Here is a 193,081-nt window from a genome sequence, read left to right as displayed (position 1 = left end):
GACCCGGCACAGCGGCTATGCCGTCAGCCAGCGCATCCGCAAGCGCATCGAGGAGGCATTCGGCTGGATCAAGACGGTCGCCGGGCAGGAGAAGACCAGCTTCCGTGGCCGTGATCGCGTAGCATGGGCTTTTACCTTCGCTGCCGCCGCCTACAATCTGGTGCGGCTGCCCAAACTGATAGCGGAGACCGGCTGATGGCCAAGGTGCCCGGCTTCGCCAAGGCTTTTGCCGGCCGCTGGCGCATCGTCGAAATGGACAACTGGGACAGCGACTTCCTCGATCTTGTCGAAGAGGCGCATCTCACCTTCGATGGCAAGTCCGACGGTGAAGTCGCCTTCGGTGCGCTGAAGGGCTTCCTCGACGTCCGCTACGGCGCGCGAGACGGTTCGCCCTGCGCGGAGTTCTCATGGGAAGGGCACGACGAGAATGACCCCGTCTGCGGTCGCGGATGGGTTGTGATCGGCACTGCTGGCAGGCTCGTCGGCCATTTCTACATACACAATGGCGACGATTCAGGCTTCGTTTGCGAACGCGGCTGAGTTCTTCAACAGCCTGCTAGCGCTGCGAGACACGCATCGGTCGTGAGTTCCCGCGACCAGGCTTCGACGCCGTCCATCACCTCCGCCCAATTCTCGCGGCGCGCGGCATAGGTCGCAAAGCGCGGATCGGAGATCCATTCGGGGTGACCGATCACGCCCATCAATCCCTGGAACGTCTTCTCGCTGGCGACCGTGATCATGACATAGCCGCTTGCCGTCTCGGTCGGGCCGAACATCGGGCGCGGCGGTGGCTTCACGGCGAATTGTGCGCTCTGCAATTCGGTCAGCGTCAGTGACAGCATCGATTCCAGCATCGACACGTCGATGTGCTGGCCGAGGCCGGTCACGGTCCGCTGATAGAGCGCGGACGCGATCGCGCCGAAGCCATAGGTGCCGGTGACGACGTCGGCGTGATAGATGCCGCAATAATCAGGGCGATTGCGGCCGGGCTGGTAGGCCAGATGCGCCATATCGTAGCCGGAGGCCGCATGGATCACCGGAGCATAAGCCGGCAGCTCGGCCGAGGGGCCGGTCTGCCCGTAGCCTGAGATCGAGCAATAGATCAGCCTCGGATTGACGGTGCGCAGCCTATCGTAGTCGAGCCGCAGTCGGTGCATCACGCCGGGGCGAAAGTTCTCGACCAGGATGTCTGATGTCGCGGCCAGCCGGCGCACCGCCTCCTTGCCGTCCTCGGACTTGAGGTCGAGCACGACGCTCTTCTTGCCGACATTGAGCTGGCCGAACGCGGTGCTGCACCCCTTGCGCAGCGGCGGCCGGGTCCGCATCGTCTCCCCGCCGTCGGTCTCGATCTTGATGACCTCGGCGCCCATGTCGGCAAGCATCCGCGCGCAGTGAGGACCGGCGATGGTGGTCGAAAAATCCAGGACCCTGAGCCCCGCGAAGGCTTTTGTCGTCGTCCCCTCATGCTTATCTGCTAGCTGCATGCCTGCTCACGTCCTTGGGTCTTAGGAACTCTCGAAGTTCTCTGTTGTTGATGCGGCGACCCTAGAGGGCGGCGGCCGAGTAGGAAAGTGTTTACCGAACCGATGCGCCGCGTAGGCGGGCTTTAAGAATTCCCGGACAACTGGACCCGTTCTTGCATAGCAGCGAACGGGATCGACAGAGGGCAGCTGTTCTTGAGGGTCTTGTTCGTCACCACGGAGTTGGACGACTTCGTCCGCGTCGGCGGCCTTGGAGCCGTGTCCGCTGCGCTGCCCCGCGCCCTTCGCTCCTTTGCCGATATCCGGATCATGCTGCCCGGCTATCGCGACATCATCGAGCAACTCACGCATATTCAGATCGTTGGGCGCTGCCCGGCCTTCGCGGAGATGCCGGCCTGCTCGCTCGGACGGGCAGCGACCAAGGACGGCCTGCCGGTCTACGTGCTGCTCTGCTCGCAACTCTACGACAGGCCCGGTAACCCCTATGGCGACGAGTCCGGGCGTGACTGGCCGGACAACGACGTCCGCTTCGCGCGCTTTGCCTCGGCCGCCGCTGAGCTGGCCATGGGCAAGCTGGACAAGAATTGGGCAGCAGACCTGATCCATGCCAATGACTGGCAGGCCTCGCTCGTGCCGGCCTATCTCGCCTGGCGCGGCTCCAAGCTGCCCTCGATCCTGACCATTCACAACCTCGCCTACCAGGGCCTCTTCCCGAAGGACTCGTTGCGGCGGATCGGCGCACCGGAAAGCTCTTTCCACATCGACGGCGTCGAGTTCTACGACCAGCTCTCCTTCCTCAAGGCCGGCCTCGTCTACGCCTCGCACCTCACCACCGTGAGCGGCACCTATGCGCGCGAGATCACCACGGCCGAGTTCGGCTGCGGCCTGGAGGGCCTGCTCCGCCTGCGCTCGGACGCATCCGAGCTCACCGGCATCCTCAACGGCATCGACGAGAGCTGGGACCCGCGCTCCTGCGCCCAGCTCGCCCAGCAGTTCGGCGCCGGCGACTGGGTCGGCAAGAGGGCCAATGCGGATTACGTCCGCAAGCAGTTCGGCTTAGCGGTGTCGCGCGGCCCGATGTTCGGCATCGTCGCGCGTCTCGTGCATCAGAAGGGCATCGACCTCGTGCTGTCGGCGGCCGACGAGATCGTCGATGCCGGCGGGCAGATCGTGGTCACCGGCTCCGGCGAGCCGGCGCTGGAGCAGGCTCTGATCGACGCGCATCGCCGCCGACCAGATGCCATCGGCGTGGTGATCGGCTTTAACGACGCCCAGGCACGCCGCATCTTCGCCGGCAGCGATTTCACCCTGATGCCCTCGCGCTTCGAGCCGTGCGGGCTCAGCCAGATGTACGCCCAGCGCTTCGGCTCGCTGCCGATCGGTCACCAGACCGGCGGCCTTGCCGAAACCATCACCGACAGCGAGACCGGCTTCCTGTTCTCGAGGCCCTCGCGCGAGTCCTTCCTTGGCGGTGTCCGCCGGGCTTTCTCCGCTTTCATGGCCCAGGACCAGCTCGACACCATGCGCCGCAGCGCCATGGGACGGTCGTTCTCCTGGAGCATCTCGGCGGGGAGCTACAGCGCGCTGTACCGGAAGCTGGCTTCGGTGTGAGGCAGAGGCGCTTCCGCACGCTCGGTCATTGCGAGGCTTATCTCTCCCCGTCACCCTGAGGTGGCCGCTTCTTCAGCGGCCCTCGAAGGGCGACGGCCCGGCTGCAGCAGCGGGGCCGTGCATCCTTCGAGGCTCCCGGCGCGATGCTTTTGCATCGCGCCATTCGCACCTCAGGATGACGGGGCTACAGGCGGCGAACCTCACCCTCTCCCGCGCACATCCATTTGCGGCCGCCCGATCCACGCCCTGTTGAGACAGCGCGTCATCCAGTCCGGCTGCGCTTCGCCTCGCAGCCGCGCCTGTGCTTCCTGGTAGGGGCCGACATAGCGCAGCCGGTCCGGCAATGTCGGATAGATGCGCCGGATCCATCGCAGCGCGTTGTCGGCCGATCTGACCTCCCGCTCGCCGAGCTCAAACCCGAAGCCGGCGCGCAATCGTTCCGGCAACAGGCTCGCCGTGAGCGCGCGATACCATCGCGGCGGCCGCAACCACGGACGCGCGCCGTCAAAAATCTGCGCCGCGATCTCGCGCGCCGCCGGGCTCACGGTCAGCGTGTCCGACTGCGCCATCGCCGCGGTGTAGGCCGTAAAACCGGCCCAGTCCGCGGGCAGATCATCCGCCGTCAATCCAAACAACGCACCGAACATCCGGCTCTCGGTCCAGTAGCGCTCGCGCTCCTCCACCGAGAATGGCGGCAGAACCAGCTCGTGCGCCATCAACGCCGTCTCGACCAGCGTCGCATGGACCCAACGCAGCGAGGGGATATCGTTGGCGCAGTAGCGCGAGCCTGCCGCAAAGGGGCCGACCGTATCGGGCATCTCTCCGACGATCATGCCGTGCCGCCGGTGCAGCTGCCGGGACGAGCGCAAGGCACGGTCGAGCGAGCCGAACACCATGGCAAAGACGATATCGAAGGTGCGATGGAAGCGGCCGATCGGATCGGCCAGGGTTTTCGAATGCTCGGCGATGGCGGCGGCGACCCAGGGATGCGCCAGTTGCAGTAACAAGGCGCGGCCGGCGCCGAGAAAGATGACGGCCTCCCGGTCGATCCGCCAGGTCAGCGTCTCAGGACCGAACACGCCCGCCACCGGCCCCGCCGCGTTGGCGCGGACCAGATCGAGCGTTGCCTCGAGATCCTTTTCAGCAACCAATTGCAAGCCTCGCGACCAAGACGGCGCAACAATAGCCCAGACCGCTCCGCCGGGAAATCGTCACTGCGCCAGACAACAACGCGCAAGGCCCTCACTCCGCCGCAATCGGCATCTCCTCCATATGCTCGTGCAGCACCACGCCGGCGAGCGGGTCGAATTCGCCGATCCAAGGCTTGCGCGCAAGCACCGACTTCGTGTGCGCATAACCAGCGTGCCAACGCCGCGTGATTCCCGACGGGCTGAAGTCGATATCCTTGGTATGGGTCTCGCGCTCGAGCTGCGGCGCGAGCAGCCGCACCACGTGCATGCGGGTCGGACAACCGTAGCTCGTCAACTCCCTCACAGCAGGATCGTTGCGCTCGACCTCCGAAAGCCGTGCCGCGAGCTGGTTGATGACATGACGCAGACGATGGGCCTGCTGCTGGCGCGCAATCTGGCTCGAAATGCGGCTGGAATATTGCACGTCCTTGTGCCGGTTCAGCACCTCCGCCATGGTGCTCGGCTCGGCCCCGACGGGATTCCACAAATGCACGGAGAAGATCAGCGAATCCCTGCGCGGGTTGTCATCGAACACCGCTTCCGTCGGCGTGTTCGACAGGATGCCGCCGTCCCAGTAGAGCTCGCCGTCGATGCGCACCGCCGGGAAAGCCGGCGGCAGCGCGCCCGACGCCATTATATGCTTGACCGTCAGTTCGCCGTCGCGGCTGTCGAAATAGCGCATTTCACTGGTCCCGACGTGGGCCGCACCGACCGTCAGGCGCGGCGCGCAGCGATTGGCGAGGTCGAAATCGACCAGCTCGCTCAGAGTCTTCTCCAGCGGTACAGTCGAATAATAGCCCGCATTGTCGGCACCGAGCGGATAGGAATCGCCGGCATGCGCCAGCGGGTTGGGTCGAAAGAAACCTGGAATGCCGTGAGTGACCGTCGACCAATAGGCCAGCTTCTCATTGAAGCCTGGAAACGCGGCGCGCCAGTCCCAGACTGGATTCTGCTCCATCCGCTTCCAGAATTCCCTCAAGCGCGCGACCCGATGCTCCGGTGCGTTGCCTGCGATGAGGCTCGCATTGATGGCACCGATCGAGGTGCCGATGACCCAGTCCGGCTCGATGCCGGCCTCATGCAGCGCCTGGTAGACACCCGCCTGATAGGAGCCAAGCGCACCGCCGCCTTGCAGCACGAGGACGACCTGACCCGGCAGGTCGTGGCTCTCGCCTCGTGCGTTGTCCTGTGTGCCATTCATATCTCGCTCCTGGTGAGCTTGCATTGGCTGAAGATTCGACTTGTTGCGCTGGCTCATGTCAATGGGCGGTCCAGCCGCCGTCGACTGGCAGAGCAACGCCGGTGATCGAAGCCGCCGCATCCGTCGACAGGAACACCGCGAGCGCGCCGAGCTCCTCGACCGTGGCAAAACGCTTGTTCGGCTGCTGCGCCAGCAGCACGTCGCGGATCACCTGATCGCGGGAGATGCCGTGCGCCTTGGCCTGCCCGTCGATCTGCGCTTCGACCAGCGGCGTATAGACGTAGCCGGGACAGACCGCATTGCAGGTGATGCCCTCCTCCGCGGTCTCCAGCGCCGTGACCTTGGTCAGGCCGACGATGCCGTGCTTGGCGGCGACGTAGGCCGCCTTGAACGGTGAGCCAACCAGGCCATGCGCCGAGGCGATGTTGATGATCCGGCCAAAACCGTTCTGGCGCATCGCCGGCAGCGCGAGCCGCGTCGTGTGGAAGGCCGAGCTCAGGTTGATCGCGAGAATCTGGTCCCATTTCTCGACCGGAAACTGGTCCAGCGGCGCGACATGCTGGATGCCGGCATTGTTGACGAGGATGTCGAGCCGACTGGATTGGGCGATCGTCGCAGCGACCATCTCGGCGATCGATTTCGGCCTCGTCATGTCGGCCGGCGAGTAACTCGCTTTGACGCCGAACTCGGCGGCGATCTGCTCACGCGTCCGGCCGATCTCGCTGGCGACACCAAGGCCGTTCAGCACGACATCGGCGCCGGCCGCAGCCAAGGCACGTGCGATGCCGAGTCCGATGCCGCTGGTCGAGCCCGTGACGAGTGCCACCTTGCCGGCTAGCACGCGTGACGAAGCGGGCGCCTGCGTCTTGATGGGGATATTCATGATCCAGACCTCTTCTGGGCGCGATACCGCGCCGTGATTGGAGCGAAATCTGCGGGATCATCCCCTTTCACGGAAATGCTAGTTGGCTTCCGACTCCATACGTCCGCGCTATCGCCGCCGGGATGTCATTTCCCGCTCCGATCGGTTAGATTTGGGGCCGATTTCGCCGGGAGCCGATCCATGGAAATGCATCAGGTCCGCTATTTCCTCGCGGTAGCGCAGCTGCTCAATTTCACGCGCGCGGCGGAGGAGTGCAACGTCACGCAACCCTCGCTCACGCGCGCGATCAAGCAGCTCGAGGCCGAGCTTGGCGGCGACCTGTTCCGCCGCGAGCGGCCGGCCGCGCAACTGACCGAGCTCGGCCAGCGCATGCATCCGCTCCTGAAGCAATGCTTCGACGCCGCCGCCGGCGCGCGCTCACTCGCCTCTTCGTTCAAAAGCGGAGAGGTCGGCGCGCTCCGTATCGCTCTGACCCATTCGATCGATCTGGCATTGCTCATTCCCCACCTCAACGAGATCAGGCGGCAGTTCAACCGGCTCGAACTGCGCTTCCTGCGCGGGACGAGCCGCGAGGTCGGTGAATTCCTGAAGAAGGGCGAGGCCGAGCTCGGCATCGCCGCCGAGATCGACGAGGCCTGGGACCGGCTCGACGCCTGGCCGCTGTTCACTGAGAGCTTCGAGCTCGTCGTTGGCGACGGACATCGGCTGGCCGGACGCAGCAGCATCGAACTGGACGATTTGCGCTCGGAACAACTGCTGAGCCGGACCTTCTGCGAGCACTCGCGCCGCATCTCCGCCAGCCTGCGTGAGCACGGCATCGAGCATGGCCACGAGATTTCGAGCGAGCGCGACGTGATCGAGCTGGTCGAGGCCGACATCGGCGTCGCCATGATTCCGCACACCTCGCCCCTGCCGCAGACGCTGACGCGCGCCACGGTCACCGGGCTCGACGCCCGCCGCACCGTCAGCCTTTACGGGGTCGCCGGGCGGCAGCGCACGGCGGTCGCCAACGCCGTGATGCGCATGCTGCGCGGCGCCGACTGGCGGGAGATTGCGGGATAAGCCCGTGTCGCGAGCGCTCAGTTCTCCCTGTCCGCGCTCTCTAGCGCTGCGAGCAGATCATCGATCTCCATGCGCTTGCGGAAATCGGGATCGACGAAGCGGGCCTTCACGATCCCGTCGCGGCCGACCACGAACACGGCCGGGATCGGCAGCATCCAGCCGTCATTGCCGTGGAATTTCGCCATGTCCTGGTAGGACAACAGGTCCTGGATCTCGGCGCCGAGCCAGATCGCGAGATTGAGCGACAGCGCATAGCCGTTATCGAGATCGGTCAGGATCGGAAACGGCGCGCCGGATTCAGCCTTGAGCTGCCTCGTGTATTCCTGCGTCTCCGGCATCACTGCAACGATCTGCGCACCCATGGCCTCGATGCGATCGAGCGCCTGAACCACCGCGCGGACATTGAGCCGGCAATAGGGACACCAATGGCCGCGGAAGAACATCACGGCGAGCGGACCGCGCTCCAGCAGCGACGGCAACGTGACGAGACGCCCGGACTCGTCCGGCAGCATGAACGGCGGCATCGCATCGCCCGGGCGCGGCGCGGTTTCACCACCGCCGTTCCCGCCCAATCTCGCCACCAGTCGATCGACGGCCTCACCATACGCCGGAAAGACCTCACGGCTGGCATCGGCATAGGCGCGGAGCTGATCGTTCAGCGTACCGTCCATGTCGCGGCAGCGCTGGAAGGCAAGCCTGAGCTGTTCCGCGTCGGCTGGCGAGAGAGCTGTCATCTTTCTGCTCCGGCATTCCCTTCGGCGAATATTAGTTTCCCGGTTCGGCCGCCCGCAAGGGGGCGGCCACGATGCCAGGGCCCGTTCAGTTCACGTAGAAATTGCCGGTCGGATCGAGCCGTCCCGAGGTGGTGTACATCGACCCATTGCTCATGAAGAAGACGGTGTTGTCGGGCACCTTCTTGGCGTTCTTCATCATCGCCTCGTGGTTCTTCTCGGCCGGCGCCATGGCCATCGCCGACATCTTGCCGGGGCCGCCATAGACATAGGCCATCCCGGCCTTGAAGTCCCAGGCGGCCTCCGAAAAAGCCGAGGTGGCGATGACCGCAAACGCGGCGGTGGCGATTAGGGTCTTGGACAATTTCGGCATGGGGTGCTCCTCCAAATTGACGTGAACGCCCGCCAATCGGGCGCCCTGTCATCGAACGCCGGATGCTACGAAAGCGGAAATGCCATTGCCCAATCGGATCGATAGCCGCTGCGCATCGACATAGCGCGCCGCTATCGCATCGAGAGCAAGCCGGCATTTCAGGATGGACGCGATCTCGATGAAGCTCCCGTCATCGCCGGCGACCAGCGGGGTTGCGGCCAACACAGGAGACCTTTCCATGTCCAAGAGCCATGCCTTGTCGCGTCTGATCTGGCCGGGCCTTGCCATCGTCGGCGCGCTGTCGCTCTCGGCGCAGCCGGTCGTTGCCGGCGAATGTCCGGCCGGCAAGATCAAGCCGAACGCCCAGCAGATGGTCGACTACAAACCCGTCGGGGTGACCGACGTCACGCTGGGCGCGATCGACCTCGGCAAGCAGCCGGCGCATATCGAGGGCCGCGAGCTGCGCTTCCGCAAGCTGACCATCGAGCCCGGCGGCATCGTGCCCTGGCATAGCCATGACGACCGCCCCGCTCTCATTTTCGTGCAACAGGGCGAGATCGTCGAATACGCCTCCAACTGCGTCGATCCGATCGTGCACAAGGCCGGCGACATCCGCCCCGAGGTTCACGGCACCTCGCATTGGTGGAAGAACCTCGGCAAGGAGACCGTCATTCTCTATGTCGGCGATGTCCGCAAGGATCCCAACGACCACCACATGTAACCGACCGGCCCCATCGCATTTCGTTACGAGAGGTGGCGCCCGGACTTTCCCCGGGCGCCGCATCCCTACAGGACAATCGCCATGACCGATCTTTCCGCGCCGATCAAACCGGCCGCCATGACGATGGAGGCGCAGGCGCCGGGTCTGGCGCTACGCTCGCTCGTGATCGGCCTCACTGCGTTCCTGACCGTCGTCGATCTCTTCGCAACGCAGGCGATCCTGCCCTCGCTCACACGCCATTACGACGTCACGCCCGCGGCGATGAGCTTTGCCGTCAACGCCAGCACGTTCGGCATGGCCGCAGCCAGCCTCGTGATTGGCTTTCTCAGCCCGCATATCGACCGCCGTACCGGCATCCTGCTCAGCCTGATGCTGCTGGCGCTCCCGACCGGCCTGCTGGCGATCGCGCCAAATCTCGCCGTCTTCACCGCCCTGCGCGTCGCGCAGGGCCTGTGCATGGCCTCGGCCTTCGCGCTGACACTGGCTCATCTCGGCGAGCAATGCAGCGCGATGGACGCCGGCGGCGCCTTTGCCGCCTACATCACCGGAAATGTCGCCAGCAACCTCGTCGGCCGGCTGATCTCGGCCGCAATTGCCGACGGCCTGGGCCTCGCCTGGAATTTCTATCTGTTCGCAGCGCTCAATCTGGCCGGCGCAGTGCTGGTCTACTTCACGATCAGGCGCGTGCCGCCGATGCATGCGGCGGCGCCGGCGGCATCGCCGCTGGCCGCCACGATGGCGCATTGGCGCAATCCGCGATTGCGCGCGGCCTTCGGTATCGGATTCTGCATCCTGTTCGCCTTCATCGGCACCTTCACCTTCGTCAATTTCGTTCTGGTCCGGCCGCCGCTGTCGCTCGGGATGATGGATCTCGGCCTCGTCTACCTGGTGTTCCTGCCCTCGGTCGTCACGACATTGCTGGCGGGGCGGGTTGCCTCACGCATCGGAGCACGCCCGACGATCTGGGGCTCGCTCGCCGTTGCCGGCATCGGGCTGCCACTGATGCTGACTGGGCGGCTACCTGAAGTGCTCACCGGGATGGTGCTGGTCGCGGTCGGAACCTTCTTTGCGCAGGCGGCAGCGACCGGCTTCGTCGGACAGACGGCGACCGAGCACCGCGGCGTCGCCAGCGGCACCTATCTAGCGTGCTACTTCTGTGGGGGTCTAGTCGGCACCGCCGTGCTCGGCCGACTGTTCGATGCCTTCGGCTGGCACGCTTGCATGACTGGCGTGGGCATAGCCCTTGCGGCCGCTGGCCTGCTCGCACTGAAACTGAAGCGCTAGCGCTTGGCCGGCACTTCCTGCGGCGGTTCGTCGTCGGCGATGGCGCGCCAGGCGGCGCCGTCGAGATCGTCGTACTGGCCGCTTCTGAGCGACCACAGGAAGGCGACGAGACCAGCGCCGCCGAGCATCAGCGCCAGCGGGACCAGGATGACCAGGATCTCCATCACAAGATCTCCCGCGAGGCGCTACGCGCGCGCAGCGAATTCAGCATCACCAGGATCGAGGATCCGCTCATGGCCGCCGCCGCGATCAGGGGCGTCACGACGCCGCTGATCGCAACCGGCACCGCGAGCACGTTGTAGCCGATCGCAAGCCAGAGATTCTGCCGCATCAGATGCAGCGCCTTGCGCGAGGCGTCGATGGCGGCAACCACCGGTGCCAGCGGCCGGCCGAGGAAGACGAGATCGGCGGTGGCCTGGCTCAAATGCGCCGCCGAAATCGGCGACATCGAAACATGGGCTGCCGCCAGCGAAGGCGCGTCGTTCATGCCGTCGCCAACCATCAGCACCTTGGCGCCGCGCCGCTTCAATTCCTCGATCCGCGCGATCTTGTCGGCCGGCGTGACGCCGGCACGCCATTCCGCGATGCCCAGCGCATGGGCCGCCGCGATCACTGCCGGCTCCCGATCGCCGGAGAGAATCTCAATGCCGATGTTGCGCGCCTTCAGCGCCGCGATCACGGCCTGCGCATCCGGACGCAGGCCCTGGCGGACCGAGAGGATGAACCTTTCGCTGCCCTTGCTGAAAGCGACGATGGAAGCTTCGGGATCGACAACGGCGCTCCCAACCAGCGCCTCGGCACCGCAGAAGGAGGGGCGGCCGAGGCGAAGCTCGACGCCCTCCACGGTCGCACGGACGCCCTGCCCGGCCTCTTCGACCGCACCGACGACAGGCGATCTGGCGCCGGCCGCCTGCGCCACGGCGGCGGCGACCGGATGATGGCTCGACAGCGCGAGCCGGCCGGCGAGTTCGAAGATGTCGGCGGGGATATTGGCGGCATTCATCACTTCGAGATCGGGCAGCGTCAGCGTGCCGGTCTTGTCGAAGATGACATGGTCGGCTTCGGCCAGCCGCTCGATCGCATCGCCGGAATTCAGCAGCACCCCGGACTTGAACATCGCGCCGGAGGCGACCGTCTGCACGGTCGGAATGGCGAGCCCCAGCGCGCAGGGACAGGTGATGATCAGCACGGCAACGCCCGTCACGATCGCATCATGCCAGGACGCGCCGGCGATGACCCAACCGAGGATGGTCAGAAGCGCGGTCGCATGCACCACCGGCGCGTAGAGACGCGAAGCACGGTCGGCAAGCCGCATGTAGCGCGAGCGCGCCTGCAGCGCGTTGTCGAGCAGCCGCGTGATCTCGGCGAGCAGCGTCGCCTCGGACGCCGCCGAGACCCGCACCCGCAACGTGCCGGAGATGTTCATCGAGCCCGCATAGACCGGCGCGCCCTGCCCGGCCGTGACATAGAGCGTCTCGCCGGTGATCAGGCTCTGGTCGATCTCCGAACGGCCCTCGATCACGGTGCCGTCGACCGCACAGCGCTCGCCGGGCCTGAGCAGCACGATGTCGCCCGGATGGATCGCGGCCACCGGCACCTGCGAGATCTCGTCGGAGCCGACGAACTTCGCGGCCGTCTCCGCCTTCAGCGCCGCGAGATTGCCGGCGACCGCGCGGGTCCGCCGCCGCATGTTCTGGTCGAGGAAGCGGCCGACGAGCAGGAAGGTCAGCAGCATGATCGCCGCGTCGAAATAGGCGTGCTCGGCGTGGTGGATGGTCTCGACTACAGACATGCCGAGCGCGAGGATCACGCCGATCGAGATCGGCACGTCCATGTTGGTCGTCTTCGCCGACAGCGCACGCCAGGCCGAGCGAAAGAACGGCTGGCCGGCATAGGCCGCCGCCGGCAATGCGATCAGCGCCGACAGCCAGTGGAAGAAGTCGCGCTGCTCGGGCAGCATGTCCGAGACGTTGCCCGACCACACCGGGATCGACAGCATCATCACGTTCATGGTGGCAAAGGCGGCGACGCCGAGGCAGCGTAGCAGGAAACGTGATTCGGCGACCTCGGACGCTTCCGCGCTCTCGGTCTCGAACGGATAGGCCTTGTAGCCGAGCTCCTCGAGGCGATCGATGAACCGACCTGGGTCGAGCGTGCCAGCCTTCCATTCCAGCGCGACGCGGCGGTCGGTGAGGTTGACGCGCGCCAGCGTGACGTCAGGAATGGCGGACAGGCCGCGTTCGATCTTGGCCATGCATCCGGCGCAATGAACGCCTTCCACCGCGAGATCGATGTGCTGGACGCCCTCGGCCGCAGCCCGGACGTAGTGCGAAAAATCCCGCGTGACGTGCATGTCGAAGTCCTTCAGTTCAGGATCACGCGATTACGCGACAGGAACACGCGCGTCCCCCGCGCCTCGCCCTCGATCACCAGATCCCATTGGCCCGGCGCGACGGAGGCGGCATTGCCGCGATAGAGGCCGATGCCGGCTTCGGTGAGCTCGACGGCGAGATCGGCGCGCTTGTCGGTCGGCCGCTCCAGCCGGCCGCCGAATTTAAGTCCGGCGATCGGCTGGCCGCCGGCATCGCGTGCTTCGACCTGAAGCAAGGCACCGCCGTCGCTGCGGCGCTCGATATGGGCGTTGACCTTCCATTTGCGCGCGGTCTGGTCCTGCGCTGCCGAGATCTCGCGATCATAGGTCAGTCCCGCGGCATAGGGGCTGTCGACCTCGGTGCCGGGCAGCGTCGCGATCGCGAGCTTCATCATGGTGACGTTGACGCCGATCACGAGGCCGAAAAAGGCGACCAGCATCAGGAAGACCTTGGTTCCGGTCAGCGGCTTGGATGCCATGATAGTCTCCTGGATCTACGGCGCGACGAAATTGTCGACGGCGCTCGCGGCGACGCCGAGGCCAATGTCCATGACGTGAAAGCGGACGGGAATCGACTTCTCCGGATTGTTCTCGGCCGGCGCGGTGACGAGCAGCCGCAGCTCACTGGTGGAGTCGCGCGGAATCACGATGATCGGCCTATCAGGCGTCACCGAATCGACGCCGACGACATGCATCGTGGGGTTGGCTGGCCCCTCCACGTCGATGGCGATAGCGCGGTCGTAGCCGCTCTTGTTCAGCAGGCGCACCGTGTAGGCGTTGCGGATCGAGCCGTCGCTGAGCTTGACCGCAACCGGATTGCGATCGTGCAGCACGTTGACGTCGAGCAGGCGGCGCGTCGCCAGCGTGTAGACCATGAAGCCGCCGATGGCCGCGATGATCGCGCTGTAGACGATGGTGCGGGGCCGGACGATCCGGTAGATCGGCGCCTTGCCCTCCTGGCGGCGATGGATGTTGATGTCGTTGTCGTAACCGATCAGTCGCTTCGGCCGGCCGATCTTGGTCATGACGTTGTCGCAAGCGTCGATGCACAGGCCGCACTGGATGCATTCCATCTGCGGTCCGTTGCGGATATCGATGCCGGTCGGGCAAACCGCGACGCATTGGTAGCAATCGACGCAATCGCCAACCTGCTCGCCGAGCGCGCGCAGTTCGGCGGCCTTCTTGACCGAGGTGCGCTTCTCGCCGCGATCGTAGCGGTAGGTGACGTTCAGCGCCCATTCGTCGGTGAGCGCGGCCTGGATGCGCGGCCACGGGCACATATAGGTACAGACCTGCTCGCGCATGTAGCCGGCGAGCAGATAGGTCGTCGCCGTGAGGATTCCGATCCAGACATAGGCAATCATCGGGCCCTGGAAGGTGACGAGCTCCTTCACCAGGGTTGGCGCGTCGTTGAAGTAGAGCACCCAGGCGCCGCCGGTCCACCAGGCGATCATGAGCCAGATCGAATGCTTGAGCACGATCTCGGAGATCCGCTCGAGCTTCAACGGGTCGGACGATTTGTCCTTCTTCATCCGCTCGCGCCGGTCACCCTCGACCAGGCGTTCGACGGCATAGAACAGGTCGGTCCAGACCGTCTGCGGGCAGAGATAGCCGCACCAGATGCGACCACCGACCGAGTTCATCAGGAACAGCGCTACCGCGGCCACGATCAACAGGCCGGTGAAGTAGTAGACCTCCTGCGGCCACAGCTCGATGAAGAAGAAGTAGAAGCGGCCATTGGGAAGATCGATCAGCACCGCCTGGCTGGGGGCGCCGAGTCCGCGGTTCCAGCGCACGAACGGCAGGAAATAATAGACGCCGAGGCAGATCGCCATCAGGCTCCATTTGATCCGGCGGAACGTGCCGGAGACGCTCTGGGGATAGACCTTCTTGTGGGCTGCGTAGAGCGGCCCGTTGTCATCGTCCAATGTGAGGTCTTTGGGGTTCACGGTCTTGTTCATCGCCTGGTGCTTCTCGAAAAGGTGCGATTGAACCTAGACCCGACACCGCCGCGTCAGTTGATCCAGCGCAAACGGGGGCACTTTTGTTCACCCCCGTCTGCAGCGAGATCTGCTATTTTCCACCGCCCAGCGAATGGACGTAGACCGCCATTGCCTTGATGGTGGCGGGATCGAGCCGCCCTTCCCAGGCCGGCATCACGCCGGCGCGGCCCTGGCTGATGGTCTCGATCAGAGCCGCTTCGTCGGAGCCGTAGAGCCAGATCTTGTCGGTGAGGTTCGGGGCGCCCATTTCCAAATTGCCCTTGCCGCCGTCGCCGTGGCAGGCGACGCAATTCTCCGCAAAGATCTTCTCGCCCTTGGCGGCATCAAAGCCGTTGCGGGTCGAAAGGCCCGACAGCGACCGCACGTAGTTGGCGACCGTGACGATCTCGTCGGCCTTCAGCACGCCGTCCTTGCCGAAGGCGAGCATCTGGCCCTCATGGGTCTTGGCATGACCGGAGCGCGCGCCGAACTGGATGGTCTGCATGATCTGGTCGAGCGTGCCGCCCCACAGCCAGTCGTCGTCGTTCAGGTTCGGATAGCCCTTGGCGCCGGCGGCACCCGAGCCGTGGCAAGGCGCGCAATTGTCGCCGAACACGGTCTTGCCCTTGGCGCGGGCGAGCGCCAGCAAGGCTGGGTCCTTCTCGATGTCGGCGAGCGAGGCGACGCCCAGCGCCGCCATCTTGTCACCTCGGATCTTCTCGAGGTTGGCGAGCTCGACCGCGACGTCGGCGCGCGAGGAGTAGCCGAACATGCCCGTGGTATTGCTGGAGATCAGCGGCCAGGCCGGATAGACGATCCAGTAGCCGATCGACCAGATGATGGTGAGGTAGAACGAGATCACCCACCAGCGCGGCAGCGGTGTGTTGAGCTCCTTGATACCGTCCCACTCGTGTCCAGTCGTGGACTTGCCGGAGACGGAATCGATGTCGCTATGATGATCGGTCATGGTCTCTCACTCCTCCCGCAACGGCAGGTGCGCTGCTTCGTCGAAGACAGCCTTGTTACGGGGCCAAAATGCGTAGGCGATGATCGCGAGAAAGATCGCGACGAACACCGGGGTCCAGATCGTCGTCACGAGCTCGGACGCTAGATTATGGACTGACAGGATAGCTTTCATCGTTCATGCCTTCTCAGCGAAGATTGGCTTTCTCGTTGTAGATCTTGAAGTCGACCAGCGTGCCGAGCATCTGCAGGTACGCGACCAGCGCGTCCATCTCGGTCGGCGTGCCGGCCTTGCCGTCGAAATTGCGCACGACGGCTTTGGCGTAGCGCTTGTTGAAGGCGTCGCCGCCGGAATTGTCCGGGTCGGCCTGGGCCTTCATGTCGGCGCCCGCGTTGGCGATCTGGTCGTCCGTATAAGGCGTGCCGACGGCCTTCAGCGTGCGCATGTGGTCGGCGATCGTATCCGGATCGACCTCGATCTGGCTGAGGAACGGATAGCCCGGCATCACCGACTGCGGCACGATCGCGCGCGGGTTGGTCAGATGGGTGACGTGCCAGTCGTCGGAATACTTTGCGCCGACTCGGGCAAGGTCGGGACCGGTGCGCTTCGAGCCCCACTGGAACGGATGGTCGTACATGCTCTCCGCGGCGAGCGAGAAGTGGCCGTAGCGCTCGACCTCGTCGCGCAGCGGGCGGACCATCTGCGAGTGGCAGAGATAGCAGCCCTCGCGGACATAGACGTTGCGGCCCGCCAGCTCCAGCGGCGTGTAGGGCCTGACCCCGTCGACCTTCTCGATCGTGCTCTTGAGGTAGAACAGCGGGGTGATCTCGACGAGCCCGCCGATCGCGATCACCAGCAGGATGCCGACGATCAGGATGATCGAGTTCTTTTCGAAGATTTGGTGGCGTGTCCAGAACGACATGGTGGAGCTCCTCATTCCGCCGGCTGAAGAGCGACGGGCATCTGGACTTCCGCCTCGCCGACGCGAACGGTCATCCAGAGGTTATAGGCCATGATCAACGAGCCGATCAGGAACAGCCCGCCGCCGGCGGCGCGGATGATGTAGAAGGGATGCATCGCCTCGACGGTCTCGATGAAGGAATATTCGAGGAAGCCGAGCGAGGTGTAGGCGCGCCACATCAGGCCCTGGAGGATGCCGGACACCCACATCGCCGAGATGTAGAGGACGATGCCGAGGGTCGCGACCCAGAAGTGCCAGTTGACGAGCTTCAGGCTGTAGAGCCCCTTGCGATTCCAGGCCCACGGCACCAGGCAGTAGAGCGCGCCGAAGGACACGAAGCCGACCCAGCCGAGCGCGCCGGAGTGCACGTGGCCGATGGTCCAGTCGGTGTAGTGGCTGAGCGAGTTGACCACCTTGATCGACATCATCGGGCCTTCGAAGGTCGACATGCCGTAGAAGGCGACGGAGACCACGAGCATGCGCAGCACGGGATCGGTGCGCAGCTTGTCCCAGGCACCCGACAGCGTCATCAGGCCGTTGATCATGCCGCCCCAGGAGGGCATCCACAGCATGATCGAGAAGGTCATGCCCAACGTCTGCGTCCAGTCCGGCAGCGCCGTGTAGTGCAGATGGTGGGGACCTGCCCAGATGTAGAGGAAGATCAGCGCCCAGAAGTGGATGATCGACAGCCGGTAGGAATAGATCGGCCGCTCGGCGCGCTTCGGGATGAAGTAGTACATGATGGCGAGGAAGCCGGCGGTCAGGAAGAAGCCGACCGCGTTGTGGCCGTACCACCACTGGAACATGGCGTCCTGGATGCCGCCCCAGGCGACGTAGGACTTCGAGCCGAACACCGAGACGGGAAGCGCCGGGTTGTTGCCGAGATGCAGCACCGCGATCGTCACGATGAAGGCGAGATAGAACCAGTTCGCGACGAAGATGTGCGGCTCCTTGCGCTTGATGACGGTGGCAAGGAAGACGAGCAGATAGACGACCCAGACGATGGTCAGCCACAGGTCGGCATACCATTCCGGCTCGGCATATTCCTTCGATTGAGTGACGCCGAGCAGATAGCCGGTGCCGGCGATCAGAATGAAGAAATTGTAGCCCACCACGACGAACCAGGGCGCGAGGTCGCCGGCGAGGCGCGCGCGGCAGGACTTCTGCACCACGTAGAAGGAGGTCGCGATCAGCACGTTGCCGCCGAAGGCGAAGATCACGGCGGAGGTGTGCAGCGGCCGCAGGCGGCCGAAGCTGGTCCAGGGCAGGTCGAAGTTCAGCGCAGGCCATGCCAGCTGCGAGGCGATGATGAGGCCGACGAGGAAGCCAGCAATGCCCCAGAACATCGCCATGAAGGAGGAGAATTTGATCGGGCCCATGTTGTAGTTCGGGCGCCCGTTGATCTCCTGTGGCGGCAGCGCCACCGGACGGTCGAGGTAGCGGTTGACGATGACGAACACCGCAGCAAGGCTCGCCGCCGCGCTGAGCGCGGCGTGGAAGGCGAACGGCGCATCGAGCGCCTTGGCCGAAGCGACCACGCAGAGGAAAGCGGTGACTGCGAACACGACAGCCAGGCCGCTTTCACCGATGGTCATGGATTTGGAAATGGAGGGCTGGCTCATGCGGATTCTCTCTGAAAGAACACAGCGCCAGAAACCACATTCACCCTCACTCGGAATTGATTGAAATCAAGAGCGGCACTTAAGTTCTTTCGGAGCAGGCGATGATCTTGCTGGTTCCCTTGAAATCTCGACACACGAGCACGCCGCCCGGCGTGACGCGCAAGCGGGAATAGCCTCCGTATGATCACGGAGGCGACAATGAAATCGATCAGGGATAGTGCGTCAGTCGCGCGCCGTCGCCTTCAGCGCCGCGATGACATCCTCACGGGCGATGATTCCGACCAGCTTCTGCGCACCATCGAGCACGATGATGCTCCTGATGCGGTGCTCCACCATGATCTGGAGCACGCGCGTCAGCCGCGTGTCGGGGCTGACATAGATGAACTCGGGCGTCATGACGTCGCCGATCTTGCGGCTCATCAGGTCGTGATAGCGCGGCAGCATCTGGCTCGGCGTGAAGGCGAAGCACTTCAGGATGTCGAATTTGGTGACGATGCCGACCACCTGCCCGTCGTCCTCGACCGGATAGGAGTTGAAATCGTCGGTCTCGAACATCTGGCTGAGCTCGAGCAGGTCACGGTCGCGCTGCACCGCCTTGACGTTGCGCGTCATGTAGCCGTCGACGGTCTGTTCAAGAAATCTGTACACGGCGCGTCCTCCTCGATTCGATTCTGGCCGGCCGTCAGTGCGACAGCAGCACGCTGCGGGCGGTCTGCGTGACCAGATATTGGGTGACGCCTCCCAGGATCAGTTCACGAAACCTCGAATGACCATAGGCACCCGCAACGATCAGTCCGGCATCGACGTCGCCGGCGACCTTCTCCAATTGCGCGGCGGCGGTTTCGTTCCGGGCGCCTTCGCAGATCCGCGCGGCCGCGGTGACGCCGTGGCGGGCGAGCCAGGCGGCAACGTCGGTGACGCCGGCCATCACGACCGAACGGTCGTCGTCGCGCTCCGGAATTGTGGCGATGGTGACGTCTCCTGCCTTGCGCAGCATCGGAAGCGCATCGGCCACCGCCCGCCGCGCCTCCGGCGTGTCCTTCCACGCCACCAGCACATTCCGCAGATCGAGCCAGTTGATTCGATCAGGCACCACCAGCAACGGTCGGCCGACCTGCATCACCAAGTCCCTGGGGCTTGCGAGCGAAAAGGCATCGGAGAAGGCCGGACTCTGCCCGCCGCTGACGATGATGTCGGCGCAGCGCGCCTGAGCCAGGACGAACCGCGTGGGAAAATCCGTGGCGCAGCGCCATTCCACGCGCCCGCCGCGAGTCCGGGTCGCGGCGCGGAATTCCGCCTCCAGATCGCCCAGACACCGCTTGACTGAGGCCTCCTCCTGATCGATCAGGCGCTGGGCCTCCGCACCGTCGGTGAAATAAAGCGGCGGCGTAAACCGGGCTGCAGCAACCCCGACGAGCGTGGCCTCGAATCGTTCGGCGAGTTCGCCCGCGACCTGAAGACGCGCTTCGTTGGACTGGTCGAGCGCCAGGCTGACCATCACCGTCGCGTATGTCATCGGTATTCTCCAGTGCAAAGACTTTGGGAAAATTTACGCCTGCCTCCGCACATCGGGATGAGATAGATCAAGGAGGGCGCCGGCGCCCGACTTGCCGTCAATCGGCAAGCCGACAGAACTTGCCTCCGGCCCGGCCTTAGGCGACATTAGGGGAGCGGTAACCGCGTCCGGAGCCGCCGCATCAGGATGAGGAACATCATTTGTCGCCGACCCGCGTAACGCACTCGCAGGACGACGGTGGGGGCGAACGTTTTCGCGTTCGGATCGAAGGGTTTGGCGTCGGCACCTGGGATCTCGACCTCGCGACACGGGAATTGGATTGGTCCGATACCGCCAGAGCCCTGCTCGGCGTCGAGCCGGGTCAGCCGGCGAGCTACGATCTCTTCCTGTCGCGGCTTCAACCGACGGACAGGGAGCGGGTCGAGAGCGCAATCAAGCGCGTTTCCGAGCGTGGCGGCAGCTTCGACGTGTCTTTCAAGGTCGCGAACACCTCAGGCAACGGGCAATGGATCCGCGCCCGGGCCGGACTCATTCGGGACGAAGCCGGCACGGCGCGTCATCTCAGCGGCATCTTTCTCGACATCGACGAGGAAAAGCAGGTCGAGGAGGCGCTACGCACGCGCGAGACCCACCTCCGCTCGATTCTCCATACTATTCCCGACGCCATGATCGTCATCGACGGCCACGGCATCATGCAGCTGTTCAGCACGGCCGCGGAGCGCCTGTTCGGCTGGTCCGAGCACGAGGCGATCGGTCAGAACGTCAGCATTCTGATGCCGGAGCCCGATCGCACCCGCCATGACGGCTACATCGCCCGCTACCGCTCCACGAACGATCCGCACATCATCGGCATCGGCCGCATCGTGACCGGGAAGCGCCGCGACGGCACGACCTTTCCGATGCACCTGTCGATCGGCGAGATGGAATCCGCCGGCGAGCCCTATTTCACCGGATTCGTCCGCGACCTCACCGAGCACCAGCAGACCCAGGCCCGGCTCCAGGAATTGCAATCCGAGCTGGTCCACGTCTCGCGACTGACCGCGATGGGCGAAATGGCCTCCGCGCTCGCCCACGAGCTCAACCAGCCGCTGGCCGCGATCAGCAATTACATGAAGGGATCGCGGCGGCTGCTCGCCGGCAGCACCGACGCGAACACGCCGAAGATCGAAAGCGCGCTGGATCGCGCGGCGGAGCAGGCCTTGCGCGCCGGTCAGATCATCCGGCGTCTGCGCGACTTCGTCTCGCGCGGCGAGTCGGAGAAGCGGGTCGAGAGCCTGTCCAAGCTGATCGAGGAGGCCGGCGCGCTCGGGCTCGCCGGCGCGCGCGAGCAGAACGTGCAGCTCCGCTTCAGCCTCGATCCCGACGCCGATCTCGTCCTCGCCGACCGGGTGCAGATCCAGCAGGTGCTGGTCAATCTGTTCCGCAACGCGCTGGAGGCGATGGCGCAGTCGTCGCGCCGCGAGCTCGTCGTGGCCAACACCCGCGTCGCCGACGACATGATCGAGGTGGAGGTCTCCGACACCGGCTCCGGCTTCCAGGGCGACGTCATTCCAAACCTGTTTCAGACCTTCTTCACCACCAAGGAAACCGGCATGGGCGTGGGACTGTCCATCAGCCGCTCGATCATCGAGGCTCACGGCGGCCGCATGTGGGCCGAGAGCAATGCATCGGGCGGCGCGACATTCCGCTTTACCTTGCCGGCGACCGCCGAGAACTGACTGACGAGAACCAATTCATGACCACCAAGGGACATATCTACGTCATCGACGACGATGCGGCGATGCGGGATTCGCTGAACTTCCTGCTGGATTCGGCCGGCTTCGGCGTCACGCTGTTCGACAATGCGCAGAGCTTCATCGATGCCCTGCCCGGCCTCGCCTTCGGCTGCGTCGTCTCCGACGTGCGCATGCCGGGACTCGACGGGATCGAGCTGCTCAAGCGGATGAAGGCGCAGCAGAGCCCGTTTCCGATCCTGATCATGACCGGTCATGGCGACGTGCCGCTCGCGGTCGAGGCGATGAAGCTGGGGGCGGTCGACTTCCTGGAAAAGCCGTTCGAGGACGACCGCCTCACCACCATGATCGAATCGGCGATCCGCCAGGCCGAGCCCGCCGCCAAGAGCGACGCCGTCACGCAGGACATCGCCGCCCGCGTCGCCTCCTTGAGCCCCCGGGAGCGCCAGGTCATGGAGGGGCTGATCGCGGGCCTGTCCAACAAGCTGATCGCCCGCGAATACGACATCAGCCCGCGCACCATCGAGGTCTACCGCGCCAACGTCATGACCAAGATGCAAGCCAACAGCCTGTCGGAGCTGGTCCGCCTCGCAATGCGCGCCGGCATGCTCAACGATTGAGGCATGTCGGATAGAGGCAAACGGGATTGAGCCAAGTCAAGGCCCCTTCCCGGCGCCGTGCTAGCCAAGCAGCATGATCGAGGTCGGTTCACATCACGAGCGGCCGTCGTCCTCAGCGCTCCCCACCGTCTACGTGGTCGATGATGATGCCGCCGTCCTGGGCTCTCTGCGGTTCCTGCTGGAAACCGACGGCTTTGCCGTGCGGACCTTCAGGAGCGGCACCGCGCTGCTCAACGCCGGCGGCGCGCCCGGGGCGGACTGCTACGTGATCGACTACAAGATGCCCGACATCAACGGCATCGAGCTTGCGGGCCGCCTGCGCGAGGCCGACCGCGGCGCCCCCGTGATCCTGATCACCGGCTATCCGGACGAGAACATCTCGACCCGTGCGGCTGCGGCGGGCGTCAAAGACGTGGTTTTGAAGCCGCTTCTCGACGAAACCCTGATCAAGCGCATTCGCCGCGCGATTCAGGACCGCTCCCGCGCGTGACCTACGGGATTCTACGTAGGTAGACCCCCTTAAGATATCGCTCGAAATTTTCGAAGCCCCCGATACCGCGTACCAAAGCGTCATCACAACGGAGATGGCGCAGATGCTCACCCAGACCCTCAACACCCAGGCGATCAACACCCAGATTGTTGGCAAGATCGCCCCCGGCCATCCCGTTACCGACCAGTTCGGCGCCATCACCGGCCATGTCGGCCTCGTCGCCACCGAGTTCTCCTACCGCAAGGACGAGGAGATCTATGGCGAGGACGAGCCGGCCGAATATGTCTACCAGGTCGTGTCCGGCGCAGTGAGCAGCTACAAGCTCCTGTCCGACGGCCGCCGCCAGATCGGCGCCTTCCATCTTCCCGGCGACGTGTTCGGCCTCGAATCCGGTCCCGCTCACCGCCTTGCTGCCGAAGCCATCATCGACACCACCGTGCGTCTCGTGAAGCGCGCCAGCCTCGAGAAGGCCGCAGGCACCGACGTCCAGGTCGCCCGCAAGCTCTGGGCCATGACCGCCTCCGAGCTGCGCCATGCCGAGGACCACATGCTGCTGCTGGGGCGCAAGACCGCGATGGAGCGCGTTGCGACCTTCCTGCTCGAAATGGACCGCCGCCTCGCCGTTGCCGGCATGATGGCGCTGCCGATGTGCCGCCGCGACATCGGCGACTATCTCGGCCTCACCCTCGAAACCGTGTCGCGCGCGCTGTCGCAGCTCCACGCCCAGGGCATTCTGGGCTTCTCCGGCGCCCGCCAGATCGTGTTGCGCAACCGCCAGCGCCTGCAACATCTCGACGCTTGAGCTTCGCCTGATCTTCCTCCTCCTACCCACTTGGCCGGCCGAACGCGTTTCGGCCGGCCTTTTTCTTTGGGCCGCGAATCATGCCGTGCGCCGCGTCTCCGGCATCACGAAGAGAATCAGCAAGAGCCCGGTCGCGGCCACACCCGACAGCCCGATGAAGGCGGTCGCATTGCCGAACTTGTCGCTGACATAGCCTCCGAGCACCGTGCTCAGCGACGCGCCGATGCCGGTCGCGGTGCCGACGATGCCCTGCGCCAGGTTGAAATGGCCGCTGCCAAAGGCGACGTCGGCCACGATCAGCGGAATCATCACCGCGAACACCGCCGCGGTGATGCCGTCAAACACCTGCACGGCGACCAGCAGATACGGATCGCGCACGGTCGCAAACAACAGGCCGCGAATCGCCAGCGCACCGAACCCGATCAGCAGCAGCGGCCGCCTGCCCCACGCTTGCGCCTTGCGGCCGACCGTCGGTGACAGCAGCGCCACGATCGCTTGCGGAACGACGATGCAAAAGGCGACGAGCACTGTCGCCCATTGGGCGGACCGCGCCGTCACTGCACTCGCCATCAGTGGCATCATCGCGGCATTCGCGAGTTGCAGCAGCAGCACGCTGAGCGCGAAGACGATGAGCGGACGCTGCCGGATCAGGTGCCAGATGTTGGTGTCGCCGCGATCCGCCGATTCGCGCGGCATCTCGCCATGACAGCGGGCGATGTCGACCTCATTCTCACGGATGCGCGAGAGCGCGATCAGGGTGGGGATCGCGAGCAGGAAGGTGACCAGGAAGACCGAGCGGCTCGACAACAGATAGCCCGCGGTACCCATCACCGCCGCGGCAACGCCATTGCCGAGGGAGGCAAAGCGCGCGTTGCGGCCGAGCCGCTCGCTGATCGCGAACGGGCCGACCAGACCAAGGCTGATCGCCGCAATCGCCGGCCCCAGCACGCAGCTCGCCGCCGCGTGCAAGGTGGCCGCGGCCACCACCACAGGAAAGATCGGCATCGCCGCATAGGCCAGCGCGCAAGCGCCGATGGTCGCGATCGCGAGGGCGGCGACCAGTCGCTCCGATTTCGCGGCATCGATGATCGCCCCGCCCGGCATCTGCCCGATCAACGCGACGATACCACCGATTGACAGCACGAGGCCGATCTCGACCTGGGTCCATTTCTGGGTCGTCAGATAGACCGCGATGAAGGGACCGAATCCGGTCTGCACGTCGGCGAGGAAGAAGATGAACCAGTCGAGGCCGCGCAGGCTCTGGCGCGACGGCGCAGGAATGCCCGCGGCCGATGGCGCGGCGACGTTGTCCTGCTCGGCGCGGCCGTCACGATCTGCATGGTTCGGCTTCCTCGACAACAGCACAGGCGGTCAGCCCTCCCGGCACCTCACTGGATCGCTTGCAGCGGTTGAAGGCTGCCGGATGCGCCGAGCACGACGATCGGCGTGTCTTCCTTGTATTCGGGCGCGGCCGCGACCTGCGCTTTGGTCAGTTCCAGCGTGATGCTGTCTTTCTTGTTGGCAATCTTGCCGAAGCGCAATGCGTTCCAATCCACCACGATCTTGCGGCTGCCGACGCCGAGAAATCCGCCGAAATCGATGGCTGCGGCGCGGACATGGCCGCCACGGTCGACGATGACGTCGACGATGCGGCCCATGTCTTCATCCGCGGCGCTACGCACGTCGCGGCCGAGCACGCCATGGGCCTCGCTCGCACCGATGATGGTCACCGACGGCGGCGGCGCTGCGTCCTTCGGCGTGACAGGGACGGCCGAGGTCGGCGACGGTACCGTCGGCGCTTTCGCCTCGCTCTGCCCTGCAGGCGGCTCCTCTGCGGCGCGCGACGTGGCCGCCGCCAGGCCCGCGACGATGGCTATGCCAAGGAACAACGCTCCGACCGCACGCATGACACTCTCCCCGCGCGCCGCTAGCGCGCCAGCACGATCGACACCTGGATCTGGCCTCGCGTGCGCAATACTTCCAGCGCCACGTCGTCGCCGTGGCGGCTGACGCGAAGATCGACGCTGGATTCGCCGAGTCTGAGATCGCGCAGGATCACCTCGTTGAGGAACGCCGGCAGATGCGGGTTGCGCAGGCGAATCTCGCTGCGCGCCACGTCGAACTCGATGCCGAGCGCCGCCTCCAGCAGCGTGAACGGCGTCGCGCTGGCCCAGGCCTGCGGCGCGCAGGCGACCGGATAGAGCGTCGGGCCGCGCCGCTTCTCGCGCCGGAAACCGCAGAACAATTCGGGCAACCGGCGCAAGTCCATATAGGTGGCGGCGTCGAACAGCCCCTTGAAGACATGAGCGACCGAATGCTTGAGGCCGTAGCGCGCGAGCCCGAGCGCGATCAGCGCGTTGTCGTGCGGCCAGATCGACCCGTCATGATATGACATCGGGTTGTAGCGCACTTCGCCCTGCGCGACGGTGCGGATACCCCAGCCCGAGAAGAAATGCGGCCGCATCAGATCGGCGGCGACGAGGCGGGCACGGTCCTCGCGGATCATGCCGCTGAACAGCACCTGGCCGGCGTTCGAAGTCCGCACCTTGCAGGGCCGCTTCCTGCCGTCGAGGGCGAGCGCGTAGGTGCCGAGCTCCTCGCACCAGAATGCCTTCTCGAAACGCTCGGCCAGCGTCCTGGCTTCGGCCTCGAGCTTGCGCACGCGGTCCGGCTTGCCGAGCCGCAGCGCGCAACGCGCGGCGAGCAGCTTGGCGGCGTAGACGTAGCCCTGGACTTCGGCGAGCGCGATGTTGCCTTCCGCAAGCTGGCCGTCCGCATGGAAGATCGCGTCGTAGGAATCCTTCCAACCCTGGTTGGCGAGTCCCTTCTCGGTGGCGCGCTGGTATTCGACGAAGCCGTCCTGGTCGGGATCGCCGGGACCGTCGATCCAGGCCAGCCCCGCCTCGATCGCCGGCCATAATTCGATCAAGGTCTTCTCGTCGCCGGTCCGTTCGAAATAGCTCCCGGCGAGCAGGACGAACAGCGCGGTCGAATCGACACTGCCGTAATATTGCGCGAACGGCACCTCGCGCAGCGCCGCCATCTCGCCGCCGCGCATCTCATGCAGGATCTTGCCCGGCGCGGCATCGGCGAGCGGATCTGTCGCCTTGGCCTGGAAATGCGCGAGCCGGCGCAAGACGCCCTTGGCGACGCGCGGATCGACCCACAGCATCTGGAGCGCGGTGATCAGGCCGTCGCGGCCGAACGTCGTCGAGTACCAGGGAATGCCGGCATAGGGATAACGCCCCTGCGGCGTCTCCGTCATCAGCATGTTGAGGTCGGCCATGGCCTGGCACAGCACCTCGTTGAAGATGTTATTAGAGGTCTCGATGCTGGCGGCGCCCATCGTGGACCGGCGCATCTCGCGGCGATGGGCGAGCAAGCCCCTGAAGAAGCGTGCGGGCTTCTCGGCGACCGGACGGTTGCAGGATACGGCTACGAACAGCGATTTCGATTCATGAGGGTCAAGCTCGAGCTGCCAGGTCGCGGCATTCACCGACAGCCGCGTCGGACGCGGGTCGAAATGCAGGCCCGTAGTGCGCTCGGTGTCGTCGAGGCCGCGATATTCGAACAGCACGTCGGTCGGCCCGAGCAATTTGCTCGTGCCGGTCCCGCGGCGCGGACGGCGCTCGCCGCGGACCTCGAACAGATCGGCAAAGTCGTTGTCGAACAGCAGCGTCAGCTCGAAACTGGCGCGGCCGTCGCCGTGGTTTTGCACGCCGATGCGCTGATAGGCCGTGCCGCGCCACAGGAAAATCGTGCGCACGATGTGCAGCAGGTCCTTCTGGAAGACGAGGCGGCCCTGCCGGTAGATGTCGGGATTGGTGAGATCGACGGTGAGCGCCGAATTGTCGTCGCGCAGGTTGGAGCCGAGCAACAGCGGCTGGAGATCGTCGAGCACGAGCTCCAGCCGCGCCAGATAGCGGGTGTCGTAGTGAAACAAGCCGTCCGGCCCGCCGGCCGACGCGCCGATGTCGCCATGGCTGTCGAGCACGATAAAGGTGTCGTCATGTTTCAGGGACCGCCGCGGCCGCGCGGCGGGCCCCGTCATCGGAATGTAGAACGTCTGCTCCGCGACGGCCTCCACCGTCTGCGATACGGAGATGATCTTGGTTACGGCTTCGGCTGCCATGAGCTGCTCCCCTGCGCCTTGTTTCGAAACGCAACCAACGCGAACGCGACTGTTGGGTTTACGCGGCGAACTTCGCGAGCCGGCTCATCTCCTGCGTCACCAGCTCACGGTAGGGACCGTGACCCTGCATCAGTCGGTCGGGCGCGCCGTCCTCGATGATCTTGCCGGCCCTCAGCACCACCACGCGGTCGAAATTGCGCAGCGTCGCCAGCCGATGCGCGATCGCGATCACCGTGCGGCCGCGCATCAGGCGGGACAACGCCTCGCGGATGGCCTCCTCCGATTCGCTGTCGAGCGCGGCGGTCGCCTCGTCCAGCAGCAGGATCGGCGCATCCTTCAAAAACGCGCGCGCGATGGCGATGCGCTGGCGCTGGCCGCCGGACATCTTGACGCCGCGGTCGCCGACCATGGTGTCGAGGCCATCAGGCAGGCTCTCGACGAAATCGCAGCGCGCCGCGATCGCCGCGCGCAGTACCTCGTCATCGGTCGCGTTCGGCCTACCATAGCGGATGTTCTCGCGGATGGAACGGTGGAACAGGGAAATATCCTGGGGCACCACGGAGATCGCCTCGCGCAGGCTGAGCTGCGTGACCTTCGAAATGTCCTGTCCGTCGATCGTGATGCTGCCTTCATCGGTGTCGTAGAAGCGCTGCAGCAGCGTGAACAACGTAGACTTGCCGCCGCCGGATTGACCAACCAGGCCGACGCGCTGGCCGGGCTGGAGCCGCAGGCTGAAGCGCTCGAAGATCTTCTCGCCGCCGGGATAGCCGAAGGTAACGTTATTGTACGCGATCGCCGCACCGCTCTTCACCAGCGGCTCGGCGTCGGGGTGATCGCGCAGATCGTGCGGCACCAGCAGCGTGGCGATCGCCTCGGTCAGTCGCGCAACGTGCTGGGTGACGTCGACCAGCGCCACCGCAAGGTCGCGCGTCGCGCTCAGGATGGAAATACCGAGCGTACAGACCAGCACCACGTCGCCGGTCGTCGCCTCGCCATGCTGCCAGAGCGTGACTGCCCAGGCCATCAGCGCGATCGTCAGAAGCACGGTCACTGCGGCATGCAGCAGCCGCAGCTTTTCCAGATAACGCAGGCTGCGGCTCCGCGCGGTCAGTTCCCGGTTCACCGTCGCGTCGAACCGCTCGTGCTCGTGGCCGATACCGCAGAAGGCACGGACCAGCGGCATGTTGCTGATGACGTCGATCATCTCGCCGTCGACCACGGCGGCCTTGTCGGCGAAGTCGTCGTGCAGCGGCTTGCCCGCGGCGGCGAGACGGAACATCGCAACCACCATGCCGCCGGCAATCACGATCAGGCCAAGTGCCATGTAAGGACTGACGGTTCCAATCAGGGCGATTGCCGCAATTGTGGCAATGCAGGGCGGCAACACGTTCCAGACGAACATGTTCTCGACCGTGAACACCGCGTTCGACGTCGCGGTGATGCGGCTCGTCAGCATGCCGGGCATTCGGTCCGAGAAGTAGCTGGGCGCGTGTCCGGTCAGATGACGAAATATGTCACGCCGTAAATCACCCGTGACACGAACGAAGGTGAAACTCGCCGTCCAGCTCGCGATCCGCCACAGGAAGTTGTCGGCGGCGATCAGCGACATGAGTAAAATGAATGCCAGCCATACGCCGCCGCCTTGCGAAGGACCCGCTGACAAGGCGTCGACGAGGGATTTGACCCCGTATTGGGTGCCTACGGAGCAGGCAACCGCTGCAACGACCGCGGCCAGGATCACCAGATGCGATGCGATTCGCATCCGAAGATAGCGCAAGACAAAGGCAAATGGCCTGCGCGCGTATCCAGAAAGATGATCCATATGGCTATCGCCCCGTTATGCTGATTTTCGTTTTGTTACTGATCGACTGAACATCGACCTCGTCGCCTCGGTTCCCGGGCCGGGCGATCACGACATGCGGATGCGGACGATCTGAGAAGATGTCGTGGCAGCATCGAGACACCCGCGGACGTGTCGAAGATGTAACGTTCGGAGGAAGGAACTTCGCAAGTGCGGGAACGTTCCCTTGTCTGGCATGCCGGTGCCGTACTGGCGGGGGGTTTCAACCTTTATGATCGCAAGGAGATGGTGAGATGCGCATCGCGCAGGTAGCTCCGTTGACGGAGGCTGTTCCACCCAAGCTGTATGGCGGCACCGAGCGGGTGGTGCATTGGTTGACGGAAGAGTTGGTGGCCCTTGGGCACGACGTGACTTTGTTCGCCAGCGGCGATTCACAGACCTCGGCCAAGCTGGATGCACTGTGGCCGAAGGCACTCCGTCTCGACGGTTCCGTGCGCGATCCAAACGCCCTGCACATGGTGCTGCTGGAGCGCGTGCGGCAAAAATGTGACGACGAGGAGTTCGACTTCCTCCACTTCCATCTCGACTATTATCCGTGGTCGTTGTTCCACCGCCAGCCGACGCCGTTCCTGACCACGCTGCACGGCCGGCTCGACCTGCCGGAGCATCAGCCGGTGTTCAACACCTTCTCCAAGATGCCCGTCATTTCGATCTCCAATGCGCAGCGACGGCCGGTGCCGCAGGCGAACTGGGTGACGACGATTCATCACGGTCTTCCGGAGAATTTGCTGACGCCGAAGCCGGCGAAACAGGAATATCTCGCCGTGCTCGGCCGCATCGCGCCCGAGAAGGGCGTCGACCGCGCCATCAAGATCGCGACCCATTGCGGCATTCCGCTGAAGATCGCGGCCAAGGTCGATCGTGCCGACCAGGATTACTACGACGAGTTGATCCGGCCGATGATCGAGAACAATCCGCTGGTGGAGTTCATCGGCGAGATCAGCGATCACGAGAAGTCGGACTTTTTGAGCGGCGCGCTCGGCCTTCTGCTGCCGATCGACTGGCCGGAGCCGTTCGGCCTCGTGATGATCGAAGCCATGGCCTGCGGAACGCCGGTGGTCGCCTTCAACCGCGGCTCGGTGCCGGAGATCATCGACGAGGGGCTGACCGGCTTCGTCGTCGAGGACATCCTCAGCGCAGCCGGCGTCGTCAATCGCCTTCCGCAACTCGACCGCACCGCGATCCGCAAACAGTTCGAGACACGTTTCACGGCGCGGCGAATGGCGCTGGATTACCTCGCCGCCTACCGCAGCCTCGCCGAGGAACAGTCGCCGCGGATCAAGCTGGTGAGCAGCGCGGAGTAAGCTAGCCAACCAACGGCGTCGCAGACCGACCAACAGTGTCGTCCCCGCGTTCGCGGGGACGACAGCGGAGTGTGACGTCCTCAGCGCGTCAACACGGCCTTCCCTACCTCACCACCGCCCGCTTCGGCTCCACGATCTCGAACATCCTGGGAAACTCGTCCATCAGGCCCATCAGCTCGGCGAGTTTCATCGGGTTGCCCGACAGCTTGACCCTCCCTGCAGCGACGGCTTCCGGAAAGCTCGTCAGCTTGGCGATCACCCCGTCGAGCGTTGCGCGCGTCAGCGTGAAGCTGGCATCGGCGCCCTCCACCTGCACGCCCTCGGTGTAGGTCAGCGCGCAGTTCTCCAGATTGAGCACGAAGGTCTCGCCGGTATCGGAAAAACTCCAGTTCAGCACGATGTGCTTGCCCTCGGCCTTGGGGCCGTTGAGGCGGATGCCGAGCACGTCCCAGAGCTGCGAGGTGCGCAGCGCCGCCAGCGTCTCGCGCGGCATCGGCGGGCGCGCCGGCACCTTCGGCATGCCCTGGCGCAATTCCTGCGCACCGAACAGATAGGCGTTGCGCCAGGTCGCGCTTTCGGCGACGTAGCCGAGCTGCTCCAGCGTGTCGGCGAGCAACGCGCGCGCCGCCACATGATCAGGCTCGGCGAAGACGAGATGGCCGAGCACTTGGGCGACGAAGCGGAATTCACCCTTGTCGAAATCCGCACGTGCCCGCGCCAGGATCGCATCCGCCCCGCCCATATACTCGACGTATTTCCTGCCTGACTCCACCGGCGGCAGCGGATCGAGATTGACCGGGTTGGCATCGTACCAGCCGAGATATTTCTGGTAGATCGCCTTCACATTGTGCCGGATGTGGCCGTAATAGCCGCGGCCGTGCCAGGCGCCCTCCAGGCTCTTCGGCAGCTGGATCGTCTCGGCGATCTCCGCCGCGGTGAGGCCGTGATTCATCAGGCGGATGGTCTGGTCGTGCGCGAATTTGTAGAGGTCACGCTGCTGCCGGATCATCGTGCCGATGCGCTCAGCTCCCCACACCGGCCAATGATGCTGGCCGCACATCGCCTCCGCCTTGCCGTCCGAGAGCTGCAAGGCCTCGCCCAGATATTTTGACCAGGCCAGCGCGTCGCGCACGTCGGCACCGCGGAACGGCAGCAGATTGTGGAAATTGTGCGTGCAGTTCTCGGCGAGGTTCAACAGCTTGTAGCGCGGGATGAAGAAATGCATCTCCGCCGGCGCTTCGCTGTTCGGCGCCATCTGGAATTCGAATTCGACGCCGTCGATGACGCGCCTGTCGCCGGTCGCCATGATCAAATCGGTCGGGCGCAGCAGCGCGACGGAGCCTGCCGCCATCGACTTGCCGAGCCCGCAATCGACCTGCCCCCGCGTCCCCTTGGCGAGCAGCGGCCCGAACTGGTACTGCGCCCGGCGCAGCATCGCGGGGCCCGCGATGATGTTCTCGGAGACGGCGTGCTCCATGAACAGGTTCGGCGCGATGATCGGCACGCGGCTAGTAGCGAGCGCGTCTTCCTCCAGCACGCCGCGCGCGCCGCCCCAATGATCGGTGTGGGTGTGGGTAAAGATGACGGCCGCGACGGGCTTCAGGCCGCGATGCCTAAAATAGAGATCGAGCGCGGCGCGGGCACCTTCGATCGAGGTCAGCGTGTCGACGACGATGACGCCGCTGTCGCCCTCGATCAGCGTCATGTTGGCGATGTCGAGCCCGCGCACCTGGTAGACACCGGGCACGACCTCGAACAGGCCGTGCTGCATGTTGAGACGCGACTGCCGCCACAGGCTCGGATTGACCGTGGGTGGCGCCTCTTCGGTGGACAGGAAGCCGTAAAGCGCGAGACTCCAGACCGTCCGCCCTTGCGGGTTCGTGATCGTCGCATTCTCGATCGTGCCGAGGAAGCCGCGCGCGGCATCGTCGAAATCCCGCGTGTCGGAAAACGGCAGCGCCTTCAGCATCGCCGTTTGCTGGGCGATGACGGACGGCGTCGCGTCCTTTGGCTCGCCGCTGATGTCTGTCATGCTTGCTCCTCCCCGCCGGTTGCGCGGCATCTAACCGCATCTGGCGGGTGATTACTATCGGCGGCAGCAACACGGATGCTGTCCCCTTTTCCCCCTGTGGGAGAAGGTGGCGCGAAGCGCCGGATGAGGGGCATCTCTCCGCTCGCGAGAGCGTCCGCGAGGATAGATACCCCTCACCCGTCTCGCCGCTGCGCGACGAGCCACCCTCTCCCACAAGAAGGGGAGAGGGATTCAGAACTCGTCGCTACATCCCCAGCAGCCGCGGCAGCCACAACGACAGGCCCGGCCAGTACGTCACCACCACCAGGAATCCCAGCATCGTCAGCAGCCATGGCCACACCGCGACCGTGAGCTCGGTGATGCCCATCTTGGCGATGCCGGAGGCGACGTAAAGGTTGAGGCCGACAGGCGGATGGCAGAGGCCAACCTCCATGTTGACTGTCATCAGGATGCCGAAATGGATCGGGTCGATGCCGAGCTTGATCGCGACCGGGAACAGGATCGGAGCCATGATGAGGATGATCGAGGACGGCTCCATCACGTTACCCGCCAGCAGCAGCAGCAGGTTGACGAGGAGCAGGAAGCCGATCCACCCCAGGCCCTGGTCGATCATCCATTGCGCCAGCGCTTGCGGCACGTTCTCGTAGGTCATCAGGAACGAGAACAGGACGGCGTTGGTGATGATGTAGAGCAGCATCGCCGAGAGATTCGCCGACGACAGCAGCACCCGCGGCACGTCGCTCAGCTTCAGGTCTTTATAGATGAACACGGCCACGATGAAGGCGTAGACCGCACTGACGGCGGCAGCTTCGGTCGGCGTGAACAGGCCGCTGTAGATGCCGCCGATCACGATCACGATCAGCAGGATGCCCCAGATCGACTTGCGAAAGGCATCGAAGCGCTCGCGCAGCGTTGCCTTCGGCATCCGGGGATAGTCGTTGCGCCAGGCCCGATAGAATGTCGTGGCGCCGAGAAGCGTGGCCAGGACCAATCCCGGCACGATGCCGGCAATGAACAGCTTGCCGACCGAGCTGTTGGTGGAGACGGCGTAGAGAACCATCGGGATCGACGGCGGAATCAGAATTCCGAGCGAGCCCGACGTCGTGATCACGCCCGCGCCGAACCGCTTTGGGAAGCCCTGCGCGACCATCGCCGGCAGGATCACCGAGCCGATCGCCACCACGGTCGCCGGCGACGAGCCGGAAATCGCGGCAAACAGCGCACAGGCGACCACCCCCGACAGCGCGAGACCGCCGTACCAATGGCCGACCAGCGAGGTCGCGAAGGTGATCATCCGCCGCGCCACCCCGCCGTGGGTCAGGAAGTTGCCGGCGAGGATGAAGAACGGGATCGCCATGATCTCGAAGTTCTCGATGCCGGTGAACAGCTTCAGCGCCACCGATTCCGTTCGCACGTCGGTCAGTGTGAACATGAAGCTGAGCACGGTGAGACCGAGCGCGATCGAGATCGGCATGCCCGTCAGCATCAAGGAGAGCAGAAGCGCGAACACGATGAGGACGCGCAAGCCCTGCGGCAGCGTGATGACGTGACCCGCATGCGCGAAGCACAGCGCGACGATCAAGACCGGCAGCAGCATCAGGATCCAGCCGAGCGGGCTGCGCTCGTCCCGGACGACCTGACTATGCGTGACCGGCGCCGGATGCACCGGATCCGCCTCAACACCCTCGACGCCCGCCATGTCGTGATGCGGCAGCTCGCCGGTGCGGTGGAACGACCAGGCGACCTGCAGGAAGCGGAAGCACATCAGGCCGGAGCCGAGCGGGATGGTGAGATACACCATCCACATCGGTGCTTCCAGATCATTGGACTGCTGGCCGGTCTGCCACATCTGGCCGACGAACGCGGCCCCGAAATAGGCGACAATGGCGGTGAACAGCGCACCGCACAACAGACCGAAGGTGATGACGCGCCGGCGGGATCCGCCCGGAAGGATGTTGACGAGCACGTCGACGCCGACATGGATGCCGGTCCGCACGCCATAGGCGGCGCCGAACTTGGCCATCCAGATGAACATGTAGATGCAGAGCTCCTGCGCCCAGGACAAGTCGAGCGCAGCAAGCCAGGTGAACGTCGCCCGCGCCGGAACGGCCAGGAAGGTCAGGTTTCGGGCTTCCGCCCATTTGGCGATATCGATCGACAGCCCGGCGCCGTAACGGTGCAGCACGGCGACGAAGATGAGCGACGTCGCAGCCGCGATCATCGTCGCGATCAGCCATTCCTCGAGATGGTCGAGAAAACGATTCAGCACACGCAACAACTTGGTCCCCCAGCATCAGGTCGTCATTCAAGAGCGAAACGGCCGGGAGTGCGATCACCCCCGACCGTTGGTGTTGTTCTTATTGGGCCGCACCCGTCAGTTCATCTTGACGTCGAGTTCCTTGGCGATGAGATCGAGCACCTCCTGCCCGACCCGTCCCTTTGCCCATTTATAAGTCGGCTGCATCGCCTCCTGCCAGGCCTTGCGATCAGCATCGGTGAGGTAATGCAGATTGGTCTTTCCCGTTTTCTTGATCTCGGCCAGCGCGTCCTCGTTCTCCTGGCGGGCGATCGAGTTGGTGTAGTCAGTCGCCTCCGCCATCGCCTTGTCGAGCTGGGTGCGGATATCGGGCGGGAGGCCCGACCAGAACTTCGAGTTGACGATCACAGCATACTGCAGGTGTGCATGATAGGAGACGGTGATGTCTTTCTGCACCTCGTAGAACTTCTGCGTCAGATAGTTGGATGCGGTGTTCTCGCAGCCGTCGACCACGCCGGTCTGCAGCGCCTGGTAAACTTCGGAGAACGCCATGATCTGCGGGATCGAGCCGACGAGGCGGAAATATTGGTCGGCAACCTTCGATCCGGAGATGCGGAACTTCAGTCCCTGGAAGTCAGTCGGCTTCATCAGCGGGCGATTCGAAGAGACCATGTGGAAACCATTGTCCCAATAGGCAAGCCCGGTGATGCCCTTGGTCTCGAGCTTCTGGAACAGCCACTTGCCGACCGTGCCCTTCATCGCGTTGGAATAGGTCTGGTCGTCCTTGAACAGCCAGGGCAGGTCGAGCGCCTCGAACTCCTTGATGCCCAGCGGCGCGAATTTCGCGGTCGAGGGCGCGAGCATCTGCACGGAGCCGAGCTGCAGCGCCTCGATCTCTTCCTTGTCCTTGTAGAGCGTGGAGTTCGGGTAGATTTCGACCTTGACCTTGCCGTCAGTGTATTTTTCGGCGAGCTCCTTGAACTTCAGCGCCCCCTTCCCCTTCGGGGTGTCGTTGGCGACGACGTGGCTGAATTTGATGACGATCGGAGTTTGGGCCAGCGCAGCGGCAGGGGCCAGAATCAGCGCGGCCGCCGCGACCGCAAGAAGCAGTTTGCGCATGAAGACCTCCCAACAACCTCGACAAACCGGGTGCTTTTTTGTTTTCCGGTTTGAGTAGTGGCAGCAATCCGCAGGCCGAACAACTAGACCTAAGCCCAATTTGCCGCAGCCAAGCTATCTTGACGAGCGCTGTCTACGCAACCCGGCACCTGCTTCTGTCCAGGGGAACGAGCGCTTATGTCGCATTGCGGCAGAGCATCAGCTCTTGCGCTGCGCAACCATGAAAAGGCGGCGGAACGGGAACAGGGTCTGCCCCGCAGCATTCTTCGGATAGGCCTTCGCAACCCGCGCGCCATAAGCGGCTTCGAATGCGATCTTCTCCTCGCCTGCGAGCACGTCGAGATAGCGCGTCAGCCAGGTCCCCTTGGTCCATTCCTTGACGGGGTTCTCGCCTTCGAGCACCTGCAGATATTCGGTCTCCCAGATGTCGATGTCGGCCGACATCGGCGCAAGAAGATCGTAATAGAAGGCCGGCCCCTCGACCGGCGTCGGCGTCACGAGATGCTCGAGCTTGGATCGCCACGGACCATCGAGCGCGGTCTCGCCGATCAGCACATGCGACGGCGCCAGAAAGTTGCGCGGCATCTGCACCGCAAGCATGCCGCTAGGCTTCACCTTCTCCATGACCGATGGAAACAGCGCCGCATGATTGGGCAGCCAGTGCAGTGCGGCATTGGAATAGATCAAGTCGTATTGCCTGGCGGGGCGCCATTGGCCGAGGTCCTCGTGGGACCATTCGACATCGGGTGCAGCCTTGCGGCCGGCGGCAACCATCTCGGCGGAGCCCTCGAGGCCGGTCACGCTCGCCTCCGGCCAGCGCTCCTTGATGAGTTTTGTCACGTTGCCGGCGCCGGCGCCGAGATCGGCAATCTCGCGCGGGCCAAAATCCGGAATCCGCATCAAGAGGTCCACGGCGGGCCGGAGCCGATGGCCGGAGAATTTTAAGTATTGCTGCGGATCCCAGGCCATCGCTCAACGCCTTTTCTTTTTCGTGTTTCCTTCAAGGTCGCTCTTGGTTACCACTGCTCGTCCCGCTCAGGCAATTCGCAAGGCCCGCGGGACGGGCAGGAAGCGGACAGCAATAAGCAAAAACCAGCAAGAGAGCGTGTCACCATGGACCTCGGGCTCAAATCGAAAACCGCTGTTGTCACCGGCGCGAGCATCGGCATCGGTCGCGCCATCGCCAAGGGCCTCGCCGCCGAAGGCGTGCGTGTGGTCGGCGTGGCGCGGCGCACCGATCTGCTCGCCGAGCTGGTGAAGGAGGAAGGCTCCGGGCTGATCACGCCGCTCGAGCAGGACGTGATGGCGAAGGACGCGGCAGAGCGGATCGCGGCGTTCGCGGTGAAGGAGCTTGGACATGTCGACATCCTCATCAACAATGCAGGCGGCAGCCGCCCCCTGCCGGTCGATGCGCCCGACAGCAAATGGGACGAGGCGATCGCGCTGAACTTCACCAGCTACCGCCGCATCGCGCATGCGCTGCTGCCGCAGATGATCGAACGCAAATGGGGCCGCATCGTCAACATCACCGGCAAGTCCGAGCCCGAAGGGCTCAACGCCGCGTTCGCAGCGAAAGCCGCCGTGCACGCCTGGGCCAAGGGCCTGTCGCGCGAGATCGGCGAGCACGGCATCACCATCAACTGCATCCCTCCCGGCCGCATCATGAGCGAACAGATCCGCCGCAACTATCCGCCGGATTATCGGGAGCGTTTTGCCGAGGAGGAAATCCCGGTCGGTTATTGGGGCGAGCCGGAAGATCTGGCCGCACTCGCGGTGTTTCTGGCGTCACCGGTGGCGCGGTACATCACCGGGACGGTGATCCCGGTGGATGGCGGGTTGCGGCGGTATCAGTTCTAGGGCTGGGCTCCTGTATCCACGACCCGCGAACGCACGCGATGTCCCAGGGCTATCGCATTTGGGAGTGATTTCGCCTGTGGCCATCCTTCGAGACGCCCGCCGTTGGCGGGCCCTCAGGATGAAGATCGAGTGCGCGGCTGCAGTTTCAACGAGCACCGATGCTGCTTAGCCTCATCCTGAGGAGACCGCGAAGCGGTCGCCTCGAAGGACGAGGCGCGCGCTCAGCTCGCGCTAAGCGCCAAATGCGATTGACCTGGGTTTGCCGCCAGACCTCACGGTTTGACGTAGCTCCAGCCCTGCTCCTGCAGCTCCATGACGCGGACGACGCCGGATTTCACGACCGTTGCCTGTGGGATCAGGTTGATGTCCTTGTTCTCCGCCTTGCGCATGTTTTCCTGCGTGTTGCCGCAGGCTTTGAACGAGATTTCGGGATGGCTCATCGCGAGCACCTCGATGCGCGGCTTTACCGGCGAGGTGTCGTCGCGCAGCATGTGAAGGCCGGGACCAAAGGTGACGACCTCGATCGACACTGGTTCACCGAGATCGCGATAATATTGCGCGACGTTGCTCGCATTGTTGAGCGTGAGGTTCATCATCGCAGGTTCGTTGGAATTGACCTGCAGCACCAGCCGGTGCGACTTTTTCGCGCTCTCGGTTTTTGTAGCCTGAGCCATCTTCGTGTTGTTCGGAGGATCCTGCCTGATCGCGTGAGTCTGCCGCGGCTTGCTCACCTGCTTCTGTCCACCCGGATGCTTCGCGTTGCTCGCTTGGCTCTTCTCGCGCGCCTGCGGGAACCACTGGTTGTCCTGCTGCGCCTGCGCGCTTGGTCCGACCAGAAGCCCTATCGTCAAGCCGCCGATGACTGCCATCGCCAATTTTGGATTGATCATCTCGTGTCTCCCATATCCTGACCATCACCTACCCGGCCTGGTGACGGCATGTGGCCATTTGCATGCGGCCGCCATTTTCTTGCGCACGTTTTCGAATCCGCTGAGCAGGAATTGTCCGTCTTGCGCCGGGCCAGTGCGGGTGAAAAGGCTCACGACGATGTGACCGTCGTCCGGTAGTGAGCTCAACAATTTTACGACGTCGCCGCCGAAAGCGACGCCGGAGCCGAATGACGGCGACGCTGCTGCGAGTTGCATTGGCGTATCCGCATTCAGCCGAAAGGAGATCACGTATTCGTTGGCGCTGCGTGACAGCGCCGGTCCGGCGACGATGACTTCCGTGCGGCCTCTGCGGCAGTGGATTGCGAGCTGCATCGCGGCACCGTCCGAGCGGCCGACAGAAGTGGCCGTGGCAGTGACGACCGGCAGATAATCGACTGGCGAAGTCGTCTCGCTGACGATCCAGCCGGCATCCCGGCTACTCCGGCTGGACGGGGGAATCTTGCGCGATAGGCCTTGCAGACATTCCAGCCGGGCTTGTCCCTCCATCGCCGAACAAGCCCTAAGTGTCTCCATGGGATCGCTCGTACTTTGCGCGTAGGCGATACCGCAGGCGACGTTGAAGGCGACAGCGAGCGGCGGAGCGGCAGTCTTCATGGCCTCGCCTGTACGCTGCGCGCTTTGCGATCCAGCCATTCCTGCGCGGCCTGGAAGCGGGTGAGACCCGGGACGGATGCCGCAAGATTGATCGACTGCCATTTCGGATCGAAGCCTGGTGCCTGCAGCCGGTCGATCCGCGAGAACAGGTACTCGACAAGGCGAGCCACGCGTTGGTAGCGATTGGAGCCTGGCGGCCAGTTGAAAGCGACCAGCGCTGTCGGGACCGCGATGGTCGAGACCCGCTCACCCTGCTTGATCAGATTGGGATACTCATTGGCGTCCAAGGTCGCGGGCAGATAATAGTCCTCGAATTTCTGGTCGTAACGGATCGGGAGGAACTTGAATCCAGCCTCCCAGCGGCCCTTTACGAAGGCGTCGACGGGTTTCGACGTGATGAACACAACGGCCGACATTTCGCCTTTGCGCATCTGCTCCAGGGCAACCTGATGTGGGATGAATGTCTTTTCGACATCGATCCCGAGGCGGCTGAAGATCAGTGGCCCTGAATAGGCGGCCGCGGTGCCCAGGGTGTTGAAGTTCACCCTCTTGCCGACAAGATCCTGCAGGCTTGTGATCTCAGGCCGCACAAAGATGTGCAGCTCGGATGGGAAGAGATTGAGCAGATAGGTGATGCGGCTCCGGATCTGCGGTACCTGAATCTTATACTCCTCGAGCGCGTCGGAGTTGATGATGGCAGTATCGACGCCGCGCAAATAGAGCAGCGCGTTCAGATTGTCGGTGGCCCCCCGGGTGACGATCGGCAGGAGATGCAGGTCTGCTCCGTCGTCGACGACGCGAGCCATTTCTGCGGCGAGGCGGATCGGCGCGCCCTCGAGCAGGCCCCCGGCGAGCCCGACCGTCCAGGCATTCATCCGGTCCTTTTCGTTCTCTTTCGGAAGCGGCCGTCGGTCGAGCTGTGCATCGGCCTTGGCATTTCTCGCCGTTTGCGCTTCCAGGCAGGCCGTTTGAAGCATCATAGCGACCGGCACCAACCAAGCGAGCAGGAGCAACGAGCGTGACTTTGGCGCATTGTTCATGTCGTTCCCTTCTGGCTCAGCCGCCGCAAGCTTTTGTCTCTCGGACACCAAGAATCCCATTCTCAGGGTCGGAGCGCATCCAGCCGTTCCTTGGCTTCGCGAATACCGCCCCTGTGTGCCTTCGCGTAGAATTCGCGCGCCTTGGCCGCTTCGCCGCGAGTTCCATAAGTACCCCAGGCGGAAAGAACCGCCGGATCATAGGTCTCGGCGAGCATGAAACTTGCCTGCGCAATGTCTTTCTCAGCTGCGAGCTCGAGTACAATGCGTGCTGCACCAATATTTCCCTGATCGAGCAGCGCCCTGGCACGCGGGAGCAAACGGGCCTCCGCCTCGTTCTGGACTGCGGCGGTCGGTGGCTCCGCTACTTCCACGCTCCGCGTCGCCGGCAGGACCGGCGCGTCATTTGCTTGCTCGGCGAGAGCGCGCTCACGGGTGGAGCGCCACCCCGATGCAAGATCTCTCTCCCTGGCCTCGGTTTTGCTCAGCTCCCGTTTCAGCGACTGTTGCAGCTCACTGATCTCTCGTTTCGCTGCCTGTCTCTGCTGCAAGGTCGCATTTTCGGCATCGCGCAATTGCGCGTTGCGGGCTTCGAGCTCCCGGCGCACTTCGGCAAGTTCGCTCTCCAGCGCGGCGGCGTGCGCCTGAGCCGCTTCGAGAGCGCGGCGTTGTTGATCGGCATCGGCAGCTGCTGCCTGCGCTGCTTTGGCTTCCGTGACCAGAATGGCGTTCTTTTCCTGCTCTTGCTGCAGGGACTGCCGCAGTTCCGCAATCTCCAGCCCCTCCGCCGGGCTTTCCTCCGCAGTCGCAGCTTCCGTCACAGGCAAGCGGCGAGGCATTCCGGCGAGTTCGCTCGCGAGCGCGGCGGCGCGCGACTGCGCCTCGTGGCGTTCCTGCTCAGCGCTCGCCGCCGCTGCCTGTGCGGCGTTCACCTGCCTTGCGCGGGCGGTGCTAGTTTCCCGCTCGCGCTGCAGAGACTGCTCTAGTTCTGCGATCTGCCGTTGCGCCGCTTCTCTCTGTTGCGCGGCCACATCCTCCGCCTTCCGCGATTCTGCGTCGCGGGCATCGACCTGCCGGCGGAATTCGGCAACTTCGTTCGCAAGCGCAGCGTTGCGCGCCTGCTCCTGTTGCAGCGACTGCCGCAACTCGTCCGCCGCAATTTTTGCCGCGTGCGCCTGCTGAACCGCCTCCTCAAGTTCCCTGCGCGCCCCGTCCGGTTCACTGGCGCGCGCATGACTGTGCAAAGCATCTCGATCGGGCCATGGCTCAGGCTGCACCATGCCCGCCGGCACCGTGTACGTCAGGGCTCCGCTCGCTTCGCGCTGAAGGAGCGCTTGCGACCCCGCCCCTATTTCCGGCCGTCGGTCGAAGCGGAGGGCATTCTCGCCGCCGATTTGCGCCATTTCCGGCATCGTTCGTGCGCTGAAAGCGTCGAACACACCCAGCAAGGCCGCTCCAACCAGGATCGCGGGAAGCAAAATGACAGCCGCTGCCAGCGGATTGCCCGATGGTTCGCCCTCTGGGTCAATGTCCTCAGTTTCGGGATACCAATGGGTCGGCTCGGCGTTGATTGGAGCACCGTCTTTGGAGACCCATTTGCCTGCTTGAGGCGACCAGCGAGCGACGTCAACGACCCCGGTCGCATCTTCCACCCAGATGTCTTCTCCGTCCCTGGGTGCAGTATCAATCGGTCGGCGCATCGATCACGCCTCTTTAGATAAAGGCTAGAGCGGAGCGATTGCTCCGCCTGTTTCGCGGTTCGGCATGGAAGAAAATCCCGAGATCGAAAGGACTTGGCAGGCACCAGCCTCACAATTAAATAATTAAATAAATTATATATTTTGAACCAAATGCGGAGTCAAATTAAATCAGCCGGGTCCGGCCTGAAAGGGGCGTCAAATCAGGCACGTCTGCTTCCTGTTGGCATCGTCTTCATTGCGCGGTCGGGTACGTTGTCGTCCACGGCAAACCAATCCTCGTACATCGTATGGAATATGGGCAGTGCACGGCGAACATGCGAAGCTGACGGCGTTTTCGCGTCTCGGAGCTGAGGAGTGACCGATGCGCCTTGCATTGCCCTATTTGGGAATTGGCGTCTGTTTGTCTCTTGCGACCTGGTTGGCGTTGGGGCTTGCGTTCGAGTGACGGTTTTCCACCCCGAGCGTTGACCTCCACGTCGCTTATTCCGCCGATTTCTTACCAGCCGTCTTGTCGCGACCTAGCGCAATTCATCATTCGGAACTACCCGATCTCCCGGCCCCCTAGTCGTCAGCCTGGGCGAGCCTGCTAAGGCAATACAGTGCGGGGGTGCGTGCAGGAGGCACCGACAACAATGTCGGCGACAGCGCGCCGAGCATCTTCCTTGCCTTCAAAAGCGGCCGATGATGCTCGTGAGAGGCGCGCGCACGATCACTGATCCGCCGCCGGCTTCTTCAACCACCACCTGCGGATCAACAGCCACTGCATGGCGCAAATCGTCACTCCCATGGCAGCAACCACTCCGTGGACGATGAAGAGCGAAACGAAATTGAACGGATGGCTCTCATGAGCTGCCATCTGATGACGTGATCCGTGCAGCGGAAATAAGTGAGCAGTGCGCCTGTCGTGCGCCAGCGCCACAGCTCGGAAAGTCCGAGCTACGCCATCAATGCGCAGCGACACCGATCGACGAACGTTCAGCACTCAGCACGATGAGTTTCGCAAGCGCTCTACCATTCTGCGCGTTCGAAGGCACTACTAGGTTCCCCGCAAATCTGCTCTGTTCTAATGCCGGAACGCCAAGTCCACCAACGCGTTATCGCCTGTATGGAAGGAGAAGATCATGAGCGTTGAAGGCAAGATCAAGGAAGGCGCCGGTTACATCAAGGAAGAGATGAACGAGCACGGCAAGGATCCCGAGAGCCAGCGCAAGGCTCAAGAGGGACGCGATCTTCGCAATGAGGGCCGCATGGAAGACGGCAAGCCCCCGAAGACCACCAAGCCTGGCACCGGCCACTGATCCGATTCAATTCGAAACCGCCTCCGACTGATGTCGGGGGCGGTTTTGCGTTTCCAACGAGTAGAACGCGAGGAACGCGTAGCCTCATCCCGCCGTTGCTCCAGCCCCGCTGGAGGAAAATTCATGTCCAAGACATCGCTCGCCGAGATCGCGAAGGAAATGGCCGACATCGACATCGCCATTCTTTCGACCCACACCGAGAACGGCGAAATCGCCAACCGCCCCATGAGCAACAACGGCGATGTCACCTACGACGGCACGTCTTACTACTTTGCCCATGACCGGACCCGCACCGTCTCGGACATCAGGCGAAATCCGAAAGTCGCGCTCGGCTTTTCGTCGGAAGCGGGCCTGTTCTCGAAGGGGATCTATGTCGCCGTCGAGGGGACGGCCGAACTGATCCGGGACAAGGCGGCATTCCAACAGCATTGGACGAGCGATCTCGACAAATGGTTCGACCACGGCATTGATACGCCGGGCATCGTGCTGATCAAGGTCAAAGCCAACCGCATCACTTATTGGAAGGGCCGTGAAGAGGGTGAGGTTGCACTCTGATTGGCTCGGTACGGCGATTCGCTGATTGGTTCTTCCGGAGCCGCGAAACAGGTGCCATCACCATCGCGCAGTGGCCGAATCTTCTTCTTTGGATCGTCCTCGTTGCCGGCGTTCTGCTTTGGATCTGGCCCGCCGCAGGCAAGGTCAGCGTCGGCTTGACGATCGTCATGAAGGGCGGACTCGTCGTCTGGGGCGCCGACGAGGTCTTCCGCGGCGTGAATCCCTGGCGGCGCTGTCTCGGCGCTGCCGTAGTCGTCTATGAGTTCATGACGCTTCTGCCGTGAACCCAACTACTTCAGTCCATCACCTGATCGGCACCGGTCAGAAAACTTTCGGAGATCACGAGGTCAAGAGCCTTGCCGGGCCGGCCCGGGCAGCGGCACCGCGATCGGCGCGCGATATCGTAGGTCAGCACTTGCCAAGCCGATACGTGGCCCGCCTTGATAGGCGGCGTCGCACGTTCACCGGCGTCGCTGGCACGTTAGCATCCTGCCAGTGTTTTGCCCGACGGGTCAACTTGATCGCAGCCGCGACTGCCGTCGCAAGGCGTTTCGAAAATCCCTTATCAATCAAGGCGACTTCTACTGTGCATGGGGTTGTTTTTCGACTTTTTGTCTTGGGCCCCGAGGAAAGTGTGCAAGCACCGCTCACTTTGCCTGCAGAATCTCCGCAATCGCCGCCCCTGCCGCGATCGTGCCGAGCTTGCCGCCGATGTCCCGCGTCGCCCTGCCCTCGCCAATCGCCTTCGCCACCGCCGCCTCGATCGCGTGCCTGGCCTCTTCATAGCGGACCGCACCAGTCTTCTCGCCGTGCCAGGCCAGCAGCAGCGCGGTCGACAGGATCAACGAGACGGGATTGGCGACGTCCTGTCCGGCAATGTCGGGCGCCGAGCCGTGCGCGGCCTGCGCCATCGCGTAGCGCCCGCCGACATTCAGCGAGCCGCCGAGGCCGAGGCTCCCCGAAAGTTCGGCGGTAAGATCGGACAGAATGTCGCCGAACATGTTGGTGGACACGATGACGTCGAAACGATCGGGACTGCGCACCACATGCGCCATCATGGCATCGACCAGGATGTCGTCGACGCTCAGTCCTGGATAGGCCTTCGCCGCCGCGCGGCAGATCTCGAGAAACATGCCGTCACCGATCTTGAGCACATTGGCCTTGTGCACGATGGTGAGGTGCCTGCGCCGCTTGATCGCGAGGCGGCATGCGGCATGCGCGATGCGCTCACAGCAGAGGCGTGTGATCCTTCGCAGCGAGATCACCACGTCGGGCGTGACCAGCATCTCGCCGTTGCCCTGCTCCAGGTTGCGGTCGGCGTAGAACCCCTCGGTGTTCTCGCGGACCACGACGAGGTCGAAATCACCGAGGCGGCCGGGCAGCCCCGCATAGGTGCGCGCGGGCCTGATATTGGCGTAGAGGTCGAGGTTCTTGCGGAAATACCTCGACGGATTGATCTCGCCATGCGCCTCGTCCTTGAAGTCGAAGGTCGCGGTCGGACCCAGGATCAGGCCGTCGGCGGCGCGGACGATGTCGAGCAGCTCGGGGCGCACGGTCGTGCCTGATAGCTTCAGGCTCGCATGCCCGACCGCGTGCTCCTCCAGACGCAAATTGAGCTGGAAGCGCTCTGAGGCCGCGCGCAGCACGCCCGATGTCGCGGTCGTGATCTCGGGTCCGATGCCGTCACCGGGCAGAACGACGATTTGCATGGCGATCCCCTGACTCTTGCAGCCGCGGCGCGATCATACGCCAGCGCGAGCCGTCATCGCCCTACCTTCGCGCATACACAGCATGCAAGCATATGCCTGTGGAAGGCGGCCCCGCCGTAGTACATGCGAAATGACCGATTTGAGCCGCGCCGCGGGAGCCACGCGCCAACGCAATGACGATCACGTTACCTGCCGCCGCGCGCGAGCCCGACCACACCATCTCTGATGGCCTCCCCGCCGCGCAGCGGCGCTGGGCGATCGCCGCGATCTTCACCGCGCTGGCGATGGCCTCGCTCGACACCGCGATCGCCAACATCGCCCTGCCCGCCATTGCTGCCGATCTGCATGTCTCGCCGGAGCAGTCGGTCTGGGTGGTCAACGTCTACCAGATCGCGCTGGTGGCGACGCTCTTGCCGCTGGGTGCGCTCGGCGAGATCGTCGGACACCAGCGCATCTATCTCGGCGGCCTCATCCTGTTCACCATCGCCTCGCTCCTCTGCGCGGTGGCGTGGTCGCTGGAGAGCCTGCTGGTCGCGCGCATGCTGCAGGGGCTGGGTGCCAGCGGCATCATGAGCGTCAACACCGCGCTGGTGCGCTTCGTCTATCCCGGCCGGATGCTGGGCCGCGGTTTTGGCCACAACGCGCGTGTGGTCGCGACCGCCTTCACCTTCGGGCCAACGATCGCCTCCGCCATCCTGGCCATCGGCCCGTGGCCGTGGCTGTTCGCCGTCAACATCCCGTTCGGCCTCGTCGCGATCGGCATCGGCGTTGCGATGCTGCCGAAGACGCCGCGCGCCGATCACGGGTTCGACTTTCTCGGCGCAATCCTGGCGTCGGCCTGCCTCGGCCTGTTCATCACCGGCATCGGCAGTGCCGCGCATAATCTGTCGCCGGTGATCGTGATCATCGAGCTGGTCACGGCCCTCGCGCTCGGCTTTATCCTGACGCGCCGGCACGCCGACCATCCGGCGCCGATGCTGCCGATCGACCTGTTCAGCCGGCCGATGTTCGCGTTGTCGGCCGCGACTGCGGTGTGCTCCTTCGCCGTGCAGGGCCTCGCCTTCGTCTCGCTACCGTTCTATTTCGAGGACGTGCTCGGCCGCTCGCAGGTCGAGACCGGCTTCTTCATGACACCGTGGCCGCTGGTGGTCGGCATCATGGCGCCGATCGCGGGACGCCTGTCCGACCGGCACGCGGTCGGCCTGCTCGGCGGCGTCGGCCTGGTGCTGCTCGGCCTCGGCATGGCGCTGCTTGCGACGCTTCCGGCCAACCCCGCCATTGCCGACATCATCTGGCGGATGGTGATCTGCGGCATGGGCTTCGGCTTCTTCCAGGCGCCGAACATGAAGGCGGTGATGTCAAGCGCGCCGCCGCATCGCAGCGGCAGCGCCTCGGGCATCGTCGCGACCGCGCGCCTGACGGGACAGACGACGGGGGCGGCCCTCGCGGCGCTCTGCTTCGCGCTCGCCGGTCACGACGGCGCAACCGTCGCGCTGGCGCTCGGCGCCGGCTTTGCCGCACTCGGCAGCGTGATGAGCTTCCTGCGGCTGGCGGTGAAGTAGACCGAACGCGTTGGCGCGCCTCATTGGCCGGCCCGCCTTCACGGAGCCTTCTGCGCGATGGGACGGCTCACGATTGCCGTGGCATCGAGCGGCTCGCATTTGATCGTCCGTGTCAGCTTTGGCGGGCCTTTCCAGCCCGCGGTCTCGCTCAGGGGCGCAAACGTGCCTCCTTGCGGCGTCAGGATGATCGGCTCCGACTTCAGGCAGAGATCGGGAAATGCGAGGCCATGGCCGCCGCCTTGGCTGAACCGCCCAACCAGCGTCTGGGAGGCCTGCATCCGCGTCGCTGGCGAGGCTCGCATCGCGCGGTCGGGGTCGAAGGCGCGATAGCACGGCCAATCGGTGTGGTTCGCTTCGAACTCATAGACGACCCGGCAAGCAGCTCCGGCCGATTTCACGAACGGCGCATCCGACGGCGCGGCGGCATCGCGTTCGAAAACCAGGGTCTGCAGCGTCAGCACTTCGGTCGTCGCGCGGGACACGTCGGGCTTGCCCGGTTCGATCGCTATTTTCCCACGGGAGAACACCAGCTTGGTCCTCGGTCGCTCCTCCCTGGTCTCCAGCACCAGCATGGGTCTCTCCGCCCACGAGCGATCCAGGTCCACGTCCCCGTCGCCCATCGTCAGCCGCGCATTGCCAACGGAAGGGTTGTCCTTGGCGAAATCGATCGTGCGAAGGTGCACACTCGACTTCGACGCCTCGAGGCTCAGGAATCGCAAATCGTCCACCTTGCGCGTGATCGGCATCATCGGATCGAAACGATCGTCGATGTTGAACCGGACGATCTTCTTCAGCTTGGCCGAGAGAGGCCCTTTGGCGGCGAGCGGCGGTGCAACGTCGATCACAAGCAGGGCACCGTCGGGCGAGAAGCTGTTGCCGAAGGCCCGCTGCCAGGCGGCGGTCAACAGCGAATCCGTCCGCTGATCGATGTCCCGCGCGAAATAGATCTGCTGTCCGGCGCGAACCAGCGGAAAGTTCTGGAATGCACCGAGCGCCGCGCCCTTGCGAACCTCCGGTTCGGGGAAGGTGACGCATTTGGACCGGTCGTCGCCTCCGGACTCCTCGACCTTCCTGGATGCAGAGCGGGAACAGAAGCTCAGATGCTGCTCCTTTGTCTTCTGTGTGCTGATCGACGTCGCGTAGACGAGATCCGGACTTCCGGGCACTTCCATCGGAAGCGGAGAGGTCGCGAACATGTCGACCTCAACCCTGCTGAGCGACGGGCCCGCATCGACGGAGCAGAGATCCCGGGCCGGCAGGGTATTGGTGAGGAGGCGCGCCGGATCGGCGCCGACGATACAGGACATGCTGTCCTGCGGGTTGTTCCGGCTCATCCAGATCAGATGGTCCTTGCCCGCTCCGTCGACGAGGAGATGCGGCGCCGCGTGTCGACGGCGCGGCGGCAGCCAGACCGGCATGGTTTCGGACAGCATGGGCTCGCGCTTGAGCAGCGCTTCCGGCAACCGCGTCACGCCGACCGAGCGCAACTCGGCGCTGACGGCGTTGGGATCGGTCGTCCACTCGAGAACGGGAACACTCGCGCAGGTGATGCAGGTCACCGCAAGATTGGAGCGGACGTTCTCGAACATGAGAATGACCTGATCGGGGTCGCTGCCGTATTTGGCCGGCGCGGCCGCCTTGAACGGATGATCCACCACACGGCTGACCAGAAATCCGTTCGACCGCGACGGGTCCGAATCGAACTCGAAATAGGTCGATCGGTCCCAGCCGCGATAGGCGTCGTATCCGCCTATGCTCACGCCGGCCAGAACCATCTTGGAGTCGGTCTGACAGCGCGCCGCGCTGCTCTCCTGGCTGCCGTTTCGTATGTAGAGACAGAGTCGAAAAGCTGCGTTCTGCAGAATGCGGTCGCAATCGTTCTGGTTATAGCCATAGGTCGCAAGGCCGTGGCGATAGCAAAGGTCGTGAAAGACGCACGCCTGCCTGAAGCGCTGCAGGACGAGATGGCGCTTCTGGTTGGAATCCCTGCCGCCGTCGAAGAATATGTTGGCCCAAGGCGGCAGGCTGCAGTTCAGGCCCTCGCCACTGCCACCGATGGTACTGACGACGTCCGGCCCCGATTGAAAGGCCGTGACGGTGGCGGGCATCTCGCCATCGGTGATGTCGTCGACATTCTTGTAGATGGAATCGGCGATGAAGGAAGGCAGATATGCGAAGACCAGCACCGCCACGACAATCAGCGCAACCGACCAGCGGATCACCTTCCTGAACATGGCCCAACCCCGCTAGAGCTTTTCCGGCAATGACGTCGGTCGCAATGGCAGACGAGCACTGAGCCTCGCGGGCCAACTCAAAATGCCCGCGCGGAACGTCCAGACGCCGAAATCGCGGCGGGCCCGGTGTCGTCCTGACGACGATCAGCTTGAGGTTGTCCTGCTGTCAAGCCGGGATCTCACACATGACAGCCAGTTTGATTGCCGACGGCACGCCGGGCAGCACATCAAAGCGTCGTGGGCGGTTCCATCGCTCTCCGGATGTCAGGCCAGATGTCGAGCCTCGGTCGCGCCCACAGCCACGGCCGGACTCGGGATTTGCTCGTCCAGCGCCGCCAGGCGCGCGTCAATGGCGGCGATGACCTTGCGCGAGAACGGTCCGAGATGGGCATAGGCTGCGATCATCTGCACGGCAATGCGCGCGGATGTCGTGTCGCGCTTGGCGCAGTTCATGAAAGTTTGCCACAACGGTCCACGCGCCTCGGGAAGGGCGGTGACCACCTTGTGCACCGTCTCCATCGCACCGAGCTTGGCGCGGATATCGCCTTCGGCGAGCTCGTGGCGCTGCCGGGACCGGTCGAGCAGCGTCATGAGGCGGTCGACGCGTCCTGAATAGGCAGCCGGGCTGTAGACGTGCTCCAGCACCCGCTTGTAGTCCGTCAGGATGTCGCGGAGCGGGCGCACCGGATCGAAATTGATTCCAGCCGTGCACTGATCAGCGCCGATGGTCGGCGCCACATCGTGGCCCGCGTGGAGCCGGCCTTCGCGCTCCAGGCGGCGCGTCAGCTGCGTGTTCGGCAAGGCATAGAGCAGCCCGACCATGCTGACGGGAATCGCCGCTTCCTCGATGAAATCGATCATGGCGTCCGCCATGGAGACCTTCTCATTGTCGAAACCGACGATGAAGCCAGCGGTGACGAGCATGCCGGCGGCGTAGATCTTGTGGATGCTCTCGGCGATGTTGCGCCGCGTATTCTGCTTCTTCCGCATCGCGACCAGCGTTGCCGGATCCGGACTCTCGATACCGACGAAGATGGCGAAGAAATTCGCCGCCCCCATCAACTCCAACAGCTCGGGATCATCGGCCAGGTTGACCGAGGCTTCGGTCGACAATTCGAACGGATAGCCGTGGGTCCGCTGCCATTCGGCGAGCTTAGGCAGGAATTGCCGCAGCGACTTCTTGTTGCCGATGAAATTATCGTCGACGAAGTCGAGATGGCCGCGGTAGCCCATCTGATAGAGCCTATCGAGCTCGACGAACATCTGCTCGATCGTCTTGGTCCGCGGCACGCGGCCGTAGAGCTCGATGATGTCGCAGAACTCGCAGGTGAACGGACAACCGCGCGAATACTGCACACCGAGATAGAGATAGTCCTCGAACTTGAGCAAGTCGAAACGCGGCACCGGCGTCTTGGTCACGTCCGCCTGGAATTTCGGTGCGGTGAAGGTGCCGCTCCGCGCGCCCCCCTCCCAGGCCGCAATGAATTCGTCGATGACGCTCTCGGCCTCACCGAGCACCCGGAAGTCGGCCCGCTCATAGATGTGCGGGCTCGAAGTCGGGTCGGGGCCGCCCACGACCACGGGCTTGCCGGCCGCGCGGCAGAGCTCGATCAGGCGCAGCGTGTCGGCCTGCTGCGGCATCATCCCGCCGGTGAAGACGACATCGGCCCAGGCGAGATCCTCGTCGTTGAAGGGCGCCGTGTTGCAATCGATCAGCCGGACCGTCCAGCTTTCGGGCAGCATCGCGGCAACGGTGATCAGGCCCAAAGGAGCGGCCGGGCGCTTTACGCCCAATACCTTGCAGGATTCGCCAAAGGTCCAGAAGGACTCTGCCGAGAACAGCGGGTACAGCATCAGTACGTTGGGACTCGGCACGTTCATGGAACTCCTTCTGGCGTCGGCGCAGTGTACCAAAGCGCCCGCCTCTTGCACCCCGGCAAAAGGGACAAACTGTCGCCGTGGCCTCGACCGGGCCTGGAACCGACGTTCACAGCTGGCGTCGCCTCAGACCCATGGATTGGCGCCCGCGGAAGGACGACCGAATCAACCATGATGAAGGGCGAGACAAAACACCACCCTCCCCACAATCTTCCCTCAGCGGCGTAATTCTTCGCATTTCACCCTCGGACTGTTGATTTGAACAGTTCCAGTTTGCCGGACACATTGCGCCCCTGAGTTCAATCGGTGGATTGGGCCAATCAGGGGACTTGCGATGGCAAACCTAACAATCAACGGAAAAACCTTCACTCTCGACGTCGAGCCGGACACGCCGCTGCTCTGGGCGATTCGCGAGAATGCCGGCCTGACGGGCACCAAATACGGTTGCGGCATTGCACAATGCGGCGCCTGCACGGTTCACATCGAAGGCGTCGCCACCCGCTCCTGCGGCGTCTCGGTCAGCGAAGCCGAGGGCAAGAAGATCACCACCATCGAGGGGCTCGCCTCCGGCGATGCGCTGCACAAAGTGCAGGAGGCCTGGATCGCCCAGGACGTGCCGCAATGCGGCTATTGCCAGAGCGGCATGATCATGGCGGTGGCGGCGCTGCTGAGCGAGAAGCCGAAGCCCACCGACGCCGATATCGACGAGGCCATCACCAATATCTGCCGCTGCGGCACCTTCCAGCAGGTGCGCGAAGCGATCCACACGATCGCAAGCGCGTAAGGAAATCCCCACATGAATAAGCATATCTCGCCGCGGCTCAACCGCCGCGCCTTCGTCATCGGCACGGCCGCGGTCGGTGCCGGCCTCGCCATCGGCCTCGACCTCCCCTTCGGCGGGCCCGCCGTGGTCCGTGCCGCCGACGGCTCGCCGGAGATCGGCGCCTGGGTCGTGGTCAGGCCCGACGACACCGTCGTGATCCGCATCGCCCGCTCCGAGATGGGTCAGGGCTCGCTGACCGGCCTTGCCCAACTCGTCGCCGAGGAGCTCGAATGCGACTGGACCAAGGTCACGACCGAATATCCGACACCCGGCCAGAGCGTCGCTCGCAAGCGCGTCTGGGGTGATTTTTCGACCGGCGGCAGCCGCGGCATCCGCTCCTCGCAGGACTATGTCCGCAAGGGCGGCGCCACCGCGCGCGTGATGCTGATCCAGGCCGCCGCCGATGCATGGAAGGTGCCGGCCTCCGAATGCGCGGCCGCGAACAGCGTCATCACCCACACGCCATCGGGCAGGACCACGACCTACGGCAAGGTCGCCGAAGCCGCCGCCAAGCTGACGCCGCCGGCGGACGTCAAGCTGAAGGATCCGAAGGACTGGAAGCTGATCGGCAAGGGCGTGAAGCGGCTCGACACCGTCGACAAGACCAACGGCGCCATGATCTACGGCGCCGACATCAAGCTGCCGGGCATGCTGAATGCGGCGATCAAGGATTGCCCCGTGTTCGGCGGCAAGCTGAAGAGCTTTGACGAAGCCAAGATCGCCAGCATGAAAGGCGTCAAGAAAGTCGTCAAGGTCGGCGATACCGCGGTCGCGGTCGTTGCCGACACCTGGTGGCACGCCAAGACCGCGCTGGAGGCGTTGCCGATCGTCTGGGACGAGGGCGACAACGCAAAAGTCTCCAGCGAGTCGATTGCCAAGTGGCTGGCCGAAGGCCTCAACAACGACCAGCCGGCCTATGTCGGCAACAAGAACGGCGACGCGAAAGCGGCGATTGCGAGCGCGGCGAAGAAGGTCGAGGCCGTCTACTCCTATCCCTATCAGAACCACGCCACCATGGAGCCGATGAACGCCACCGCGCTCTACACCGCGGACAAATGCGAGGTCTGGTGCGGCACGCAGAATGGCGAGGCGGCGTTCGCGGCGGTGCTGGAGGCGTCTGGCCTGCCGGCGGACAAGTGCGACGTGCACAAGGTGATGTTAGGCGGCGGTTTCGGCCGGCGCGGCCAGACCGACTATGTCCGCCAGGCCGTCATGATCGCCAAAGAGATGCGGGGAACGCCGGTCAAGCTGTTGTGGTCGCGCGAAGAGGACATGGCGCACGGCCGGTACCACCCGATCACCCAGTGCAAGATGACCGGCGCGTTCGATGCCAACAACAATCTGGTCGCGCTGCACTACCGCCTGTCCGGCCAATCGATCCTGTTCTCGCTGCGCCCCGAAGCGCTGCAGAATGGCATGGATCCGGCCGCCTTCCAGGGCGTCGCCCAATCCGGCGAAGCCGCGTTCGGCTATTCGGTGCCGAACCTGCTGGTCGAGCATGCGATGCGCAACCCGCACGTTCCGCCGGGCTTCTGGCGCGGCGTCAACGTCAATCACAACGCCATCTACATGGAATGCTTCATGGACGAGCTGGCCCAGGCCGCAGGCCAGGACCCGCTCGAATTCCGTCGCAAGCTGATGGGCAACCATCCCAAGCATCTGGCGGTGCTCAATGCCGTTGCCGAGAAGATCGGCTGGACGACGCCGGCGCCGCAGGGCGTCTATCGCGGCATCGCCCAGGTCATGGGCTATGGCAGCTATGTCGCCGGCGCCGCCGAAATCTCGGTGACTGACGGCAGCAAGATCAAGGTGCATCGCATCGTCGCCTCCACCGATCCCGGCTACGTCGTCAATCCGGCGCAGGTGGAGCGGCAGATCGCGGGGTCCTTCGTCTATGGCCTCTCGGCGCTGTTCTACGGCGGCTGCACCGTCAAGGACGGCAAGATCGAGCAAACCAACTTCGACACCTACAACTCGATGCGCATCAACGAGATGCCGAAGGTTGAATCGGTGATGGTGCCAAGCGGCGGGTTCTGGGGCGGCGTCGGCGAGCCCACCATCGGCGTCGCAGCGCCGGCGGTGCTCAATGCGTACTTCGCCGCGACCGGCAAGCGCATCCGCTCCGTGCCGCTGCGGGACCAGAACATCACCTTCGCCTAAGCACAGCCGCGGCGGCCACGACGGCCGCCGCGGCATTTTGCGGACAAGATTCATGAATGCGCTGGTGACGCGGCGGAATGCCGTTCTCGGCATCACCGCCGCGGCCACATCGTTCGTCGTCCCCTCGATCCTGCGCGCGCAATCCGCAGGCCGCATCGTCGTGGTCGGCGGCGGCTTTGGTGGAGCGGCCTGCGCGCGGGCGCTCAAGCGCGCGCAGGCGGGCTTGCAGGTGACGCTGATCGAGCCGAACAAGACCTTCACTTCGTGCCCCTTCAGCAACGAGGTGATCGCCGGCCTGCGCGAGATGGACGCGCAGCAGTTCGGCTATGACAGGCTCGCCGCCGAGGGCGTCACCGTCGCTGCTCAGGCCGCGACGGCCGTCGACGCGCAAAAGCGCAGCGTGAAGGCCGCCGATGGCGCCACGTTTGCCTATGACCGCCTCGTGCTCTCGCCCGGCATCGACTTCCACTTTGAAGCCCTGCCCGGCTATGACGACGCCGCATCGGAGAAGATGCCGCACGCCTGGAAGGCCGGCGCGCAGACCCTGCTGCTGCGCAGGCAGGTGGAAGCAATGGCTGACGGCGGCACGGTCGCGATCGCAATCCCCGCTAATCCCTTGCGTTGCCCGCCGGCGCCTTACGAGCGTGCCAGCCTGATTGCGCATTACCTGAAGACGAACAAGCCACGCTCGAAAGTTCTGATCCTCGACGCCAAGGACAATTTCTCCCAGCAGCGGCTGTTCGAGAGGGCGTGGAAGGAGCTCTATGGCGACATGATCGAGCGCATCGCGCTGTCACAAGGCGGCCGCGTCACCTCAGTCGATCCGGCGACCATGACCATCGTCACCGAGTTCGGCAACTACACGCCAGATGTCGCCAATGTCATTCCGCCGCAACGCGCGGGACGCATTGCCGAGATCGCTGGCGTGGCGGACCACACCGGCTGGTGTCCGATCGATCCCGTGACCTTCGAGTCGAAGCTCGTCAAGAACATCCACGTCATCGGCGACGCCTGCCTCGGCGGCGGCATTCCCAAATCGGCATCGGCTGCAAGCGGGCAAGGCAAGGCGTGCGCCGCTGCCATCGTCGCTTTGCTCGCGGGCCGAGCACCCGAGACGCCACGGCTGACCGGCGTCTGCTACAACACCGTCGCGCCAGGCTATGGATTTTTGCTTGCAGGCAATTATCAGCCGAAAGGCGACATCTTTGCCGAGGTCGAGGGCGGCGCGACGAGCCCAGTCGATGCCCCGCGCGAATTGCGCGCCCGCGAGGCGACCGAAGCCGAGCGCTGGTTTCAAATCATCACGGCGGACGTCTTTGGTTAGAGCGATGATGGGACCAAGTTGCCGCCACGAGCTAGGTGCGCTCCCTCCCCCGCTTGCGGGGGAGGGTTGGGGAGAGGGTGTCTCCACTCGCGAGACTCCCCAAGAGGAAAAAGCCCTCACCCGCCGCTGCGCGGCGACCTCTCCCGCAAGCGGGAGAGGTAAGCGGAGTTCGCGGCGGCACCGTGCACCCAGTCCGATTTCTGCGGTTGCTGCGTTCATCGCGGCGATCCTCGCCCTGTCCTCGCTTGCCAAGGCAGACGAACTCGCGCCCTACAAGATCGTAGGCGAAGGCATCCCGGCTTCTCTCACGGGCGCGCCAGGCGATGCCGTGCGCGGCCGCGCGCTGGTGCTGGCGCGCACCACGACCTGCATCCTCTGCCATTCCGGCCCTTTCCCGGAAACGCGGTTCCAGGGAGATCTCGCGCCTGACCTCACAGGCGCCGGGAACCGATGGTCGGTGAGTCAGTTGCGGCTTCGGCTGGTCGATGCGGCGCGCTTCAACCCGGACACCATCATGCCGTCCTATTATCGCAACGGCGACCTCGTGCGAGTCGGACGCAATTTCACCGGCAAGCCGATCTTGTCGGCGGCGGAGATCGAGGACATCGTGGCTTTTCTTGCAACGCTTCGCGACTAGGACTGTTCATGCCAACCACGCGACGACAATTTCTGAGCCTCGCCGGAGGCGTGGCGGCCGCCGGGACGATCCCGATCGTCACCCTGCGTCCGCTTCACGCGACGCCCGCGATGCTCAACACCGCAATCCGCAATGTCGTCGGCGAAGCACCAATTCGCACCGGCAGGGTGAAGCTCGACATTCCGCCGCTGGTCGAGAACGGCAACACCGTGCCGATGACGGTGAGCGTTGCAAGCCCGATGACGGCGGACGACCACGTCAAGAGCATCCACGTCTTCAACGAGAAGAACCCGCAGCCGAACATCGGCAATTTCTATTTCGGCCCCTCCACCGGCCGCGCTCAGGTCGCGACACGCATCCGCCTCGCCGACACCCAGAAGGTGGTGGCGATCACCCGCCTGTCCGACGACACGTTCTGGCAGGTCGCCGCCGACGTGGTCGTTACGCTGGCCGCCTGCACCGAGGAGATGAACTGATGGCCGCGCTCATCAACGTTCCCGCGAAGGCGAAGCGCGGCGACGTCATCGAGATCCGCACGCTGACCTCGCACATCATGGAAACAGGCTTCCGCCATACCACAGACGGCAAGCTGGTGCCGCGAGACATCATCACGAGCTTCACCTGCCGCTACAACGGCGCCGAGATCTTCCGCGCCGATCTGTTTCCGGCGATCGCGGCCAATCCTTATCTGTCGTTCTTCACGGTCGCCAGGGAAAGCGGCAAGTTCGAGTTCGAGTGGATCGGCGACAACGGCTATTCCTCCACCGCGTCGGCATCGATCATTGTCGAATGAGCGTTTGGCGCGCGATAGCAGCGGCCGCATTGTTCGCCGCAGCGCCTGCCCTGCTCGCTGGTGAAGTCCCGCACGATGCGCGCCGGTCCGGCTACTCCTTCATGGGCCCGGACACGCGCGCCATGCAGGACGACGACACCTCCAATCCCGGCATGCTGTTCGTGCTCGATGGCGAACAGCTATGGGACAAGAAGACCGGCAGAGCCGAGAAAGCCTGCGCGGATTGCCATGGCGATGCACGCACCAGCATGAAGGGTGTTGCCGCACGCTACCCGGCCTTCGACAAGGCGCTCAGTCGCCCCGTCACGCTCGACCAGCGCATCAATCTCTGCCGCTCCAATCATCAGCAGGCGTCGCCACTGCCCTACGAGAGCCGCGAGCTCCTGGCGCTGTCCGCCTTCGTCGCCCATCAATCGCGCGGTGTCGCGATCACTGCCGGCGACGATCCGCAAGCAAAGCCCTTCGTGGAGCAAGGCCGCGACCTCTTCATGCAGCGGCAGGGCCAGCTCAACCTCGCCTGCACCAATTGCCACGACGACAATTTCGACAAGCGCCTTGCGGGCGCGCCGATCACGCAGGGACAGCCGACCGGCTATCCGCTCTACCGCCTGGAATGGCAAACGCTGGGATCGCTGGAGCGACGGCTGCGCAGCTGCATGAGCGGCGTCCGCGCCCAGGCCTATGATTACGGCTCGCCCGAGCTGGTCGCGCTCGAGCTTTATCTGATGTCGCGGGCGCGCGGCTTGCCGATGGAGACGCCGGCTGTCCGGCCCTGAGACTAGTGCTTTGAGGCTTCCGCTTGCGGCGAGGTGGCTTCGGCCGCAGCCGCGGGTGTCGCGACCGATAGTCCATGGAGCCTCCAGCTACCGCCGACATCCTGAAACATCAGATCGAAATCGATCTGCAACGGCCTCGTCGGAATGGTGCCGCTGAGCCGCAGCATGCCGCGGCCATTGACGTTGGGTGCCGCCGACAATCGCGGGGCGAGAAGTGCGGCTCCAAACAGGTCGAACTTGCGGGCCCGCAGGTCGGAGAACGCAAGCGCGAGATCGGCGGCGCTATTCCTGGCCTGGAATTCAGGTGCGGCAAGGTCGCGCAACACCGAATAATTGCCGGAGCGATTGGCGTCATTCAACGTCAGGAGCGAGGAGCGGATCAGATAGAGTGCCTGCTCGACGGTGACCTGCGGCCCGCCCTGTCGTGTCGGGGCCGCGGCGGGCTGAACCGCCCAACGATCCGCAAAGCCGGAAGGCGGTGATTGCGTCTCCGCACGCATGGGTGCGCAGGCTACGATGAGGATCGTGCCTACGATCAATCGTGGCGATACGACCATGCACTCACCAGCCCATGCGCAAGCCGACGCGTCCGCCGGCGACCCGCTGGTCGGGCCCGTAACCTATTCCGCCGTTGAACTGCATGTTCTGATTGAGACGTAGTGCCGCGTTGAACGCGAGACCGTTGGCCCGCTCGAAGGTCCCGTAGTTCATGGTCACGGCAAAACTCTCATTCGGCAGCAGCGTCGGCACGCCGGCCATGGCAAAGGCCATGGCGACGCCGCTGGTCACCTTGCTGGTCCTGCTGCTGAGGTCGTCGAGGCGGCCGTTGATGTTGGCGAGCTGGCCATTGATGGCGCTGAGATCGCTGGCCGAGGCGATGCCGAGATTGGCAAGCGTCGTGGTCGCGAGATTGCCGGCGCCATCGGAGGTGACAAGCTGGGTCGTGCCGCTCTGCGCAGCCTTGCTGGCCGAAGAGGTGATGCCGGCCATAGTGTAGGTGTTGCCGGTCGTCCCGAACGTCTGCTGGTTGGCGCGGGTCACTGTAGCGCCATTGCCGAAGGCGGCGGAATTGGCAAAGCCGGCGCTGGAATTGTTGCCGACAGCGAGGGCATTGGCCCCAGTGACCGAAACGGTGTTGCCGATTGCGATGCCGCCCGCGCCGGTTACGGTCCCCGCGTTCGCCATCACCAGCGCATTGGACGCATTGACGGTGTTGCCGGAGCCGAACACGGAGGATCCGGCAGCGCTCGCCGTGCCGGCCACCGCGTTGTTGGAGCCGACCACATTGACGTTGTCGCCCCGGCCGGTCTGGTTGGTGCCGTTGACGGTGTTGTTGTCGCCGAGCACGAAGCTGCCATTGCCGTTCAGCGTATTGGGGTCGCCGATGGCGTAGCTGCCATTGCCGCGCACGGTTTGACCCGTGCCGAATGCACCGCTGTTGGTGCCGGTGACGGTGTTGAACGCACCGACCGCGGTGCTGTTGACGCCGGTCACCGTGGTGTTGTTGCCGACAGCCGTTCCGCTCGTGCTGCCGGCGTTGACGACCGCCCACGATCCGACCGCCACCGAACTGTCGGCATACGCGTAGCTGTCCGCGCCGTAAGCTGAGCTGGCGAGGCCAGTCGCGGTGCTCCGGCCACCGGTCGCAGTTGCGAAGTCGCCGGACGCCCGGGAGGCGGCACCCACCGCCGTCGAGTACCAGCCGGGTGCACTGCTGTTGGCGCCAACGGCCACGGTTTGATTGCCGGTCGCACTGCTCACATAGCCGTAGGCGGTACTCTCGTAGCCGGTCGCCGCGCTCTGCGCGCCGGCGGCGGAGGCGTGCTGACCGATCGCGAGGGCGCCAAATCCCATCGCGGTGGTCTGCACGTTGGTCGCCTGACTAGAAGCGCCGACGGCGAGAGCATTATAGCCAGAGGCAGTGCTGGAGGCGCCATAGGCCGTGCCGGATGCACCGCCCGCCGTGCTGCTGGCACCGCACGCCGTGCTTCCGGCGGCAACGGCGACAGCGCCGCCGGTGCTGTTGCTGGCGTCGGTACAGACGAACTGTGCCTGCGCGGATGACACGTCGACGACCGCGGCCAGCGCGAGCGCCACCACGACACAGATCGCAGCCGGCCACATTTGCCGCCGCGTCGCTTCCCCCCGCGTTCGTCCCGCTGTCTCGCCGGTCCGCCCTTCGGCCAACCGCACCGCAAGACCCGCCCCTCGCCTATCCATCGCTCACCTTCACGTCATTGCAAATTGCTCGGGCCGGCAAACACTCACGTCTGGCCCGCGCGCGATAATATGAATATTCATGCCCGGAGACTGCGGTTCGACGGCGTGGAAACTTGCCTGATCGTCCCAATTTGCAGACCAACTGCCGGAGGGAGCGGCCTGGCATGACGAAAATTCCGTATCTGCGGTTCGATACAGCGGAGCTACCCGCCGCCGAGCGGCTCGATCGCTACCGCGCGATTCTCACCCATTACGAGGTGTCGGTCCCCGAAGGCACGTCCAGCGACGACTTCGAGGTTCTGGCCGAGGCCTGGCTGCTGGGCGGCCTGGTGACCGCATCCACCAAGATGGGGCCCGTGCGCTTCACCCGCACCGCCGCGCTGGCAAAGGCCGATGGCCGCAACTCATTCGCGCTGCTGTTGCTCCGTCGCGGCGCCTGGAGCGGCGAGGTCGACGGCGAGCCGATCTCGGCCGGCCCCGGCCAGGTGCTAGTGCTCGACCTGACCCGGCGCTTCGACGGCATCGCCACGGCGACCGACACGATCAGCCTCGACGTCGAGCGCGATGCAATCGTCAACGCCGCGCCCGATGGTCTCGACCTGCACGGGCTCGTCCTCGACGGCGCCGCCGGCCGCGTGCTCGCCGATCAGATGGGACTGCTGCGACGACGGCTTCCGGCGATGGACGGGAACGAGGCGCCCGAGGCGATCCAGACGACGCTCGGGCTGCTGCGCGGATGTTTCGGCATGGCCGCGCGGCCGCGCGAGCAAGGGCTCGCCCGGCGCGACATCGCCATCCTTCATCGCGCCAGCCGTTTCATCGATCAGAACCTCGGTCACCCCGATCTCTCGGTGGCAACCATCTGCCGCGAGATCGGCGTGTCGCGCTCGGTGCTCTATCGGGTCTTCACGCCGCTGGCGGGCGTCGCCGATTACATCCGCGGACGGCGGCTCGAGGCGATCCATGTGCTGCTGGATGACGCCGACGAAGACCGCTGGAATGCGGAGATCGCAGCTGAATTCGGCTTCGTGAGCCAGGCCCATTTCAGCCGCAGCTTCCGGCAACGCTTCGGCTACTCGCCGCGCGCAGCGCGCGACTCCCGCGATCTCGCAGCTGCCGTCGACGCTGGCCCGGAGCTATTCCGCGAGTGGATCAACCAGCTCGGTTGACTTGCCTTGTCGTGCGGCTTGAAAGGAAACGGCCGGGCAGCATATCGCCGCCCGGCCGCAATCTCCGCTTCGCTTCTCCTATTCCGCCGGCGCGGCCGACAGCTCCGGATGGGCGGCATAGTGTCCGCCGGCGCCAAGCTTGCTGGCCGCGAACAGGCCGGCGGCCATCGCGGCGTAGGCCAGCGCAACGGCGGGCGTGACACCGAATCCGCCGCCGATGCCGACGGCCTCGCCATGCATGAAGCCGAAATAGGTCAGGACCGCACCGACCAGCGCGAAGCCTGATGCCTTCTCGAAGTCGCGCTCGATGATGAAGACGCCGATCGCGCCCAGGATGAGGCCGCCGAGGATGGAGCCGCCGCCCATCACCTCCAGTCCGTGGTAGAACACGCCCTGCTGCGGCAGCGCGGCGATCGCGGCAGCCTTCACCGCGTCGGCCTTGTCGGCGGCCATGCCGCCGACGGTTGCCGCCGCATTCATGGTCGAGCCCAGCATCGTGTCGATCTGCAGCTTGGCCCAGGCGGCCAGATGCGGCGTCAGCGCCAGCACGATCGCGGGCGCGTGCTTGACCGGCGTGGTCTGGAACGCCTGGGCGCCGATCAGCATGCCGATGTAGAGCAGGATCGGCGAGATCGCGACCACGGGCACGAGGGCCAGCAGCACCGAGATGATGCCGAACCAGGCCAGCACGATCACCATGATGCCGGTTGCGGCGGAGTAACCGATGCGGCCGCCCATCGCCTTCCAGCCGGGATGGCCTATATAGACGGCGTTGATGAAAGGGTTGCCCATCAGGCAGCCGATCAGGCTGACGACGCCGTCCGCCGTGAGGACTCGCGTGGTCGGATATTCGTCGCCCGCTGCCTCCGCGCTCTCGACATTGTCCATGGCTTCGACGAGGTCATAGATGCCGAACGGAATGGCGGTGACCAGGATGATGCCGAGGAATTCGAAGCCGGAGAACACGTAGCCCACGGCGGGAATCGGCACCGAGAAGCCGAAATTGGCGAAGGCATCGCCGACACCTTTGACGCTAAGTCCACCGAGGCCAAGACCGAACAGGTTCGAGCCCCAGGCGATGATCATGCCGGCGGCGATGGCTACGAGGCCCGCGGGAATGCCGCGAGGATATTTCACGCCGCCGAACCAGCTCACCAGGATGATGGCGAAACAGACGAGACCAATCTGCGGCGTCATATACATCTCAAGCGCCGGCCGCATCGAGATGAAGGTGACCGAGACGCCGGCGAGCGTACCGAGCAGCGCCGCGCGCGGCGTGATCTTGCGGATGAATGGCGCTATGAAGCCGCCGATCATGAGAATGAAGCTCTGGAAGAACACCCAGACCAGGCCGGCCGACCAGCCCTTGAGCGGGTCACCGGTCTTCAGCGTGATCGGCAGCATGATGACGAAGGTGACGATGAACATATGCGGCACGCTGACGCCTGAGGGCAGCGCGCAGACGTCGTTGCGGCCGGTCTTCTGCGCCAAACGGTAGGCGAGGTAGGCGTAGTAGAAGGTCGAGAGGCACATCATCAGCCCGAGTGCGGGCAGGATGCGGCCGAACACCAGGCTGTCCGGCATCTTCAAGACGAAGCGCAGGAGCCCCGTGAGCACCAGCATGTTGACGAGGATGTTGGTGCCGAAGCCGAAGAACGCATTCCAGTCGCCCGATGTCCATAGTGCCGGCTTGAACTCGGACTTGTTCAAGTCAGATTTGCCGGCCGTCCCCGTCAACGTGCTCATGACAATACCCCTATGTGGTCGAAACCTTCATTGCCTCCAGGACTGCGGCTGAGGTTGCGACCCAGCCGAAGATGCCGCCCTGGGCCTTGATCATCTTCAGGCCCATCTCGTGAAACTCGGGGAAGTAGGATGCGCAGCCGTCCGACATGACGACGCAGCGATAGCCGCGGTCATTGGCCTCGCGCACTGTGGTGTTGACGCACACTTCGGTGGTGACGCCGCACACCAGCAAATTCTCGATGCCGTATTTCTCCAGCACGTCGCCGAGCTCGGTGGCGTAGAACGCGCCCTTCCCCGGCTTGTCGATCACGATCTCGCTGTCGAGCGGATAGAGCTCGGGAATGATGTCGTGACCGGCCTCGCCGCGAATGAGGATGCGGCCCATCGGACCGGGGTCGCCAATGCGCAAAGACGGCGCGCCGCGTTCGACTTTCGCCGGCGGCGCGTCGGAGAGATCGGGCAGATGGCCCTCGCGGGTGTGGATCACCAGCATGCCGGTGTCGCGCGCCGCCGTCAGCACGGTGCCGATCGGCTTCACCGCGCGCGCAAGCTGGCTGACGTCGTTGCCGAGCGTCTCGCCGAAGCCGCCGGGCTCCATGAAGTCGCGCTGCATGTCGATGATGAGAAGCGCGGTGCTCGGCCAGTCGAGCTTGATCGGCTCGGGCTCGGCGCTGATGACGCCCAATGTCGACTTGCTTGAGTCCAGCATGACGCCCGTCCCTCGCGAGAACTCTCTTTGCCGGAGTTCTGCAAGCGCCGTGCCATTGTGTACAATTGCGGTGGAGCGCCGGACGCGAGGGAATTCGTTGTGTAGTCAGAAGGTTACGCAAGCGATCGGCGCCTGCATATTACCTGTGCGACGGCTTCCCCGCGTGCATCTGCTTAAAGGATGGGCGGCCGATTGGCAGCATTCTTCCCTTCTCCCCTCACAAGGGGAGAGGGTGCAGCCATCGCTCTTACGCCCCATACAGCTGCCGATACTCTTCCTCGTACGGCGCATAGGAGTCCTTCATCGTCGCCATGTTCAGCAGCATGGTGGCCACCATGGTGCCCGCCTTGTCGAACACGCGTGTCCTGACCCAGGCGCTTTCGGTGCGGCGGCTGCCGGAGAGCGCGACCACCTCGCGCTCGACTTCGTACTCCTCGCCCTCGAAGAGCGGGCCCTTGATCAGCCGGATCTCCTGATCGGCGAACAGGCCGACGGCCGGGCCCTTGGCCGGGAGCGGATCGTCCTTCGAGCGATACTGGAACAGCACGCTCAGCATCTCCATCGGGATGATCGGTCTGCCCCAGGGGTTGTCGGCGCCGGAATAGTAAGGCGAATTCTCGGTGATGACGGCGAGCTTCTGCCGCAGCGAGAACGGATAGAGGTCGCCCATGGTCTGATCGAACGCCATGCGGACCGTCTGTCGCTTGCCGGTCTGCGCCACCTTGACGTCGCGCAGGATGACGGGATCGGCGAGCGGCTTGAGCTCGGCGAGGCGCGCCTCCAGCGCAGTCGCTGCGTGCGGTTCACCGACCGAAGCCGTGCCGCGCAGCACCTCGGTGCCGTCGCGCTTGACCATCTGGATCTGGCACTGGCTTGTCCCGGGCAGTGGCTTCGACAGAATCGCCTGCACCTCCTCGCCCTCATAGCAGACGCTGCGATAATGCGCGGACAGGCAGCCGGTTTCGAACCAGGTGTGTCCCCACAGCTGCGCGCAGAGCGGAGCGAACTGGCTGAAATGCGTCGGGCCTTCGATGGTGCCGCCCTTGAAGCCGAGCTTCTGCGCGGTGGCGTCGTCGTGAATGGACGCGTGCGCATCATAGGTTTGCGCTTGCAGCATCTGACGCGGCTGGCGCCACGGTCCAATCAGGGCCTCGGCCGTCGCTGTGATCTCGGTGTCGAATGCGTTTGCAGCCATGATGTTCTCCACTGGAAGCCATGACTAGCAGGAGCGCCACGGATGCGGCCAGCGATATTGACTTCGCCGGCCCATGCTCTTGACTGGCATCTCTCGCTTCGCAAAGCCGCAAGCCTCCCGCGGCGCAAAATCCCTCGCCGGACTACCACACAAGGACTGCCGAAATGACGCTGTTGCAGGTCGAGCTGGACGACAAATACCGGCTCGAATCGAAGCGGATCTTCCTGTCCGGCACACAGGCTCTGGTTCGCTTGCCCATGTTGCAGCGCGAACGCGACCGGCTCCAGGGCCTCAACACCGGCGGCTTCATCTCCGGCTATCGCGGTTCCCCGCTCGGCATGTACGACCACGCGCTGTGGCGCGCGAAGTCGCACCTCCAGCAGCATGACATCGCCTTCGTCCCTGGCCTGAACGAGGATCTGGCGGCGACTGCGGTCTGGGGCAGCCAGCAGGTCGGCTTGTTTCCGGGCGCCAAGGTCGATGGCGTTTTCGGCATCTGGTACGGCAAGGGCCCCGGCGTCGATCGCTCGGTCGATGCCCTCAAGCATGCCAATGCGGCCGGCACCGCGCTCAATGGCGGCGTGCTGGCGCTGGCCGGCGACGACCACGGCTGCCAGTCCTCGACGCTGGCGCATCAGAGCGAGCAGGTGTTTGCAGCTGCGCTGATCCCCGTGATCAATCCGGCGACGCTGCAGGACTATCTCGATCTCGGCCTCTACGGTTTTGCGCTGTCGCGCTTCTCCGGCTGCTGGGTCGGCTTCAAGGCGATCAGCGAAACCGTGGAGAGTTCGGCGTCGATCGACAGCGACCCTGAACGCATCAAGATCGTGCTCCCTGACGATTTCGAGATGCCGCCCGGCGGCCTCAACATCCGCTGGCCCGATCCGCCGCTGGAAGCGGAGCGGCGCCTGTTCGGCCCGAAGATGGCGGCGGTGCAGGCCTTCGCCCGCGCCAACCAGCTCGACCGCATCGTGCTCGATTCGAAGCCTGCGCGGCTCGGCATCGTCGCGACCGGCAAGGCCTATCTCGATCTGCGCCAGGCGCTGGCTGATCTCGGCATCACCGACAAGGACGCGCAGGACCTCGGTCTTCGCATCTACAAGGTTGCCCTGACTTGGCCGCTGGAAGAAAGCGGCGCCAAGCGTTTCGCCGATGGTCTTCAGGACGTGCTCGTGGTCGAGGAGAAGCGCGGCTTCATCGAAGACCAGCTGATGCGCATCCTCTACAACATCGATGCATCGCGGCGCCCGACGATCACGGGCAAGCGCGACGAAAGCGGCACGCCGCTGCTCCCGAGCGAGGGCGAGCTGACGCCGACCATCGTCGCCGGCGCGCTGGTGGCGCGCTTGCGCAAGCTCGGCCATCACAGTCCGGTGCTGGAGCAGCGCCTCGCGCGGCTCGAGGCCTTTGACAATCCGGTCACCACCGGCACGCAGATCAAGCTGGCTCGCACGCCGTTCTTCTGCTCGGGTTGTCCGCACAACACCTCGACCCGCGTGCCTGAAGGCAGCCGCGCCATGGCCGGCATTGGCTGCCACGGCATGGCCCTGAGCATGCCGACCCGCCGCACCGATCTGATCTCGCATATGGGCGCCGAGGGCGTGAACTGGATCGGCCAGTCGCCCTTCACGAGCGAGACGCACATCTTCCAGAATCTCGGCGACGGCACCTACACCCATTCCGGGCTGTTGGCGCTCCGCGCGGCATCGGCCGCCGGAATCAACATCACCTACAAGATCCTTTATAACGACGCCGTCGCGATGACCGGCGGCCAGCCCGCCGAAGGCGCCTTTAACGTCGCGCAGATCGCGCATCAGGTCTGGGCCGAGGGCGTCAAGCGCCTGGCAATCGTCTCGGACGATCCGGACAAGTATCCGCAAGGAAACTACTTCCCGCAAGGCGCGACCATCCATCACCGCCGCGAGCTCGATGCTGTTCAGCGCGAGCTGCGCGACATCAAGGGTCTTACAGTGGTGATCTACGACCAGACTTGTGCCGCGGAAAAGCGCCGACGCCGCAAGCGCGGGCTTTATCCCGATCCCGCCAAGCGCGCCTTCATCAACGAGCTGGTCTGCGAAGGTTGCGGCGACTGCTCGCAGGCCTCCAACTGCGTCTCGGTGCAGCCGCTGGAGACCGAGTTCGGCCGCAAGCGCCAGATCGACCAGTCGAACTGCAACAAGGACTTTTCCTGCGTCGAGGGTTTTTGCCCGAGTTTTGTGACCGTCCATGGCGGTTCGCTCAAGCGCATGAAGACTTCGGCCGTCGATTCCGGCCAGCTGTTCGCCGATTTGCCGCTGCCGCCCGCACGCGAGCTGGACGCGCCCTACAACATCCTCGTCACCGGCATCGGCGGCACCGGCGTCATCACCATCGGCGCCCTGCTCGGCATGGCGGCCCATGTCGACGGCCGCGGCTGCTCGGCGCTCGACTTCACCGGCCTGTCGCAGAAGAACGGCGCCGTGATGAGCCATGTCCGCATCTCACGGAGGCCTGAAGACATCTCCGCGGTCCGCATCACCACGGGCGGCGCCGACGTCATTCTCGGTTGCGACATGATCGTCTCGGCCGGCCCCACCGCGCTCAGCCGCGCCGAACGTGGCGTGACCAAAGCCTACATCAACGCCGATCTGCAGCCGACCGCGAGCTTTGTGCAAAACCCCGATCTCGACTTCGAGATGGGCACGATGCAGACCGTGCTGCGCGACGCCGTCGGCGACAAGAACCTCGACATCATCGACGCCACGGGCATTGCCGCCGCGCTGATGGGCGACAGCATCGCGACCAACCCCTTCATGCTCGGTTTTGCCTTCCAGAAGGGCGCGATCCCGCTGTCGCTGGAAGCGCTGCTGCGCGCCATCGAAATCAACGGCGCCGCGATCGAGATGAACAAGCTCGCCTTCACCTGGGGCCGCCTGGCCGCCCACGACATGTCGCGGGTGCGCAGCGTGCTGCAGTTCAAGAGCCGAGCGTCGGCGCCGACCAAGTCGCTCGACGACATCGTCGCGACGCGCGCGGAATTCCTGACTGGCTATCAGGACAAGACCTATGCCGACCGCTACCTCGCGGGCGTTGCAAAAGTGCGCAAGGCGGAAACGGCCGCCTCGCCCGCATCAACCGAGCTGGCCGAGGCCGTCGCCAAAAATCTGTTCAAGCTGATGTCCTACAAGGACGAGTACGAGGTCGCCCGGCTCTACACCGACGGCAGCTTCGCGAAGAAGGTCTCGGAGAGATTCGACGGCGACTTCACCCTGAAATACCATTTGGCACCACCGATCTTCGCACAGCGCGACAAGTCGACGGGCCGGCTGCAGAAGCAGGAGTTCGGCGGCTGGATGATCCATGCCTTCCGCGTTCTCGCCAAGCTCAAGTTCCTGCGCGGCAGCGCGCTCGATCCGTTCGGCCGCACCGAGGAGCGCCGGACCGAGCGCAAGCTGGTTGAGGATTATCTGGCGATGATCGATCAGCGGATGGCCGGGCTGAAGGCAGAGCAGATCCCGCTGCTGGCACGCCTCGCGCGCGTGCCCGAGACGATCCGAGGCTTCGGCCACGTCAAGGAGACCAACATCAAGCTGGCGGCGGCCGAGACGGTACGGCTGGAGGCGGAGCTGGAGAACAGCCGTTTTGCGGCGGCGGCGGAGTAGCGGCTAAGAACGCAGGTTCTCTCCACGTCATTGCGAGGAGCCCTTGCGACGAAGCAATCCAGAGTCTCGCCACATACTCAGTGTCATCGCCCGGCTTGCCGCCTTCGCTGAAGCTTCGGCGTGCCAAGCGCTCGTGTGGGCCGCGGCGTAGCCTTGGCGGAGCCGGGACCGGGCGATCCAGTACTCCGAGGCGGTTGTGATTGAACCGATGGGCCGCGGCGTACTGGATGCCCCACTTTCGCGGAGCATGGCAGCGGTGGAAATAGCTAAACCGACGCCGACACGCCTGCAGCGGTCTCACGTGTGACGCTTCCCTCCGCCAGATGCCTTCCTGCGATATATCCAAACACCAGTGCCGGCCCCAGCGTGATGCCCGGTCCCGGATAATTCCCGTTCATGATCGAGCCCATGTCATTGCCGCAGGCATAAAGGCCCGCAATCGGCGTGCCGTCCGCGCGCAGCACCCGGGCTTGCGGATCGACCTTCATGCCGACGGCCGTGCCGAGATCGGCCGGATGGATGCGCATCGCGAAGTACGGCGCGCGGAGGATGGGCGCGACGCAGGGATTAGGCTTGCGGCTGATATCGCCGAGGTGGCGCTGATAGATGGTGCTGCCGCGGCCGAATTCGCCATCGCGCCCCTCCTTCGCGCCTTGGTTGTAGCTCGCGATCGTCGCCGCCAGCACCCGCGGCTTGATGCCGATCTTCGCCGCGAGCCCCGCGATATCAGGCGCCTCGACCAACTCGCCGCTCGCCACATAGCGCCGATAGCTCCGCGTGAACGGCCTGATCCGGCCGAGGCCGTAAGCCCACAGGAACCGGCGATCGCAAATCAAATAGAACCGCCGGTCCGGCTCGCCATTGCTGTCGCGCAGCATGGCCAGCACGAATTCGTGGTAAGATAGCGCCTCGTTGACGAAACGTCGGCCCGCTGTGTTGACGGCGATCACGCCGGGCTTGGCGCGGTCGGCCACAAGGTGCGGGAACACGCCACGGCTGCCGTCGGCGCGGCGGAATAGCGAGGCCGGCACCCAATAGGCCGGGCTGGTCGCATCCGCATTGAGCGCGGCACCAGTCGCTGCCGCCAGCCGAAGTCCGTCGCCGGTGCTGGAAGGGCTGGTCGCCGAGACGAATCCAGCCGCCGCCGGGAAAAAGCGCTTGCGCAATACGGCGTCGTGCGAGAACCCGCCGGTTGCCAGCACCACGCCGCGGCGCGCTGCGATCGGCCGGTCGCGCGAGCCGTGACGGATCACCACGCCACTGACGCGGTCGCCCTGCATCGAGAGGTCTTCGACATCGGCGCTGAAGAGAACTTCAACCTGCCGCGCCAGCACCGAAGCATAGAGCTGCGCGGCAAGTGCGTTGCCGAGATACAGCGACGTGCCGCGCGGGCTCCGCAGCCGCTGCAGCGCATATCGAGAGATCAGCCGCGCCGCACGCAGGGTCGAGCGCAGCGATTTTCCAACACTGCGCAAATGCGGAACGTCGCGAGGATCGACCATCATCCCGCCGAACAGCGTGAACTCCGGCAACGGTGGCCGCAATCGCGCAAAAGCGCCGCCGAGCCGCGTGCCGTCGAAACCGACCGGCTCCAACACGCGGCCGCCGGGCGTCGCGCCGAGCCGCTCCGGATAACAATCCGGACAGGCCTTCACTGGCTGGAGGCGTACCTCCGTGTTGGCTTCGAGATAGGCGATCGCCTCGGGCCCGCGCGCGAGGAAGGCGGCGCGCAGACCGGCATTGGCGGGCTCGGGCACCGTGCTCGACAGATATTGGACGGCATCCGCGACGCTGTCGGAGAGCCCGGCCTCCCTCATTCTGGCATTGGCGGGAATCCAGACCATGCCGCCGGACCAGGCGGTGGTGCCGCCGACGAACGCGGTCTTCTCGATCACCAGCACGCGCAGGCCTTGCGCAGCGGCCACGGCCGCCGCCGTCATGCCGCCGACACCGGCGCCGATAACAATGACGTCGTAGGTCTCGTGTGCCGGCATCATGCGGGTTTCCGAAGGCGAGGCATGACACCGTCATACCCCGCCTCGCCCGTCCCACGCTAGCGCTGCGGCTTGCGCTCGATCGGGTCGATATCGATCGCCCGCAGGCGGCCGAGCCGCAGCACGTCCATGGCGAGCCGCCGGCCGATGCGGTCGCGGTCGAGCACGCGGATCAAATCGTCGACGCCGTTCATCTCAACGCCGTCGAGCCTGATGACGACGTCGCCAGGCAACAGGCCCGCCTTCGCCGCCGGACCATCCGGCTCGATCTGCGCGAGCAATGCGCCCATCTTGTTTTCGATGCCGGCCAGCACCGCATGCCGCCGTGGGATCGGCGCGGTCTGTCCGGCGACGCCGATATAGGCGCGACGGACATAGCCGTGACGGATGATCTCCGACAGCACGAATTGCGCGGTGTTGCTGGCAACCGCGAAGCAGATGCCTTGAGCGCCGTTGATGATGGCGGTGTTGATGCCGATCACCTCGGCATTCGACGACAGCAGCGGGCCGCCGGAATTGCCAGGGTTGAGCGCGGCGTCGGTCTGGATCACGTCCTCGATGGTGCGCCCGCTCACCGAGCGGATCGAGCGGCCGAGCGCCGAGACCACGCCGGCGGTCACGGTCGATTCGAAACCGAGCGGATTGCCGATCGCGATCACGAGTTGGCCGCGGCGCAGCGTCTTGGAATTGCCGAGCGCGGCATAGGGCAAATGGCGCACGCCGTTGGCGCGCAGCAGCGCAAGGTCGGTATCGGGATCGACGCCGAGCACCTGGGCGTCGCCGACATGGCCCTCGACGTCGCGCAGCCGGATCTCCTTCGACGTGCCGACCACGTGGCTGTTGGTGAGGACGAGGCCATCAGGCGAGATCACGATGCCCGAGCCGAGCCCGCCGCGCTCACGGCCGTTCGGCACTTTTGGCCCGGTCTCGACACGCACGACCGCGGGGCCGACCCGGTCGGTCACATCGATCACGGCATTGGAATAGGCGTCCAGCAACGCCCGGTCATCGGCCGGCGCAGATGCTGTCGTTCGCGATGACGCGCCGTCATCGACGATATCTGAGGTGAAATCCAGCATGGCAAGAGTCCTTGAAGGCTCACACAGATGGTGGCCTGTGCCCGGCCGCGCAAGGTGCCCGTCGGGCGCGCAGGGCTGGACTGCCCAGATGGCTAGGGCGCCCGCCGCAGCGTGCCTGCCCTCGCCTTCACCGGATCGAGCAGCGACCAGTCCCCATCCGGAAGCACATGGCCCTTCGGGAATGGCGCCCGCAGCTCGATCCCCAGCGAACCCAGCACGCGGTCGTCGCGGTAGTAGCATTGCAGCACGACACGGACGAGCGTCGCGGCGGCGACGCCGCCGTGCTTGCGAAACTCCTGCGCCACCGCATCGCGTCTGGTGGCATCGAGCTCGGCGAGCGGCGCTCCTGCCAGCCGCGCCAGATCATCCAGCGCGGCCGCGACCAATTTGGTATCGCGGCCAAGCGTTGCGAGCATATCTGCCTGGATCGCGGGATCGTCGGCGCCGGGCACCTTGTACTCGTCGCTGGCGGGAACGATCATCGCGGCGATGCTGCGGAGGTCGTCGCGTTGGGTGCGCGTGAGATTGTCTGCGGACATGGCGGCCTTAATCAAACAAATTGGCGAGGCGCTGCTTCATCTGGTCGGCGATGTAGAGCGCGAGGGCCTGGATGGTGGAGGTCGGGTTCACGCCGCCCGACGTGACGAAGATGCTGCCGTCGACGATGAAGAGGTTCTTCACGTCGTGCGTGCGGCCCCATTCATTGACCACGGAGCGCTCTGGGTCGGTGCCCATCCGCGCGGTACCGAGCAGGTGCCAGCCGCCCCAGGGGATCGGCGAATTGATGCAGATATCGGTGGCGCCCGCGGTCTCCAAAATCTCCCGGCCGCGCGCCAGCGCATGCTCCATCATCTTCCGGCTGTTCTCGCTGATGGTGTAGTCGATCTTCGGCGCGGGAATGCCGTGACTGTCCTTGAGCACGGGATCGAGCGTGACGCGATTATGCTCCTCCGGCAGATCCTCGCAGATCGCGGAAAATCCGAGCCGGTGGCCGTTCAGCTTGCGGAAGACGCGGTGATGATCCTCGCCCCAGGGCAGAATGCCCTTCTGCTCGCTGACGACAGCCTCGAACACCGGTCCGGCCCCGCGCACGAACTGAACGCCATAGCCGCGCACGAAACCGCGCGACAGGTCGGTGTCGTACCACTGCTTGCTCCACAGGCAGGTCGGCGGCGCGCGGTTGCTATCGGTCGGCTCCTTCACATAGCCGTAGATCTGCGCATAGGGATGGAACATCAAATTCTTGCCGACGAGGCCCGACGAATTGGCAAGGCCGTTCGGAAAGCGGTTTGACGCCGAGTTCAGCAATAGCCGCGGCGTGCCGACGCCGTTGCAGGCGATGATGACGACATGCGCGGGCTGGAACTGCTCGACGCCGTCCTTGTCGTAATAGACCACGCCGGAGGCCATGCCACTCTCGTCGGTGGTGATCTCGCGTACCCGGCAATGGGTGCGCAGCTCGACGCCGGCGCGGATCGCCTGTGGCCAATAGGTGATGTCGGTGGAGGATTTGGCGCCTTGCGCGCAGGCCGGCGTGCAATGGCCGAGATTGATGCAGCGCGCCCGGCCCTCATAGTCCATCGTCGCGACCGTCGTATCCGACGGCCACCAGTGCCAGCCGAGCTTGTTCATGGCCTTGCCGATGATGGCGCCGGACAATCCGAGCGGCTGTTGCGGCATCGGCGGATGCGTCAGCGGCGAGAGCGGATCGCCTGACAAGCCCGACGTGCCCATGATCCGATCGTTCTCCTCGAAGAACGGGGTCAGCGCGTCGTAATCGATCGGCCAGTCGTCGGCGACGCCGTCCAGCGTCCTCACCTTGAAATCGGAGGGATGCAGCCGCGGCCAGTGCGCGGTGTACATCACCGTGGAGCCGCCGACCGCGTTGTAGTTCACGACCTTGATCGGCGAATTGTCGTCGTTGATCGGATAGTCCTCGGGCCGGCCGCGCACGTTCGGGCTCGACGACCACTCGCCGTAGAACTTGGCCTCCCAGTCCCGGCCCGTGCTGGGATATTCCGCCGGGTTCATCCAGCCGCCCTGCTCCAGGCAGAGAATGTGCATCTTGGTCTCGGCCAGCGACCACGCCACCGCCGCGCCCGAAGCGCCGGCGCCGATGATCAGGACGTCCACGGGGTCTTTCATCGCAACCTTTTCCTCCCGCCCTCGCCGCTTCCCGGGCGATTCAGCCTGCACGGTCCGCAAGGCCTGCGAACGATAGGGTCAGAGCGGGCGGGGAGTAAAGCCGCGGGGCCGGAATGTCGCACTTCGCAGGGTGCAGACCATTGGTATCGCCACATCCGGATGCTAGGAACAGGCGCACGAGCAATCGATAGCGAGACCGCATGTCCTTCCGAAATGTCTTTGCCGCCGCCCGCGCTTTTGCGCTCGTTTTGTTTTTCGCCTTGTCCGGAGTCCTGGCGTCTTCCGAGCCGGCTTCCGCGCTGACCGCCGCCGCGATAGTCCGCGACGGCAACTCCATCCAGCTTGGCGACGTCACCTACCGGCTCGACGGCGTCGACGCGCCCGAGCTCGACCAGGTCTGCATCGACGACCACGCCGATTCCTGGACCTGCGGCATCGAGGCTCGCGACCAGCTGGCGAAGCTGATCAACAAGCGCTCCGTGCGCTGTGACGATGTCGGGCCGGAGAAGAGCTTTGGCAAGCGGCACCGGGCGATCTGCACGGCCGAGGGCGACAAGGCCAGCCTGAACGAACAGCTGGTCAAGCTCGGCTTTGCCGTCGCGCGGGAGCCGATCAAGGCGAACGTCAAGCCGGCCGTGGCCGAGGCCAAGTCGGCCGCCGCCGGGATCTGGAAGGGGTGTTTTGTTGCGCCGCAAGACTTCCGCGCGGGCAAGAAGGACGGCGCACTGCTGGGTGCCGCCTGCCGTCCGGACCGCGACAAGGAAATTCGCGCCGTGCTGTTCCCGGAGGAGCTGACGATGCCGCCGAGTTGCAGCATCAAGGGAAAGCTCGCGGTGCGCGCACGCGTCACCGGCAACATCGGCATCTATCATCTGCGGGGTTGCCCGAGCTACCCGGCGACCACCAAGCCGGACCGCTGGTTCTGCTCGGAGGACGACGCCCAGGCGGCCGGCTTCCGCAAGGCCTACAATTGCCGCCGGCCGAAGTGAAAAATTCCCTCACGCATCCGTGAGTAGTAGTCCATGACCGTATTGATCCGGAATTGAACCCCTTCGCGAGTTGCTGCACTCATAAAGGTACGCAAGCGCTTGCGCGGGCGTTTCCTTGGCAGCAATCCGGCTCCGGCCTGATTGCCCTGCTTGGGCGTTTCCTCCCTAGACTTGGGCCGCTTGTCACAACAAGCGGCTCTTCTTTTTTGGGCGGTGCTATCACTGCATCCGCATGATCTGGTCCATCGGCGGCATGTTCGCATTCAGATGCGCCATGATCCAGACCGTGCCGCCCACCACCAGGAAGACCACCAGCAGGCCGAAGGCCAGCGCCAGCACGTTGTTGGTGTTGTCGGGACCGGTCGTGATGTGCAGGAAGAACACCAGATGCACCCCCATCTGCGCGATCGCCAGCACGATCAACGCAACCGGGATGGAGGGCTGCCAGACCAGATCGGTGCCGGCGATGAAGAACGACGTCGCCGTGAGCAGCAGAGCCAGGACAAGGCCGACGACGTAGCCGAGAATACGGGTGCCGACACTGTGTTGCTCTTCCTCGCCCGGCGCGAGGTCGTGGTCGCTCCGCGCGTGGCTCTGATCGCTCATGCGGCACTCCCAAGCAAATAGACGACGGAGAATACCCCGACCCAGACGATGTCGAGCGCGTGCCAGAACAGCGCAAAGCACATCATCCGGCGCAGGACGTCGGCGCGGAAGCCCTTGGCAAACACCTGGGCCATCATGGTGAGGAGCCACAGCACGCCGGCCGAGACATGCAGGCCGTGGCAGCCGACGAGCGAGAAGAACGCGGTCAGGAAGGCGCTGCGCGACGGGCCATAGCCGCGCGCGACGAGGTCGGCGAATTCGCGGAACTCGATGACGAGGAAGATCAGCCCGAGCACGCAGGTCACGGTCATCCCGAGATAGAACCAGAACCGGTTGCGCACATCGGCCGCGATGCTGGCCATGCCGCAGGTAAAGCTCGACAACAGCAGGCACACGGTCTCGATCGCGACGTTCCTCTGCTCGAAAATCTCCGAGCCCTTCGGGCCGCCGGCCGTCTGCCCGGACAGCACCGCGTAGGCCGCGAAGAAGCAGGAGAACATCACGATGTCGGAGAGCAGGAAAATCCAGAAGCCGTAGGCGGTCACGATCCGCTTCGAAGCGGGTCCGGGGTGCTCGATGACGAGCCCGATGTGATGGGGATCGGCATGCGCGTGGCCGGCGGTCGCAGTCATCGCCATCAGACCGTCCCCGCCATGCTGACGAGGCTGCGTCGTTCCTCGAGATTGATGCGGTCGATCGCTGCGACCTCCTCCGCGGGAATGACGTATTCGTCATGGTCGCGCCAGGCGAAAACGACGAAGGTCGCGAACGCGCCGAGACCGCCCAAAATCACCATCCACCAGATGTGCCAGATCAGTGCAAAGCCCATGACGGTGGCGAAGAACGCGCAGACGAAGCCGGTCGGGGAATTCCGGGGCATCTCGATGTCCTGATATTCCGGCCTGTCGCGTTCGAGCGATTGCTGCTGGGCATGGATTTTCATGTCCCAATAGGCGTCCTCGCCGCGCACATCGGGATTGAAGGCGAAGTTGAACACCGGCGGCGGCGACGAGGTCGCCCATTCCAGCGAGCGGCCGTCCCAGGGATCGCCGGTACGGTCGCGCAGCGCCTCGCGGTTGCGGATGCTGACCACGAGCTGCATGATCTGGCAGATCACCCCGATCGTGAGCACGGCCATGCCAATTGCTGCAACGATCATCCAGGGCCGCCACGCCGCGACGTCATAATGCTGCATGCGCCGGGTCATGCCGAGCATGCCGGCGATGTAGAGCGGGATGAAGGTGATGAAGAAGCCGAGAAAGGTGAACCAGAACGCCAGCTTGCCCCAGCGCTCGTCGAGGCGGAAACCAAACGCCTTGGGAAACCAATATTCGAAGCCGGCGAAGGCGCCGAACAACACGCCGCCGATGATGACGTTGTGGAAGTGCGCCACCAGGAACATGCTGTTGTGAAGCATGAAGTCTGCGGGCGGCACCGCGAGCAGGACGCCGGTCAATCCACCGATGATGAATGTCACCATGAAGCCGACCGCCCACAGCATCGGCGTCGCGAAGCGGATGCGGCCGCCATACATCGTGAACAGCCAATTGTAGATCTTCACACCGGTCGGCACCGCGATGATCATGCTGGCGATGCCGAAGATGGCGTTGACGTCCGGCCCTGCCCCCATCGTGAAGAAATGATGCAGCCAGACCATGAAGGAGATGACGCAGATCGCCATGGTCGCAAGCACCATCGAGCGATAACCGAACAGCGCCTTGCCGGAGAAGGTCGAGACCACCTCGGAGAAGATGCCGAACGCCGGCAGCACCAGGATGTAGACCTCCGGATGTCCCCAGGCCCAGATCAGGTTCATGAACATCATGACGTTGCCGCCGGCCTCGTTGGTGAAGAAGTGGAAGCCGAGGTAGCGGTCGAGCAGCAGCATCGCGAGCGTGGCGGTGAGGATCGGGAAGGCCGCGACGATGAGGAGGTTCGAGGCCAGCGTGGTCCAGCAGAACATCGGCATGCGCAAATAATTCATGCCCCTGGTGCGCAGCTTCAGCACCGTGGTGACAAGGTTGATGCCGGCGACCAGCGTGCCGACGCCGGATATCTGCAGCGACCAGGCGTAATAGTCGACGCCGACGCCCGGCGAATAGGACAGCTCCGACAGCGGCGGAAAGGCGAGCCAGCCGGTGCGCGCGAACTCGCCGATCACGAGCGAGAGATTGACCAGCAGCGCACCGGTCGCGGTCAGCCAGAACCCGACCGAGTTGAGCGTCGGGAAAGCGACGTCGCGCACGCCGAGCTGCAGCGGCACGATCAGGTTCATCAGCCCGATCACGAACGGCATCGCCACGAAGAAGATCATGATGGTGCCGTGCGCCGAGAAGATCTGGTTGTAGTGCTCCGGCGGCAGGTAGCCCTGCGACTGGTAGGCGACGGCCTGCTGGATCCGCATCATGATGGCGTCGCTGCCACCGCGCAGCAGCATCACCGAGGCCAGCAGAATATACATGACGCCGATGCGCTTGTGATCGACGCTGGTGATCCATTCGCTCCAGAGATAGGGCAGATGCCCCTTCACCACGACCCAGGTCAGCACGCCGAGGATCGCGACCAGCACCACTGCGCCCGCGACCAGCGGGATGGGCTGATCGAACGGAATGGCCGACCAATCGAGCTTACCGAGCATCGTGGCCTCCACTGTGCGGACGGCCTGCATCGGAGAGCAGTTCCGGCCCCGGTCCCGGCGGGATGTGCTGGGTCGCGATCAGGTCGAACAGGCGGGGATCTTCCAGGCGATAGATCGGCCTGCCCTTCTCGACGCCCTGCTGCATCAGCTTCTTGTAGCTGTCCTCATTCAGCACGGCATCGGTCTTCGCCGTGGTCGCCACCCATTCAGGAAAGGCGAGCGGCGAGACCACGTTGACGTCGAACATCATGTCGGGAAAGCCGTCGCCGGAGAAATGCGCGGACAACCCCTGCAGCTTGCCTTCGTTGTCGGCGCGCAGGTTCAGCTTCGTCACCATGCCGTTCATGGTGTAGATCATGCTGCCGAGCTGCGGGATGAAGAACGTGTTCATCACGCCCGACGACGTCAGCTGAAAGTTCAGCTCGGCGCCGGCCGGCACGGTCAGCGTGTTGACGGTGGCGATGCGCTGGTCCGGATAGATGAACAGCCATTTCCAGTCGAGCGAAACCGCTTGGATCCGCACGGGGCTTCCGGTCCCCCGCACCGGTGCTGCGGGATCGAGTTGATGCGAGCCGATCCAGGCGACGCCGCCGAGCAGGATGACGGTGAGCGCAGGGATCGCCCACACCACCATCTCGACGCGGCCGGAATAGACGAAGTCGGGCTGGTAGCGCGCTTTTGGGTTCGAGGCGCGAAACCAGAACGCAAAGCCGAGAATCGCGAAAATGGTCGGCACCACGATCACGAGCATGATGAAGACGGAATCGACCAGAATGGTGCTGTTGGCCGCAGCCACGGGCCCTTGTGGGTCGAGCAGATTCATCGGCAAGCCACTGGCGGTTGGGAAGCCCCGGGACAGAGCCTAGCGCGGGAAAGGCTCCGCAACAAACGCGGCGGCCTCAGAACGGTTCCTGAACCGCAAGGGCCAGCCATGCGCGTTGGGCCGGCGCAACATGCAATTCCATGCGATGTCAATGACATGAACGCAAAAGCCGCGCCCTTCTCCCCGGTCGGGCCGATTGCTAATCTGCACGAAAATAATGAGAAATACGGGATCAGGGAGTGAACCGAGATGCGCTTGAAGGACAAGGTCGCCATCGTCGTCGGAGCCGGGCAAAGCCCCGGCGAAGGCATGGGCAATGGCCGCGCCACCGCGCTGACCTTCGCGCGCGAGGGCGCAAAGGTCTTGTGCGTCGATCATCATCTGGAATCGGCGCAGGAAACGGTGGCGATGATCACCGCGAAACATGGCACCGCCGCGGCCTTCAAGGCCGACGTCACGAAGTCGGCCGACATCAAGGCGATGGTCAAGGACGCGCAGTCGCGCTGGGGCCGGATCGACGTGCTGCACAACAATGTCGGCGTCAGCCTGTCCGGCGGCGATGCCGAGCTGCTGCAACTGACCGAGGAAGCGTTCGACCGCGTCGTCGCCATCAATCTGAAAAGCTGCATCCTGGCGGCAAAAGAAGTGATCCCGATCATGCGCGCGCAAGGAAGCGGCGCCATCATCAACATCTCCTCGATGGCGGCGATCACGAACTATCCTTATGTCGCCTACAAGGCGACGAAGTCGGCGATGATCGCCTTCACCGAACAGCTCGCCTACCAGAACGCCGAATACGGCATCCGCGCCAACGTCATCCTGCCCGGCCTGATGAACACGCCGATGGCCGTCGACACCCGCGCCCGCGAATGGCACAAGACCCGCGCCGAGGTCGAGGCCGAACGCGACAGCAAGGTGCCGCTGCGCAAGAAAATGGGCACCGGATGGGACGTCGCGAACGCTGCCCTGTTTTTGGCGTCGGATGAGGCAAACTTCATTACGGGCGTGACGCTGCCGGTGGATGGTGGAGCCAGCGTGAGACGGGGGTAGGTCTTCTCCCTCTCCGTTCTTACGGGGCCGCGACCAGCTTCGCTCGCGCTGAGAGCGCCGGGGTGAGGGGCCACCTCCGCAAACTCAATAGAAGGACTCGCGGAGACTCCCCCTCACCCGCCGCGCTCTGGCGCGCAATTGCGCTGCCGAGCGCGTCGGCCTCCCCCCGCACGCGGGGAGAGGCTTAGAGAGCTCGCTCAGCGCGAATACGTCACCCGCCAGATCGTGCCGTTGCCATCCTCCGAGATCAGCAGCGATCCATCCTTCGCCACCGCGACTCCCACCGGCCGCCCCCACACTTCCGTGTCGCTGACGACAAAACCCGTGACGAAATCCTCGTACTCACCCGTCGGCTTGCCGTCCTTCATCCGGATGCGGATCACCTTGTAGCCGGTGCGCTTCGACCGGTTCCAGGAGCCGTGCTCCGCGGCGAACGCGTCGCTCTGATACTCGGGCGGAAACTGCGTGCCCTGATAGAAAATCATGCCGAGCGAGGCCGAGTGCGGCTGCACCAGCACATCGGGGACCGTCACCTTGTCCTTGATATCCGGCCGCGCACCGGCGTGGCGTGGGTCTTCGTTGGCGCCGATATAGAACCAGGGCCAGCCGTAGAACGCGCCTTCCTTCACGCTGGTCACGTAGTCGGGCACGAGATCGTCGCCGAGGCCATCGCGCTCGTTGGTCGAGCACCAGGGCAGACCGGTCTGCGGCTGGATCGCAAGGCCGACGCAATTGCGGATGCCGGTGGCGTAGATCTTCCGCTCCTTGCCATCGGGATTGAAAGCCAGCACCGCCGCGCGTTCGGTCTCGCTGGCCCAGGCTGCGCCGAGCGGTTGCGTTTTCGCCCACGCCTCCATCCCGCCCGGGGGCGTGCCCATGCCTTCCGCAACGTTGCTGAGCGAACCGACGGAGACCAGCATGCGCTTGTTGTCGGGCGTGAAGACGATGTCGCGGGTGGAATGACCGCCGTCATGCGGCAGGCTCGGCACGATCGTCTCGGCCTTGCCGCGCGCCTTGAGATCGCCGGCCTGATAGGGAAAGCGGACGACGCTATCGGTGTTGGCGACATAGACCCATTGCGGATTGTCCCCGTTCGGGAAGAAGGCGATGCCGAACGGCTGCCTCAGGCCGCTAGCAAACACCTCGTTGGTCGCGAGCTTGTTGCCCTCCCCGGCCCGCAACACACGGATGGTGCCGGCCCGCGTCTCCGCGACGAAGACGTCGCCATTCGGCGCAACCCTGATGATGCGTGGCGCGCGCAGTCCTTCGGCGAACAGCTCGATCTTGAAGCCCGCCGGCACCCGAAGCGCAGCCTCGGCCGGGCGCGGCACCACGCGCGACGAGCTCGCAACCGACCGCGTGGCGCCGGGCCTGACCAGATCCCGCGGCCGGATCAGCCTGACCGTGCCGGGCTTGTCGGCCCGCCAATCGCCATAAGCGTCCTTGCCCTGCAACACCGGCTCGGCCTGCGCACCGGTAGCAATCAGTAGCCCCGCGAATATCGCGACGGACAAAATTCTGCTCTTCAAATTGTCCTCCCGGCCTGCAATCTCGACCATCGATACCACCGCGGCAGGTCGAAGCTCTGCCGCATCCCACGTCAGCTGATGCCCGCACGATGTGCATCAGCTGCGCCCATCGTACTGGAAAACACCGCGGATAGGTGCGACACATTGTATGGGCGGGGGTTGCGGTCATCAAAGCTGCGGCATCGCTGTCGCAATCGACGGGATGATCATGTGGGGATCCATCATATCGGAATGGGCGAGCCTGCTGCTGCGCTGGCTTCACGTGGTGGCGGCGATCGCCTGGATCGGCAGTTCCTTCTATTTCATCGCCCTCGACCTCAGCCTCAGGCCCAAGGGCAACCGAACGAGTGACCTGCCCGACGGCGTCCAGGGCGAAGCCTGGCAGGTCCATGGCGGCGGCTTCTACCGGATCATGAAATATCTGGTGGCTCCAAAGCAAATGCCGGACGAGCTGACCTGGTTCAAATGGGAGGCCTACACCACCTGGCTGTCCGGCTTCGCGCTGATGGTGGTGGTGTATTATCTCGAGGCCGATCTGTTCCTGGTCGACAAGTCGATCCTCGATCTCACGCCGTTCCAGGCCGGCCTGTTCAGCCTCGCGAGCCTGGCTCTGGCGTGGCTGCTCTATGAAGCCGCCTGCCGCACCGGGCTCGCCCAGCGCGAGCTGCCCTTCGCCATCGGCGGCTATCTGTTCCTGGTCGCGCTGACCTATGCCTTCACCCATGTGCTGAGCGGCCGTGGCGCCTTCAACCAGATCGGCGCCATCATCGGCACCATCATGGTGGCCAATGTCTTTGCGCTGATCATCCCCAACCAGAAGAAGATCGTGGCCAGCCTGATCGCGGGACAGGCGCCGGATCCGAAGCTCGGCAAGGCCAGCAAGGAGCGCTCGGTCCACAACAACTATCTGACGCTGCCCGTGGTCGTGCTGATGATCAGCAACCACTATCCCCTGCTCTATGCCACGCGCTTCAACTGGATCATCGTCGCCATCATCCTGGCGCTGGGGCCGGTGATCCGCCACTTCTTCAACGAGCGCCACGCGGGACGGAAATCGCCATGGTGGGTGTGGGGCGTCGCGGCAATCGGCGTGATTGCGATCCTCTTCCTCTCCGCCGCCGGACCGCGCGAGGTCAAGTCCGGCGCACTGCCGACACAGCCGACCCTTGCCGCTGTCGAGGAGATCGTGACGTCCCGTTGCAGCATGTGCCACGCCGCCGAGCCGGTCTGGGCCGGCATCGTGACCGCACCGAAGGGCATCCTGCTCGATGCGCCCGAGCACATCCATCGCAACATCCGCCTGATCGGCCGTGTCGCGGCCTGGTCGAGCGCGATGCCGCCCGGCAACATCACCGAAATGACCGGCGAGGAGCGCGCGATCCTCGCCGCCTATCTTGAGCAGGCCCGCTGATGCTGCCCGCGCGGCGACAGATCATTTCGCGGAATGAAATTCCGCATCTCCTCCTGAATTGAAAATGACTTGACCGCCTATCCGGCGTAGACAGGACCAGCGGCCGCCGACGCGGCCCAAAGTCATTTGCATGCACGGGGAAAGAACAGTGGCCCTCAAGAACGTCATCGGTATCGACCACGCTGTGGTCATGGTTCAGGACCTCGACAAGGCTGCCGAGAATTATCGGCAGCTTGGCTTCACCGTGTCGCCGCGCGGCACCCACAGCGCGCATATGGGCACCGGCAATTACACCATCATGTTCGACCCCGATTATATGGAGCTGCTCGGCGTGCTCGTCGCGACCGAGCACAACGCACCGGCGCGCGCCTTCCTCGACAAGCGCGGCGAAGGCATCGAGCGCATCGCCTTCACCGCGGTCGATTCCGCCGCCGGCGCGGAAGAGATCCGCGCGCGCGGCCTGGCGCCGATCGGCCCGACCGATTTCGAACGGCCGGTGACGCTGCCTGATGGCACCGTCTCGGCGGCCAAATTCCGCACCTTCATGTGGCCGACCGCGGAAGCGCCCGGCGGGGTGCGCATCTTCGCCTGCCAGCACAAGACGCGCGAGACCGTGTGGATTCCCGAATTGATGAGGCACGCCAATGCGGCAAAGCGGATCAGGCAGACGCTGATCGCAACCCCGGAGCCGGCAAAGGACGCCGCGCATCTCGGCCGGCTGATCGACCGCGAACCGGCCGCCGAGGCCGACGGCGCAGTCACGGTGCCCTCCGGCGGCGATCGTGCCGACTTCATCTATCTGACGCTGGACCAGCTCGCCAAACGCTATCCGGGCGTGCCGCTCGCGGGCCTCTCCGAGCGCGGCGGCGCGGCGCTGGTGCTCGTCAGCGGAGATCTGGCTTCGACCGAAAAAGCGCTGGGTTCAGCAGCGATGCGCAGCGGGCCGGCGATCTGTGTGCCGCCGGCCAAGGCGAACGGCACCCTGCTCGCCTTCATTGCCGGCTGATTTGAACTAATTCTTCAACGCGTGTTTACCCGGCGGCTCTAGGATTCCCTGCAATCCAAGCCACCGGGGCCAAACGCATGTTCAAAGAGGGATCGCCGATCGCCTATGACGCGCCGGCCGAACTGAAGAAGTGGCCGTCGCTGAAGGGCGAGAGGCAGAAGGACCGAGGTCCGCCTTATCTCGTCTACAACGGCACGCTCGCCGACTGCGTCCGCGAGCTCATGGGCAAGCCGATCAAGGGCATCTCGCTCTACGACATCATGACGAAGCCGCAAGCGGCCTTCGATCAGACCGTGCTGTCGCCGGGCGATGCCGCCGAGATGGCGATGCGCAAGGATTTCCCCAAGGACTAGCAAGGACTAATTCGCGGCGCGCTTGCCGGCCGTCTTGCCCTTCTGCTTCGACGACGATTCCGTCGGCGCATCGAGGAAGACGACGGGCGTACCGCGCTTGGTGTTTTCGCCGAGCACACGGGCGTCCCAATTCGTGAGCCTGATGCAGCCGTGTGACGCCGACTTGCTGACCCTGTCGGGCTCCGCCGTCCCGTGAATGCCATAACCCTGCGCCGACAGCCCGATCCAGTACGATCCCACCGGATTGTTGGGACCCGGCTTGATGTCGAAGGGTCTTTTGGATTTCACACTCTTGAACTTGTACTCCGGATTGTAGTGATAGGTCGGCTGCTCGTTGGTGCCGGTGACCTTCAGCGTCCCCGTCGGCGTCGGGCGATCCGGACTGCCGATTGATGCCGGGTAGAACGCGACCAGACGACCAGAGCCCTCGTAAGCCTTCAGCGTCGCGCGCGTCTTGTCGATCTCGATCCGAGCGATGCGCGGCAGCTCCCGCCGCGCCGGCACGTTGGCCACGGCAATCGCCTCGCCAGCCTTGTCGAATGACTTGCCCGGATTGAGCGCCTTCAACAGCTCTCCGCTCATGTGGAATTTTTCCGCGAGCCCTTCGAGCGGGCTGGTGTAGCTCAGCGCCTCCAGCGACTTCATGTCATCGAGCTTGGCCGGTAGCTTCTTGAGGAACGGCCCCTTCACGTCCGCGTCGGTGATCTTATAGTCGACAACGACAGGCCCCTCACTCGCTGCGGTCAGCTTGTCCCAGAGTTCAGGGGCAACGACCTTGTCGAAGGCCATTCCGTTCTGCTCAGCGAACGCCTTCATCGCCTTCTGCGCGTTCTCGCCGAACTTGCCGTCGATCTGGCCAGGAGAGAATTGCGCACGATCGAGCAGAATCTGCAGCTTCGTCACCGGCGCGTCGACCTTGTCCGCGGCCGGCTGCTTTTCCGGCCGCGCAGCCTCGTTCACCGCTTTCGCATCGAGATGTCCCGCGAGCACCGGGCAGACGAACCACATCGACATCACCGCGCCAAGCAGCCACCGCCTCATGATCGCTCGTCCCATTCTAAAAATAATGATCCGCAAAAACCGCGGGGAGTTTCTGTTCGGGAACACCGTAGTAACACCGAAGGAACCAACGAGACCGCAGCTTTGCCGCAATCAGACGGTTAAGAACTTCTTATCGCCGGCGCACCGCTGGCCGTTCATCCCACAGTTCGAGGTTGTCTCCGCAAATGCGATTTGTCATCGCGGCTTGCGCCGCGTTCATGATTCTGATGTGCGACCTCGATCCGTCGGCGTCCCGGCAAACATCAACTTTCGACCGCGCCGTTATTCAGAACAATCGGGCCTCCCCACTTGTTCCGGTGGTCGAGCTCTTCCTCGCAAGTGTGCAGGCCATCGAGCTCGCCAACGCGCGCGCCGCCTATGAGCAGGTGATCGAGCCGCCCCGGGCGGACGAGCCAGCCCTACAGGCACCGGTTTCCCCGACCGAGCGATTTTGCCACGCGCTTCGCGAGGCCGCCGAGGCCAGCGGCATTCCCGTGCCATTCTTTGCCCGCCTGCTCTGGCAGGAGAGCCGCTTCAGGTCCAACGAGGTGAGCCAGGCCGGCGCCCAGGGCGTGGCGCAGTTCATGCCCGGGACGGCCGCCGAAGTCGGGCTCGACGATCCCTTCGATCCCATGAAGGCGCTGCCCGCATCGGCAAAATTCCTGCGCAAGCTTCGCGACGATTTCGGCAATCTCGGCCTCGCCGCGGCTGCGTATAATGCCGGTCCCGGCCGCGTTCAGAAGTGGCTCGCCAAGGAGAGCGAGCTGCCGCGTGAGACGCGCGACTATGTCCGCATCATCACCGGTACCAAGGCTGAGGACTGGACCGAGCGGTCCGAGGCCCTCGCGATCAGGATCGACCTGCCGCGCGAGGCGCCATGCGAGGGCATCGGCAGCCTCTCCAAGGCGAAGGATATCGCCTGGGTCCCGGTCAACCTGACACCCTCGGTCGCGACCATCATTCGCAAGGCCGAACAGCTTGCGGCGCGCCTGTCGACAAACCGGGCGCGCAAGCGGTTCGTATCCCTGCTCCACAAGAACGCCTCGGCCCGTGGCAAGGCGAGGGGCATGATTGCAGCGCGCGCGGCGAAGGGCACCAAGGCTCGCGCCATCCGCATCGCGGCGCGCGAACGTTCGGCGATCTGACGCACAAATCGAGAAGCCGCCCGATGGGCGGCTTCCGACGGCTGTGAACTAATCGATCTCCTCGATCACGCGTCGTTCGCGAGGCTCGATGACATAAGTCCGGGTATCGCGATGGATGTAGCGGTACTCCCGCAGGTCGGGCGCATCCCGATAAACCGTGCTCGGAAATTCCTCGACCTCGACGCTATCAGGGACGCGATCGCCGACATGGATCTCGGTGCGAGCTGTGCTTCCGGTGGTCTGCCGTTCGCTCCTGCTCTCGGGACGCGCTTTCGCATGCTTGCGGATCGCATCGCGATCGCGGTCGGAGAACTTGCTTGCGCTGCGCTCGCGGGTGGTCGACGTCGTCGTTGCCGTGGATTTCCCCGAATACGGCAGCACCGTCACGATCTTGTAGGTCGCCGGATCGACCACGACGATCTCATCCTTCACTAGCGCGAAGCTGTAGCCGCGATATTGCGGCACGATCTCGACGACATCAGGCGGAAGAGTCGAGAGGTGCACGTCGCGCGGAACGACCGTGCCGACATTCAGCGAGAAATTGACGCTGGTCAGCGGCCGGACGTTCAGATGCGAGATCGAGGTGCTGATCTTCGTCTCCTGCTGGCGGTTCAGATTGACGTTGGTCTGCGCGGCCGCCTGAGAGTTGGTTCCGGACCGCTCGCCCTGCGCCTGATTGCTGGCTGGCGCCGTCGGCGCCTGCTGAGCCTGGTTGGTCCCGGATGCAGCGGGCTGCGCCTGATTGCTATTGGCCGGTGGCGGATTGGACCGATCCTGCGCCTGGTTCGTGTTTGCCGGCGGCGGGTTGGCGCCCTGCTGGGTGGCGGGCTGGTTACCGGTCGTGTTCGAGCTTGCCGTGCCGCTCTGCGGCCGCGAAGTGTCCGTGCTGTTCGCAGCATTGTTGGATGTGCCGGAATTGGCGGCCCCGGAGGATGGCGCGGTGCTCTGCGTCGTCTGTGCCGAGGTTCCTGTCGACGGTGATTGCTGCGGCTGCGATGTGGTCTGCTGCGTGCCGGCCGCGCCGGATTGCGAGGTCGTCGCAGGCGCTGTGGAATTGGATTGGGATTGCGGCGTCTGCTTGGACTTGGTGGGCGATTGCGCGAAGGCGGCGTTCGCCAGCACCAGCCCTAATGCGGTGGTTGCCAACAGGCGGATCATGGTTCACTCCCTTTTATCAAATGAACGTTGGTGACTAACCTGCGCTAAAACGGCCGGTTCCACTTTTTCCCGAGACAAAGCGGACCGCTTCTGCACGGAACCTGCGATGCCATCGAAGAGTGCGGGGATCATTGCCTATCGCAAACGCCGGGCGATCGAGATCCTCCTCGTTCATCCCGGCGGGCCGTTCTGGCGCAACAAGGATCTCGGCGCGTGGTCGATTCCCAAGGGCGAATATGCGGACGAAGACGATGCGGAGGCCGCCGCGCGACGGGAATTTTCCGAGGAGCTGGGATTGGAGCTGTCCGTGCCGCTGGTCTCGCTTGGCGAGGTCAAGCAGCGCGGCGGCAAGGTCGTCACCGCGTTCGCCGCCGAGCTCGATATCGACGTGCGCAGCATCCGCAGCAACACGTTCGAGATGGAATGGCCGCCGCGCAGCGGCAAACGGCAAGTCTTCCCGGAGGTCGACCGTGCCGAATGGTTCACGCTCGAGGAGGCGCGGGGGAAGATCAACGCAGGACAACGCCCGCTGCTCGATCGGCTGGCGCAGCTGGCCGGCGGCGAATAGCGATGGAAGCAGGTGCGCTCCCTACTCCGCCTTGATGTCCGCGGCTGCGACGACCTCGGCGAGCTCTTTCGTCTCCTTCACGATCTTCGCGGCGTACTCGGCGGGGGTCAGCACGCTGACCACGCCCTGCGAGCCGAGCTTCTCCGCGACCGCCGGATCCTTGGCCGCCGCGGCGATCTCCCGGTGCAGCGTCTCCAGGATCGGCGCCGGGGTCGACTTCGGCATGAAGAAGCCGACCCAGAACGAGATGTCGAAGCCGGGGAAGCCGGCTTCCGCGACGGTCGGCACATCGGGCAGTGACGGCAGCCGCTCGGCCGACGACACCGCGAGCGCGCGCAGCTTGCCGGCCTTGACCAGCGGCACGGCGGAGAGCGGATCGAACACCGCCAGCACCTCCTGCGCGAGGATGCCGACCTCGGCGGCCGAACCGCCGCGATAGGGCACGTGGATCAGCTTGATGCCGGCCTTCTGGCTCAGCAGCTCCATGGCGAGATGGGCAAGATTGCCGTTGCCGCCCGAACCGTAAGCCAGCGCGCCGGGTGCCGCCTTCGCCGCGGCGACGAGATCGGCGACGGTCTTGATACTAGCCGTCTTTGGATTCTCCGGATTGACCACCAGCACCAACGGCGCCGACACGACGGTGGTCAGCGGCGCGAAGTCCTTTTCCGGATCGTAGCGGATATCCTTGAATAGCGTCTTGTTGAGCGTGATGGTGGACGAGTTGCAGGCGAGCATGGTGTAGCCGTCGCCTTCCGCATGGGCGACGCCTTCGGCCGCGATCATGCCGTTGGCCCCGGCGCGGTTCTCGACCACGAAGGGCTGCCCGAGCTTGTTGCCCAGGCGATCGCCGACGATGCGCGCGACGACGTCGACCGGCCCGCCGGCGCTGAAGCCGACCATGACCTTGACCGGCCGCACCGGATATTTCTGCGCCATGGTCTCCGTCGACAGTACAGACGCACACAATCCGGCGACGACGGCGAGCAGGCGGGCGGTTCGTTGCATTGGTTCTCTCCCCAGACATCAGCAGCGCCGCTTGTGCAGGCTTGTTGGTGCGACGCATGTGAAGATCATGAATAGCGGCCATCCCGGATTTCGCAATCGCGTTTGGTCGCCGGCATTCCGCCCCACGGCACGTGTTGCATCGCCTACAGACAAAAAATGCGAAAACAACCCCATGCACAGTAGACGGCCCTTGTCCGAACAACGACTTACGCCAGGCAGAGACCTTCGGATGTTGCGAAATCGATTTTGACTCGTCGGGCAAAACAGGGGCATAATGCCATCATCGCGATCCGCGTGAGCAATCGGCCTCCACAGCCATGTGGGCCTCGCTTCGATCGCGAACAAGCCCAGCATCGACATTTGAATACGCAACCGCCGCACGGCAACTGAGAGGTCTTCTCGCACCAGAGAGGCCTGCTCGCGCGTGCCGTGGGCTCAAGGGAGACATCGACATGACAACAGCCATGACACGCAACAGCACGACGCCAGTCGTCAGGTACGGCAGCAGGCCCGCCCCGCGGGTCAAGCTCACCGGACAACGGATCGCAATTCAACATCCCGACGCGGAGACCGGCGAGCATTTGCTGGGCGAGGCGCTCGGTGCCGTCGATCAAGACGCTCTGCATGGCATCCTCAAGCAATTGATGAAAGCCAGCGTGATCCTGCAGAAGCCCGATGAGGACAATCTCGCCTTCATGATCTCGATGATGAAAAGCATCGCCCCGCGGGATTCCCTCGAAACCATGCTGACGGCGCAGATGGTGTCCGTCCACGTCGCGACCATGCGCTTTGCCTGCCGCCTCGCCTTCGCCGAAGGCATCCCGCAGCAGGAAGGCGTCGCCCGCACATTGACCCGGCTGGCTCGCACGTTCGCAGCCCAGATGGAGGCCCTCAACCGCCATCGCGGCAACGGTGAACGTCCGATCACGGTGCAGAATCTGTCGGTGCAGGACGGCGGCAGCGCGATCGTGGGGAATGTCACGCAACAGGCACATCTGATCGCTGCCGAGCCGGGCACCGCGACAGAGGCTGGGCTGGTCCCGCCCCGCGACGCCGGCGAACGCGACCGGACCGAGGCGTTGCGAGGCACCACCGCATGAGGGCCGGTCACATCCGCAACACGCGCGCGATGGCGGCGAGCCCGCGCTGCGGCGCCCGTACCCGCAGCGGCCTCCCCTGCCGCGCGCCGGCCATGCGCGGCAAGCTCCGTTGCCGTATGCACGGTGCCGCGCCCGGATCGGGCGCGCCACCTGGAAACCGCAATGCGCAGAAGCATGGCGCCTTCACACAGGAGCGGATCGCGGAGCGAAGGGCGATCCGGGAGCTGCTCGATGAGGCGGGAAAGCTGCTGGAGGAGATGGCGTCAGACGATCGGAGGGATCAAACCGCTTAGTCCAAAAGCGTGCCGTCAATGGACAATCATTGCCTGCGGCACTGCATCATGACTTCATGAATTCGTCGCCCATTTGCGACCTGTTCCTGAGGAACGACCGCCGGCGCATTTTGTTGGCGGCCTATCAGCGATGGAGATTTCCATGAGAGTCAGCGATGTTATGACTCCCGACGTGCAGCTTTGCACCCCACAGGACACCATCAAGGACGCAGCCGAGGCGATGGCGGCGCTCAATGTCGGCCTGCTGCCCGTGGCTGAATATGACCACCTTGTCGGTATGATCTCGGACCGCGATATCGCAACGCGAGGGGTCGCGATGGGCCTGGGGCCGGACGCGCCAGTGCGGAACGTCATGACCACAGACGTCAAATACTGCTACGAGGACCAGGACATCGAAGAGGTCACCCGTAACATGGCCGACATTCAGGTGCGGCGCCTGCCGGTGCTCAATCGAGACAAGCGGCTGGTCGGCATCATCGCGCTCGGCGATATCGCCGGGTGCAGGCCCGGCGACGGTGCGGCGAAGGCGCTGCACGGAATTTCGCGAGCAGGCGGACAGCACGCAGGCGCGATCTCCGGCTGAAGCAGGCCGTCGCGCCTTGGAATGCCGGCGCCCCGAGCCGTACGTAGGCCGCAGCAAGATCAACCGCAATCGGACTGTGTCGCAAAGGAACTGCACAGGCCGCCCGGCTGCGCGCCGAGCCAAATCGACGAGCGTAGGAGAACCGACATGACCTGGGTCGGCGATTGGCGAAATCAATTCGGCTCCATCTTACGCATCACCGATGATGCGAACGGCCGCATCGAGGGGAATTTCGAGACCGCGCTCGACGACAGCGGCTTCTACGGCCAAGCAGTGCCCATCACCGGGTTTCATAAAGGCAATTGCATCGCCTTTGTCGCAGTGGGCTCGTCTGTGACGGGCGACCGCGCCGTCTCCTATACCGGATTGCTGCGTCACGGAAAGATGGAGACCGCCTGGTTCGTGATCGCAGACCAAGCGCTGAGCGCGTCCAGAGAGGGCGACCCGGCGAAGCTCAAACCAGTGAACTGGTGGCGCGCCGTGACAACGAACGTCGATACGTTCGAACGGACCTGAAGCACGAGGAAGCGGGTCCCGTTGCCGCCATTGCCGCCCGTCCTTGGGCGCCCGTCCTTGCCGTCGACAACAATTGCGCGAGGCGTTCACCCCGCACATCACCGGTTGCCAGCCGAAAAGCTAGCGCGGCGCGCTTGTCGGATCGACTGGGGAAATCTGCAGCCCTGCCTCATCCAGCGCCTGGGCAATCTGCTTCGCCAGCAGCTTTGCCTCTTCGGTCCCGATCTGCGCGTCGGGATGTCCCTTGAAGAACGCGCAAATGGTCGTGGCGATGATGGTATTCACCTGGTGCAAATCATCCATTTGATGCACGCGAAGTTACCAAATGCTTCACCCAGACAGGGTGGCGCGTCGGCTAGTAGAAAAGAAAGCGGTCAACGCAAGCCAAAGAATGACAGAATGGCCGCGATCACGACGACTAATCCTATGAGGTAAATCAGGCCGTTCATTGCAGTTCTCCTTTTCTATGGAATGACTGAATCTATCCTGGGAACGTGAGGCCACTCTTGGCGCTGCACTGCTCCACCAGTTCGAGCTTTTCGAGCTGAACTTCCTTCTCTATCGCCGTCAGAGAGTTGCCGATCTTTTCGACGATCCTGATCAGGTCGGCATCGGAGATCTTGAGGCGCCTTCGAACGGACTTGACCTGCTTTGCGTCCGCAAGATCAAGCGTCGTGCGAATGACCCGTGGCGGCCTTGAGCACAGCATGAGCAGCTCTCCTTGCTAGAGTAAGAGCGATGATGTCCGTTTTGTTCCGATTCTTCCCGAACAGCGCCGGCACCGAATGATGGAATAAGCGAAACGGCGACGAGAGCGTCACGATCGACAGAAGGATGTGTAGTCGGGGCGGAGAACTTCGACCGCGCCGGAAGCCCATGCACACAAGCAGAAGTTGATCCAGGCGGCTCCTCCCCTCGATCCGTTGGCATTTGCGGGCCGATGCGTCGCACAGATCGACAGCGGCAGCTTCAGAGGGCGCCTCATCCTCGCGGCGCGCTCGCCGCGCCTCGAACGGTTTCGAAGTTGGCACGCTGCAGCGCGGCTCGTCTCTCCGCGATGGCGCTGCTCAACAGGCCAAGCACCAGACCGAATGCTGCGAGTTCCTCCTCCTCGATAGCGCCGTCGTCGTAGCATTCGAGCGTTTCAGCTATGATGGCGTCGGCCTCGCGCTGCAGAACCAGAAGCTCCTGGCTCGATCCCGCGGTTCGCGCGCTGGACACCATGGCCAGGATTCTCTTGCGATGGTCGTTGGTTTCCTCTCTTTCGTCGCGATTCAAATAGCGACGCAACCAGGCGGCGGCCGAGCCGATCCCGGAAAGAAGCAGCAGCCCGAACCAGAAGTAATCGCCGTATCGGTCGAGGAAGGTACGTTCGTTGCCGTCGATGACAGCCGCCGCTCCCCGATGCACCGGTAGCTCCGTGTCCTTGTCGACATCAGGCTTGATAATATGCGCAGCACCTGGGACCTGTCTTGCAATCGCCTGGCGAACGGCAAAGAGCTGGCGGAAAAAGGCGGCGACTGTCGTTTCAGGCAGGGACTTTCTCGCGACGATGAGGTGGCTGACGCTGACGGTTTCGACCTTGTCACCCGGCCAGGCCGGATCCGGCTTGAAGACGCTGGGCGGAATTTCCTCCGATTCATACCGCGGATGCTTCAGGGCGATCGCTTCCGATGTCTCGATGGCGAGAAACCTCGGCTCGCCGCGCAGGCGCGCCGTTGCAGCCACGGCATCGGACGTGATTTTGCTGTCGAGCGGCCCGACCGCCATGAAGGCATCGATGGTCAGATCGCGTGCCAGCTCCTCGGTCTGGTCCGTGCCGAAGTGTGTCACGACGACCTTGTCCGCCTCCACTCCGGAGGCGCTCAGGATGACGCGTAGCAATGCGGCATTTGCCGGGGTCCGGCCGATCACGCCGACACGGCGCCCTGCGAGATCGGCGACCTCCTTGATTCTCGGCGCGGGCTTTCTTTTCGAGCTCTTGCCGGCAGCTCCAGACGGAGTCCACAGCACGACGAAGTTCTTGCGCACGACGGCGACGGTCTGTGCCTCGGCGGGCATGTCCAGATCGCCGCGGCCGACGGCAAGGTCGGCCTTGCCTGCCCCAAGCAGGGCGAGAGACTCCACCGCCCCGTCGGTTTTGACGGGAAGCAGCCTGACAGTACGGCTTTCGCTCGCGAAGGCATCGGCCATCGCCTGAATGACTTTGTCGTCATCGCTGCCGGGCGGTCCAACGGCGATCCGGAGGACGTCCGGCCGCAACGCATAATAGAGCGCGCCCGCTGCGGCGGCAAAAATGAGAAATCCAACGGCGAGGACCAACAGTAAGGAATTGCTTCTTCTCCGCTCGCGGCGGGCCGCCTCACTGGTCGTTTTACTCGGACTCTCGGACGAAGACATGGCCGCCGCCAACCGCAGATCGGGGTTCTCCCTGTTCCGCAGGATACCACGTTTTCCCGGGAACAATCTCTGGCGGCCGGCCTGGTCCGTACGCGCGAACGGTGACGAGGATCGCGATTGCGTTGGTTCGGCCCAGGGCGCCGCTTCAGTTCATGGCGTTGCCTTCAATCGCGTGAAGTTTCCGTGCCTTTGCGGCTCCCGCAGCAGCGTGCGGGTTGAAAAGCTGGCCGGCCCGGAACTTCCCGAGCCGGCACCACTTTGAATTCAGCAAACGAAAGAATTCGCCATGGCCTCCGAAACGGAACTTAAATTCCGCGTTGCGGCGCGAAAATTGTCGTCAGTGTTGCGGACGGGCGGTTTGAGTGGGCGGCGCGGCGACCAGTCCGAGCAGTCGCTCGTGTCGACCTACTACGATACGACCAAGCACAAGCTCAGGCGCCATGGCCTGACGCTGCGCGTCCGCAAGATCGAGGGGCGCTACGTGCAGACCGTGAAAGCCGGCGGCACGGATGGCGTGAAGCGGGGCGAATGGGAGCACGAGGTTTCCGGTGCACGTCCCGACCTGAAGAAGACGGGACACACGCCGCTCCGGGATCTTGCGACGCGAAAGCTTCCTCGCAAGCTGAAGCCGGTCTTCCAGACCGACATTCATCGCCTGGCGCAGGCGCGACGCGTCCGGAAGAGCCAGATCGAACTGGCGGTCGACCGTGGCCGCATCAGCGCCGGTCACCGGTCGCGGCCCGTTGCCGAGTTGGAGCTGGAACTGAAGTCCGGGCATGTCGCGGACCTGTTCCGCCTTGCCCGCGATCTCGAACGCAAAACCGGGGCGGAGCTCGATCTGCGTTCGAAATCCGAGCGCGGCTACCTGCTCGTCGCCGGCAGTGGCGGCGGCGCACAGCACGCCGAGCCGATCGCACTGGAGGACGGACTCTCACCGCGCGAGGCGTTCCGCGTCATCGCGCATTCGACGTTGCGTCAGGTCACAGCGAATGCCGATCCGGTGCGTGAGATGGACGCCGAAGGGGTTCATCAGATGCGGGTCGGCTTGCGGCGTCTGCGTGCGGCCATCTCGCTGTTCGCTGATATCCTTCCACGGGCGAGCACCGCGCGGATCAAGGCCGAGCTGAAATGGCTCACGAGCGAGCTGGCGCCGGCGCGTGAAATCGACGTATTCCTGAACGAGAGCATCCGGCCGATCACCGAACGGGACGTGCCGCGACGCGGCGCCCGCGCGATCCGCAAGAGGTTCTCCCGGCAACGGGTGGCGGCATTCGAGCGGGCACGCGATGCGGTCATGTCGGCGCCTTACCGCCGCCTGCTGATCGACGTGATCGAGTGGATCGGAAGCGGACGGCCTCACGGCGATGATGACCGTTCGATCGCCGCTTACGCCGCGGCGTTGCTCGACCGGCGCATCAGGAAGGCGCGAAAGGAGGGCAAGCGCCTGCACGACCTGGATCCGATGCAGCGCCACAAGCTGCGGATCAAGGTCAAGAAGATCCGCTACGCCGTCGATTTCTTCGAAAGCCTCTACGCAGATCGCGACCGCAAGGAGCTTGCAGCCCTGTCCGACCGCCTGAAGCAGATTCAATCCGCGCTCGGATCGCTGAACGACTTCATGGCGCACCGCGAGCTGGCAACGGAGGCGGCGCTGACGGCGCCACCTGCACACCGCCGCGCCCAGGCTTTCGCATCGGGCGTCGTCGTCGGCCAGGAACGCGAGGCCGCTGACGGCCTGATGAAGGACGCAACGAAGGAGCTGAGCAGGTTGCGCCGGCTGCGCGCGATGCCGAGTGCGCGAGCGTAGGAGGGCCGGCATGGCAACTGACATCGCTTGGGTCGGCAGCTGGCGAAATCAGTTCGGCTCCATCTTGCCCATCACTGACGATGCGAACCGCCGGCTGCCTGTATCTCGTCTTTCCGCGCGCTGATCCCGAGACGCCACAATCCGGAATGAGGGGGTCGCGCTGCCGCCATTGGCGCCCGCCTCGTCATCATGTACGCCCATCCAAACCTTCCGGGACGGGACGCTCATGGCCACCACCGACGACGCGGGCACCGCCACCCGCACGCTGATCTTTGCACTTCTCGCGCTCGCCTGCGGCCATATGCTCTCGACCTTGTTGCGCACTATTCCCGCCGTCAGCCTCGACCTCATGGCCGCGGATTTCCACATCGAGCCGCAAGCTCTCGCCAGCCTCACCTCGATCTATCCTTTCGCCTTTGCCGCAGCGCAGATCCCGGTCGGCGCGGCGATGGATCGCTTCGGCGTGCGGCCGGTGTCGCTCAGCCTGCTTGCGGGAACCGTACTCGGCGCGGTGGCGTCGGGCTTTGCCACGGGGGCTGCGAGCTTTGCGGTCGGGCAGTTCATGCTGGGCGTTGCCACGTCCGGCATGCTGATGTGCCCGATGACGCTGGCGGCCAAGCAATTGTCGACGGGCCGCTTCGGGCTGTGGTCGGGCGCGATCCTCTCGATCGGCAATATCGGCATGCTGCTGTCGTCGAGCCCGCTCGCCTTCGTGGTCGACGCTTACGGCTGGCGCGCCGGGTTCTGGATATCCGCGGCTGGCGGCGTTGCAGTCGCGCTCGCCGTGTTCGCGCTGGTGCCGCAGCAGCCGGCCGAGCACAAGGACGATTCCTCTCCGTTGTCGCAGATGATCGAGGTGCTCAGGCTCGGCCTATCACGTCCGTTGCGCGGGCTGATCGCGCTCGCGCTGGTTTCGCTGGCAACCTCGCTGGTGCTGCGCGGCCTGTGGGGCGGGCCGTGGCTGATGGACGTCAAGGGCTTGTCGCGGGTCGAGGCCGGCAATCAGCTCGGCGCATTCACTCTGGCGATGATCGCCGGGCCCCTGTGCATCGGCATGATCGACCGCAGGCTTGGCCGCCGCCGCGCGCTGGTGGCAGGCACGCATATGGCCGGGGCGGTGCTGCTGGCGCTGATGGCGCTCGGGGCGCCGCATTACCCCGTGTCCGTTCTGTTCGGCGTGCCCGTGATGCCGCCGCAATACGACCTCGTTCTGTTTGTGCTGATCGGCCTTGCGACCTCCGCCCAGCCGCTGCTGTTCGGCATGTCGCGGCAGCTGGTCGACGCGCAGACTACCGGCAAAGCGCTGGCGGCCGTGAACCTCGCCTTCTTCCTCGGCGCGGCGCTGGTGCAGTCGGTGACCGGCGCGGTGGCGGCGCTCGCGGGATTGCCGGCGGTGCTGCTGTTCATGGCAGCAATGCTGGCAATCGGCGTGCTGGTCTTCCTGACCTACACGCTGCCGCTACGCGGGACCGGCTGAGCGCCTCGCTCAACCCCATCCTTCCACGCTCTCAGAGCATCCCCGCGACCAAGCTCAGTACCTGGCGACCACCGGCCCGCCGAAGCGATAATTGACCCTGAGGGTCGCTTGCTCGACGGTCAGCCGCGAGCTTGACGTCCCCGTCGCGAAAACGCCGCCGAACCCATCGGGAACGGTGAAGGCGACGCTGCGGCGACCGAAGTCGGTGTAGCGATATTCGCCGGCCAGGCTCCAGTTCGGGGTGAACGCCCACTCGATGCCTCCGCCGACGGTCCAGCCCCAGCGCGTGGTCGAGCCGTTCGTTGCCGCGAACGTTCCCGCCGGAATGCCGATGCCCGGGCCGTTGACGACGGTGGTCCTGGAACCGCCGATCTCGGCGACGGCGGCGCCGCCGGTGACGTAGAACAGTGCACGGTCCACCGTGACGCCGGCGCGGCCGCGGAAGGTGGCCATCCAGTCGATATGACCGAAATCGACGGTCACGGTCTGCGTCACCGGCGGCGCAAATGTCGGGGCGCCGAAGGTACGCGAAGCGCTGCCGCTGCTGCCGCTCAAGCCGGTGCCGACCGCGTCGGCTTCCACGCCGAGCACGAACTGCTGGACCTGCCAATTGTATCCGATCTGGCCGCCGCCGATGACGCCGCTGTGGCGGCCGTCACCGGGAATGATGCCCCTCTGTTCGGGAACAATCGTCAGCACGGGTGCGACCGGGGGCGGCACGCCGAAAGCGGGAAACAGCGGTCCGAAATCGCTGTCACCGGTGCGGGGTGTCCAGGCGCCGCCGACATTGGCGCCGACATAGAAGCCGGTCCAGCTGGAGATCTGCGCAGCGACCGGCACGGGTCTCGCCTTGACCGCCATATCCGCGGCATTTGCCGCCACGACACCGAACAATAAGGCACTTCCGGCAATGGCCGCGATCCGCATCGTCGTCCCCAACATTTCGGCAAGTATCGGCGTGCCGCGGCGCCAAGAAACACCCTTAAGTTAGAAGCGAATCGCAGCCGACGCTGTCACCTGACAGCAACATCCGGACACATTGTGTTCGCGCGACGCTGCGGGACCATGCGCGCATGGCAACGCAGCGCCGTCCCTCATGCGTCGCGGCCGCCTTGCACAACGGCGCGCTGCAAGGGATGCTGACAAGCATCGCGCATCAAGGGAATGAACTCATGCCTGTTGACACCAAAGCCGCCACCGACCGCCTCATGCGCTTCCTCGCCGTCGAGGGCGTGACCGGACAGGAGGCGGCGATCGGGCGTGAGATCACCGCCGCATTGAAGGAGAGCGGCGTGGCGGCGAAGGCGATCCGGCTCGACGATGCCAACACCCGCATTCCGGTGCCGACCGAGACCGGCAACCTGATCGTCGACCTGCCCGGCCGTGGCGCGCTGCACAACCAGCCGCGCATCATGTTCATGACCCATATGGACACCGTGCCGCTGTGTGCTGGGGCCAAGCCGAAGAAATCGGGCCGCAAGATCGTCAACTCCGCCAAGACCGCGCTCGGCGGCGACAATCGCTGCGGCTGTGGCGTGCTGGTGACGCTGGCGGCCGAGCTCGAGAAGCACAAGCTCGACCATCCGCCGATCACGCTGTTGTTCTGCGTGCGCGAGGAGAGCGGGCTCTACGGCGCGCGCCACGTCAAGCTGGACGAGCTCGGCTCGCCCGTGATGGCTTTCAATTATGACGGCGGCTCGGCCTCCAACGTCGTGATCGGCGCGGTCGGCGCCGACCGCTGGACCGTCGAGATTATGGGGCGCGCCTCGCATGCCGGCGTCGCGCCGGAGCGCGGCATCTCCTCGACCATGATCATGGCGCTCGCTCTTGCAGATGTGAAGGCCGGCGGCTGGTTCGGCAAGGTGGTGAAGGGCAAGCAGCAAGGCACCAGCAATGTCGGCCCCGTCACCGGCGGCGAGGGCCGCCCCGCGGGCGATGCCACCAATGTCGTCACCGACTACGTGCATGTCCGCGGCGAAAGCCGCAGCCATGACGGAAAGTTCTTCAAGGAGATCACCAAGGCCTACAAGGCCGCGTTCGAGAAGGCGGCCAAGAAGGTGACGAACGCGCAAGGCAAGTCCGGCAAGGTCAAGTTCAAGGCCGAGACCGACTATTATCCGTTCCGCATGAAGGACAGCCAGCCCGTCATCAAGCGCGCGGTCGAGGCCGTATCCGCGGTCGGCGGCACGCCGAACGTCCGCACCGCCAATGGCGGCCTCGATGCCAACTGGATGGTCCGCCACGGCATTCCGACCGTGACCTTCGGCGCCGGCCAGAACGAGGCCCACACCATCGACGAATGGATCAATCTCGACGAATACGACCGTGCGTGTGCGCTGGCCGTGCAGCTTGCGACGATGCGGTGAGTTCGGTCTGTACGGTGGGTTAGCCCTGGGCTGCGCGAAGCGCAGTCCGCTGGCGTAACCCACCCTACGAAACAAGAACAAGAAGGGAGGCCACATGCCGCACATCGCAAATATCGAGACCGGGCTCTACCGGATCCCCCTCCCCGTCACGCTGTCCGACTCCACCCATGGCGAGATCGCGGCGTTCGAGCTGATCACCTGCCGCATCCGCGATGCCGACGGCGCCGAGGGCGTCGGCTACACTTACACGGTCGGGCGCAATGGCGGCGCTGTCGCCGACATCCTCAAGCGCGAGATCCCCGCGCTGATCGAAGGACGCGAGGCCAACGACACCGAGGCGATCTGGCATCACGTCTGGTGGGCGCTGCATTATGGCGGCCGTGGCGGGCCGGTGGTGCTGGCGCTCTCCGCGCTCGACATCGCGCTGTGGGATTTGAAGGCGCGGCGCGCCAAGCTGCCGCTGTACCAATTGCTCGGTGGGTTCGACGCGCGCGTGCCGTGCTATGCCGGCGGCATCGACCTCGATCTCTCCGTGGAGGCGCTGCTCAAGCAGACCGACGGCAATCTCGCCAAGGGCTTTCGCGCCATCAAGATGAAGGTCGGCCGGCCCGATCTCAAATCCGACGTCGCGAAGGTCTCCGCGATGCGCCAGCATCTCGGCGACGGTTTCCCGCTGATGGTGGACGCCAACATGAAATGGACGGTCGAAGAGGCGATCCGCGCCGCCCGGGCGTTCGTTCCTTACGACCTGACCTGGCTCGAGGAGCCGATCATCCCCGACGACGTCGCCGGCCACGCGCGCATCTTACAAGCAGGCGGCGTGCCGATCGCGGCGGGCGAGAATTTGCGCTCGCTGTGGGAGTTCAAGAGCTACATCGCCAGTGGCGCGGTGTCCTATCCCGAGCCTGACGTCACCAATTGCGGCGGCGTTTCCGCCTTCATGAAGATCGCGCGGCTGGCGGAAGCGTTCAACCTGCCCGTCACAAGCCACGGCGCGCACGACATTACCGTGCACCTGCTCGCGGCCTGCCCGAACCGATCCTATCTGGAGGCGCACGGCTTCGGGCTCGACAAGTACATCGAGCACCCGCTGGTGCTGCAGGAGGGCAAGGCGCTGGCGCCGGACCGGCCCGGGCACGGCATCAGCTTCGACTGGTCGGGGCTGGCGAAGCTGGCGCCTTAGACTCGGTGTCCTAATCTCTCCCGCTTGCGGGAGAGGTCGCGCCGAAGGGCGCGGGTGAGGGCTTTTTCCTCGTTGGGAATCCCACCGCGGAGGCACCCCCACCCCGACCCTCCCCCGCAAGCGGGAGAGGGGCGCACCTTTCCCCGCGGCACCGTCGAACCTGATCTCACGCCGACGAAGCGCGTTGCTGCACGCGAGGCATTCCAACGTGCTTGATGCAGGCCACGGATAATCCGCTATGGTGGCGGCAACCACCACCTTGCGAAAGATCCCCTGCCTTGACACCCGAGCTGCACCAGAAACTGACCGCGTGGCGCCGGCACCTCCACGCGCACCCGGAGCTGTCGCTCCAGGAGAAGGAGACCGCCGCCTTCGTGCAGGACAAGCTCATCGAGCTCGGGATTCCCTTCGAGGCGGGCATCGGCGGCCACGGCATCGTCGCGACCTTGACGCGCGGGCATGCGCGCAGCCGCGTCGGCTTGCGCGCCGACATGGATGCACTGCCGATCACCGAAGATACCGGGCTTGCCTACGCCTCCAGGACATCAGGCGTGATGCATGCCTGCGGCCACGACGGGCACACCGCCTCGCTGCTCGGTGCCGCCGCGCTGCTCGCCGCTGATACCAGCTGGAGCGGCACGGTCGATTTCATCTTCCAGCCGGCGGAGGAAGGTTTCGGCGGCTCGCGCGCGATGGTCGCGGCCGGGCTGTTCGACCGCTTTCCGATGGAACGCGTGTTCGGCTTTCATAATTGGCCGGGCCTTGCCGCCGGCACCATCGCCGTGCACGACGGCGTCGTCATGGCCTCCGGCGGACGCATCACCATCACCATCGAGGGCCACGCCGGCCACGCCGGCATGCCGCATCTGACGCGCGATCCGGTGATGGCGGCCGGTCATTTGATCGTGGCGCTGCAATCGATCGCCTCGCGCGGCGTCGATCCGCTCGACACCGCCGTGCTGTCACTCTGCACCATCGAGGGCGGCACCGCGCCGAACCAGATCGCCGGACGTGTCACCATCCGCGGCACGCTGCGGTACCATCGCGAGGCGGTCAAGCACGTCATCCTCGACGGCATCGAACGGACCTGCGCCGGCATCGCGACCAGCTTTGGCGTCAAGGTCACGCCCGAGATCGTGATGGGCGTCGGCGTCGTGGTCAATACGCCTGATGAGGCCGCCCTTGCGCGCATCGCCGCCGAGAAGGTGCAGGCTGAGGTACGGCGCGATCTCGCGCCCAGCATGGCCGGCGAGGATTTTGCTCACTATCTCCAGCAGCGGCCGGGCGCCTTCGTCTGGATCGGCAATGGCGAATTGCGCGACGGCGCCGAGCTGCACGGCCCGCGCTACGATTTCAACGACGCGATCCTGCCCGTCGCCTCCGGCTGGATGGCGGAAGTCGCCAAGACGGCGCTGGCGTCGAACTAGCTCACGAGATCTCGCGCGGCAGCTTCCAATCCGACCGCGGCGCGAACGTCTCCTCGACGGGCGCCACGTGATATCCGGCAGGGAGAAGCCGGCCGCCCTCCTCGTCTGCGACCGGAACGTCGGTCACGAGGCCTTCGATCAAGGCGGCTTCCCACACCTCCTTCTCGGTCGGAAAGGGATCGCCGATCTGCTTGTTGCCTTCGAACAGCGCGTACATCGGTTCCGGTCCTTGCGTTGGCGGGTTCACCAGCAACGTATCGGCTGTCTGGACGTTCCTTTCCGGCAAAGGCAACCGAGGGCACGGAAACCATGGCGCGCGTTCTGGTCGGAACTTCGGGCTGGCATTACGACTCCTGGCGCGGCCCGTTCTTCCCTGAAGGCGTGACGCTGAAGCAGCAGCTTAGCTATTACGCCGGACAATTCGACACGACGGAGCTGAACGGCGTGTTCTACCGCACGCCGACGCCTGACGCGGTGAAAGGCTGGCGCGAGCAGACCGGCCGCGATTTCGTCTTCGCCTGGAAGGCGTCGAAATTCATCACGCACTGGAAGCGCCTGTCGGAGCGCTCGGTCAACAGCCTCGAGCTGCTGGAGGACCGTATCTCACGGCTTGGCGGCAAGGCCGGTCCGATCCTGTTCCAGCTGCCGCCGCAATTCCAGGTGGACGCAGACCGCCTCGCCTCGTTCTTCAAGCTGTTGTCGCGGAAACGGCGTTACAGTTTCGAATTCCGGCATCCGAGCTGGTATCAGCCGCGCATCCTCAAAATGCTGGCCGACGAGAACATGTCGCTTTGCCTGTCCGACCATCACGATGCGCCCGCGCCATGGAAGCGCACGGCGGATTTCGTCTATGTGCGCGGGCACGGGCCGGGCGGGCGCTATCACGGGCACTATACCAGGGCGGCACTGGCGCAATGGGCGAAGCGCATCAAGTCGTGGAAGCGGCAGGGCTGCGACGTCTATGTCTATTTCGACAACGACCAGAAGAGCGCGGCGCCCGCGGACGCCAAGGCGTTGAAGCAACTGCTCTAGATGACACCGCCTTGCCGAAGCGCCGCGATCGCGGCCGCATCATAGCCGAGCTCGGCGAGAACGCGATCCGTATGCTCGCCGAGCGTCGGCGGGCGGCTTGCGATCTCGCCCGGCGTTTCCGACAACCGGACGGCGGCACGCGTCACCGGGGCGGGCTTCGGCAGGCCGGGATAATCGACGTCCTGCATGAAGCCGGCGGCACGGATGTGCGGATGATCCAGCGCCTGTTGCGGTGAGAGGACCGGCCCGGTCGGGATCATGGCCTGGCCCAGCGCATCGACGGCTCCCTGCGTGGTGCGCTCGGCGCACCAGCGCGCCATCCGCTCGCTGATGATGGCGCCGTTATTGCCGCGGCTGATGTCGTCGGCAAAGCGGGCATCGTTCAGCCACAGCTCCTCCTCGCCCATCAGTCGCGCCCAGCGCTTGAACAGCGGATGCCCGGTGACCTGGCACAGCACCCAGCCGTCCCGGGTGCGGTAGATGTCGGCGGGCGCTGCGGTCTGGCCGAGATTGCCTGTCGGCACGCGATTGACGTTGATGACGGCCTGCTCGATCAGCGTCGCGTTGGTGAAGGACAGCGCGGTTGCGAGCAGCGCGCCCTCGACGATCTGCCCGCGCCCCGATTTGCCGCGCTCGATCAGCGCGGCGAGTGTGCCGAACGCGCAGTGCAGCGCGGTGCCGAAATCGACCCAGTTCACCGCGGCCCGGTAAGGCGGATCGCCAGTGCCGGTCATGTAGACCGATCCCGACATCACCTGCCCGACGCCGTCGAAGCCGACCCGGTCGGACCAGGGGCCCGGCCCGCCGAACGCGGTTGCGGTCGTCAGGATGATGTCGGGCTTGATCGCCTTCAGGGACTCGTAGTCGAGCTTCATCGCGCGCAGGGTCTGCGGCGGCAGGTTGGCGACGACGACGTCCGCGGTCGCAACCAGGCGGCGCATCACCTCCTGCCCTTCCGGCTTCATCGGATCGAGCGTGATGCACTTCTTGTTGCGGTTGACCTGGAGGAACAACGCGCCCTCGCCGCCTTCGCCGACCGGCGCGACGAACCGATCCTCGCTGCCCTCGCGCTTCTCCACGCGAATGACCTCGGCGCCGAATTCGGCCAGCAATGTCGCGCAATAGGGCCCTGCGATATAGCGCCCGAAATCGAGCACGCGCACGCCCTCCAGAACACCTCCCATCGATTCCTTCCCTGTTGTTTTCCGCAGATTACAGGGACTGGCTGCCAGGGCAAGTTGGGAAGCGGGATGCACGCGCGACTTTCATCATCGCATCGCGAACAGTTCCTGATGAAACGCTTCTCGACAGGGAAACCGTGCGCGCTGAGGTCTCGTCTGAGCGCTTCCCCGAAACCCGCCGGACCGCAGCGCAAGGATCATCGCCATGCTCATTCAGCCGATCGCCAGGACCAGCCGCAGCAAGACGAGAGCCTCAAGGTGCGCCGTAGCATCGCGAGGGAAGGACGGCATGCAAAAGCTCAAACGGGCATTTTGGCGCACTCTGGCCACCGATGGAGCTGCGTTGCATTGAGCTGACTCAAGCCTGCTCGTGATGAGCTGCACGGGCTCATCTAAGCAGCCGCCTGACGACTGCCCGATGGCTGGCTCGACGCATCCTGCGTCGCGGGGCCGCAGCTCATTCCGTCCACGACTTTGCTCCAGCGCAAACTCCTGGATGTCGCAATCTCCCACTTGAAGGCAAAGAGCTCTTCGGAGGAAGTCCCGTGATCATCTCAACCAAGTCACTCCTGATGGCAGTCCTCGCGCTCTGTTTCGTGCTGGGGCAGCCTGCTCTCGCCGCCGGACCCCACAGCCATGAAGGACCAACCACGACCGCCCGGCCGGAGCTCGACCACGGCAAGAAGTGGCCGACTGATGATGTCTTGCGCCGCGGCATGGACGACATCAGTCTCGCGATGAGGCAATCGCTGGCACCCATTCACAGCAACGTGTTTACGCCTGCGCAATACGAGGCTTTGGCGACGCGAATCCAGGCGCAGGTCGATGACGTGGTCGGAAACTGCAAGCTGCCCGAGCAGGCCGATCAGCAGCTTCACCTCGTCCTCGAGCAGATCATCGATGGCGCGGCGACGATGAAGACCGGGACCAGCCGCGATCAGGGAGCCATGAAGATCGTGCGGGCGCTCGCTCAATACGGCAAGTATTTTGACCACGCCGGCTGGCAACCGCTGCAGCATTGAGGTCGATTGCCGCTGCGTCCTATGCCGCCACGGCCTCGTAGATGTCCTCCTCCTGGGCCGTGTGCATGCGCACCAGCGTCTCGATCGCCTCGATCACGCGCTGGGCGTCGCGAATGAGGTAGCGGTCGATCTTCTCTGACGGCAGATCCTCCGCGATCCGGGCGAGCAGCCGCGCGAGATGCAGTATCTCGCGATGCGCACGGCTCATGGCGGAGAGTCCGTGGCGGTCGCGCAGAACCTCCGTGAGCTTCGGATAGACGCTGTCTTCATCCTCGCGTTCGTGCATCACGACGCTGCTCTGGACCAGTCGATGGGCCTCGCCAATCAAGGCAGCGATCGCTTCGGGCACCGCGTCGTCGAGCGCATCGACGATCTGGCGCAAGCGGTCGAGATCCCTGAGCAGGGCCTGATGATCGTGATGCAACGTCAGCCCCTGCTCTGCGGTGAGGCGCGGACCACTCCTGACGAGAGGCGGATTGAGCGCTCGCAGCGCGTTCAGAATGACGGCAACATCGATCACCTCCTGGACGATGGCGGCGGGCACGGGATCGAGCCAGCCAACGGTGGCAGCGACCATGGCTACCAATGACAATCCCATACCGGCGAAGATGCTCTGTAGGGCGATGCGTCGCGCCCGCTGCGCGATGATGATCGCTTCGCCGACCCGATCCAGCCGGTCCGTGAGGATCACCACATCTGCCGCCTCGGAGGAGGCGCTTGCACCACGCGCGCCGAGCGCGATCCCGGTGTCAGCCACGGCCAGCGCCGGGGCGTCATTGATACCGTCGCCGACCATGATGGTCGGATGCAGCCGCTGTTCGCTACGCACCGCTTCGACCTTATCTGCGGGAACGCGGTCGGCCAGCACGGCATCGAGATCGAGCGCAGCTCCGATGGCCTGCGCCGCCGCGGCGCGATCACCCGTGACCATCACCATCCGCGCGATGCCGGCATCGCGCAGCAGCCGGATCGCGCGTGGCGTGTCGGCCCGCAATTCGTCGGCCAGCAGCAGCGCGCCGATCAGACGGCCGTCCACCGCGACAAAGACGATCAGCGCCGAGCGCCACGAGGCACGTCGTATCGCTCGCAACTCCCATGGCGACAGATCGGCATGCGAGAGAAGCATTTCCCGCGAGCCCGCCACAACGTGGCGCCCGTCGATCTGGCCGCTGAGGCCGGATCCCATGATCTCTTTGACATGTTCCGGCGGCCTCAGCTCGAGCCCCTGGGCGAGCGCCGCAGCGACGACGGCCTTCGCAAGCACATGATGCGACGCTTGCTCGAGCGACGCTCCGAGCCTGAGGACCTCGTCCGGATCCTCGCCCGGCGCGACCTCTACGGACAGCAGCCGCGCCCCGCCCACCGTCAGGGTACCGGTCTTGTCGAATAGCACGGTGTGCGCGCGGGCCAGCGCCTCCAGCGCCCTTCCGCCCTTGGCCAGGATGCCGCGGCGGGCCGCTTGTGCCACCCCGGCAATGAAGGCGACGGGTGCGGCCAGAATCAGGGGGCAAGGCGTCGCCGCCACCAGCACGGCAAGGCTGCGGGTCAAGTCGCCGGAGATGTGCCATGCCACAAAGGCGATGACGAGTGTGACCGGCAGGAAGATCAGCGCATAGCGGTCGGCCAACCGCACAAAGGGAGCTCTCGCAGTCTGCGCCGCAGTCACCATGCGCACGATGCCCGCGTAAGTACTCTCGCTGGCCATCGCCGTCACGGTCAATTGGAAGGTCTCACCCGCATTCAGAGAACCGGAGAGAACGGCACTTCCGCGTGTCTTGTCCGCCGGAATCGGCTCGCCAGTCACAGCGGACTCGTCGATGGTGGCAGAGGCCGACGCAACCACACCGTCGACCGGCACGATTTCGCCGGCCTTAACCAGAAGCTCCTCGCCGACCGCGACGTCTTCAACCGGAGCATCCTCGATCCGCTCGCCGGATCTGCGATGGACCTGGCGCGGTGCCCGATCAACCAGGGATCGCAGATCATGCTCCGCCCGTGCGACCGCGATCTCCTCCAGCACGTTGCCGCCGGAATACATCAGCGCGACGACAGCGCCTGCGAGCGGCTGTCCGAGCGCTAACGCCGCACTCATCGACAGCAGCGCGATCGCGTCCACGCCGACGCGGCCGCTCAAGAGATCCTTGACGATCGAGACCGCCAATCCCGCAATCACGGGCGCCGTGCCGAGCGCCCAGGCGAAGTTGGCTACATCAGGCCGGCCCGCGGCTCGCGCGAGAATACCTGCGATCAATCCTGCGATTGCGATCGCAACCAGAGCCCATCGCAGGACCCGATCAAACGACATGGCTTGGCGCGCCCGCCCTTCGGCTTCCACTCGCTATTGCTGCGGGACGGCGCTCTTGTTCCCGTGCATGAACGCCATCATCTCGTCCGGAGTGAGCTTCCCGTCCTTGTCGCGATCCATGGCCTTGAAAATTCGTTCGTGCGCGACCTGAAACTCGGGCAACGAGACGGTTCCGTCGCCATCGGCATCCATCAGCGCGAAGATGATGCGAAAGGCGACCGGCGGTCCCATGGCGTCACCGCCTGTCGCACCATGCCCCTTCATTCCCTGTGCCATCATTCCGCGCCCCATCATTCCCATCATATCTCCACCGCGCATCGGGCTCTGCCGCTCGGCGGATGGGTTTGCAGAAAAACTCGACTGCGGCGAGGCCGGCGCCTGCTCCTGTCCGGGATGGTGGCTCTGATGGTCCGCTGGCGATTGAGCCCAAGCCGGCTGGCCCAAAGTGGCGAGCAGCAACGCTGCAGCAATGGTTCGACCTGGCATGGCGCTTCCTCCGTCCTTGGGGTGGGCCTACAAGGTGTCGAACTTCACCGAGTTTACGTTGAGCCAAATCAAAAAGCGGCTTTTGCTCCAGCTTGGCCCCTATGGCTTTTCGACGCTGCCGCCGGTGCGGGCGCAGCCGATCGCCTCCGTGAGCACCTTGCGGTCGCCGATGTGATTGGCGAGCAACAGGATCAGCCGTGCGTTCATCCGCAGCGCCTGCTCCTCGTCGAGATCTCGCTGGCTGTCGATCAGCTCGGCGTAGAAGTCGTCGGGATCGGCGATGTTGGGTGACAAATTGAGCGTCATGCTGCCAGCTCCTTCCGTCCGGCGGTGTCGTGCCCGGAGGCCCGCAACATCGCATCCGCGATCTCAGCCTCGTCGAATCCGGTCCAGCGTGCCGCGACGTATTGATCGGGCCGGAACAGGTAGGTGGTCCCGGCCGAAGCGTCGTAGCGCTCGGCAAGCAGGCCGGAGGGATCGGCGATGTCGCGGCCGACGACAATGAGTTTCGCTTTGAGGGGACCCATCGCGATCTCGGTCTTGTCGGTCTCCTTGCCGAAGGCCACGACCGTGAAGCCATCGCCGAGACAATGGAGGAACCAGGCGGGCTTGCCATCCACCGTGATCGGCGCATCGGCCGCATTGGTGCCGGGCCGCACGCCGCCCATCATCGCGTCGTCATCGGGGGTATTGAGCGCCGACGTCACATAGGGCGTCGGCGTCGAGAGACGGCCGCTGTTGACCAGAGGCCGCGCAAAGGCGTGATGGCGGGCGAGCTCCAGCACCGCGTCACGGAAATAGCGGCTCGCTTTCGTCTTCGGCGTGATGAAGTCGGTGGCGCGCGTCGAGTTCAGGATGTTGTCGTCGGCGGCATAGGCGCGCTCCTCGTGATAGCTGTCGAGCAGTGCTTCCGACGCCTCGCCGCGCAGCACCATCGCGAGCTTCCAGGCGAGATTGTCGATGTCCTGGACGCCGGTATTGGCACCGCGCGCGCCGAACGGCGAGACCTGGTGCGCGGCATCGCCGGCGAACAACACCCGGCCCTGGCGGAAATTGTCGATGCGCCGGCAGGCGAACTGATAGATCGAGACCCATTCGAGCACGAACTCGGTGTCCTCGCCGAGCATGGCACGAATGCGCGGTATCACCCGCTCGGGCCTCGTTTCCTCATCGGGATCAGCTTCCCAGCCGAGCTGGAAGTCGATGCGCCAGATCTTGTCCGCCTGCCGGTGCAGCAGCACGGACTGGCCGCGGTGGAACGGCGGATCGAACCAGAACCAGCGCTCGGTCGGGAAATCCGCCTTCATGGCGACGTCGGCGATCAGGAAGCGGTCCTGGAAGTACTGTCCCGTGAACTCGGCCCCCACCATCTTGCGCACGTCGGAGTTGGCCCCGTCGCAGGCGATCACCCATTGCGCCTCCATGGGGAAGATGCCGTCGGGCGTTTCGACCGCCAGCGTGGCGTGGTCGGCGGCCTGCTTGAGGCTGAGGAGCCGGTGCTTCCAGCGCAGCTCGATCAGCGGATTGGCCCGGCATTTGGCAACCAGCATCTCTTCCAGATGATATTGCTGCAGATTGATCATGGCCGGCCATTGGTGGTCGGCCTCGGGCAACAGATCGAACTGGTAGGACAGCTGGTCCTGGAAGAAGACCCTCCCGACGTTCCAGCTCACGCCGCGCTCGACCATGGGCGCCGCGCAGTCGAGGCGGTCCCAGATTTCGAGCGGTCGCTTGGCGTAGCAGACCGCGCGCGAGCCGATCGAGACGGTGTCGTTGTCGTCGAGCACCACGACCGGCTGGCCGCGCGCCGCGCAATCGAGCGCCGCGGTCAGGCCGATGGGACCTGCGCCGATCACCACGATCGGATGCCGCTTCACGATCCCCTCGGCCTGCTCTTGGGAACGCCGATAGCCGAACTTCGGATAGATGTAGCTCGTCATGTTCGCTTCCTGATGCGCGTGCCGGGATCAATGCGGGTCCGCGAATTCCTTCTCGTGCATCCAGGCGGTGTGGCGCGGCGGGCGCTTGGTGCGCGACCATTCCTCGACCATCTCGTGCGCGACCGACTTCATGCGGTCGATCTGCTCTGGCGTCGCGGTCCAGACCGCGATCTCCAGGCGATGGCCGCTCGGGTCTCGGAAATAGATCGACTTGAAGATGGTGTGGTCGGTAATGCCGACGACGTCGAGGCCGACGGCCTCCGCGCGCGCCTTGGCCTCTTCGAGCTCGGCGAGGTCCTTGACCTGGAAGGCGATGTGCTGGGTCCATTCCGGCGTGTTGGGATCGCGGCCCATAGGCGGCGAGTTCGGCAGCTCGAAGAAGGCGAGGATGTTGCCGTTCCCGGCATCGAGGAAGATGTGCATGTAGGGATCGGGCGCCTTGATCGAAGGCACCCGATCCTCGGCAATGGCGCCGAGAAGATCCATGTTCATGACGGTCTTGTAGAACTCGACAGTCGCCTTGGCATCGACGCAGCGATAGGCGACGTGATGGATCTTCTCGATTTTCATGGCGTTTCGCTCCCTGGATTTGCGGTTGCGAAATTAGTATCAGATGTTACTATTTCCTGAATTTGATCTGGATCAATCCACTCCGAAGAATTTTTCGAGTGGGTCGGCGACGGGAATCGCGTGATGGGACGTTCAAGCGTGGCGCGCGGCGAAGCGGCCAAAGCCGCCACGGCGCAGGATGGCGTCGAGCTGGACCTGCAGCGATATTTTCCGTACCGGCTGGCACGCCTTGCCGAGCAGGTGTCGCTGGCGGTTGCCGAGGTCTATTCCGAACGTTTTGCGCTGACACGGCAGGAATGGCGCGTGCTCGCCATTCTCGGCGTGCGCCCGGAGATTGCGACCAAGGAGATCGGCCCGCTGACGACGCTCGACAAGATGCAGGTCAGCCGCGCCGTGCAGGGCCTGGAGTCGCGCGGCATCGCCGGCCGCAAGCACCATCCCGACGATCGGCGCGAGCTGATCGTCTCGCTGACCCCAGCCGGTCGCGCGCTTTATCGCAAGATCGTGCCCTACGCGCTGGCGCGGGAGACGAAGCTGCTTGGGGCGCTGACCGCCGAGGAAGTGGCGGTGCTCGACCGGGTAATGCGCAAATTGTCGGCCGCGTTGGCGTAGCTTCTCCCCTCAGCCCCACTTCATCTCGCCCTTGGCGACCTTGGAGCCGATATCGAGCGCGACGCCCATGCCGAGATTCGGGAAGCGCGCTTCCATGGCAGCCTTCAGCGCAGCGCTGTCAGCGGCCTTGGCCAGCTCTTCGTCGAACGCGAGCAGATATTTCCTGGTGTGATCGACAGCGGAAAGATCGACGGCGACGCCCGCTGCCATGTGGCCCGGCACGACGAGAGACGGCTTGCGGGCCGCGATCTTGTCGAGGTTGGCGACCCAGGCTGCGCGCTGCTCCTTGGTCGGCGTATCGGCGGTCCAGACATGCACGCCGGAGAAGATCATCACGCCGCCGAACACGGCATTCAAGGACGGAACGAAGAGATAGCGGCGGTTGGCGAGACCTTCGGCGTTGACGATTTCGATCGCCTCGCCGTCAACCGCAAGAGAAGCCCCATCGAACGCGTCCGGCAGCACGACATCGGCGAGCGTCTGCGGACCGTTCTCCTTGAGCTGCGGTCCCCAGACGGCGAGCTTCTTCTCCACATTCGCCTTGATGGCCGCGAGCGTCGCGGACGCCGCCAGCACCTTGGCAGTCGGGAACGCCTCGCGCACCGGCTTCAGGCTGAAATAATAGTCCGGATCGGATTGGCTGACATAGATGGTGGTGAGCTTCTTGCCGCTCGCCTTGATCGCCTCGACGAGCGCGCGTCCGTCCGGATAGGAGAAGCCGCCGTCGATCAGCACCGCCTCGGTCGGACCGGAAAGCAGGACGGGCGCACGGAAAAATCCATTGGGGCCTGCGGGAAAATGTTTCCAGCTCAGCTTGCCCTCCGCGGCATGACCGACTTCGGCGGGTGCGAATAATGCGGCGGCACCCGCGGCAAGGCTGGTCTTCATGATCTGTCTCCTCGACAACATGGCTCTCTCCATTGAACTCTGCAGGGAAAATCGGTTTGGATGATCAGGCGGCACGGAGTTGCGCGGCCAGCAGATCGAACCGCCCGAACAGCATGCTGCCGTCGAGCAGCCTCCGCCCCGCGCCCTCGCCGACCACTAGGGCCGGCACGCCACCGGCCCCAAATCGCGTCATGTCGGCGCGCGCGGCCGCGGTCCGCGCCTGGTAAGCCGCGATCAATGCATCGTCAGGCGCCCGCAGGCGCCGCGCCGCATCGGTCAGTTGCGCGCCGTCGAGCAAATCGGCGACGACTTGAAGGTTGGAATTGTCGCGGCCATCAACATAGCGGGCGCGCTGCAAGAGCTTGAGCGCCTCGAGCTCACGAGCCGGATCAACCAGGCCTACGGCGACGACGCCAAGGGTCGCCGGCGCCGAGTCGAACAGGCTGCCGGTATTGCCGAGAATGCCGGTGCGATAGGCCTCACTGAACGGCTGGCCGGTCAACCGTGCGATGCGCTGGTCGTTCTGCCAGGCATAGGCGGCAAAATGCTGGTCCATGGTCCGCGCCGCGGGGCCCGCAAACAGGCCGGTCGGTGCCAGCACCAGCGTCGCATCGCCGTGCGCGGCAAGCTGCTCCAGCACCGGCGATGCGCCGTAGCACCAGCCGCAGAGAGGGTCGAAGAGATAGGTGATTTGCATGATTTTCGGGCCGCCAATGTTCGATGCGGAGAACCTAGCGGCCGATCATTATTTGATAAATATCAGATAATGGTACATATTGTTTGTTATTAGCTGACAATGGCGACCGCATGGAAGCGATCAACCTCAACCGCCTCGCCTATTTCGCAGCCGTGGTCGATGCCGGCTCGTTCACACGCGCTGCCGAGCGCCTCGGCATCACGAAGACCGTCGTCAGCCAGCAGGTGGCACGGCTCGAAGCAGAATTGAAAACGGCTCTGCTGCTGCGGACCACCAGGAGGGTCGAGCCGACCGAAGCCGGCCGGTTGCTGCATGCCCGCTGCGTCATGATCCTGCGCACGGCGGAAGATGCCGTGGACGAGCTCGCCCAGACCAATGCCGAGCCGATGGGCATGCTGCGGATCGCCGCGCCGAACGACTATGGCGCAACGATGATCGCGCCGCTGGCAGCGAAGTTTGCGCGCAAATATCCCGCTTGCGCCGTCGAGCTGATCCTGTCGGACACGCGAACGGACCTCCTCGCCAACCAGATCGACCTGTCCGGGTCGGCTGGTTGAACGATTCAAGTCAGCAGGCCAGGCGGATCGGATCGTTTCGACAATTGCTGGTGGCCGCGCCGGACGTGGCGGCGGCGTTCCGGAGCAAGACGCCCGACGAGCTTGCCGCTCTGCCATTCATCGCCAACGGCGCGCTCGACGAGCCACTGGTCTGGCGCTTCACCAGACGCGATATCGACAGCCGCACGATCCGCATGCGGCAGTCGATCTCGATCAACACGACGCCTGCGGTGCTGGGCGCCGCGCTTGCCGGCGGCGGACTCTGCGTGCTGCCCGACTATTTGGTCGCGGAGCATTTGAAGTCCCGCCGGCTGGTCCATGTCCTGCCGTCCTGGAGCCTGCCGACTGGCGGCATCCATGCCGTGTATCCCGCGGCCCGGTTCCGGCCGCCGAAGATCACGGCGTTCGTGGCCATGCTGGTGCAGGAAGGCCGCACGCTCGCCAGCAAATTTCCGGAATGACTCGTGCCCGCCGGTTCATGCCGCGGATCGATCCGGCAGGCCGCCCCGCAGGGCGTCAAGCAGGCGCTGCTCGCGCTCGATCCGGGCGCGATAGAGCTCGCGTTCGCTCTCGCTTCTGGCACCGGCCAGCAACACGCGATAGTGCCCGATCACCTTCTCGCTGCCGCTGATGAGGAGATTGCGGACGTCACTCATCGTTCCGCTCCGGTCGTGGCAATCGCCGATGGCGTGTTCGGAACGGTGAATGCGGCCGGGAAGGCATCGGCGGCGAGAGCCTCGAGCGCGGTCTGCTCCTCGGCGAGGCGTCGTTCGATAAACTGGCGCTCAATGTCCGACAGCTCGGTCTTGAGCAAGCGTCGATAACGAGAGAGGTTGTTGCGGTGCGCGCGGATGCGGGCGAAATCCTGATCGAGCATCGTCGTCACTCCTGACGGTCTTTCACGGTCCTTTTCGAATTTGCGGTGCGGGAAGAAACATCTTCCGGCGCAAAAAATATTCAGGCTTGTTTTGCTGTCAAGATCCTCTTTCGCCGCTTCCTTGACACAGTTGGGGGTGCCCGAAAAAAATTTTGCGCATCCCTCTTGCAAGGGCCTTGCGGCGCTCTAAGTCGTTTTTCGCCGCGAGAGCGGTGTGCCGGATGCCCGATCGGGTCCGGCGCGGGCGCCGGGCCGGGGTCTTCGGATCCGTTCCCGATTCCTTAACGGCGCTCCTTCGTATCCTCTTGCTCTTTGGAGGACTTGGTATGAGGACCACCTTTGACTTCGCGCCGCTGTGGCGCTCCACCATCGGCTTCGACCATCTGGCCGACCTCGTCGACAGCACGCTGCGCCAGGCGGGCGAGGACAATTATCCCCCCTACAACATCGAGCGCTCCGGCGAAGACCAATACCGGATCACGCTGGCCGTGGCGGGCTTTGGCGTCAACGACATCAGCGTGACCGCCGAACAGAACGCGCTCACCATCGAGGGCCGGAAGCCGGACAGCGCCACGCGTGAATATCTCTATCAGGGTATCGCCGCGCGTCCGTTCCGCCGCGTGTTCAATCTCGCCGACTACGTCCAGGTCAAGCAGGCCGCTTTCCAGGACGGTCTCCTGGTCATCGATCTGCTGCGCGAGATTCCGGAAGCCATGAAGCCGCGCCGGATCCAGATCGCGGGTGCTGCGTCACCGCAGATCGAGCAGAAGAAAGCGGCTTAGGCCGGTCGAACGCGTTCGACAGCGACCACCCTGGCGGATGGCGACCGGATCGCCATCCGCCGATCGGACCATCCCTTCGAAAGGAGTGTAGAGGGAGACGAGTGATGACCAATGCCAATGCGACCACCGGCGGTCTCGGCGCGCTGTTCCATCCCGCTGCGCATTATGCATCGCCAAGCGCCGTCCTCGACGATGGCAAGCTCTCGACAGCGGAGAAGCGGATCATATTGTCGTCCTGGGCCTCGGACATGTACGCGGTCGAATCCCATCCAGCGCTGCGCGAGATTCCCGGCATGGATCAGCCGATCCGGCTCGCGGACATTCTCGCCGCGCTGCGGAAGCTCGATGATGATGACGACGACCCGCCGCCCGGCGGCGGCGTCCCGATGCGGCTGCGGCGGCCCTGGGCCGCCGCAACGCCGTAACGAGGACCAGCCAAAGGGTCTGAACAAGGCCGGCTTCACCTTCCAGTATCAAACCGACACGAGATCTCCGGTTTCCGCTGCAACGCCTTCGGCCGCGCGAGAATGTGTTCGATGTGTCGCTCGCCGATGAGACCCGCTCCCATCACTGACAGGCGGACGGGTGCACTCATGCGATACTAGCCCTTCTTCTCATCGAGCAGCTTGGCCACGCGACGCAAGCCGAGCAGATAACCTTGCGTGCCGAAGCCCGCGATGATCCCATCAGCTCGTTTGGAGACAAACGAGTGGTGGCGGAATTCCTCGCGTTTGTGCACGTTGGAAATATGCACCTCGATCACTGTCCCCTCGAACGTGTTCAAGGCATCCAGGATGGCGACCGACGTATGGGTGAAGGCCGCGGGATTCATCACGATACCGGCAGCCGTCTCGCGCGCCTCGTGGATCCAGTCGATCAGCTCGTATTCTCTGTTCGATTGGTAAAAGCGCATCTCCAGGCCGAGCTCCGCGGCCAGCGCCCGGCAATCCCGCTCCACGTCCGCAAGCGTCTCGTGACCGTAGATGTGAGGCTGGCGTTTGCCAAGCAAATTGAGATTTGGCCCGTTGAGGACGTAGACAAGACGACTCATGGAAGAGTGATGGGCAAGGATCTCGCCGAGGAACTGCCTGGTGCGGGCGTGCTGTGGATTGCGGAAGAAGACGTCGGGCGCGCCTTCCTCGATGATGTGCCCTTCGGCCATGAAGATGACACGATCGGCAACCTGGCGGGCAAAGCCCATCTCGTGGGTGACGCAAATCATGGTCATGCCGTCGTTGGCGAGGCCAATCATCGTATCGAGCACCTCCTTGACCATTTCAGGATCGAGAGCCGAGGTCGGCTCGTCAAACAGCATCACCTTGGGCTGCATACGGAGAGCACGCGCGATCGCGACACATTGCTGCTGGCCGCCCGAAAGCTGAGCCGGATATTTGTCGGCCTGGTCACCAATGCGTACCCGCTCCAGGTATTTTCGCGCGGTCGCCTCTGCCTCGGCCTTGCCGATGCGGCGCGCGCGAATGGGGGCGAGCATGCAGTTCTGCAACACCGTCATATGCGGAAAAAGGTTGAAGCTCTGAAAAACCATGCCGACGTCCTGACGTACGACATCGATCGCCTTGATGCTGTCGTCCAGCCGATGACCGTTCACCACGATACTGCCCTGCTGGATCGCCTCCAGGCGGTTGATACAGCGGATCAGCGTCGACTTGCCCGAACCGGACGGACCGCAGAGCACGATCTTCTCGCCCTTGCGCACGGTGAGATCGACATCGCGGAGAGCTTGGTACCCGCCGTACCACTTCTGCACACGCTTCATTTCGATTAGGATCTGGTCCTGCATGCTGGCCTCCGCTGTCGGGCGGCGGCCAACGCGGATCGCGCGTCGGCCGCTCGCAGGGACTACTGAACGGTGAAAGGGACGCCGGGGACCGAGTCGGGGAAAACCGGGACCGGCACCTTCATCCATTTGGCGTAGAAGGCGGCCAGCTTGCCGTTCGACTTGATCTGGTCGATGAACTTGTTGACCGTCTCGTTCCACTCCTTGTCTCCCAGGCGCGTACATGCGCCGTTGTACAGAGCGGAGAAATGAAGCTTCGGTTCGAACCCGAGCTCCGGTTTCGCGGCGTTCAGACGCTGCGGGTAAAACAAGTTCGCACCGACGGCCTGGACCTGGCCAGAGAGCAGTGCCTGTATCGTGGCCGCGTCATCGTCGAATCTGCGGATCTCGGTGCCCGACGGGGCGTTGTTGGTGACCTGCGTATCTTGCGTCGAGGAGCGCGGAACACCGATGACATATTTGCCCATATCGGCATTGCTGCTGATCGGCGTTGCCTGGGCCGCGACGAGCGTAATCTCATTGGCGACGTACGGCTTGGAATACTGCACCGCCTTCGCACGCTCCGGCAGCATAGCCATGGTCGCGAACAGGATGTCCACACGGCCCGTGGTCAATGCCGGGATACGATTGGCCACGGCCAGAGGCGAGAACTCGGCCTTCACGCCGAGGAATTCAGCGAAGGCACGCCCCATGTCGGCATCGATGCCCTCCTGCTTTCCCGAGCTATCGACAAAGCCCCAAGGCGCATTATCGCCCTGAATGCCGATGACGACGACGCCCTTCTTCTTCACGTCTTCCAACGTAGCGGCCTGCAGTTTACCCGCCGTGGCGACAGCCGCCAGTGCGAGTAGCCCGATGCCGAGCCGGCGGCGAGTGATCGAAAATAGCATTTGGTGTTCTCCTCCTCCTGGTGATGGCTGTATTTGATTGGGTAGGTGCGCCATTCCTACCTTTGATTGGCCAGGGCGAGCCTGGCCTCCATCCGGCTGCCCCACCATGAGAGTGGCCAGCAGAGGATGAAATACATCGCGCCAACCACGCCGAAGACCAGCAACGGCTGGTAGGTCTGGTTCGATACGATTTGACCGGCGCGGGCGAGTTCGATGAAGCCGACGATGGCGGCGAGCGAGGTGCCCTTGATGAGTTGCACGAGATAGCCGATGGTCGCCGGCAGCGAGATGCGGATCGCCTGCGGCAGCACGATGTCGCGCATGCGGGAGGAATAATGCAGGCCGAGCGCCATTGCCGCCTCGGACTGGCCGCGCGGAACGGCCTGGATTGCGCCGCGCCAGATCTCGCCGAGGAAGGCGGAAGCGTTGACGGTGAAACCAATCGCTACCGCGACGAAGGCATCGAGCTTCAGCCCGGTTAGCGCCAATCCGTAATACACGACGAAAAGCTGCAGCAGCAGCGGAGTGCCCTGGAATATCCCGATGTAGACGCTGGTGATCCATTCCACGCCCTTGTGACCACAGGTCCGCATCAATGCGACGGCAAGCCCCGCCGTGCAGCCGCCTGCGAATGCGACCAGCGTCAGCAGCACGGTCCATTGCAGACCACGTAACAGGAAGCCGAACTCCGGAAGGCCAAAATGCGGTGTCATGATCTCTCCTCAGCGTGTCGGATAAGAGAAGAAACGGCGGGAGATGACCGCAAAGCCGAGCATCAGCAGCCAGGAGATCGCGAGATAGAGGAAGGTGACGGAGAAATAGACTTCGAAGCTGCGGAATGTGTCGCTTTCGATGCGCTGCGCAACCGATGTCAGTTCATAGGCGGAGACGGCCGAACAGATCGACGAGGTCAGCGTCAGCATGATGAACTGCCCCGTGAGCGACGGGTAGATCGCGCGAAGCGCGGGCTTGAGCACAATGAAGCGGAACACCTGTCCTTTGTGCAAACCGAGCGCGTAGCCGGCCTCAACCTGTCCTTGGTGAATGGACTGCACGCCGCCCCGGATGATCTCGATGGCGTACGCGCCTCCATTCACGCCGAGTGCGATAATGGCGGTGGCGGTCGGATTGAGCTTCAATCCGATGAGCGGCAGTGCAAAGAACAGAAAGAAGATCTGCACCAGGAAAGGCGTATTGCGCACGATCTCGACGAAGCCGATCACGATGGCACGTAACCAGGCCGCCTTCGAATCGCGTGCCGCGACGCCGGCGACGCCGATGATCATCGCCAGTGTCATGCCGGCAAGCGCCAGCCCCAGCGTCCCCACGCACCCCCACAACAAGGCTGGGAGCGCCTGCCAGACCACCGAGAAATCGAGCGTATAGCCCATCTTGCGTTTCCTCTCGGGCGTTGTGCGTGCCGCTCGCCCATCGGCCGGGTGTCACCCTCCCAGGGATGCGAAAGTTGAGAAGAAAACGTCCGGATCAGGTGAGATGCCCGTGAACAGGCGGAAAGCTTCGGTGCCCTGGAAGATCGCCATGCCGCCACCGTCGACGGTGCGGCAGCCGAGCACGCGGGCCTCGCGCAGCAGTGCGGTTTCCAGCGGGAAATAGACGATCTCGGCGACCCATAGATCGGGACGCAGCAAGGCCGTCGGCAGCGGCGTGCCCGGATACTTCTCCATGCCGATCGGCGTTGCGTTGACGATGCCGTCCGCGGCAGCCACGGCCGCTGCGACATCCCGGCCGACCCTGAAGTGCGCTTCTGCAAACCGAGGGGACAACGCGTCGACCACACTCTGTGCCTTGGCCAAATCGAGATCTATGATTGTCAGTTCCTGCACGCCGAGCTTCATGAGCGCGAAAGCAACTGCCGCGCCTGCGCCGCCCGCGCCGAGCTGGACGACCCGACCGAGCGATGCGCCCTGCATGTTGCGGCGGAAGTTCTCGGCGAAGCCGAACCAGTCGGTGTTGTGGCCGGTCATTCGGCCATTCCTGATGACCACGGTGTTCACGGCGCCAAGCGCCTCCGCGTCGGGCGAGAGCTCGTCCAGAAGTGAAATAATCGCCTGCTTGCAGGGATGGGTCACATTCAGCCCGTCAAAGCCCATCCGCCTCGCGGCCATGAGCAATTCCGGCAATGCCTCCGCACCGAGCTTCAAGTCGGACAGATCGATCTTCTTGTAGAGATAGCGGATGCCCGCAGCGTCAGCGGCCGCTTCATGCATGGGCGGGGTGCGGGACGCAGCAATGCCGCTGCCGATCAGGCCGACGAGGAAGCTGGGTTTGGGTTGCATGCTCGGCACCGCCGGTCAGCGCAATGGGACGGTCAGCTCGGCGATGACCTGAGCCGTGCTCGGTCGAACGCCGCGCCACCAGGCAAAAGCTTCGGCCGCCTGTTCCACCAGCATGCCGACGCCGTCGGCGAGCTTGGCGACGCCTTCGGCGCGGGCCGTGTGCAGAAAGGGCGTGAGCCCCTTGCCGTAGGCGAGTTCGTAGGCCAGCTCCGCCCCCCAGAAGACATTGCCTGGAAGCGGCGGCATTTCACCGCGCAGACTGGCAGACGTCGCGTTGACGACGACGTCGTAGCCCTCCGCGAGATCGGCCAGCTCGGCGTAGCCGCTGACGATCAGGGGACCACAGCCGGCAAACTCGTCGGCCAAAGCCACGGCTTTCGACAGCGTTCGGTTGACGAGAACCAGCTCCGAGGGGTCCTGGCGCAGGAACGGCAGCATCGCGCCGCGGGCCGCTCCTCCAGCGCCGAGCATCAGGACGCGGCGGCCGGCCATTTTGACGCCGAGATTGACGGTGATGTCACGGACGAGGCCGATCCCGTCGAAATTCTCGGCAATGATCCGATCGCCGACGAACTTCAGGCAGTTTGCGGCGCCAGCTCGCTCGGCGCTCTCCGAAAGCTCATTTGCGTACTCGAAGGCATCGAGCTTGAACGGGGCGGTGATGTTCAGCCCCTTGGCGCCCTCGGTCCGGAATTGATCAACCCGCTCGTTGAAACCATCGAGGGGTCCCTCGATTGCCTCATAGATAAGGTCCTGTCCCGTCATTCTGGCGAAAGTGCCATGGATAAGGGGTGACTTGCTGAAGCCGATCGGATTGCCAATCACCGCATAACGATCGCTCATCGCTCACTCCTGCACTGCGACTTCGTTGTACAGCACGCCGTCGCGCACCATTGCGTCGACGGTTTCAGGCGACAGCCCCAGTGACGCGGCAATGCGCCGATTGTCCTGACCGAGTAGTGGCGCCGGCATGCGTATCGTGGTGTCGCAGTCGGAGAAGCGGAAAGGCAGGTTCGGCAGTGTCACCTTGCCGAGCACGGGATGCTCCTGCTCGACCAGCATTCCGCGCGCGCGGATCTGCGGGTCTTTCACGACTTCTCCGATGGTCTGCACGGGAGCGGACGGCACACCTGCTTGCTCGAGTGCCGCCAGACACGCATCCCGAGACGGCTGCGACAGCGTCCAGTTACGCACAATCTCCATGGCTTCGGCATAATGGGCGTTGCGTGCGGCAGGTTGGGCGAAGCGCTGGTCGGATGCCAACGCGTTCCCTCCGATCAGCGTCGCCAATCGCCGCCACGCATCATCGACTTGCGCGGCGATGACGAGATTACCGTCCTTGGCAGGGAAGACGCCGTAGACGGTCGAGTCCGGCTGTCCGCTGCCGGTCTGCTTCGGCATGTCGGCGCCGTCGGAGAGGAAGTAACGCTGAACCGCATAGTCGTGCATCGAGACCATGCAGTCGTACAGCGCCAGATCGATGTGTTGGCCACGGCCGGACGATACGCGACCGACCAGCGCCCCGTTGACGGCTGCTACGCCGTGGATGCCGGTATACATGTCTGCCAGCGGCATCCGCAGCAACGGCGGAGCTTCACCGGGAGTGCCCAGTTGCGCCAGGGCGCCCGACATCGCCTCTGCGATCAGGCCGAAGCCCGGACGGTCGGCATAGGGACCGGTGTGGCCATAGGCTGAGACCGAGCAGTAGATAAGTCTGGGATTCCGTGCCGACAGCGCCTTGTAACCGAGCCCGAGGCGCTCGAGTGCGCCGGGGCGGTAGTTCTCGATGAAGACATCGGCCGTGTCGACGAGCTTCATCATCATGTCGAGACCGCGCGTGTCGCGCAGGTCGATGCACAGCCCCTGCTTGCCCATGTTCTGCTGCAGGAAATAGCCGGATTGCCCGTCCTTGAAATATCCGTGGGCGCGTCCCGCATCGCCTTCCCTAGGGCGCTCCACCTTGATGACCTCCGCGCCCATCGCGGCGAGGCAACGGCCCATAAACGGGCCTGCCAGGAAATGGCTGTAGTCGATGACGCGAATGCCTTTGAGCGGCAGATCTTGGAGCGGCAGTTCTTGCGCGGTCATGCCTGCTCTCCTGCGGCGTTGTTCTTCGGGCGCATCGGAATCATCAACCGATGCTCGCCTAGCTGCACCACTTCGCCGCGCTGATTGATCAGCTCCGAGGGCAGCACAACGATGCCCCACCCATCACGCTTCGTGGCGCGCATCGAGCCGACACGGAACTTCACGTGCACGGTGTCGCCGAGCTTGATCGGCAGCTTGAAATCCCACGTCCAGCCCAATGACATTCCCGGAAGAAAACGGTAGTCGGCACGGGTCTTCAAACCGTCGGCCAGCGACAGACCAAACAGCCCGTGCGCGACGCGCGTGCCGAATGGTGTGGTCTTGGCGTATTCCTCGTCGACGTGGACCGGGGTGAAATCACCCGTCAACTCGGCATAGGCATTGACCATCGCCTCGGTGACCGTCACCGAGGGGGTGACGCATTCGTCACCGACCTTGGCATCGTCCCAGTAGCGCTCATCGATCATGTCGCGTTTTCCTCAGGCCCGTGGATTGATCGCCAGGGCGGCTTCCACAGCGCCTGCGCTGGCTTGCAAGATTTCGACGTTGAGCCCGCCCGGCAGTTCGAGCCAGTTCGGCCCCGCGGGCAACGCCCTGACGCCCCAGGCGGCAGCGCGGACCAGCACGCCTTCGTAGTCGTCGACCATGATGCCGAGATGGGCGAGACGCCCCTCCGGTCCGACAAAATTCGGATCTTCGATGAGTTGCACGCTTCCGAGCACCCACACCTGGCGCGGGCGCGCACCATCGGCGGGTTGCTCGTCGCGAATGGCGAGACCAAGCACCTCGCGAAAGAAGTCAACGTGACGATCAATGTCCGGCACACGGATCGCGACGTGCTCGATATAAGCGCGAGGCAACGACATCGTCTCAGCTCTTTCCAGGATAGTCGCTGCGGGCGTATTCGAGCCCTTTGACCAACGCGACGAGGGTAGAATTGACCGGGGTCGGCACGTTGAGCTTTGCGCCCCAACGCACGACGGAGCCGTGAATGTAGTCAACCTCGGTCGGATTGCCGGACTGCAAGCTCTGCAACATCGACGTCTTGAACTCGGGCGGCAGACCGGCGGATGCCATTGTCCAGGCGCGGAGTGGGTCGGTAATCGAGATCTTCACGCCGGCCGCCTGCGCTACCGCGATGCCCTCTGAAATCGCTGCCAGCGCACAATCCTTCAGGATGGGGAGCGAATAGAGGCCGCCATAGGTCAGGCCGGTAATGGCAGTAACGCCGCCGCCGGCGACGTTGATAAAAAGCTTGTCCCACATCGTGCCCAGGATGTTGTCGCTGAGCAGCGTGAGAATGCCGGCACGATTGAAAGCCTCGGAGATTCTCTGCGCGCGCTCGGTCAAGCGTCCGTCAAGTTCACCGATGATGGTTTCCTTGCCGACGACCCCGGAGCGTACATGACCGGGGCCAAGCAGCACGCCACCAACGTAGGTCTTGCCCGCCATCACCCGCTCACGACCAACTTCCTCCGAAAGGATGTCCTCGTGACCAAGACCGTTCTGAAGTGACATCACAACCGTCTGCGGCCCGATGATCGGCGCTGCAGCGCGGATCGCATCCCGCGTGTAGTAGGATTTGACAAGGACGATGACGAGGTCGGCCTCTACGCCGACTTGGGCCGCGGAGGTGCAAGCGGCGACCTTCACGATGGTTTCGGCGTCGCCTTCGAGCATCCGAAGGCCCGTGGCATTGATGGCGTCGACATGAGCCTGGAACGGATCGATCAACCACACCTCGGCACCGCCGCGCGCCAGCGTGCCGCCGATGGTCGAGCCCAAGGCTCCCGCTCCAATAAAGCAGATCCTCATCCAACGCTTCCCCGCGCGCCCTTCTTGGCGCTGGAAGTGTGGTAGCAGGCCGATCGATATTAAGATATGATATGATCATTATATCCGATATTGTGAATCGCAATGAAGCACCTGGATAATGTCGAGACCAATCTGCTGGACCCGCGCCTGCTGAGGCTCTTCGACGCGTTATTCGCCACGGGCAGCGTCACCAAGGCCGCAGAAAAGCTCGGTCAAAGTCAGCCGACCATCTCGATCTGGCTGGCGCGACTGCGTAAGGAACTGGACGATCCGCTCTTCATCCGGTCGGCGGAGGGAATGCTGCCAACGCCGCGCGCCGAGGCTCTCATCGGCACGGCGAGGCAGGCGCTGGAAACGCTGCGTCGTCTGGCTGAGCTTCGCACCGACTTCGATCCCTCAACCGCAAAGCGCCGTTTTGCGATCTGCATGACGGATGGAAGCCACGTCACGCTGCTTCCGTCCATCCTCGCTCACATCCGCCGCGTCGCCCCGGGCGTTCGTATCGAGGCGACACAGATCGGCGCGGACACCCCACGGATGCTGCAATCCGGTGAAGCCGATCTGGCCCTCGGCTACATCTCGGGTCTCGACGCCGGACATTTCCAACAGGCACTTTTTCCGCAGGATTGGGTCTGTTTGGCGAACGCCAAACATGCCCGGATCCGCGACCGCATCACCGCAAGGGATTTCAGGCGGGAGGCCCACGTCCTCATTCGCTCCGGCACTGGACATCAGTTGCTCGCGACCGCGCTACAGGAGCAGCGGATAGTCCTTGACGTGGCGCTTGAGCTACCCGGCTTTTTGGGACTGCCCGCAATCGTGGGGACGACCGACCTGATCGCCACCCTGCCAAGGCACATTGGCGAAACGCTGGCTCACTATTACGGACTGCGCGTGCTTGATTGCCCGCTGGCGATCGCCGGCTTTACGGTGAAGCAATATTGGCACGCCCGCTTCCACCACGACCCGGCAAGCCAATGGCTGCGTGGCATCTGCGCGGAACTTTTTCAACAACAGGAGGTGCGGGGTCTGCATCCTTCCAGTCGGCCAAAGAAACGAGGGCCACGCAAAATGCGGTCGCAGTGAAGCGCTTATTGAAGCGGTTTTCGGCTCTTCGTGGCCAAACGATCGAAGCTAACGTCCGCCTTGCGCAAGACAGCAGCCTAAGCTTCTGGCTGGGGCGGGAGGGATCGAACCTCCGAATGGCGGAATCAAAATCAGTTTGATTATTCAACGATTTCAAGGCCCGTTTGGAAAAATCGGTTAAAACGTGCTCCAGCGATTTCAATAGCTTGGCCGCCGTTTCCAAATGAAAACAGCGCTTGAGGGGTAGCTTGCGGCGATCAAATTGAGCAATGCCGCTGCTGTTGAGATTCGATTGCGATCTGAGCGGCTCGTCCGCCCAAGGTCCTAGCTCTTACGTTCCTGAAATCAAATGCTGAAGGGCTATGGGCGCTGGAAGCGCTGTTGGTCCAACAATGTCGCACGGGGCAAGCGAACTAAGTTTTGTCAGCGGCGATGTCACAGGGCGCAAGGCCGGGGTGTCTTAAGGATGTGATCAACCCAACACCCTCACGCGAAGGAGAGCGATAATGAGCCACCCCAATGCCCAATCACGCCTGAACTTCATGGAGCAATCGCCCGATCTGTTCAAGAAACTCCAGGAACTCGGAATTGCGATCGTCAAAAGCAGCGATATCGAGCCGGGGCTGGGCCAATTGGTGGACATCCGTGCCTCACAGATAAACGGCTGCGCCGCCTGCCTGGATATGCACGTCAAGCAGGCAAAGCTAAGCGGCGAGCGAGAGTTGCGCTTGTATCACATCGCGATCTGGCGCGATTCGCCGCTGTTTTCCGCTAAGGAGCGCGCGGCGCTGGCCTGGACCGAGGCGCTGACCCAGATCGCGCCGACGGGCCTCTCCGATGACCTCTATGCCGAGCTGCGCGAGCAGTTCAGCGAAAAGGAACTCTCGACGCTGACTTTCCGCGTGATCGGCATCAACGCGGCGAACCGCGCCAATGTGGCCTTCCGCACCCCGCCCGGCAAGTACGATAGGGAATTCGGTCTCGACAAGGCCGAGCTTGCCTAAGCGTGCGAACGATCCGGCGAATGCACCCTGCTGTCTGCGACCGAGGTGATCGCCAAGGTCCAGCAACCGACTTACGCAAAGCTGTCCGCGCGCCGCGTACTCTTCAATAGTGAGCCGGCAGTTCTGACGTGGTCCGCGAACGGCAACCACCTACGCAGCGCGACGAGTGACAACTGGCGCATATGACAAGGGTACCGGAACCCATATTCGACGATGCAAATCGAATGTTCGGCGGAGATCAAAGAAAGAAGGAGAAGACATCATGAGTAAGACTTGGTTCGTCACCGGTTCGTCGCGCGGTTTGGGCCGCTGCTTCGTCGAGGCCGCCCTGTCTCGCAACGACAGGGTGGCCGCGAGCGCCCGAAACACCGCGAGTCTTGAAGAACTGGCCGATGCCTATGGCGACGCCGTGCTTCCGCTCGAACTGGACGTGACCGATAGGGTCGCGGTCTTCGAAAGCGTGAAGCGGGCCAAGGAGCACTTCGGCCGTCTCGACGTCATCGTGAACAATGCCGGCTACGCGCAGATCGGCGCAATCGAGGAACTGACGGAGCAACAACTGCGTGACCAGTTCGAGACCAACGTGTTCGGCGCGGTTTGGGTCATTCAGGCCGCGCTGCCTTACCTGCGCGAGCAGGGTGCAGGGCACATCATCCAAATGTCCTCGATCGGCGGGCTCATCGCGATGCCGCTCGGCGGCGCATACCAGGCCTCCAAGTGGTCCCTCGAAGCTCTGAATGACACCCTTGTCCAAGAAGTCGCCGACTTCGGCATCAAGGTGACCGTGGTCGAGCCCGCCGGCTTCGCCACTAGGTCCGGCAAGAATCCGAATCCATTAGCCAACGGTCACATGGCCAAGGCTAACCGGGTTACGACGGACTCCGCCAGCGCCTTACCGTGCTCGTGGGAAAGCAGCCCGCCGGCGATCCGGCCGCTGCGGCCCAGGCACTCCTCAAGATCGTCGATTCCTACACCCCGCCCCTGCGGGTGCTTTTCGGCCAGGGCTTCTACCAAATGCTCCAGCAAGTCTACGCCGACAGGCTCAAGTCCTGGGCCGACTGGCAGAACCTCTCGGTGGAGGCTCACGGGCAAGCTCAATCAAGAGATCGGTGACCCCTTCGGCGTGAGCTTTCGAGATCTGAGACGAGTGCATCAACCATGCCCTAATACAGACGGCATGCGTGAGGCGGTGGCGTTCTGGTGGTAGTCTTGCGGCACAGGCGAGGCCATTTAGTGCGCTATCCTTTTATTGAGAATTCGACGCGTTCCGAGCGGTTGGGCGGAGTGACGGCGCTGAATGAGAGGGATCGAGATTTGATCGACCATGCCATTAACGACCATGCCATTGATGTGGCGACGGAGGCTTTCACAGAGCACCGTGATCTGCTCTTCACGGTCGCATACGAGATGCTTGGATCGGCATCTGATGCCGAAGACGTCCTTCAGGAGACCTGGCTGCGTTGGGTGAAGGTCGACTTGGGACAGGTGCGCAACAAACGCGCCTATCTTGTCCGAATTGCAACTAGGCAGGCGCTGAATCGGCTCCGCACGATAAAGCGGCGCAGGGAGGAATATGTCGGGCCGTGGCTGCCTGAGCCGTTGATCACTGCGCCGGACGTGACGGAAGACGTCGAACTCGCCGAAAGTGTTTCCATGGCGCTCATGATCGTCCTTGAGACGCTGTCACCGGTCGAGCGCGCTGTCTTCGTTCTTCGCGACGCCTTTGATGTAACTTATGAGGAGATCGCCGCCGTCGTCGACAAGACTCCCGCGGCCGTCCGCCAAATAGCGCGCATCGGGCCCGTCTGCACGTCGATGCGCGCCGCCCTCGCCAAGTGGTCTCCCCAGCCGAGGCGAGGAGGGCACTGGAGTTATTTCGCCGTGCACTCGAATCCGGAAATCCCCAGGACCTCATCAACGTGCTTGCGCCTGACGTCGTCCTCGTGAGCGACGGCGGCGGCGTAAAGCAGGCTGCACTGCGCCCGATCATCGGGGCACAAAGGGTTGTCGGGATGTTCGTCCACGGCCTCCCGAAGATCGAAGGTGCACTCACTGGCGAGCACACTGTCGTCAACGGCAACCCGGCACTGGTCATGCGCCTTGATGGGAAAATCGACGGCGTCCTCGCGGTCCGGGTCGAGGACGCGCGCATCACCGGTCTTTACTACGTTCGAAACCCAGAGAAGCTGACACGGATCGCATCCGAAACACCGCTCACCCTTGGATGAATACTTCGAGCAGGCGCGCTGACATTTCGTCAGTTACCGTCGGCGGCGTCCGGCTCATGGCCTCCGCATAGTCCATGACGTCGCGCTCTAATCAACTGAAAATCCTGAACTCTCGCTCCAATCCATCATGGGTGCCACGGAAAAGCGATAGTCTTGATATTTCAATAAGTTGTCCTATTCTTTCAATGGACTAGAACGTGAACCAGGTGCACACGTGTGCACTCAAACTAGCCCAAATTGCACACGTTTGTACCGCATTTGATCTCCCGGTGCACACGTAGCGCACACGAAATCGGGGTGGAGTGCACACGCAATGCCGACGTTTACAAAACTCAGATCGGGAAGCTGGCGCGTTCAGGTCAGGAGGAAAAACGAGTACATCGCAAACACGTTCGTGCGACAGCGCGATGCTGAAGAATGGGCGCTTGATGTGGAGCGCTCTATCGATCGCGGCACCCCAATTCGACGTTCCCGGCCTTTTGAGCAGCCTCGAATTTTTTCCGATTTGATCACCCTGCATCTCGACGATCTTGCCCAGGTCGGCAAGCCCGTACGACGATCCAAGTCGATGGTGCTCAAGGCCCTCAAGATCTCGCTTGGACGAACAAACCTCAAAGAGCTGACCAGGGAGAGATTGATTGAGTTCGGGCGAAAGCGAGCTGCTCAAGGCGCTGGACCGGCGACCCTTGCGATCGATTTCTCATTCATCCGAACGATCCTACTTCACGCTGCCGCAGTCCACGGCATTAACGTTTCAGTCGAGAACGTACAGCTGGCCAGAGCTGCGCTAAAGCACCTGGATCTCGTCGGAAAGTCAAACGAGAGAGATCGGCGCCCTAGCCAAGACGAACTCGATCGACTGATCGGATACTCCGAATCTAACGCCCAACAGTATCTACCACTCGGTAGAATTGTTCGCTTTGCTGTGGCGACAGCAATGCGCCAAGCTGAGATCTGCCGCATCGAGTGGACTGATGTCGACATGTCAAAGCGAACCGTCACTATTCGCGACCGCAAAGATCCTCGACGCAAAGACGGAAACCACCAAGTCGTTCCTCTCCTCAATTCGACCGGGTACGATGCCTGGCAGCTTATGCTCGAGCAGCGCATTCTCACGCGCGGCCTCGGACGCGTTTTTCCATACCACTCGAAGTCGGTAGGAGCTGCCTTCCGCAGGTCATGCAACGCTATCGATATAGATGACCTATGCTTTCACGATTTGCGCCATGAAGGAACAAGTAGACTCTTCGAAGCGGGCTTTTCGATACAGCAGGTTGCGATGGTGACAGGCCATAAAGACTGGCGAATGTTGCGCCGATATACAAATCTCAAGCCCGAAGATCTGCACAAGATGCAGAAAGCTGCACAGCCATCCATGGAGCAATTCCTAGCCACCTTGGTCGCCAGCTAGAGCGCGACCTTCGTCAAATTTGAACCTGCTCGCTGAATATGTAACTGCAAGGGATCGTCTTGCCTGCTTTGGCCTTGAGAGCGGACTTCGGCGGGTACTGCATCACGTCAGCCTTGCGCCATGAGCTGACTTGCGACAGGTGGTGGCTGTCGGCGGAACGCAGACTCATGATGGGCTTTCCGGCCCGCTGTGAGTCCGTCTTGGCGATACACGGCGCGTAGGCGAGAAGCCGTAACACTCAACCCGCCAAAAATGGCCCACTTAAAAAATGACGGGTTTCAGATCGGACCCCATAAGGCTCCCCGAAGCCAACTCTGGCCAAATCCGGTCCTTCGGCTTCTGATCGCCGCAGGGGAATGAGCCCGCTTAATCGCGCATCCGAAGATCGGTGGCGATGAAATGCGTAATGGTTGGAGCGGCTGATGCGTTGACGCCGCCGATCGCATCCTGGATGCACGGTCAGCGTTTGTCACGCGCTGGGCTGCCTCAGGTGCTCGAGCCACGAGGCGACCTTGAAAGCCTCCAGGTTGCGGCCGTTCACAGCCGCGTCCTCGAAGAGATCCCACGCGTAAGCGCCGTCGCACCGTCGTTGCTGCTCCAAGCCGGCGATCGCCTGCAGAAGCGCTTCTCGTTTCGCTGGATCAATCCGGTATCCCACACCGGACGAGAAAGCGCCCTTTCCGATTGCCCGTTATTCGGGCGGCTAATGAGCCGAGCAGCGGCTCGAAGGCCCTTGCGAGCGGGCGCGCTGTTCTATTTGCCAGCGGGGCGGATCTCGTACGACGTCGTCGCCGCTGATGGCAGCGTCGCAGTGCGATGGCTATGTTTCCAATGTACCAGGCCGAGGCTATTGCTTCCTCCCCGACTGATGACAGGCGGCAGCGATTTCGGCAGCCGTTCGGCGGCAGCCAACTCTTTGGCCAACGGGTTTCCATCGAGTCGGCGACACCGAGTTCGAAGCGAAGCGCAGGCGCCTGACACGCCTGGCCTATCGGATGATGGGCTCGCTCGCCGAGGCGGAGGAGGTCGTTCAGGACGCATGGCTGCGGTGGGTCGGGGTGGAGGATTACGTCGATTCGCCTCCCGCCCATCTAACCCGCATCGTCACACGCCTGTGCCCTGACGACGCCGCGCCGCGCGGGCGCGCCGGGAAGCCTACCTGGGACCCTGGCTGCCAGATCCTCTCGTGGGTTCCATGGAGCCAGACGAGACGGTCGCCGACGACGTCACGGTCACGTTGATGCTGGCCCTCGAGCGTCTGTCTCCTCTGGAGCGGGCCGCTTTTCTTCTCCATGACGTCTTCGACGTGCCGCTAACCGAAGTGGCCATCACCCCCGCGGTCCGTACGCTCGCGGCGCGCGCTAGTGCTTGGATGAATAGAACGGATCCTGATCGAAGCCCGTGCAACTTCAAAGCGGCCGGGCCTCGATCAGCGATTTCTTCGCCGTCCCTCGATAAGATCGAGAATTGCCATAGCGGCCTCAAGTACGTTGGTACCAGGTCCAAACACGGCTGCCACTCCGCTCCGAAGCAATTCCTCGTAGTCCTGCCGTGGCACGACGCCCCCGCAAACAACAATGATGCCGCCAGCGCCAGCCAGCTTCAACTCCCTGACAACCTGAGGAACGAGCGTCCTGTGACCGGCCGCGAGCGACGAGACCCCCAGAACATGTACCTTTGCCTGAACGGCCATCGCGGCAGCTTCGGCTGGCGTCTGAAACAAAGGACCGGCAACAACATCGAACCCCATATCGCCGAATGCCGACGCAATAACCTTCGCACCTCGATCATGACCATCTTGTCCTAGCTTGGCGACCATAATCTTTGGCCTCACGCCAATCACTTGTGACACTTCGTCGAGCCGCGAGACAAGATTGGTGAACTCGGGATCGTTTCCATAAGCAGGGCCATAGACACTCGAAACAACATCGGGTATCGCCTGGTGATCTCCAAAAGCCTGCCGCATTGCATCAGACATTTCGCCGACGGTTGCTCGAGACCTAGCGGCCTCAATCGCGGCTTCCAGCAGATTTCCCTCACCTAATTGCGCGACCCGGGTTAGCCGAGCCAACGCACTGGAGACGCCCTTAGAATCTCTCGACCGTTTGATATCGGTCAGGCGGCGAATTTGCGAAGCGCGCACAGTCGAATTGTCGATCTCCAGAATGTCGATTGGCTCCTCTTGTTCAAGCCGAAACCGATTAACTCCGACAATAACCTGATCGCCGCGATCGATCGCGGCCTGCTTGCGCGTCGCCGATTCTTCGATCAATCGCTTAGGCCACCCTGTCGCGATCGCGTTCGCCATCCCTCCCCGCTCTTCGACCTCCTCCATGAGTTGCCAGGCAGCCTTGACGAGATCGTCCGTCAGGCGCTCGACATAGTAGGATCCCGCGAGGGGATCGACGACGTCGGCGACGCCCGTCTCATGCTGAAGGATCAGCTGGGTGTTCCGGGCAATCCGAGCCGAAAACTCAGTAGGCAATGCGATGGCTTCGTCGAACGAATTTGTGTGCAGCGATTGCGTGCCGCCCAGAACGGCGGCTAAGGCCTCATAAGCGGTCCGCACGATATTGTTATACGGATCATGCTCCTGGAGCGACACTCCCGACGTCTGACAGTGCGTACGAAGCACTAAGGACGACTGCTTTTTAGGATTGAATTCCGCCATAACACGCGACCAGATAAGCCGAGCAGCGCGCAACTTCGCCGCTTCCATGAAGAAATTCATTCCGATAGCGAAGAAGAATGAAAGCCGCCCTGCAAAGTCATCGATGTTAAGGCCCTTGGCAAGAGCAGACCGGACGTATTCACGTCCATCAGCAAGCGTAAAGGCCAGCTCCTGGACGAGCGTCGCCCCCGCCTCTTGCATATGGTAGCCTGAAATCGAGATGGAGTTGAAGCGCGGCATGTTCTGCGCGGTAAACGCTATAATGTCAGCAACAATGCGCATCGATGGTTCCGGCGGATAAATGTATGTATTGCGGACCATGAACTCCTTCAGAATGTCATTTTGGACAGTTCCCGAGAGAGCTTCGCGCGGAATTCCCTGCTCTTCACCGGCGACAATGAAGGTTGCGAGAATGGGGATTATCGCTCCGTTCATGGTCATCGACACCGACGTTTCCCCGAGGGGAATGCCGTCAAAGAGGATCTTCATGTCTTCGACTGAGTCGATGGCAACGCCCGCCTTCCCGACATCACCTAGGACGCGAGGATGATCAGAATCATAGCCGCGGTGGGTCGCCAAGTCGAATGCAACCGACAAGCCCTTCTGTCCTGAGGAAAGGGCGGAACGATAGAATGCGTTTGACGCCTCTGCAGTCGAGAATCCCGCATACTGGCGGATTGTCCACGGTCTGCCAGTATACATCGTCGCCTTAGGACCGCGAACGAACGGCGACATGCCAGGTAACGTGTCCAGATGCTCGATCCCATCTAAATCAGAAGCCGTATAGATTGGCTTGACTTCAATGCCCTCCGGAACCTTCCGCACGAGCGCGATGGGATCGCCTTTTAGTTCCTTCTCGGCAATCCTCTTCCATTCATCTGGAAATGACATCGACATTCCTGATCTCGCACCGGTTACCGACCTAATTGTCAACCACGCATCACGGGCTACATGGCCTGCTTACGCAAATTCCAAGATCAGCGCGTCCACCGCCAGCGTCGCACCGGCGCTGGCGTGGATCTTCTTCACCGTACCGTCCTGCTCGGCACGGAGCACGTTCTGCAGCTTCATGGCTTCGACCACCGCAAGGGTCTCGCCGGCCTTGACCTCCTGCCCCTCGCTGACCGCGATCGAGACCACGAGGCCGGGCATCGGGCAAAGCAGCTTCTTGCCGCTGTCGGAGGCCGTCGTCACCGGCATCAAGCGCGCCGAGGCCGCTTCGGCCTCGGTCCAGACATAGACCGGCACCTCGACGCCCTGATGCGCGAGACGGATCCCGTTCGCGATGGGGCGCGTTTGCACGGCGACGAAATGGCCGTCGATGGTGCCCTGCCAGACCGGGTCACCGGGCTTCCATGGCGACTGCAGCAGATGGGCATTGCCGGCCTTGCCCTCGGAGTCGACGAAGCGGATCGCGATGGCGTCGCCCTCGCGGCTGACCTCGAGCAAGATCTCCTGGCGGTCGAGCCAGACCGCGCGGCGGCGCTCGCGCTGCACGATGCGGCCGCCCATCTGGCCGGAGATCTGCCGCTTGCGTTCGCCGAGCACGTGATCGATGGCGGCGCCGACCGCGGCGATCCGCCGGGCGACCTCGCCTTCGGGCACGCGCACCGCAAACCCCTTGGGGAATTCCTCGGCGATGAAGCCGGTCGACAGCCGGCCCTCGCGCCAGCGCGGATGATGCATCAGCGCCGACAGGAACGGAATGTTGTGGCGGATACCGTCGACGTAGAACGAGTCGAGCGCAGTCGCCTGCGCCTCGATCGCAGCAGCGCGGGACGGCGCGTGCGTGACGAGCTTGGCGATCATGGGATCGTAATGGATCGAGATCTCGCCGCCTTCCTGCACGCCGGTGTCGTTGCGCACCGTGATGCCGTCCTGGCTGGCTTCCGCCGGGGGACGGTATTTCACCAGGCGCCCGATCGAGGGAAGGAAATTGCGGAACGGATCTTCGGCATAGAGGCGCGACTCCACCGCCCACCCGGTCAGCGTGACGTCCTTCTGCGCCAGCGCGAGCTTCTCGCCGGCGGCCACTCGGATCATCTGCTCGACGAGATCGATGCCGGTGACGAGCTCGGTGACGGGATGCTCGACCTGGAGGCGCGTATTCATCTCCAGGAAGTAGAAGCTCTTGTCCTGGCCTGCGACGAATTCGACAGTGCCGGCGGAATCGTAGTTCACGGCTTTCGCCAGCGCGACCGCCTGCTCGCCCATCTTGCGGCGGGTTTCCTCATCCAGCAGCGGCGACGGCGCCTCCTCGATGACCTTCTGGTTGCGGCGCTGAATCGAGCATTCGCGCTCGCCGAGATAGATCACGTTGCCGTGCTTGTCGCCGAGCACCTGGATCTCGATATGGCGGGGATCGACGATGAACTTCTCGACGAAGACGCGGTCGTCGCCGAACGAGGCCTTCGCCTCCGCCTTGGCGAGGTTGAAGCCCTCCGCGACCTCGGCCTTGGAATGCGCGATGCGCATGCCCTTGCCGCCGCCGCCGGCGGAGGCCTTGATCATGACGGGATAGCCGATCTCGTCGGCGATGCGGACCGCGTGCTTGTCGTCCTCGATGACGCCGAGATAGCCCGGCACGGTCGAGACCTTGGCCTTGGCCGCCGCCTTCTTGGATTCGATCTTGTCGCCCATCGCCGCGATGGCGGCCGGGTTGGGGCCGATGAAGACGATGCCGGCCGCCTCGAGCGCGCGCGGAAACGCCTCGCGCTCGGACAGGAAGCCATAGCCGGGGTGCACGGCCTGTGCGCCCGTCTTGCGGCAGGCCTCGACGATCTTCTCGATCACCAGATAACTCTCGGCCGCCGCGGGCGGGCCGATCAGCACCGCCTCGTCGGCCATCTCGACATGCAGGGCATCGCGGTCGGCCTCGGAACAGACCGCAACCGTCTGAACTCCCATCTTGCGGGCGGTCTTGATGACCCGGCAGGCGATTTCGCCGCGATTGGCGATCAGAATGCGTTTGAACACTTCTCTTCTCACAACGGCATGTTGTCGTGCTTCTTCGCCGGCGCTTCCATTTTCTTGTCCTTCAGCATCGCCAGCGCCCGCGCGATCCGCTTCCGCGTCGAATGCGGCATGATGACGTCGTCGATATAGCCGCGCTCGGCGGCGATGAACGGCGACAGGAAGCGGTCCTCGTATTCCTTGGTGCGCGCGGCGATCTTGTCGGGGTCGCCGATGTCACTGCGGAAGATGATCTCGACCGCGCCCTTGGCGCCCATCACCGCGATCTGGGCGGTCGGCCAGGCGTAGTTCATGTCGGCGCCGATCTCCTTGGAGGCCATGACGTTGAAGGCGCCGCCATAGGCCTTGCGGGTGATGATGGTCACCAGCGGCACGGTGCACTGCGAATAAGCGAACAGCAGCTTGGCGCCGTGCTTGATCAGGCCTCCATATTCCTGCGCGGTGCCCGGCAGGAAGCCCGGCACGTCCACGAAAGTGACGATCGGGATGTTGAAGGCATCGCAGAAGCGGACGAAGCGCGCGGCCTTGCGCGAGGCATCCTTGTCGAGCACGCCGGCCAGCACCATCGGCTGGTTGGCGATGAAGCCGACGGTGCGGCCCGCGATACGGCCGAAGCCGGTGACGATGTTCTTGCCAAAACTCTCCGCGATCTCGAAGAGATCGCCCTCGTCCACGACCTTCAGGATCAGTTCCTTCATGTCGTAGGGCTTGTTCGGATTGTCGGGGATCAGCGTGTCCAGGGACATGTCGACCCGCTCGATGTCGTCGAAGCTCGGCCATTCCGGCACGCCGTCGGAATTGTTCGACGGCAGGAAGTCGATCAGGCGCCGCATCTGCAGGAGCGTCTCGACGTCGTTCTCGAAGGCGCCGTCGGCGATCGAGGAGCGCGTCGCGTGCACCGAGCCGCCGCCAAGCTCTTCCGCCGTGACGACCTCGTTGGTGACGGTCTTCACCACGTCGGGGCCGGTGACGAACATGTAGCTAGTGTTCTTCACCATGAAGATGAAGTCGGTCATGGCAGGCGAATAGACGTCGCCGCCGGCGCAGGGGCCCATGATGACGGAGATCTGCGGGATCACGCCGGACGCCAGCACGTTGCGGCGGAACACGTAGGAATAGCCGGCGAGCGCGGCGACGCCTTCCTGGATGCGGGCGCCGCCGGCGTCATAAAGGCCGATGATGGGCGCCCTTGCCTTCATCGCCATGTCCTGGAGCTTGGTGATCTTCAGCGCGTGCGTTTCCGACAGCGAGCCGCCGAACACGGTGAAGTCCTTGGCGAAGACGAAAGTCTTGCGGCCGTTGACGGTGCCCCAGCCGGTGACGACACCGTCGCCGGGGATCTTGGTCTTCTCCATCCCGAATTCGGTCGAGCGGTGCTGGACGAACATGTCCATCTCCTCGAACGAATGCTTGTCGAGCAGCAGGTCGATCCGCTCCCGCGCAGTGAGGCGGCCGCGCGCATGCTGCGCGTCGATGCGCTTCTCGCCGCCGCCGAGTTTGGCACCGGCGCGACGTTGTTCAAGAGCTTCGATAACGGACATCGATTGGGCCAACTGAGCTACCGCTTTCTGGCGATTGGAGGCAGGTCGGTGCAAATGCCCTCAAAGACTTCGGCAGCCATGCCGATCGTCTCGCCGAGGGTCGGATGCGGGTGAATGGTCTTGCCGATATCGATCGCGACAGCCCCCATTTCGATCGCGAGACAGATTTCCCCGATCATATCGCCGGCATGCGGCCCGACGATCACGCCCCCGACGATGCGATCGGTCTCGACGTCGAACAACAGCTTCGTCATGCCATAGGACGCGCCCGACGCGATGGCCCGGCCGGACGCGGCCCATGGGAATTTTGCCGAACGGATCTTCCCTCCGGAATCGGCGACATCACGCTCGGACTTGCCGACCCATGCGATCTCAGGATCGGTGTAGGCGACATTGGGGACGATCTTCGCTGTAAAGGCCGCCGGCTTCCCGGCGGCTACTTCCGCGGCGACGTGCCCCTCGTGAACGGCCTTGTGGGCCAGCATCGAACCGCCGACGACGTCGCCGATGGCGAAGACGTTGCGCACCGTCGTTCTCATCTGCTCGTCGACCTGAATGAAGCCGTTCGGATCGATTGCAACGCCGATCCGTTCGAGGCCGAGCTCGCCGCTGTTGGGAACGCGGCCCGCAGATTGCAGCACGAGATCGTAGGATCGTGTCTGAACTGACGCGCCCGTGATAGCAACCGTCACGCCGTCGGGCGTCACCGCGGCAGTTGATACGCTGCTTTCAAGGTCGATATGCTCGAAGCGATGCGCATTGCGCGAACGCCAGATCTTCACCGCATCGGCATCCACGCCCGCCAGGATATCGGGAAGCCTTTCGACAAGATCGATCTTCGCGCCGAGCGCGCTGTAGACGGTCGCCATCTCCAGCCCGATGATCCCGGCTCCGATCACGAGCATGGAGCCCGGAATGCTTCGCAGCGAGAGCGCGCCGGTCGAGGTCACGATCCGCTCGTCCTTGGGAAGCACCGCCAACTGCACCGCGCGCGAGCCCGTCGCGATGATACATTGTCCGAAGTCGATCTGCTGCGAGCCTGCCCCTTCGCCGGCAACCTCGAGCCGCGTCGCGGAGATGAATTTCGCGGTGCCGCGGATCACCGTGACGCGGCGCGCCGCCGCCATCTGGCTCAGCCCATCCGTCAGCTTCGTGACCACGCCGTCCTTGAAGGCGCGCAGCGCCTGCAGATCGATCTGCGGCGCGCCGAAGCGAATGCCCAGGTCAGCGATCCGCTCGGCCTCCTCTTTGACGGCCGCAACATGAAGCAGCGCCTTCGACGGGATACATCCGACATTCAGGCAAACTCCGCCCAGGGTGCCGTAGCGTTCGACGATCGCGGTCCTCAGTCCAAGATCTGCTGCCCGAAAAGCTGCTGAATAGCCGCCCGGCCCGCCTCCGATCACGACGAGATCGTAGCGTGCATGATCTGTTGCACGCTGGCCAGCATCGGCCTGATCCGCCGAGACCGCCTCGCTTTGCGGGCCCGCTTTGTCCGACGCCGACGCCGTGCCAATCATGGTGCCTTGAGACACCTTGTCTCCAACGCGTAGCGAAATGCTCGTGATCACCCCTGCAATCGGCGACGGAATCTCCAGCGTCGCCTTGTCGGATTCCACGGTGATCAACGCCTGCTCTCGCGCGACGACGTCGCCCGCCCTGACGTGGATCTCGACGACTTCGACGTCTCGGAAGTCCCCGATGTCGGGGACCCGGATCTCCTCTGTCCGCATCTGCGTCCTCACAATGCGAAACGCCGCAGATCGGAGAGCACCGACGCGACGAAGCCCAGGAACCGGGCCCCGGCTACGCCGTCGACGACCCGGTGATCCCACGACAGACTCAGGGAAAGGACGAGCCGCGGTTCGAATTCGCGCCCATTCCAGACTGCCTCGGTGGCGGCACGACCGGCTCCGAGGATTGCCACCTCGGGCGCATTGATGATGGGCGTAAATCCCTGACCGCCGACGCCTCCCAGAGACGACACCGAGAAACAGCCGCCCTGCATGTCGCCCGACGCGAGCTGCCCCGCGAGCGCCTTGTCGGCAAGCGAGCGCATCTCGGCGGCGATCTGCCGAAGGCCCTTCTTATCGCAGTCCCGGATCACCGGCACGACCAGACCTTTCGGCGTGTCGACGGCGAAGCCGATGTGGACGTAGTGCTTGAGGATCAGTTCGTCGCCATCGAGCGATGAATTGAAGCGCGGGTGCTTCTGCAGCGCCAAGGCCGCGGCCTTGATCAGCAGCGACACCATGGTGAGTTTCGCCGTGTCCTTCGCGGCCTCGGCATTGGCGAGCTGGCGGAAGGCTTCAGCGTCGGTCACATCCGCTTTGTCGAAATTCGTCACGTGGGGAATGACGGTCCAGTTGCGCGAGAGGTTCGCGCCGGTCAGCTTCTGGATCCGCGTCAGCGGCAGGCGCTCGACCGCGCCGTACCTCTCGAAATCCACTTTGGGCCGATCGACCGGCGCGTCGGGCGCAAGCGCCATCGCCGGTCCCGACCGCGCCAGTCCGTTGACGAAGGCCGCCACATCCTCGCGCAGAATCCGGCCTTTGGGGCCGGTGGGCACGACAGAGTCCAGCGCCACGCCGAGCTCACGCGCCAAAGCGCGCACCGACGGCGACGCATGCGCAGCCCCGCTGGGCCGCGGCTGTTGTGCACGTGCTCGCGAACCATCGACTGGAGCGGCGGGCGCCGGCTGTGACAGCGCCTCCTGCTGCGAGAACCGTTGCTCCACCTGTGGCGCCGACGCAGCCGCCGGCGAAGGCGCGGTGGATTCACCGCGACCTTCGAGGATCATCAGAACCGAACCTTCTGAAACCCGCGCCCCGACGTCGATCATCAGTTTGGCCACCGTGCCTGCGGCCGGGGACGGCACCTCCATCGTCGCCTTGTCGGACTCGATCGACAGCAACGGCATGTCGATTGTGACCTCGTCGCCGACCAACACATTGATTTCGACTACCGGAACATCCTTGTAGTCTCCGATGTCCGGCAGAACGACTTCAATTGAATGAGACATGCGCGCTCCGCCCTCTGTCAGCGAGACCAAGGCGATGCAACGCCGGTCGGCAATTCGTAGCTGGCGATGGCTTCGGCGACCTGCTCACGCGCCACGTCACCCGATTTTGCCAGCGCCGACAGCGCCGCAACGACGATCTGCTTGCGATCGACCTCGAAGAAAGATCTCAGCGCGGCGCGCGTATCGCTGCGCCCGAAGCCGTCGGTGCCCAGCACCGTATAGGGGGCCTCGATGTAAGAACCGATCAGTTGCGGATACGCCCGGACATAATCCGAAGCCGCGACGATCGGCACCTTGCCGCCGAGGCATTGTGCGACGTGGCTCTCGACCGGGGTCGACAGCGGCGAGAGCCGATTAGTTCGCTCCACCTCACGCGCCTCTCGCGCCAGCTCGGAAAAGCTCGTTGCCGACCAGACTTCGCTGGGCACTTTCCATTCGCTTTGCAGCATCGCCGCGGCAGCGAGCGCCTCCGGAAGAATGGCGCCCGAGCCGATCAGCCTGATCTTCGCCGGCCCGTTAGCGCTCGGCAGAACCCGATAGAGTCCCTTGATGATGCCGTCGCGCGCATCGTCGGGCATCGAGGGCTGCGCATAGTTCTCGTTCATCGCCGTGAGGTAATAGAACTCGTCGTTGCCCTGCTCGAGCATCGACCGCATGCCGTGATCCACGATGACGGCCACCTCGTAGGAGAATGCCGGATCGTAGGCCCGGCAGTTCGGAACGGTCGCCGCCATCAGATGGCTGGACCCGTCCTGATGCTGCAAGCCTTCGCCACCGAGCGTCGTCCGGCCGGCCGTCGCCCCGATCAGAAAGCCACGCGCGCGCTGGTCCGCCGCCGCCCAGATCAGATCGCCGACCCGCTGAAAGCCGAACATCGAATAGTAGATATAGAACGGTAGCAATGGGAAGTTATGGATGCTGTAGGAGGTCGCCGCCGCGGTCCAGGACGAAATCGCCCCCGCCTCGGTGATCCCTTCCTCCAACAATTGACCGTCGATCGCTTCCTTGTAGTACAGCATCGAGCCGGCATCTTCCGGCTCGTAGAGCTGCCCTGCCGGCGAGTAGATGCCGACCTGCCTGAACAGGTTCGCCATTCCGAAGGTGCGGGCTTCGTCGGCGACGATGGGAACGATGCGCGGGCCGAGCGTCTTGTCCTTGAGCAAATTGGTGAACAGCCGCACGATCGCCATCGTCGTCGACGTCTCCTTGCCGTCGCCGCGCAACGCGAACTCCGCGTAGGATTGCAGCGGCGGCACCGGCAGCGTCGCCGAAGCGCGTCGCCGCACCGGCATGTAGCCGCCGAGTGCCGCGCGACGGGCGCGCAGATACTGAATTTCCGCGCTGTCTTCCGCAGGCGTGAAGAACTCCAGATTCTCGACCTGCTCGTTGCTGAGCGGCAGAGCGAACCGGTCGCGGAACGCATACAGCGCATCGACGTCGAGCTTCTTGGCCTGGTGCGACGTCATGCGCGACTCGCCGGCGCCGCCCATGCCGTAGCCCTTCTTGGTCTTCGCCAGAATGACGGTCGGCCGACCCTTGATGTCCTTAGCGGCAGCAAAGGCAGCGAACAGCTTCTTGAAGTCGTGGCCACCGCGCTTCAGGCCGTCGATATCCGCGTCCGACATGTGCGCAACCAGCGCCCGGACCTCGGGGTCCTCGCTGAAGAAGTTGGCGAGGTTGTAGGCGCCATCCTTGGCGCCGAGCGTCTGATATTTGCCATCGACGGTGTCGGCGAATTTGCGCAGCAGCGCATGCTTGCTGTCGCGTGCGAAGATATCGTCCCAGTCCGATCCCCACAACACCTTGATGACGTTCCAGCCGGCGCCCTGGAAGAGAGATTCGAGTTCCTGAATCACCTGGCCGTTGCCGCGGACCGGCCCATCCAGGCGCTGCAGGTTGCAATTGACGACGAAGGTGAGGTTGTCGAGATTTTCCCGCGCCGCCAGGGCGAGCCCGGCGATCGATTCCGGCTCGTCCATCTCGCCGTCGCCGAACACACCCCAGACGTGGCGACCAGCCGTCTGCACCAGGCCGCGATGCTGCAGATACTTCATGAACCGTGCCTGGTAGATCGCGCTGATCGGGCCGAGGCCCATCGACGCCGACGGCACCTGCCAGAACTCCGGCATCAGCCAGGGATGCGGATAGGACGACAGACCGGGACCGCTCAGTTCCTGGCGATACAGCTTGAGATTTTCGTCCGACAGACGGCCTTCGAGATACGCTCGTGCATAGACTCCGGGGGACGAATGCGGCTGGAAATACACCAAGTCCCCCTCCGACTCGGAGCTTGACGCGCGAAAGAAATGATTAAATCCGACTTCGAAAATCTCCGCGGCTGAGGCATAGCTGGCGACGTGCCCGCCGAGTTCCCCATAGGCCCTGTTGGCACGGACCACTATCGCGAGCGCGTTCCAGCGAATGATCGCCGTCAGGCGCGTCTCGATCGCGATGTTGCCGGGGTAGGGCTTCTGCTGCTCGAGCGGAATCGAATTGCGATAGGGCGAAAACGGCGGAGAGTCCGGCAGAACTCCAAGCTCCTTCGCACGCCGATCAAGCGCAGCCAGGATGTATCGCACGCGCTCGGCACCGGCGCTGCGGTGGAGCGATCCAAGCGATGCGAGCCAATCGGCGGTTTCGACCGTGTCCTGATCGGCGTTGACCGCCTTGCGTGGCGGATCGATGTGTGCAGTCATGCGTCGGGCTCCAGAAAGCCCGCACTTGGTAGCATCGGGTGCTATGGCACGTGCTGCTGAATACGGCCGCGTTCCGACGGATTACCCGACTCGGGAGGGACGCCGAGGCTCGCGTCGCAGCATTCTCTGCTGTTGGTTTAATCAGCAAGTGATCGAACCGTGGGCCGCCTGACAGGTGCTTCCGCTTGGTCACGGCGCAACATGACGCATCACTAAGCGCTCACGCCGCAGGAGCGGGCATCTTGTCGCAGATCAGCGAACTCAACGGCTCGCCGCGACTAGTGACCTGACCTTTCAAAACAGCTAACCTCAGTTAACAGCAGGATCTGCATCAAGGCTTGACTGACTTGACGAATTGGCAGGATTGAAATGCCGCCCGAGACCGAGTTCGATCCGGATTTTGCGCGAATGGATCTGCCCGATCTTCGGATCAACTATGATCCGGTCGATCCGGATCAGTTCGATCGTCCCGTCACTTCATTCTGTCTCGAAACCAGCAAAGACAACGACGACCTACCGCTGCACTCACACCGCAAAGGCCAATTGGTCGTCGCATCTCATGGCTCGGTGATGTGCCGGGCGCCTGGCGGCTTGTGGATCGTACCTCCGCAAGGCGCGGTATGGATCCCGGCCGGCGTGCAGCACAGCAATTGCGTGGCCGATTTCGGCAAACTCTACACCGTGTTCATCGATCCACAGGTCAGCATGCTGCCGCGGACCTGCTGCACGCTGATGATCACGTCGCTGGTGCGCGAATTGATCCACCGCCTCTCGGTGTTCCCACCGCTCTATCCGCTGGAAGGACCGACCAGCCGTCTCGGCCGGGTATTGCTCGACGAACTCGTGCAGATGCCGACGACGGATGAAATGTATCTGCCGATCTCCCCCGACGCCCGTCTTCAACACCTCGCCACTTCCTTGTTGAATAATCCGGGCGACCGCAGCACGATGGACGAAGTCGCCTCGCGCTACGCAATGAGCGAGAGCACGTTCGCACGCTTCATCGCCAAGGAAACAGGGATGACCTTCGGGCGCTGGCGCCAGCGTCTCCACATTCTGATCGCCATGCAACGCCTCACGGCGGGCAGTTCGGTCCAGGCCGTGTCGCTGGAACTGGGCTACGAAACGCCCAGCGCGTTCATCACGATGTTCAAGAAGACGATGGGACAGAGCCCTCGCCGCTTCCTTGCCGAGCGGTCGCGCCTGATAAATTCGGACAGTTTGCCCTAGCTCGCACGTCCCTGCCTCGGTATTTGACGACCGCGACCCCACGACACTTTCGCGGGGCCGCACGGGACGAGCTCAGCGTTTGCTGTAAGGCGCAAGCGGATATTCGAGCGACGCTTCCGCGATGGCCTTTGGAGCCACCACCCGCGGCCTGCCTTTCAAACCCTGCAGCATCACCATCGAACAGTGGATGTTCTGGCCGGTCTCGTCGAACTTGGTGTTGTCGCCGTACATCAGGAAAGGCTTCATGTCGGTCGTCTTGAGCGCGCCGTGAATCGCTGGTGACTCCGGCGACGCCGCCCGCGTCACGGCATCTGCGACGATCTGCACCGCCTCGAACGCGCAGCCCGCATTGGCATCGAACCAGTCGCTCGGGTAGTCGGCCGCGAACATCTTCATGATCTTGTCGGTCTCGGTGCCCTTGGGATTGAGCCACAACGCCGACAGAACCGGGCCGTCACCGTACTTTCCGAGCGCGTCGTGATACGCCTTGTCCGACACGCCGTTGGAGTTAGGCGAAAACACCATCTTGGGATCCCAGCCCTGCTTGATGCATTCGCGCGCGATCATGATCGCGTCGTTGACGCGCGTGACCGAGATCAAGGCATCGGCACCCGACGCTTTCGCCTTGGCTACTTCCACCGACAGGTCCTTGGCCTTCTCGTCATAGGCAACATACTGCGCGATCTTGAGCGGAACACCTACCTCCTTCCACGCCTGATCGATGCTGGCCGCCGTCGACTGCCCCATCGTGTTGTTGAGATGGAGAACGACGGCGCTGCTCGGCGGATCCTTCAGCGTGCCGAGCACGGACTTCAGCTCGGCCAGCGATTGCCGCACGATGGTCAGCGACGTGGGGTAATAGCGGAACACTTGGGTGAAGCCCTGCGAAGTCACCTGGGTGGCGCTCGCGATGTGGACCACCATCGGCACCTTGGCGGCCTCGCAGGCCTGCAGGGCCGAAATGGTGGCGCCGGAATCCCACGCGCCGATCAGCACGGTGCAGCCCTGCCGGATCAGGCTCTCGGCGGCAATCCGGCCGTTCTCCGGACGGCTTTGCGTGTCGGCGTGAACGATCTCGATGTCGAGGCCGAACTTCTCACGCGCGAATTTGGCGCCGAGATCGATGCCGCGCACGCAGGCCTGACCGGGAAACGCCAGCACGCCGCTGCTGGGCATGATCGCTCCGACCTTCACTTTCGTGGTCGCCGCAAACGATGGCCTTGATACCAGGCCTGCCGCAATTCCCAATCCGCTTCCGACAATCGTCCGCCGCGTGATTCCGCTTCGCTTGGTCATCTCGATGTCCTGTTGCTGAAGGAGTGAACTGTATCTTGACTAGTAGCTTCGTAGGTTTGGGGAGCGACCGCCGACGTCAAAGGCCCATCTCGGCCTTGATCAGCTTTTCCTCGGTTTCGTCGTAGAGAGATGCGATCAGCGACTGATAGCGCTCGTTGATCTGCTTGCGACGCTTCTTCCGCGTCGGCGTCATCACGCCGTTCTCGAGCGACAGCTCCTCCGGCAGAATGCGGAACGCCTTGATCTGCTCGGCTCGCGCCAGCCTTCCGTTGGCCTTGCCGATCTCCGCCTCGATCAGCCGGTTGACGATCTCGGAGGCTGCCAGGTCGGCGTAACCTGTGATCTTGTCGTCGCGCGACTTCGCCCAGTCCAGTGTGGCGGTAGCATCCACTTCGATCAGGGCGGTGAGATATTTTCGCCCCTCGCCGATGACCGCCGCTTCGGAGATGAAGGGGCTGTGCCTCAGCTCGTTTTCGATCTGAGTTGGGCTGATCGATTTACCGTTCGACGTGTTGATGATCTCCTTCTTCCGGTCGACCAGCTTGAAGATTCCTTCCGGCGACACTTCGACGATGTCGCCGGTGTAGAGCCAGCCGTCGCGAAGCGCGGCCTTCGTTTCGTCCGGCTTGTTCCAATAGCCCGCGAACAATCCCGGTCCACGGACGATCATCTCGCCGTCCTGGAGCACGGCGGTTTCCCAAGCCGGATCCGGCAACGGGACCCCGACGTTGCCAGCCTTCGGCCACTCCGCCATCTGCACCAGATTGGCACCGACCAATTCGGTCTGGCCGTAGCACTCCTTGAGCTGCAAGCCCCACAGCTGCCACAGCGACATCAGCTCGGACGGCATCGCCGCCGACGAGGTGAACGCGACCTTCAGCTCGTCGAAACCGACCTCCGCGAGCAGCGGCAGGAACACTTGCTCGCGGCAGGCCGCGAATAGTTTCGAGACGAAGGCGTCTTCGTGGCCGCCCTGGCGGTCTTCGAGCGCCCTGCGCGCGATCGTCATGGCGAGCGTGTAGCTCTGATCTCCCGCGCCGCCGGCGGGATGCACCTTGCTGAGAATTTGCGTCGCAAAACGCTGGTAGAACCGCGGCGGCGCCATGTAGTAGGTCGGCTTCACCTCTTTGATCGTCTGGGCGAAGTCCGCGGTCGTCTCGCCGAAATAAGGAACTGCGTCGGCGATCAGCGGCAACGTCGTCGCCTGCCCGCGCGCGACGGTATGCGACATCGGCAAATGCACCACCACCCGATGTTCCTCCTCGCGCATGCTGGGGCCGAACAGGGTGATGCAATGAACGCCGGCGAGAATGGAAAGGTGCGTCAGCATGGCGCCTTTGGGGTTCCCGGTCGTCCCGGACGTATAGCCGATGCTGACGACATCGGACGCCTTTGCTGTCGCGCTCTCCTTCTGCAGATAATCATGCGCATCGACATCGTGTGCTCCGACAAAGTCGGCCAGCGACTTGATCGACGCCGTGGCCTCGCCGGTCCAATCCGGGTCGAGCACGATGATGCCGCGGAGCTGCTCGGCCTGATTGGAGGCGATCACGATGCGAAGCTGCTGCTCCCCGCCGACGAACGCGAACTTCGCGCCTGAATCCGTGAGACAGTAAGCCACTTCTTCAGGTGACGAGGTGAAGTACACGCCTACCATGACGCCGCCGGCGCACATCGTGGCCATGTCGGCGATCAACCATTCCTCGGACGAATCGCCCATGATCGCGACCCGATCGCCGCGCTCGAGACCAGCACGCTGCAGCGCGCTGGCCAGGTTCACGACACGCTGCGCATAGGCGCCCCACGTCATGGCGGTCCAGGCGCCGTGACGCTTTTGTTGCACGGCGATCTTGTCGGGCCGCTCCGCAAGTCGCGCAGCCAAAAGTTGCGCGATGGTCGTATCGGCCAACTGGGCGCCGGATGTAATCGCAGCGACGTTCATCTCATCGCTCCGCGAAACGCTTGCGCTTGGCCGCGAAGGCGGCTACCGCCTCGGCCCTCTCGGGCGATTTGAAGGTCAACATCTCCAGCGCCGCAGAAGTGTCGAGCAGCAGGTGGGCATACTGCTTGATGATCTTATTGACGCTGTACTTGGTCCACACGATCGATTCCTTCGGCCCGCTTGCCAGCAGTTCGGCGTATTCGATCGCGGCATCGAGAACGTTACCGTCCGCGACCACCTCGTTGATCATGCCGATAGCAGCCGCTTTCTCGGCGGAGATGAATTCGCCGGTCATCAGATAGTGCTTCGCACGAACCGGCCCCATCAGCAGCGGCCAGATCACCGCGCCGCCATCGCCCGCGACGACGCCGGCATTAACGTGCGTGTCGGCGAAACGAGCTGTCGAGCTCGCATAGATCACGTCGCAGAACAGCGCGAGCGTGGCACCCAGGCCGACCGCGACCCCGTTGACGGCCGCGACGATCGGCACTTCGACTTCCAGCATGTTGCGGATGAGGTGGCGACCGCTGCGCGTCGGGGACGGCAGCGTCCCCTTATCCAGCGACTTCTGATCGCCACCGGAGCAAAATCCGCGGCCCGCACCGGTGAGAACGATCGCGTTGACAGAGCTGTCGTGATCCAGCTTGACAAAGACGTCTTCGAGCTCCTCGTGCATCTCCCAGTTGATCGCGTTGAGGATCTCCGGTCGGTTCATCGTGACGATCGCGACGCCTGTGGCGCGCTGTTCGACGATCAGGTACTTGTAGCCGTATTGCGACATTGATTTCACCGCTGGATTACTTGTTCTGGGTCCGCATCAGCCGGATCTGCCCGAGGATCTCCTCGGTCGGCCGCACGACGTTGTTTCCGTCGTTGAAATGCGGGATGACGTAGCGACCGACCATGTCGATCGCCTCCATGATCTTTTCGTGCGGGACCGAGTCCATGTGCAGCAGCACCTCGTCGATCCCCATGGCCTCGAACTTCTCGATCTGACGAATGACCGTATCGGGGCTGCCGCACACCGTCGTGGCCGACTCGTTGACCAGATAGTCCCAGTCGTTGGCGGCACGCTCCATCGACGGCACGCTCTCTCCCATGTACTTGTAGTCATCGGCAATCGCCGCGAGACGCGGATAGGCATCGGTCGAGATCTTGGCATAGTGCATCAGTGGGCCGGCATAATCCGCCTTGGCCTGCTCGTCCGTTTTCCCGATACCGATGAACAGCGGAATGCCGATACGCGGACGCTGCAGCGGTCCCCCCTCGTCGCGTTTCCAGTTCTTCTGATAGGCACCGATCAGCTTCTGTTGCGCTTCCCAGCCCTGATAGATGTTGCTGCTCATCACGGCGAAGCCCTGCGAGGCCGCCCAGACGTGACTGCGCTCGCTGGTCGCCGCGATCCCGATCACCGGATGCGGCTTCTGCAGCGGCTTCGGAACCAGCTGGCGCGGAGGGATCTGGTAGTACTTGCCGTCAAACGTGAAAATGTCCTGGCGCATCGCCCTTTTCAGCAGCGCCAGTCCTTCTTCCATCTGCGCCAGCGTTTCGTTCGGATCGACGTTGAACGCCCGCATCGCGATGGTGGTGTTGGCGCGGCCGCCGTAGAATTCCATGCGGCCGTTGGACAGGATGTCAGTCACCGCAAGCCGCTCGGCCGAACGCAAGGCGTGGTTGATGCGCTGCGGCATCAGCGTCACGGCTGCGCGCAGCTTGACGCGCGACGTCACCGCGGCCAGATAGCCGAACACCACTTCGGGCGCCGAGCTCGAGATCCCGCCCAGTGCCACGTGCTGCTCGGAGAGCGCGACACAGTCGAAGCCGACTTTCTCGGCCAGACGGACTTCGTCGACGAGTTCGTGAAGCCTGCGCGAGTAACTGTGGCCGACCTGGGTTTCCTGTTCAGACCAGAACCCGAACGTAAGTGCCATGTCTCAATCCTCTTAGCTTTCGAGATGCCAGAGGGTTTCATAGGCGGGGCGATATTTTCGCCCGAAAGCCGCGTTCCGTAGTCAAGCTTTCCGAATTTTATGCTGTCAGTATTCGCAACATGGCAGACGCCGGGGGAATCTTCGCCGCGCAGCGGACGGGCTGACCGTCAACGGCGGGCGCTGTCGTCTCCGGCCTCGCTATCGAAGGTCTTGATCAGCAACTCGGCGACCGCCGCGAGGCACGCTTCGCCGATGCTGTGGCTCGAGCCGAACGGACTTCCGATCACGCCGTTATGCGAAACCGATCGGATGCCGTTCTTCCACATCAGCTCGAGGTCAGCCTCCGACAAGCCGCCAAGATGGCCCACCTCGAAGCGGTCCGGTCTGACGCTGTCGGGCCGAATGACCATCATCAGCGACGTCTCGGCGATATCGGCGTGGCCGCCGACAGCCGACACGTCTCCTCCGGCTTCGCGCACCGCATCGCGCCACGTGTCGATCCATTTCGTCGAGTCGACGAATGCCTGGATCGCAACATCCGAGGGGACGGCCCCACGCAAGCGACCGAGCATGTCCTTCAGGACCGGAAAATTGCCGATGTGGCCCGAGTGAATCAGGATGCGCTTGAAGCCGTGCCGCGCCAGGCTCGTGCAATAATCGACACAAATCGCTTCTAGCGTCTCCGGCCGCAGCGAGATCGTGCCCGGGAATGGCAGATGGTGAGACGAGCAGCCGACCCTGATGGTCGGCGCCACCAGCGTGTTGCCGCGGCTGCGCGCGATCCGCTCGGCCAGAGCATCGGCATGATCCGCATCCATGCCCAAAGACAAATGCGGTCCATGCTGCTCGACGGCCCCCAGCGGGATCACCACCGTCGTGCACCCATCGGCCAGCGCCGCGGCGACTTCCTCGTGGCTCATCTGCTCCAGATAGATCTGATCGGGATATCCACGCGCCATCATTCAGCCCTTACTGTTCCTTGACAAAAACCTCGCACGCACATTAATCGAGCTCTCGTCTGTGACATAGGCGTCGAGGTCGGCCACGGTCATTTCTTCGAGCGCCTGATCACTCATTTGCCTGGTGAGGTTGAGCGATCGTTTGATGGCGTGGAACAGCTTGCGGTCTTTCTGCCGCAACGCGCCGCACACGTCTCGCGCTCGGGACGCGACCTCCTCGGTCGCGACGATCTCGTTCACAGCGCCAATCGCCACGGCGCGCTCCGCGCCGACGAGCTCGCCCCAATACAGCAGCTCTTGTGCCGCCCGCACGCCGAGCTTCTCGACGGCCCGGCGCATGCCTTTGGTCACCGGCAGCAGGCCGTGGTTGATTTCCGGGAACCCAATCTTGCACGCCGCATCGGCCACGACATAGTCCGCATGCAGCAGAAACTCCAGGGCGCCTCCGACCGCATAGCCGCGGACGGCGCAGACGATCGGACCCGGATAGTTCTCCATCGCCACGAGAAGTTCGTGGAAGAACCGGATGCGCGGCCTCGCGACATCGATCCCGACGACTTCCTTGATGTCGCCGCCTGCGCTGAAGAAGCGGTCGCCGCCTCCGGTGAGCACGATGCCGGGCGGTTTCTCGTCATCGGCAAAGCGCCGGATCGCCTCCAGCAACTCGACGATGAGTTGAGCATTCAGCGCATTGGCCGGCGGCCGGTTCATCGTGACCGTGACCAGGTCTTGATCACGCTCGATCAGGAGAGCAGTGGCAGTGTTCATAAGTGAGACCCAAGCGAGAGCGGCTGCAACAGCCGGGGAACGGTGGACCAAGCGGCGGCAACGAGAGCGGCAATGTCCGACGCCTCGCCGAGACGGCGCGCCTCACAATCCCAAATAGGCGCGCTGGACATCGGGGTTCTCGAGCAGATCGCGGCTCGATCCGTGTAACACCACGGAGCCGTTCTCGAGCACATAGCCGCGGCTGCTCAGCGCGAGCGACTTGGCGACATTCTGCTCGATGAGAAGGACCGTGATGCCCTGCTCGTTGAGGGATTTGACGACGCCGAACATTACGTCGGTCAGCGCCGGCGACAGCCCGATCGACGGTTCGTCGAACATCACGATTTCCGGCTTCGACATGATCGCGCGACCGATCGCCAGCATCTGCTGCTCGCCGCCGGAGAGCGTGCCGGCGAGCTGGTCGCGGCGTTCGCGAAGTAGCCCGAACAGGTGATAGACGGAATCAAGCGTGTTTGCCCGGTCGTGCCTGGCCCGCTTCAGCGAGCCTCCGATCAGCAGATTGTCCTCGACAGAGAGCGCACCGAAGATCTGGCGGCCCTCGGCGACCTGAGCGATGCCCATTTCGCAGATGTCCCACGGCGGTCGCCGGGAGATATCGACTCCGTCGAACCTGACGGAACCGCCCGACGACGGCACGATCCCCGCGATTGATCGGATCAGAGAGGTCTTGCCGGCGCCGTTGGCGCCGACCACGCAGATCAGTTCACCCCTGCCGACGCGGAGCGACACGCCGTTCAGCGCATTGGAGCCGTCATAGGCCACGCACAGATCGTCGATGGCGAGAAGCGCGTCGTCAGGCATGGAAGCCGGCTCCCAGATAACTTTCCAGCACCGCAGGATCCGCCACCACCTCTGACGGTTTGCCCTCGGCGATCTTGGCGCCGTGGTGAAGCACCACCACGGTCGATGCCACCTCCATCACGATCCGCATCACGTGCTCGACCAGCAGGATCGTCAGTCCGCCCTCGGCGAGCCTGTGCAGCACGCCGACGACACCGGCCGCTTCGGTCGGACGCAGCCCCGCCATCACTTCGTCGAGCAGCAGCAGCTTGGGGCGGGTCGAAAGCGCCTTCGCCATCTCCAGCATCTTGCGATCGGGCAACGTCAGCTGATCCGTCCGGGCATTCGCCTTGCCGGCGAGCCCGACATTGTCGAGCGACTCATACGCCTTGTCCCGCGCCTCCTTGACGTTCGTCGTCCAGCTGAAGGCGCCCACCATGGCATTCTCCAGCACCGACATATCTTTCATCGGCCGAACGATCTGGAAGGTGCGGGCAATGCCCATGCGGCACACCGCTTCGGGCGGCTCGCGCTCGAGCGAACGCCCCTCGAACAGCACCTGCCCGGCGGTCGGTCTCAGCGCCCCGGCCACGAGATTGAAGCAGGTGGTCTTGCCGGCGCCGTTCGGCCCGATCAGGGCGGTGATGCGGCCCGCCTGCAGTGAGAAGCTGACGTCATTGACCGCGACCAATCCAACGAACGCTCTGGTCAGGTTCTTCACTTCGAGCAGCGCGGTCATTCCTCGACCTTCCGCAGTTGTGGGATCCGGCCGCGCGCCGGCAGCTGGATCGCCCCGTAGAGCCGGACGATCGACGGCCAGATGCCGTCGGGCAGAAACCACACGACCAGGATCAGCACCGCCCCGTAGGCGACGCTGTTCAGTCCGGGGAGCCCCAGGGCGTCGCCGAGAGCTCCCATGGCGTGATGCAGCGGGATTGCGGCCATCGAGCCGACCAGGGGGCCGAACGCCGTGCCCAATCCGCCGACCACGGGGCCGATCAGGACGTCGACCGAGATCGCCATGCCCATGATCGAATCCGGAAAGATCGCGCCCTGCACCAGGCCCAGCACGCCGCCGCCGATCGCGGCCGTCGCGGCCGATATCGAGACCACCAGCACCTTGTGGCGAAACGTCCGTACCCCCAGCGCGCGGGCGGCCTCGTCGTCATCCCGCATCGCCCGCCAGACATAGCCCCAATAGGACCGCGAGATCAGCTCCGTTCCCGCGACGCCGATGGCCGCAAGCGCGAGCGCGACGAAGTAGTAGAACCGCGCGTCACCGCGCAGCATCCCGAGGTCGATCGCGCCGCTCGGCGCCTGATAGAACAGGCCCTGCATGCCGCCGACATAGTCCCACCCGCCGAACATGATTCGGGCGAATTCGGCGGCTGCGATCGTGAGCAACGCGAAATAGATGCCACGCACCTCGAAGCGGAAGCTCAGCCACGCCAGCACCGCGCCGACGAAGCCCGCAATCACCGCGCCCAGCAGCAGACCGATCCACGGGGTGACGCCGTATTTGATGTTGAGGATCGCCACCGCATACGCGCCGATTCCAACGAACAGCGCGTGACCGATGGATAGCTGCCCGCCGATCCCGAGCATCAGGTTCCACGATTGTCCCATGAAGGTGAACAACAGGACGATCGTCAGAAGCGAGATGACGTATGCGTTGGACATGCCACCCACCACGGCCAGGGCGGCGAAGACCAGAGCGCCGGCGCCCCAACGCTTGATGTCGCTGGCTTGATCAGATGTCCTTTGCACCGAAAAACCCCCTCGGACGGAAAATCAGGATAATGATCAGGAGCGCGTAAGGGAGTGCTGTTTTCATCGACGGCGTGAACATCAAGGCCGCGATCGCTTCGGCGACCCCGATCGTCAGGCCGCCCAGAAGAGCGCCGCCGAAGCTGCCGAGACCGCCGACGATCACCGTCACGAAGGCCAGCAGCGTGAAGTCGACGGCGAGATAGGGCTGCGCATCGAACAGCGGCGAGATCAATGCGCCGGCGACGCCAGCGGAGGCGGCTCCGATGCCGAAGGTCACCGCATAGACCCGAGGGATATTCAGCCCGACCACCAGTCCGCCCAGTCGATTATTGGCGGCGCCCCGCAGCGATCGGCCGAATGCGGAGTACTTCAGATAGGCTCCCAGTGCGGCGATCAGCAGTCCGGCCGTAGCGGCCGCCTGGATGCGGGCCCAATCCAAGGTGAGCGGTCCCACGCTCACGGTCTGGAAGGACAACTGAGACGCCGTCGGCCGCGGATCCGGACCGAACGACATCAGCAATACGCCGCTGAAAAGCAGTGAGAGGCCGATGAAGACGATGAACTGATAATGATGCGGCCGATTGACGAACCGCTTCACGACTAGCGTCTCCAGCAGATAGCCGAACACGAACATGACAACCGCGGCGATCGCGGCGGCTAAAACGATCGGGATGTCCCAGATTCGAACGGTCCAGTATCCGATGTAGATCCCGAACACGACCATCTCGCCATGAGCGAAATTGACCACGCGCATGACGCCGAAGATGATCGTGAGACCGAGCGCGACGAGCCCGTAAACCAGCCCGATGAGCACCCCGCCGGCGATGACATTGAGCCAGAGCGACAGCATCAGCGACCGACCGCCGATGGATGCGCGATAGAAAGTCTTCGTCTTCCTTGCATGCTGATCGGTTCCATCTTGGCTGTAGCGGAAACGTAGCGGCGCCTGACGTCGTCCTGTGTTTCAGACCGCCTTTGGCGCGGCGAAACATCCGTCGATGTAGACGAGCGACTCACATCCGGCCCTCGTGGTCTGAGCCACCACCTCTCCGGTGAAAATGGTGTGACTACTGTCGCTGTAAGCATTCACCACGCGGCAATCGAAGCTGCAGACCGCGCCGACCAGACTTGGTGCTCCGGTTTTGAGATCGCACCACAAACCGTCACCGAAGCGGATATCGCCCTTGCTGCCGTCCTGCCCGGAAAACTTGAGCGCCAGATCGCGATGCTCGACCCCTAGAATATTCCAGCAGAACGACCCACTGCTGAGAATGATGTCGTGCGCACCGGCAGATCGATTGACGCAAACCAGCACGCTGGGCGGAGCCGCCGACAGCGAGCAGCCCGCCGTCAGTGTCAGACCATGGCGGTTCGGCGCCCGGCCTGTCGTGACGATCGACACGGTGCCCGGCACGCTGCGCATCGCAGCACGGAATGCTGCGGCATCGAGTGGGCTCGTTTCGGACATCGGCGGTGTTGCGGACGGCATGGCTACGACCCTTGGATTCATGGGATGGATGCGCCCTCTTTGTCTGGTTGTGAGTCCGGGCATGCAGCGCTGCCCCGGTGAACGTCTGAGCTATCCGGCTGCTTGATAGAACTGGATGACGTTGCCGCCCGGATCCCGCACCTTCACCGCACGGCCGTGACTTTCCATGTCCCGGACCGCGCCGACTTGCGCCCCCATGGCTGCGGCACGCTCCACGGCGGCATCGAGGTCATCGACATCGAAGACAAGAACGGCATCTTGCAGCTGGTCCGAGACCGACTCCGTCGGTCCGGCGACGCAGAAAGCAGCCGCATCGCTCACGAACTGGATCCACTTGCCGGGATCAGCGAAGCGCACCTTAAGACCCAGGCCTTCGTAGAACTCGGCCAGGCGTCCAGGATCGTTCGCTGTCAAATAGACTTGCTTCAGTTTCACGCTCGACATCCAAACCGTCGCTACCCAAGTGCGATCGTGGGTGGATAGTCGCCCGAGCCTCACAGCATTACTGCTTGAACAACGCCTGTCACAGAAGCTTCATCAGCATTTTATGCTGTAACGACTTGTCGAGTCGCTAGATCCAACTCTGCATCCGGCCGATCTTTGCCATTTTCTGGTTGACGAGGGTGGGCGTCGTTGCTGCCGAACCTTTTGTCTCGCGCAACGCCCGCGGCGTGGTCAGCGACGTGGGACCGGGGCCACACGCGACGACAGGCGGTTGTACGAAACAGGGCAGCTCTCGACATCGAGCTCTGCTGCACGTCCCGTCAAGTGACATGGGGAGCCAATCGATGGAGCGGCGGGCATTACATCTTGACCGAATCCGTGGATCAACGTCGGCCTGCATATCGCATAGGCAAAAATGTATCGGAAGTAGGCAACTAACCTCCTGATCGCAATGCACAATGCGAAGGTTGACGGTTTTTCGATACAAATCGACGATTTGTCGAAATCCCACAAGCGCAATTGCGGTTAGCTTTTACCACGCGATTGTCATCAACCCGCAAACGACGGTGATACGCGCCGCAGAAGACTGCCATACTTGGGAGATACGCGATGTCGACAACCTCTCTCGACAGAATAGATATCAAGATCCTCAACGAGCTCCAGCAGAATGCGAGCTTGACCAATGTCGAGCTCGCATCACGCGTCAATCTCTCGCCGTCGCCGTGTCTGGCACGCGTCAGAACACTCGAAAAGCTCGGCGTGATCGATCGACGGATCGCCCTTCTCGATCCCGCCGTGCTCGGCATTGGTGTAACGGCTTTCATCCAGATCAAGCTGGAAAAGCAGGTCCAGACGTCCCTCGAGAATTTCACCCGATCCATCGACCGGCTGGCCCAGGTAATGGAATGCTATCTCATGACCGGTGAGAGCGACTACATGCTCCGCGTCATGGCGGCCGACATCGAAGATCTCGAAGACCTGATTGTCAACAAACTATCCCGCATTCCCGGCGTCAGCAGCATTCGATCAAATCTGGCCCTCAAGCGCATTTCGCACAAGACCGTGCTGCCGATCGACGCCAATCGGCCGGTCACCGTCAAGGCTTGCGCCACCCCCTCGCGCCCTCTGGAGCGCTCACGAAGACCCCGATACGACCCAACCGGTCCTTTGCTGTCCGATGCGCCGATCGGGCTCGACACCAATCGTCCCAGCTACAGCGTGGAAAGGCTATGAGGCGCCCCGCCATGGGCTCCGGCCAGTTGGCAATAATGGTGAAGTTAAGATCGGCAGAGTGCTCGAGCGGCGCTGCGAGCCTGACAATCCGCACACGACCCAACGCGAGCACCCGTCGGTTCCAGCGAGCAGAGCGACCGAGATGACGGGATCGATCGAAGCGGCCCTGCAGGCGCTCGCCGACGGCGAAATCGTCGTGGTCACCGACGACGACGATCGCGAGGGCGAAGGGGACCTCGTCGTTGCCGCCTCGCGGTGTACGGCTGAGAAGATGGCCTTTATCATTCGCCATACATCGGGAATCGTCTGCGCTCCGATTACCCTCGAAGACGCGAGACGCCTGCGGCTCGACCCGATGGTTGTCAACAACGACTCGGCTCACACCACGGCGTTCACCGTGTCAGTGGACTACCGGCCGGATAACGGTACGGGCATCTCGGCCGAAGAGCGGGCATCGTGCTGCCGTGCACTCGCCAACCCCAACGCTGGCGCCGGCGATTTTTGCCGGCCGGGACACGTTTTCCCGCTGATCGCAAAAGAAGGGGGCGTACTCATGCGCTCGGGTCACACCGAGGCCGCCGTCGACCTGTGCAGACTGGCAGGTCTCGAGCCGGTCGGTGTCATCAGCGAACTGATGAACGACGATGGCTCGGTGATGAAGGGTCCGCAAGTCGCGGCGTTCGCCGACAAGCACAAGCTGAAACAGGTCACCATCGCAGACCTCATCAGCTTCCGGCAGGCCCGCGAGACGCTGATCGAGCGCGTCTCGAGCGTCACGGCGGAGAGCTCGATCGGCCCGCTCCAGGGCTATTCGTATCGCTCGCCGTTCGACCCCATTCATCACGTCGCCTATATCTACGGAGAACTGGGCGACGGCACCAACGTCCTCACGCGCTTCTACAAACCCAACATCCTGCGCGATTTGTTCTCGGGTCAGGAACGGGCCAAGATGAACGTCATTCTGCAACGCTTCAAGGATAATGGCAGCGGCGTGCTCGTCTATCTGCGCGACGGCGCGGCGGGCGTTCCGCCTGCGCCGCTAGGCCCGATCAGTTCGCGCGAAGACGACCGTAATCGGCAATGGCGCGAGATCGGCGTCGGCGCCCAGATCCTGCGGGATCTCAAGATCAGCTCCATCCGTCACCTCACGTCGTCGACGCATCACTTCAAAGGATTGTCAGGCTTCGGCATCGAGATCGTCCGAAACGAAGCGCTCTAACTCCAGCCATCCGCGTTTCGAAAGTCCATTGAGCGCGTCCCGCACCTCAGGCATCCGGCGAAGCTTGCAGTTCGTCTCGCGACGGATCTCCCCGGCCCAGTCTGGCCGGCCTCGCGCTCGGAGAAGTAGCGCGCCGGCGGCTTGCCAAGCGCCTTCTTGAACATGGTGATGAACGCGCTCCCCGACTCGTAGCCGAGCGCCCCGGACACGGACTGAAACGTGTTGCCAGCAGAGCGCGCTTGACGAACAGGAAATGCGCGACAACAGCGTTGAACCCGCGAACTTTCAAAATTGCCGAACGCTTGATGGCAATCGCACAGGAGCTGTTGCCTGCTGGCGCAATCCGCGGTCCAAATATCTCGCCCATCCAAATGATCAAGTATCGTGCAACGGGGTCCGAGATCAGCCAGTCCGGTCCATCATGGGCAAGTTTGAGCTAACTCCAGCAATCGACGTCCAATTCGAGTCGAAGAGGCACAGAGACACCCCTCCTCCCTCATCACCGCGGCGGTCGCCACCACCTACGCCACGTCGCTGCGGTACGAGCGCCATTTCATTGTCGCCGGGCGAGCGCGTTTAGGCAGACCATAGCGCTGCCGCAGGAGCCGCGGCATCGCCGGGAACAGCCGGTCATCGCGGTGCCGCACGACGGGCAGACATTGATACGCGCGCGGCACGCTTTGATCTTCACGCCGGCCTCTTTCACGCAGGCGGTTAGCCGGACGGTGTGCGCGCCGTCCGGGCTCTTTTCCAGCTTTCGCGATCTCCACCCGAGAGATCGTATTGAAGCAGAAGGAGTTGTCATGCTGCCCTTTCAAAAAATCGCGCTCACCGCATCTGACTATCCACGGCTCGAACAACTCGCCCGCCTTGCCGCCCAACAAGGAGACTTGGACGGCATCTTCCTTATGGGTGAGATCAACAGGGCCGAGATCGTACCCGAAGAGTCGGAAGATCTCGCCTCATTCGTAACTAAGATCCTGGATCACCTATTCCATCAACTGGGGCGTTCCTCGGCGGAGGGTCCAACTGGTCTGGCCCGAAGAGTGTCAATCGGATCTTGCCCGCATTTCAGTTTTGACCGCTAGGTGCAGCTTTGATCGGACTCCAGGTCGGCGACCGAATGCTATACTTCGTTGCCGGCTGTTTGAACGTTGTCAGGGTGCAAATGTGACCCAGTCAGATGCCAAGGTAGTCCCACTCGTGCGCAGGGCGGCGCGTCGGCAGCGCAAGCCATTTGATGATGACCCAGGACCATCTGGGGCATAGCAAAGATCAATGGCCAATTTCGAAGCCGAGAAGCGTCAGCGGATCGACTTCGAGACACCCGGCAGGCGAAAAGGAGATCTGACCGTTCTGTCGGTTTCGGAATGACAGCCAGACAGATCGGTGGATCGGCGATGCAGGACCCACCATACGAGCGCGGCTTAGAGCACGTTGTTCCCTCGTAAATGCCACGGATCAGTCCGGCCGCCGCAAACTTGCAGCCCCACGCACTTAAAGGCTCGTCGGGCGGAAGAACGGGAGCAGGATATGAGGAAGATTAAAGGCGCGGAAATCGCTCTGTTGACCATTCTAACAGCCATATTGTTGCTCACCGGCGCTGGAACTCTTGTTACGTGGGGAGCGACCACCGGTGTGGAAATCGGAAAGCATGGCTGGATAGCTCTTGGCCTCGGAACATTCTTCTCCCTGCTAGTCGGTTGCGGGCTGATGGCTCTGATGTTTTTCAGCAGTCGCAGCGATCACGACGATATGGCTGACCCCTTCCGTCGGATAGAGGTACAGGTCCGATAGTCGTATCGTGCCCTCAAAGACGGCCAGACAGTCGCCACGGAGGAGAAATATTCGACTCTCTGAAACTAAAGGACGCCCGTTGAGTCTTTGCACTCTATCGGGCCCAACAGTGCCGGGGCCAACGCAATGGCCTCCTCCATCGCGCCCTTCGAAAGCCGGTGCCCGGCGACGCTGATGACGTAGTCGGTGCAGCCGACCACCCGGACGTATCCGTCCTGTCTGGGTATCCGGCGTCGGCCGTGATGAGGTAGCAGGCGTAACGCTGCAGATAGCCCTCCTCGAATCGATCGTTCGCGTTCCAAAGGGTGACGACCGCGCCAGGCCGGAGCGCCAGCTTCGGCCCGACCTCACCCGTGCTTGATCGGCAGGATGCCGAGGCAATCGGGTTCGCAGCGATGGACCGTCTGGTAGCACATCAACAAACGCATCGACTTTGCGCTGCAAACTCTCTCATTTCGATCAGCGCGTCTGCCGGACGGGATCCAATCCCTCGGCTTGTTTGTCGTTCTTCGGGTGCCGTCCGCGGCTAATCTGGGCCAAGTACTCTTTCGCAGTGGCGCAGTTCGAGTCGACTTCACTAGCATCACCAATAGAGATCTTAATGGATTAAGCCCGCTTGCCGCGCGCATCAGGTCGCCTTGGACGCTAAAGGTCCTCCGCCGCCTTAAGCATGAAGTTTGTTCTTAACTCTCAGGAAAATTCGTTTGTCTGAAGTAAGCGTCAGGCTCACGATAGAGCGTCAGACAGTTTGTCGCTTGTCAAATGCGCACAAGAGACAAAACTAACGGCGTGACGTTAAGCGCGACCTTTGAATATCTAATGTGCTTCGGTGTGAACAACGGCGTCATCCAATCCGTCGCCGGACGACCGGAGCACATCTGTCGCCTGGCGCCGACGTCTATGCCCGTCGCATTCAGCACGGAGGTAGCGCAATGAATCCGACAAGAACGCTTCACGATTTCGGTCAAAGCTTGTGGCTCGACAACATCACTCGCGATTTGCTGAACGACGGCACTTTGCAACGCTACATCGACGAGCTCTCGGTAACGGGACTGACGTCGAACCCCGCAATCTTCGATCATGCGATCAAAAACAGCGCAACCTATGACGTCGAAATTTCCCGGCAAGCGTTGCCGACAAAATCGGCTGAGGATCTTTTTTTCGATCTGGCTCTGGCAGATTTGACCCGCGCCGCCGAGTTGTTTCAACCTGTTTTCGTCCGGACAAATGGGATCGACGGCTGGGTGTCGCTGGAAGTCTCGCCCGCCTTAGCTCATGACAGCGACAAGACCGTCGAGGCGGCGCTCGAGCTTCACCGGCGTGGCGGCAAGCCCAACCTGTTCATTAAGATTCCCGGCACTGCGGAAGGGCTGCCTGCCATCGAGGCGGCTATCTTTGCCGGCGTTCCCATCAACGTCACGCTGCTTTTTTCGCGCGAGCAATTCGTCGCGGCTGCCGAGTCCTACCTGCGCGGCGTCGAGCGGCGCATCGCGGCGGGGCTGAATCCGGCAGTCGCCTCGGTCGCCTCGCTCTTCGTCAGCCGCTGGGATGTCGCAGTCGCCGACAAGGTTCCGGGCGCGCTGACAACCCGGCTCGGCATAGCCGTCGCTCAGCGGACCTACAAGGCTTATCGAGAGTTGTTGGCCTCCCCGCGCTTCCTGCGCGCCGCCAACGCCGGCGCACTACCTCAGCGCCTGCTATGGGCCAGCACCGGCACCAAAGATCCGCGCGCCTCCGATATCCTCTACATCAAAGCACTCGCGGCACCTTTCACGATCAATACGATACCGGACGCTACCCTCAAGGCCTTTGAAGACCACGGCGAGGTCGACACGACGCTCGGTCCTGACGGAGGAGACTGCGAGAGGGTTCTCGCCGAATTCCTGAAGGCCGGCATCGATATCGACCTACTCGCTGCCAAGCTGCAGAACGACGGAAACCAGTCTTTCGTCAAGTCTTGGAAAGATTTGATGGGCCGTATCAACTCCAAGGGGATCGCGATCCGCAAAGCGAGCTGACGTAGACGGTTATAACGTCCCGTACACCAGGCTTTGTGCGGGAGCATTAGGCCGGTCACCCGCGCCATGCCCCGCCTTTCTATAAAGCTGCAGCCTATCCCGTGCCCGTGCGCGGCGCCGCGGCTCGATCGGCGATCGCGGTCCCGCAAGACCTATTCAAGCGCCGCTTGTATCTCGCCATTCTCGCGCATCGCATGGAGTGCTATTCACTCAGACCTGATAGAGCCTGTTTTTCGCCTTATGCCAATTGAGGTCGGGCGCCCTGTTCATCCACCAGACCGGCCCGCCCCACCCGGTGCTTGCTTTACCTCATTCACGGCTCGATGCGCAGGAGCTTCGGCATTCTGGTCCTTGCCGGCCCTTGGCATCCCGGACCGGCCGCTTGGCCGTCATCGGGCGCTTGACGCACGTCAAGCGCCCGTCATCTTCGATATCCGGATTGGCCATCCCCCATGGGTGACTGCGCACGACGAAATAGCGTCCATCGGGCTTCACCTTTACGTTTACGCCGATTTCCGCCGCGCTCGCGGGTCGCCAGCGGGGGCATTTCAAAGCCCCGAAAATGACTTGGATATTGCATCGAGTTTGCGCTGCTAACTCTCTCCATTCGTCCAGCGCGTCTATCTCTGGATTGAATTCCTTAGCGTTGCCAACTCGAGGAACGCGTCTGCTTGCCGTCTCAGCTCTTCGGATGCCATCGCCGGTGTGGTCTGTACACTCGACACGACCGTGACTCTGCCCCCCCAAACGCTGAAGCGCTTCGACGAGGGCACGAAAATCGCCGTCGCCAGAGAAAAGGAACAGTTCATCCAGTTGCGGAGCGATCTCGAGCGCGTCAATGGCGAGGTCTATACCAATGCTGCGTCTCGACCTCCTACCCTCATCCTCATGGCGCTTGATCAACTTCGTACGGACGGTGAACCGATTGACCTCGAGCCAGTCAGTGAGACGCTGAACGTCGCCGGCCGCGCTTTCTCTTATCGTCAAGTAGAAGTAAGAACGGACTATGGTCCCGGATTTTTCGAATTCCAGCAATAATCTTTTGTAATCGATCTCGAAGCCAAGGTTTCTCGCTGTCCGATCCAGATTGGCTCCATCGATGAAGAGCGCTCTTCGTCCTGTCATGCCTCTTGCTTCCGCGGCGATCTGAGCCGCCTGCTTCTTTCGCGCCAACGTGCGCAGTGGTTCCTAATGATCTCCCGAAATCCGAGGCAATACTTGGAATTGGTGGAACGGCGGCGGAGACGAAAGCGTCCACTCCAGCGTAGTCGCGCCGGGCCCCCACGGGTTGCCCGCTGCCGTCTCTTTCCGGACGAAGGCATACACCATGGTCACGAAGAACGTGATCAGACCGGCGGCGGAGAGATAGGACCCGACGGAGGCAATCTGATTCAGGCCACCGAATGCGTCTGGATAGTCTGCTATTCGTCGCGACATTCCCGACAATCCGAGAAAATGCATAGGGAAAAACGCAATGTTGACGCCGACAAACGTCAGCCAGAAGTGCAGTTTACCGAGGGTTTCCGAAAACATGTATCCGGTCATTTTCGGAAACCAATAATACCAGCCTGCAAAAATTGCGAACACGGCACCAAGCGACAGGACGTAATGGAAATGCGCAACGACGTAGTAGGTGTCCTGCAGCGATCGGTCGATGCCCGGATTGGCAAGCACAACGCCGGTGACTCCTCCGATCGTGAAGACGAATATGAATCCAACTGCCCACAGCATCGGCGTCCTAAAGGCTATCGAGCCGCCCCACATCGTCGCGATCCAGGAAAAGATCTTTATGCCCGTCGGCACAGCGATAACCATGCTGGCCAAGGCGAAATACGCCTGCGCGCTGCTGGACATGCCGACGGTGTACATATGATGGGCCCAGACGAGGAATCCGATAACCCCAATCGCAAGCAGCGCATAGACCATCCCCAGATAGCCGAAGATCGGCTTGCGGCTGAACGTGGAAACGACATGGCTCACGATGCCGAAACCCGGCAGGATCATGATGTAGACCTCGGGATGACCGAAGAACCAGAACAGATGCTGATACAGGATTGGGTCTCCGCCGCCTTCGGGCGCGAAGAACGTCGTTCCGAAATTACGGTCGGTGAGAAGCATGGTAATGGCGCCGGCCAGTACAGGAAGAGACAGCAGCAGCAGGAAGGCCGTGACGAGGACCGACCAGACGAACAATGGCATCATATGCATCGTCATGCCGGGCGCTCGCATATTGAAGATCGTCGTGATGAAGTTGATCGAGCCGAGAATCGACGACGCACCCGCGAGATGCATCGACAGGATCACGAAATCGACTGCCGGTCCCGGATGACCAGCGGTCGACAACGGGGCGTAGAGCGTCCACCCGGTGCCGGCGCCATCTGATCCAGGCGCGCCTTCGACGAACATCGAAATGATGAGCAGAGCAAACGACGCCGGCAGCAGCCAGAATGAAATGTTGTTCATGCGCGGAAACGCCATGTCCGGCGCGCCGATCATGAGCGGCACCATCCAGTTGCCGAATCCGCCCATCATCGCAGGCATCAGCGTAAAGAAAATCATGATCAGACCGTGGCCTGTTACGAATACGTTGTAGACGTGCGGGTCCGTGAAGATCTGCAGGCCGGTATGCTGCAATTCCATCCGAATCAAAACCGAAAAGGTTCCGCCGATAAAACCTGCACATATGGCGAGCACGAAGTACATCGTGCCGATATCCTTGTGGTTAGTCGAATAGAGATAGCGACGCCAGCCGCCTGGATGTGCCTGCCCCCCATCGTGCGCGTCACCGACTGTCGACATGGTTGTCATCGCCAATTCCGATCAAGCTTGGAACGCTAGACCTGCTTGCCTCACGACCTTCAAAGCAAGTGGTTGCATCTATCTTCCATCAGAGCACCCGAGCGGCAATCGATTTTAATTGCAGCTTAAATGCATGATTCTTGATCGCTGAAATTCGCGTCCTTCTTCCAGGCCCACGTCAGAGACGTTGCGGCCCACGGTCCATTTGGATGGCGCGATGTCACATGTGGCTCTCTGGCGATGGAAGACTTGGGCCAAAGGAGCGGGACCAACCTCTTCGCCGGCAGCGGAGCGCCATGTCCGCTTCAGACCAAGCGAGCCTTTGCGCCCGCCGCTCGTGTCACTCGCCTAAGATCGCCAGGAAGGCCTCGAGTATCTGGGAACCACCACCGGATACATCTCGTGGACCTTCCGAAATTCGCGTGCGATCTCTTCGTAGCCGACTGCGTCGAGGAAGTCGCAGATCACCGTTTCGGCGCTACCGTGCACGTTGCAGCCGTCGTTGCTCGGTTGCAGCGATTTCAGTTTAGCGATCGTATCATGCTTGATGACAGTGTGCTCGAATTGCGGTTTGGGCAAAACCGGCATTTCAACGTACTCCCCTTTCCGGCATGGCACGAAACTGTCTTTCCACCGCGCCTTCACATCGAATCGACCTTCCTCGATACGGTCGTTCCGTCGCAGGCCGAGGTCTCAAAGCCCGAGATACGCACGTCGGACTTCTGGATCGTGGACGAGCTGCTTGGCGGACCCGCTGCGAGCGATATGTCCGGTTTCCATGACGTAACCTCGGTCGGCAACCGACAGAGCCAGATTGACGTCCTGTTCGACCAACAGAACTGTCACGCCCTCGCTGCGGATCGCCACCAGCGCATCGATCAACTGCTCGACGACCACGGGTGCCAGTCCCAAGCTCATCTCGTCGATCATCAAGAGGATCGGAGCGGCCATCAATCCGCGGGCCATCGCGCACATCTGCTGTTCGCCTCCCGACAAGCTGCCGGCAAGCTGACGCCGGCGCTCCGCCAGGCGCGGAAATAGAGAGTACATTCTGTCCAGGTCTCGGCTTATTCCAGACTTGTCCGCGCGTACGAACGCGCCCATCAACAGATTGTCCCGTACGCTCATGCGGTCGAAGAGCTGACGACCTTCAGGAACCTGCACGAGGCCGGCTCTAAAGGCACCGTCGGACGTCATCGGCAAGAGGTTCCGGGAATTTAAGGTCATGCTGCCCTGGCAGGGAAGCACGCGCGACAGTGCGCGCAGCAGGGTGGTTTTGCCTGCTCCGTTGCTGCCGACCAGTGCCACGACCTCGGCCGGGTAGATCTTCAGGGTTACGTCCTGCAAGACCGGCATTCCGCCGTAGCCCGCACTTACTCCGCGCACGTCAAGCAGCGGGACCGCTTTGGCTGCCGGGTCCAATTTCATGCCCGCCTCTTGCCGAGATAGGCCTCGACGACCGTTTGGTTCGACAGGACGCGGCCCGGATCGCCCTCGGCGATCTTCACGCCATGATTCAGCACCAGCAGCCGATCCGACAGACTCCTGATGGCCTTGATGACGTGCTCGATGACAAGGACGCTGATCCCCTCATTGCGAACTTTGCGGATCACTTCGATCACGTCTTCGATCTCGACCTGATTGAGACCCGCCATGACCTCATCGCACAGAAGAACCTTCGGCTTCATTGCCAACGCCTTTGCCAGCTCGAGCCGCTTGCGGCCCGGCCCCCCCAATTCGTCGGCTCGCTGATCGATATTTTTGGCCAGTCCGACGAAATCGAGCTGAGCGCGGGCCTGCTCGCGGGCTCTCGCCATTTGGACCTGTCCACCTCCCCGTCCGAACAGCGCCCCCACGGCGACGTTGTCCAGAACCGATAAACCGGGAAAGGGACGCATGACCTGGAAGGTGCGGCCTATACCCAGTCTCGCACGGCGATATGCAGGCAAGCGGACGATGGACCTTCCTTCGAAGAGGATGTCGCCGGAGCTGGGAGCCAGCGTTCCGCTTATTAGGCTGACTAGCGTAGATTTGCCTGCACCGTTCGGACCGATCAGGCCGAGGATCTCGCCGCGCAGCAGCATGAAGCTGACGTCGTCGACGGCGACCAAGCCCTCAAAGCGCCGGGTGACGTGGCTGATTTCGAGCATCGCCGTCATAGCTGGTGGCTCCGAATATTTTCGGCGAAGTAGCGCCAGCCCGTGTTGCGAAAGCGCCGCAGCACGTCGGCCAGACCGCGCGGCATCAAGACGACCGCGACGACGACGATAACGCCGAAGAACAGACCCGCGAGACTGGTGATCTCGCTCGACAGAAGCTCGGAGACCGCCGAAAGCGAAAGCGCCCCGACGACGGGGCCGAAAACCGTCCCGGGTCCGCCAAATACCGCCATGATGATCATCTTGACGTTCAGGCCGATATCGAATGCGCTTTCCGGGTCGATGAACGTAACCCAATAGGCGTGAATGCCGCCCGCCAGCGCACTGAATACGCCCGAGATGGCGAAAGCCACGGTTTTGTAGAGGGTCGTATTGACACCCATCACCGCCGCGCCTTCCTCATTTTCGCGGATAGCGATCAATCCAAAGCCGAAGCGGCTGCGTGTCAGCCAGTAGACGGTCAGCGTCGCGAGCACGAGCAGCACCAGCGACAACTCGTAAAACAGCGGGTCGTTGTTGAGGGGCGGCAAGACGAGTCCAACGTTCCGCCCCGCCAGTTTCACGTTGGAGACGATCGCGGCCATGACCTGGGCGAGCGCCAGCGTCGCGATGGCGAAGTAGTGTCCCCTCAGCCGCAACACCGGCATCCCGATGAGCACGGCAAACACGACCGCAAGCGCCGCGCCGAACAGGAGGCCGCCCCCGAAAGGCAATTGCCACTGCGCCATCGCAATGGCCACGCCGTAGCTGCCTAGCCCGTAGAAAACCGAATTGCCGAAGGAGGCATAGCCCGCATAGCCTCCAATGACGTTCCAGCCCTGCGCCAGAACAGCGAGAAGCAGGGCATTGATGCCGAACTGGATGAGCACGTCCGAACCGAACCACGGCACCGCCACTAGGACGGCAAGCGCGGCCAGAAGTAGCATAGTGCGTGCCGCCCTCATGCCGCTTTCCCGAGCAGACCGTTGGGGCGCACGATCAGCACCAACACCAGCACGCCGAAGCTTGCCACGTCGGAGAAGGTCGATCCGATATAGAGCGCGGTCAGGGACTCCAGGATTCCCAGGAACAAGCCGCCGACGATCACGCCGAGCGGATTGTCCAGTCCGCCGATGATCGAGATGGCAAAGGATTTGGCCGTCAGCGCCGCGCCGATATAGGGGTTGATTTGCGATACCGTTCCGTAGAGGCCTCCGGCGGCGCCAGCCAGCGCAATCCCAATTCCAAACGTCATGGCGTAGAGGTGCCGGGGCTCGACGCCGTAGAGCCGGGCCGCAACCAGATTTTGCGCGGTGGCGCGGATCGCACGACCGAGCTGTGTGCGCAGCAAGAAGAGCCACATGCTGACCGTCAGCAGGATCGCAATGCCGAACGCCAGAAGACGTGACACCGGCAGTACCACCGTCCCCAAGGCGATGCTGTTGCCGGCATAGGGCGGGTTGATGGTACGAAAGTCGGCTGAAAACGCCAACTGAGCCAGGTAGGTGAGCACGACCTCGATCCCGAAGGTCACCAGCAGAGTGTTGAACATCGGTGCCCTGACAATCAGGTTCAAAAGGCCTCGCTGCACGCCGTATCCCACCGCGAACATCACCACGGCAGCCAGCGGCAGCCCCAGAAACGGGTCGATGCCGGCATAAGTGTACAGGTACCAGGACACATAGCCGCCGAGCATGATGAACGCGCCATGCGCAAGGTTGACGATATTGAGGACGCCCCAGACCAGGGCGAGACCGAGCGCCATCACGGCGTACAGACCGCCCAGGAGCATTCCGTTGACAAGAACTTGCGCAAGCAGGTCCACATCTTCCCCTTCTCAGTCGAAGGCTTCGCAGTGTGCCTAGCGCGCGTCCCAGGCCGGCATGGGATATTTCGGCGGCGCGATCTTGCCATTGCCGCCGTAAATCGCGATCAAGCGGTCCCCTTGGACCTGAATGACCGTCTGGGGCAGATCGATCTGGCCGTTCTCATTGAATGCAACCGGACCATACAGGCTGTCGAACTTCACTTTCGAGAGCGCGTCGCGCACCTTCGCGGGATCCGTCGAGCCTGCAATTTCTGCGGCCTGCACCAGCGCTTCCACGTCGGCGACGCCCGAGGCGGCATGATAATCGGGGTCGTAGCCGAACTTCGCCTTGTAGACGGCCGCGAACTGCGCGGCATCGCCAAACCAGCGGTCCTTCAGGTCTGCCGAAGGTAGCCAGGCCGTCATGCCGAAGGCGTAATCGGCGTCCTTGCCCAGCGCCTTGCGGAAATCCTCGCTGGGAACGCCCACAGTGAAGGAATACATCTTCGGAGCGACCGCCAGGCTCTTCGCCTGTCGCACGAAGTTCAGGATCTCGGTTTCATGACCGGCGACCAGCACCGCATCGATGTTCTTGCTTTTGATCTGCGACAGAAGCGAACTGAAGTCGGTGGCGTTCGTGCTGTATCGCTCGTCCATGACCATCGTCAGACCCGCCTTCTTCAATTTTGGTCGAGTCCCCTCCGCCACCGAAACGTCGAAGGCATCGTCCGCGTACAGTAGCGCGACCGATTTGGGCGCGGGATCGAGCCCCTTCAACATCTCGATTGTCGAGCCAAAGTAGTTGCTGGCCGGCGCCAGCGTCCCGAAGATGTACTTGAAGCCGCGCGAGAAGATCTGGTCGGACGCGCCGCCCCCCTGCACCATTGGAATCCTGTATTTTTCGGACACGGCCGAATCCGCAAGCGCGAAATTGCTCGCAAACGGCCCCAGCAGGAAATCGACCTTGTCCTGCGAAACCAACTGCGTGTACTGACGCACACTCAAGTTCACGTCGGACTGATTGTCGTAGAGCTTGAGCGCGAGCTTGTACGATTCATCGCCGATCTTGATGCCGCCCGCGGCATTAACGCGATCGACCGCGAGCTGATAGGCGTCGCGATAGTAGCGGCCGGTATTGGCGACGGGTCCCGTCAGCTGTACCGACGCTCCCAAGACGATCTCCTTTGCAAGGACCTCGCCCGACGGCATCGAGACGGCTGCGGCAAATAGCAAGAGAGCCGACAGACGGGAGATTTTGAACACGGAGTTCATGCTTTCCTCCTCGCCTTCGGTTGCGATATCGGCGCGACGCTGCTCGCCGTCCGCTGGGGCTTAACGGCGATGAGAACGCTGCAGGGTGGTTGATGCAAGATCGATTCGCCGACCGACCCGTTCAACCAGCGCGCAAGGGTCCCTTGATCTCGATGGCCCACAACAATCAACTTGGCGCCCATTTCCCGGGCAGAGAGCACTATCTGCTCGGCCGGCCTTCCATACCGGATCTCGCTGGTCGCGATGCAGCCAGCGCGCTGGAAACGCTTGACGCCTTCGTCGAGCACCTTCTGCATCACAAACTGCTGATTTTGGGGGATATAAGTCATCGCTTCCCCGATGAGCATGCTTTCGGCAGCGTCGACAATCGCCAGAAGATGAACCGTCGCACCGCACCTTGATGCCAACGTCTCGGCCTGCGCCAGTGCCTCGCGGCCATCGGGCGAGCCGTCGAAAGCCAACAAGATTTTCTTATACATGTGGGGTTTCCTTTCCATACTTGTGCGCGGCCAGAAGCGACACGCCTGACCGCCGACGCATCCGGCAATCTTGGCCCTATAGACGGCGCGAGCGGCGGGCGCCCTATCGACACGTTCAAGCTGCTGGAGCAAGGATGGCCGATAGCCATTGAGCCTTCAGGACAGTGTCGACACCATCGACCGTCGAAGGTCCGCAGAAGCGCTCTGAAAAGAGCACCTACTGAAGTTTGCGTCATCTCGGCATTCCTCTGCAGCACGCGGTCGGCGCCAACGATCTGCACGATCAAGCCGTAATCAACGTATGTCTGGGATCAAGTTTGACAAACGAAAAGTATCAACAATTGATATCGGTTTTGTTGCTGCGGGGTCTCGCATGACAACAACGCACAATCCGAGAATGCTCTAAGACGTGACATGTGACGAAGCGACAAGGGTGTCGACGCTGTCCGTTTGAACAGCCACCTGCATCGAACTTGCATTGAACTGTCAACGAATTTCGTTTGCGTCGTTCAACCACGGATGAATACAGTTCTCGCAAGCACACAACAAAGCGGCTCAGGTCCGCCCAAGGAGGTTTCGATGTCGCGAGACGTAGTACGCCAGCTTGCCCATCGTCGTCAGCTTCTCACCGTCGGCGCCGCTATCGCCGGTCTTCTGCCTCTCTCCAACAGCGCGTTCGCGGCCGGCAGGCGCTCGCGCTTCAACAAGGGAAAAACGCGAACCGACAAGACTTCCGAGACGGCGGCCACGCTTCGCGATCTTTGGATCGGACACATTTTCTGGGTAAGAGCCGTCTCGCTCGCGACGATCGAAAAGCAGGGAACGATCGCAAAAACGGCAGAACGACAAGCCGTTGCCAACGCTCAATCCCTCGCTGCGGCCATCGAGCCATTCTACGGCGCAGCGGCCAAGGACGCCTTCTTCAAGCTCCTTGCGGGGCACTATGGTGCCGTAAAAGCCTATCTTACAGCGACGGTCGCCGGCGACGCCACCAGGCAAGGCGCGGCAACTCAATCTCTGACTTCGAACGCTGAGCAGATTGCAAACTTTCTGAGCAAGGCAAACCCATATCTGCAGAAGGATGCAGTGAACGGCCTGCTCCAGGCCCACGGTAGTCATCACATCCAGCAGATCCAGCAATTGACCGATCACCAGTACGACGCCGAGGCTCAAACCTGGGAAGAGATGAAGACTCACATCTATCAAATCGCAGAAGCCACCGCCGACGCTCTAGCAAAGCAATTTGCTGAGAAGTTCTCCTGACCTTCCACGCAGACAACGAGCACGGAGAAGCACTGCTCGTTGCCGCGATCCATTCTTGCCGGCACGAGGGGCCAGAACTAGCCAAAGAGACGGGCCGAGCCCTGCGGGGTCGGCTCGAACGAAACGGCGTTCAATCGCATGTGAAGCGCGACCTCGACAGCACGGACATCATGCGCGGCCATGCGACGCTGAAATTGTGTCGCACGGAACCGAACCCTTCATGAACGGGACTGACTGCGCGATACATGCCGATCAGCACGGGCTGGCGATCTTGCCGAACTCGCTGTCGACCGGAGGACAGTCACGCTGCACGGCTCGCCAATTGTTGAACACCATTCGACCGAGTGGCCTTCCGACAGTCCTATCAAGGCTGCTCCTAGGGGACTCAATACCGAAACCGCGTTCGGTTGTCTCGACGTTTCGTCGGGCATGACGAGGACGACCTGCCTTGTCGTGCCGGTAACATTATCGCGCACGTCCACATGCGAATTGACTGCTACGACGTTCTTTGGAAGCTCGTCATCAGGGACGATTTTCGCCCGAGATATCTCCCGTAGTACGTTCGACGCGGACGACTCCATACGGCAGTTCGTCAGCGCGGAGATGGCGATTGCGTACAGCCTGTCTCGGTCCGCCTCTGAAAGCATGACTGGAGGAAGTGCAATCGGATGGCCGTCGGGCGTATTCATCGCGAACTCCTGGCGGGTCGAATGTCGCAATTTTCGCTCACGGCTCGCTCAACACAAGCGAAAAACATTGCGCATCACGATCAAGAAAATTGATCTATCCTCCTGAATCTGACGCTAGAGCGTCGCCTCCGATGTGTTCAACGGTTCAAGCGCCGCCACCGTGAACTCCGGCGCCTCGCGAGAGTTGACGACCGACCGCCCGATCAGGGCTAGACGATATCGTTCACCAGAGGGCCCCATGCAAAACGAACTGTTGTCTGAGGCAATTCTCGATCAAATTGCCGATGCCGTCATCTACGCAGACCGATCGGGTGATATCGCGCGATGGAACCGCGCTTCGGTGGCCATGTTCGGCTTCCCCCTCGGAAGAGGCGCTCGGACAACGTCTCGATCTGATCATTCCAGAGCATCTCCGCGCTCCGCACTGGCGGGGCTTCGACGCAGCGATGTCAACGGGCGTAATGAAGCTGCAAGGTCGTCCGACCTTGACGCGAGCCCTGCATAAGAGCGGACGCAAGCTCTACGTCGAGATCACCTTTGCCCTCGTGAAGGGCGACGACGACAACGTGCTTGGCGCGGTCGCCATGGCCCGGGACGTGACCGAACGCATCGAGCGAGAGCGTTCTACAGCGCGCACGACCTGACTTCGACCGTCATAGCCGATCTCATCTTCGCTTCATGGGGGCAAAGTCAAGAAGGCGCGACATGTGCCTGGCACAAGCGCACCCCCGCGCTCTCACAAGCCAACAACATTCTTGATGCAAATTTACAATACTTTTCGCTTGTAGAACTCGGCCGAATGCCCGGTACTGATGCGCGGCAGCCCAAGACATCGATGGCCCAATGAGCCAAGGACTGCAGATCCTTCTCGTTCTCGCAGGGAAACGACATTATGCGGAAAGCCCGGTTACCCCAACAGACAAACGCAGACGTCACAATCCGGCAGCTTGCGCCCTCTCCTCTCAAGGTGAATGCACTCGACTCCAGCTACTTCGGCTATTGGTCCAAAGAGGAGATACTGAGTTTTCTCAAGCAACTGCTTGAATGGGAACACATCGGCTCGGCCGCATACGCGGCGATCGGTCGTGCGGCCTGCACTCGTCTTGCAGACCTGGCCTTGGAGGCCGAAATGGGCCAGGGAGCGATTTGCATCCTGCTCAGAAAGGAGATTGCCGCGAGAGGCGGGACCGGCATGCTTCGCGCAAGGGCGGCGGACGCAATTCCCAATATCGATTGCAGCCTCCGAAGCCGGATCAGATTTGCAAGCCGCAATCAGGCCATGCTGGCCGACATGATCGAGGATGCCGTCGTGGATATCTTCGATTCCAAACTGAATGCGAAGCTCATCTACTTGCTGCTGCTACACCGCAAACAAGTCGAGCAGCTTGAAGCCATGGCCGCATAGCCCGCGTGGGGCCAGCAGGTCTTTCGTGTCGCGCTACACATGCAAAAACGAAGGGAGATTGTCGTGACCGCCAGAGATTCTTTTGCACAGCGGGAGAAGAGAGAGATTGACCGTCAACTGAATCGGGAGCTGGAGGACACATTTCCGGCGAGCGATCCCCCCAAGATTACCCGCTTTTGCGCGAAATCGCATGTCGCCACGGACGATACATGGCGGGGCGCCCGTGTGCCCAAGTTGCGACTGAAGCACAGATCACTGCTGTGATGTTCAATCAAAATCCGCCGACGGCGCGCAGGACGCCGCAGCGCCGATGAGGCAATGAGGTCATGGGAGGATATCATGGCCGGACTGTGCGGTCTCGACTCTCAATACGACGCATTCCTGTTTGCCTCCATATGCGAGACAGACCAGAGCAACTTGAGCGTCTTGTCACTACTCGCGCGCCAGGACGTCGATCCCTGGCAGGAGGCGGCTCGCCTAACCAACCTTTCAAAGGCTCAGGCAATACAGAGCTTTGCCGCGACGATTTCACAATCGAAGAGCGAGCGATGGTCTCCGTCGGACGCTATCGTGCTGGCTGGTCGCTTGATCGATCTATTGCCGTCGCATGGCCGTCCCTCATCGGCCGCGCCCTGGGCAGAAGATGGAATCGGTGGGTTGACGGTGTGGGTGGTCGTCGGGGCGCTATTCATCTCGATCGCCATTTCGGGAAACAACATGCGGAATTCGACCAGGGAATCCGGCGAGCCGATCAACGTCGTCAGCAAGACTGCACAGGCGGATACGGCCGCACGATCATCGAGTAGAATCGTTACAGATTAGATCGTCGTTCGGAATCGAACGGACCGGTCGAGAGAAGGGAGAGACATCGATGGGAAGCAAGATTGTCGCGGAGAACATCAAGTTGAAGCGCGCATACGATGATGTTCACTCCGGTGACGGCACGCGAATTCTGGTAGACCGACTTTGGCCCCGCGGTGTCAGGAAAGTGGACGCGGCGATCGACCTATGGGCCAAGGATATTGCGCCTAGCACCGGGCTGCGGAAGTGGTTCGGGCACAATCCCGATCGTTGGCCCGAGTTCCGCCGCCGCTACTCGGAAGAGATGCGCCAGCACCGCGAGCGGCTTGACGAGTTACGCGCCCATGCCCAACGGGGGCGTATTACGCTCGTTTTCGCAGCGCATGATGCTGCTCACAACGATGCCGTCGTTCTTAGGGAGCTCTTGCTCGGCCGGAGCACCTCCGGAGCGTCTTAGTCTCGCTCGCATTCAAACCGTAACCGAACGCGATGCGAGCCATGACTACTCCTGACTAGCAAGGCTTTCTCGCGACCTCGATGGATCAAAGCCAAGTTCGCGCGGCGGATATTTAAGAAACACCTAATCGCAGCGCCCGCCCACCTGTATCGGTGCGTCTCCGGCAATCAAGAACCGCTATGACTGCGCCGTCCTCATGGCCCAGCACCGCCGCCGGCAGTGGGAATTCAAAGAAGCCCGCTACAGTGAGCCGCCGGGCGCGCCGCTTCCGAGTGGGACGCTCATGGTGATGCCGACATTCGCGCGCGCCAATGCTGCCGCCTAGTTCACGCCTTGTCACATCGGCCGGCGAATTTTGCTTTTCGTCGGAGTGCTGATTGCTGCCGCATCTAAAACCTCGACCGAGTGCTCCTATTCGGCGCCGCGATCCGTTCGCACATCCTTTTCACGCACGACGCCGATCACATTGATCACCCTCATTGGCGCCAGCCGTCTGCGCGGAGAGAATGGGGGAAGAACCGTCAGGGCGCCAATGATCCGCGGCCGCGGAAGCCACGCGGGCCGGACCGTTCTAGCCTACCTGCTTTTCCTAGCTGGAGCAGGGCGCGTGATTTTCGGCGGATCGCTCGCGGGGAATGTTTGTTCCAGCTGCCTGTCCAATTCCATCATCCAGTTCCCGCCTCTCGCGCTGTTCTCGGGTCTCGATTTCTCTTGTCACGGTTAATCTCTCCTATCTCGGCGGGCATCGACGCCCGCTGACCTGTTCTCCGCGACCGCGCTGAATGCGCGGCTTGCTCTGCGGCTACCCTCTCGCGAGGTCATCGTCCGCGACGTGGACGATGTGCAGTCGTGCTTTTGCCGGGTTGTGCGAGCATGCCCGGCTGCCGCAAGGCACGACTCGAGCTGGTGGAAACGTCTGTCGCAATATTTATTTCAACATCCTCGGGGGCTGTCAGCGCAAGACGAGGCCCCCTGTTTCACTGCGGGCCCAGATTGGGGGCTTCGGACACCCAGGCGCGAGCACGCGATGCGGCGCACGCCCGGTTCACGAGCAGATTTGTCGACACCCCGAGCTGCGAGAATGATTGGATGCTCCATCAAACATCATTGCTCTCATGTATGCTCTAAAGACGCGATCCCAAGGCAGCTGTGGACTTTTGCCGCACAGTCACACTACTGAGAATTCGATTCAGGCGAGCATCATCGATCGGCGTCAGACCAGGAGGGGTTGGTGGTGCGCCGGGGTTCGACAAACGGAAATGCTGAGGCTGCGCGCTCGGTAGCCACGTCTGATGCTCATGGGCGTTAAGCTGCTTGCGTGCGCTCAGACTTCGCCACCACAAGCACGCTGCATGGCAGTTGAGGCAAGGTCGATCCATCTGCCAGGCCATTCAAGTAGCGGGCAAGCGGTCCTTGATCTCGGCGACCGACGATAATCAGGTCCGCGCCTATCTCAACGGCCGCGAGCATTATCTGTTCTGCCGGCCTCCCATAGTTCAGCTTGCCTGCTGCGGCGCATCCGGTGCCCCTGAGCTGCCTCACGGCCTCGTCGAGCAGTGCCCGCGCTTCAGCCCCCTGATTCACGAAAAACGATGCCGCTCCCTCGACGGTGAGCATTCGCTCGGGCGAGTCAACGATCGCAACGAGATGAACTGTCGAACCGCACGCGACTGCCACATTCTGGGCATGAACGAGTGCGTCGCGGCCATCCGGTGATCCATCAAAAGCCAGGAGAATCCTTCGGTACATCAGAGTCCTTCGTTTGACATACGTTGAAGCTCGGAACAACGACGGCCCCGCAATGGTTCCTCGGGTGCATGGTTTGTCGGCATTTTTCCCGCTCCTGGCGCGCGCACCACGCTGAGGTCAACCTACAGATCAACATTTGACAAACGAAAACCATCATCGGTTGATGCCGATTGGCCGAATGAGAATGGCGCAAGACTTCTTCAGTCTAAACGACCATAGGCGCACGACTTGCCGGCTGTCGCACCTAGCATTCTTGTCGATCAGAACTGACAACATTTTTCGTTTGCAAGACTAGCACAATGGACGACAACTCAGGAGGCCCCATGGGGACGCCGAACGCGGACAATCGAAACGGATGCAATGCCTCTGCCGCTCGAAAATTTCGCCAAGCATGCGATGGGCACCCCCGCGCTCACAGCGCCCCAACTGACATTGCTCCTTTTGGCAATTATTGTCTGCCTGGGCATTGCCCTCGTGTGGACCCTTTGGGAGATCGAGCACGAGGCGAATCCAAGACACGATAGACATCGGTCGGATTAGGTATAGCCAATCGCAACCCTGCAACGAGCTGATTGGATCAAAGGGGGCGCGATGGCATCCATCGCGCCCACGTTCTCTCCTCAGCGCCCGACTATTCTTCGCGGCCGACCTTGAGCACGGCGAGCTCGCGACTTTCGCCGGTTCTGGTGCGGAACGAGATCATCTGTTTGACCGAAAGCCCCAGAAGTGCGGCGCCGACCGGCGTCAGCACGGACACACGTCGGCGTGCAATATCGGCATCAAGCGGATAAACTAGAACTATCTCTTGAACCTTTCCGGTCTGTTCATCCCGAAACTTCACCTTACTGCCGAAACTGACGATATCGGGACGCAATTTGTCTGCCGGGAGGACATGCGCCCGCTCGAATTCCTCCCGAAGATATTCGCATACCTCGGCTAGCGGCCTGCTTGCCATCGACGAGAGCGCCGATAGTCTGGTGAAATGATCAGCATCTATGGCAATCGGCGGTCTCATCTCAGCTACTCTGTCGCGCTGCATTTCCCACTCCTCAAGTCTTATCGAGCGATCCAGCTCTCTGCCAACACATCCGCTCCTAAGCCGCCTGAGGGCCGTCGTCATCGGGCTCCGGAGAGCTAGTGGAAGCCCGACCGGCGCTGCGGCGGGATTGTGCCGGAAGCAACACGGGTGCTCCCGCCGGTGCCAGGACGCCCTCGACAATGACGGAATGAAGCCCGCCCTCGATACTGAAGAACTTCATACGCTGCCCAACGCTCATTCCGAGAAGGGCAGCACCAAGCGGTGAGAGAACCGATAGTTCCGTCAGACCGTTTCTAAGATCGTGCGGGCACACCAGGATTTTGCTTTCGGACTGCCGACCACCATCGACCCTGTAGGTCACCCACTCGTTGAGACGCACAGTACCATCCGGTACCTGGTTCGTATCGAACACGACGGCCCGACGAATCTTCGACATCAGGAATCTGCCAACCGGATGACGTTCTTTCACGGCATCATCGGCTAACCGTTCAAGGCGCGCATGGTCTCGTCGCGCTATGACGATCGAGGGCAATTGCTCGGTGGAATCGAATCGGATGTTTGACATCGCGCAATACTCCTCAGCTTTCATGAGCTGGTAAGACGCCTTCGTCCGCCTCTTGGCGTTCAAAGGGGGCTAGACATATGCTTCGCATCCTCCGGGTTAGGTCGATCAGATTGTTCGCGTGCTGCCCCAGCGCACCTATCTGATTTCGATAATACGCGTCTGAAACCTCGATCGCTTCCATTCCAGTTTTGGCGCCTGCAAGTCGGGCAAGATATGCGAATGACTGCAGCGTGTTGTTACCGGCCAGTTGCACGGTTTTGCGACTATGGTCCGCAATGGTCGCAACTGCGTCGTTCGCGGCGTTCATGTACAATCGCCCGTACTCTCTCGCCTCTGTCATCGCTTGACTCCTTCGGTGTTAGCTCGATATTGCGTCCAGTTGCCGGTCGCCAACTGAGCAAGCTTCGTATCGCGGCGCACCATCGCCGACAGGCTCATGTCAAACGAGCGCGCGGCGCGTGCTACGCACCTCGTGACAGAGCAGGAAAGATTGTTGTGAAAATAGTTTTGCCCGGACAGTCATTAAGGCTGCCGGGTCACCTGCCAATTTGCAGGTGGCCCTCGACGCGATGTTGTTGATCGAGCGCAATGATAGTCATGCCCACATACTTGACGCGACGGTCCGCTAAATCAAGATACTCAGTTTGTCCGCGCCGTTTTGTCGCGAACCGCTTCGTACCTCCATACTTAGACACCTTCCGATCTCCGCGGAATTGAACCGCGATGAGATACGGGCTTGAATTCCCATCGCGGATCAAGTTGGTCCTGCGCGTGAAACCCAGGCCTGAATCAACAACCAACGAGGTAGCTCTCGCCTGACATCTCAGACAACAAAGCGCGGATTCGTGATCTGGATAGCGCATCATTCGGCGAACGCAGAGGACCCCACGGTCGTGCGGTCACGTTGGCCCTGCAGCAGTTGCACGGCGCGCTTTGTAGCTCTTATCGTTGCGACTTTTGCCACGCTGCCGCATTGGATCTGTGTCGCTCAGCCCAGCGTTTCCATTGCATCGAACGGTCAAATAAACTCGTTTGTCGTTGAGGGCGGCCGATGGGAAGATGCTGCTCTCCGGGAGAAGAGTACCATGACCGACGCTGGACAGAGACGTCCTGACCGACCGTCCATAGTTCTGACGAGAATGGACCGACAAAAGCTCCTCAGGCTGCTTCAAGACTTGCCGACGACGAGCGTCGATACCGATTGCCTTCTTCGAGAGGAGATTGATCGCGCCGATATGATTTCCGACACCGCCGCATGGTGTTCGGCCGTCAGACTCGGATGCGAGGTGAAGTTCGTCGAGCTTGGAACCTCACATCTTTGTCGCGGTCGTCTCGTTCTTCCGGACGAAACCAGAACCGATCACTGCATCTCCGTTCTAAGTCCGATTGGCACCGCCCTCATTGGACTTGGACCTGGGCAGTCAATTCATTGGACCGAGCGTGGTAGGGAACGAAGCCTCGCGGTGCTTGAAGTGCGAGCGAGCGAAGTATCACCGCCGACCTAATCGGCGGCACAGCGCGTCCATGTACGGTGGCGGTCTTGGTGACCGTCGGCATTAGCGCTTCGCCAATGCTGACGCGATTGCACGTGCTCTTGCTGAACGAGTCGCCACGCTTTCCTGTCGAGCTACTTCCCGACGCTTGCAGCCTTGCGCAGCGCGACGAGTGCCGCCTTCAACGCCGCGGCATCAACATTTGTCGCGTGTGTGGCGTAAACGGGGAATGAGAACCGAGGCGCGCCAGGAACCAGGTGAAGTGAGCCCTCGGCAAGATATGACTGAACCGCATGCATTCGGAAGTACCCGGAACCTCCCTCCACGAGGATATAGCTCAGCGCAAGCGGACCGAGATTTGTTACGAGACTCGGCACGGTTTCCGGAAAGCTCACTGCATGATGAAGAGCGAACTCAGAACCCCATTCGACGTGAACATATCGAGGATCGTTCTCGTGATACTTCGCGAGATCGGTTGTCACGAGAACGAGTTCTTCCTCCATGACCAGATCGACCTCCAACCCTGGTCGATGTTGGGGAGCGTACATGATCGCGATATCTACAAGCCCGGCAGCAACGTGCGTAATCAAATCCTGAGGAACGTCGACGTGAACGCGAAGCGCAATGTCCGGGTGTGATCGCCTCAACGCCCTGACCCACTCGATTAAAAGCGGCCGCCATAAGCTGACTTCGCTTCCAATCGTCAAGACAGCGCTGTGTCCTTCCGGCACAGCCACTTGCTGTTTTGCGCGCTGCCACAATTGTACGAAAGTCGGTGCGAAACGAAGGAACTGTTCGCCAGCCGGCGTGAGGCTCGCACCGCCCTTGTTTCTAACGAACAGCGGGCGCCCGAGCTGCTGCTCGAGGAGGCGCACACGTGCGCTGACCGTGGTCTGCGCGACATGCAAACGGTCGGCAGCTTTGATGAAACTACCGGTTGACACAATCTCGATGAAAGTTCTGGCGAGTTCGATATCCATCGTTTCCATAGCATAATCGATGTAGCAAAATGTCAATTCAATTCATTTATTTGCTTGATCGTACGATGGGCGGGAATTGACCTACGGCCGAGCCATTCCTCATGGTCTGCCTGGCCGACACAACGGATTGGCCATGCAACGGGGAAACCACTGAGCTGGCGCGCGACGTAATGGCAGGCAAGCGCCGCCGCAAGAAAAGGCCGTCCCGATCCCACAGATCAAGATCGAGTCCGACCGCATCTTCTTGCCAGAGGCCGGCTGGATCCCGATCGCGATCCATCGACCGATCGCCGGCAAGATCAAGAACGTCACCGTGTCGACCATCGCCGGCGGATGGTCCGTGTCGGCGCAAACGGCGCTAGAGGCTATCATTCCGGTCAACTCGCGCCCCGCGGTCGGGATCGACATCGGAGGCGTCCAGTCGACGGCTCTCTCCGGCGCGACAGTGTTCGGCATCGCGCGACCAGCGCAAACCGAACTGCGCGGCTGGAGGCGCCTCTCGGACCATCCATCGCGCCAGGAACAACGGGTGGTCGTAATCTAGAACCTGAGGTCAAGCAGATGGCGAAGACAAGTCGCGGCAGAAGCTCCCGGGTCGAGCCAGACGATCGGCAGGAAACGCCGGTCGATATCGAAATATCTGGAGATGCCGAAGTAATCTGCGCAACCGATCAAAGACGGCGGAGAGAGTGTCAGTCAACCCCCATGGAAATATGTACCGTTTTTCAATTCAGCACAGAGCAACCTACGATCTTGGCTACGGTAGCGACGCCCCACTTCAAGCATCAGGGATAGATGACCCGTGAAGTCATCGACTACTTCTCTCAAGTCCCAGACGCCTCGCGAGAAAGTGTTCGACGGCGGCGCAAGCTGCCGACAATCGTAGTAATTCAGCATTGGTTTCTTCTGAATGACCCTCCAACGGCAGCCAATGCGGCACAAACGCGCAAAGATGGCCCGATGCCAATCGGGAGCTGAGCATGTCCCAGTCAGTACACGTTCGGGCCTTTCGCGACCTTGTCGGCGACGGAGGCGTCGTTGACGACCCGGAGCGGATGGCTACCTACACGACGGATCAACGCCAGCTCTCCACGGGCTCGACGTTTGCCGTGCTGAAGCCGGCGACGACGAAGCAAGTCGCCGACATCGTGCGGCTGGCGGCGCATCATGGTATCGGAATCGTTCCGCAGGGCGGCAATACCAGCTACTGCGGCGGTGCGACACCGGACGCTTCCGGACGCCAGATTATCGTGAGCCTCGAGCGGATGGACAGGATTCGCGAAGTCGATCCCGTCTCCATGAGCATCTCTGTGGACGCCGGCGCCATCCTGAAGAACGTACAGGACGCCGCGGCGGCCACCGGACTTCTGTTGCCGCTCAGCCTCGGCGCGGAAGGCAGTTGCCGGATCGGCGGTAACATCGGGACGAATGCCGGCGGGCTATCGGTCGTCAGGTACGGAATGACGCGTGATCTGCTGCTCGGAATTGAGGCGGTGCTGTCGGACGGCACGGTGGTCTCCGACATGCGCAAGCTGCGGAAGAACAATACCGGCTACGATGTCAAACAGTGCTTCGTCGGAAGCGAGGGGACTCTGGGCATCGTTACGGGCGCAGTGTTGCGTCTCGCGCCCCTGCCGACCCGCCGCGCGACTGCCTGGCTGAAGCTCGCGAGCGGCGCGCCGCTCGCCGAGCTTCTCGCTCTGGTCCGTCGCGAATCCGCGGACCTGCTGACCACTTTCGAATTCATGGCGGCCCGATCCATCGCGCTTGCGACCGACGCAATGACCGACCCGCGCTCCCTTGGAGCGGGCCCAGCTGGCGCCGTCCTCGTCGAGTTAGCCTCTTCCTCACGTCATCTCGATCTCGACGAACTGATGGAAGCCGTACTGGCCGAGGCGATCGAGTCCGGATGGATCGAGGACGCACTGCTGGCGCAGAGCGGATCGCAGCGGACCGCGATGTGGCGGCTCCGCGAGACCATCCCCGAGGGCGAGAAGCGCCGGAACGGGTCGGTCAAGCACGATATCTCGGTACCGCTTTCCTCCATTCAGCGCTTCCTAGATCTGGCCGGCTCACAGGTGCGAGCATATGACGCCGACCTTGAGCTCTCCGTGTACGGCCATGTCGGCGACGGCAATCTGCACTACAACGTGCTCGTTCCCGCCGGCGTCGACCGCATCGAGTTCACCAAGCGGATCGAAAGCAGCCTGTCTCTGCAACTCTACGATACAGCCGCAGCGCTCGGCGGCACGTTCAGCGCGGAGCATGGCGTCGGCCGATTCAAGAAGCATCTTCTGGAGCGGTACGGCGATCTCGGGCGCATCGCGGCGATGCGCCGGATCAAGACCGCCTTTGATCCGGCGGACATCATGAACGCTGGCGCGATCGTCTGCCCATTGGGAGAGAAGTCTGCCCGTTGAACCATCGGCCGGCGAGTTGGCGATCCTTTCCAAACGGTGGGTCTTCGGCCGATGCACCTCGATCAGCCAAATCGTCTTGTCCATAAAGAAAGAGCCACTCCGAAGGAGTGGCTCAAGTTGGGGAGGAAACGCCCCTTAGGGACTGCTAAATCGCGATCAGGTCCCGCACGCGGATAAGGATCTTCGAGCACAGCTCCGAATCCTTTGCTCGCCACGGTACGTCGGGCCTGACGTCCGGCTCGATCTTCAGATGGCGGCGATGTCCAGCTTGGAACCATCGACCAGACGCGACAGCCGGAACGGCGTCGGATCGACGCAAGGCGTGTCGTTGACGACAAGCTCTGCGGCCAGATAGCCGAGCCCCGGGCCCAGACCGAAGCCGTGACCCGAGCAGCCCGCCGCGAGGACGAGGCCATCCACCCCGCCCACCTGCGATACCACGGGCACTGCGTCCGGCGTGCAATCGACGAAGCCGCCCCAGGCGCTATCGATCTCTATTTCGCCGAGTTGGGGGAAGGTTTTCCGGACACTCTCCACCACTTGGCTCTCCAGCCATTTCAAGGGCGGAGGGTCCAGCACGCGATTCTGTTCGAAGATCCGGTCGTCGTTGGTCAGCAGCGCCGGCAATGAATCCGGCCCCGAAACGAACGATTGGCCGATGCCGAGCCTGACGTTCTTCAGGCGACGCAAGAACTGCGGCATGAATTCCCGGCTATACCGGATGGCCTGGGGCGTGATTTCGAGGTTCGCCTTGCCGCTGATCGCAAGCGTGTAGCTGCCGTCCAGTCGGCGCGTAATCGTGCAATAGGGTGTGGAGACCGCCTCGCCTATGTTGATTGTCGGCGTGGAACGCAGCGCGGTCTGCCGGATGCTCGCTTGGGGGAAACTGATCCCGAGCGGCCGAAGGAAGCGCGAGGACCAGGCGCCGGCGGCGCACAGCACAGCACTGGTTCTGATGTAGCCCTTCTCCGTGTGCACGCCCGCAATCCTGCCATTGGCCAAGCCGAGCGCCCGCGCGGCGCATCCCTGGTGGATCGTGGCGCCCAGAACTCTAGCCCCCTCAGCGATAGCCGGCGCGGCGAGCGCAGGTTCGGCCTTGCCGTCTCGCGCCGAATAGGTCCCGCCGACCCATTTGTCGCGCGCTTCGGGGACGCGCTCGGCCACCTCGGCCCGGCTGAGCACGCGGGTATCGACGCCGTATTCCTTGGCGACCTCGCGCCACTTTTCCCAGCCCGCGAGCACAGCCTCGTCATGGGTCGCATAGACGAGACCGCAGCGACGAAATCCAAGGTCCCGATTGATATCGCGCGTGAGCTCGTCCCACAGCCGCATGGAGAGCACCGATAGCGGCAGTTCGCGGCGGTCGCGGTTCTGCTGGCGGCACCAACCCCAGTTTCGGCTCGATTGTTCACAGGCGACGTGGCCCTTCTCGAGGAGCGCCACGGAGAGGCCGCGCTTCGCCAAGTAATAGGCGGCCGTAGAGCCGAGGATGCCGCCGCCGACAATGACGACGTCGGCCTCGGCCGGGAGACGCTCATCGCTGTGAATGCGCTCGACGTGGGGCGACATGTTCCAACGAACCTCGGCTGCCAAGAATACGGAAGCAAAGTTTCCGATCAGCCCTTCATCGCATCGTGCGCTCGGTAGAATGTGCTGAAATCATCCAGGACTTCGCAAGATGTTCGGTTTTCTGGCCGTTTGAGCGATACGAGCTGCTCAAGCGCGAGAGTGGTAAAATCCGAGAACGGCCTTGGTCTCAAGATACTCCTCCATGCCCTCGATGCCGTATTCGCGACCGTTGCCGGAGCGCTTGTAGCCGCCGAAAGGTGCGTTGGGGTCCCAGTCAGGATAATTGAGATGGACTTGACCCGACTGGATCTGCCCGGCGACGGTTCGCGCCGTCTCCATATCAGTGCCCTGCACGTGGGCGCCGAGGCCGTAGACGGTGTCATTGGCGATCGCGATCGCTTCGTCCACGGTGTCGTAGGGAATGATCGACAGCACCGGGCCGAAGATCTCCTCCTGCGCGATCCTCATGTCGGGACGGACGTTCGAGAAGATGGTCGGCCGCGCATAGAAGCCAGTCCGGAGATCGTCGGGCCGCCCTCGCCCGCCGATGACGAGCTTGACGCCTTCTTCCAGTCCGACGCCGATCATGGTCTGGATGCGCTCGAACTGCGGCCGGTTGGCGATCGGACCATGGGTCGTGCTTTCCGCAAGGGGATCGCCGACCACCAGTTCAGAAGCGGCCGCCGCGGCCAAGGTCTCGACCTCCTCGATCCGTGAACGGGGCACGAGCATGCGCGTCGGCGCACTGCAGGATTGGCCGAGATTGCGGAAGGCGGCGGCGACGCCAAGCGGAACAGCACGGCTGAGATCGGCGTCCGGCAAGATGATATTTGGCGACTTGCCGCCGAGCTCCTGGGCAACGCGCTTGACGGTGGGCGCTGCCGCTTGCGCGACGAGAACGCCGGCGCGCGTCGAGCCGGTGATCGAGATCATGTCGACCAACGGATGCGACGCGAGAGCGGCGCCCACGATCGGACCTGTCCCATTGACGAGGTTGAAGACGCCGGGTGGGCAACCGGCATCGTCCATCAGTTCCGCGAATAGCAAAGCGCTCAGCGGCGATAATTCGCTCGGTTTCAACACCACCGTGCAACCGGCCGCAATCGCCGGGGCCACCTTCGCAGTAATCTGATAAAGTGGCCAGTTCCATGGCGTGATGAGGCCGCAGACGCCGATTGGCTCGCGCATGATCGCGGTGCTGCCGCGCGCGGCGATGAACGGATAATTCGCGAGATTGTGCCGGGCGACGCGGATATGCTCGGCGGCCAACGGCACCTGAGCGCGGCGCGCATAGGTGATCGCAGCTCCCATCTCACACGTAAGCGCCTGCGCGAACAGCTCCAGCCGCTCAAGGAGCAAGGCGTGCATCCGGTCGAGCAGCGCCGCTCTCTGAGCAGGCGGTGTCATGGACCAGGCGGCGAAGGCTCCTCTGGCGGCTGCGATCGCGCAGTCCACATCATCGTCGTCGCCGAGCGCGACGTCGGCGATCGGCTGTTCCGTCGCCGGGTTGACGACAATTGCGGCTGCCGTGACTGATCCGATCGGCTTCCGCCAGTCTCCGTCGATGTAGAATTTTCCGAGAAAGCCGGCTTCCGTCAAATGTCGAAGGGGCGAGGTCATTGGAAGCGATCCTTGATCCGGGAATAGGCGCCGATCGGCGGCGGGAACCAGGGGCTGGGAATGGCCCGGCCAGTGCTACCAGCCGCGCATCCGGGGCCATCGGGCGTGAATGGCGTCGCCGCCGGCGGAGACGACGTTGTACAACTCGTGTTGCGACGCCGTCGCACAGGCGTGATTGGGGAGAATCCTGACCTTCGCGCCGATCGGAAGATTGGGCAAAGCGTGCGCCGACCCGGGCCTGATGGCGAGGATCCCGTGCTCCTGGCTTGCTTGCGAAACGATCAGGTCCGGATAGACCTTGCCGGCCACGTCGCAGATCAGACCATATCCCTGGTCGACCCGCTGCGCCGCCGTGCCGCGGTCGCGCGACAGCGCCATCCACCCGGCATCGACCAGAATCCAGCCCTTCTCGGGCTTGGTGCCGATCACAGTGGCGAGCACCGAGATCGCGATGTCGTCCGTCGTGCAGACACCAACACCGTGCATGACCAAGTCGAAGAACATGTAGACGCCCGCCCGCATTTCCGTGACGCCGGTCAGGTCTTCGGCGAAATGCGCTGTCGGGGTCGAGCCGACGCTCACGATGGGGCATTGGTGCCCGGCCGCCCGCAAGGCCTCCGCCGCGGCAACCGCCACCGCTCTCTCATTCTCCGCGGCCGCGACGAGAGCCTCGGGCGTGAAGAGGCTGTAGGATTCGCCGGCATGGGTGAGAACGCCGGCAAGCTTGACGCCGGCCTCGCCCAGCGCGACCGCGACTGCAATGAGCTTTGGGTCGTTCGCGGTCAGCCCGCCGCGGTGACCATCGCAGTCAATCTCGATGAACGCGGTCGGTGTCACACCAGCGGCACGACCGGCGGCGCCGAGCATTCTCGCCTGCTCCGGCGAATCGAGCAGTACCTTAAGGTCAACGCCTGCTTTGCGCAGACGCATTGCTCTTTCAGCTGTGTGGGGCGCCAGACCCACCGCATAAGTGATGTCGCGAAAACCGTGCCGCGCGAAATACTCGGCTTCCGCCAGGGTAGAGACAGTGATCGGCCCCGATCCGGACGGATAGGCCCGTCGCGCCACGTCGATGGATTTCGCGGTTTTCATGTGGGGACGCAGCACGACGCCTCGCTCCGCCATGCGCGAGGACAGGCGGGCGAGATTGCGATCGAGCCGACGCTCGTCGAGCAGGAGAGCCGGCGTTGCCAGCGTGCCGAGCATTGCAGCCGTCTCGGAATTCTGGTGATCCGTTCCGCTCATCTCCTCGCGTCGCACGTCGATGTCTCCTAGCCGAACGACTGATTGGCAATCGCAAACACGCGCGCCGACCCGCTCGATGGTGCCGGCGTGCCCAAGATCATGGTGGTGGCATCGCCGACCTGCTCCAGGCCGATGCCTTCGAGCCAATCCCCGAGTTGCGATGTGGCAGAGGTGTCGATGCGGACAAAAACACTGCCGAGCCGCGCGAGCGCAGCCTCGATCAGCGCCTGTGCATCGGTCGCGGTTTCGGCGACGACGGGACCGATGACATGCCCGCGGCCGAAAAGCCGGGAGATGGCGTAGCCGCGGGCCATGCCGTCGCGCTGCAGGACATAGCCATCACCGCTTTGGAGCAGCTTTTCGAGCATCTGTCGTCTCTCCAAGCCCGTAGCGTCGCGATCGAGTCGCATGATCACCTCGAAATCCGAGGCAGCCATTGGCCTGACGAGCCCCGGCGGCGACTCATGGCGTCCTCTGGGAATTCCCTGATGCTGGTGGATGACCCCGATGGGGACGAAACCGCGCCGCTGGTAAAGCGCTTGGCCTTCGGCGGTCGAATTCAGCGCAATGCTTCGTGGACGCGCGGACGTCAGCAACGCATCCATGAGCCGGGCCCCATAGCCACGGCCCTGAGCGGTCTTCGCGACGATGATCATACCAGCGGAAGCATGGGTTTCGCCATACGGCCACCATGCCGCGGTCCCGATCACCGTCCCAGCGTGTTCCAGAACAAAGCCTTTGCCCAGCTGCAGCGCGACATCCCAATCTTCGAGCCGATAGGGCCAGGACATCTCCTGCGAGAGCTTCAGGGCGCCTTCCAGGTGTGATCTGGCGAATGGAACCAGCACCGCGGCTCGATCGTCGCGATCTCCGGCCTGGTAAGCTGCGGGCTTCATCATTGGTCGACGTTTCTCTTGCTCGCGGTACTTGTCGCCAGTACCTGATTGACGGCGAGGTCCACCTGATCCTCGCATCGTCCGCACTGTACGTTTCACCAGACAGCATTACACAATTGGACTGGAGCAAAGTTCGGCATAGAATTTCATTGTTCGCGGCTCGACGCGGCCAATCTGCCGTCAGCGGCGGGCGCGCCAGGACGGCGCTCGAAAGCGGGCCGTCAGAGCTGACGCCTCACATGCGGCGGGAGCACCACTGCAAGCGCCAGACGGTGCGGATTGACGTCGGTTATCACGACGTGTCGCGCGCCGACGCGTCGGGCGCCGCGGCGCGGCCTTCGAGAGTCGGCGTCATAATTCCCTCCAATCTCCGCTAGGGCGCCATTTCGGCGATCATCATGGGGATCTCTCCACGCAGCACGCGCAACATGCGCTCGAAGTGACCCGGATCGTGTGGCTTTAGGAGCGTAGCTTTGCGGGGCAGATATACGTCCCACAGGCGCGACAGTAAAAACCGAAATGCCGCAGCGCGCTGCATCGCGGGAAGCAGCAAGCGCTCCGAAGGAGTCAACCTCCGGACGCTCTCATATGCGTCGAGGAAGGCGATGACTCGCTCCTCGTCGTAACGGCCGGCGGGACCATCGATGCACCAATCATTGACGCACACTGCAATGTCGAACAGAAGCGCGTCGCACCCGGCGAAATAGAAATCAAGAACGCCGGACAGTTGCCCCCGCTCAAACAAGGCGTTGTCGCGAAAGAGATCAGCGTGCACCGGTCCCCTGGGCAGTTGCCGGTAGGTCGAGGACAAAGCGACCTGGTTCTGAAACGCCAATTCACTCGCGAGCAGCGAGCGCTGTCCAGCAGATGCATAGCGGCTGACCACCGGCACAACCTCGTTCCACCACTGGAGGCCGCGCGGATTTATCTGTTGTCGCGGGTAATCGGCCCCAGCCAGGTGCACCTGCGCGAGGAATTTTCCGACGGCACCACAATGCGCGACCGTAGGCTCCATCTCGCTTGCACCGGGAAGCCTGGTAACGACGGCGGCAGGCCGCCCCTTCAGTGAGTGAAGGATTTCGCCGTCACGGTTGGCGACCGGATTGGGGACGGGCATGCCCCGCACCGCAAGATGCTTCATGAAGTGGAGGTAAAACGGCAACTGCTCGAAGGGGAGGCGCTCAAAAATGGTGAGCACGTACCCTTCCCGATCCGTATCGACGAAGTAGTTGGTATTCTCAATTCCGCTGGAGATCCCGCGAACGGAGCGAGGCGCGCCGAGACCCCGCGCTCGAAAGAACGCTGTGACTTGGTCGAATGACAGCTCCGTGAATACGGCCATGGGTTGACGCGACCTTCGTTCCGATATCTGCCGTTCAGCAGGCTTTATCGCGCACAATCTCGGTGATGTAGTTCTTGACAGCCTGGGCATTCGCGGGAAGGACTTTGACCCGCCTCGGCAACTTCTCAATGCCATCGTAGCTTTGCGGGCGATCGGGCTCACGGCCCAGAGCTTCCTTGATCGTCGCGGCGAATTTGATCGGCAGAGCAGTTTCGAGCACAATCATCGGCATCTCGGGACTCGCGTGCATGCGCCCGACCTTCACGCCATCTGCCGCATGTGGATCGATCACGGTGTTCCGACGCTTCCACGTGTCACGGATGGTCGCGAGCCGATCGGCATGTGTGCTCCTTCCGCTACGGAAGCCGAAACGGGCTGTAGCCTCTGCAAATCTGGATTCTCCACTCAGATCGAACGAGCCTCGCTCCCCGAGCTGATCAGCAAACAGCGATTTCGTTCGCTCTGCGTCCCGATCTAACAAGTCGAATACAAAGCGTTCGAGATTTGAAGCCTTGGAGATGTCCATGGACGGGCTTGAGGTTTCGAGCGTGTCTGCGCGACTTCGGACGCGATACACCCCGGTACGGAAAAACTCGTCGAGCACGTCGTTCTCGTTGGTCGCAAGGACCAACCGGGATATTGGAAGCCCCATCATGCGCGCAACATGCCCCGCGCAGATGTTGCCGAAATTCCCCGAAGGCACTGCAAAGCTTACACTTGTCGTCCCCCGTTCGGACGCCTGCAGATAACCGGAGAAGTAATAGACGACCTGCGCAAGGAGCCTCGCCCAGTTGATCGAGTTCACCGCACCGATCTTGTATTTCTGCTTGAACTCCAGATCGCTCGCCACCCGCTTGACGATGTCCTGGCAATCGTCGAAGACGCCTTCTATCGCGATGTTGTGGATGTTGTGGTCCTGGAGGCTGAACATCTGAGCTTGTTGAAAAGCGCTCATTCGTCCGCGGGGCGAGAGCATGAACACCCGCACCCCTTTCTTGCCGCGCATGGCGTATTCTGCCGCGCTTCCGGTATCGCCACTGGTCGCACCAAGAATGTTCAAGTTCTCCTGCCGGCGCGCCAGCTCGTACTCGAGCAGATTGCCGAGCAACTGCATGGCCATGTCCTTGAACGCCAACGTGGGACCATTCGACAGTTCCTGGAGGTAAAGTCCCCTCTCCAGCTTTCGCAGCGGCGCGATGTCAGGCTTTCCGAATATCTCCGGCGTGTAGGTCTTTGCACAGATGGCATTCAGGTCGGCGGAGGGAATATCGCCGACATAGAGCGACAGGATCTCGAAAGCCAGGTTGGCGTAGGACAGCGTACGCCACGCATCCAGCGTGGCGTGGTCCACACGAGGATAGCTTTCCGGGACGTACAGCCCGCCATCCGGGGCGAGGCCTTCAAGCAATGCCTCGCAGAATTGCTTGCGGCCTGAATGGCCGCGCGTGGACACGTACTGCATCGCAATCTTCTTTCGAGAGGCGGAAGTGCCTCCGGAACTCACACCCTCGGCTGTAAGCTATGCTGCCGGCCATCAACGGCTGGCGCGCCACATCGCGATCCGGTCACGCATCCGGTAGCCCTGAATGAAGGCAGGCATGAACCACGGATTGCCTCGATAGAACGGGATGAAGGCCGGAGGCCTGAAGTCGAACGCGGTGCGCGCCCTCTCCTCGTGCCCCATGAGCTTGTGGGCCGCGTGCATACCGACCCATGGCGCCCAGACCACGCCCGACCCGCAGAAGCCGCTGGCATAGACGATACCGTCCTTCTCGAAGATGCGCGGAATCATGTCGCGGTTCATGGCCACATGGCCGAACCAGCTGTGTGAGAGGCGAACGGCCTCCAGCTCAGGGAACAGATTCACCAGGCCCTTGCGCAGAAGCAGCTTCGGAGCGACGGGGTCGCCGACCCGAGAGCTGTCGCGGCCGCCCAGCAAGATGCGTTTGCCATCAGGCGAGGGCCGATAGTAGAAGCCGACCTCCCGATTCTCCGTGATCATCATGCGTTTCGGCATCAGCCGCGCCATGACTTCGGGCGCAAGCTCCTCCGTCGCAATGATCCGGCTGCGAACCGGGACCAGCCGACGGCGCAGGAAGGGCACGGCGCCATCGGTGTAACCGTTGGTACACACCAGCACCTGACGCGCCTGCACCGGACCGGCCGCGGTGACGACGCGGAAACCGGAGCCATCTCTGTCAATCGAGATCACGGGCGTCCGCGCGTGGACTCTCAATCCGGAAGCGAGCGCGACCCGCAGCAGTTCGGCGTGAAACTTCGCCGGGTGCAGTCCGCCGATGTCCATCCGAACCGTACCGCCGCGATAGACATCGGTGCCGATATACTGGCGCTGCTCGGCATAGGGAACTGCGTAGGCTTCGATCCCAAGCTTCTTTGCCAGCCTCTCCGCGGTGCGCGCCATGGCCTCGTATTGCTCGTAGCCGAAGGCGCCCTTGAACTGCCCCACCGGCTGGAAGTCGCAGGCGAGGCCTTCCGTCCTGATGAAATCGTACAGGAACTCGCGCGCGGCCTTGCCTTCCGCCTCGATCGCCAGCGCCCTCTCCTCTCCGAACCGGCGCGTGAGCGTCGCGTAATCGGGCCGAATGGATCCGCTGGTGATACCGCCGTTGCGCGTCGAAGCTCCTTCACCAGGGTCCATGGCGTCATAGGCCGCAACCGAGCGGCCCTCGCGCGCCAGCACCAGACCGGCCGAGAGCCCTGCATAGCCCGCGCCCACGATCAACACGTCGAGCTTCCTGGCTATTGGCTGCTGAGGCGGCGGCTTAAGCGGCGCGGCTTCCCACCAATAGGGCGTGGCCTTCTCGGCAACTCTCGGCGCGTGCATGGCTTTGCTTCTCGTATGGTCGCTGGTTTCAGCCGCGACTCAGTTGAAATCGTTCAGATGTGGTCGTTTCGAACGTCGAGGGCATCTCGCAAGCCATCGCCGATGAAGTTGAAGCTCGTCACCGCCATCGTAATGGCGGCACCGGGAATGATGGCAAGCCAGGGAGCGCTCGCCAGATATTGCTGGGCGCCATTGAGCATGTTGCCCCAGCTGGGCAGCGGCGGCTGGATGCCGTAGCCGAGAAAGCTGATATAGGCCTCCAGAAGGATCGCGCGCGCGA

At 63.2% G+C, this 193,081-nt stretch carries 184 protein-coding genes and 6 pseudogenes (1 of these 190 running past the window's edge); 70 read left to right on the top strand and 120 right to left on the bottom strand.

All coding sequences use genetic code 11. From position 1 onward, the window contains the following. Nucleotides 1–196 (top strand): transposase (locus GGD61_RS25925; RefSeq protein WP_183231501.1); only part of this gene is annotated, 196 nt, incomplete at its 5' end. Next, on the top strand, nt 196–540 hold the full coding sequence (locus GGD61_RS25920) for a hypothetical protein (RefSeq protein WP_183231500.1): 345 nt from the start codon (nt 196–198) through the stop codon (nt 538–540). The genes GGD61_RS25925 and GGD61_RS25920, both read left to right, overlap by 1 nt. Nucleotides 541–557: 17 nt before the next feature. On the opposite strand, the pseudogene GGD61_RS25915 reads toward GGD61_RS25920, so the two are convergent. Next, nucleotides 558–1,484: pseudogene (locus tag GGD61_RS25915) on the bottom strand (CaiB/BaiF CoA transferase family protein); the annotation flags it as partial. Nucleotides 1,485–1,676: 192 nt separating this feature from the next. On the opposite strand from GGD61_RS25915, the gene glgA reads away from it, so the two are divergent. After that, on the top strand, nt 1,677–3,092 hold the full coding sequence (gene glgA / locus GGD61_RS25910; protein ID WP_183231499.1) for a glycogen synthase GlgA: 1,416 nt from the start codon (nt 1,677–1,679) through the stop codon (nt 3,090–3,092). Nucleotides 3,093–3,292: 200 nt separating this feature from the next. Here the strand turns inward: glgA and GGD61_RS25905 are convergent, their stop codons facing one another. The 3 genes from GGD61_RS25905 to GGD61_RS25895 all read right to left on the bottom strand — a co-directional run bounded on the left by GGD61_RS25905 (nt 3,293) and on the right by GGD61_RS25895 (nt 6,366). Beyond that, nucleotides 3,293–4,243 (bottom strand): oxygenase MpaB family protein, encoded by a 951-nt coding sequence (locus GGD61_RS25905; protein ID WP_177237260.1) that lies wholly within the window; start codon nt 4,241–4,243, stop codon nt 3,293–3,295. 91 nt (nt 4,244–4,334) lie between these two features. Next, nucleotides 4,335–5,483 (bottom strand): patatin-like phospholipase family protein, encoded by a 1,149-nt coding sequence (locus GGD61_RS25900; RefSeq protein ID WP_092259969.1) that lies wholly within the window; start codon nt 5,481–5,483, stop codon nt 4,335–4,337. A 58-nt stretch (nt 5,484–5,541) separates the two neighbouring features. Continuing rightward, nucleotides 5,542–6,366, bottom strand: coding sequence for a 3-hydroxybutyrate dehydrogenase (locus tag GGD61_RS25895; RefSeq protein WP_092259730.1), 825 nt, complete (start codon nt 6,364–6,366; stop codon nt 5,542–5,544). A gap of 180 nt (nt 6,367–6,546) precedes the next feature. Between GGD61_RS25895 and GGD61_RS25890 the strand changes: the two genes are divergently transcribed. Further along, entirely contained in the window at nt 6,547–7,428 is an 882-nt protein-coding gene (locus GGD61_RS25890; RefSeq protein ID WP_177237261.1) for a LysR family transcriptional regulator, read from the top strand. A gap of 17 nt (nt 7,429–7,445) precedes the next feature. Here the strand turns inward: GGD61_RS25890 and GGD61_RS25885 are convergent, their stop codons facing one another. Together GGD61_RS25885 and GGD61_RS25880 are read right to left on the bottom strand one after the other, a co-directional pair. Next, on the bottom strand, nt 7,446–8,162 hold the full coding sequence (locus GGD61_RS25885) for a peroxiredoxin-like family protein (RefSeq protein ID WP_092259734.1): 717 nt from the start codon (nt 8,160–8,162) through the stop codon (nt 7,446–7,448). A gap of 85 nt (nt 8,163–8,247) precedes the next feature. Continuing rightward, nucleotides 8,248–8,532 (bottom strand): hypothetical protein, encoded by a 285-nt coding sequence (locus tag GGD61_RS25880; RefSeq protein WP_026202807.1) that lies wholly within the window; start codon nt 8,530–8,532, stop codon nt 8,248–8,250. 238 nt (nt 8,533–8,770) lie between these two features. Here GGD61_RS25880 and GGD61_RS25870 point away from each other — a divergent pair, with 238 nt between their 5' ends. Then, entirely contained in the window at nt 8,771–9,253 is a 483-nt protein-coding gene (locus tag GGD61_RS25870) for a cupin domain-containing protein (RefSeq protein ID WP_183231498.1), read from the top strand. 81 nt (nt 9,254–9,334) lie between these two features. Beyond that, nucleotides 9,335–10,537, top strand: coding sequence for an MFS transporter (locus GGD61_RS25865; protein ID WP_092259736.1), 1,203 nt, complete (start codon nt 9,335–9,337; stop codon nt 10,535–10,537). Here GGD61_RS25865 and ccoS read toward each other — a convergent pair. The 10 genes from ccoS to GGD61_RS25815 form a co-directional block, all read right to left on the bottom strand. Then, nucleotides 10,534–10,701, bottom strand: a complete 168-nt coding sequence (ccoS, locus tag GGD61_RS25860; protein WP_018322747.1) for a cbb3-type cytochrome oxidase assembly protein CcoS — start codon at nt 10,699–10,701, stop codon at nt 10,534–10,536. The two genes, GGD61_RS25865 and ccoS, sit on opposite strands and share 4 nt — an antisense overlap. After that, nucleotides 10,701–12,890, bottom strand: coding sequence for a cation-translocating P-type ATPase (locus GGD61_RS25855; protein WP_183231497.1), 2,190 nt, complete (start codon nt 12,888–12,890; stop codon nt 10,701–10,703). The genes ccoS and GGD61_RS25855 overlap by 1 nt, the downstream gene beginning before the upstream one ends. Before the next feature lie 11 nt (nt 12,891–12,901). After that, the gene (locus tag GGD61_RS25850; protein WP_092259740.1) at nt 12,902–13,387 is read right to left on the bottom strand and encodes a FixH family protein; all 486 of its coding nucleotides are present in this window, start codon (nt 13,385–13,387) and stop codon (nt 12,902–12,904) included. A 15-nt stretch (nt 13,388–13,402) separates the two neighbouring features. Beyond that, the gene (ccoG, locus tag GGD61_RS25845) at nt 13,403–14,869 is read right to left on the bottom strand and encodes a cytochrome c oxidase accessory protein CcoG (protein WP_092259742.1); all 1,467 of its coding nucleotides are present in this window, start codon (nt 14,867–14,869) and stop codon (nt 13,403–13,405) included. Nucleotides 14,870–14,981: 112 nt separating this feature from the next. After that, nucleotides 14,982–15,857 (bottom strand): cytochrome-c oxidase, cbb3-type subunit III, encoded by an 876-nt coding sequence (gene ccoP / locus GGD61_RS25840; protein ID WP_018322743.1) that lies wholly within the window; start codon nt 15,855–15,857, stop codon nt 14,982–14,984. Nucleotides 15,858–15,863: 6 nt separating this feature from the next. Then, complete coding sequence (locus tag GGD61_RS25835; RefSeq protein ID WP_018322742.1) at nt 15,864–16,028, bottom strand: cbb3-type cytochrome c oxidase subunit 3; 165 nt, start codon at nt 16,026–16,028, stop codon at nt 15,864–15,866. Nucleotides 16,029–16,041: 13 nt separating this feature from the next. Next, entirely contained in the window at nt 16,042–16,776 is a 735-nt protein-coding gene (ccoO, locus tag GGD61_RS25830; RefSeq protein WP_092259744.1) for a cytochrome-c oxidase, cbb3-type subunit II, read from the bottom strand. A gap of 11 nt (nt 16,777–16,787) precedes the next feature. Next, nucleotides 16,788–18,437, bottom strand: coding sequence for a cytochrome-c oxidase, cbb3-type subunit I (gene ccoN / locus GGD61_RS25825; protein WP_018322740.1), 1,650 nt, complete (start codon nt 18,435–18,437; stop codon nt 16,788–16,790). Between the two features lie 222 nt (nt 18,438–18,659). After that, complete coding sequence (locus tag GGD61_RS25820) at nt 18,660–19,085, bottom strand: HPP family protein (RefSeq protein ID WP_092259746.1); 426 nt, start codon at nt 19,083–19,085, stop codon at nt 18,660–18,662. Nucleotides 19,086–19,119: 34 nt separating this feature from the next. Then, complete coding sequence (locus tag GGD61_RS25815) at nt 19,120–19,953, bottom strand: universal stress protein (protein WP_092259748.1); 834 nt, start codon at nt 19,951–19,953, stop codon at nt 19,120–19,122. A gap of 200 nt (nt 19,954–20,153) precedes the next feature. On the opposite strand from GGD61_RS25815, the gene fixL reads away from it, so the two are divergent. The 4 genes from fixL to GGD61_RS25795 all read left to right on the top strand — a co-directional run bounded on the left by fixL (nt 20,154) and on the right by GGD61_RS25795 (nt 23,598). Then, nucleotides 20,154–21,671: a sensor protein FixL gene (gene fixL, locus GGD61_RS25810; RefSeq protein WP_018322737.1), complete on the top strand. Its 1,518-nt coding sequence runs from the start codon at nt 20,154–20,156 to the stop codon at nt 21,669–21,671. A 17-nt stretch (nt 21,672–21,688) separates the two neighbouring features. Next, nucleotides 21,689–22,306 (top strand): response regulator FixJ, encoded by a 618-nt coding sequence (gene fixJ / locus GGD61_RS25805; protein ID WP_018322736.1) that lies wholly within the window; start codon nt 21,689–21,691, stop codon nt 22,304–22,306. 73 nt (nt 22,307–22,379) lie between these two features. Next, the gene (locus GGD61_RS25800) at nt 22,380–22,796 is read left to right on the top strand and encodes a response regulator transcription factor (RefSeq protein ID WP_092259750.1); all 417 of its coding nucleotides are present in this window, start codon (nt 22,380–22,382) and stop codon (nt 22,794–22,796) included. Between the two features lie 103 nt (nt 22,797–22,899). Next, nucleotides 22,900–23,598 (top strand): helix-turn-helix domain-containing protein, encoded by a 699-nt coding sequence (locus GGD61_RS25795; protein WP_026202804.1) that lies wholly within the window; start codon nt 22,900–22,902, stop codon nt 23,596–23,598. Nucleotides 23,599–23,676: 78 nt separating this feature from the next. Here GGD61_RS25795 and GGD61_RS25790 read toward each other — a convergent pair whose 3' ends face one another. The 4 genes from GGD61_RS25790 to GGD61_RS25775 are packed head-to-tail and all read right to left on the bottom strand — an operon-like array spanning nt 23,677 to nt 29,552. Continuing rightward, entirely contained in the window at nt 23,677–24,963 is a 1,287-nt protein-coding gene (locus GGD61_RS25790; protein WP_092259752.1) for an MFS transporter, read from the bottom strand. A 23-nt stretch (nt 24,964–24,986) separates the two neighbouring features. Beyond that, entirely contained in the window at nt 24,987–25,505 is a 519-nt protein-coding gene (locus GGD61_RS25785; protein ID WP_177237263.1) for a PRC-barrel domain-containing protein, read from the bottom strand. A 20-nt stretch (nt 25,506–25,525) separates the two neighbouring features. Next, nucleotides 25,526–27,730 carry an amylo-alpha-1,6-glucosidase gene (locus tag GGD61_RS25780; protein ID WP_183231496.1) on the bottom strand — a complete coding sequence of 735 codons (2,205 nt, stop codon included), beginning with the start codon at nt 27,728–27,730 and terminating at the stop codon, nt 25,526–25,528. A 58-nt stretch (nt 27,731–27,788) separates the two neighbouring features. Continuing rightward, on the bottom strand, nt 27,789–29,552 hold the full coding sequence (locus GGD61_RS25775; protein ID WP_092259756.1) for an ABC transporter ATP-binding protein: 1,764 nt from the start codon (nt 29,550–29,552) through the stop codon (nt 27,789–27,791). A gap of 272 nt (nt 29,553–29,824) precedes the next feature. On the opposite strand from GGD61_RS25775, the gene GGD61_RS25770 reads away from it, so the two are divergent. Beyond that, nucleotides 29,825–30,895 (top strand): glycosyltransferase family 4 protein, encoded by a 1,071-nt coding sequence (locus tag GGD61_RS25770; protein ID WP_092259758.1) that lies wholly within the window; start codon nt 29,825–29,827, stop codon nt 30,893–30,895. 103 nt (nt 30,896–30,998) lie between these two features. Here GGD61_RS25770 and GGD61_RS25765 read toward each other — a convergent pair whose 3' ends face one another. From GGD61_RS25765 to GGD61_RS25750, 5 genes and pseudogenes are all read right to left on the bottom strand, one after another. Beyond that, nucleotides 30,999–32,927, bottom strand: a complete 1,929-nt coding sequence (locus GGD61_RS25765) for an alkyl/aryl-sulfatase (RefSeq protein WP_183231495.1) — start codon at nt 32,925–32,927, stop codon at nt 30,999–31,001. Between the two features lie 244 nt (nt 32,928–33,171). Further along, a complete protein-coding gene (locus tag GGD61_RS40705) occupies nt 33,172–34,452 on the bottom strand; it encodes a TRAP transporter large permease (RefSeq protein WP_244550726.1) in 1,281 nt (426 codons plus the stop codon). Between the two features lie 219 nt (nt 34,453–34,671). Then, nucleotides 34,672–35,148, bottom strand: a pseudogene (locus GGD61_RS40700) (TRAP transporter small permease); the annotation flags it as partial. A 153-nt stretch (nt 35,149–35,301) separates the two neighbouring features. Further along, entirely contained in the window at nt 35,302–36,303 is a 1,002-nt protein-coding gene (locus GGD61_RS25755; protein ID WP_183231494.1) for a DctP family TRAP transporter solute-binding subunit, read from the bottom strand. Between the two features lie 198 nt (nt 36,304–36,501). Next, the gene (locus GGD61_RS25750) at nt 36,502–37,272 is read right to left on the bottom strand and encodes a methyltransferase domain-containing protein (RefSeq protein WP_092259766.1); all 771 of its coding nucleotides are present in this window, start codon (nt 37,270–37,272) and stop codon (nt 36,502–36,504) included. A 144-nt stretch (nt 37,273–37,416) separates the two neighbouring features. Here GGD61_RS25750 and GGD61_RS25745 point away from each other — a divergent pair, with 144 nt between their 5' ends. Continuing rightward, a complete protein-coding gene (locus tag GGD61_RS25745; protein ID WP_092259768.1) occupies nt 37,417–38,160 on the top strand; it encodes an SDR family NAD(P)-dependent oxidoreductase in 744 nt (247 codons plus the stop codon). A 272-nt stretch (nt 38,161–38,432) separates the two neighbouring features. Here the strand turns inward: GGD61_RS25745 and GGD61_RS25740 are convergent, their stop codons facing one another. The 5 genes from GGD61_RS25740 to GGD61_RS25720 form a co-directional block, all read right to left on the bottom strand. Beyond that, nucleotides 38,433–39,050, bottom strand: coding sequence for a hypothetical protein (locus GGD61_RS25740; protein ID WP_244550717.1), 618 nt, complete (start codon nt 39,048–39,050; stop codon nt 38,433–38,435). 24 nt (nt 39,051–39,074) lie between these two features. Then, nucleotides 39,075–39,704, bottom strand: a complete 630-nt coding sequence (locus GGD61_RS25735; protein ID WP_026202803.1) for a hypothetical protein — start codon at nt 39,702–39,704, stop codon at nt 39,075–39,077. Further along, the gene (locus GGD61_RS25730) at nt 39,701–40,684 is read right to left on the bottom strand and encodes a TAXI family TRAP transporter solute-binding subunit (RefSeq protein WP_244550718.1); all 984 of its coding nucleotides are present in this window, start codon (nt 40,682–40,684) and stop codon (nt 39,701–39,703) included. The genes GGD61_RS25735 and GGD61_RS25730 overlap by 4 nt, the downstream gene beginning before the upstream one ends. Before the next feature lie 122 nt (nt 40,685–40,806). Continuing rightward, nucleotides 40,807–42,393, bottom strand: coding sequence for a hypothetical protein (locus GGD61_RS25725; protein ID WP_143109076.1), 1,587 nt, complete (start codon nt 42,391–42,393; stop codon nt 40,807–40,809). Nucleotides 42,394–43,150: 757 nt separating this feature from the next. Beyond that, the gene (locus GGD61_RS25720) at nt 43,151–43,423 is read right to left on the bottom strand and encodes a hypothetical protein (protein ID WP_143109077.1); all 273 of its coding nucleotides are present in this window, start codon (nt 43,421–43,423) and stop codon (nt 43,151–43,153) included. A 139-nt stretch (nt 43,424–43,562) separates the two neighbouring features. Between GGD61_RS25720 and GGD61_RS25715 the strand changes: the two genes are divergently transcribed. From GGD61_RS25715 to GGD61_RS41690, 3 genes are all read left to right on the top strand, one after another. Beyond that, on the top strand, nt 43,563–43,739 hold the full coding sequence (locus tag GGD61_RS25715; RefSeq protein WP_018322718.1) for a hypothetical protein: 177 nt from the start codon (nt 43,563–43,565) through the stop codon (nt 43,737–43,739). Nucleotides 43,740–43,862: 123 nt separating this feature from the next. Further along, complete coding sequence (locus tag GGD61_RS25710; RefSeq protein WP_092259776.1) at nt 43,863–44,294, top strand: pyridoxamine 5'-phosphate oxidase family protein; 432 nt, start codon at nt 43,863–43,865, stop codon at nt 44,292–44,294. Then, nucleotides 44,294–44,578: a hypothetical protein gene (locus GGD61_RS41690; RefSeq protein ID WP_092259778.1), complete on the top strand. Its 285-nt coding sequence runs from the start codon at nt 44,294–44,296 to the stop codon at nt 44,576–44,578. Before GGD61_RS25710 ends, GGD61_RS41690 begins: the two co-directional genes overlap by 1 nt. A 363-nt stretch (nt 44,579–44,941) precedes the next feature. Here the strand turns inward: GGD61_RS41690 and GGD61_RS25700 are convergent, their stop codons facing one another. After that, nucleotides 44,942–46,003 carry an isocitrate/isopropylmalate dehydrogenase family protein gene (locus GGD61_RS25700; RefSeq protein WP_092259780.1) on the bottom strand — a complete coding sequence of 354 codons (1,062 nt, stop codon included), beginning with the start codon at nt 46,001–46,003 and terminating at the stop codon, nt 44,942–44,944. Nucleotides 46,004–46,176: 173 nt separating this feature from the next. On the opposite strand from GGD61_RS25700, the gene GGD61_RS25695 reads away from it, so the two are divergent. Then, entirely contained in the window at nt 46,177–47,565 is a 1,389-nt protein-coding gene (locus tag GGD61_RS25695) for an MFS transporter (protein ID WP_183231493.1), read from the top strand. 38 nt (nt 47,566–47,603) lie between these two features. Here the strand turns inward: GGD61_RS25695 and GGD61_RS25690 are convergent, their stop codons facing one another. Both GGD61_RS25690 and GGD61_RS25685 read right to left on the bottom strand, forming a co-directional pair. Then, nucleotides 47,604–49,799: a hypothetical protein gene (locus GGD61_RS25690; protein ID WP_092259784.1), complete on the bottom strand. Its 2,196-nt coding sequence runs from the start codon at nt 49,797–49,799 to the stop codon at nt 47,604–47,606. Between the two features lie 264 nt (nt 49,800–50,063). After that, on the bottom strand, nt 50,064–51,680 hold the full coding sequence (locus tag GGD61_RS25685) for a B12-binding domain-containing radical SAM protein (RefSeq protein WP_018322713.1): 1,617 nt from the start codon (nt 51,678–51,680) through the stop codon (nt 50,064–50,066). Nucleotides 51,681–52,011: 331 nt separating this feature from the next. On the opposite strand from GGD61_RS25685, the gene GGD61_RS25680 reads away from it, so the two are divergent. From GGD61_RS25680 to soxA, 7 genes are all read left to right on the top strand, one after another. Next, nucleotides 52,012–52,461 (top strand): (2Fe-2S)-binding protein, encoded by a 450-nt coding sequence (locus GGD61_RS25680; protein WP_026202799.1) that lies wholly within the window; start codon nt 52,012–52,014, stop codon nt 52,459–52,461. Between the two features lie 12 nt (nt 52,462–52,473). After that, entirely contained in the window at nt 52,474–54,660 is a 2,187-nt protein-coding gene (locus GGD61_RS25675) for a xanthine dehydrogenase family protein molybdopterin-binding subunit (protein WP_092259786.1), read from the top strand. Nucleotides 54,661–54,712: 52 nt separating this feature from the next. Then, nucleotides 54,713–55,984 carry an NAD(P)/FAD-dependent oxidoreductase gene (locus GGD61_RS25670; protein ID WP_092259788.1) on the top strand — a complete coding sequence of 424 codons (1,272 nt, stop codon included), beginning with the start codon at nt 54,713–54,715 and terminating at the stop codon, nt 55,982–55,984. Nucleotides 55,985–56,180: 196 nt separating this feature from the next. After that, the gene (gene soxX, locus GGD61_RS25665; RefSeq protein ID WP_092259971.1) at nt 56,181–56,621 is read left to right on the top strand and encodes a sulfur oxidation c-type cytochrome SoxX; all 441 of its coding nucleotides are present in this window, start codon (nt 56,181–56,183) and stop codon (nt 56,619–56,621) included. Nucleotides 56,622–56,629: 8 nt separating this feature from the next. Beyond that, nucleotides 56,630–57,097 (top strand): SoxY-related AACIE arm protein, encoded by a 468-nt coding sequence (locus tag GGD61_RS25660; protein ID WP_092259790.1) that lies wholly within the window; start codon nt 56,630–56,632, stop codon nt 57,095–57,097. Then, nucleotides 57,097–57,414, top strand: a complete 318-nt coding sequence (gene soxZ / locus GGD61_RS25655; protein WP_092259792.1) for a thiosulfate oxidation carrier complex protein SoxZ — start codon at nt 57,097–57,099, stop codon at nt 57,412–57,414. Before GGD61_RS25660 ends, soxZ begins: the two co-directional genes overlap by 1 nt. Further along, nucleotides 57,411–58,190, top strand: a complete 780-nt coding sequence (gene soxA, locus GGD61_RS25650; protein ID WP_177237264.1) for a sulfur oxidation c-type cytochrome SoxA — start codon at nt 57,411–57,413, stop codon at nt 58,188–58,190. Before soxZ ends, soxA begins: the two co-directional genes overlap by 4 nt. A gap of 2 nt (nt 58,191–58,192) precedes the next feature. Here soxA and GGD61_RS25645 read toward each other — a convergent pair whose 3' ends face one another. Beyond that, complete coding sequence (locus tag GGD61_RS25645) at nt 58,193–58,747, bottom strand: hypothetical protein (RefSeq protein ID WP_246786040.1); 555 nt, start codon at nt 58,745–58,747, stop codon at nt 58,193–58,195. A 4-nt stretch (nt 58,748–58,751) separates the two neighbouring features. Beyond that, nucleotides 58,752–60,314 (bottom strand): hypothetical protein, encoded by a 1,563-nt coding sequence (locus tag GGD61_RS25640; RefSeq protein WP_092259798.1) that lies wholly within the window; start codon nt 60,312–60,314, stop codon nt 58,752–58,754. Between the two features lie 260 nt (nt 60,315–60,574). On the opposite strand from GGD61_RS25640, the gene GGD61_RS25635 reads away from it, so the two are divergent. Next, the gene (locus GGD61_RS25635; RefSeq protein ID WP_092259800.1) at nt 60,575–61,579 is read left to right on the top strand and encodes a helix-turn-helix domain-containing protein; all 1,005 of its coding nucleotides are present in this window, start codon (nt 60,575–60,577) and stop codon (nt 61,577–61,579) included. A gap of 78 nt (nt 61,580–61,657) precedes the next feature. Here the strand turns inward: GGD61_RS25635 and GGD61_RS25630 are convergent, their stop codons facing one another. The 3 genes from GGD61_RS25630 to GGD61_RS25620 all read right to left on the bottom strand — a co-directional run bounded on the left by GGD61_RS25630 (nt 61,658) and on the right by GGD61_RS25620 (nt 65,229). After that, entirely contained in the window at nt 61,658–63,325 is a 1,668-nt protein-coding gene (locus GGD61_RS25630) for a regulator (RefSeq protein WP_092259802.1), read from the bottom strand. 10 nt (nt 63,326–63,335) lie between these two features. After that, on the bottom strand, nt 63,336–64,034 hold the full coding sequence (locus GGD61_RS25625) for a cysteine hydrolase family protein (protein ID WP_092259804.1): 699 nt from the start codon (nt 64,032–64,034) through the stop codon (nt 63,336–63,338). Between the two features lie 247 nt (nt 64,035–64,281). Next, nucleotides 64,282–65,229 (bottom strand): hypothetical protein, encoded by a 948-nt coding sequence (locus GGD61_RS25620; protein WP_177237265.1) that lies wholly within the window; start codon nt 65,227–65,229, stop codon nt 64,282–64,284. A 164-nt stretch (nt 65,230–65,393) separates the two neighbouring features. Between GGD61_RS25620 and GGD61_RS25615 the strand changes: the two genes are divergently transcribed. Next, complete coding sequence (locus GGD61_RS25615; RefSeq protein ID WP_092259808.1) at nt 65,394–68,870, top strand: indolepyruvate ferredoxin oxidoreductase family protein; 3,477 nt, start codon at nt 65,394–65,396, stop codon at nt 68,868–68,870. A 266-nt stretch (nt 68,871–69,136) separates the two neighbouring features. Here the strand turns inward: GGD61_RS25615 and GGD61_RS25610 are convergent, their stop codons facing one another. From GGD61_RS25610 to GGD61_RS25595, 4 genes are all read right to left on the bottom strand, one after another. Then, a complete protein-coding gene (locus GGD61_RS25610; RefSeq protein WP_092259810.1) occupies nt 69,137–70,867 on the bottom strand; it encodes an FAD-dependent oxidoreductase in 1,731 nt (576 codons plus the stop codon). A 56-nt stretch (nt 70,868–70,923) separates the two neighbouring features. Next, complete coding sequence (locus tag GGD61_RS25605; protein WP_092259812.1) at nt 70,924–71,943, bottom strand: S1C family serine protease; 1,020 nt, start codon at nt 71,941–71,943, stop codon at nt 70,924–70,926. A 92-nt stretch (nt 71,944–72,035) separates the two neighbouring features. After that, entirely contained in the window at nt 72,036–72,482 is a 447-nt protein-coding gene (locus GGD61_RS25600; protein ID WP_092259814.1) for a hypothetical protein, read from the bottom strand. A 7-nt stretch (nt 72,483–72,489) separates the two neighbouring features. Continuing rightward, entirely contained in the window at nt 72,490–74,088 is a 1,599-nt protein-coding gene (locus tag GGD61_RS25595) for a GMC family oxidoreductase (RefSeq protein WP_092259816.1), read from the bottom strand. Nucleotides 74,089–74,288: 200 nt separating this feature from the next. On the opposite strand from GGD61_RS25595, the gene GGD61_RS25590 reads away from it, so the two are divergent. Beyond that, on the top strand, nt 74,289–75,077 hold the full coding sequence (locus GGD61_RS25590) for a thermonuclease family protein (protein ID WP_092259818.1): 789 nt from the start codon (nt 74,289–74,291) through the stop codon (nt 75,075–75,077). A gap of 219 nt (nt 75,078–75,296) precedes the next feature. On the opposite strand, the gene cyoD is transcribed toward GGD61_RS25590, so the two are convergent. The 4 genes from cyoD to GGD61_RS25570 are packed head-to-tail and all read right to left on the bottom strand — an operon-like array spanning nt 75,297 to nt 79,144. Continuing rightward, nucleotides 75,297–75,683, bottom strand: coding sequence for a cytochrome o ubiquinol oxidase subunit IV (gene cyoD, locus GGD61_RS25585; protein WP_018322693.1), 387 nt, complete (start codon nt 75,681–75,683; stop codon nt 75,297–75,299). Continuing rightward, nucleotides 75,680–76,321 carry a cytochrome (ubi)quinol oxidase subunit III gene (locus GGD61_RS25580; RefSeq protein ID WP_092259820.1) on the bottom strand — a complete coding sequence of 214 codons (642 nt, stop codon included), beginning with the start codon at nt 76,319–76,321 and terminating at the stop codon, nt 75,680–75,682. Before GGD61_RS25580 ends, cyoD begins: the two co-directional genes overlap by 4 nt. Then, entirely contained in the window at nt 76,321–78,321 is a 2,001-nt protein-coding gene (gene cyoB / locus GGD61_RS25575) for a cytochrome o ubiquinol oxidase subunit I (protein ID WP_092259973.1), read from the bottom strand. The genes GGD61_RS25580 and cyoB overlap by 1 nt, the downstream gene beginning before the upstream one ends. Next, on the bottom strand, nt 78,311–79,144 hold the full coding sequence (locus GGD61_RS25570; RefSeq protein ID WP_092259822.1) for a cytochrome ubiquinol oxidase subunit II: 834 nt from the start codon (nt 79,142–79,144) through the stop codon (nt 78,311–78,313). Before GGD61_RS25570 ends, cyoB begins: the two co-directional genes overlap by 11 nt. Nucleotides 79,145–79,393: 249 nt before the next feature. Between GGD61_RS25570 and GGD61_RS25565 the strand changes: the two genes are divergently transcribed. Further along, nucleotides 79,394–80,194: an SDR family NAD(P)-dependent oxidoreductase gene (locus GGD61_RS25565; protein ID WP_018322689.1), complete on the top strand. Its 801-nt coding sequence runs from the start codon at nt 79,394–79,396 to the stop codon at nt 80,192–80,194. Between the two features lie 197 nt (nt 80,195–80,391). On the opposite strand, the gene GGD61_RS25560 is transcribed toward GGD61_RS25565, so the two are convergent. Then, nucleotides 80,392–81,753, bottom strand: a complete 1,362-nt coding sequence (locus tag GGD61_RS25560) for a sorbosone dehydrogenase family protein (RefSeq protein ID WP_244550720.1) — start codon at nt 81,751–81,753, stop codon at nt 80,392–80,394. Nucleotides 81,754–81,931: 178 nt separating this feature from the next. On the opposite strand from GGD61_RS25560, the gene GGD61_RS25555 reads away from it, so the two are divergent. The 3 genes from GGD61_RS25555 (at nt 81,932) to GGD61_RS25545 (ending at nt 84,493) form a co-directional block, all read left to right on the top strand. Then, the gene (locus GGD61_RS25555; RefSeq protein WP_177237266.1) at nt 81,932–83,134 is read left to right on the top strand and encodes a urate hydroxylase PuuD; all 1,203 of its coding nucleotides are present in this window, start codon (nt 81,932–81,934) and stop codon (nt 83,132–83,134) included. Nucleotides 83,135–83,282: 148 nt separating this feature from the next. Then, nucleotides 83,283–84,140, top strand: coding sequence for a VOC family protein (locus tag GGD61_RS25550; RefSeq protein ID WP_092259826.1), 858 nt, complete (start codon nt 83,283–83,285; stop codon nt 84,138–84,140). Nucleotides 84,141–84,217: 77 nt separating this feature from the next. Continuing rightward, on the top strand, nt 84,218–84,493 hold the full coding sequence (locus tag GGD61_RS25545) for a hypothetical protein (RefSeq protein WP_018322685.1): 276 nt from the start codon (nt 84,218–84,220) through the stop codon (nt 84,491–84,493). Between the two features lie 6 nt (nt 84,494–84,499). Here GGD61_RS25545 and GGD61_RS25540 read toward each other — a convergent pair whose 3' ends face one another. Further along, a complete protein-coding gene (locus GGD61_RS25540; RefSeq protein WP_092259828.1) occupies nt 84,500–85,534 on the bottom strand; it encodes a L,D-transpeptidase family protein in 1,035 nt (344 codons plus the stop codon). A 185-nt stretch (nt 85,535–85,719) separates the two neighbouring features. Here GGD61_RS25540 and GGD61_RS25535 point away from each other — a divergent pair, with 185 nt between their 5' ends. After that, nucleotides 85,720–86,679, top strand: a complete 960-nt coding sequence (locus tag GGD61_RS25535) for a lytic transglycosylase domain-containing protein (RefSeq protein WP_092259830.1) — start codon at nt 85,720–85,722, stop codon at nt 86,677–86,679. A 48-nt stretch (nt 86,680–86,727) separates the two neighbouring features. Here GGD61_RS25535 and GGD61_RS25530 read toward each other — a convergent pair whose 3' ends face one another. Beyond that, complete coding sequence (locus tag GGD61_RS25530; RefSeq protein WP_183231492.1) at nt 86,728–87,837, bottom strand: DUF1236 domain-containing protein; 1,110 nt, start codon at nt 87,835–87,837, stop codon at nt 86,728–86,730. A gap of 106 nt (nt 87,838–87,943) precedes the next feature. Here GGD61_RS25530 and GGD61_RS25525 point away from each other — a divergent pair, with 106 nt between their 5' ends. Continuing rightward, nucleotides 87,944–88,405, top strand: coding sequence for an NUDIX domain-containing protein (locus GGD61_RS25525; protein WP_092259833.1), 462 nt, complete (start codon nt 87,944–87,946; stop codon nt 88,403–88,405). A gap of 21 nt (nt 88,406–88,426) precedes the next feature. On the opposite strand, the gene GGD61_RS25520 is transcribed toward GGD61_RS25525, so the two are convergent. Beyond that, nucleotides 88,427–89,410 (bottom strand): tripartite tricarboxylate transporter substrate binding protein, encoded by a 984-nt coding sequence (locus GGD61_RS25520; protein WP_092259835.1) that lies wholly within the window; start codon nt 89,408–89,410, stop codon nt 88,427–88,429. Between the two features lie 452 nt (nt 89,411–89,862). Between GGD61_RS25520 and GGD61_RS25515 the strand changes: the two genes are divergently transcribed. The 4 genes from GGD61_RS25515 (at nt 89,863) to GGD61_RS25500 (ending at nt 91,902) form a co-directional block, all read left to right on the top strand. Further along, a complete protein-coding gene (locus tag GGD61_RS25515; RefSeq protein ID WP_177237267.1) occupies nt 89,863–90,510 on the top strand; it encodes a hypothetical protein in 648 nt (215 codons plus the stop codon). Beyond that, nucleotides 90,507–90,803 carry an HGGxSTG domain-containing protein gene (locus GGD61_RS25510; RefSeq protein ID WP_092259839.1) on the top strand — a complete coding sequence of 99 codons (297 nt, stop codon included), beginning with the start codon at nt 90,507–90,509 and terminating at the stop codon, nt 90,801–90,803. The genes GGD61_RS25515 and GGD61_RS25510 overlap by 4 nt, the downstream gene beginning before the upstream one ends. 142 nt (nt 90,804–90,945) lie before the next feature. Beyond that, nucleotides 90,946–91,386 carry a CBS domain-containing protein gene (locus tag GGD61_RS25505; protein ID WP_026202791.1) on the top strand — a complete coding sequence of 147 codons (441 nt, stop codon included), beginning with the start codon at nt 90,946–90,948 and terminating at the stop codon, nt 91,384–91,386. Nucleotides 91,387–91,533: 147 nt separating this feature from the next. Further along, nucleotides 91,534–91,902: an avidin/streptavidin family protein gene (locus GGD61_RS25500; protein ID WP_092259841.1), complete on the top strand. Its 369-nt coding sequence runs from the start codon at nt 91,534–91,536 to the stop codon at nt 91,900–91,902. A 120-nt stretch (nt 91,903–92,022) separates the two neighbouring features. On the opposite strand, the gene GGD61_RS25495 is transcribed toward GGD61_RS25500, so the two are convergent. From GGD61_RS25495 to GGD61_RS25485, 3 genes are all read right to left on the bottom strand, one after another. After that, nucleotides 92,023–92,205: a hypothetical protein gene (locus GGD61_RS25495; protein WP_018322675.1), complete on the bottom strand. Its 183-nt coding sequence runs from the start codon at nt 92,203–92,205 to the stop codon at nt 92,023–92,025. Between the two features lie 178 nt (nt 92,206–92,383). Beyond that, a complete protein-coding gene (locus tag GGD61_RS25490) occupies nt 92,384–92,611 on the bottom strand; it encodes a DUF3606 domain-containing protein (RefSeq protein ID WP_092259843.1) in 228 nt (75 codons plus the stop codon). A 272-nt stretch (nt 92,612–92,883) separates the two neighbouring features. Beyond that, the gene (locus GGD61_RS25485) at nt 92,884–94,302 is read right to left on the bottom strand and encodes a TAXI family TRAP transporter solute-binding subunit (RefSeq protein WP_183231491.1); all 1,419 of its coding nucleotides are present in this window, start codon (nt 94,300–94,302) and stop codon (nt 92,884–92,886) included. Here GGD61_RS25485 and GGD61_RS25480 point away from each other — a divergent pair. The 3 genes from GGD61_RS25480 to GGD61_RS25470 all read left to right on the top strand — a co-directional run bounded on the left by GGD61_RS25480 (nt 94,301) and on the right by GGD61_RS25470 (nt 97,586). Beyond that, nucleotides 94,301–94,564 carry a hypothetical protein gene (locus GGD61_RS25480; RefSeq protein WP_183231490.1) on the top strand — a complete coding sequence of 88 codons (264 nt, stop codon included), beginning with the start codon at nt 94,301–94,303 and terminating at the stop codon, nt 94,562–94,564. The genes GGD61_RS25485 and GGD61_RS25480 overlap by 2 nt on opposite strands. A 24-nt stretch (nt 94,565–94,588) precedes the next feature. After that, on the top strand, nt 94,589–96,109 hold the full coding sequence (locus GGD61_RS25475; protein ID WP_183231489.1) for a CYTH and CHAD domain-containing protein: 1,521 nt from the start codon (nt 94,589–94,591) through the stop codon (nt 96,107–96,109). 226 nt (nt 96,110–96,335) lie between these two features. Continuing rightward, nucleotides 96,336–97,586, top strand: coding sequence for an MFS transporter (locus GGD61_RS25470; protein WP_183231488.1), 1,251 nt, complete (start codon nt 96,336–96,338; stop codon nt 97,584–97,586). Nucleotides 97,587–97,640: 54 nt separating this feature from the next. On the opposite strand, the gene GGD61_RS25465 is transcribed toward GGD61_RS25470, so the two are convergent. After that, nucleotides 97,641–98,513, bottom strand: a complete 873-nt coding sequence (locus GGD61_RS25465; RefSeq protein ID WP_246786039.1) for an outer membrane protein — start codon at nt 98,511–98,513, stop codon at nt 97,641–97,643. Nucleotides 98,514–98,758: 245 nt separating this feature from the next. Here GGD61_RS25465 and GGD61_RS25460 point away from each other — a divergent pair, with 245 nt between their 5' ends. The 3 genes from GGD61_RS25460 to GGD61_RS25450 all read left to right on the top strand — a co-directional run bounded on the left by GGD61_RS25460 (nt 98,759) and on the right by GGD61_RS25450 (nt 102,562). Next, complete coding sequence (locus GGD61_RS25460) at nt 98,759–99,952, top strand: M20/M25/M40 family metallo-hydrolase (RefSeq protein ID WP_183231486.1); 1,194 nt, start codon at nt 98,759–98,761, stop codon at nt 99,950–99,952. A 94-nt stretch (nt 99,953–100,046) separates the two neighbouring features. After that, nucleotides 100,047–101,135, top strand: coding sequence for a mandelate racemase/muconate lactonizing enzyme family protein (locus GGD61_RS25455; protein ID WP_183231485.1), 1,089 nt, complete (start codon nt 100,047–100,049; stop codon nt 101,133–101,135). Between the two features lie 278 nt (nt 101,136–101,413). After that, complete coding sequence (locus tag GGD61_RS25450) at nt 101,414–102,562, top strand: amidohydrolase (protein ID WP_183231484.1); 1,149 nt, start codon at nt 101,414–101,416, stop codon at nt 102,560–102,562. 1 nt (nt 102,563) lies between these two features. Here the strand turns inward: GGD61_RS25450 and GGD61_RS25445 are convergent, their stop codons facing one another. Further along, nucleotides 102,564–102,779, bottom strand: a complete 216-nt coding sequence (locus GGD61_RS25445) for a hypothetical protein (RefSeq protein ID WP_018322666.1) — start codon at nt 102,777–102,779, stop codon at nt 102,564–102,566. Between the two features lie 92 nt (nt 102,780–102,871). Here GGD61_RS25445 and GGD61_RS25440 point away from each other — a divergent pair, with 92 nt between their 5' ends. Next, nucleotides 102,872–103,594, top strand: a complete 723-nt coding sequence (locus tag GGD61_RS25440) for a DUF72 domain-containing protein (protein WP_183231483.1) — start codon at nt 102,872–102,874, stop codon at nt 103,592–103,594. On the opposite strand, the gene GGD61_RS25435 is transcribed toward GGD61_RS25440, so the two are convergent. Next, nucleotides 103,591–104,778, bottom strand: coding sequence for a CaiB/BaiF CoA-transferase family protein (locus GGD61_RS25435; RefSeq protein WP_183231482.1), 1,188 nt, complete (start codon nt 104,776–104,778; stop codon nt 103,591–103,593). The two genes, GGD61_RS25440 and GGD61_RS25435, sit on opposite strands and share 4 nt — an antisense overlap. Nucleotides 104,779–105,320: 542 nt before the next feature. Between GGD61_RS25435 and GGD61_RS25430 the strand changes: the two genes are divergently transcribed. Then, entirely contained in the window at nt 105,321–105,797 is a 477-nt protein-coding gene (locus GGD61_RS25430) for a hypothetical protein (RefSeq protein ID WP_312012736.1), read from the top strand. Between the two features lie 19 nt (nt 105,798–105,816). Here GGD61_RS25430 and GGD61_RS25425 read toward each other — a convergent pair whose 3' ends face one another. From GGD61_RS25425 to GGD61_RS25405, 5 genes are all read right to left on the bottom strand, one after another. After that, nucleotides 105,817–108,102: a heavy metal translocating P-type ATPase gene (locus tag GGD61_RS25425; protein WP_183231481.1), complete on the bottom strand. Its 2,286-nt coding sequence runs from the start codon at nt 108,100–108,102 to the stop codon at nt 105,817–105,819. A 33-nt stretch (nt 108,103–108,135) separates the two neighbouring features. After that, nucleotides 108,136–108,396, bottom strand: coding sequence for an EF-hand domain-containing protein (locus tag GGD61_RS41685; RefSeq protein WP_409362471.1), 261 nt, complete (start codon nt 108,394–108,396; stop codon nt 108,136–108,138). A 291-nt stretch (nt 108,397–108,687) separates the two neighbouring features. Further along, nucleotides 108,688–108,894 carry a DUF2783 domain-containing protein gene (locus GGD61_RS25415; RefSeq protein WP_092259868.1) on the bottom strand — a complete coding sequence of 69 codons (207 nt, stop codon included), beginning with the start codon at nt 108,892–108,894 and terminating at the stop codon, nt 108,688–108,690. Further along, nucleotides 108,891–110,528 carry an FAD-dependent oxidoreductase gene (locus GGD61_RS25410; protein WP_183231480.1) on the bottom strand — a complete coding sequence of 546 codons (1,638 nt, stop codon included), beginning with the start codon at nt 110,526–110,528 and terminating at the stop codon, nt 108,891–108,893. Before GGD61_RS25410 ends, GGD61_RS25415 begins: the two co-directional genes overlap by 4 nt. 27 nt (nt 110,529–110,555) lie before the next feature. Further along, entirely contained in the window at nt 110,556–111,098 is a 543-nt protein-coding gene (locus tag GGD61_RS25405) for a VOC family protein (RefSeq protein WP_183231479.1), read from the bottom strand. A gap of 123 nt (nt 111,099–111,221) precedes the next feature. Between GGD61_RS25405 and GGD61_RS25400 the strand changes: the two genes are divergently transcribed. Continuing rightward, nucleotides 111,222–111,710, top strand: a complete 489-nt coding sequence (locus GGD61_RS25400; protein WP_183231478.1) for a MarR family winged helix-turn-helix transcriptional regulator — start codon at nt 111,222–111,224, stop codon at nt 111,708–111,710. Between the two features lie 9 nt (nt 111,711–111,719). On the opposite strand, the gene GGD61_RS25395 is transcribed toward GGD61_RS25400, so the two are convergent. Further along, complete coding sequence (locus GGD61_RS25395; protein WP_183231477.1) at nt 111,720–112,619, bottom strand: MBL fold metallo-hydrolase; 900 nt, start codon at nt 112,617–112,619, stop codon at nt 111,720–111,722. A 43-nt stretch (nt 112,620–112,662) separates the two neighbouring features. Next, the gene (locus GGD61_RS25390) at nt 112,663–113,295 is read right to left on the bottom strand and encodes a DsbA family protein (RefSeq protein WP_183231476.1); all 633 of its coding nucleotides are present in this window, start codon (nt 113,293–113,295) and stop codon (nt 112,663–112,665) included. A 110-nt stretch (nt 113,296–113,405) separates the two neighbouring features. Between GGD61_RS25390 and GGD61_RS25385 the strand changes: the two are divergent. Next, nucleotides 113,406–114,313 (top strand): annotated as a pseudogene (locus tag GGD61_RS25385) (LysR substrate-binding domain-containing protein). A 15-nt stretch (nt 114,314–114,328) separates the two neighbouring features. Here the strand turns inward: GGD61_RS25385 and GGD61_RS25380 are convergent. Continuing rightward, nucleotides 114,329–114,508: a hypothetical protein gene (locus GGD61_RS25380; RefSeq protein WP_028143162.1), complete on the bottom strand. Its 180-nt coding sequence runs from the start codon at nt 114,506–114,508 to the stop codon at nt 114,329–114,331. Continuing rightward, nucleotides 114,505–114,729, bottom strand: coding sequence for a hypothetical protein (locus GGD61_RS25375; RefSeq protein ID WP_049815116.1), 225 nt, complete (start codon nt 114,727–114,729; stop codon nt 114,505–114,507). The genes GGD61_RS25380 and GGD61_RS25375 overlap by 4 nt, the downstream gene beginning before the upstream one ends. Nucleotides 114,730–115,055: 326 nt before the next feature. Between GGD61_RS25375 and GGD61_RS25370 the strand changes: the two genes are divergently transcribed. Together GGD61_RS25370 and GGD61_RS25365 are read left to right on the top strand one after the other, a co-directional pair. After that, nucleotides 115,056–115,511: an Hsp20 family protein gene (locus GGD61_RS25370; RefSeq protein ID WP_018322651.1), complete on the top strand. Its 456-nt coding sequence runs from the start codon at nt 115,056–115,058 to the stop codon at nt 115,509–115,511. Nucleotides 115,512–115,615: 104 nt separating this feature from the next. Next, nucleotides 115,616–115,936, top strand: a complete 321-nt coding sequence (locus tag GGD61_RS25365) for a hypothetical protein (RefSeq protein ID WP_092259884.1) — start codon at nt 115,616–115,618, stop codon at nt 115,934–115,936. Between the two features lie 176 nt (nt 115,937–116,112). On the opposite strand, the gene aroQ is transcribed toward GGD61_RS25365, so the two are convergent. From aroQ to GGD61_RS25315, 11 genes and pseudogenes are all read right to left on the bottom strand, one after another. Next, complete coding sequence (aroQ, locus tag GGD61_RS40695; protein ID WP_092259886.1) at nt 116,113–116,562, bottom strand: type II 3-dehydroquinate dehydratase; 450 nt, start codon at nt 116,560–116,562, stop codon at nt 116,113–116,115. Nucleotides 116,563–116,568: 6 nt separating this feature from the next. Then, nucleotides 116,569–117,312: pseudogene (locus tag GGD61_RS40690) on the bottom strand (amino acid ABC transporter ATP-binding protein); the annotation flags it as partial. Between the two features lie 59 nt (nt 117,313–117,371). After that, the gene (locus tag GGD61_RS25355; protein ID WP_183231474.1) at nt 117,372–118,199 is read right to left on the bottom strand and encodes a transporter substrate-binding domain-containing protein; all 828 of its coding nucleotides are present in this window, start codon (nt 118,197–118,199) and stop codon (nt 117,372–117,374) included. Nucleotides 118,200–118,255: 56 nt separating this feature from the next. Further along, complete coding sequence (locus tag GGD61_RS25350) at nt 118,256–118,912, bottom strand: amino acid ABC transporter permease (protein ID WP_092259891.1); 657 nt, start codon at nt 118,910–118,912, stop codon at nt 118,256–118,258. A 9-nt stretch (nt 118,913–118,921) separates the two neighbouring features. Next, the gene (locus tag GGD61_RS25345; protein ID WP_183231473.1) at nt 118,922–119,590 is read right to left on the bottom strand and encodes an amino acid ABC transporter permease; all 669 of its coding nucleotides are present in this window, start codon (nt 119,588–119,590) and stop codon (nt 118,922–118,924) included. A gap of 51 nt (nt 119,591–119,641) precedes the next feature. Next, nucleotides 119,642–120,496 (bottom strand): shikimate dehydrogenase, encoded by an 855-nt coding sequence (locus GGD61_RS25340; protein WP_183231472.1) that lies wholly within the window; start codon nt 120,494–120,496, stop codon nt 119,642–119,644. 15 nt (nt 120,497–120,511) lie between these two features. Continuing rightward, nucleotides 120,512–121,339: a shikimate dehydrogenase gene (gene aroE, locus GGD61_RS25335; RefSeq protein WP_092259897.1), complete on the bottom strand. Its 828-nt coding sequence runs from the start codon at nt 121,337–121,339 to the stop codon at nt 120,512–120,514. A gap of 3 nt (nt 121,340–121,342) precedes the next feature. Continuing rightward, nucleotides 121,343–122,584 (bottom strand): CaiB/BaiF CoA-transferase family protein, encoded by a 1,242-nt coding sequence (locus GGD61_RS25330; protein ID WP_177237269.1) that lies wholly within the window; start codon nt 122,582–122,584, stop codon nt 121,343–121,345. Continuing rightward, nucleotides 122,581–123,051: a MaoC/PaaZ C-terminal domain-containing protein gene (locus GGD61_RS25325; RefSeq protein ID WP_092259899.1), complete on the bottom strand. Its 471-nt coding sequence runs from the start codon at nt 123,049–123,051 to the stop codon at nt 122,581–122,583. Before GGD61_RS25325 ends, GGD61_RS25330 begins: the two co-directional genes overlap by 4 nt. 12 nt (nt 123,052–123,063) lie before the next feature. After that, nucleotides 123,064–123,450 carry a VOC family protein gene (locus tag GGD61_RS25320; RefSeq protein ID WP_092259901.1) on the bottom strand — a complete coding sequence of 129 codons (387 nt, stop codon included), beginning with the start codon at nt 123,448–123,450 and terminating at the stop codon, nt 123,064–123,066. A 4-nt stretch (nt 123,451–123,454) separates the two neighbouring features. After that, complete coding sequence (locus GGD61_RS25315; protein ID WP_183231471.1) at nt 123,455–124,399, bottom strand: ketopantoate reductase family protein; 945 nt, start codon at nt 124,397–124,399, stop codon at nt 123,455–123,457. Between the two features lie 102 nt (nt 124,400–124,501). On the opposite strand from GGD61_RS25315, the gene GGD61_RS25310 reads away from it, so the two are divergent. From GGD61_RS25310 to GGD61_RS25290, 6 genes are all read left to right on the top strand, one after another. After that, nucleotides 124,502–125,485, top strand: a complete 984-nt coding sequence (locus GGD61_RS25310; RefSeq protein ID WP_183231470.1) for a LysR family transcriptional regulator — start codon at nt 124,502–124,504, stop codon at nt 125,483–125,485. 506 nt (nt 125,486–125,991) lie between these two features. Next, nucleotides 125,992–126,489 (top strand): carboxymuconolactone decarboxylase family protein, encoded by a 498-nt coding sequence (locus tag GGD61_RS25305; protein WP_183231469.1) that lies wholly within the window; start codon nt 125,992–125,994, stop codon nt 126,487–126,489. Nucleotides 126,490–126,751: 262 nt separating this feature from the next. Further along, on the top strand, nt 126,752–127,696 hold the full coding sequence (locus GGD61_RS25300; RefSeq protein WP_246786037.1) for an SDR family NAD(P)-dependent oxidoreductase: 945 nt from the start codon (nt 126,752–126,754) through the stop codon (nt 127,694–127,696). A 26-nt stretch (nt 127,697–127,722) separates the two neighbouring features. Beyond that, nucleotides 127,723–128,436 (top strand): sigma-70 family RNA polymerase sigma factor, encoded by a 714-nt coding sequence (locus GGD61_RS40250; protein WP_210311182.1) that lies wholly within the window; start codon nt 127,723–127,725, stop codon nt 128,434–128,436. Continuing rightward, entirely contained in the window at nt 128,409–128,717 is a 309-nt protein-coding gene (locus tag GGD61_RS40245; RefSeq protein WP_210311181.1) for a hypothetical protein, read from the top strand. The genes GGD61_RS40250 and GGD61_RS40245 overlap by 28 nt, the downstream gene beginning before the upstream one ends. A gap of 313 nt (nt 128,718–129,030) precedes the next feature. After that, complete coding sequence (locus GGD61_RS25290; protein ID WP_183231468.1) at nt 129,031–130,128, top strand: site-specific integrase; 1,098 nt, start codon at nt 129,031–129,033, stop codon at nt 130,126–130,128. A gap of 13 nt (nt 130,129–130,141) precedes the next feature. Here the strand turns inward: GGD61_RS25290 and GGD61_RS25285 are convergent, their stop codons facing one another. Both GGD61_RS25285 and GGD61_RS40685 read right to left on the bottom strand, forming a co-directional pair. Continuing rightward, nucleotides 130,142–130,297: a hypothetical protein gene (locus tag GGD61_RS25285; RefSeq protein ID WP_183231467.1), complete on the bottom strand. Its 156-nt coding sequence runs from the start codon at nt 130,295–130,297 to the stop codon at nt 130,142–130,144. Between the two features lie 300 nt (nt 130,298–130,597). Then, nucleotides 130,598–130,786: an MFS transporter gene (locus GGD61_RS40685; RefSeq protein WP_018316651.1), complete on the bottom strand. Its 189-nt coding sequence runs from the start codon at nt 130,784–130,786 to the stop codon at nt 130,598–130,600. Between the two features lie 316 nt (nt 130,787–131,102). Between GGD61_RS40685 and GGD61_RS25275 the strand changes: the two are divergent. Continuing rightward, nucleotides 131,103–131,491 (top strand): annotated as a pseudogene (locus GGD61_RS25275) (sigma factor); the annotation flags it as partial. Nucleotides 131,492–131,557: 66 nt separating this feature from the next. On the opposite strand, the gene scpA reads toward GGD61_RS25275, so the two are convergent. The 6 genes from scpA to mdeB form a co-directional block, all read right to left on the bottom strand. Further along, nucleotides 131,558–133,696 (bottom strand): methylmalonyl-CoA mutase, encoded by a 2,139-nt coding sequence (gene scpA / locus GGD61_RS25270; RefSeq protein ID WP_183231466.1) that lies wholly within the window; start codon nt 133,694–133,696, stop codon nt 131,558–131,560. Between the two features lie 63 nt (nt 133,697–133,759). Further along, complete coding sequence (locus tag GGD61_RS25265) at nt 133,760–135,775, bottom strand: acetyl/propionyl/methylcrotonyl-CoA carboxylase subunit alpha (RefSeq protein ID WP_183231465.1); 2,016 nt, start codon at nt 135,773–135,775, stop codon at nt 133,760–133,762. 8 nt (nt 135,776–135,783) lie between these two features. Continuing rightward, nucleotides 135,784–137,313 carry an acyl-CoA carboxylase subunit beta gene (locus tag GGD61_RS25260; RefSeq protein ID WP_183231464.1) on the bottom strand — a complete coding sequence of 510 codons (1,530 nt, stop codon included), beginning with the start codon at nt 137,311–137,313 and terminating at the stop codon, nt 135,784–135,786. Between the two features lie 17 nt (nt 137,314–137,330). Beyond that, nucleotides 137,331–139,046 (bottom strand): dihydrolipoyl dehydrogenase, encoded by a 1,716-nt coding sequence (gene lpdA, locus GGD61_RS25255; protein WP_183231463.1) that lies wholly within the window; start codon nt 139,044–139,046, stop codon nt 137,331–137,333. A gap of 8 nt (nt 139,047–139,054) precedes the next feature. Then, entirely contained in the window at nt 139,055–140,335 is a 1,281-nt protein-coding gene (locus tag GGD61_RS25250; protein WP_183231462.1) for a 2-oxo acid dehydrogenase subunit E2, read from the bottom strand. Nucleotides 140,336–140,352: 17 nt separating this feature from the next. Beyond that, nucleotides 140,353–143,031, bottom strand: a complete 2,679-nt coding sequence (gene mdeB / locus GGD61_RS25245; protein WP_183231461.1) for an alpha-ketoglutarate dehydrogenase — start codon at nt 143,029–143,031, stop codon at nt 140,353–140,355. A gap of 369 nt (nt 143,032–143,400) precedes the next feature. Here mdeB and GGD61_RS25240 point away from each other — a divergent pair, with 369 nt between their 5' ends. Beyond that, on the top strand, nt 143,401–144,261 hold the full coding sequence (locus GGD61_RS25240) for a helix-turn-helix domain-containing protein (RefSeq protein ID WP_018316658.1): 861 nt from the start codon (nt 143,401–143,403) through the stop codon (nt 144,259–144,261). Nucleotides 144,262–144,333: 72 nt separating this feature from the next. Here GGD61_RS25240 and GGD61_RS25235 read toward each other — a convergent pair whose 3' ends face one another. From GGD61_RS25235 to GGD61_RS25190, 10 genes are all read right to left on the bottom strand, one after another. Then, the gene (locus tag GGD61_RS25235) at nt 144,334–145,557 is read right to left on the bottom strand and encodes an ABC transporter substrate-binding protein (protein ID WP_183231460.1); all 1,224 of its coding nucleotides are present in this window, start codon (nt 145,555–145,557) and stop codon (nt 144,334–144,336) included. 76 nt (nt 145,558–145,633) lie between these two features. Further along, nucleotides 145,634–147,499 carry a long-chain fatty acid--CoA ligase gene (locus GGD61_RS25230; RefSeq protein WP_183231459.1) on the bottom strand — a complete coding sequence of 622 codons (1,866 nt, stop codon included), beginning with the start codon at nt 147,497–147,499 and terminating at the stop codon, nt 145,634–145,636. Nucleotide 147,500: 1 nt separating this feature from the next. Beyond that, a complete protein-coding gene (locus GGD61_RS25225; RefSeq protein WP_007594449.1) occupies nt 147,501–148,280 on the bottom strand; it encodes an enoyl-CoA hydratase/isomerase family protein in 780 nt (259 codons plus the stop codon). Between the two features lie 16 nt (nt 148,281–148,296). Next, nucleotides 148,297–149,430 carry an LLM class flavin-dependent oxidoreductase gene (locus tag GGD61_RS25220; RefSeq protein ID WP_183231458.1) on the bottom strand — a complete coding sequence of 378 codons (1,134 nt, stop codon included), beginning with the start codon at nt 149,428–149,430 and terminating at the stop codon, nt 148,297–148,299. Nucleotides 149,431–149,597: 167 nt separating this feature from the next. After that, nucleotides 149,598–150,392 carry a creatininase family protein gene (locus GGD61_RS25215; RefSeq protein ID WP_210311180.1) on the bottom strand — a complete coding sequence of 265 codons (795 nt, stop codon included), beginning with the start codon at nt 150,390–150,392 and terminating at the stop codon, nt 149,598–149,600. Then, a complete protein-coding gene (locus tag GGD61_RS25210; protein ID WP_092252334.1) occupies nt 150,393–151,157 on the bottom strand; it encodes an enoyl-CoA hydratase/isomerase family protein in 765 nt (254 codons plus the stop codon). A gap of 102 nt (nt 151,158–151,259) precedes the next feature. After that, nucleotides 151,260–151,979, bottom strand: a complete 720-nt coding sequence (locus tag GGD61_RS25205; RefSeq protein WP_183231457.1) for an ABC transporter ATP-binding protein — start codon at nt 151,977–151,979, stop codon at nt 151,260–151,262. Beyond that, nucleotides 151,972–152,697 (bottom strand): ABC transporter ATP-binding protein, encoded by a 726-nt coding sequence (locus tag GGD61_RS25200; RefSeq protein WP_092252330.1) that lies wholly within the window; start codon nt 152,695–152,697, stop codon nt 151,972–151,974. The genes GGD61_RS25205 and GGD61_RS25200 overlap by 8 nt, the downstream gene beginning before the upstream one ends. After that, nucleotides 152,694–153,725 carry a branched-chain amino acid ABC transporter permease gene (locus GGD61_RS25195; protein WP_312012735.1) on the bottom strand — a complete coding sequence of 344 codons (1,032 nt, stop codon included), beginning with the start codon at nt 153,723–153,725 and terminating at the stop codon, nt 152,694–152,696. The genes GGD61_RS25200 and GGD61_RS25195 overlap by 4 nt, the downstream gene beginning before the upstream one ends. Next, nucleotides 153,709–154,542, bottom strand: coding sequence for a branched-chain amino acid ABC transporter permease (locus tag GGD61_RS25190; protein ID WP_312012737.1), 834 nt, complete (start codon nt 154,540–154,542; stop codon nt 153,709–153,711). Before GGD61_RS25190 ends, GGD61_RS25195 begins: the two co-directional genes overlap by 17 nt. On the opposite strand from GGD61_RS25190, the gene GGD61_RS40680 reads away from it, so the two are divergent. Next, nucleotides 154,459–154,668: a hypothetical protein gene (locus GGD61_RS40680; RefSeq protein ID WP_246783236.1), complete on the top strand. Its 210-nt coding sequence runs from the start codon at nt 154,459–154,461 to the stop codon at nt 154,666–154,668. The genes GGD61_RS25190 and GGD61_RS40680 overlap by 84 nt on opposite strands. 24 nt (nt 154,669–154,692) lie before the next feature. Here GGD61_RS40680 and GGD61_RS25185 read toward each other — a convergent pair whose 3' ends face one another. Together GGD61_RS25185 and GGD61_RS25180 are read right to left on the bottom strand one after the other, a co-directional pair. Continuing rightward, nucleotides 154,693–155,151 (bottom strand): flavin reductase family protein, encoded by a 459-nt coding sequence (locus GGD61_RS25185; RefSeq protein WP_246786035.1) that lies wholly within the window; start codon nt 155,149–155,151, stop codon nt 154,693–154,695. A gap of 156 nt (nt 155,152–155,307) precedes the next feature. Continuing rightward, a complete protein-coding gene (locus GGD61_RS25180) occupies nt 155,308–155,661 on the bottom strand; it encodes a VOC family protein (protein WP_183231455.1) in 354 nt (117 codons plus the stop codon). Between the two features lie 675 nt (nt 155,662–156,336). Here GGD61_RS25180 and GGD61_RS25175 point away from each other — a divergent pair. Beyond that, nucleotides 156,337–156,894, top strand: coding sequence for an Lrp/AsnC family transcriptional regulator (locus GGD61_RS25175; protein WP_246786034.1), 558 nt, complete (start codon nt 156,337–156,339; stop codon nt 156,892–156,894). 142 nt (nt 156,895–157,036) lie between these two features. Continuing rightward, the gene (gene ribB, locus GGD61_RS25170) at nt 157,037–158,113 is read left to right on the top strand and encodes a 3,4-dihydroxy-2-butanone-4-phosphate synthase (RefSeq protein WP_183231453.1); all 1,077 of its coding nucleotides are present in this window, start codon (nt 157,037–157,039) and stop codon (nt 158,111–158,113) included. On the opposite strand, the pseudogene GGD61_RS40675 reads toward ribB, so the two are convergent. After that, a pseudogene (locus tag GGD61_RS40675) lies at nt 158,110–158,322 on the bottom strand (hypothetical protein); the annotation flags it as partial. The gene ribB and the pseudogene GGD61_RS40675 overlap by 4 nt on opposite strands. A 594-nt stretch (nt 158,323–158,916) precedes the next feature. On the opposite strand from GGD61_RS40675, the gene GGD61_RS40670 reads away from it, so the two are divergent. From GGD61_RS40670 to tal, 3 genes are all read left to right on the top strand, one after another. Then, entirely contained in the window at nt 158,917–159,201 is a 285-nt protein-coding gene (locus tag GGD61_RS40670) for a hypothetical protein (protein ID WP_246786033.1), read from the top strand. 445 nt (nt 159,202–159,646) lie between these two features. Beyond that, the gene (locus GGD61_RS25160; RefSeq protein ID WP_183231452.1) at nt 159,647–159,910 is read left to right on the top strand and encodes a hypothetical protein; all 264 of its coding nucleotides are present in this window, start codon (nt 159,647–159,649) and stop codon (nt 159,908–159,910) included. A gap of 932 nt (nt 159,911–160,842) precedes the next feature. Beyond that, nucleotides 160,843–161,928: a transaldolase gene (gene tal / locus GGD61_RS25155; RefSeq protein ID WP_183231451.1), complete on the top strand. Its 1,086-nt coding sequence runs from the start codon at nt 160,843–160,845 to the stop codon at nt 161,926–161,928. A 309-nt stretch (nt 161,929–162,237) separates the two neighbouring features. Here the strand turns inward: tal and GGD61_RS40665 are convergent, their stop codons facing one another. From GGD61_RS40665 to GGD61_RS25110, 9 genes are all read right to left on the bottom strand, one after another. Continuing rightward, the gene (locus GGD61_RS40665) at nt 162,238–163,101 is read right to left on the bottom strand and encodes an NYN domain-containing protein (RefSeq protein ID WP_246786032.1); all 864 of its coding nucleotides are present in this window, start codon (nt 163,099–163,101) and stop codon (nt 162,238–162,240) included. Nucleotides 163,102–163,116: 15 nt separating this feature from the next. Next, a complete protein-coding gene (gene ctaD, locus GGD61_RS25145) occupies nt 163,117–164,736 on the bottom strand; it encodes a cytochrome c oxidase subunit I (RefSeq protein ID WP_183231450.1) in 1,620 nt (539 codons plus the stop codon). A gap of 339 nt (nt 164,737–165,075) precedes the next feature. Next, nucleotides 165,076–165,315, bottom strand: a complete 240-nt coding sequence (locus tag GGD61_RS25140; RefSeq protein ID WP_183231449.1) for a hypothetical protein — start codon at nt 165,313–165,315, stop codon at nt 165,076–165,078. Nucleotides 165,316–165,420: 105 nt separating this feature from the next. Next, nucleotides 165,421–166,155 (bottom strand): ABC transporter ATP-binding protein, encoded by a 735-nt coding sequence (locus GGD61_RS25135; RefSeq protein ID WP_183231448.1) that lies wholly within the window; start codon nt 166,153–166,155, stop codon nt 165,421–165,423. Then, nucleotides 166,152–166,886, bottom strand: a complete 735-nt coding sequence (locus tag GGD61_RS25130; protein ID WP_183231447.1) for an ABC transporter ATP-binding protein — start codon at nt 166,884–166,886, stop codon at nt 166,152–166,154. The genes GGD61_RS25135 and GGD61_RS25130 overlap by 4 nt, the downstream gene beginning before the upstream one ends. Then, nucleotides 166,883–167,830: a branched-chain amino acid ABC transporter permease gene (locus tag GGD61_RS25125; RefSeq protein ID WP_183231446.1), complete on the bottom strand. Its 948-nt coding sequence runs from the start codon at nt 167,828–167,830 to the stop codon at nt 166,883–166,885. Before GGD61_RS25125 ends, GGD61_RS25130 begins: the two co-directional genes overlap by 4 nt. Beyond that, entirely contained in the window at nt 167,827–168,690 is an 864-nt protein-coding gene (locus GGD61_RS25120; protein WP_028141337.1) for a branched-chain amino acid ABC transporter permease, read from the bottom strand. Before GGD61_RS25120 ends, GGD61_RS25125 begins: the two co-directional genes overlap by 4 nt. 36 nt (nt 168,691–168,726) lie before the next feature. Beyond that, complete coding sequence (locus tag GGD61_RS25115) at nt 168,727–169,881, bottom strand: amino acid ABC transporter substrate-binding protein (protein WP_246786044.1); 1,155 nt, start codon at nt 169,879–169,881, stop codon at nt 168,727–168,729. A gap of 59 nt (nt 169,882–169,940) precedes the next feature. Continuing rightward, a complete protein-coding gene (locus GGD61_RS25110; RefSeq protein ID WP_183231444.1) occupies nt 169,941–170,423 on the bottom strand; it encodes a universal stress protein in 483 nt (160 codons plus the stop codon). A gap of 579 nt (nt 170,424–171,002) precedes the next feature. Between GGD61_RS25110 and GGD61_RS25105 the strand changes: the two genes are divergently transcribed. Then, nucleotides 171,003–171,686 carry a hypothetical protein gene (locus GGD61_RS25105; protein ID WP_183231443.1) on the top strand — a complete coding sequence of 228 codons (684 nt, stop codon included), beginning with the start codon at nt 171,003–171,005 and terminating at the stop codon, nt 171,684–171,686. Nucleotides 171,687–171,904: 218 nt separating this feature from the next. On the opposite strand, the gene GGD61_RS41680 is transcribed toward GGD61_RS25105, so the two are convergent. Further along, a complete protein-coding gene (locus GGD61_RS41680; protein WP_409362472.1) occupies nt 171,905–172,267 on the bottom strand; it encodes a GreA/GreB family elongation factor in 363 nt (120 codons plus the stop codon). Between the two features lie 392 nt (nt 172,268–172,659). On the opposite strand from GGD61_RS41680, the gene GGD61_RS25095 reads away from it, so the two are divergent. The 4 genes from GGD61_RS25095 (at nt 172,660) to GGD61_RS25080 (ending at nt 175,038) form a co-directional block, all read left to right on the top strand. After that, entirely contained in the window at nt 172,660–173,019 is a 360-nt protein-coding gene (locus GGD61_RS25095; RefSeq protein ID WP_246786043.1) for a PAS domain S-box protein, read from the top strand. Nucleotides 173,020–173,267: 248 nt separating this feature from the next. Further along, nucleotides 173,268–173,780, top strand: a complete 513-nt coding sequence (locus GGD61_RS25090) for a hypothetical protein (protein ID WP_183231441.1) — start codon at nt 173,268–173,270, stop codon at nt 173,778–173,780. Nucleotides 173,781–174,119: 339 nt separating this feature from the next. Next, nucleotides 174,120–174,602 carry a hypothetical protein gene (locus GGD61_RS25085; RefSeq protein ID WP_183231440.1) on the top strand — a complete coding sequence of 161 codons (483 nt, stop codon included), beginning with the start codon at nt 174,120–174,122 and terminating at the stop codon, nt 174,600–174,602. 49 nt (nt 174,603–174,651) lie between these two features. Beyond that, nucleotides 174,652–175,038, top strand: a complete 387-nt coding sequence (locus tag GGD61_RS25080; RefSeq protein ID WP_183231439.1) for a DUF488 domain-containing protein — start codon at nt 174,652–174,654, stop codon at nt 175,036–175,038. Between the two features lie 1,305 nt (nt 175,039–176,343). Here GGD61_RS25080 and GGD61_RS41675 read toward each other — a convergent pair. The 4 genes from GGD61_RS41675 to GGD61_RS25060 all read right to left on the bottom strand — a co-directional run bounded on the left by GGD61_RS41675 (nt 176,344) and on the right by GGD61_RS25060 (nt 178,698). Continuing rightward, complete coding sequence (locus tag GGD61_RS41675; protein WP_183231438.1) at nt 176,344–176,787, bottom strand: universal stress protein; 444 nt, start codon at nt 176,785–176,787, stop codon at nt 176,344–176,346. A gap of 631 nt (nt 176,788–177,418) precedes the next feature. Beyond that, on the bottom strand, nt 177,419–177,826 hold the full coding sequence (gene rnk, locus GGD61_RS25070; RefSeq protein WP_246786029.1) for a nucleoside diphosphate kinase regulator: 408 nt from the start codon (nt 177,824–177,826) through the stop codon (nt 177,419–177,421). Nucleotides 177,827–177,881: 55 nt separating this feature from the next. Next, nucleotides 177,882–178,391: a GreA/GreB family elongation factor gene (locus GGD61_RS25065; RefSeq protein WP_183231437.1), complete on the bottom strand. Its 510-nt coding sequence runs from the start codon at nt 178,389–178,391 to the stop codon at nt 177,882–177,884. A 13-nt stretch (nt 178,392–178,404) separates the two neighbouring features. Further along, on the bottom strand, nt 178,405–178,698 hold the full coding sequence (locus GGD61_RS25060; RefSeq protein ID WP_183231436.1) for a phasin family protein: 294 nt from the start codon (nt 178,696–178,698) through the stop codon (nt 178,405–178,407). Nucleotides 178,699–179,476: 778 nt separating this feature from the next. Between GGD61_RS25060 and GGD61_RS41470 the strand changes: the two genes are divergently transcribed. Then, entirely contained in the window at nt 179,477–179,896 is a 420-nt protein-coding gene (locus GGD61_RS41470; protein WP_183231435.1) for a GreA/GreB family elongation factor, read from the top strand. A gap of 122 nt (nt 179,897–180,018) precedes the next feature. Here the strand turns inward: GGD61_RS41470 and GGD61_RS25050 are convergent, their stop codons facing one another. Beyond that, the gene (locus GGD61_RS25050) at nt 180,019–180,873 is read right to left on the bottom strand and encodes a LysR family transcriptional regulator (RefSeq protein ID WP_246786028.1); all 855 of its coding nucleotides are present in this window, start codon (nt 180,871–180,873) and stop codon (nt 180,019–180,021) included. Nucleotides 180,874–181,108: 235 nt separating this feature from the next. Here GGD61_RS25050 and GGD61_RS25045 point away from each other — a divergent pair, with 235 nt between their 5' ends. Beyond that, on the top strand, nt 181,109–181,408 hold the full coding sequence (locus GGD61_RS25045) for a hypothetical protein (protein ID WP_028141328.1): 300 nt from the start codon (nt 181,109–181,111) through the stop codon (nt 181,406–181,408). 436 nt (nt 181,409–181,844) lie between these two features. Continuing rightward, complete coding sequence (locus tag GGD61_RS25040; protein WP_244550582.1) at nt 181,845–183,284, top strand: FAD-binding oxidoreductase; 1,440 nt, start codon at nt 181,845–181,847, stop codon at nt 183,282–183,284. A 246-nt stretch (nt 183,285–183,530) separates the two neighbouring features. Here GGD61_RS25040 and GGD61_RS25035 read toward each other — a convergent pair whose 3' ends face one another. The 8 genes from GGD61_RS25035 to GGD61_RS25000 all read right to left on the bottom strand — a co-directional run. Further along, entirely contained in the window at nt 183,531–184,853 is a 1,323-nt protein-coding gene (locus tag GGD61_RS25035) for an FAD-binding oxidoreductase (protein WP_183231434.1), read from the bottom strand. 147 nt (nt 184,854–185,000) lie between these two features. Next, nucleotides 185,001–186,473 carry an aldehyde dehydrogenase family protein gene (locus GGD61_RS25030; protein ID WP_183231433.1) on the bottom strand — a complete coding sequence of 491 codons (1,473 nt, stop codon included), beginning with the start codon at nt 186,471–186,473 and terminating at the stop codon, nt 185,001–185,003. A gap of 75 nt (nt 186,474–186,548) precedes the next feature. Further along, nucleotides 186,549–187,679 (bottom strand): alanine racemase, encoded by a 1,131-nt coding sequence (locus GGD61_RS25025; protein ID WP_246786027.1) that lies wholly within the window; start codon nt 187,677–187,679, stop codon nt 186,549–186,551. A gap of 65 nt (nt 187,680–187,744) precedes the next feature. Next, complete coding sequence (locus GGD61_RS25020) at nt 187,745–188,617, bottom strand: GNAT family N-acetyltransferase (protein WP_183231432.1); 873 nt, start codon at nt 188,615–188,617, stop codon at nt 187,745–187,747. 370 nt (nt 188,618–188,987) lie between these two features. Further along, nucleotides 188,988–189,956, bottom strand: a complete 969-nt coding sequence (locus GGD61_RS25015) for a homoserine kinase (RefSeq protein WP_183231431.1) — start codon at nt 189,954–189,956, stop codon at nt 188,988–188,990. Between the two features lie 34 nt (nt 189,957–189,990). After that, entirely contained in the window at nt 189,991–191,418 is a 1,428-nt protein-coding gene (gene thrC / locus GGD61_RS25010; protein ID WP_183231430.1) for a threonine synthase, read from the bottom strand. A 72-nt stretch (nt 191,419–191,490) separates the two neighbouring features. Beyond that, entirely contained in the window at nt 191,491–192,801 is a 1,311-nt protein-coding gene (locus GGD61_RS25005; RefSeq protein WP_183231429.1) for an FAD-binding oxidoreductase, read from the bottom strand. Between the two features lie 53 nt (nt 192,802–192,854). Further along, on the bottom strand, nt 192,855–193,081 hold the 3' end of the coding sequence (locus tag GGD61_RS25000) for an ABC transporter permease (protein ID WP_018321788.1). It continues 652 nt past the right edge of the window; 227 of the gene's 879 nt are visible here — the last part of the coding sequence; its start codon lies beyond the right edge, outside the window; its stop codon occupies nt 192,855–192,857.

The sequence above is a fragment of the Bradyrhizobium sp. SBR1B genome (genome assembly GCF_014198205.1).
Taxonomy (GTDB): domain Bacteria; phylum Pseudomonadota; class Alphaproteobacteria; order Rhizobiales; family Xanthobacteraceae; genus Bradyrhizobium.
The sequence above is the reverse complement of the archived record's forward strand: the minus strand, read 5'-3'. Positions and strand labels throughout refer to the sequence as shown.

Coding starts and splice junctions, on each gene's coding strand:
- GGD61_RS25920 (WP_183231500.1), top strand. CDS start 196: ATGGCCAAGGTGCCCGGCTTCGCCAAGGCTTTTGCCGGCCGCTGGCGC.
- GGD61_RS25900 (WP_092259969.1), bottom strand. CDS start 5,483: ATGAATGGCACACAGGACAACGCACGAGGCGAGAGCCACGACCTGCCG.
- GGD61_RS25895 (WP_092259730.1), bottom strand. CDS start 6,366: ATGAATATCCCCATCAAGACGCAGGCGCCCGCTTCGTCACGCGTGCTA.
- GGD61_RS25890 (WP_177237261.1), top strand. CDS start 6,547: ATGGAAATGCATCAGGTCCGCTATTTCCTCGCGGTAGCGCAGCTGCTC.
- GGD61_RS25885 (WP_092259734.1), bottom strand. CDS start 8,162: ATGACAGCTCTCTCGCCAGCCGACGCGGAACAGCTCAGGCTTGCCTTC.
- GGD61_RS25880 (WP_026202807.1), bottom strand. CDS start 8,532: ATGCCGAAATTGTCCAAGACCCTAATCGCCACCGCCGCGTTTGCGGTC.
- GGD61_RS25870 (WP_183231498.1), top strand. CDS start 8,771: ATGTCCAAGAGCCATGCCTTGTCGCGTCTGATCTGGCCGGGCCTTGCC.
- GGD61_RS25865 (WP_092259736.1), top strand. CDS start 9,335: ATGACCGATCTTTCCGCGCCGATCAAACCGGCCGCCATGACGATGGAG.
- ccoS (WP_018322747.1), bottom strand. CDS start 10,701: ATGGAGATCCTGGTCATCCTGGTCCCGCTGGCGCTGATGCTCGGCGGC.
- GGD61_RS25855 (WP_183231497.1), bottom strand. CDS start 12,890: ATGCACGTCACGCGGGATTTTTCGCACTACGTCCGGGCTGCGGCCGAG.
- GGD61_RS25850 (WP_092259740.1), bottom strand. CDS start 13,387: ATGGCATCCAAGCCGCTGACCGGAACCAAGGTCTTCCTGATGCTGGTC.
- ccoG (WP_092259742.1), bottom strand. CDS start 14,869: ATGAACAAGACCGTGAACCCCAAAGACCTCACATTGGACGATGACAAC.
- ccoP (WP_018322743.1), bottom strand. CDS start 15,857: ATGACCGATCATCATAGCGACATCGATTCCGTCTCCGGCAAGTCCACG.
- GGD61_RS25835 (WP_018322742.1), bottom strand. CDS start 16,028: ATGAAAGCTATCCTGTCAGTCCATAATCTAGCGTCCGAGCTCGTGACG.
- ccoO (WP_092259744.1), bottom strand. CDS start 16,776: ATGTCGTTCTGGACACGCCACCAAATCTTCGAAAAGAACTCGATCATC.
- ccoN (WP_018322740.1), bottom strand. CDS start 18,437: ATGAGCCAGCCCTCCATTTCCAAATCCATGACCATCGGTGAAAGCGGC.
- GGD61_RS25815 (WP_092259748.1), bottom strand. CDS start 19,953: ATGACATACGCGACGGTGATGGTCAGCCTGGCGCTCGACCAGTCCAAC.
- fixJ (WP_018322736.1), top strand. CDS start 21,689: ATGACCACCAAGGGACATATCTACGTCATCGACGACGATGCGGCGATG.
- GGD61_RS25800 (WP_092259750.1), top strand. CDS start 22,380: ATGATCGAGGTCGGTTCACATCACGAGCGGCCGTCGTCCTCAGCGCTC.
- GGD61_RS25795 (WP_026202804.1), top strand. CDS start 22,900: ATGCTCACCCAGACCCTCAACACCCAGGCGATCAACACCCAGATTGTT.
- GGD61_RS25785 (WP_177237263.1), bottom strand. CDS start 25,505: ATGCGTGCGGTCGGAGCGTTGTTCCTTGGCATAGCCATCGTCGCGGGC.
- GGD61_RS25780 (WP_183231496.1), bottom strand. CDS start 27,730: ATGGCAGCCGAAGCCGTAACCAAGATCATCTCCGTATCGCAGACGGTG.
- GGD61_RS25775 (WP_092259756.1), bottom strand. CDS start 29,552: ATGGATCATCTTTCTGGATACGCGCGCAGGCCATTTGCCTTTGTCTTG.
- GGD61_RS25770 (WP_092259758.1), top strand. CDS start 29,825: ATGCGCATCGCGCAGGTAGCTCCGTTGACGGAGGCTGTTCCACCCAAG.
- GGD61_RS25765 (WP_183231495.1), bottom strand. CDS start 32,927: ATGACAGACATCAGCGGCGAGCCAAAGGACGCGACGCCGTCCGTCATC.
- GGD61_RS25755 (WP_183231494.1), bottom strand. CDS start 36,303: ATGCGCAAACTGCTTCTTGCGGTCGCGGCGGCCGCGCTGATTCTGGCC.
- GGD61_RS25750 (WP_092259766.1), bottom strand. CDS start 37,272: ATGGCCTGGGATCCGCAGCAATACTTAAAATTCTCCGGCCATCGGCTC.
- GGD61_RS25745 (WP_092259768.1), top strand. CDS start 37,417: ATGGACCTCGGGCTCAAATCGAAAACCGCTGTTGTCACCGGCGCGAGC.
- GGD61_RS25740 (WP_244550717.1), bottom strand. CDS start 39,050: ATGATCAATCCAAAATTGGCGATGGCAGTCATCGGCGGCTTGACGATA.
- GGD61_RS25735 (WP_026202803.1), bottom strand. CDS start 39,704: ATGAAGACTGCCGCTCCGCCGCTCGCTGTCGCCTTCAACGTCGCCTGC.
- GGD61_RS25730 (WP_244550718.1), bottom strand. CDS start 40,684: ATGATGCTTCAAACGGCCTGCCTGGAAGCGCAAACGGCGAGAAATGCC.
- GGD61_RS25715 (WP_018322718.1), top strand. CDS start 43,563: ATGAGCGTTGAAGGCAAGATCAAGGAAGGCGCCGGTTACATCAAGGAA.
- GGD61_RS25710 (WP_092259776.1), top strand. CDS start 43,863: ATGTCCAAGACATCGCTCGCCGAGATCGCGAAGGAAATGGCCGACATC.
- GGD61_RS25700 (WP_092259780.1), bottom strand. CDS start 46,003: ATGCAAATCGTCGTTCTGCCCGGTGACGGCATCGGACCCGAGATCACG.
- GGD61_RS25695 (WP_183231493.1), top strand. CDS start 46,177: ATGACGATCACGTTACCTGCCGCCGCGCGCGAGCCCGACCACACCATC.
- GGD61_RS25690 (WP_092259784.1), bottom strand. CDS start 49,799: ATGTTCAGGAAGGTGATCCGCTGGTCGGTTGCGCTGATTGTCGTGGCG.
- GGD61_RS25685 (WP_018322713.1), bottom strand. CDS start 51,680: ATGAACGTGCCGAGTCCCAACGTACTGATGCTGTACCCGCTGTTCTCG.
- GGD61_RS25680 (WP_026202799.1), top strand. CDS start 52,012: ATGGCAAACCTAACAATCAACGGAAAAACCTTCACTCTCGACGTCGAG.
- GGD61_RS25675 (WP_092259786.1), top strand. CDS start 52,474: ATGAATAAGCATATCTCGCCGCGGCTCAACCGCCGCGCCTTCGTCATC.
- GGD61_RS25670 (WP_092259788.1), top strand. CDS start 54,713: ATGAATGCGCTGGTGACGCGGCGGAATGCCGTTCTCGGCATCACCGCC.
- GGD61_RS25660 (WP_092259790.1), top strand. CDS start 56,630: ATGCCAACCACGCGACGACAATTTCTGAGCCTCGCCGGAGGCGTGGCG.
- soxZ (WP_092259792.1), top strand. CDS start 57,097: ATGGCCGCGCTCATCAACGTTCCCGCGAAGGCGAAGCGCGGCGACGTC.
- soxA (WP_177237264.1), top strand. CDS start 57,411: ATGAGCGTTTGGCGCGCGATAGCAGCGGCCGCATTGTTCGCCGCAGCG.
- GGD61_RS25645 (WP_246786040.1), bottom strand. CDS start 58,747: ATGGTCGTATCGCCACGATTGATCGTAGGCACGATCCTCATCGTAGCC.
- GGD61_RS25640 (WP_092259798.1), bottom strand. CDS start 60,314: ATGTGGCCGGCTGCGATCTGTGTCGTGGTGGCGCTCGCGCTGGCCGCG.
- GGD61_RS25635 (WP_092259800.1), top strand. CDS start 60,575: ATGACGAAAATTCCGTATCTGCGGTTCGATACAGCGGAGCTACCCGCC.
- GGD61_RS25630 (WP_092259802.1), bottom strand. CDS start 63,325: ATGAGCACGTTGACGGGGACGGCCGGCAAATCTGACTTGAACAAGTCC.
- GGD61_RS25625 (WP_092259804.1), bottom strand. CDS start 64,034: ATGCTGGACTCAAGCAAGTCGACATTGGGCGTCATCAGCGCCGAGCCC.
- GGD61_RS25620 (WP_177237265.1), bottom strand. CDS start 65,229: ATGGCTGCAAACGCATTCGACACCGAGATCACAGCGACGGCCGAGGCC.
- GGD61_RS25615 (WP_092259808.1), top strand. CDS start 65,394: ATGACGCTGTTGCAGGTCGAGCTGGACGACAAATACCGGCTCGAATCG.
- GGD61_RS25610 (WP_092259810.1), bottom strand. CDS start 70,867: ATGATGCCGGCACACGAGACCTACGACGTCATTGTTATCGGCGCCGGT.
- GGD61_RS25605 (WP_092259812.1), bottom strand. CDS start 71,943: ATGCTGGATTTCACCTCAGATATCGTCGATGACGGCGCGTCATCGCGA.
- GGD61_RS25600 (WP_092259814.1), bottom strand. CDS start 72,482: ATGTCCGCAGACAATCTCACGCGCACCCAACGCGACGACCTCCGCAGC.
- GGD61_RS25595 (WP_092259816.1), bottom strand. CDS start 74,088: ATGAAAGACCCCGTGGACGTCCTGATCATCGGCGCCGGCGCTTCGGGC.
- GGD61_RS25590 (WP_092259818.1), top strand. CDS start 74,289: ATGTCCTTCCGAAATGTCTTTGCCGCCGCCCGCGCTTTTGCGCTCGTT.
- cyoD (WP_018322693.1), bottom strand. CDS start 75,683: ATGAGCGATCAGAGCCACGCGCGGAGCGACCACGACCTCGCGCCGGGC.
- GGD61_RS25580 (WP_092259820.1), bottom strand. CDS start 76,321: ATGGCGATGACTGCGACCGCCGGCCACGCGCATGCCGATCCCCATCAC.
- cyoB (WP_092259973.1), bottom strand. CDS start 78,321: ATGCTCGGTAAGCTCGATTGGTCGGCCATTCCGTTCGATCAGCCCATC.
- GGD61_RS25570 (WP_092259822.1), bottom strand. CDS start 79,144: ATGAATCTGCTCGACCCACAAGGGCCCGTGGCTGCGGCCAACAGCACC.
- GGD61_RS25565 (WP_018322689.1), top strand. CDS start 79,394: ATGCGCTTGAAGGACAAGGTCGCCATCGTCGTCGGAGCCGGGCAAAGC.
- GGD61_RS25560 (WP_244550720.1), bottom strand. CDS start 81,753: ATGGTCGAGATTGCAGGCCGGGAGGACAATTTGAAGAGCAGAATTTTG.
- GGD61_RS25555 (WP_177237266.1), top strand. CDS start 81,932: ATGTGGGGATCCATCATATCGGAATGGGCGAGCCTGCTGCTGCGCTGG.
- GGD61_RS25545 (WP_018322685.1), top strand. CDS start 84,218: ATGTTCAAAGAGGGATCGCCGATCGCCTATGACGCGCCGGCCGAACTG.
- GGD61_RS25540 (WP_092259828.1), bottom strand. CDS start 85,534: ATGAGGCGGTGGCTGCTTGGCGCGGTGATGTCGATGTGGTTCGTCTGC.
- GGD61_RS25535 (WP_092259830.1), top strand. CDS start 85,720: ATGCGATTTGTCATCGCGGCTTGCGCCGCGTTCATGATTCTGATGTGC.
- GGD61_RS25530 (WP_183231492.1), bottom strand. CDS start 87,837: ATGATCCGCCTGTTGGCAACCACCGCATTAGGGCTGGTGCTGGCGAAC.
- GGD61_RS25525 (WP_092259833.1), top strand. CDS start 87,944: ATGCCATCGAAGAGTGCGGGGATCATTGCCTATCGCAAACGCCGGGCG.
- GGD61_RS25520 (WP_092259835.1), bottom strand. CDS start 89,410: ATGCAACGAACCGCCCGCCTGCTCGCCGTCGTCGCCGGATTGTGTGCG.
- GGD61_RS25515 (WP_177237267.1), top strand. CDS start 89,863: ATGACAACAGCCATGACACGCAACAGCACGACGCCAGTCGTCAGGTAC.
- GGD61_RS25510 (WP_092259839.1), top strand. CDS start 90,507: ATGAGGGCCGGTCACATCCGCAACACGCGCGCGATGGCGGCGAGCCCG.
- GGD61_RS25505 (WP_026202791.1), top strand. CDS start 90,946: ATGAGAGTCAGCGATGTTATGACTCCCGACGTGCAGCTTTGCACCCCA.
- GGD61_RS25500 (WP_092259841.1), top strand. CDS start 91,534: ATGACCTGGGTCGGCGATTGGCGAAATCAATTCGGCTCCATCTTACGC.
- GGD61_RS25495 (WP_018322675.1), bottom strand. CDS start 92,205: ATGGATGATTTGCACCAGGTGAATACCATCATCGCCACGACCATTTGC.
- GGD61_RS25490 (WP_092259843.1), bottom strand. CDS start 92,611: ATGCTGTGCTCAAGGCCGCCACGGGTCATTCGCACGACGCTTGATCTT.
- GGD61_RS25480 (WP_183231490.1), top strand. CDS start 94,301: ATGGCCGCCGCCAACCGCAGATCGGGGTTCTCCCTGTTCCGCAGGATA.
- GGD61_RS25485 (WP_183231491.1), bottom strand. CDS start 94,302: ATGTCTTCGTCCGAGAGTCCGAGTAAAACGACCAGTGAGGCGGCCCGC.
- GGD61_RS25475 (WP_183231489.1), top strand. CDS start 94,589: ATGGCCTCCGAAACGGAACTTAAATTCCGCGTTGCGGCGCGAAAATTG.
- GGD61_RS25470 (WP_183231488.1), top strand. CDS start 96,336: ATGGCCACCACCGACGACGCGGGCACCGCCACCCGCACGCTGATCTTT.
- GGD61_RS25465 (WP_246786039.1), bottom strand. CDS start 98,513: ATGCGGATCGCGGCCATTGCCGGAAGTGCCTTATTGTTCGGTGTCGTG.
- GGD61_RS25460 (WP_183231486.1), top strand. CDS start 98,759: ATGCCTGTTGACACCAAAGCCGCCACCGACCGCCTCATGCGCTTCCTC.
- GGD61_RS25455 (WP_183231485.1), top strand. CDS start 100,047: ATGCCGCACATCGCAAATATCGAGACCGGGCTCTACCGGATCCCCCTC.
- GGD61_RS25445 (WP_018322666.1), bottom strand. CDS start 102,779: ATGTACGCGCTGTTCGAAGGCAACAAGCAGATCGGCGATCCCTTTCCG.
- GGD61_RS25440 (WP_183231483.1), top strand. CDS start 102,872: ATGGCGCGCGTTCTGGTCGGAACTTCGGGCTGGCATTACGACTCCTGG.
- GGD61_RS25435 (WP_183231482.1), bottom strand. CDS start 104,778: ATGGGAGGTGTTCTGGAGGGCGTGCGCGTGCTCGATTTCGGGCGCTAT.
- GGD61_RS25425 (WP_183231481.1), bottom strand. CDS start 108,102: ATGTCGTTTGATCGGGTCCTGCGATGGGCTCTGGTTGCGATCGCAATC.
- GGD61_RS41685 (WP_409362471.1), bottom strand. CDS start 108,396: ATGATGGGGCGCGGAATGATGGCACAGGGAATGAAGGGGCATGGTGCG.
- GGD61_RS25415 (WP_092259868.1), bottom strand. CDS start 108,894: ATGACGCTCAATTTGTCACCCAACATCGCCGATCCCGACGACTTCTAC.
- GGD61_RS25410 (WP_183231480.1), bottom strand. CDS start 110,528: ATGACGAGCTACATCTATCCGAAGTTCGGCTATCGGCGTTCCCAAGAG.
- GGD61_RS25405 (WP_183231479.1), bottom strand. CDS start 111,098: ATGAAAATCGAGAAGATCCATCACGTCGCCTATCGCTGCGTCGATGCC.
- GGD61_RS25400 (WP_183231478.1), top strand. CDS start 111,222: ATGGGACGTTCAAGCGTGGCGCGCGGCGAAGCGGCCAAAGCCGCCACG.
- GGD61_RS25395 (WP_183231477.1), bottom strand. CDS start 112,619: ATGTTGTCGAGGAGACAGATCATGAAGACCAGCCTTGCCGCGGGTGCC.
- GGD61_RS25390 (WP_183231476.1), bottom strand. CDS start 113,295: ATGCAAATCACCTATCTCTTCGACCCTCTCTGCGGCTGGTGCTACGGC.
- GGD61_RS25380 (WP_028143162.1), bottom strand. CDS start 114,508: ATGAGTGACGTCCGCAATCTCCTCATCAGCGGCAGCGAGAAGGTGATC.
- GGD61_RS25375 (WP_049815116.1), bottom strand. CDS start 114,729: ATGCTCGATCAGGATTTCGCCCGCATCCGCGCGCACCGCAACAACCTC.
- GGD61_RS25370 (WP_018322651.1), top strand. CDS start 115,056: ATGAGGACCACCTTTGACTTCGCGCCGCTGTGGCGCTCCACCATCGGC.
- GGD61_RS25365 (WP_092259884.1), top strand. CDS start 115,616: ATGACCAATGCCAATGCGACCACCGGCGGTCTCGGCGCGCTGTTCCAT.
- aroQ (WP_092259886.1), bottom strand. CDS start 116,562: ATGAGTCGTCTTGTCTACGTCCTCAACGGGCCAAATCTCAATTTGCTT.
- GGD61_RS25355 (WP_183231474.1), bottom strand. CDS start 118,199: ATGCTATTTTCGATCACTCGCCGCCGGCTCGGCATCGGGCTACTCGCA.
- GGD61_RS25350 (WP_092259891.1), bottom strand. CDS start 118,912: ATGACACCGCATTTTGGCCTTCCGGAGTTCGGCTTCCTGTTACGTGGT.
- GGD61_RS25345 (WP_183231473.1), bottom strand. CDS start 119,590: ATGGGCTATACGCTCGATTTCTCGGTGGTCTGGCAGGCGCTCCCAGCC.
- GGD61_RS25340 (WP_183231472.1), bottom strand. CDS start 120,496: ATGCAACCCAAACCCAGCTTCCTCGTCGGCCTGATCGGCAGCGGCATT.
- aroE (WP_092259897.1), bottom strand. CDS start 121,339: ATGAGCGATCGTTATGCGGTGATTGGCAATCCGATCGGCTTCAGCAAG.
- GGD61_RS25330 (WP_177237269.1), bottom strand. CDS start 122,584: ATGACCGCGCAAGAACTGCCGCTCCAAGATCTGCCGCTCAAAGGCATT.
- GGD61_RS25325 (WP_092259899.1), bottom strand. CDS start 123,051: ATGATCGATGAGCGCTACTGGGACGATGCCAAGGTCGGTGACGAATGC.
- GGD61_RS25320 (WP_092259901.1), bottom strand. CDS start 123,450: ATGTCGTTGCCTCGCGCTTATATCGAGCACGTCGCGATCCGTGTGCCG.
- GGD61_RS25315 (WP_183231471.1), bottom strand. CDS start 124,399: ATGAGGATCTGCTTTATTGGAGCGGGAGCCTTGGGCTCGACCATCGGC.
- GGD61_RS25310 (WP_183231470.1), top strand. CDS start 124,502: ATGAAGCACCTGGATAATGTCGAGACCAATCTGCTGGACCCGCGCCTG.
- GGD61_RS25305 (WP_183231469.1), top strand. CDS start 125,992: ATGAGCCACCCCAATGCCCAATCACGCCTGAACTTCATGGAGCAATCG.
- GGD61_RS25300 (WP_246786037.1), top strand. CDS start 126,752: ATGAGTAAGACTTGGTTCGTCACCGGTTCGTCGCGCGGTTTGGGCCGC.
- GGD61_RS25290 (WP_183231468.1), top strand. CDS start 129,031: ATGCCGACGTTTACAAAACTCAGATCGGGAAGCTGGCGCGTTCAGGTC.
- GGD61_RS25285 (WP_183231467.1), bottom strand. CDS start 130,297: ATGAGTCTGCGTTCCGCCGACAGCCACCACCTGTCGCAAGTCAGCTCA.
- scpA (WP_183231466.1), bottom strand. CDS start 133,696: ATGTCGATGTCATTTCCAGATGAATGGAAGAGGATTGCCGAGAAGGAA.
- GGD61_RS25260 (WP_183231464.1), bottom strand. CDS start 137,313: ATGTCCGTTATCGAAGCTCTTGAACAACGTCGCGCCGGTGCCAAACTC.
- lpdA (WP_183231463.1), bottom strand. CDS start 139,046: ATGCGGACAGAGGAGATCCGGGTCCCCGACATCGGGGACTTCCGAGAC.
- GGD61_RS25250 (WP_183231462.1), bottom strand. CDS start 140,335: ATGTCTCATTCAATTGAAGTCGTTCTGCCGGACATCGGAGACTACAAG.
- mdeB (WP_183231461.1), bottom strand. CDS start 143,031: ATGACTGCACACATCGATCCGCCACGCAAGGCGGTCAACGCCGATCAG.
- GGD61_RS25240 (WP_018316658.1), top strand. CDS start 143,401: ATGCCGCCCGAGACCGAGTTCGATCCGGATTTTGCGCGAATGGATCTG.
- GGD61_RS25235 (WP_183231460.1), bottom strand. CDS start 145,557: ATGACCAAGCGAAGCGGAATCACGCGGCGGACGATTGTCGGAAGCGGA.
- GGD61_RS25230 (WP_183231459.1), bottom strand. CDS start 147,499: ATGAACGTCGCTGCGATTACATCCGGCGCCCAGTTGGCCGATACGACC.
- GGD61_RS25225 (WP_007594449.1), bottom strand. CDS start 148,280: ATGTCGCAATACGGCTACAAGTACCTGATCGTCGAACAGCGCGCCACA.
- GGD61_RS25220 (WP_183231458.1), bottom strand. CDS start 149,430: ATGGCACTTACGTTCGGGTTCTGGTCTGAACAGGAAACCCAGGTCGGC.
- GGD61_RS25215 (WP_210311180.1), bottom strand. CDS start 150,392: ATGATGGCGCGTGGATATCCCGATCAGATCTATCTGGAGCAGATGAGC.
- GGD61_RS25210 (WP_092252334.1), bottom strand. CDS start 151,157: ATGAACACTGCCACTGCTCTCCTGATCGAGCGTGATCAAGACCTGGTC.
- GGD61_RS25205 (WP_183231457.1), bottom strand. CDS start 151,979: ATGCCTGACGACGCGCTTCTCGCCATCGACGATCTGTGCGTGGCCTAT.
- GGD61_RS25200 (WP_092252330.1), bottom strand. CDS start 152,697: ATGACCGCGCTGCTCGAAGTGAAGAACCTGACCAGAGCGTTCGTTGGA.
- GGD61_RS40680 (WP_246783236.1), top strand. CDS start 154,459: ATGAGCGAAATTGACCACGCGCATGACGCCGAAGATGATCGTGAGACC.
- GGD61_RS25185 (WP_246786035.1), bottom strand. CDS start 155,151: ATGCGCAGCGTGCCGGGCACCGTGTCGATCGTCACGACAGGCCGGGCG.
- GGD61_RS25180 (WP_183231455.1), bottom strand. CDS start 155,661: ATGTCGAGCGTGAAACTGAAGCAAGTCTATTTGACAGCGAACGATCCT.
- ribB (WP_183231453.1), top strand. CDS start 157,037: ATGACGGGATCGATCGAAGCGGCCCTGCAGGCGCTCGCCGACGGCGAA.
- GGD61_RS40670 (WP_246786033.1), top strand. CDS start 158,917: ATGCTGCCCTTTCAAAAAATCGCGCTCACCGCATCTGACTATCCACGG.
- GGD61_RS25160 (WP_183231452.1), top strand. CDS start 159,647: ATGAGGAAGATTAAAGGCGCGGAAATCGCTCTGTTGACCATTCTAACA.
- tal (WP_183231451.1), top strand. CDS start 160,843: ATGAATCCGACAAGAACGCTTCACGATTTCGGTCAAAGCTTGTGGCTC.
- ctaD (WP_183231450.1), bottom strand. CDS start 164,736: ATGACAACCATGTCGACAGTCGGTGACGCGCACGATGGGGGGCAGGCA.
- GGD61_RS25140 (WP_183231449.1), bottom strand. CDS start 165,315: ATGCCGGTTTTGCCCAAACCGCAATTCGAGCACACTGTCATCAAGCAT.
- GGD61_RS25135 (WP_183231448.1), bottom strand. CDS start 166,155: ATGAAATTGGACCCGGCAGCCAAAGCGGTCCCGCTGCTTGACGTGCGC.
- GGD61_RS25130 (WP_183231447.1), bottom strand. CDS start 166,886: ATGACGGCGATGCTCGAAATCAGCCACGTCACCCGGCGCTTTGAGGGC.
- GGD61_RS25125 (WP_183231446.1), bottom strand. CDS start 167,830: ATGAGGGCGGCACGCACTATGCTACTTCTGGCCGCGCTTGCCGTCCTA.
- GGD61_RS25115 (WP_246786044.1), bottom strand. CDS start 169,881: ATGCCGTCGGGCGAGGTCCTTGCAAAGGAGATCGTCTTGGGAGCGTCG.
- GGD61_RS25110 (WP_183231444.1), bottom strand. CDS start 170,423: ATGTATAAGAAAATCTTGTTGGCTTTCGACGGCTCGCCCGATGGCCGC.
- GGD61_RS25105 (WP_183231443.1), top strand. CDS start 171,003: ATGTCGCGAGACGTAGTACGCCAGCTTGCCCATCGTCGTCAGCTTCTC.
- GGD61_RS41680 (WP_409362472.1), bottom strand. CDS start 172,267: ATGGAGTCGTCCGCGTCGAACGTACTACGGGAGATATCTCGGGCGAAA.
- GGD61_RS25095 (WP_246786043.1), top strand. CDS start 172,660: ATGCCGTCATCTACGCAGACCGATCGGGTGATATCGCGCGATGGAACC.
- GGD61_RS25090 (WP_183231441.1), top strand. CDS start 173,268: ATGCGGAAAGCCCGGTTACCCCAACAGACAAACGCAGACGTCACAATC.
- GGD61_RS25085 (WP_183231440.1), top strand. CDS start 174,120: ATGGCCGGACTGTGCGGTCTCGACTCTCAATACGACGCATTCCTGTTT.
- GGD61_RS25080 (WP_183231439.1), top strand. CDS start 174,652: ATGGGAAGCAAGATTGTCGCGGAGAACATCAAGTTGAAGCGCGCATAC.
- GGD61_RS41675 (WP_183231438.1), bottom strand. CDS start 176,787: ATGTACCGAAGGATTCTCCTGGCTTTTGATGGATCACCGGATGGCCGC.
- rnk (WP_246786029.1), bottom strand. CDS start 177,826: ATGCAGCGCGACAGAGTAGCTGAGATGAGACCGCCGATTGCCATAGAT.
- GGD61_RS25065 (WP_183231437.1), bottom strand. CDS start 178,391: ATGTCAAACATCCGATTCGATTCCACCGAGCAATTGCCCTCGATCGTC.
- GGD61_RS25060 (WP_183231436.1), bottom strand. CDS start 178,698: ATGAACGCCGCGAACGACGCAGTTGCGACCATTGCGGACCATAGTCGC.
- GGD61_RS41470 (WP_183231435.1), top strand. CDS start 179,477: ATGACCGACGCTGGACAGAGACGTCCTGACCGACCGTCCATAGTTCTG.
- GGD61_RS25050 (WP_246786028.1), bottom strand. CDS start 180,873: ATGGAAACGATGGATATCGAACTCGCCAGAACTTTCATCGAGATTGTG.
- GGD61_RS25040 (WP_244550582.1), top strand. CDS start 181,845: ATGTCCCAGTCAGTACACGTTCGGGCCTTTCGCGACCTTGTCGGCGAC.
- GGD61_RS25035 (WP_183231434.1), bottom strand. CDS start 184,853: ATGTCGCCCCACGTCGAGCGCATTCACAGCGATGAGCGTCTCCCGGCC.
- GGD61_RS25030 (WP_183231433.1), bottom strand. CDS start 186,473: ATGACCTCGCCCCTTCGACATTTGACGGAAGCCGGCTTTCTCGGAAAA.
- GGD61_RS25025 (WP_246786027.1), bottom strand. CDS start 187,679: ATGCTCGGCACGCTGGCAACGCCGGCTCTCCTGCTCGACGAGCGTCGG.
- GGD61_RS25020 (WP_183231432.1), bottom strand. CDS start 188,617: ATGATGAAGCCCGCAGCTTACCAGGCCGGAGATCGCGACGATCGAGCC.
- GGD61_RS25015 (WP_183231431.1), bottom strand. CDS start 189,956: ATGGCCGTATTCACGGAGCTGTCATTCGACCAAGTCACAGCGTTCTTT.
- thrC (WP_183231430.1), bottom strand. CDS start 191,418: ATGCAGTACGTGTCCACGCGCGGCCATTCAGGCCGCAAGCAATTCTGC.
- GGD61_RS25005 (WP_183231429.1), bottom strand. CDS start 192,801: ATGCACGCGCCGAGAGTTGCCGAGAAGGCCACGCCCTATTGGTGGGAA.